We start from the raw sequence: 222,824 nt of genomic DNA on the forward strand, positions 1-222,824 counted from the left end.
CACGCCGACCATTTCGCCGCTGGCCTCGTCGAACGCGATGAAGGCCATCGCGCGCGCATAGTCGAGCTGGGTCAGGCGCGCGATGAATTCGTGGGTGAACTCCTTCATCGGGGCGAAGAAGCGCAGGCGAAGGTCGTGCGCCGTGACGTGACGCAGGAATTCGTGGATGGTCGGCTCGTCCTCGGGGCGCATGGGCCGCACGAAGATGCGCCAGTCCTCCTTGAGCTTGAGGCGGCGCTCCCATTGCGACGGATAGGCGCGAACGGCGAAATTGGCCGGGCCGGAGCCGGCGAACTTCCGCTGCGGCGGTGCGATTGCGACGCGGGCATCCACCGCGGTCACGCCGGTTTCGTCGGCCAGCAGCGGATTGATGTCGAATTCGCGGATCTCGGAAATGTCGGCCGCCATCTGCGCCAGCTTGACCAGCACCATGGCGACGGCGTCGTGCTTCACCGCCGGCACGTCCCGATAGGCCTTCAGCAGCCGCGACACGCGCGTGCGGTCGATCAGATCGCGGGCCAATTGCAGGTCGAGCGGCGGCAGCGCCAGCGCCTTGTCGTTGATGATCTCCACCGCCGTGCCGCCGCGGCCGAAAACCACCACCGTGCCGAAGGTCGGATCGTCGGCAAGGCCGAGGATCAGCTCGCGCGCCTTTGCCTTGACGACCATGGCCTGGACGATGACGCCGCCGATACGCGCCTCGGGCCGCAGCTTTCGCGCTCGCGCAAGTATGTCCGTCGCCGCTGCACGCACGGCCTCCGGCGTCGTCAGGTTGAGCACGACGCCGCCGACGTCGGATTTGTGGGTGATGTCCCGCGACATGATCTTCAGCACGACGGTGCCGCCTTGGGCGAAGATGTCCTTTGCATAGGTCACCGCCTGGTCGACATCGGCTGCCGCAAAGGTCGGCACCATCGCGATATTGTAGGCTTCGAGCAGGTGCTTGATCTCGACAGGTTCGAGCCACTGGCGGCCGTCCGCGATCGCGGCTGTGACGATCTCTCTCGCCCCCCTGACATCCGGAACGAACGTATCGGGCATCGCGGGAGGCACCTGGGTCAGCTCCTCCACGACTTCCCGGTGCCGGACCAGATGCATGAAGCCGCGCACGGCGTCGTCCTCGGTCGGATAGTTCGGCACGCCGGCGCTGGAGAGTGCCTGGATGATGTGCTGATCGGCGCCGACCCAGGCCGCCAGCACGGGCTTTGCCCATCGCCGGTGCTGCTCCCGATACTTGGCCACGAGCTCCGTCACGGTCTTGGCGATCTCGACGGCCGATGCGATCGCGGTCTGCACGTTGAGGACGAGGACTGCGTCGTTGTCGCGATCGGCCAGCAGCTCCTCCAGCGCCGCTGCGTAACGCGCAGCGTCGGCGTCGCCCACGATGTCGACGGGGTTTGCACCGGACCAGGTCGGCGGCAGCGCCGCATCGAGCTTCCTGCGCGCATCAGTCGAGATGGTTGCCGGAATACCACCGAGCTCGACCAATCGATCGACGGCGAGGACGCCGATGCCGCCACCGTTGGTGAGGATGGCGAGACGCTTTCCCGTCGGCGATTCCACGCGGCCGAGTGTCTCGGCACAGTCGAACAGCTCGCGCAGGTCGGACACCCGCAGCACGCCCGCGCGGCGGAACGCCGCGTCATAGACGGCGTCGGCACCGGCGAGCGCCCCGGTATGCGTGGCAGCGGCCTTCGCACCCTGCGCCATGCGGCCGGACTTCACCACGACGACGGGCTTCACGCGCGCGGCGGCCCGCGCCGCCGACATGAACTTGCGCGCGTCCTTGATCGCCTCGATGTAAAGCAGGATCGCGCGGGTCTTGTGATCCATCGCGAAATGGTCGAGCAGATCGGCAATGTCGACGTCGATCTGATCCCCGATCGAGACGATGCCGGAGAAGCCGACGCCGCGCTGCGCGGCCCAATCCACCATGCCGGCGGCAATGGCGCCCGATTGCGAGATCAGCGCGAGGTTGCCGGCCCCCGGCATGTGGGCGGCGAAACTGGCATTCAGGCTGACGCCGGGCATCATGATGCCGAGGCAGTTCGGCCCGATCAGCCGCATGCCGTGTTTGCGGGCGGCAGCGCTGGTCGCCTCGTGCAGCGATCCCGGTCCCTGGCCGAGCCCCGCCGAGACGATCAGCGCACCCGCAGATCCGCGACGGCCGGCCTGCTCGACGATGCCTGGAATCTCGCCCGCGGGCGCGGTGACGACGACGAGCTCGGGCACGAAGTCCAGCCTGTCCAGGCTCTTCACCGCCGCGATGCCGCCGATCTCGGCGTGGCGCGGATTGACGAGGCCAAACCGCCCCTTGAATCCGGCCTTGCGAATGTTCTCCAGGACCGCACGTCCAACAGACGCCGGACGCGCGCTCGCGCCGACGAGCGCGACCGAGCGCGGCGACAGCAGGTTGTTTAGGCGATAGATAGACATGAAAGCAAATGCGCTGGGTCAGCGGCGGTTCCGATGATTGAGGATGCGGCCGAAGCAAGGAGCCTGGTACGAGATCATAACCCAGCACGGTGGCTGGCCAATGACGGCCATTGTCACGTTGTCGATGCCATGGAAGTTCGAAAGACGTACCCGACGGGCATTGGAAGCTCCTCAGCCTTCAACATAGGCAAGCGCTTCATCGAAATACTTGATCCTCGTCAAGCCGGGGAACTCGGTACTGGTCACCCGGGACGGGCGTTGACTGAGTCAAGGACTGGCCACTCGGTCGTTCTATGAGATAGTTCAGTCGGAGCGGTTCGCCCGGAGACAGACATGCGTGCGATAGTGTTGCCGGCCCCACGTGCGCGGCTCCAGATGGAAGAGCGGCCCGACCCGATCCTCGGCGCGGCCGTGCTGACGCCCTGATGGTGCTTGCCATGTCCGTTTCGATGAAGGATGACACGGCGGCTCAGGAGCGCATCTTTCGGATGCTGACCGACCATCCCGGCGTGATGCGCATCGACACGCATGCCGCCTCGGTGTTCCTGGACGCAAAGCGCGCGCTGAAGATCAAGCGCGCCGTCCGGTTTCCCTTTCTCGACTATTCGACGCTCGAAAAGCGCAAGGCGGCCTGCGAGGAGGAGATCCGGATCAACCGGCCCTTGGCGCCGCAGATCTATCATGGCGTTGTGGCGATCACGGAAGAGCCGGATGGATCGGTGAAGGTCGAGGGCGCCGGCCGGCCGATCGAATATGCGGTCGACATGTCGCGCTTCGACGAAAGCAGGACGTTGGATCATCTGGCCGAGGCGGGCCCGCTCGACGCGAAGCTTGCCTCGGCCGCCGCCGACGCCATTGCGGCTTCGCACCTGGCGGCGACACGCGCCGACGGAGAAGCATGGGTCTCCTCCATCCCGGGCCTGATCGACGGCAACACGAATGGTCTGCAGCCCGGCGGCCATTTCAGCGCAGAGGCGATCGAGCAACTCGGCAAGGCTTCGCACGCGGCCTACTCGCGTATTCGTCCCCTGCTCGCAGAGCGCAATCAGCGGGGATTCGTGCGCCGCTGCCATGGCGATCTGCATCTGGCAAACATCGTCATGATCGATGATCGCCCCGTGCTGTTCGACGCGATCGAGTTCGACGTGCAGATGGCGACGGTCGACGTGCTCTACGATCTCGCATTCACGCTGATGGACCTGCTGCAGCATCATCAGCCGGGCGCGGCGAACATGGTCCTGAACCGCTATCTCGCCGCGACGCCGGCCGACAATCTCGACGGGCTCTCGACCCTGCCGCTATTCATGTCGATCCGGGCGGCGATCCGCGCCCAAGTGACCTTGGCGCGACTCAAGCGGCCGCATTCCGACGGTCCCGGCATTCTCAACCTGGCACGACGTTACTTCGACCTCGCCGGCACGCTGATCCGTCCTCCCGCTCCGCGCCTGATTGCGGTCGGCGGGCTGTCCGGCACCGGAAAGACCGCCCTGGCGCACGCGCTCGCGCCGGTCGTAGCACCGGAGCCGGGCGCCATCGTGCTGCGCAGCGATCTCGTCCGCAAGCAGATGTTCGCCGTCGAGGACACCCACCGTCTGCCGCCTTCGGCCTATGCGCCGGAGGTCACGACCCGCGTCTACGACGCGCTGGTGCGGCTGGCCCGGCGGGTGCTGGCGCAGGGCCATTCGGCGATCGTCGACGGCGTATTCGCGCGCGAGGACGAACGCGATGCGATCGCGGCGCTGGCGCGCGAGTGCAATGTGACGTTGAACGGGCTGTTCCTGGTCGCAGACCTTGCAACCCGGCAAGCGCGCATCGGCAGCCGCCGGGGAGACGCATCGGACGCCACGCCGGAGGTTGCCGCGCTGCAAGAGCACTATAATATCGGCCATGTCGGCTGGGCGATCATCGATGCCTCCGGGACACAAGAGCAGACGCTTCAGAACTGCCGGAACGTCATCGCTGAGGGGCAAACAAGGCAAACTGATTGATGCGAAGGAAGTCGCGACCCACCACGCGCTCGACGGCAAATACGCATGCCAAGCCGGCAACGCGGCGCAATGTCCTGCCCGCCCGCCTCAGCCCCGGCATGGCCTGCGACACGGCCTTCCGCATCATCGCCCGCCGACACCTCGGCGCGGTGATCGCTCAGCACGACGGCACCTGCCGCGGCGATCCGGATGCGCTGCACCAGATCCGGATCGCACTGACGCATCTGCGGACTGCCATCCGCTTCTTCTCGCCGATGGTCGACGATAACGTGCGACCGGAAGTCTGGGCCGAACTGAAATGGCTGAACAGTCAGCTCGGCATGGTGCGGGACCTCGACGTGGCCATCGAGCGGATCGTCGCAGAGAGTAGCGACGAGCTCGCCGTGGTCGCCGAGCTTCAGCGCTGGGACGAGAAACGCGCGGAGAGCCATCGGCTGCTGGCGCGTGCGCTGCAATCGGCGCGGTATCGCCGCCTGGTCGAGCAAACCTCAACGTGGATCGAAAGCGGCCCCTGGTCGACCCGCCGCAGCAAGGAAGCGATCCGGTTGCGTCGCTGCACCCTCGCCGACCATGCGACGGAGCGGCTGACCGAGTGGGAAACGACGCTGCTCAAGAAGGCCCGTAAGCTGAAGAAGCTCGATGTCGAGAAACGTCACAAGCTGCGGCTGCTCAACAAGCGGATGACCTACTCGGTCGAGTCGCTTGCGGATCTGTTCGCCGATGGCGTGGCGACGAAACAGAAGTCCATCCTCAAGCAATTGCGCAAGGCACAACGCTCGCTCGGTCAATTGAACGACGATGCACGCGGACAGGCGCTGGCGGCGTCATTGAATGGCGCCGGGATCGATGCCAGCAATCGCTTCCTCGATCGCAAGCGCGAGAAGAAGCTGTTGCGGAAGGCGTCGACGGCCTATCGCAAATTGGACAAGGCGAAGCCCTTCCGCTCCTCGGATCTCGCGCCGAGATCGGAGCCGGAGGCTTAGGTGTGGCGGAGCCGTCTCACAAATGCTCAATCGGACGAACATGTTCATCCGATTGACCTGAGTCAAACCGCACCTTGGTACCCTGTTTAGGTTCATGCATCGAAATTCCAAAAAGCCAGCGGAGTTTGTCCATGCGCGCCCACCAGATCATGGCCCGGTCGGTCATCTCGGTCACCCCCGACACCAGCATCGTCGAGGCGGCAAACATCATGCTGAAGCGACATGTGAGCGGCCTCACGGTGGTCGACGCTACCGGCAAGCTGGTGGGCGTGGTGTCGGAAGGAGATTTCATCCGCCGCAGCGAGATCGGCACCGGGCGCAAGCGCGGGCGCTGGCTGCGGTTCATCCTCGGTCCGGGCAAATCCGCCAGCGACTTCGTCCATGAGCACGGCCGCAAGATCTCGGAAGTGATGACCGACTCGCCCGTGACCATCACCGAGGATACGGCGCTTGCGGAGATCGTCGATCTCATGGAGCGAAACAACGTCAAGCGGCTGCCGGTGGTGCGCGACGACAAGGTTGTCGGGATCGTGTCCCGCGCCAACCTGTTACAGGCCTTGGCCGGGCTCGCCCGCGAAGTGCCGGATCCAACCGCCGATGACGACCACATTCGCAGCCGCATCATCGACACCATGGAGAAGAACGACTGGTGCCCGTTCGGGCTGAACGTCATCGTGCGCGACGGTATCGTTCATCTCAGCGGCGTCATCACCGAAGAGCGGGCACGGCAGGCCGCGATCGTCGCCGCGGAGAACGTCGAGGGCGTGAAGAAGGTGCACGATCATCTCTGCTGGGTCGACACCATATCCGGCGTCTATCTCAACTCGCCTGAAGACGACGAGCTCGCCAAAGCGAGCTGATCGCGGTGCAGTTCAGCTCGGAATGACGGCGGTGGCTTCGATCTCGACGCGCGCCGCCTTCTCGACGAGGCGGACGACCTGAACCAGGGCCATCGCTGGATAGTGCGTTCCGAAGACGTCGCGGTAGATCTTGCCGAGCTCCTTCAGATTGGCCAGGTACTCGTCCATGTCGACGACGTACCAGGTCAGGCGCACGAGGTGCTCGGGCCGGGCACCGGCCTCGGCCAGGATCGCTGCGATGTTGTCCAGGGTCTGGCGCACCTGCGCAACGAAGCCATCGGCGAGACGCTCCTCGGCGTCCCAGCCGATCACCCCGCCGGTGACGACGATACGTCCTTCGGCAGCCATGCCGTTGGCATAACCCTTCGGCAGCGGCCAGCCTGACGGCTGCAGGATCTGCGCCCTTGTGCGCGTTCCATCTTCGGCTGCGGTCGGCAGCACCGCGAGTTGCGGGCTTTTCGGCGTCGTCACAGACAATTCTCTATCCTTCTCTCATTCCGCGGCGACGCCTGAGGACGTCACTGCAGCCTGCGCCAACTGCCGCAGGGCAAAGCGCTTCAGCTTGCCGGTCTCGGTCTTCGGCAATTGCGCGACGAACTCGATGGCGCGCGGATATTTGTACGGCGCGATCTCGCGTTTGACGTGCTCCTGCAACTCGACCACCAGCTGAGCGTCAGGGGTCACGCCGGGCGCGGCAACAACATAAGCCTTGACGATCATGCCCCGCGCCTCGTCGGGCGCACCGACCACACCGCACTCGGCGACCGCCGGATGCGTGAGCAGCGCCGCTTCGACGTCAGTTCCTGCGATGTTGTAGCCGGCCGACACGATCATGTCGTCGGAGCGCGACTGGTACCAGAAATAGCCGTCGCCATCCATCAGATAGGTGTCGCCCGTGATGTTCCAGCCGTTCTGGACGTATTTCCGCTGCCGCTCGTCGGCCAGATAGCGGCAGCCGGTCGGCCCGCGCACGGCCAGACGGCCCATCGTTCCGGGCGGAACGTCGCGGCCCTCATCGTCGACGATCTTGGCTTCATAGCCCGGCACGGGCTTGCCGGTGGCGCCGGGGCGGATCTCGTCCTCGGTCGCGCTGATGAAGATGTGCAGCATCTCGGTCGAGCCGATGCCGTCCATCAGCTTGATCCCGGTCGCCTTGAGCCAGGCATCAAATGTCGGCTTGGGAAGGGTCTCGCCCGCGGAGACGCATTTGCGGAGCGAAGAAATGTCGCGGCCTGCGAGCTTGCCGAGCATGGCGCGGTATGCGGTCGGCGCCGTGAAACAGACCGTGGTCTTGTACTGCTCGATCGCATTCAGAATGTCGTCCGGCGTCGTCTTCTCCAGCACGACGAAGGAGGCGCCGATATGCATCGGAAACAGCACGCCGCCGAAGCCGAAGGTGAAGGCGAGCGGCGCCGAGCCGATGAAGCGATCGTTTTGCTCGGCGCGCAGAATGTTGCGCGCATAGCCGTCACAGACCGCGAGCATGTCGCGATGGAAATGCATGGTGCCCTTGGGATCGCCGGTCGTGCCCGAGGTGAACGCGATCAGGCAGATGTCGTCGGCGGCGGTATCGACCGCCTCGAACTCCGGACTGGCATCGGCGATCAGCGCTTCGAGCGAATCCGCCGCGCCATTGCCCCAATAGATGACCCGATCGAGGCCCGGTGCCGCAGCCTTCGCCTTCTCCATCTCCTCGGCGAGCTTTCCATCGCATAGCGCCAGCGTGATCTCCGCCTTCTGGATCGGATAGGACAGCTCCTTGGCGCGCAGCAGCGGCATCGTCGCCACGCAGATTCCGCCGGCCTTGATCACCGCGAGATAGGTCGCAACCATCATCGGATTGTTGGCCGAGCGCAGCAGCACACGCCCGCCGGTGACGAGGCCGAGCTTGCCAACCAGCACATTGGCGATGCGGTTCACCAGCGCCTGCAGCTCGCGATAGGTGTAGCTGACGCCTGGGCTGACGACGCAAGGAGCATCGCCGTGGCCCTGCTCGACCCAGCGATCGAGGAAATAGCTGACGCAATTCAGTCGCGGCGGATAGTTCAGCTCCGGCCGCGTGAAGATGAATTCGGGCCAGAGCTCGCGCGGCGGCAGATGTTGCCGCGCGAACGTATCGACATGGGCCGTCGCAGCATTGCCGTCACACGAGCCCGACACTTGAATCTTGGCGGCGTTGGCCATCGCACGCTCCTTTCAGCATGGATTGCACCCGGCAGCACGATCTGGAAAACATTTTAGGCTTAAAACAATTCGGCGCAATAGGGGATTTTGGGCATCCCGTGCTTTTTCATGCGGCAAAGGGTGTCGGGCTGTCGCGCCCGCAGGCTACGGCCGGCGGCGGGCGGCCGATTTCTGCGCGGACGCCTTGGTCTTGGCGAGGAGGCGCATCAATTCGCGCACGTCCTTCGGGGAGAGATCGGCGAACAGATCGGCGATCCAGGTCTCGTGCTCGGCGGCCATCCTGCGGAACTCGGCACGCCCAAGCTTTGTCAGCCGGATCACCTGGACGCGGCGATCGGTGTCCGAGGTCCGCCGGTCGAGATGGCCTGATTCCACCAGGCGCTCCACGAGCCCGGTCACATTGCCGTTCGAGACCATCATGCGCTTGGAGACATCTGACAGGGTCATGCCGTCAGGCGCCTTGTCGAGCTGTGCCATCAGGTCGAAACGCGGCAACGTGACGTCGAACCGCTGCCGCAGCCGGCCGCGCACCTCGCCCTCGATCAGCGTCGTGCAGGTCAAGAGCCGCAACCACAGCCGCAGCTCTTCGGCGTGGTCCTCCGGTGTTTCGACAACCTTGGTCTCGGAATCGAGCATGTCGATGCAGTCACTCACGGCCGGCATTGGCGCGGGCACGGATTCCCCAACGTTTTGAGCTTCAAATAAATCCGCGCCGGCCGCAAGTCCAAAGCTGCAACAATCGACCGCACGCCAGTTTCTTTAGGCTTCAAATAATTGGCGCGCAGCTTGCATGCACAACTGCCCGCAGGATGCGACGCATCGCGCTCGGCTTGCCGGGGCCGCCGTCATCGGCATAAGCTTTGGATTGAAGTACGTGGCTTGCAGCGCAAGCCAATCCTCACGAGGGACAGATCATGAAGACGCAAATGACCTTGGCTGCAGCTGCGATGCTACTCGGCACCGTGGTGACCCCTGCCCTCGCCCAGGAAAAGATCAAGCTGGGTGTGATCGTGACCCTGTCGGGGCCCGCCGCAGCGCTGGGCCAGCAGGTTCGCGACGGCTTCGCGCTCGCCGTGAAGGATCTCGGCAGCAAGATGGGTGGCCGCGATGTCGAGGTCGTCGTCGTCGACGACGAGCTGAAGCCGGATGCTGCGGTGACCAAGGTGAAGGGCCTTCTGGAGCGTGAGAAAGTCGACTTCGTGGTCGGGCCGATATTCTCCAACATCCTTCAGGCCATCCACCGGCCGATTACGGAGTCGAAAACCTTCCTGATCAGCCCCAATGCCGGTCCGTCGACTTTCGCCGGCAAGGATTGCAATCCGTTCTTCTATGTGACCTCGTATCAGAACGATCAGGTGCACGAGATCCTCGGCAAAGTCGCGCAGGATCGCGGCTACAAGCGGATGTACCTGATGGTGCCGAACTATCAGGCCGGCAAGGATTCGGTAGCGGGATTCAAGCTGGACTATAAAGGCGAGATCGTCGAAGAGTCCTACATGCCGCTGAACACGCTGGATTTCCAGCCGGAGCTGTCCAAGATCTCCTCGCAGAAGCCCGATGCAGTGTTCACGTTCATGCCGGGCGGCCTCGGCGTCAATCTCGTCAAGCAATACCGCCAGGCGGGGCTCGCCGACACCATTCCGGTGCTCTCGGCCTTCACGGTCGATGAGTCGACCCTGCCGGCGCAGCAGGATGCGGCGGTCGGCATGTTCGGCGGCGCGAACTGGGCGCCCAACCTCGACAATCCTCAGAACAAGAAGTTCGTTGCCGCCTACGAGGCCGCCTACAACAGCGTTCCCGGCACCTACGCCTTCCAGGCTTACGATGCCGCGATGCTGATCGACAGCGCCGTCAAGGCCGTGAAGGGCAATCTCTCCAACAAGGACGCCGTTGGCGCCGCCTTGAAGAAGGCCGAGTTCACCTCGTTGCGCGGGGCTTTCAAGTTCAACAACAACAATTATCCGATCCAGGATTTCTACCTGACCAAGGTCGCCAAGCGTCCGGACGGCAAGTTCCAGACCGAGATCGTGCAGAAGGTCTTCGAGAATTACGGCGACCGCTATGCCAAGGACTGCAAGGCGGCGAACTAAGGCCGTGTATTGCGTTACGGGAGGACTGCAATGAAGAGCGAAATCACCGGCATCACGCGGGCCAATGAGGGAATCCAGGGCATTTCCTGGAACATCCTCGGCCAGACCTACGTGCCGAAGAGCTACGCCGAGAACAGCTTCTCCTGGCACGCGACGCTGCCGCCGGGCACCTTCGTGCCGCCGCACATTCACCCCGACCAGGATGAGTATCTCTACATGCTGGAGGGCAAGCTCGATTTCATGCTGGGCAATTCGGAGGCGCAGGCAAGTGCAGGCGACCTGATCCGCCTCGGCATGGGCGTGCCGCACGGCATCTTCAACAAGTCGGAGCAGACCGCCAAGGTGCTGTTCTGGGTCTCGCCGAGCCGCAGGCTGTTCGACCTGTTCTGGGGGCTTCACAACATGAAGGAGCAGAAGCCCGAGGACGTCGTGGCGATGGCTGCCGAGTTCAACATCCACTTCCTGCCGCCGCCGCCCGGCGGCTAGCAGCCTGTCTTAAGCGCGGACCGCCGCGAGTCCCGGCACCGCGGCGAAGCCTGCCTTGGTGGCATAGCCGCGCACGATAGCCTCGCGCTGGGAATAGCTCAGGACGTTGTCGACATTGTCGAAGCCGTCGGGCGCGAGCTGCTCGACCGCGTCAATGACGCCCTCCGGCCCGCCGCGCCGGTTGGAGCGAACGATCTCGGCCGTCATCGGCAGACGCTTCTTCTCGTATTCGAGCAAGGCCTGACGCGGGTGCTCGGCGCGCACCAGCACATCCGCAAGACAGCGCGCGTCGAGAATGGCCTGCGAGGCGCCGTTCGACCCCACCGGATACATCGGATGCGCGGCATCGCCGAGCAGCGTGACCCTGCCCGATGACCAATAGGGCAAGGGATCGCGATCGCAGGTCGGATATTCGTAGAATTCGGGCGTTGCCGAGATCAGGCTCTTCACGTCGATATAGGGCACCGAGAAGCGCGCCACGTGCGGCATCAGCTCCTCGCGGCGGCCCGGCCGCGACCAGTCTTCCTTCCGCGGCGGCGGCGCGTTGCCCTCGCCCACCTTCACCAGCACCGCCCAATTGGTCAGGCGGCTCGCCGGGCTCGATCCTTCCGCGATCGGATAGATCACCACCTTGGCATTGAGACCGCCGGCCACGATCATCGATTTGCCGGTGAGAAACAGCGGCCAGTCACGCGCACCGCGCCACAGCATGAGGCCGTTCCAGCACGGCGGCCCTTCGTTCGGAAACAGCGTCTCGCGGACGCGCGAGTGAATGCCGTCGGCGCCGATCAGGATATCGCCGCGCGCGGTGTGGACATGGGCGCCGGCGCGATCGAAGAAGTAAGCGGTGACGCCGCCCTCGTCCTGCGAGAAGGCGCCGAGCCGGCAGCCGGTGTGAATCGCCTCACGGCCCAACCGCTCCTCTACGGCACGGTGGATGACGCCTTGAAGGCGGCCGCGATGGATCGAGAATTGCGGCACGTCGTGGCCGGCGTCGATGCCGCGAGCTTCGCGCCAGACCTCCTGGCCATGGCGGTTGAGATAGTAGAGCTGATCGGTGCGGATCGCGATCTCGTCGAGATTCTGCAACAGGCCGAGGCCGGCCAGCTCGCGCATGGCATGCGGCAGCGTGTTGATGCCGACGCCGAGCTCGCGAATGGTGTCGGCCTGCTCGAAGATCTCGCAATCCAAGCCGCGCGAGCGGAACATCAAAGCCGTCGTGAGACCACCGATACCGCCACCGACGATAATCGCCTTCATCGCCCTAACTCCACTCGAACCGCAGGCAATGGGTTAACGTCGCACGGGCGGTCACTCCGCCGCAAGCGGCTTTGTCGCCTCCGCCTTGAGCTCGGCCCGGGTCTTGGGCTTAGCCTTGATTCTCAGCTCCTCAAGATCCTGCCGGTCGCGCACGCTGTTGCGGAACCCGAATACATGCGCATCGGCGACATCACCGCGCGATTGGCGAGCTTCATCTCACGCAGGCGGCAATGAAATTAGTTTAAGCCTAAAATAATCTCCCGCAAGTCCCCTCACTGGATTGGCTGCAGATGATTGCGACCGGCTCAGTCGCCCCTGAAGACCGGTTTGACCTTGTTGGCGAAAGCGTCGAAGGCGCGCTCGAAATCCGCCGTTGTCATGCACAGGGCTTGAGCCACGGCCTCTGCCTCGATCGCCTCCTCCACCGACATCGCCCATTCCATCGCCAGCATCCGCTTGGTCATGGTGTTGGCGAAGGTCGGGCCTTCCGCGACCTGCTTGGCCAGAACCTGCGCCTGGGGCAGCACCTGCTCCGGGGTGACGATACGGCTGAAGAAGCCCCAGCGCTCGCCCTCTTCCGCCGTCATGAACCGGCCGGTGTAGAGCAGCTCGGAGGCGCGGGACTGCCCGATGATGCGCGGCAGGATGGCGCAAGCACCCATGTCGCAACCGGCCAACCCCACCTTGTTGAACAGGAACGCCACCTTGGCCCCGCTCGCCGCAAGGCGCATGTCGGATGCCATGGCGATGATCGCCCCGGCGCCGGCGCAGATACCTTCGACCGCGGCCACGATCGGCTGCGGGCAGGCCCGCATCGCCTTGACGAGGTCGCCGGTCATGCGCGTGAATGCGGTCAGACCCTTGGTGTCCATCTTCACCAGCGGGCCGATGATCTCGAACACGTCGCCGCCGGACGAGAAATTGCCGCCGGCACCCGTGACGGCGATGGACTTGACCGCGTCGTCGAAGGCGCAGGCGCGGAAGAAGTCGGTCAGTTCCCGATAGCTCTCGAACGTCAGCGGATTCTTTCGTTCGGGACGGTTGAGCGTGACCGTCGCAACGCCGTCGACCACGGCGAGCAGGAAGTGCTGCGGTGAGTAATCCGCAAGCGGCACGGTAACGGGATTGGCTGGTCTGCTCATGGGATCTCCTTGGCTTTCTTTTTCCGCACCTGCCAGGCAGGCTAGACTTCGCCACCGGCCACTGCGATCGCCTGTCCGGTGATCGCGCTCGCGCCCTCCCCGCACAGCCAGAGAACCGCGTCTGCGACCTCCTGAGGCGTGACCAGCCGTCCTTGCGGATTGTGCTTCGCGAGCTCGGCAATTGCCTGCTCGCGGGTCCGGCCCGTCTTCTTCATGATGTTGTCGATGCTCCCGGCGACGAGGTCGGTGTCGGTGAAGCCTGGGCACACCGCATTCACGGTGACGTTGCTTCCGGCCATCTCGAGAGCAAGCGAACGCACGAGGCCGATCACGGCGTGCTTGGCCGCTGCATACGCGCTGACATAGGCATAGCCCTTGAGCCCAGCGGTGGACGCCACCGCGACGATGCGGCCGTAGGGACGATCCTTCATGCCCGGCAGCACGGCCTGGACAGCATGTACGACGCCCATGAAATTGACATCCATCATCCGGCCGAAGAGCGCGCTGTCCGATTTCGCGAACGGCGCCGATTCAGCGCTACCCGCGTTGGCAATCAGGATGTCGATCGGCTTGCGCGCACTTGCCCCGGCGATGGCAGCTTTCAAAGACGCTTCGTTCGAGACGTCAGCGACAGCCGCAAAGTGCGCGGTGCCTGCATTAACCGCCTCGTCGAGAACCGCCGCGCTCCGGCCAAGCACGGTCACGGTCGCACCGGCGCCGACGAGAGCGGACCCGATCGCTCGGCCGATGCCGCGCCCACCACCGGTGACCAGCGCGTGCGGCGAATGCGGCAATCCGGACATACGCTGGCTCCCTCGGCTCTCGTGATCGCGCTTCCGATATATTTTAAACTTCAAGTTTTTGCAACGAAAGCGGCGCTCGATCGGCGAGCACCGCCGCGCGGGAGACGGCCCGAAAATTGCTTTAAGTATAAAATTATCGCTTTCCATCCCCCACAGGCCTGTTAGCATCGAAGGGCCCAGCAGAAGGATGTCGCGTGTCGCAGCCTGTGCCAATGATAACAAAGGACGAACGCTTCGCCTACGAAGCGGCGGGTGATCCGGACGCGATACCGCTGATCTTCCTGCACGGCATCGGCGGCGCGGCGCGGGCCTGGCGGCGGCAGCTTGCGACATTTGGCGACCGCTTCCGCGCGATCGCATGGGACATGCCCGGTTATGGAGGATCGGCGCCGCTTGCCAGCGTCAGTATCGCTGCCCTGGCGGAGGCGCTGCAGCAATTCATCGCGCAACTCGGCGTCAGCAGGCCTGTTCTGGTCGGCCATTCCATCGGCGGCATGATCGTTCAGAAGTGGCTGGTTCAGTCCCCCAAGCTGGCACGCGCAGTCGTGCTGGCGCAGACCAGCCCTGCCTTCGGAAAGGCGGACGGCGACTGGCAGAAAGCGTTCATCGCAGCGCGACTGGGACCGCTTGATCGCGGCGAGACGATGAAGTCGCTGGCCCCCTCCCTGGTGAAGGAGCTCGTCGGCGACGATCCCGATCCGAACGGGATGGAGATCGCCCGCGAATGCATGGGGAGCGTGCCCGAAGCGAGCTATCGCGCCATGATGCTGGCTCTCATCGGCTTCGATCAACGCAGCACGCTCGGAAGTATCTCCGTTCCCACGCTGTTGCTGTCCGGCTCAAAGGACAACAACGCGCCCGCGCCGATGATGGCAAAGACGGCGACCTATATCCCGGGGGCCGAATATGTCGAGCTGCCTGGCGTCGGCCATCTCGCCAATCTCGAACGCCCCGAGGCTTTCGACGAAGCTCTCGGCCGGTTCCTGAACTCTCTCGCGACCAAAGCCTAAGGTAACTGCGCGATGACCATGCAAGTCAGCAAGACGATTGGCGCGACCAACAGGGTCGCGCTGGATGCGCCGATCTTCGATCCCACTGCATTCCGCTTGAACGACGAGCAGGCCGGCATCATCACCCGCGCGAGAGAGATTGGCCAGACCGTGTTTGCCGGTCGCGCCGCCACTTACGATCGTGAGGCGACTTTCCCGACTGAAAATTACCGCGATTTGCATCGCATCGGTCTACTCGGTATCGCCGTGCCCAAGAAGCACGGCGGCCTCGGCGCGAATTACCAGACCTATGCCTTGGCGGCGGCCGAGATCGGCCGCTATTGCGGCGCCACAGCGCTGACCTGGAACATGCATGTCTGCTCGACGCTGTGGTCGGGTCCCCTCGTCGACGATCTGGACATGGATGCGGAGACGCGCGCCGAGCACGAGCGGCGGCGCGCGATCCATTACAAGCGCATCGTCGAGGATGGAGCGATCTACTCGCAGCCCTTCTCCGAAGGTGGAGCTGCCGCTGCCGGCGGGGTCGCATTCGGCACTGAAGCAAGGCCGGTCGCAGGCGGTTGGATCGTCAACGGCAAGAAGATCTTTGCATCGCTCTCGGGCCACGCCGACTATTACGGCGTGCTTTGCACCGAGATCGAGCAAGGCAAGAAGGCGTCGCGCCGCAACACGCTCTACCTGGCGATATCAGCCAAATCAGAAGGCGTCTCGGTCGTCGGCGACTGGGATCCGCTGGGCATGCGCGGCACGGTTTCCCGGACGCTGCTGTTCAAGGATGTGTTCGTTCCGGAAGATTCGGCGCTGATGCCGCGCGGCGTGTATTTCCAGGCAGCTCAGCGCTGGCCGCACATGTTCCTGACGCTGTCGCCAACCTATATGGGCCTGGCGCAAGCCGCCTACGACTTCACCGTGCGTTACTTGCGCGGCGAGGTCGCGGGCATGCCTTCGGTCAAGCGGCGGATGTACCCGACCAAGCAGATCGCGGTGGCGCAGATGCAGATCAAGCTGGAGCAGATCAAGGCAATCTGGTTCCAGGCCGTGACCGAGGCGCGCGCCAATCCGAACAAGGAGCAAGTGCTGCGCGCCTATGCCGCGCAATATTCCGTGATGGAGGGCGCCAATGAGCTCGCCGCGCTCGCGATCCGCACCTGCGGCGGCCAGGCCATGCTTCGCTCGCTGCCGCTGGAGCGGATCTATCGGGACAGCCGCTGCGGCTCGCTGATGCTCCCCTGGACCGCCGAGCTCTGCCTCGACCGGATCGGGCGCGAAGCACTGTACGAGGCCGGTGAAACGGACGACTGACCGTGGACCTCTGTAGCCTCATCGACCGCAACGCGGCGTTCGCCCCAGACAAGACGGCCATTGCCTTCGAAGGCAAGCGGCTGAGTTACGCGGCATTCGCCGCACGGATCGAACGGACCGCGACTGCCTTGAAGGGGGAGCTCGGCGTCGGCCGCGGCGATCGCGTCGCGATTCTAAGCCTGAACCGGCCGGATTATCTGGTTCTGCTCTACGCCTGTGCGCGGCTCGGCGCGATGCTGGTGCCGCTGAACTGGCGCCTGGCCGTCGCCGAGCAGCTGTTCATTCTCGGAGATGCCGGCACCAAGGTCCTGGTGCTCGAGCAGGCGTTTTCCGGCGTGCTTGCCGAGCTGGGGCAGACCGCGGTGGGGACATCGGTCGTCGGCCTCGACTTCGCGCCGCCTCGCGGCACGTCGTTCGAAGATTTGCTGGCTCGCGGTGACGGCACGAGCCGAAATCCACACACCGACCTCTCCTGCCCACTGCTCATCGTCTACACGTCGGGCACGACGGGGCGACCAAAGGGCGCGGTGCTGCGCCAGGAGGCGCTGTTCTGGAACGGCGTCATGAGCCAGCACATGCACAACATGACATCCGAAGACCATGTGCTGACCGTGCTGCCGTTCTTTCACGTCGGTGGCCTCAACATCCAGACTACGCCCGCGCTCCAATTGGGCGCGACGGTCACGGTGCATGCGCGCTTCACGCCGGACGCCGCGCTTGCGGCTATCGAACGGGAACGGCCGACACTCACGGTGATGGTTCCTGCGATCCTTCAGGCGGTGAGCGAGCACGCTGCCTGGGCGACCGCTGATCTTTCCTCACTCAAGGCCGTCGCCACCGGCTCGACCATCGTACCGCCGCACCTGATCGAGCGCTTCGTCGCGCGCGACGTCCCGGTGCTTCAGGTCTATGGTTCGACCGAAACCTGCCCGATCGCCGTCTACACGCGGCTTGGCGGCGATCTTTCGCGCGCGGGATCGACCGGCCTTGCCGGGCTGTGCTGCGAGGCAAAGGTGATCGACCAGGCCGGGGCTGAACTGCCCGCGGGCACGCCGGGCGAGATCGCGGTGCGCGGCCCAAACGTGTTCTTCGAATATTGGGGCAACGAGGCTGCAACGCGCGAGGCGTTGCGCGACGGCTGGTATCGCACCGGCGATATCGGCCTGTGCGACGCCGACGGCTATTTCTGGATCCGCGACCGCAAGAACAACCTGATCATTTCAGGCGGAGAAAACGTCTACCCGGCCGAGGTCGAGCGCGTCCTGCTCGAACATCCTGATGTCAGCGACTGCGCCGTGATCGGCCGGCCGGACCCGCGCTGGGACGAGGTGCCGATTGCCTATGTCATTGCGAGATCCGGCTGCCGGCTCGAGGCGGACGAATTGAAGGCGCATCTTCAAGCGCAACTCGCGCGCTACAAAATTCCGCGCGAGATCGTCTTCGTCACCGATCTGCCGCGGACGGCGCTGGGCAAGGTGCAGCATTTCCTGCTGAAGCAGCTTGATGCGCAGTCACGGGCGCAAGGAGAAGCATCTTGAAGATCGCAGTTCTGGGTGGGGGAAACGGCTCTTTCGCGGCCGCGGGCGATTTTGCGCTGTCGGGGCACGAGGTGCGGCTCTGGCGCCGCGATGCCGATAAGGTCGCAGCGCATCGCGCCGCCGGCTCGCGCATTCTGGTCAAGGATCACAACGGCCGTCATGACGTGAAGCTGGCGCTGGTCACGACCGAAATCGCGGACGCGGTCGACGGCACGGAGCTGATCCTGTGCCCCGCGCCCGCCTTCGCGCAAGCAGACATCGCCCGCCAGCTCGCGCCGCATCTGCGCGACGGTCAGGTCGTGTTTCTGCCGCCAGCGACGTTCGGCTCGATGATCTTCGCTCAGGCGGCCCGAGATGCCGGCAACAATGCCAAGGCCAGCTTTGCCGAAACCGGCACACTCCCGTGGCTGACCCGCAAGCACGGACCCTTCGAGGTCGCGATCACCATCCGCGCCAAGCGGCTCCCCGTCGGCGTGTTCCCGCTTGACCAGGCGCCCCACGCGCTCGCTGTGATCGGACGCGCTTTCCCAGACGCGATCGAGGCGTGCGGAGACGCGCTGTCGGGCGCCCTGATGAACGCAGGTCCGATCATTCACCCGCCGTTGATCGTGATGAACGCAGGGCCGATCGAACATTTCGAGCGCTGGGACATTCACAAGGAAGGTACGCAAGCCGCGATCCGCCGGGTCACTGACGCGCTCGACGCAGAACGCATCGCGGTGCGCGAGGCACTCGGCTACGGCGCGCCACATTTCCCGCTCGCTCACCATTACGCGAAGGAAGGCGAGATCTGGATGTATGGCCGCGGCTCGCACGACCGGCTGACCGATTCCGGCGATTGGCGCGAGCGGATCGTGCTGACAGAGCACCGTTACATGCGCGAAGATCTGCGGCTTGGGCTGTCGCTGCTGGTGTCCGTCGCGGGCCTCGCTGGCGTGGACACACCGCTGGCCAAAGCGCTTCTGTCAATCGGCGGCGCAATCTGCGGCGAAGATTTTGCCCGAGGTGGCCGAACGCTCCAGACGCTCGGGCTCGGCGATCTCAGCAAGGCTGAACTACAGACGCTGCTTCGCAATGGATTCTGATCGATGACCAATCGCATCAATATCGCCTGTCTCGGCGCTGGCCGCATGGGCCGGGGCATTGCCGTTGCCTTCGCGTATGCAGGGCACAGGGTCACGATGATCGATATCAAGGCGCGTTCCGCGGAGGACTTCACCAAGCTGGAAACGGACGCGCTTGGCGAAGTCAGGAAAACCTTCGCCAGCCTGTCGAAGCTGGGGCTCTTGGCCGAAGCGGATGTCGATCCACTTAGCGCGCGCGTCTCGGTGGTGGCGGCCGGCGGAAGCGCTGCAGCTCTGTCCGAGGCCGGCATCGTCTTCGAGGGCGTTCCTGAGGTGGTCGAGCTCAAGCGCGAAGTATTGGCGGCGGCGTCAAAGCGGGTCGGCCCTGAAACGATCATCGCGTCAACGACCTCGACCATCCTCGTCGACGATCTCTCGGGCGCAATCGTGAACCCGCGCCGCTTTCTAAACGTGCACTGGCTCAACCCGGCCTATCTCATCCCGCTGGTCGAGGTTTCGCCCGGCAAGGCGACAGACCCGGCCGTCATCGACGAGGTCAAGACGCTGCTCGAAGGCATCGGGAAGGTGCCGGTGGTCTGCGCCGCTACACCGGGTTTCATCGTCCCGCGCATCCAGGCGCTGGCAATGAACGAGGCCGCGCGCATGGTCGAGGAAGGCGTCGCCAGCGCCGAAGAGATCGACAAGGCGATCCGTTACGGCTTCGGCTTCCGCTATGCCGTACTCGGGCTGCTCGAATTCATCGATTGGGGCGGCGGCGATATCCTGTACTACGCCAGCCGTTACCTCGAAGGCGCGCTTGGTAGCGACCGCTATCGCGCGCCGGAGGTCATTTCCCGCAACATGCATGAAGGCCGCATCGGCCTGCGCACGGGCGCCGGCTTCCTGGATTACTCCGGGATGGACGTCGATGCTTATCGCGTGAAGCGGTTGCAGGCCATGGTCGACCTGCTCCGGCACTTCGACCTCGCCCGGCCGCCCGTGCTCGATCGCGGCTACCCGAAGACGTCCTGAAGCACGCCTTCGCGGACGACCGCAACGCCGTCGAGCTCGATCGTCGTTCCCATCATCGGCAGGTCGAAATGTCCGGCCGTGTAGCGCCCTGCAAATTCATTCGCGCCGGTCGAGAACAGGAAATTGCCGGAAACGGCCCGAATCTCGGTGCCGTTGGTGTCGCGCTGGTCATACATGGATAGCGCCTCATAGCGCGCACCGGGATTCATGCCGAAGCCGACATGCGACACGGCATAGGCTTCGCGATCGCTCCAGGCGGCCAGATAAGCGCGCATCATCGCGGCATCCGTGCCCTCGCCTTCGAGTTCCACGACATAGTCGTCCTTCAGAGTCATCTTCACCGGCGAGGTCAGGTAGCGCTTGAAGGTCAGGTTGATGTCGCCGGGCGCCATCACCAGAGTGCCGTTGATGGTCCCGCTCTTGGGAAAGCTGACGACGATGCCGCCGGGCCAATGCGCGAGCGTGCCGGGCTTGTCGGTCCAGCCCCACACACCGACCGTCGACGCGCCGACCATATCGACATCGAGCGCCGTGCCGGCCTTCGAGGAGACACGCATGCGCTTCGTTCCGCGCAGCATTTTGGCTGCCGCACGAACACGCTTTTCGAGCGCGGAATCCGGCACCATGCGCTCCAGCGCTTCGGGATGCTCGTTAGAGATCACCAGGATCCGCGCGCCGGCTTTGAGAATCTCCGGCGTCTCCACCGCATGCATCAGTCCTTCGATGGTGCAATCCACGACGAAGCCGGCCTGCTGAAGCGCCGTGATCACTGGACCAAGCTTTTGGATCGCCTCGCTCGCCCCGGTGGAGCGGACCGGAACGATATGCCGGTTACGCCGCGTCGGCATCACCACATGAAACGGCCGCGCGCCCATCCGCAGCAGGGCCAGCTCCGCGAGATGGACGTTCAACGCGCGTGACTGGGTCTCCGACAGGATCGCCGCGGTATCGCCGGCCTTGACGGCGCATCGCTCAAAGATCTCGCAAAACGCATCGATCCATTTTGCCTCGATACGATCAGCCAGCATGGTTCTCTCCCGGTCTTCAGGATTCTTGTTAGTTACGCTTCGGGGAAGCCCCGGAGCAAGTACGAGCGCACGGCTCCCAGCAGGCCGTTCAAGATCAAGCCCAGCAGCGAGATCGTGATCAGCGGCACGAACATGTCCACGGCCTGGAAGGTTCTGGCCGCAGTCACGAGGGCGTGCCCCAGTCCGTCCGTCGACGTGATCATTTCGGCCAGAAACACCACGATGCAGGAAATGACAAGGCCAATCCGGCACCCGGTCAGGATCGACGGCATCGCTGCCGGCAGCACTACCTTGAAGAGGATTTCGTAGCGTGACGATCCCGCAGCCATAGCCGACCAGATCAGCTTCTGCTCGACGGTCGAGGCACCGTAATAGGTCGACAGCAGGATCGGGAAAAGAGCGTCGGCAGCCACTAATGTGATCTTCGATCCGTGGCCAAATCCGAGCAGCAGCAGCAAGGCCGGATAGAGCGCGACCTTGGGCAAAGGCGCCAATACGCGCACGATGGGCCGAACCACGGCGTTAATCGTCGGATTGGCGGCGGCGGCAATGCCGATGCTGACACCGAGCACGACAGCAATCGCGAAGCCGGCAAACAGCCTGATCAGGGTCGCCGCGATCTCGTGCTGGAACGTCGAGGTTACGAGTTGCTGGAGCAGCCTGCCGAAGACGAAGCCCGGCGGCGGCAGCAGAACTGCCGGCGCGAAGCCGAAAGACACCAAGCCTTGCCACAGCGCGATCACCAGTGCGATCGGAGCAATCCCAAGAACGAAATTAGGGGAGAGAAGCCGCGACATCATGAGAAGCTCAGCGGCATGTCGAACTGTGGCTCGGACCAGCGCACGAGCCTGGCACGAACCCTTTCAAAAATCGCGTCGAGGCAGATTCCCATCGCTCCCACGATGATGATCATCGCAAAGACGGTTTCGTATTGGCCCATGTCGAGCGCGTTGAACAGGATGTTTCCGGCACCGGACTGACGGGCAATCATCTCGCTGGTGATCATCGTGATCAGCGCCAGCACCAACCCCGTACGACACCCCGTCAGAATTTCAGGCAGGGCCGCCGGTAGCACGATCCGCACCAGACGCTGCACCGGCGAGAGCCCCATCGCAGCACCCGACCACAGCATCTTCTCTTCGACCGCCTTGGCGCCTTCGAAGCTGTGATAAATCACGGGCAGGCTGACGCCGAGGAAGATCACGAGCGTTTTCGTGATGTCGCCGACGCCGAGCCACAGCATGATGATCGGCATCAAGGCCGCCTTCGGCACGGGATAGATCACCATCAGGAGCGGATTGAAGAAGGCCGCAACTGCGGCGCTACGTCCCATCAAGAGGCCAAGCGGAATCGACACGAGCACGGCCGCGCCAAATCCCATCGCCATGCGCCGGAGCGAGGCCAGAATATTGATCAGAGATTCCTTGTCGCCAAGGATGTCCGGAATCGCTTTCATCGCTCCGATCGCGGTCGGAAAGCTGTCATTCTTCAGCGCCAGTGACGCGACCTGCCACACCACCAGCAATCCGATGCAGGCGAGCACCGGGGCAGCGCGCTTGGTCATGCCGGCCGCCGACATCATGCGGGCGCTCCGGCTTCGTCGCTCTCGTCGAACATGCGCTCGATATCGACGACGTACTTCTGGTAACGCGGATCGAGCAACAGCTCGTTGCGGCGGCGCGGCCGCGGCAGGTCGATGTCGATGACCTGCCGGATTCGCCCGGGCGATTTCGACATCATGACGACCTTGTCCGAGAGGAAGACGGCTTCGTCGACCGAATGGGTGACGAAAAGCACCGTCTTGCGGTCACGCTCCCAGATATTCAGAAGATCGTTCTGCAGGCGCGTCCTCGTGTGCGCGTCAAGCGCCCCGAACGGCTCGTCCATCAGCAGCACTTCGGGATGGTAGGCAAGTGTCCGCGCCAGCGCCACGCGCTGCTTCATGCCGCCCGACAGCTCCTTGGGATAGAAATTCTCGTAGCCCTTGAGGCCGACCATCTCGATCAGCGCCCGGCTCTGCGCTTCGGCCTCGGCGATGCGAATTCCTTGCTGACGCGGCCCATACATCACGTTGCCGAGCACGGTCTTCCAGGGAAATAGCGCAAACTCCTGGAACACCGGTCCGCGATCCGGACCGGGCCCCGTGATCGCCTGCCCCTTCATCTTCGCCGCGCCGCTGGTTGGACTGACGAAGCCGCCGACAATGTAGAGCAGTGTCGACTTGCCGCAGCCGGACGGACCAAGGATGGAGACGAAAGCTCCCTCCTCGATCCTCAGCGAGATATCCGACAGCGCAACATGATCCTTGCGTGCCGAGGTCTGAAAAACCTGCGAGACGCGGTCGATCTCGATGATTGCGGAAGCCGGGTCTTGGTGCGTCACCGGTCTCACCCGTTCGCTCGATCTCGCAGACACTACCGTCATCCCGCCTTCCGTCCTACTCGCACGAAGCTTCAGCGGCACGAGCTTAGCAAGAAGCCTGCCAGACGGGCTGTCATTTTCGCACCCGTGCGGTGCGTCATTCGAACCACGGCCATTCTGCCGGGCCTTCATGCGTCACGGCTCCGCCTGGCGCCTGCCCAACCAGCCGCGCATATTTTGCCAGCGCACCTGCACGGTGGCGTGGCGGGCGCGGCTTCCAATCGCGTCGCCGCGCAGCGAGCTCCTGTTCTTCGAGCAGGACATCCATCCGCCGATTTGCCGCATCGATCCGGATCCTGTCACCATTCCGGACGAGCGCCAGCGGACCGCCAACGAATGCCTCGGGGGACACGTAGCCGATGCACATCCCGCGGGTCGCGCCGGAGAACCGGCCATCGGTGATCAGCGCCACTTTTTCACCCATGCCCTGCCCGTAGATCAGTGCGGTGACGCCAAGCATCTCACGCATGCCAGGTCCGCCGACTGGCCCTTCATTGCGGATCACGAGAACCTCGCCCGCCTTGTAACTGCGGTCACGAACGGCTGCGACGCAGGCTTCTTCATCCTCGAAAACACGCGCGACGCCTTCGAAGAATTGGCTCTTCAAGCCCGCCACCTTGATCACCGCCCCATCGGGACAGAGGTTACCCTTCAGCACCGCGACGCCACCGTCAGGCATGATCGGCGCACGAGCCGTGTGCACAACCTCTCCGTCGGGCGCGTTGGCCACACCGTACTCTTCGGCAAGTGTGCGGCCGGTGATCGACAAGCAGCCGCCATCGATATGACCGCTCTGGATCAGCTCGCGAATGATGACCGCAGCGCCGCCGATATCGTAGACATCCTTCGCCGTATACTTGCCTCCGGGGCGCAGATTGCCGATCAACGGCGTCCTGGCAAAGACCTCCCCCACGTCATCGATGCTGAATGCAATTCCGGCCTCATTCGCGATCGCCGGCAGGTGCAGCGCGGCGTTGGTCGAGCCGCCCGTCGCTGCCACGATCGCCGCTCCGTTCTCCAGGGATTTCCGCGTCACGATGTCGCGCGGCAGCGGCCCGCCGCGGTCCAGCATCTCCATGATCAGTCGGCCGGCGCGTCGCGAAATCTGCGCACGCTCGGAATAGACACCGGGCACCATCGAGACGTTGGGAATGGTCAGCCCCATCGCCTCCGATACCATGCCCATGGTGTTCGCGGTGAACTGGCCGGCGCACGCACCGATCGTCGGCAGGCAGGCGCGCTCGATCCGCTCGAGCGTGGCGCCGTCGATCTCGCCAGTCATGAAGCTGCCGACAGCCTCATAGGAATCGAGCACAGTCAGCGTACGTCCATCCACGCGCCCGGGCAGCGAGCTGCCGCCATAGATGAAGATGGATGGCACGTTGCAGCGGACCATTCCCATCATCACGCCAGGAAGGGTCTTGTCGCACCCGCCGTATCCGATCAGCGCATCGTAGGCCAACCCATGGACCACGGCTTCGATCGAGTCGGCGATCAGCTCACGCGAGAACAGGGAGAACTTCATCCCCTCATGATTCATGCTGATGCCGTCGGACACCGAAACAGTCGAGAACTCACGCGGTGTACCGCCGGCCTCCTCGATCCCGGTCTTGGCTGCAGCTACCTGGAAGTCGTGGGTCATGTTGCAGGGCGTCTGCTCACCCTTCATGCTGACGATGCCCACCATCGGCTTCGCAATCGCAGCGTCGTCGAGCCCCATGGCGCGCATGAATGCACGATGCGGCGCTCGGTCGAGGCCGTCTGTGGTGACTCGGGATCGCAACTTCTTCATATATGCATCTTCTTCGTGCAGCGTCCCGGATGATCCGGAACGCCACGATGTTGGTTCGGCAATTCGCCCGCTTCTATTGCAGCGGCGCGACGATCGACGGATGCTTGAACTGTGCGACATCCAGCTTCGGCAGCATTCCTGTCTCTGCATAGATATCCAGCATCTTCTGGATCGCCGGGAAGTTCGGCGCAGCACCCGGATCGCGGCCGAAATCATTGTCCTTGAGCAGGTAGGTCTCAAGCACCGGGATGGGGGCTTTCAGCACTTCATTGACGACCTTGAGAGTCTCCTCGCGGTTCGCGAGTGCCTTCTTCATGCCCGAGGTAATATCGCGGACATAGGCCTTGACCAACTCAGGGTTCTTGTCGACGAAATCGGCACGGCAGGCTTCCAGGATGTGCACGATGTTCGGCATGGCCTGGGAGAGCGAGAACAGCTTCCTTGTGCCGCCCTTTGCCTCCGCGCGCGCAGCAAACGGCTGGTTCATATTGACCGCGTCGACGCGGCCTTGGCGCAGCGCGTCCTCGGAGACGGCAAAGCCGACCTCGACCAGCTTGATGTCCTTGGCCGGATCGACGCCATTCTGCTTCAAGAGCAGATTGAACGGCCCTTGCGTACCGCCACCGATCACGGAAATGCCGACGGTCTTGCCCTTGAGATCCGCGATTGACTTGATGGGCGAGTCATCCTTGACGGCCCAGTAAACCGAGAAGCCGCCGGGCATCTCGAAAACATGCTGCGCGACGATATAGGCCTTGAGATTGCCGCCGACGACCCCATTGGAGAGGGAGAGCGGCGCCTGCGTCGCGCAGTCCAGCGCACCTGCCGCCAGGGCCTGCGTCATCGGCGCGGTGCCCTGGAATTGGGTCCATTCGATGTTGTAGGTCTTGCCGAGATTGGGAAACTCTGCCGGCCTGCGCATCATCCAGTACTTGGACTCCTCCGCAGGGATGGTCCAGCCGACGCGGATCGTCTGCTGCCCCCATGACGGGCTTGCGCCCGCGCTCACGGCGGCTGCCGCCCCCAAAGCCAGGATCCACTTCGAAACGGTTCGCATCGTGCCACTCCGCTGCTCCGGCGCCGACTGGCGCCGCCAACCCGACCGCCTCAAATGTTTCATGGTTCAAACAATCAGGCAAGCCATGCGAGGTGGGCGATCTTGCCGGCAGGTAGGCTATGTATGGTAAAGCGGCGTCTGCGACAGAAGGAGGCAACCTATGGCTGACGACAGCAAGAACCGCACCGAGAAGCTCGGCTATCTCGGCCTCGGACTCATGGGAACGCCGATGACCCGACGCCTGCTGAAGGCTGGCTATCAGGTCGCTGTCTGGAATCGCTCGGAGGGCAAGGTGGCGCCGCTCGTCGAGGCTGGTGCCAAGCACGTGGTTACGCCCCGAGATCTGCTGGCGAGCTCGGATATCGTCTTCATGTGCGTGACGGATGCGGCGGCGGTGGAGGAGGTGATCTTCGGGCCCGAAGGTCTGGCAGCAGCCCTTGGCGCGGGCAAGCTTGTGGTCGACTTCTCGTCTATCCATCCCGACGCGGCGCGCGATCTCGCAACGCGATTGAAAGACGCGAACGGGACGGGCTGGATCGATGCGCCGGTGTCCGGGGGCACGAAGGGCGCCGAGGAAGGCACGCTCGCCATCATGGCGGGGGGAGAAGCTGGCGACATCGAGAGGGTGCGGCCCTATGTGCTGGCCATGGCGCGCAGGTTCACGCACATGGGCCCGGTCGGCGCCGGCCAGACCACAAAGCTGTGCAACCAGGTGATCGTCGGATGCGCGATGGCCGTGCTCGCGGAAGCAACCCGCCTTGCCGTGAACGCCGGAATTGACGCCAACCGATTGCCCGAAGCGCTCGCCGGCGGATTTGCGGATTCAATCCCGCTCCAGCTGTTCGTGCCACGAATGGTCAACGGCATTCACAGCCCGCCGCTCGGCCACATCGCCACGATGCTCAAGGATCTCGATACGGTCGCCGATGTTGCACAGGCAACCTCGACGCCGGTGCCGATGGCCGCGCTTGCCGGACAGCTTTTCAGGCTGGCGAAGGCCGCGCGAGGTGCGGACGCGGACGCGCTGGAGATCTACAAGCTTTCGGCGGCAGAGCGCAAAGCAGTATAGGGGGCGCGTTACGGCACGTTCTTGCGCTCATCGTCGGCTATGAAACGACCGAACGCCCCTCGCGCAAAGAGCAGCGGCTCCTTCGCATTGTAGGTATATGCCTCGACCGCGCCGAGAAAGATCACGTGGTCACCGCCATAATAGCGATTCACGGAGCGGCATTGAAAGTTGGCGACGCTCTCGGCTAGCACTGGCGCGTTGCCGAGGCCAGGGGTCCAGTCGACGCCTGTGAACTTGTCGTCCGACGATCTTGCAAATTTGTTTGCGAGCGCCTGCTGCGAAGCGCCGAGAACGTTGACGCTGAAATGGCTGGCGTTCTGGAAGACGGTCAGGCTCGAGGAATAGACGACGAGGCTCCACAGAACCAGCGGGGGATTCAGCGAGACCGAGGCGAAGGAATTGCATGTCAGCCCGTACGGCGTGCCGTCGGGCGCTGCCGCCGCGATAATCGTCACGCCCGTTGCATACGTCCCGAGCGCGTTGCGAAAGTCGCGAGGATCAATCTGCGAGCTGTCGCTCGCGAGCTCGTTGGCAGGATCCGGAGCGCGAGGCTGCTTCGGCAAGTCATTCATCGGCCGACCTCACAGCGTGAGATTCTCGGAGGGCAGGCCGAGGGCCACCCGTCCGTAGTTGGTCCCGGCCGCATCGAAGTTGAATGCGAGATGTGAGTTGATCGCGTGCGCATCGCGGAACTGCCGCTGTAACACGCCGCTCGTGAACAGCCCGCGCGCGCCGCTGGCCGCAAACAGCATCGAGACTGCGTCCGTGCACAAGTTCACGGAAAAGGATCCGTCGCGGCGGTATCTGGTCTTGGTCGCCATATCGGGAATATGGCCGCGCCGCGCGTCCTCCATGGCATCGAGACAAGCCGATCGCATGATCAGGCGCGCAGCGTCGATCTTGGCCGAGGCCTCGGCGATCTTGATCTGCGTGCTTTGAAAATCGCTCAGCTTGGCGCGGTTGTAGGTCGAAATACGATGACGCGCGACCTCCGTGTAATCGTCGAGGCACGCCTGCGCATTCCCCAGCGCGACACCGGAAAGGACGTAAGGAAATAGTGAGAAGACAGGCAGCGCATACAGAGGATTCGGATTGACCGTGCTTCCCGGCGTCGGGCCACCCGAGAGGTCCCCTACGGCGACCGTCATATGGTCAGGAACGAAAGCGTCGCTGACCTCCACATCGCACGACCCCGTCCCGCGCAATCCCGCGACATTCCAGGTGTCCAGTACCTTGTAGTCGCCGCTCGGTAGCAGGAATATCCGATACTCGATACCGTCCGCCTCATCGTCGGAATAGACCACGCTTGCCAGCATGTTCCATTCGCAGGAGGCAACACCCGAGGAGAACGGCCAGCTGCCGCGCAACTGGTATCCGCCCTCGACTTTCGTCGCGCGCCCGGCCGGAAAAATGAACGAGGATGCAATCAGCGTATCCGGATCGCGGCCCCAGACCAGATCCTGCGCCCGTCGCTCGAACATGCCGAGCATCCAATGATGGCTCGCCAGGTTGGCGAGATTCCAGGCGACCGACGCATCCGCCTGCCCGAGCAGTTCAGCGCAATCGACGAGAGCGACATAGTCGAGCTCAGCGCCACCAATCCGGGCCGGCTGGAGCATCCGGAACAAGCCGGCCTCATGAAGATCCGTCTCTGTTTCCGAAGGCAGATGCCGCAGCTCCTCCGTCCGTGCCGCCCGCTCCCGTAGTCGCGGAAGGAGGCTCCGGGCCTTCGCGATCATGGCCGCATAGACCTCACCGCCGGCTTGCAGACCTGCGGGCTGGGTCATGCTCGGCTCCTGGCCAGGCGCCATTCGTGTCCCTCGCTTTCACACATTTATGCGGCGGGACCTTCGCCAAATCAAGCCGAGCCAGTGCCTCAAGTCGACCTCGGAGGCTTGACCAACCCAAAAGCGCCCTTCTCGCCAAAATCCGCGATCCGACGTTCGTCGTAGCCGAGCATATCTTGCAGGATCTGCTTGGTGTGCTCGCCCAAAAGAGGTGCCGCGACGGGGTCGACCGCGCCTGTCAGGCTCATCGTAATCGGCGGCTCGATGTTGGGCACCCACTCGGCTGTCGGATGCGGAATCCGGTTCAAGCGATGGCGCTCGCGAGCCTCGGGGGCATTGAAACCCTCCTCGACCGTCCGGAGATAGCCGACCGGGATATTGGCCAGCTTCATCTTCGCCATCCAGTTCTCGAGCGTATCGCTGGCGAAGACTTCGGCAATGGCTGCCCGCAGCAGCTCCTTGTTCTCCGAACGGGCTTTGCGCGTCGCAAACTGCGGATCGGTGATGAGATCGGGCCGATTCAGCACCTCGACCACAAGCCGGCGGTAGAGCCGGTCGTTGGCGCAGGCCATGTAGAGCGGCCCATCTGAGGCCTCGTAGACTCCGACGGTCGGAGACCCGCTCGGCGAATTGCCGAACCGGCCGGGATTTTCGCCGTTGATGAGATAGGCCATGCCGTAGAAACCGGTCATCCCCATCGCAACGTCGAACAGGGCGACTTCGACATGCTGCCCCCGGCCGAGCCGCTCCCGCGCCAGCAGCGCCAGCAGGATGGCATTGCAGGCGGACATCCCCGTCGCCATGTCGACGATGGGCGGGCCGGTGCGAACCGCCGGTCCATCGGCAAATCCGTTGAGCGACATGAAGCCGCTTTCCGCCTGGGTGATCGGATCGAAGCCTGGCCGGGAGGCAAACGGTCCGCTGCGTCCGTAGGCGGAGATCGAGCAATAGACCAGCCGCGGGTTCAGCGGCGCGACCGATTCATAGTCGAGCCCGAACTTCTTCATGACCCCGCTCGAAAAATTCTCCACGACCACATCTGCCTTGCGGATCAGGTCCAGCGCGATCTCGCGCGCCTCCGGCACGGCAAGATCGAGCGCGATGCCGCGCTTGTTGCGGTTCAGGCTGAGAAAGGCGGCGCTCTCACCTCCAATCTCCGCGTGCTCATAGGCGCGCGTGTCGTCGCCGCCATCGGGATTCTCGATCTTGATGACGTGCGCACCGTAGTCGGCGAGTGTCTGGGTGCAGGCCGGGCCAGCGACCACACGCGTGAAATCAACGACCAATAGACCATCGAGCGCGGTCGGCCCTCCCGTCCCTTGCGAGGAACGTAACGGCAATTGAGGCTTGGTGGGCATCGGTCGCGCTCTCCCTTACATCGGCTTATGGCCGCCGAATTTCCTGCAAGAGCAAGCTTAAAGCCCGGCGCTGCCGACTTCGCAAGTCCCACGCCGGCATCGCTTCAATACGCAAAAAGGACCCGGCAGCCCCCAGGCTGCCGGGTCCTCGGACGTTCCAGGCGCGTACTGGCCATTAGATAGACGGCGCGTTCCGTGCGGCGGCAAACCTGCTCAGTGCAGCCACTTCCGCCAATAGAGCGTATGCGCCCAGGCCCAAGGGGTCTCGGGCTCGAACAGCCGATAACCCGCCTGAATGAAGTTGTTCGCTGATACCGGGTTGTCCGTTGTATCGGAGACAATGCTGTCCCATCCGATACGCCGCGCCCTCGCTTCCACCGCACGCATCAATCTGCGCTGAAGGCCACGTCCCCAATGCCGCTGCAACACGCCAACTCTGGAGAAATAGCCGGCGCTTCGAACGTGGGTCGAGGGCACAATTCCGGCGAACGCGACTGCGTCCGCGTCGTGATAAGCCATCCACCACGCGCCGAGGTCGAACGTGGGCATCGCCGCGGCATCGAAAAACGTGAGTCGATGCAGATCGGCTAAGGTTTCAGCAACGTCATCATCGGACGCATCGACGATACGAATTCTGTACATGAGCCACTCATTGGGCAGCAGATCCTGATCGGGCACGGAGCGACGTCAACGGCGCCATGAAGGCTCATTTACCCAGTACCACCTTGACGCCAAGCCAGACGGCACCCATCAGGCCAGTGGCAATCACTGTGATCACTGCCTTGAAGGTGTAGCTCTGGGCCTGCTCCACGCTCTTTCGCCACCTCCGCAGGTGCTGAAGATCGGCTCGCATCTCGCTGCCGACCCACTGAACGACCCAGATCGTGAAGGCATCTGCGGCGGCGCCGGCGCCGCCGATGTCGATGAAGGCACGGAGCGGCAGCAGCGGATCTGCGGCAACTTTGCCGATCCGCCCCTGCGCGCGCGCTTCCGAGAGCAGCGAGGCGAAATAAGCACCCTCGAAGGCGCGTGCATAGTCTCCCTCCCAGATGTGATCGTAGCGCTCCGGATAGAGCTTCTGGTCGAGCACCCGCTCCTCCTCGAGCACATCCGGAAACCAGGGATTGTCGCGCCAGTTCGCCTTCACGACCACGGCGCCGTCCGGCTGCCGCCCACGCAGAAAATCGTCGATCGCATCGCTCTTGCGACGCGGATTCCAGCTCGACCAGAGCTCGGAGTCCTTGGCGCGGATCGTCGGCCGCAGCAGCGCGAGGCTGCGTGCGCTCAAGGATTGCGCCTCGTCGATCCAGGCGATGCGAAACCCCTCCAGGGATTTGATCGAGTCGGCGGTGTGATCCTGAAGCCCGCGGAAGATAATGAGTCCGTCGCCGGGCGTCTCGATCTTGTCGCTGAATAACTTGAAGCCGTGCCCGAGCCCGAGGCTTGCGATCTTGCCTTCGATCAAGCGCTTCGACGATTGCGCCAGCGTGCGCTGCGCCTCGCGGATGCAGACCGCGAGCGTGCCGCGCTCGGCCTGGCAGGTCTCGACCAGGAGCTCGCCGAAGAAATGCGACTTGCCCGAGCCGCGTCCCCCATAAACGCCCTTGTAGCGCGCAGGTTTGAGCAGCGGCTCGAAGATTTTCGCCGTCGGAATTTTCAGGATGGACACGAGATGCCCTCGTTCGCAAAGGCATCAAACGAAAAACCCGCGACGGATCGCATCCGCGCGGGCAACACCAACTTCTGTCGATGATGCCATTCTGCCAGTGTTTTGCCCGACGGGTCAACGGTCAATCGAGGCGCGATTGCAGATTGGAAGCTCCGCCATCTCGAGCGTCGTGACGGCGTCACCGCTGTTCGAGCTCGGCGGATGCACGATGATGCGTTCGATCCGGTGGATCAGTTCCAGCACGCCGTCCTCGCCGTTCTCGACTGGCTGTGCGGCCTTGCCCCAGCCGCGATCGAGGATGGCGTTGGCCGCCGAGACGCGCGCCGCGGGCGTTGCATCCTCGCTGCGCATGACGCCGACGAGCACCCTGATGGCCGTCCTGGTGTGGCTGCGCGCAAGCGAGCGGATTTCGGTCAGGTTACGCGCCCGCGAGGTCTTCGCTCGCGGGGGTAAGCGGACCGGTGCGCGCTCGGGTTCACCTTCGACGATGTCCTCGCTCACGCAAACGTCTCCCACAGCACGATGGCAACGAGGCCCGCGACGGCAAGCGATATCAGGTAGGCGGTCATCATCTCTCCTTGTCAAGAAAATGCGCGGCAGATCGCGCGAAGAGCGCGATCGTTTCGGGCGCGAACCCTATCTCCGGTCCCGGAGACCGCAGCGGCGCGGGCACGCGGCCCTGCGCCGCGGGCCGGCACGTTCGCGCGTGCACGGCCAGCAATGGTTCGGACGACGGCGCGCCGATCGGCGCTCTCTCAACGCGTTATCAAGCGAGTGCGTGGCCGCAATGCGCCGCCGCCGTCCGATTGCGACATCGAGAACGAAAAAACCCGCGGCGGATTGTTCCGCGCGGGTGAACCAAGCTCGTCTCGATGATGGCATTCTGCCGGTGTTTTGCCCGACGTGTCAAAACCTTCCGCTGAATTTAAAAAGCCCGCCGCGGATTGCGTCCCGCGCGGGCCAAGTCAAACTCGTTTCGATGATGCCATTCTGCCAGTGTTTTGCCCGACGTGTCAAACGAACGAATTCGCGCAAGCCGCGTTGGACAATCAGGAGCGACCGGCCATGACGATGAAGATGACCTCACCCGGCACATCGCAAGACGACACGTCGCGAGATCGTCCGCCCTCAAAGCCGCGCATCGACAAGGAACACTCCACGCAGATCGTCGAAGACGCCGGCGCGACGGCGGATGACGGCCGCGATCTCGCGCATGGCGAGGGCGGCAGCATCGATCTGCCCACAAAACCCGGCGATATGTCGAAGGACGATTGAGCTGCGCCACGAGCGGCGCGCATCTCGATGATGCCATTTTGAAGGTGTTTTGCCCGACGCGTCAATCGACAGCGCGCAAATCGCAAAGCCCCTCCTCCGAGCTCAATATGTGGTGCGCATGGGACTTGCTTCAAGCCCCCGGCGATCGCGTAAGACCTCTCGGCCTGAACAATCAGTCGAGGGGTCACGACATGCCTTTCCCGCTTCCGACGTCCCGGCCGCGAGCAGAACGCGCAACTGCCACCGGCCATGATGTCATCATCGCCGGCGCCGGCCCGACCGGCTTGATGCTGGCCGCCGAGCTCGCGCTGGCTCGAGTCGACGTCGCCTTAGTCGAGCGGCGCGCGAGCCAGGACATCGCCGAGACGCGCGCCGGCGGACTGCACGCGCGCAGCATCGAGATCCTCGATCAGCGCGGCGTCGCCGAGCGCTTCCTGCGCGAAGGGCAGATCACCCAGCTCGCTGGCTTCGCCTGGACCAGGCTCGACATCGGCGATCTCCCCACCCGCCATCCTTACGGGCTCGCGCTGCGGCAGAACCAGATCGAGCGCCTGCTGGCCGAATGGGTCTCCGAGCTCGCGGTGCCGATCTATCGCGCCCGCGAGGTGACGGGCTTTGCGGAAGACGACACCGGCCTCGACGTCACGCTGTCCAGCGGGATGCGCCTGCGCGCGCTTTATCTCGTCGGCTGCGACGGCGGCCGCAGCGCGGTGCGCAAGAGCGCCGGCATCGACTTCCCCGGCTCAGAACCTTCGCTCAGCAACCTCATGGCCGAGGTCGAGATGCGCGAGCCGCCGGAGTTCGGCCTGCGTCACGACGCGCTCGGCTTCCACGGCCTCAGCCAGACCGAGAGCGGGCGCGTGCTGGTCGTCGTGACGGAAGCCGAGCTTGCGCGCAGCGGCGAGCCGAGCTTGCGCGATCTCAGCGCGGCGCTCGAATCCGTCTACGGCACCGATTTCGGCGTGCACAACCCCGCCTGGATCTCCCGCTTCACCGACGCGGCGCGGCAGGCGGCGTCCTATCGCAGGGGCCGCGTGCTGCTCGCCGGCGATGCCGCCCACATTCATCATTCCGTCGGCGGCCAGGGCCTCAACCTCGGTGTGCAGGACGCGGTCAATCTCGGCTGGAAGCTGGCGCAGGTGGTGGGGCGCACCTCGCCCGAGAGCCTGCTCGACACCTATCACGGCGAGCGCCATCCCGTGGCCGCGCGCGTGCTAAAGAACACCATGGCGCAGATCGCCCTGCTCCGCCGCGGCGACGACGGCCGCAAGGCCGCGCGCGAGGTGATCGCCGAGCTGCTCGCCATGGACGAGCCGCGACAGCGCCTTGGCGCGATGATGAGCGGGCTCGACATCGCTTACGACCTCGGCGCAGGCCACGCGCTGCTCGGCCGCCGCATGCCCGATCTCGATCTCGTGGCGGGCGGGCGGAAGCTACGATTGTTCACGCTGCTGCACGGCGCGCGCGGCGTGCTGCTCAATTTCGGCAAGCGCGGCAGCATCGACATCACGCCCTGGGCGGATCGCCTGGAGTTCGTCGATGCCGATTACGACGGCGCCTGGCAGCTTCCGGCCATCGGACCGGTGGCTGCGCCGAGCGCGGTGCTGGTGCGGCCCGATGGCCATGTGGCCTGGGTAGGCGACGAGAGCCAACGCGGACTTGTGGAGGCGCTGACGCGGTGGTTCGGGCCGGGTGGCGCGTAACGCACGAACGTCTCTGCGCCGCCAAAACAAACAAGCCCGCGGCAGATCCGCGAGCTTGTTCCGAATTTTTCGATGATGCTATTCTGCCAGTGTTTTGCCCGACGTGTCAAATGACGGCTCTCGCTTCACCACAGATGTCATTCGGACCGAAGCAAAGATCGTATCCAGCGCGAGAACCATTCCTCACTGTCGGTCTGCGGATTGACGGGCCCATCCACTCCAAAGATGGGTGGAGGAATGAGGTAGCTCGGCTCGTCTGCAAACACGCCGATCGGCTTGCTCGGTTGCGGCTGCTGGCCGCCAGCGGTCGGGACGGTCCAACTGCCAAACCGCCCATCGAATTCGGTGAATGGTAGATACGGGACTGGCGCACTGCCCGTCGTGAACACGTTGCCCGCATTCGCCTCATTTACACGGGCGAGACGGCGAACGTCTTCAGGCGCGACTGATCCTGCGACAGATGTGGACGCTGCTGGGGGATTTTTCGCGGGCATGGTGCCAGCTGCGGTAGTGGTCCACTCCCCGAAGCGATCTGCAAAAGTGCCAGCGGGCACCTCTGGATCAAACGGGGAAGCGCCGCCCAGCTGCGGGTTAGGGGTCAATGGTGTCAAAACGCCCCTGATGCCAGTCGCGTTGCCAAGGTTGGTGTCCATTATTCACTGTGTTCTGCGCAGGCGCTCCCGTCGAGAACACTCCTCCGCCAGGAGCGGCAGCCCCCATCGTCGCGCCGGAACGACTTTCCTCCGCGTTGGCAGCGCGCGTAAACGCCAAAATGCCTCCAATGCCGAGCAGCCAGGGAAGGATAGAGGGAGCTAGGGCGGCGGTGGCAGTCCCTCCAGCCGTCAAAGCAAGTGCATTGATTGCATTACGCACCACAGGCGTGCCGCCTGCCAACGGATTGTCGTAATATTGATACGTCACTCCTGAGTGCGGATCGGATTGGAGCACCAGCGGATCTGCCGGAGCGGCCGTTGTCGGAGGCAACTGACCGAACCGTTTTTCATCGGGGCCCGGTGCCGGAAAGGGTGGAAGCGCGCCTGTGAAGCGTGGATCACTTCGCGTGAACCCTTCCGACTTGTTCAACCACTGGAGGGAAGGAGGAACGAGAGGTGGAGGCGAAGGAAGGTCAGCCGGGTTGGCTGAGGTCGTCGGTGGGATCTGAAAAACATCGTCGACAGGTGCAAATCGGGAGTACGGCGTTCCGCGCAGATGTTTATTCTCCGACGTGATATTGACGTTTGGATTCCGCTCAATTGCCTCGCTGAGCAACTTCTCTCTTTGAGCATCGCCTAATATTGCAGACCAAAGCTGTAGATGGTCTTGTCCGGCCTGCAAATTCCTCCGTTCACTCTCCCGAAGATCTTGATGCAGGTCGGCATAGCGCTCAACATACAACTCGTTTTTCTTGATGACTTTATTGATACCCTGCTCAACCTCTTCCAGAGTTTTGCCGGTGGGCAAGTTTGTGTAGAGATCACCGTTGGCGAAGCCAATGCGCATTGCATCCATGAGTGTTCTTATCTTCACCGCACGAATTTCCGTCTTGGGCTCATTGGCGATTCGATCGAGGACGCATTCGATGGCGTCGTAATAAAGCGGCGTATGCCCACCCGGATGGGGCGATATGTTCATACCGGCGGCGAGCTGATAATCCACCGGCAGATAGATCCCATTCGCGGGGGAGTAAACTCCCAGTGTTTTCTGATCGACTCCATCAAACGCAGGATGATCGTTGAACCTTTGCGAGATCATGTGGTGATAGGCTAAAATCGACATGCTGCCCCGATGCGGATTGCTTAGGTGATTTGCGCTTGATCGGATTGCTCGAAGCCTGATCAAGTCTCAGATGCGGTTCAGCCACCGCATGCGACGCACAGGCGCCGGCTGCGCTCGCAGCTTCGGCGCCGTTAGGAGGCTGAAGAAATGCTTGTGAGGGTCTCGGCGACCTTCGCCGCCGTTTGGCCGCGCTTGGACGGCATCGAGCGCGGATCGGCACAGGCCGACCAGCGTCTGGAGCAACGCAGCGCCATCGAGGACGAACGACGGCGGATTGCTAAATCTCAGTCGGAGGTTGCGTTTGACTTATACGTCGCGGGTGCTTTCTTCCTCGAAAGGCATCCTGGCTCGGTAAGCGACGATCTGCAGAGAGCGCTCCTAAGATCTTCGGCGCGGGATCAGCGGGAGATCGGAGGCGTCTTCGAACAACATGCCCCGGAGGCCCGCCGACCTCCAGACATCCTTCAGAGCTTGATCACATATGAAACATCGTAAGGTGTACGCCATTCGGAATACGTGCGCATTGCCAACCAGTTCGTCCTTGAAAACGAGTTCGACATCATCGCAAAAATCGTAGACTTTTTGACCAAAAAGTAGAGAGCCTGGATCGTCGCGAATGCCGATGCTCAACCGCGATCGCTCCTCATCCAATGCATCGAGAGAACGGCGGACGTCGCAGAACCAGTAGCGAGGTCCGTCCCAGACCCCGCCTGGAACCTGGACCTCGCAAGCAAGAAAGGAAAACGCCTCGGGATCTATGGCCTCGAACACGGTCTTGGCCCGATCAGAGATGAGCCAGAACCAATACCAGGGCTCACAATCCCAAGGCCGACGCCGTCGCGAATTGAATGTGGCTCGTGGCGTCGGCCCCACGAAATCGGACAAGTGCCCGGGCTTGAGCAGAGAGGGACCGTCCTCCTCAGTGATCTCGAGACCACTCGGGTTGCCTTTTCGATAGAGCCTCATTCTGTAGAATCTGCGTTTCCGCGCCGAGAAACGTTTGTCCTGGTTTGCCCGTTCGTGGCTCATCTGAATGGCCCTTTATTCGGGGTCTGGGCGGAGATAAAATCTCGGCTCTGTCTTCCAAACAATAGCGTGGCGTGTTGCGACAGGAGGTCCAAACCCTTTTCGCGTGGACCAGCAGCACGCCTCCGGAAGCGAGGGCATACAGAACCTAAAAACAAAAGCCCGCAGAACCGCCGCGGGCCTCATTTGAATCCATCTTCATGATGCCATTCTGTCAGTGTTTTGCCCGACGTGTCAAAGCGATTTCCAGCGCTCCAACTACTGTTCGACACGCGCAAGAAGCTTTGCAGACTAGTGCTCGGATTCATCCGTACAATAAAACACGGGAAGACCTCCAAAGACGTCGGAGTTCTTGTAGCGAACCGCAATCCGCTCACTCGCACTTGCTCCGATCGTATCGCCGTCCTTCACCACGTTTCCGTTTTCGATCAGATACACCGAAAGTCCTGCCACCTTGTCGAACAACGCCGGAAGCGCGAGCTTACCGGTCACGAATTCGATCTCGCGGCCGACAAACGCGGACAAGCCCATCGTAATCGCTCCGATCTTCGCACCTGACCGGAACGGAAGAATGTCGACCCATAGTCTGAAGGGATAGTCCGGATACGGTGCGAGCGACCAGCGAGACGCATCGAGCCATAGATCGGCCGGCTGTGCCACCCGGCCCGCCCACACCACGCCGCAACATTCCGGCACGGTGGCAATCAATGCACCGATGACTGCAGTCGTAAGGCGGGCGGCGACCAGCGGCTGCTCAGATTTTCCGAGCAGCGAGACGATGATGTGGCCTTGATGGTTCGTTGCCACAGCCTCGCTTTCCGGCCAAGTTCGCGCAGCGCGCGCCCAAAGCCCCGGATCCTGCGGGATGGGCGCCGGCATCGACATGACCGCAACAAGCTCGTTGCCACAGCGGATGAGCGGCGAATTCGCTTGAGCCGGTTGCAGCTCGTCATCGTCCGGCGCCTCTGCTGCCAATTCCGGATGGCGGGCGTGAAGAACTTTGGCGACTGCTGACATGTCAGGCGTCATCGGTCTGCTCAACAGGACAAAAGAGAGAAGGGAGCTACTCATCAACGACCCCGCAGAAATTCCAGTGTGAGTCAAACTTCGGCTGTTCGCCCAGAGGTTGAAACAGAAACCTCTTTAGAACAAATAGGGAACAATGTCAATCGGCGTTGTCCGCCCGGGTGAGCGCAAGATAGAGGGGTTCACGCAACAACAAGAAATACCGCGCGCTGTCGCCAGAGTCACACCCGGGGAGCACCACCAGGAACAACCGGCAACACACCGCGTTGCACCGCCCATGCACGGATCAACGGACGATCCTTTGTTGGCGCGCGCCGATGCCGCCCTCCTCGAAGCAGAACGGCTTTGCCTCGCCCTGATACGTCAGCGCGCGATCGCCCGGACCATCTGTGACGGCGCGGAGCAAACCCGCACCTTGCAGGCCGGCCTGTTGCCGGCGATCGCGATTGCGCTGACGGTCAGCGCTCCTCGTTCGGCGTAGCGTCGCCGTCGCCCTGGAAAGGCTCGTGCGTCTTGCGTCCCAGAAACGTATCGGGTGGCGATTGCTTCAACAGCTCGCGGCATTCGCGCACGAATTGGCGCATGTATTCGGCCAACTCACGGTCGGCTGGCAAGGGCCGATAGACGGTCATCGCGGTGCTCCCTTCGCTTTGCAGGCGGGAGCGCGCTCGGTCTCTCAGCCACCGACGCCTACGGACGAAGCCTTTGGCCGGTGATGCAACATCAACTAACACAGGTCGCCTTTGCTCAATATTGAACTTTAGGACTCGCCGGGCACAAGATGAGTAAGCCACTCAACACGCTCAAATTTCGCCCGAAAATAAATCGGCGCGTCATATCAAATGATGTGACTCGCCACTGCAGAAGGCATAAGGTTAATCCATCACCGCAAGGCACCTGGCAGAGATCGGTGACGAGAACGCCAGTTGCGCTCCCGCCTACTTCAACGAGGGAGAACGCCATGCAAAAGCGGCGTCGTTTCAAACAGACCACCACCTTGCGCGAGAGACTCGCGGACGAAGCGGAGCGCTGCCGCGAGGAAGCGCGCAAGTTGACCCCTGGCCCCCGCCGCGACATGCTGCTGCGCCAGGCGCGCCGGGACGAAACCGCCATGCAGATCGATTCCTGGCTGCGCTCGCCCGGCCTGAGGGCGCCGACATGATGCAATATCGCGCTTATCTCGTCGGCGAGAACGGCGTCTTCCGCTCCGCCGAAGCGTTCGAAGCCCCGTCCGATTCCAGCGCGGTGGTCATCGCCAAAAAGTTCACGCGGCTCGGCAAGGTCGAGGTCTGGCAGCTCGGCCGAAAGATCGCCGTGCTGGAGTCGGAGCAATTGCGCCCGCCCCTGCCCGAGCCGTCCCGCCCGACGCTGACGCGTCAATGACCGCGTGAGCGCGGCCGCGACTTCAAATCTTCGATCTGGAAGCAGAACTTCACCTGCATGACGGGACCGCTGGCATCGCGCACGTCGATCGCCAGCTCCTGCCGGTCGCCGGTGAGCGGCGCGGAGAGCAGCGCATCACGCGCGAGGTCAGCGACCGACTTGGCCGCCTCGGCCTGAACGGCACGCGGGCTCGACAATTCCAGCCCCTCCTCGTCCAGCGCAATTCCCTTGTCGTCGCGAAGGTCGAAGTAATATCGGGCCATGACCGCATTCCTTTGGCCTATAGGCCCAAGAGCGGGCAAAGGTTGCTAGCGCGTCGAAAAAAATCGCTTGGGATCAATGAGTTCCGGGAACACGGGGGATCCGCGACCGTGGGCCGGCCTCACTCCTCGGCAAGCTTGCGCTCGATATAGGCGTCCACCGTCTCGGCGAACGAGCGCTGCACCCCGACGGCGGCATCGTGCTGGTCCAGCGCATCGCGTTGGAGCACGCGCAGGCCCCGCCCGCGCATGCTTAACGGTGCGGTGTTCAGGTACTGGTCGATGGCGCCCTTGGCAAGCGGGATGGCCTTGGGATCGCCCCTGGCGATCAGGAGCCTGAGCAGGCTCTGGCATTCGGCCAAGCCGGGCATGGCGTCTGTCACCTCGCTTGCGATTTCGGCTTCGGCCGCTGCGCCGGCTGGGTATGCGTTCCAAACAGCGCCAGCAGCAGCGCGACTTCTTCCTTCGAACCGATCTGGATCATGATTGTCTCTCCGTTTCGCTTGGTTGGTCGGCCCCGGCGGGCGCCGAGTTCAGGACGATCTGGTTTCAGCACTGTTTCAGACGTGTTTCGTCCGTGGGCTACACCGCAGCCTTCGGCGTGCTTGTGTGCAGAATTGAACGCTGATCCCGCTTTCGCCGGCCGGGTTTGCGTCTTACCCGTCGACAGCGGCCATCACATTTGAGAGCTTCCGCCGTAATTATCCTTCGAGACGCCCGCCTTGAGCGGGCTCCTCAAGGTGAGGACGACGTGCGTGGCTGCATTTTCAGAGGGCACTGACACGGACCAGTTTCGAGGCGCGTCAGCGCCGTCTCGAAGGAGAGGCGTGCGCGCTGGCCGCCGCTACGTATAAGGGAATGTCGGCTGTCGATGGTCAGGCGGACAACATCTGCTGGAGAAAGCTTTGTCGGTTTTGACCCGGATCGTGAGTTGCCAAGAGGCGCTGCGATGGTTCATTGGCAGCTGCTACTCTATCGTTGCATTCACCGTCATGACCGACTTGCCCGAGCCGTACGGACCCTTCCTTCACCATAGATGGCGAACGTATCGGTGCCCTTGTAGTTGGATGCCGCGGTGTACCTGAACGTCGTTACGTTGACTTGGCTGAGCTTGCCGTGCGCGGGCTTCCGGGCCACGCCCGAGCGATGCATCGCTCCCGGAATTCGCATCGGGAAATTGCACGTTTCGCCCGACTTGACCGCGAAGTAGGCGGTCATGTCCACGCCGAACACAGATGGGCTGCCGGTGACTCTGCACTCGGAGATAGCGAAGGCCGTAGCCGGCGTCAGGCTCAGGACAGCAGCGAGAGCGAATATCCGCATGCTCATCTCCTGGTGAGATCAAGCAGCATCCGAAGCATTGATCTCGAAGCGTCGGGATAACCATTGATTTGAATCAACATTCGATCTGCGCCGACCAGGCGATTGTACGGGCGGAACGGCGACTTCCGCTGGTGGCCCTCCCGCCTTCGCCTGTTGCGGACCATTGGGAGGAGCAATTCACTCCTGCGATCTCGCCTCTGCTGCACCGCGAACAGAACAACATCTCCTTGGTCGATGGCCAGCGCCCTGCGGATTGCCTTCGAGGCTCGCGTCCATTTCGGGATGTTCTATAGTCCGCCGACTTTGCATGATGGAGAATAAAATGCGATTCGCTTTGCTTATTGGGGCCCTGCTGCTGGGGCTTTCTTCAGCAGCAAAGGCCGGCCGCGACTATCCCTGGTGCGTCTTCGGTGGCAATGTTGGCTACCCCGGCGAGTGCATGTATGAAACGAGAGAGCAGTGCCTGGCCTCGGCATCCGGACGGTGGACCAGCTATTGCGATATCAATCCGCGCGTGAGATTCCAGCAGCAGGCGCCGCGCCCGGCCCGTCCGGCGACGAGACCAAGGTCCGATCGGTGAAGTAAGTCCAACGGACCTTTGTACCTTGGCAGTCAACGCGATCGGAGTGCCAAAGCGCCTTTGCCAGGGAACGTATCGGATTTGCCTAAGTTGACGGGCAAGGAGTTCTTGCCCATGAGTTACACGGTCTTGCTTGTCGATGATGATCCCAACGTGCGCGACGTACTCGCAAGCATGTTGGAGGACCTCGGCTGCAAGGTGGTTTGCGCCCAGAGCGGCGGCGAAGCACTCGACGCCTTACGGGACAATGAAAGCATTTCCATCCTGATGACGGACATCAACATGCCGGGCATGGATGGTCATGAATTGGCCGAACGCGCTCGACGCCTGCGTCCGGCCGTGAAGGTGCTGCAGGTATCCGGCCGGGAGCCGCGACGAGGCGGCCTTCCATTGCTCCGCAAGCCCTTCACCGAAGATGACCTGGCGCGCGTGATGCAGCAAACAACCGGTCTTTGCTAGGGCGGCGCGTTGATGATTATACGCCCCAGCGCGCGCTAATTGCCGCGCTTGGTCGGGGCGGAACCCAGCGCGATGCCGTGCTGCCAGGCGCGCACCCGCACCGCCGCTTCGGTCCGATTCAGCTCTGCGGCAATCTCGTCGGGCCGGCCTCCGGCTTCAGCCAGCGCTTTCAGCCGCTCATGCTCTTCCGCCGTCCACCTCTTCAGCAAGGGATAGCGTGATTGCATGGTCGGAGCTGGCTCACCCGTCATTCAAGTGCGACTATAATCGGCCGGGAGAAACGAAGTTCCTATCCCAAGCCGCGTGTGGCGGACCGGCCATAGCACGGGCTATGCGACATGGAGTTAGCAAAAGATAAGCCCGCGACGGATCGCTCCGCGCGGGCTTTGTTTCGAGCGCAGGCTCGGGTGAGACCTTCGCTCAGTGCATCAGTTCGACGTGCAGACCTTGACGGTCTTCATGCCGGCCTCGGCTTCCGACCTCGTCTTGTACACGGTGTCGCCGCTGACGACCGTCGTTTCCGTGGTCGTCGGCTTCGACTCGGTGATGGTGCACTTCTTGGTCTTGACGTCCTGCACCACGTAGAACGATTGCGCAAACGCGGGAGCCGCAAACGACGTCAGCACGGCGGCGGCAATGATCGTTTTGATCTTCATCGTGTGTCCTCCTCCAGCAGCCCGGTGATCCAGGCGTGTAGTCTACAAACGTCACCAATTGCCGCTTGTTCCCGGTTCTCAAGGCTGAACCAACTCCGCCCGATCGCGTTGGTGCGGAAACAGGAGGCTTCCATGCTCGACTTGCGGCTGGTGGCGACTTCGCTGGCGATGCTGCTCGCCCTGGTCAGCGTGGCGCTGGCCGAGCCCCCGAAGGACAAGGCCCCAACCGTCGTTCAAACCACAACCGACGCGCGCCCCATCCGCGTGATCCTTCCGGCGCCGTGGGAGCCCACCAAGGGCCAGGCCGAGTCCGTGCAATCTTCAAAGTAGCAAGGCACGGACGAGCGACGGCCGCACCTGCTCGACATTGTCGCTGCCGGATTGTCCCGACCGAAGCGCCGCAGCAAACTTCTCCTTCAGAATAGCAACCAATCCGACTCTCACTTGTTGTCGCCCGCACAATCACTTGCAGGAGACAACAACATGAAACGTCTGACAGTTCTGGCCACAACCTTGTTGCTGCTCGGTTCGGCGCCCGCCGGCGCCCAGTCGCAACCGGCGCAAAGCGGGCCGGGCAACAACGCCGTGAACAGCTCCGACCAGAACAACTCCAACGCGCCGGTCGCGGGCCGCAACAGCTTCACCGAAGGACAGGCGAAATCGCGGATCGAGGGCGCGGGCTATTCCAACGTCTCCGGCCTGCAGAAGGACAACGAGGGCGTCTGGCGCGGCAAGGCCGACAAGGCCGGCACCAAGACCGACGTCAGCGTCGACTTCCAGGGCAACGTCAACCCCGCCAAGTAATTCGCGCAAGAAATTCGCGAAATCAGGAGATCCAGACATGACGACGACCATCTCTCGCCTGTACGACAATTACGCCGATGCCGAGCGCGCCGTGACCCGGCTCGAAAGCGCCGGCGTGCCGCATTCCGACATCAGCCTCGTCGCCAACAATTCGGACAATTGGTACGGCTCACGCTCCGGCAAGGTCGCCGGCAAGGTCGATCGTGACCGCGACGGCGCCGACGATCGCGCCGAAGGCGCCGGCACCGGTGCCGGCATCGGCGCGGGGCTCGGCGGCGCCGCCGGCCTGCTCGCAGGTCTCGGCCTCCTCGCCATCCCCGGTCTCGGCCCGGTCGTCGCGGCCGGATGGCTCGCCTCGACCGCGGCGGGCGCAGCTGCCGGCGCGGCCACCGGCGGAATCATCGGCGCCCTGACCGAAGCCGGCGTCTCCAAGGAAGACGCATCGCGTTATGCCGAGGGCGTCCGCCGCGGCGGCACGCTGGTGTCCGCGAGGGTGCCGGACCAGGACCGCGCGCGCCTCGATGCGCTTCTGCACGAACGATCGGTCAACCTTCAGGAGCGCAGCGCCGCCTGGCAGAAGTCCGGCTGGAGCGACTTCGACGCCGCAAGCCCGCCCTTGTCGCCGGAGGATATCGTCCGCGAGCGCGAGCTCTATGGAATGCGGCGATAGGCAACAGAGCTCCGACACGAGAAAGGCCCCGCGATGCGGGGCCTTTTGATGTCGACGACCAGCCATCACGCCGGCACGGTCGATGGTGCCATCTTGCCGGTGTTTTGCCCGACGGGTCAAACTTTATCTCAAATGCCGCAAAGCGAATTGGCCGAAGTGAAATCTCTTCGCCTCATGCTGGGACATGTCGAATGGACGGGGGCAAGTCGGAGAGACCTTCGATGTATTACGTCGCCGCTGCATTGCTGGTGCTGTCGGGACTGTTCTATTCCGCGAGCCGTCATGAGCTCGGCCAATTCGGCGCGGACGTGTGCAGCTACGGCGGCACGTTCTGCGACAACCCGGTGGTTCTCTTCACCGGCGCGGCGCTGGCCGCCGCGTGGGGCATGTTCGTCAGCATCAGGTAGGCCGATGATGGCAATATAGCCCTGTTTTGCCCGACGGAGCAAACTCGACTTAGCATTTTCGGAAATCAGCCGCCCGCTTCGGCAGCGGGAACTTATGGTATTCGATTCGCATTTGCTAAAGACGACGTCCGCACCCGTTCGAGCCCGTTCATGAGCGACAGCGCCCTCACCCCGACGAAATCCGCGCCGACGCTGTTGCAACGGCTGGGCCCCGGCCTCATCACCGGAGCTGCCGACGACGATCCGTCGGGTATCGCCACCTATTCGCAGGCCGGCGCGCAATTCGGTTTCGGTCTGTTGTGGACCGTGTTTCTGACCACGCCGTTCATGATCGCGATCCAGCTCGTCAGCGCGCAGATCGGCCGCGTCACCGGCAAGGGGCTCGCCGCCAACGTCATGCGCGTCGCGCCGCGCTGGGCAGTGCTGGCGCTAGTCTCCATGCTGGTCGCCGCGAACACGTTCAACATCGCCGCCGACATCGCCGCGATGGCCGAGGCGCTCTCGCTCGTCATCGGCGGCCTCAACCACGAGCACGCGCTGATTTTCGCGGCCGGCTCGACCCTGCTGCAGGTGTTCGTGCCCTATCGCCGCTATTCGCCGGTGCTGAAATTCCTCACGCTGGCGCTGTTCGCCTATGTCGCGACCGCCTTCACGGTGCAGATTCCCTGGAGCACGGCGCTGCTCGCCGCGGTCTGGCCGAAGCCGAATGTCAGCGCCGACTATCTCCTGATGGTCGTGGCCGTGCTCGGCACCACCATCAGCCCCTACCTGTTCTTCTGGCAGGCCTCGCAGGAGGTCGAGGAGATGAACCAGGGCGAGCGCGACGAGCCGCTTCGCCAGCTCAAGCGCGGCGGCGATCACGAGCTCGACCGCATCAAGACGGACACCATCTCCGGCATGCTGCTCTCGAACGGCATCGCCTTCTTCATCATCCTGACCACCGCATCGGTCCTGCACGCCAACGGCATCACCAATATCGGCTCGGCGACGGAAGCGGCCGAAGCGCTGCGGCCGCTGGCCGGCGATTTCACCTTCGCCCTGTTCGCGACCGGCATCATCGGCACGGGCCTGCTTGCCATTCCCGTGCTGGCGGGCTCGGCGGCCTATGGCGTTGCCGAGATCTTCGGCTGGCGCGCCACGCTGGAGGCCAAGCCGGACGAAGCGGCCGGCTTCTACACCATCATCGCCGCGGCGACCCTGATCGGCTTCGGCCTCGGCTTCACCGGCATCGACTCGATCAACATGCTGGTGTGGAGCGCGGTGCTCAACGGCATCGTCGCCGTCCCGATCATGGCGATGATGATGCTGATCGTCTCGAACCGCACCATCATGGGCCGCTTCAGGGCCCGCTCCTGGCTGATCGCGCTGGGCTGGCTCGGCACCGCAGTCATGGCGCTCGCCGTCCTCGCTTTGCTTGGCTCGTCCGTGATCGGCTGACGAGAAGCGCTGCTTCGGACGCGCTGCCGCGTTGCATCGCTGCGCCCTTCCCGCCGCCCCGCGCTTGGCTTAACAATGCGGTCCGGGCCCGGCTCAAGATCGGGCTTTAAGAAAAGCCCGGCCGGGCGACAGGGAGCGACATGACCAAATCTTCAAAAGCAACAAGCCTCGAGATCCTCGCCTGCGATGCCGGCTGGAGAAACTATCATTTCGTCAAGCTGACGACCGAGGACGGCATCGTCGGCTGGAGCGAATTCGACGAAGGCTTTGGCTCGCCCGGCGTCGGCGCCGCGATCCAGCGCCTCTCGGCGCGGGTCATCGGGCAGAACGTCTTCCAGCACGAGCGCATCTTCGCCGAATTGTTCGCGGCGACGCGTCCTGCGGCCGGCGGCGTGGTGGCGCAAGCGCTCGGGGCGATCGAGAATGCGCTGCTCGATGCCAAGGCGAAATCGCTCGGCGTCCCCTGCTATGAGCTGCTCGGCGGCAAGATCCGCGACCGCGTCAGGGTCTACTGGTCGCATTGCGCCACGTGGCGGATCAATCACCCGTCCTGGTACAAGCCGGCGATCGAAACGCTCGACGGCGTCAAGGCGATGGGGCGCGAGGTGCGCGAGAAGAAGTTCACCGCGCTCAAGACCAACATCTTTTCCTATGACGAGGGCAGCAAGCCGACCGGCTGGCGGCCCGGCTTCGGCTCGCCCTTCGCGCCCGAAATCAACGTCGACCGCAAGATCCTGCGCGACCTGCGCATGCATCTGGAAGCGATCCGCGACGGCGCGGGCCCCGACGTCGATATCCTGCTCGACTGCAACTTCAACGCCAAGACCGAAGGCTACTTGAAGATCCTGCGCACCATTGCCGACCTCGACATGTTCTGGGTCGAGATCGACAGCTTCAATCCGGAAGCGCTCGGCTATATCCGCAAGCAGAGCCCGCATCCGATCTCGTCCTGCGAGACGCTGCTCTCCTTGCGTGAATTCCTGCCCTACTTCCACGCGCAGGCCATGGATGTCGCGATCATCGACACGCCCTGGAACGGCGTCTGGCAGTCGATGAAGATCGCCGCGGCGGCCGAAGCCTTCGAGGTCAACGTCGCCCCGCACAATTTCTACGGCCATCTCTGCTCGATGATGAACGCGCATTTCTGCGCCGCGGTGCCGAACCTGCGCATCATGGAGATCGACATCGATCGCCTGTCCTGGGACCGCGAGCTGTTCACGCACGAGCCGGAGATCGAGAACGGCCATCTCATCATCCCGAACCGGCCCGGCTGGGGCACCGAGCCGAACGAGGAAGCCTTGCGGGCTCATCCGCCGAAGACGAGTGGCGGGCTCCTCAACTACGGCCGCAAGGGTTGAGAGGAATGGTCTAGGTCGAATCGATTGCCACAGCTCGGCGTAACCTCTCCCGCTTGCGGGAGAGGTCGCGCCGGAGGCGCGGGTGAGGGCTTTCTCCTCTTGGGGATTGTCCCATTGCGGAAACAGCCCTCTCCCCAACCCTCTCCCGCAAGCGGGAGAGGGAGCGCACCTCCGTCTTTGCGCGATCAAACCTCATTCGTCGCGCTTTACGGCGTCACGGGATTGACGGTTGGAGACGTCTTCGGCCGCTGCGGCTCGATCGGCGATTTCGGATCGGTCGGGAGCACCAGGGCGCCAGCGGCCCGTGCCGCTTCGCCTGTGGTCGCGTACATCGCGACGTGGGCCGGCTGTGTCTTGGCCCGGCTCCACGGGCCGTGGTCGACGATCAGCATGGCCGCAATCGTCACGCCCGCCACGATCAACGCCATCACGCCGGGGTGACGCAGGGCTCTGGACATGGAGTACGCGAAGCGACCGTTTGCCATCGAAGGGTCCGCAATTTTCCTATCGCAGGTTAATTCGGTTGAGCCCCCTCCGGTTCCCCTCCTGTTGCGGCTCGTAGCGCTGGTCGATGCCGCGCCGGTCGTGGTCTCGCGCGAGGCGACGGGTTGCTGGATGGAGTTCCCGGCTCGGGCACTCCGGGCGCAAGCTCTATTCCTCGCACACGACGCGCAAAACCGTCACGATGGTCGCCGAGATGAGACATGAAATCGCAAGCAGGGTCCAACTCGGCCTCGTGCTCGTGCGGGCGACGCGGACAATGAGCATCTTCATGCACGTCAACATTCATCCCTGGGAAGGCGGTGCAGGTAGGCTATCCCGAAAGAGGCGAGCTCCTCGGTATCGCTTGGGTGCTCTTCCCACCTCCTCTGCAGATGGCGTTCCAGCAGACAGCGCCTTGTGTCGTGGGCGGCGACCTCGGGGTGCCGCGCCCGGTACACCGTCCAGGCGGTGTCCGCGGCGTTCTTCAAGACCATGTCGTCGTCCATGCCTGCTCTCCGGAAATCCGAACCTCGTGGCGTCCCAACTTAGGGACACGCTCCAAAGTTTCCGGTTTTTCCCGGTATTCGACCATTTGATGATTCAAGGCGATTTGATCGGATTCTGTCTCGGCGCGCCGCGCGCCGCTTGGGGCAGTCCCGAACCTCTCGGAGGCATTTGGCCGAACTGATGGGAGCGGCGGGCGTCGCCGTCCAGGCCCGAATTCTCGGTGACGCCGTCCCGACGCCGAGCACCCATTGGCTCTCGTCACCGGACAGCAGCAACCATTGCTTATTCTTCCCGTTATTCCCTAGGGCAATGTGATGTGAGAGGTATGTTGATGAAGAAGATTGCAATGTCAGCCCTGATGGCCGGCGCTCTAGGCCTGAGCTCGATCGCAGCAACGTCTCCCGCCGAAGCCCATTGGCGAGGTTGGGGACCTGGCATCGCCGGCGGCCTGGTCGCAGGCGCCGTCATCGGTGGCCTTGCCTCCTCCGCCTACGGCTGGGGACCCGGCTATGGCTACTATGGCGGACCCCGCTATTACAGTGCCGGTTACTACGGCGGCCCCTACGCCTACGACTACGGATACGACGAGCCCTATCGATGGGGCGGTGGCTACACCACCACTTACTACACGGCGCCCGTTTCCTACGGCTATCGCTATCGCCGCGTCGTGCGCCCCGCCTACGCCTATTACGGTGGGTCCTATCCGGTCGTTCGGCACCACTGGCATCGGCACCACCGCCATTGGTGAGAGCAGCCGATCAGGCGCCCCGAGAGCCGCGCTCGGACATGGGCGCGGCCTTTCGCTTGCAGGCCGGGCTAACGCATCTGAGAGTCTTCCCCGCGGCCATCCTTCGAGACGCCCGCTTTAAGCGGGCTCCTCAGGATGAGGACGGAGTGCGCGGCGGCAGTTTCAACGAGCGCTAATGCCAAATAGCCTCATCCTGAGGAGGCGCGAAAGCGCCGTCTCGAAGGACGAGGCGTGCGCACAGGCCGCCGTCTCAGACGCGCGCTTCACTCGCCTGGTGCGATGGCATTGCTCGGCGTCGGACGGTCGGTGATCTGCTGGCCGAACAGGCTGCCGATCAATTCGACCGCCGTGCGCGCGGTCCGACCGCGTTCGTCCAGGAACGGATTGAGCTCGACGATGTCGACCGATCCGACGACGCCGGAATCGTGCAGCAGCTCCATGATCAGATGCGCCTCGCGATAAGTGGCGCCACCCGGCACGGTGGTGCCGACGCCCGGCGCCACGGAAGGGTCGAGGAAATCGACGTCGAAGCTGACATGCAGCACGCCATTGCTGGCCTTGACCCGTTCGATGACGCGGCGGATCAGGACAGCCACGCCGAACTCGTCGATCTGGCGCATGTCGACGATCCGGATCCGGCGCGTGCGCATCAGCTCTTTCTCGAGCTTGTCGATCGAACGCGCACCGAAGAGATCGAGCTTGTCCGGGCCGATCGAGGCGCGCGGATCGTCGCCGAGCAGGCCGTCGAGCCCGGGCTCGCCGCACAGGAATGCGGCCGACATGCCGTGCATGTTCGCGGTGATCGTCGTCTCCGGCGTGTTGTAGTCGGCATGGGCGTCAAGCCACAGCACGAACAGTTCGCGGCCGCGCGCCTGCCAATGCCGCGCCATTGCATTGACCGACCCCATCGACAACGTATGATCGCCGCCGAGAAAGATCGGCAGCGCACCTGATGTCGCGATCTCATAGCCTCTGCGGCTCAGGGCGCGCGTCCAGCGCTGGATTTCGCGGTAGTGATTGGCCTTTTCGGGGGGCCGGTCGGTGAGCTCCCGGACTTCGGCTACGGACAGATCGCCATAGTCGACGACCTCGAAATCGAGGCTTTCCAGCAATGTCGCAAGGCCGGCGGTGCGCAACGCCGCAGGCCCCATCAAGGTGCCGCGCTGCGAAGCGCCCATGTCGATGGGAGCACCGAGCAAGGCGATGCGCCGGGCGCGATCCGTCATGGTCCGGTCGGTCACGGCTGTCTCCTGACGTCAGCAAGGTTCACTTTAGCCTAACAGAGATTCGCACCCGTCGTTTCCCGGGGAGCCCGCAGGTGGCCGCATATCTTCCGGAACAATATCCCGCGCGCTGAATTGCTCATTCAAGGCCGGCACCCGCCGTCAATCACGGCACCTGTCGCGGATAGCCAAAGGTCACCAGACCCGCTGTTCAAAACGAGCGCTCGCGCGGATAGCCAAAGGTGCCGGCTTCGATCATCACGCCTGGAGGTCGCCCTTGAGCACGGAGATACCGCAGTCCACGTCCGAACCCGGCATGGCCGAGCGTGCCATCGATACGGCCGCGGACGTCTCGCGGACCATCGGTGAAGTCGCCGGAGGCCTGCACGCAACGGTCAACCGTCTGACCTCGGCAGTCGAGGAGTCGCGCAAGCCCGGCGGTGCACTCGCAACGGTCGCAGCGATCACGCGCGAAGCACCGCTTGCGAGCCTGTTCGTCGCCTTCCTTTTTGGCGTCGCGGTCGCGCGCCGAAGGTAGCTGTTCTGCGACCGCCCCTAGTGAGACCGTCCTCCGTTGACTCGCTCGGCGCTGCGGTTCGGTCCCGGAGCCGATCTGAAGGCACTCCCCCCCCCCGCGGTGGCACTTGCCAACGGAAATCTTCACCTTAAGGGTCAAGCGCTGAGCCCGGTCGCGCACGGCGGGCTTGTACAAGCGGTCGTAGCGATGCCGGCCGTGCTGCTGTTGACGAACCTCAGCCCTCCCGCGTTGGTCATGACAGCGTCGGCGGCCGTGCTGTTGTTTCAAGACGGCCGCATTCATATCGAGAAGATCAGTGCAACGTTTCCTTACCAGCTTAAGGCCGGCGCCACAGAGTTTGGCGCTGGCATCGTCTATGCGGTCGAGAAGGGCTGGCTGATGCTTCACGAAAGCGGAACTTGCGTGAAGCTGCTCGCCCCCGGCGAAGATCTCCTCGCTTCACAATAGGAACATCTCCGTTCCGGATGCTTTCTGGAAATCGACGAGCCGGAGCTGGCGAAGCCGGAGGCGCGACCATGAAGCGCCACGCCATGAGCAAGTATTTCGGAAATGGGACTGGCCACGTACTGCGCCAACACAACAGTGCCGTGCTGCTGTTCAGGTGGCAGGGCAAGCCCGACGGATCGGCCCGCTATGCCGAGCACGTCAACCGCTACGTCCGCAATGGCGTGGAGTATCCCAGCCTTGCCGCCCTGCTCCGCGCCGTCGAGGCCGAACACGTTTCCAAGGAGACGTGATATGTAGCTGGCCCTCAGAACGTCCCTACGCTCTTCTCATTGGCTCAGATCAGACCCACGATGATCAAGACTCCGATCTCAATCATGAGGAGCGTAGCCGTTGCTGCGGAGATGAGAAAGCAATCACCTAGTGACAGGTGCATGATCTAGCTCACAATTTGCCCTAGAAGCGGCCCCTTACATCCTTGGAACAGGGCGGCAGGGCGGGATGATGGGACCGCTTCTAGGAGGTCCTTGACGCGTTCATCCGGCGCCAAGCGGTCCTCATTCTAATCCAACTTTAAATCTCGTCCAGCATTTAATTCATTTAAAATGGCGAATTATATTAATATTTAATTGCGCCACGATTTGAACGATGCAGCCGCTGGGAAAAGGGTTGCTTTACGGTGAGCGATTTATCTGCCCGAGCATGCGAGGGACGCAAGCTGTGGCTGGCCAGCCGCAAGCAAGCCACCCGAGGGCCTGACTGGATCCAAGACGATGGAATGCTGGCATGCATGACAACGAGCGCGTGCGGCTGCTCTCTCGCAATGGCACCGAGGGACCAGGCGGTACCCCTGGATCGATGAGGCGGCTCTGAAGCATCGCCAGACAAGGAACCCCAGCCCGGCGCCAGCGCAGTGCTCTGCGGGCTCAAGCAGCTTTAATCTGCCCTGCGCATGAGATTGGCTTTGGCCGAAAAGCGGTGGCGAGCGGGAACGTCGGGACGGAGCTGAGGTTGACCGAAAAAGAAGAGATTGGCGGCGCCAGCTGAGCACACTGATGGACAAGACCTTCGTCTATGATGCGTTGAGGCAGATCGAGCGCGATGTAGTTGAAGGAGAACGACGCCTTGCAGAGCAAGAGAGAGCGATCCTTCAGTTGAAGCGGGAAGGAAAGGATACCGCTACTGCTGAAGCAGAGCTGGACACATTGCGCAGAGCCCAGCGTGTTCTTGATCAGGACCGACAACGCCTCCTCTCGCTGTTACAGCCTTGAACGGGTGACGGCATTCGGCGCCGCTGTGCGTTAGAGCATCATCCGGAAAAGTGCGTAGCGGTTTTCCGAGAAGATCATGCTCAAACAATAGCGTGAAGCGCGATGACGATTCATCCTAATGGCATCGCGCTTTGGTGCATCGTGAAAATCGCTCCAGAGCCAAAGCTGACGCGAACCAATGTCCCTCAACGCTGTTGTTTGCGGGAGACCATCGCCCGCCGTTCTGTTGCGGCGCCGATCGCGGATAGCCAAAGGTCAATGCCCGCTTCTCCGAAGCGCTTGCGATAGCTAGCCAAAGCGGCGGTCTCGGCATCTGAAATGAAGTTCTAAGAGGAGGCCACCATGGACTGGAACCGCGTCGAAGGAAATTGGAAGCAGATCAAAGGAAAAGTGAAAGAGCAGTGGGGCAAACTCACGGATGACGACCTAGACACCATTGATGGCAAGCAAGACCAACTTGAGGGTAAGCTCCAGCAGCGTTACGGTTACCAAAAGGATCAAGCCAAAAAAGAGCTCAACGACTGGTTTGGTCGCCAGAAGTGGTAGTAGCCTAAAGCCCGCGGATACCAGCGGGCTTTCTTTTGTGTAGCGATTTGCGCTTCAAAGCTCCTGCGGCTTCATCAAGTCGCGGGCGGCACCCCGGTCTTCCGACGCGAGACGCGCTTCCTTCCGGTAAGCTGCGATACGCTGCGGGATGCTCCCATCATTGGCAAATTTTTCAGTCATGTCGCGCTCGTAAACTAAAGCCATTTACCGAAATCGGTGACGCTAGGCTTAGGCTGCAGATCAATCCCTAGTCAATTGGCAACGGTGTTGGGTGGGTCGAGCTTCATTTCGGCTTGAGTCACAAGCAGCGGGTCGAAGTGAGCACGGCCCCTCGTCCGCTCTGCCGCCGATAGCCGACATACAACAGTCTTGCCTTGTTCGGCTAAGGGCCGATTTTGTTGAAAAACGCGGCAGTTGCGACTCAAGGATAGCAGTGATTCAGTCTGTCTAATTGGCAGGACTGAAGATCATGATGGGGCATCAGCAAGTCGAGCAGGCTGCGTTGTTCTATGAGTTCTCGCTCGAGAAGCATATTCCCTCCGACCATCTTTTGAGATCGGTCGACAGGTTCGTCGACCTGCAAGAGATCAGGCGGGAGCTGGCACCTTTCTACAGTAGCATCGGCCGACCTTCGATCGATCCCGAGCTGATGATCCGGATGCTCCTGATCGGCTACTGCTTCGGCATCCGGTCGGAGCGGCGCCTGTGCGATGAGGTTCACCTCAATTTGGCCTACCGGTGGTTCTGCCGGCTCGGTCTGGATGGGGCGGTGCCCTCATTCGACCTTCTCCAAGAACAGGCATGGCCGCTTCCGGCAGAGCGACCTCTTCCGTCGCGTGTTCGAGAGCGTGCTGCGCCGCTGCATCGAGGAACGACTGGTCGGCGGTGAGGGATTTGCGGTTGATGCGAGCCTAATCAAGGCCGATGCCAATCGGCAGAAGGGCATCGAAGGCGATAAGGGACTTCCGCCGGAGGCTGCCGGCCGAGCAATCGATGAGTATCTGGCTGTCCTCGATGATGCCGCGTTCGGAGCGGCGACCGAGGTTACCCCGAAGTTCGTATCGCCCTCCGACCCGGCGGCGCGCTGGACGGGGGCGCACGGTGGCCAAGCGTTTTTCGCTTATTCGACGAACTACCTGGTCGACGTCGAGAACGCGATCATCGTCGATGTTGAGGCAACGACGGCGATCCGGCAGGCGGAGGTATTGGCCGCCAAGCGCATGATTGAACGATCGCTGGAGCGGTTTGATCTCTATCCGAGCCGGCTACTCGGTGACAGCGGCTATGGCTCGGCCGAGATGCTCGCTTGGCTGGTCTATGAGCACGGCATCGAACCGCACGTTACAGTCTTCGATAAGTCCGCCCGCACAGACGGTATCTTCTCGCGCGACGACTTCACCTATGACCATGCTGGCGACATCTATCGTTGCCCTGGTGGCAAAGTTCTTACCACCACCGGAACGTTGGTGAATGATGGTGCCACCATGCTTTACCTCGCCAGCAAGCGCGATTGTGATCGATGCGCATTGAAGGCTCGGTGTTGCCCCAAGCAGGCATCACGGAGGGTGCCGCGCTCCATCTACGAAGGCGCTCGCGACATGGCGCGCCAGATCGCCAAATCGTGGGAGGGAGGCACCTCGCGCCGGCTTCGCAAGAAAATCGAGATGTTGTTCGCCCACCTCAAGCGCATCCTCAAGCTCGACCGTTTGCGTTTACGAGGCCCGAACGGCGCGCGCGATGAGTTCATCCTCGCGGCCACCGCCCAGAACCTTCGAAAGATGGCCAAGCTCATCCCGATGCCCATCGCGAGGCTCGCATAGGGTCGATGGAGCAGTTCGGTCACGTCGCGACGGAGCTATTACAACAAAATACTGCCGGCCTTTTTCAACGGAATCGGCCAATAGGCGACTTTGAGTGTTATGATGGCTCCCTCCGTTCATGGGAGGGTTACATGAGGATTCTGACCAAAGCTCTATGCGTGGCGCTCGTTTCGATGGCAACGCCAACTCTCGCTAGCCCTGCAGAGGAGGCAAGCGCCGTGGTCGATCAGTGGTCGGCAACATACAGCGCCAATGATCGTAATGCACTGGTAAGACTCTATGCGCCGGATGCCCTTCTTCTCGGAACGACCGACCCGGTCGCGACCCGAGGCACGGAGGCGATTCGGGAGTATTTCGTTGCGCTTGATAAGGGTGGCCGCAGGAACACGATACAAGAGAAGAATGTAATCGTGCTCGGTGAAAACGCTGTCGTTGTCGCAGGATTTTATGACTTTGCCCGACAGGAACAACACTACGAACCCCGACCATCGCGTTTTACGTTTGTGGTTGTGAAGCGCGACGGTAAATGGGTGATCGCGCATCATCATTCGTCGCCACGCGCTGCTCAGCGGCAATGAGCAATACTGCCCTGAAGCTGTTGCGCCATTGAGTTGCGATCATAAAAACGAGTGGACCCGCGCCTAGAGTTCATCAGTTCGTCGATTTTCGGCATCGGTTAGCGTTGGCCCAGAGGTCTGCTCAGGGTCAAAGGCTGCCTTGAGCGGTCATAACTTTGGCGGGTCAACGCCCGACAGCTGACCTCGCGGCGCTCCGAGCTGAGGTCTAACACGGGCCATAAAGCGGAGCTTACGAAACCGCGCGTAAAGCCACCGAACCTTCCCCACAAGCGACGAGATGAATTGCGAACTCGATAGCCTCGCGACTGCGCGCTGGTTCCGCAATCGCAAAATTCTCGGAATGCTCTTTTCGTCCCGTTAACCTACTTGCAGCCGGTTGAGGAACGGACCCACAAATCATCGCTTCCTCCTGGAAAAGAATCTTGTTGCAGGCGTCCCTTTGCGGGCGCCGGAATTCATGGAGGCGTGTATGCGAATGAAGCTTCTCTATGCGGCCACGGTCTGCGTTGCATTGTCCGCAGCAGCACCACTCGCGCAAGCCCAGGTGGGCGCGGGTGTTGGCGCCGGTGTTGGAGGTGTTGGTGCTGCCGGCGTTGGCGCCGGAGTTGGTGGTGTCGGCACGGGTGCTGGCGCCGGAGTGGGCAGTGCTGGCGTCGGTGCTGGAGTGGGCGCCGGAGTTGGCGGAACTGGCGCCACGGGGGGCGTGGGTGTCGGCGGAGGCGCGGCAGGAGCTGGCGCAGGTGCGAGTGTTGCAGGAGTTGGTGGGGCAGGCGCGGGAGTTGGTGTCGGTTCCGGCAGCGCAGGTACTGGGGGCCTCGGCACCGGCGGGCTTGGCACTGTCGGCATTGGTCCTGGTGCCGCGGGAGCCGCGGGCATTTCAAATAATGGCGTTGGCAATGCAAACAACAGCTCTGGATTGGCAGGCCTCAATCCTTCCAACGTCGGCACAGCCTTCGCGACATTGGAGGTCGCAGAGCAGCAGCGGGTGTTGCGGCGCTGTGCAGCTGTCCTGAAACAGCCGGGTCACTACGACGCGAGAAACACGGGCCGTTTGCCGTGTGATAGCCGCTAAATAAGTAAAGATCGTCTTTGTCTCTTTCGAGATCGGAATCGACGGATAGACAAATAGGAAGAAAGGCTCGGCAAGAGAACGCCGAGCCTTATCTTCAGGCCGAGCTATCGGTCTCACTGCAAGCTGACTTCGCTCCCAACTCCTTGGAGAACAAGACCCAGTCTCCGCGAGCACGCAAAAGCTTGGTTATAATAAGTCATGCGTCCGCCGGCTCTCGCGCGTCCCCACGCGCGGGGATTTACCAGCGATCCGAAATCGCGTTCGACGGCGAGGATCATATGTCTTACCTCAATCGAGGGCTGCAGACGGCGGAAGACAGGATCCTGGCCGAGAGTTTCTTTCCGCTCAAGGCCCGGATAGAAGATTCCAGGCCGGGACCTGATGGACAGTAAGGACGACAAGTTGGGGGAATGCCACGCCATTGGCGACCGCTCGCTACCTTCCGCTTCGGGCCGAACCACGAAGAACTCAAGTTCAGCAAATCTCGTCCGCTCTGCCGCAACGAGCGGACCTCCGTGGGCCGACGCGCATCTTCGCCGATGGGTCAACAGCGGAAGTCGCGCTCATTCATCAGCTCGTTGCGAGATAAGTTCTTGGCTCAGATTTCATTTCGCAGCCCGGGGCAATGTGCCAGCCCCCGTTGATGGAAACGCTGTTCGGGGATGAGAAAAAAGGAGCTTCCGATTTCGCGCAGCGGAGTTGATACTTCACGGGATCACCACGTGTGCCCTGACCTTCCGCCGCCACTGTGGAGCCAAGTCGCTCGGGCGGTGGTCGCATGGTGGTCGGCACGAGACGGAAAGTTCCACTCCGGCGGCCTGCCCCTTACTGCGCCCGTATAGGCAAATCGCCGAGCGACGCTCCGACGTCGGCTTTCGGGGAGCACAAGTGTCATGGATGAAATCCTGCGTTGGGTGGCGACAGTCGGCACGATCGGCGCCGGGCTGATCCTAGCTGCCCGGGCCCGGCCACTCATTACCGGCTGGGCCTTCGTCGTGCTGAGCGGTGCATCGGTGATCTGGATCGTCGTCGGCTATCTAACAGCGGAATATGCGCTGATGGTGCAAAACGTGGTGGTGACACTTATCAACGTGTTCGGCGTCTACCGATGGCTGATCTGGAAAGGAAATGTATGAAAGCGTTCTGGCGACCCCGTTGGGCCCCAGCTTCATCCCCATTGCCCCCGGGAGCTGGGGCCATTTTCACATTATGTTTCCGATAAAGAGGACCGCCGATTGCGTCGGGCTCAGTTCTTCGTCAACGGCTTCTTTGGGTCCGCCGCGGCAATCTCGATATCAACCGGGGGCAGCTCGCCCGTGCGGTCCTTCAGGTCGGCCGCTCGCTGGATCAATCCCGACGCAACCTGCGGGTCCTTTGTTGTTTTTGCCATTCGCAGCAGCGTTGCTGCCGCCTCGCGGGCGAAGGAGGTGTAACGCGGCACGTCTCTTTATCCCATGAAGGCCCCGTGGGATGAAGCCACAAACTCGTACTGCGTTCCGCCGCTTTGTACAAAAATGCACACAAGGGATAAAAAGGCCTCAGCTCCGGGGCTGGCCGAGCTGAGGCCTTGTGTCGGCATCACGTTGTCGAGGCGCGATCCGGCAGGATCAACTTAGCTCCGGCCATTTGGTTCCCGGTGCTTAGTTCCGTGATTTCAGTTTGGCAAAATACTCATGACCTCGGCCTTCGTCGGCTGTGGGGTCAAAAGCTGCCCTGCGCAACTTCAAGAGATCTCTCCGCTCAGCATTCGAAAGCAGACCATGCGAGGCCAATCCCCGTGGCGCATTTCCGCGCTCAGATCGCGATGCGAACTCGCGGGAAGCAGGAATGTAGGCCCCGTCACCGGATGCTGAATACCAGATGTTGACCCGCGCGACGGTGCTCGCCAAAACAACCAGCCTCCATTCGGAGTGCTGGTGTCAACGCGCAGGCCAAAGCCGCTCGCTCAGGCGGCGCTGACAGTCTGGAGTTCAGCCGCCAGGAACTTTCTCTCAAACGCCTCGGCAGGCATCGGACGGCCGAAGAAATAGCCCTGCCCTTCCCCGCATCCCATGGTGACCAGGAAGTCGGCCGTTGCGCGGTTCTCAATGCCTTCGGCGACGACGGTGAGACCGAGCTGCTTACTGAGGCCGATGGTCGACCCGACGATGGCAGCGTCGTCGGAGTTCGAGAGAAGACCGAAGACGAACGACCGGTCGATCTTGAGGCCGTCGAGCGGAAACTTCTTGAGATAGCTCAGGCTCGCATAACCGGTGCCGAAATCATCGAACAGGATCCGGACGCCGAGCTCCTGGATTCGCTTGAACATTTCAAGCACGCGGCGTTCGTCATGCAGCAGGATGTCTTCGGTGACTTCGATCTCGAGCAGCGACGGCGTCAGCCCCGTCGTCTCGAGCAGCGCTGCAACCGAATGCGCAAGGTCGCCGGACTGAAGCTGCGAGGGAGAGAGGTTGATCGCCACGCGCACATCGCTGCCGGACAATTCCCAAGCTCGCGCCTGGCGGCAGGCGGTCTCCATCACCCAATTCGCGATCCGCTCCGACAGCGCCGAGGTGTTGACAACAGGCATGAATTCGGCCGGCGAGACGTAGCCGCGCACCGGATGCCGCCAGCGGATCAGCGCTTCGGCTCCGACCAGGCTGCCGTCGATCAGACGAACTTGCGGCTGGTAGAACAGCTCGAATTCGCTGCGGTCGGCGGCAAGCGCCAGCTCGCCCTCCAGCCTCAAGCGGGTCTCGAGCTCCTGCCGGATCGCGGCTTCGAATACGACGTGGCCGCCGCGCCTGGTCGCCTTGGCTTTCGTCAGCGCGAGATGGCCGTTGCTCAGGAGGTCATCGGCGTTGCTCCCGCCTTCAGGATAGACGGCGACGCCAACGCTGATCTTGACCCGGTGCTGGCGCGTGCCGGTTGCGAGAGGGGCTTCGAACGCGCGCGCGATTCGCTCGGTCACCGCCGCGACCGGTTCGGTGATCTCTGCGCAATCGATCGCGATGGCAAATTCGTCGCCGCTGAGCCGGGCGACGATCGCCTTGCCACCGACTTCGCTCCGGAGCCGCTCGGCGACCGCGCGCAGCACGAGATCGCCGGCGGAGTGCCCTAGCATGTTGTTGATCTCTTGGAAGCCGTCGAGCCCGAGCACGAGCAACGCGACGCTCGAAGACCGTCGCTCCGCCGCGGCGATCAGATCGGTCAGGCCCATATGCAGCATGTTCCGGTTGGCCAGCCCCGTCAGCGCGTCATGTTCGGCGAGATATCGAATGCGTTCGGCTTCGCGTTTGCGCACCGAAATATCGCGCAGGATGGCACCATATTGAAAGCCGTCGGTTCCCTGCCAGCCCGAGAAGCTCGCCTCGACCGGGAAGGTTTCGCCGTTCTTGCGCCGGCCTTCGAACTCGACGACGACGGCGCCGCCTGGAACCAGGAGCGCCTGGCGCGCGGCGTCGTGCATGGACGGTCTTGCACCGGCGTGTGCCGGCAAAGCGCACAGCGTTTCGAACGGGCGGCCGATGATCTCGGCCGGCATGTAGCCGAAGATCGCGCTCGCGCCGGGATTCCAGACCGTGATGCGGTGATCCTCGTCGGTGCAGACCAGCCCGTCGCCGAGCGACATCGCGATGCGATGAAAGCGGCTCTCGGCGATGCGTCCGAGCAGGCTGCGGAAGTCGATTTCGTCGAGCGCAATCGCGGTCAGGTAAGCGACGATGGCGATGTGGAACAGCGACGTATCGATGACCAGGGGCCATCTTGCCTGCACAAGGATTGCGGCCAGCTCGACCACCGCCCCGGCTGCGATCAGGATTGCGACGCGAAGTCCTGGCGCGATACGGCGCCACGAATACAGCATCAGCAGGCAGATTGCGCCCAGTCCGACCACCATGCCGACATCGGAGGTCCAGCGCAGGGTCCGGTTCTGAAGGATCGATTCAGCGGCGAGCGCCTGGAGGACTGGCCCCGAGATGATACTGCCGTTGGGAACGCTGAAACGGTCGCCGAGCTCGAGCGCCGTGGCGCCAATGATGACCTTCTTGCCTTTCAGCTTGTCGAGCGTGGCGCTATCGCCGCGCAGCACGTCGACATAGGAGACGGCGGGAATGGAGGGTGCGCGAATGCTGAAATCGATCAGAAAGGGCGGTCGCCGATTGGCGTCCTGTCCCGCCAGCACGACGGCCATCGAAGGCATGAAAGCATCGCCGAGCTTCTCGCCGAACGGATAGCGGCGAACCAGCCCGTCGGATTCGATTGCGACATTGACGAGAGCCGGCCACGACTGGTTGCTGAACGACTTCAGCGGCCGGTTGACATGAGCCGGGCCGCCCCTCGGTGTCGGCTGCTTGAAGGATGGCAGGATCGTCGAACCGCCGGCGTCTCGCAATGCCTTGGCGAAGGCCGCGTCGGAGGCGGGATCCGACGGCGTGCTGAAATCGACATCGAAGGCAACGTCCTGCGCGCCTGCCGCTTCCAGCCTTTGCAGCATTTCGGCATGGAGACGCCGCGGCCAGGGCCACACCCCGATCTGGTCGATCGACGGCGCATCGATACCGACCACGACGATGTCGCCGGTGGCCGCACGCGTTTGCCACTTGAATCGAAGATCGGTGAGCGCATTGCGAAGCGCAGCGTGCCAGCCCGTGGACAACACCACCGCGAGCGCGATCACGACAAGAATATGCGGCCGATAGCGTTTCACCCGAGCCCCCCACACCCGCCCCGACGGAAGCGTCCACCTAGAGCTCAGCGTCTGCCGTGCCCATTGCTGCCATTTCCGTGGCCGTGGCCGTTGTTGCCTCTGCCATTGCCGGTGGCGCCGTTGTCGGCATGGCTGCTGTGACCGTGACCGTTGTTGCCGCCGTTACCGCTATTGTTTTGATTGCCGCTGTTGCCGCTGTTGCCACCGTTGCCGTTGTTGTTGTCCGAATTACCGTTGCCATCGGCCTTTCCGTTGTTTGCTCGCGGGGCATCGCTGGATGCGCCGGCTGTCGTTGCGGCAATCGTGGCGTTCGCGCTGACGGCACCGCTGCTTGCCGCGCTGCTGGATGCGGCCGGGCTTGCCTTGCCATCGTTCCAGACCGTCTGACTGTCGCCCCTGGCATTCGCGTTACGTGCCTGCCCTGGCGGAACGCCGCCGTGCGCAAGGCCGCGCGTCGCCTTGTGGACGTTCAACTTGACCTCCCCCAGCGCGGCCGAAATGCGCACGACTCCCGCCTTGGGGGCATGCCCGCCGGCCGCCTGCCCCGAGGCCTTGGGTGCGCCGCCTGCCTTGGTGCCTTTGTCGATCGGGCCGAGCGCATGGATGGCATGGCCGTTGGTCGCATGGCGCGGCGCCGACAGGCCCGATTTCGGCACTGGGACACGCTCGATCGTGGGCGCGCGGGGCTTGCCCTGCTCGATCGGATTGATCGTCCCCGCACCGCTGAGGCTGAGACCGGGCTTGCCGTGTTCGAAGACGGTGGCCGCTTGTCCCGGCATCACTTGCGCAATCTGTCCCGTCTTGAAATCGGAGACTTCGACCTGGCCGCGGAGCACGCCGACCTTGGTGCTACCGGCACCGACCGTGACGCTGAACTGCGTTCCCTTGACCACGGCGGCAAGATAGGGCGTCTCGACCTCGAAATGCTTGACGTTGCGCTTCTCGACCTCGAGCAGGATCGAACCCGCCTGCTGGATGATGGTGGTCGACAGGCCGTCCTTCTTCTCGGCCGGCAGGCCCACCACCGAATTGGGAGAGATCAGGATCGTTTCCTCGCCGCGGACGAGGAGTACGCGCCCGTTGCGACCGGTGCGAATGGTATCGCCGGGTTTCAGCGTTCCTTCTGACGTCAACGACACCTGCTGGGCGCCGCTCGTGGCAAGCCAGACCTCGCCCGAGGATTTGCTGACCGACCACACACCGTCGTCCGCCGCGAATGCGCTGGAGGCCGTCCCCAGGATCAGCGCCGCCGCCAGGGCGCGCCGCATTCCAACTCTGCCGAACATGATGATCCTCAGCCCGCGTTTACAGCCAAGCCTGAGGGGTATCCGAAATCACTCAAGATAGGATTATCGGAAAGCGGCCAGCGGAGCGGCCGGATTAACCAATCGTTGACCATAAAAACCTATGAAAAATCATGCGGCTAACGAACCCTTACCGTCCCGTGGCAGATCCTCCGTCGAACTACGGAGACAGCGTCGCTGCGCGCGGTGAGAAGCGGCATCTCCTTACCGCATTGGTATCGGCGGCGGTATTTTTCGCGGCAACTCCAGCGGCATTTGCTCAACAGGCGAACCAGCCGGGTTTCGATCCGCGCCAGCCCGAGAAATATTTTGATAACCAGACCGAGCAGGAATCGCTTGGCCGGCCGCCGGTCCGATTGCCGAGCGTCGGACAGCCCACGACGGGCGGCGATACCAAGCCGCAATTCGTGCTGCGCGGCGTCAGCGTCAGCGGCGCCCACGCGGTTTCCCCTGATCGCATCGCCGCTGTCTACCAGCCTTATCTCGGCCGGAAGGTCTCGCAGGCGGATCTGGCCGCGATTGCAGGCGCCATCAGCGACCTCTACCGCGAAGCCGGCTTTCATCTGAGCCGCGCCATCGTGCCACCACAAGACATCGCCGACGGCCGTGTCCGGATTCAGGTCCTGGAAGGTGCGATCGTGCAGGCCGAGCTGAAGGGCGACGGTGCCGAACAGTTCGGCATAAGGCCGATGCTGGCGCCGGTTCTGACCGAACAGCCTTCGCGACTGGCAACGCTCGAACGCCAGCTCTTCCTGATCAATGGCAGGCCGGGCGTCCGGATCACCGACACTGCGCTGGAGGAGATCGGCGGTACGACGGGCCGCTTCCGCCTGACCATCTACTTGAAGACCTGGCACGTCTTCTCCTCGTTCGGCCTCGACAATCTCGGATCCTCGTCGGTCGGTCCCTGGCAGACCTACGCCACCGGCGCGTTCAACTCCTACCTCACGCCTGGCGATACATTGGCGGTCAACCTGTCGACCATCGCCAACGACCCCCGTCAGCTCGGCTTCGCACGCCTGTCGTACGATGCGCCCGTCGGCGTCGACGGTGTCCGCCTCGGCGCTTCCGTGCTGTACAGCGCGGTAAGGCCCGGCGATATGCGCCGGCTCGACAGCGACATCACCACGACCGAGGCGTTCGAGCTGCGTGCCGGCGTCGTCCCGTTGCAGTCGCAATCCTCCACGCTCACGCTGACCGCGGCGACGACCTTCAGCAATGTGTCCGAGCATGACCTTTACGGGCCCTGGTACAACGACCACATCAGGACGGCGAGCCTAACCGCCGACTACCGGCTGTTGGATCCTTTTGGCGGTACCAATTTTGCGACTTTGACCTACCGTCAGGGCCTGGACATTTTTGGCGCCTCGCATTTCCAGGACGATTTGTTGTCACGCGACGGCGCCTCCTCGAACTTCTCGGTCCTGAACCTCTGGTTCACGCGCTACCAGACACTCAACGATGTCTGGTCGCTCAAGCTCGGTGCGGCGAGCCAGACGGCATCGCGCCCGCTGTTCACCTCGCAGCAATTCTATCTTGGCGGCGCGGCCTTTGGCCGTGGCTATGGCGCAGCTGAGATCAGCGGCGACAACGGCCTTGCCGGCTCGCTCGAGCTGCGCTTCGACCAGAAGCTCAATTTCCGCTACTGGACCGGCTACCAACTCTATGCCTTTGGCGACGCTGGCGCCGTCTGGAACCACGGTTATCGCCTGAGCGACGGGCTGTCGCTGACATCGGCGGGGGCCGGTGTGCGCTTCTTCCTGCCGGACGACCTCCAGGCCGATTTCGGCGTCGCCGTCCCCTTAAGCTACCGGGCGCCTGACAACGAGCGTCGCAGCCCACGCTTTCTTTTCACGCTGTCGAGCGCGTTCCGGCTCTGCCCCGAACGCGGCAAGGCCGCCTGTCTCTAGCCGCCCCTTGCGCTTGCAGAGCCCAATGATCATGAACCCGGACGACTATTGGCCGGGACGCTTTGCGGCAGATCAAGGCGGCTCCGACACGGCACGGTAAGAAACCACGTGCCGTCGGAGAGACACGTGTCGCACTATACCGGAAGTCTTGGTAGGAAAAGCCTTGTTCCGAAGGGCCTGCTCGCGGCGAGAGTGCCTGCATCCATGCGGCATCTCTATCGTTCGACCCGCAGGCTGCTGCGCTCGATCGTCGCTCGCATCGATCTCTCGCAGTTTCCAGGATCCTGCTGCGGATGAGCACAGCAGCCGCAAGCGAATGCAGAAAGATTGCCCTATGCTCCGGCATGTGAGACGGATTTTCCTGCTGCTTGGACTCGTCTCTGGCGTCGGCTCGTCGTCCGCTCTCGGCGCCGATGCCGGTCACGGCGCCGACCTCGCCAGGCGCTGGTGCGCGAGCTGCCATGTCGTGGCGAACGGACAGGCTCAGGCGAGCGCCGACGTCCCTTCCTTTGCGTCCGTCGCGCGCAGGCCGGATTTCAGTGCGGAAAGGCTCGCATTCTTCCTGCTCGATCCGCACCCGAAGATGCCGAATTTTCCCCTGAGCCGAACCGAAGCCGGCGATATCGCGGCCTACATCGCATCGCTGCGTTAGATGCCTGATCGGCCGCCGAAGGCCGCGCTCGAGCAAACCGTTCAGCGCTTTTCCGAAGTCATGCTTCAGCGATAGTCTGAGCTTCATCCCGGATGGTCACGCCGGGCTGCACGAAGGCTGCAAATGCAAATCCCTGCCGGTGGACCGGCAGGGATCAGCAGAAAGGATGACAGACGGCGAATGAGATCATTCGGTGGCCCATCATGGACCTGCACCGGTATCGAAGCGCGGATCTTCACGTCATACAAGATCAATTTGTGGGCACGCTGTACACAGACCGAAAATCAGGGCTTGCCCTTGCCGGGTTGCATGAGACTGCCGGTCATCTGACGCATGTGATCTCCGGCGCTGGTGAACTGACTACGGAGGAAATCGGATTGGATTCGCATTGCCTCCTGGAGGTCGGTGGCATGCACCAGCTTGCGCGCATGCTCGAAGGCCGACTTCATGTTCTGCTCCGTGAAAGCCAACGCCTGCTTCGACACCTCTGTCCCCGCCCCCGGAACGGACGACATCGATTTGGTCGCCGCTTCAAAGAACATGCCGAAGGCCTTTTCGGCCTGGTCGATGGTCTTCTCGGCCAAGTCACGCAGTTCGGCCGGAACTTCGATTTTCGGTTCGATCATGGTCTCGCTCCTCCCTTTTTCCGTCTGAATACCACATTTGCCTGACCGCCATCCAGCCGCCAGCGCTCCGGCGAACGATGCCGGGGAGCCTGCTCTGGCAGGAAAATGGGCAGGATGGGCGCGCGGCCGGGCTCTAGGATAAGGGGTGCTCGGGAAGAGCTTCGTCGGTGGCGAGATCTTCGACCAGCTTGATCACCTCGAAGCGCTGTCGCGGCGCGAGCTTCAGGAAGGCCCGCAGCAGGCGCAGACTTTCCACGGTGCTGCCTGCAGGCACACCGAGCTTGAGATGCAGCTCAGCCGCGAAATTGAGGTTTTTCATCTCGCACCTATGACAAGCATCGGTCGTGATCCGCTCGAGAACCGAACGCCGCAACAGAACTATGGCGACGAACGTTAGGCCGAAGGGACCCGCCGGGTTGCAGGCTGAACCGCGTCCAAACGACGGCCTCCATCTGGTTGCAACTATGCCAAGCAACAACCCATCCGGCAAGCCCAACCGTGGGTATAGCGATGCTTGGTCTGCATCGCGCCACGGCGTTTCCGGATAACAGGAATATCGATCGCCGTCACCCACCTGCGTCAAGAAGCGTCATCAATCACGCGCACAGCCCTCTTGCTGTCAATCGACACGGGGTTTCGTCGTGCTTCCGACGTGAAATCCACGTTAGCGCGCACGAATTGGCGATTCTTCAGCAAGATGCACGCATTTGTTGAATCGGTCCCGGCGGTTGCGTTAGGCGCGTGAAAGTCGATCTCGCGGCCGGTCCCCGTGAACCGCCGTCCACGCGCGAGCGACCAAGCCGTTGCGGCACGGCCACGCAGACACGGGCGCCATGGCTGAAAACTCTTCGATTGGGCGCACCTCAGCACCAAAAAGGACGACGGCATGCTTTCTCGCTGCGATCTCATCAAGGGCGCCGCAATCGCGCTTCTCACCCTTTCGACACAAGGCGCATGGGCGCAGGAGACCAAGATGAACCTGTTCAAGATCGTCACCGTCAAGGACGAAATCGTCGTCGGACTGTCGGCGGCAGAGCTTCAGGCGCTCGGCGGCAATGATGCGAGCGCCGTTGCACACGCGCTGGCACAGAAGGGCGATCTCACCGTCTGGCAATACAACGTGCATCGTGGCCCCAACGGCGAATTACAGCAGGCACCGACAGCCAAGATCGGGCTGCTGGCCCATGCCTCGCTGCGCGTCGAGCCCTACACCACGCCCTACCAGATCGTCCCTCACCCGTAAGCAATGGGCGGGACGCCGGCGGCCGAGACCGCCGGCGCTCCGCAATCATCCACGTCGGCCCCCGCGCGCCGTTCCCGTGTCCGTCGCGAAGCCGTAGATCAGCGCCAGCCGGTCCAGGCATTCGCGAAAACGCCGCGCGAAGTAATCGTTCCAGCGTTGCGTGCGGACGGCACGACGCTGCCCAACCTGATCCATGGTCAGACCCAGCACCAGCACGTCGTGCACCAGCGCGGCGCCGTCGGTGCCGAGCTCTCGTTCGATCCGGTTGAGCCGCAGCACCGCCTGGCGCTGGCTTTCGGTGACGGGCTCACGCGTGCCCGTCCCATCGACATATTCGCGCGTCGTATCCACCGCCTGCGGGCCGCGTTCCGCCCGCTCCCAATCGTTCTGGAAGGCGCGCCCGCCGCGGTATTGCGCCTCGTCGATCTGATGGTGCGCGTGCAGCCGGCCAAGCGGATCGCCGCGGACCGACCGGATCGCCAGGATCTTCTCGTCGGAATCGAGCGCGTGCGGATTGTCGACCTCCACCTCCGCGATCTCGGCGTTGAACGGCACCTCCCGCGACCGCCGGTCGTAGATCTGCGCCAATTTGTAGGACTTGTTGCGTCGGGCACGAGCCACTCGGATCTCCTTGCAAGACTGAGAGTTGAACGGAGGGCGGCACCGTCAGAGCGCCGAGACCAGCTTCAGCACGACCGGGCCCGCGGCACGGGCCGCCGACGCAGCCTCGGAACGGCGCGTCAGACGGCCATGCGGCGCGCAATAGCTCGAGCCCGGCTGGCGCGGGTGGCCGCAGAAGGTGATCTCCTCACCGTCCTTGTCGCCGCCATAGGGATAGCGGCAGTCGGCCGGCTCGAGCTCGACCAATTGGATCAGGCGCGGCTGGATGCCGACACAGCGCAACTTCACCCGCGCCGCAGGCTTCATGGCGGACTTCGGCGGCAGATTGAGGCTCGGCCACGCCACCCGGCGCGGCGAAAGCAGGGTGGGTTCACCCGGCAAGGGCGGCGCGAGCGCCGGGCTCGTCATCCATTGCGGCACGATGAGCCCGAGCCGCTTGGCGCGGCCGACCACCGCGCTGCGCGTATAAGCCGTTCCAAACCTTGCGTTTATCTGTCTTCCGATCTCCGCATAAGACATGCCTTTGTGAAAATAGTCGCGAAGCGCGTCGGAGTGCTCCGACGGCCAATGGCCCGGTTCCATGCTGCTGTCCTGTGATGCGCCTCCACCCGGGAGGCGAGACGCACATTCCGTTATTCCGAATACAGAGTCAAGCCATATTTCTGATATTCATAATTGCATCAATTCCGAATTTCGGATTACAAGAGGCGAGACGGTGCGCAATCGAGGGAATCACCATGCTGGACGTAGCAATGATTGAGCGGGGCCTGGAGAAGACGGGCAAGAGCAAGGGCGGCCTGGCTGCGGCCATGGGCGTGCGGCCCGGCGCGGTCTCGGAGATTCTCGGCGGCGAGCGCCTGGTGAAGGCCTCGGAGATAATTCCGATCATGGAATATCTCGAGCTCAATCTCGCGCCGATCATGGGCCGCGTCGGAGCCGGCGCGGTGATCGAGCCGGACTACGAACAGGTTCCGCCGGAAGGTCTCGGCGACGTCGCGTTGCCCTTCCCGATCATGGAAGAGACGATCGCATTCGAGATCGTGGGCGATTCGATGCTGCCCAAATACGAAAGCGGCGACGTGATCGTCGTCTACAAGGACCAGCGCCACCCGCTGTCGAGCTTCTACGGCGAAGAGGCCGTGGTCCGCCTCAAGACGGGCGAGCGCTATCTGAAGACCATCGAGCGGGGCAAATCTCCCTCAGTGGTCAACCTCACGAGCTTCAATGCCAAGCCGATCGTCGGCGTCAAGCTTGACTGGGTCGGGGAGATCTGCCTGTCCATGCCCAAGGGACAGCTTGAGCGGCTGCGCGCGAAGTCGGCGCGGCCGCGCAAGAAGGGCAAATGAGGGCTGCCGCTTCTGATTAACAGAAATCACACTTGACATAATTCCGATTTTCGGAAATAATCTGCCGCGTCCCGTCCACGGGGCGCGGCAGGATCGTTTCATGCAATACTTCGTCGTGATGATCGATTATGGACGGCGGGGCCGCGAGGCGATCGTCGATCCCGAAATCACCCGGCGCGAGGTCATTTCCCGCATCGCCTCGGGTGAGTATCGGAACGTCTCGTTCATCCACGAGATCGTGGAGAACTCGGTCGAGGATGTCACCGAGGCCATCCTGGCCGAGGCGGCCCTCCCACAGATCGAGCCCGAGGACGTCGATCTCCAGGCAATTCGCCTCGATCACGTCCGCGACCTGCGCAAGCACGAGAGGACGTGACGCAGGCCCACAGCATGATCCGGACCTGAAGGGCCGCGTTAGCGCAAAGTGTGCAGCGGAGCTCGCGCCACCGCCCCGTCGGCACTACACCAGGAGAACAGTCGATCCCGTGGTCTTGCGTGCCGCAAGATCGGCATGCGCCTTGGCGGCGTCCTTCAGCGGGTAGGTCTGGTGCACCTCGATCTTGACCGCTCCGGACTTGACGACGTCGAACAGCTCGCCCGCCATCGCCACCAGATTTTCGCGCTTGGCGGCGTAGGTAAACAGCGTCGGACGCGTGACGTAGAGTGAGCCCTTCTGGGCGAGCAGGCCAAGATTAAGCGGCTCAACCGCGCCGGAGGACTGGCCGAACAGCGCGGCGACGCCGAGCGGAGCGAGGCAATCCAGCGATTTCAGGAACGTGTCCTTGCCGACGGAATCATACACCACCGGCACCTTCTTGCCGCCGGTGATCTCGTCGACCCGCTTCACGAAATCTTCCCTTGTATAGATGATGACATGGTCGCAGCCATGCGCGTTTGCCAGCTTCGCCTTCTCGTCGTTGCTGACGGTGCCGATCACGGTCGCGCCGAGATGCTTCGCCCACTGGCTCAAGATCAGGCCGACACCGCCGGCGGCCGCATGCAGCAGGATGGTATCGCCGGCCTTCACCCGATAGGTCTGGCGGATCAGATATTGCGTGGTGAGCCCCTTGAGCATCATCGCCGCCGCTGTCTTGTCGTCGACGCCGTCGGGCAATTTCAACAGCCGGTCGGCGGGGATCAGCCGCGCCTCCGCATAGGCCCCGAGCGGCGAGGCGCCGTAAGCGACGCGATCGCCCGGCTTCAGATCGGTGACGCCAGGCCCAACCTCCTCGACGACGCCAGCCGCCTCGCTGCCGAGCCCGCTCGGCAGTTGCGCCGGATAGAGGCCGGAACGGTTATAGATGTCGACGAAATTGAGGCCGACCGCGGTGTGGCGGATGCGCGCCTCGCCGGGCCCAGGTTTGCCGACGCTGACCTCCTCCCAGACCAGGACTTCCGGACCGCCGGTTTTGTGAAAGCGAATGGCATGCGTCATGGGCGTGCTCCTTTATCGTTGAAATGAAAGTCCGAACACCGGATCGGCCTGTGAAATAGGCATTTGGTCCGCCCGTTACAGTATAGAAGCCGTAACAAGAATGTCACAGCGAACGACAAACAGCCGCCGTTCCACTTCCATTCGAAAGAGTTGATGAGGGCCCCGCGGCGACCGGGAGTAGCCTTTGCGCGGGGTTTGATGGGTCGCCTGCGAAGGAGAGCCGAGATGCCAGCTTACGTTCAGCATCATCAGGACGTCGAAATCGCGCCAGTGAATTGCCCCACCTGTATGGGGTTCCTGCCGATGTATGTGCGCGAGGTCGAGCCGCATTGGAGCCTTGCCAAGATCGACTTCGTCTATGAATGCGCCGATTGCGGCGCCGAGCTGAGGCAAACGATCCGCAAGCCGGAGTTGCTGCGGCACTGATCGCGCCAACAGCGAAGCGCCCAACTATTTGCGCTTAGCGGAAAAAACGCCGTTCACGCGGGTCGGATGTCTCCCAAACGTGGCTTGTTCTTTGCCTGGAACGCAGGCAGAACAAGCCTCAAGCAAGACCTTTGGGAGCGCCCTTTCGTGGCTGATCAGAAGGCCTCGACCTCGATCGAGGCAGTGGAGAGCGGCCTCGCCGCGCAGGGCTACATCGCGAGCCGGCAGATCGCGACTGCCGTCTATTTGTCGCAGCAGATCGAGAAGCCGATCCTGGTCGAGGGCCCCGCGGGCGTCGGCAAGACCGAGCTCGCCAAGGCGATCGCGGCATGGCGCGGCATGAAGATGATCCGCCTGCAATGCTATGAGGGCCTCGACGAGGCCAAGGCGCTCTACGAGTGGAAATACGCCAAGCAGCTTCTCTACACGCAGATCCTCAAGGACAAGCTCGGCGAGGTTCTCGGCGGCGCGCAGACGCTGCATGCCGCGCTCGACCAGCTCCACGATTTCGGCGACGTGTTCTTCTCCAAGGAATTCGTCGAGCCGCGGCCGCTGCTCCAGGCGCTTGAGCAGCCGGGCGGCTGCGTGCTCCTGATCGACGAGATCGACAAGTCGGACGCCGAATTCGAATCGCTGCTGCTGGAAATCCTGTCCGACTTCCAGGTCACCATCCCCGAGCTCGGAACCGTCTCGGCGATCACGCCGCCGACGGTGATCCTCACCTCCAACAGCGAGCGCGACCTCGGCGATGCCCTGAAGCGACGCTGCCTGCATCTGCATATCGGCTTTCCCGAGCAGCGGCTCGAGGAGCGCATCGTCGAAAGCCGCGTGCCCGGCATCTCGCAGACGCTGCGCCGGCAGATGGTCGGCTTCATCCACGAGATCCGCTCGCTGGATCTGAAGAAGCTGCCCTCGGTCAGCGAGACCATCGACTGGGCGCGTGTGCTGGTGCTGCTCCAGGCTTCCGAACTCGATACTGATATCGTCAAGGATACGCTCAACGTGCTCCTGAAATACGAAGCCGACATCGAGGCCGCGACGCCGCAGGTGACGACCTTCATTGCCAAGGCGGCCCGGTCCAACGTCTTCGGTTGACGCCGATGCGCGAAAATCTCCATCGCTTCTTTCGGGCGGCACGCGGCGCTGGCGTTCACGTCTCGCCGGCCGAAAGCATCGATGCGATGCGCGCCGTCGCGCAGGTCGGCATCTCCGATCGTGCCGTGCTGCGCGATGCGCTGCTGCTGACGCTCGCCAAGTCGCAGGACGAGAAGCTCGCGCTCGGCGACTGCTTTGATCTGTTCTTCAGCCAGCCGGAGCCGCGGCAGGATCAGCCTGAGGCTGCCGGCGAAGATCATGCTGCGCAAGGCGAGGATCAGCCGCCCTCCGCCGGCTCGGCGAGCGAGGCGGGCGAAGGTCAGCCTTCCCAGGGCCTGGGTCCCTTGGCGCAGATGCTATTGTCGCAGGATCGCAACGCGATCGCTGCCGCGATTGCCAGTGCCTCCGGCGCGACCTCCCTGTCCGATATCCGCTACTCCACCCAGCGCGGCATATTCTCCAGCCGCATCCTCGACGCCATGGGCCTCCAGCGCCTGCGCGACGATCTCGACCAGCTGACCGCGACCAACCCGTCGCTGGCCGAACGCCTGCGCGCCGCGCTCGATGCCTTGCGCGAAGCCGTGCGCGACACGGTCTCGCAAGGGCTTGCACTTTATGCCCGCGAGGAGGCCGAGAACCTCCGCAACGAGATCCTGCGCAACGCGCCGCTTGCCCGCATCGAGCGTCGCCAGGTCGCCGAGATGCGTGCCCTCATCCGCCAGATCGCACGCCGGCTGCGCGAGCGCTATTCCAAGCCGCGCAAGCGCCAGCGCCGCGGCCATCTCGACGTTCGCCGAACGCTCCGCCGCAACGCGGCCTGGGGCGGCGTGCCCTTCCTCACGGCATGGAAGCGCAAGCATCGCGACCGGCCGAAGATCGTCGCGCTGTGCGACGTCTCGGGCTCCGTTGCGCAAGTCTCGGACTTCTTCCTGCTGCTGATCCACTCGCTGCACGAGGTGGTCGACGACGTCCGCTCCTTCGCCTTCTCCTCACACCTGATCGAAGTCAGCGAGATCCTGGAGACGAAGTCGCCGGAGGAAGCGATGTCCGAGATCATGTCCAAGGTCGGTTTCGGCTCGTCGGATTACGGCTCCTCGCTGGTCGATTTCGAGAAGGAGTTCATGAGCGCGCTGACGCCGCAGACCACGGTGATCGTGCTCGGCGATGCCCGCAGCAACAATCTCGACCCACGCGCCGACATTTTGCGCCGGATCTCCGAGCGTTCGAAGCGGTTGGTCTGGCTCAATCCCGAGGGGCGGCTCGCCTGGGGCTTTGGCGATTCCGAGATGCCGCGCTACGCAACTTTTTGCAGCGTCGTGCGCCAATGCGCCACCGCGCAACAGCTCGAACGCGCTGTTTCCGATATTGTGGCGACTTATCAATAAGCAATAATAGCCACCTCCGTCAGGCGGCGTTCAGCTCGGCCTGATTGCACTCCCGAAAGTGACGCGCGATTTCGTCGAGAGCGCGCTGCTCCCATTCTTGTGCCTGCGCCAGCCAGAACGGCCGGCGCTTCGAATCGAGCGCCGCGCGCTCTCGGCAAAGGAATTCCTGACTGCGAATTTCCACCAGCCTGTTCATGCACTCCACTCCTGCCGTGTGAAGCCATTCCCCGCGGGCCAAGGTAACAGAGTCCTCAACCTCCCGCCTCATCATTTCTGTGCATATCGCGACGCCAAATAGGACAGTGATGCTTGCCGTGCACTGCGGCAGCTCGCATCGCAACATCAATTGCGGATCATCAATTAGTGATCGGAGATCGTGACGGTATTCTGCACGAACGACGTTAACTCTTGTGGCGCAACGAAGTGCCGCAATTTGTGAAGAGATGTTCTAAACAGCTGACCGAATTCCCGACTCATTGTCGTCGCATGGTCTTCATGCGGCGCCGCTAACAGGGGCACGCGAACCGGACGATCGGCTGAGGCAACATGAGCAACGATTTCGACTTTGATCTATCGACGGACCAGTGGGAAGCGCTAAAGGCGCTTCGCAACCCCGTGTCGAACGGTCGCCTCGCGAAGGCCTATCTCGTCGAAAGCCTCGCCAAGCTCGGCCTCGTTGTCATGAATGACGGCGTGCCTGCGATAACATCCGCAGGACGCAAGGTGCTGGTGCGCGGCTCATGCCGGCTGCTCGATCTCGTGGCGTGACGAGATCGCCTGCTGCCGCGTAACTGCGCCATCGCCTGAAAAATAACCTTTAGCTCTTCATCGAAATCGGATTTGCTTCTTGCGGCAAAAGATCCGGCGCGCAACGACGCTGCGCTAGACAGGCAACGGAGCTGATCATGAACGGGCTTGGCGGGCTGAACAAATCCCCCAACGGTGTGGTTATCGGACTTGTGCAGCTGCAGCTGCCTAGCGTGGTGAGCGCGGCCGATCTCGCCAGGCAGACCGAGCGCATCGTCTGGATGGTCGGCAAGGCCCGCCGCAATCTCTCCACTATGGATCTGGTGGTCTTCCCCGAATACTCGCTGCACGGCCTGTCGATGGACACCAAACCGGAGATCATGTGTCGGCTGGACGGACCGGAGGTTGCGGCCTTCAAGCAGGCCTGTGTCGACAACAAGATCTGGGGCTGCTTCTCCATCATGGAGTTCAACCCGCATGGCAATCCCTACAACTCGGGCCTGATCATCGACGATCATGGCGAGATCAAGCTCTACTATCGCAAACTTCATCCCTGGATTCCGGTCGAGCCGTGGGAGCCCGGCGACATCGGCATTCCCGTGATCGAGGGACCGAAGGGCGCGAAGATCGCGCTGATCATCTGTCATGACGGCATGTTCCCGGAGATGGCACGGGAATGCGCCTACAAAGGAGCGGAGATCATGATCCGCACCGCCGGCTACACCGCGCCGATCCGCGAAGCCTGGCGCTTCACCAACCAGGCCAATTCGTTTCAGAATCTGATGATCACCGCAAATGTCTGCATGTGCGGCTCGGACGGCTCGTTCGATTCCATGGGCGAAGGCATGATCGTCAATTTCGACGGCACCGTCCTGGCACATGGTACGACCGGCCGTGCCGACGAGATCATCACCGCAGAGGTCCTGCCGGATCTCGTGCGCGAAGCCCGCATCAACTGGGGCGTCGAAAACAACATCTACCAGCTCTGGCACCGCGGTTACGTCGCGGTGAAGGGCGGCGCGATGGACTGCCCCTACACCTTCATGCAGGACATGGTCGCCGGCACCTTCCGACTGCCGTGGGAAAATCAGGTCAAGGTCACCGACGGCACCTCTTGCGGCTTCCCGGCCCCGACGCGGATGTTCGGCAAGACGGCGAAGGCGGCGGAATAACCCGGTTTCTCATCGGCATAACCCGCGCGCTCGGCAACCTCGTCGGCTATTGCGTCGCACCGTCGTGGTCGCGGCCTGGGAAGGCAATCTCGACCGCGCCAAGGCGGCGAAGGTGCTGGAGGGCGGCGGGTAGTGGACGTGACCGCTGGATAGCGGTCGCGGATCAATCGTTCCACTGGAGGAGTGGCGTGCCGTACGCCCTCCTCCAGACCGACAGGAAGCGCGGAAACCACGAGTGGGCGACGGCGCCCTTGTAAGCCCAGGTGCGATACTTCAGACCTTGCTCCGAGATCAGCTCCTGATAGCCGCCGTGGAGTTCGGTCGCGGTGCGAATGTCCTTCAGGATTCCTTGCGCGCAGGCCCGATAGGTATCGCTCCCTGAGAACTCATCGTAATCCAGCATGCGGTCGGCAAATTCGACGTTGAACGTCGGCCAGGAGGAACGCCCCTGATAGGCGGGAGCTGCAATCTTGTGGATCATCTTGGTCCGCGGGTTGTCCGCCGAGACCAGGAAGTGGAACGTGCTCGGAATGCGAAACCGTGGCTCGGCGATGATCAGATCCGTCGTGGCCGCAAACAGCGCGCGCTCGCTCGCCTCGCTCATATCCCAGAAGCCGCGATGCACGCTGACGAAATCCAATGCGACCGACGATGCCGGTGAGCTCGCCGGGCCGTCCAGGGAATGCCTGATGTAGCCGTTCTTGCCGAAGAGGCGGAGCAGATCCCTCTTGTACTGCGCGAGGTCGCGCCCGAGCAGCCGCTTCAGCTCGTTCTCGCCGACGATCCCGAGCTGCACGCCCCACACGAAGGTCGTGTAGACGCAGGCATTGGTGACGAAACGCCGGCGCTCGGCGCGGGTATCCGTCGCCGCGGAGCGCGGGCCGCTGGCGTCGCACAGCAAATATCTGGTGCCGTCAGCGTCGAAGGACTCCAGCTCGCTCGCAAGCTTCAGGATCGCGCGCTTCAGGTCTCCGCCATATTCGGCCAGCAACAAGCGGCCGGCGTGCGCGCATTGCGACATCGCAAGGTAGGACGACGCCCTCTCCTCGGCAGAGATCATCTGCTGCAGACCGGCGAGAATGCCGAGCAGCGTATCCGAGGGTCGCGAAAAATAGTTCACGCCGAGATACCGGCCGCGCCCGGCCGGTACGATGGTCGTGGTGACCACGTCGGCGCGAACGGCCTCCAGCAGCAGGCGCACGCTCTTCTCGAGCAGACGGACCCGTCGCACCGCGTCCTGCGCATCCATGATGGTCTCAGGATCGAGAACGTCGGGATAGAACCAGGCGAAGTCGCGGGGGTAATAGGCGGAGGCGTGCGGTGCGCCGGTGACGAGGAAGGCCTCGGTCACCGAAAAGGCGCTGTCCATAGAGTGCCGATAGAGGTCCTCGATCGCCGACAACGAATGATGCGATTGTCTCAGGAATCGATCACCGAGGAAATTGACCGCCTGAAGGGCGTTGGCGACGAAGGTCGTAGCCATCCCCTGATAGAACCGGTTTTCACGATGTGATGGAAAAGAGATGTCGCTGTTCATGTCCGTCAATCGGCTGATTGTCTCGTGACCCTCGTGATGATGGCCACCATCTTAAACATGACTGATTCGTATCTCTACCCGGTGACTTGCGGGTCCGTGACGCTCGCCTCGGCCTTACGCGGCCCGAAATTCTCGATCACCCGCAGCAGCACACGCGCGCCGGCATCGGCATCGGCGAGCGCGACATGCTCGTCCGGGTGATGGCTGATGCCGCCGCGGCAGCGGACGAAGATCATACCGACATCGGCAATGTCGATCATCGCCATGCCGTCGTGCCCTGCCCCGCTCGGCAGCTCGAACACGGAGAAGCCTTCGGCTTCGATCGCCTGCGCGATCTGCTGCTTGAGCCAGGGCGCGCAGGGCGCGGTGCGGTTCTCGTGGGTAACGTCGAGCTGAAGCGCCAGCTGTCGCCGCTTGGCGATCGCCTCGATCTGGCCGACGACATCGGCCGCCGCGCGCTTGCGATGCATGTCGGTCGGCGCGCGCATGTCGATGGTGAAGGATACCTCACCCGGAATGACGTTGGTCGCGCCGGGCCTCGCCTGGATGTAGCCAACGGTGCCGAGGAGGCCGCCCTCGTCGGTGCGGCAAAATTGCTCGATCACATTGATGCATTCGGCCGCACCGGCGAGCGCGTCACGGCGCAGCGCCATCGGCACGGTGCCGGCGTGACCGGCCATACCCGAGAGCCGGGCTGCAAGGCGCGTGGCCCCGGCAATGGCGGTGACGACGCCCACGGGCAGGTTCTGCGCTTCCAGCACCGGCCCCTGCTCGATGTGCAATTCGAGATAGCCAAGCAGCTCGCACCGCGCGCGCGCGGCCGCACCGATATGGTCGGGATCGAGGCCGAACTGCACGAGCGCCTCGCGCATCGACACGCCGTCGCGGTCGCGCGTATTCAGCACGCTCTCATCGAAGGTGCCGGCCACCGCACGGCTGCCGAGCAAGGTCGAAGCGAACCGCACCCCCTCCTCGTCGGCAAAGCCGATCACCTCGATCGCAAATGGCAGGCGCTTGCCGCGGCGGTTGAGATCGGCGACGCAAGAGATCGCCGTGATCACACCCAGCGGTCCATCCCATTTGCCGGCATCGCGCACGGTGTCGTAATGCGAGCCGAGCATCAGGCAGGGCATGCCCGGCCGGTCGCCTTCGTACCGTCCGCAGACATTGCCGATGGCATCGAGATGGGCGCTCATGCCGGCCTCGCGCATCCACCCCATGATGAGGTCCGCGGCCTTGCGCAGCTCCTTGCTGAGGAAGATGCGGGTGAGCTTCTCGGGGTCTTCCGAGATCGCGCCGAGCTCGTTGATCCGGCGAACGATCTCATTGCCGAGCGATGCATCGTGAACGGTACCAGCGCCCATCTCGGCGAGCTTTCCATCTTCTGAGGACACGGCGGTCCTGACGACAATCGATACAGGTTCGGTGCCAGCGGACATCCTCCGGCGCCGTCCAAGTCAGCGCGTGGTTAGCATGAATGCGCCTTGCCGGCCGACCGTCCGACGCGGATCATGCACATGCACGAGCAGGTTCTGGCTGCTCAACTCCGCTGCATACAATGCTTTGATATTGCCTAGAAATTAGCCTGCCATTTTCCTCGCCAAGTTCAGAGCACACATTATCCCATACTTATTTCAAGTACTTATAACGAATTGCACGCTTCATAGTCTCTGGCACGAAGCTTGCGACATCTGATCCCGGCTCCGCCAAGCCGGCGCAGCCGTGAGATCAAGGCGGGGCATCCGCCAAGGGGAGCGAGCAATGGATTCTGGCAGGATTTCACGACGTCATGTGTTGCAGGGCGGCGCGGCCCTCACCCTCGGCGCGGCAGCGGGCCTCCGCCCGGCCTTCGCAGCCGAGACCACCATCGGCTTCATCTATGTCGGCTCGCGCGACGACTACGGCTACAACCAGGCGCACGCGCAGGGCGCGGCAGCGCTGAAGAAGATTCCCGGCCTCAAGGTGGTCGAGGAGGAGAAGGTGCCGGAGACCGATGCGGTCGAGAAGACGATCGAGTCCATGATCAATCTCGATGGCGCCACCCTGCTCTTCCCGACCTCGTTCGGGTACTACAATCCGCACATGATCAAGATGGCCAACAAGTACCCGAAGCTACGCTTCGAGCATTGCGGCGGCCTCTGGAGCGAGAAGGACCCCAAGAACGCCGGCAGCTATTTCGGCTATATCGACGAGGCTCAGTACATCTCCGGCATCGTCGCCGCCCTGACATCGAAGAGCAGCAAGCTCGGCTTTGTCGCGGCCAAGCCGATCCCTCAAGTGCTGCGCAACATCAACGCCTTCACGCTTGGCGCCAAGTCCGTCAATCCAAAGGCCACCACGCAGGTGATCTTCACCGGCGACTGGTCGATGCCGGTCAAGGAGGCCGAAGCCACCAACAGCCTGATCGATCAGGGCGTGGACGTGCTCACCTGCCACGTCGATGGGCCCAAGACCATGGTCGAGAACGCGGCGCGGCGCGGCGCCTTCGTCTGCGGCTATCACACCAACCAGTCGGCGCTGGCACCCAAGGCCTATCTCACCGGCGCGGAGTGGAACTGGGAAGCGCTCTATCCGAAGTTCGTCAAGATGATCGCCTCCGGCGAAGGCATCCCGAATTTCTACCGCGGCGGCCTGAAGGAAGAAATCGTCAAGACCTCGCCCTATGGCGAAGCGGTCTCGGCCGAAGCGCGCAAAGCGGCCGACGAGGCCAAGGCAAAATTCCTGTCGGCAGAAGGCTTCGCCATCTTCAAGGGTGGGCTGGTCGACAACAAGGGCAAGACCGTGATCCCCGCCGGCACCAACCGCGGCCAGAAGGATCCTGAACTGGAGAAAATGGACTACCTCGTCGAGGGCGTGCTCGGAGCCACTTCGTGACGACGGAAGCGGCGGATTCCACAGACGCGGTCGGGACAGTCGCCCCGGCCGCCGATCCCGGTTTCCTCCAGCGTCACGGCGGCACGATCGAATATGTCCTGATCCCGGGCGCGGCGCTGGTCGGCGCGCTCGCGGTGTTTGGCATCTTCGTCGCGATGTTCGGCAAGAATCCGCTCGATCTCTATTTCTACATGTATTACGGCGCGTTCGGCACCTGGTTCTCCTGGCAGAACACGCTGACGCGCGCAGCGCCCCTGATCCTCACCGCACTCTGTACTGCGCTGCCGGCGCAGCTCGGCATGGTCATCATCGGCGGCGAAGGCGCGCTGCTGATCGGCGCATTGTCGGCAACCAGCGCCGCACTCGCGCTTCAGGGCATGCCGCCGCTCATCGTCCAGGTTGCCATGGTCTGCGCCGGCGTGATCGGCGGCGGGCTGTGGATCATGCTCGCGGGCGGCTTGCGGCAATATCGCGGCGTCAACGAGACCATCTCGAGCCTGCTGCTCGTCTACATCGCGCTCGCGATCCTCAACCATCTCGTCGAGGGGCTGATGCGCGATCCCGCCAGCCTCAACAAGCCGTCCACCCGCGAGATCGGCGCCGCCAACATGATCGGCTCTATTCCCGGCACCGACGTGCATTGGGGTCTCGTGTTCGGCCTGATCGCTGCGATCGCCTCCTACATCCTGGTCTATCACACTGTGTTCGGCTTCGCCGCGCGCGTGGCGGGCGGCAACATCCGTGCTGCGAAGATCGTCGGTCTCGGCGTCGACAAGCTGATCCTGACCGTCTGCTTCCTTGCCGGCGGCGCGGCTGGCCTCGCCGGCATGGTTGAGGTCGCCGCCGTGCAGGGACGCACCAACGCCAACCTCGCTGCCGGCTACGGCTTCACCGGCATTCTCGTCGCCTTTCTGGCGCGGCAAAATCCGCTCGCCATCATCCCCGTCGCCATCCTGCTCGGCGGCATCAGCGCCAGCGGCGGCCTGCTGCAACGCCGCTTGGGGCTGCCCGATGCGTCCGTGCTGGTGCTGCAGGGCATCATCTTCGTCTTCGTGCTCGCCAGCGATGCGCTCTACGGCCGCATCGGATTCCTGAAGGGAAAATCCTGAGATGGCAGACGGATCGATCGGCCTCTGGACCGTCCCGCTCGCCGTCCTCGGCGGCGCCATTCGCGTCTCCACCCCATTCCTGTTCGTGAGCCTGGGCGAATGCATCACCGAGCGTGCGGGCCGCATCAATCTCGGCCTCGAAGGCACGCTGGTGATGGGCGCGATGAGCGCCTATGGCATCTCCTATCTCACCGGCTCTCCGTGGCTCGGCGTGCTTGCCGCCGGCATCACCGGCGCGCTGCTGGGTGCGCTGCATGCCGGCATCTGCTCGCTGCCGCGCGTCAATGACGTTGCCGTCGGCATTGCCTTGATGCTGTTCGGCACTGGCCTTGCGTTCTATCTCGGCAAGCCGCTGATCGAGCCGACAGCGCCGCGGCTGCCCGCCATCGACTTCGGCTGGTGGAGCGACATCCCGCAAGTCCAGGCAGCGCTGCGCATCAACGTGCTGTTCCTGATCGGCGTGGCGCTGGCGCCAATCCTCTATTGGGCCTTCCGCACCACCCGCTGGGGCTTGCTCATCCGCACCGCCGGCGAGAGCGCGGATGCCGCACGCGCGATGGGCCATTCCGTGCTGCTGATCCGCCTGCGCGCCACCATGGCCGGTGGTTTCCTCGCGGGCATCGGCGGCTCGTTTCTGTCCCTGTTCTACCCCGGAAGCTGGAACGAGGGCCTTTCCTCGGGCCAGGGCATCACCGCCGTGGCCCTCGTGATCTTCGCGCGCTGGGATCCCCTGCTCTGCCTATGGGCCTCGCTCGCCTTCGGCGGCGCAGCGGCGCTGGGTCCGGCGCTGCAATCGGTCGGCGTCACCTCCGGCTATCACCTCTTCAACGCCGCGCCCTACATCCTGACGCTGGCGATCATGATCATCACCTGCTCGCCGAAGCGGACGCTGACCGGCGCGCCCGCCGAACTCTCGATCACACGGTAACACGCACGAGGTCGTCCATGCCCGAGCGCTACATCAAGTCCGAGCCCTATGCCTGGCCCTACAATGGTGATCTCCGCCCCGAGAACACCGCGCTGATTATCATCGACATGCAGACCGATTTCTGCGGGGTCGGCGGCTATGTCGACAAGATGGGCTACGACCTCTCGCTGACACGGGCACCGATCGAGCCGATCAAGCGGCTGCTCGCAGCGATGCGAAGCCAAGGCTTCCATATCATCCATACCCGCGAAGGCCACCGCCCGGATCTCTCCGACCTGCCCGCCAACAAGCGCTGGCGCTCCCGCCAGATCGGCGCCGGCATCGGCGATCCCGGCCCGTGCGGACGCATCCTGGTGCGCGGCGAGCCCGGCTGGGACATCATCGAGGAGCTGGCGCCGCTGCCGGGCGAGCCGATCATCGACAAGCCCGGCAAGGGCTCGTTCTGCGCCACCGATCTGGAGCTGATCCTGCGCGTGCGCGGCATCGAGAACATCGTGCTGACCGGGATCACGACCGACGTCTGCGTCCACACCACGATGCGCGAGGCCAACGACCGCGGCTTCGAATGCGTCCTGCTGCACGATTGCTGCGGCGCGACCGACAAGAGCAACCACGACCATGCGCTGAAGATGATCAAGATGCAGGGCGGCGTATTCGGCGCGGTCTCGACCTCGGATGCCTTCATCGGAGCGATTTCGTGATCATCGGCGAAACGCCACCGCCCTCGGGCGCCTTCGGCGTCGACGCCGTCGCCATGACCATGCGCTTCGGAGACTTCCTGGCGCTGGACAATGTCGAGTTAAAGGTGCGGCCGGGCTCGTTCCACGCCCTGCTCGGCGAGAATGGCGCCGGCAAATCCACCCTCGTCAAATGCATCATGGGCTACTACCACGCGACCGAAGGCGACATCATCGTCGGCGGCCGCGAGCAGGCGATCGCCAACCCGAAGGATGCCCACGCGCTCGGCCTCGGCATGGTCTACCAGCATTTTACGCTGGTGCCGGCGATGACGGTTGCCGAAAACCTCGTGCTGGCGCGCGATGACGTGCCGGCCGTGGTGAACTGGCCGAACGAGATGAAGGAGCTGGAGGCGTTCTTGGGCAGCATGCCCTTCAAGGTACCGCTCTCCGCAAAGGTCTCCGACATCTCTGCCGGCGAACGGCAGAAGTGCGAGATCCTCAAGCAGCTCTATCTTAAGCGGCGCTTCCTGATCCTGGACGAGCCGACCTCGGTGCTGACCCCGGCGGAAGCCGACGAGGTGCTCGGCATGCTCCGCGACATGGTTGTGAAGGGCGAGCTGACCATCCTGATGATCACGCACAAGTTCCGCGAGGTCATGGCGTTTGCCGATGACGTCACCATCCTGCGCCGCGGCAAGCTCGCCGGTGCCGGCAAGGTTTCCGAGCTGACGCCGGACGCGATGGCCCGCACCATGATCGGTGCCGAGGAGTTGACGGTGCAGCCGCCGCGCACCGGCGAAGCCGGTCAGGCCAGGCTGGAGCTGCAAAAGCTCCGCGCCCTGGACGATGCGGGCGCCGTTGCCGTGCACGATGTCTCGCTCACCGTTCGCGCCGGCGAGATCGTCGGCATCGCCGGCGTTTCCGGGAATGGCCAGCGCCAGCTCGTCGAGGTGCTGGCCGGCCAGCGCGAGGCCGAGAGCGGGGAGGTGCGCGTCGCCGGCGATCTCTATCACGCAAGCCGCGAGGAGATGCGGCGGCACAGGATGTCGCTGCTGCCCGAGGAGCCGCTGAAGAACGCCTGCGTCGGCGGCATGAGCGTCGCCGACAACATCGCCTTTCGAGAATTCGACCGCGCACCCTTTGCAAGTGGCGGCTGGTGGCTCAATCGTAGCGCCTTCCGGAGCGACGCCAGGAAGAAGATCGGCCAGTACAAGATCAAGACCCGCACGCCCGATACGCCGATCTCGGCGCTGTCGGGCGGCAACGTGCAGCGGGCTGTACTGGCCCGCGAGCTCGGCGGCGACGTCGAAGTGCTGATCGCAGCCAATCCCTGCTTCGGCCTCGATTTCGCGGCGGTGGCGCAGATCCACGCCGAGATCATGGCCGCGCGCAACCGCGGCGCCGCCGTCCTGCTCGTCAGCGAGGACCTCGACGAGCTGCTCGAACTATCGGATAGGCTCGTGGTGATGTTCCACGGCGAATTCGTGTATGAAGCGCGGACCAGCGAAGCCGATCTCACGGTGGTCGGCCGCCACATGGCGGGGCACTGAACGGAGGATCGATGGGCGATGCATCCGGGCGGGACGAGCACTTTCTGCGCCTGTCTTTCGCGGTCGCCGGCCGTTCCCTCACCCATGGCAACCACCCCTTCGGCTGCATTGTCGTCGATGCGGACGGCAAGGTGCTGATCGAGGCTGAGAACGGCTACATGCCGGATCACGACGGCACCGCGCATGCCGAGCGTCTCGCAGCCACCCAGGCCAGCCGTACACTCGACCGCGAGGTGCTGGCGAAGGCCACGCTCTATTCCTCAGCCGAACCCTGCGCGATGTGTGCCGGCGCGATCTACTGGGCCGGTATCGGCCGTGTCGTCTATGGCCTCAGCGAGCATCGCCTGCGCGGCATCACCGGCAACCATCCGGAAAATCCGACGCTCAACCTGCCATGCCGCGACGTCTTTGCCAGCGGCCAGCGGCCGACGGAGGTCGTCGGGCCGCTGCTCGAAGACGAAGCCGAAGCGCTGCATGTCGGCGTTTGGACGAAGTAGCAGCACATCCCAAGGGGGACGACACCGTGGAGTGCCGCATTGAGGCAACCATTGCGGCCGCTGCACTCCGCGCGATGGACGACCGACGCGTCCATTGCTCAACATGGCGTCAGGTCTGCACAGCGGGTTCCGATTTGCCTTGGACCGTCACAAATTTGCAACAGCCTTCGGCCGGCAGACGCAATCGCCCCGCCCACGAGGTGCTGTTTGCGGGGTTTGATCGCTCGAAAATCGACGACGAGCGCTGGGCCGAGAGCCTGCCGACGCGTTGAGCAAGGGATGATGCTTTTTCACATCTTACGCCGGGGTTCAAACTGGCCCAGTATTGAGGCACTTCACCCATGCAAGCGCATCAGCGAATGTTAGATCCGACGCCCGACGGCCAGCATTGCGGCGAGCCCCCGCTCCTGAGGACCATCGGCCTCACCAAACGTTATGGCGATTTCCTCGCCAACGATTGCATCGATATCGAGATCCGGCCGAGGGAAATCCACGCGCTGCTGGGCGAGAACGGCGCCGGCAAGTCGACGCTGGTCAAGGCGATCTACGGACTGATCCAGCCCAGCGCCGGCGAGATTCACTGGCAGGGCGAGCGGATCGTGCTGTCCGGTCCGTCCGAAGCGCGCAGCCGCGGCATCGGCATGGTGTTCCAGCACTTCTCGCTGTTCGACAATCTCACGGTTGCCGAGAACGTCGCGCTTGGCCTCGACGGCAAGGAATCCTTCAAGGACATGTCGGCCCGGCTGGAACAGGTGTCGAAGACTTACGGTCTGCCGCTCGATCCCAGGCGTGAGGTGTGGCAACTCTCCGTCGGCGAGCGTCAGCGCATCGAGATCGTCCGCGCCCTGATGCAGGATCCGAAATTCCTGATCCTGGACGAGCCCACTGCGGTGCTGACGCCGCAGGAGGCTGACCAGCTCTTCATCGTGCTGGATCGCCTCAAGGCCGAGGGCCGCGCCATCCTCTATATCAGCCACAAGCTGGAGGAGGTGAAGCGGCTCTGCGACACCGCGACGATCCTGCGCGGCGGCAGGAAGGTCGAGACCTGCAACCCGCGGCTCGAAACCGCCGCCTCACTTGCGCGGATGATGGTCGGCGGCGAGGTCAAGGAGGTGAAGGGCGCATCCGGCCGCAAGACCACCGTGCCGCGGCTCGTCGTCAACGATCTCTCGCTGGCTCCCGTCGAAGCGCACGGCGTGCGGCTCGAGCACATCTCATTCGAGCTGAAGGGCGGCGAGATTCTCGGCATCGCCGGCGTCGCCGGTAACGGCCAGGACGAATTGTTCGCAGCGCTCTCCGGCGAGCGTCTCGCGAAGAACCCCGGAACGGTGGTGATCGAGGGCATCGCCGCCGGTCACCTTTCGATCACCCAGCGGCGCAAGCTGGGGGCGGCTTTCGTTCCCGAGGAGCGGCTCGGCCACGGCACCGCGCCGCGGATGAGACTGTCGGAGAACGCGCTGCTCACCGGCCATGCCGCCAGCGGCATGGTCCATCGCGGCTTCATCGATACGGCGGCCACGCTGAGAACGGTCGACCGCGCCACAGAAACCTTCGACGTCCGCAAGGCCAAGCGCGATCCCGAGGCCGCCAGCCTGTCCGGCGGCAATCTGCAGAAGTTCATCGTGGGACGCGAGATCCTGCGCAATCCCGCGGTACTGGTGGTTAGCCAGCCGACCTGGGGTGTCGACGCGGGCGCTGCCGCCGTCATCCGTCAGGCGCTGCTTGATCTCGCCACCGCAGGCGCGGCGGTACTCGTGACCAGCCAGGATCTCGACGAGCTCGCCGAGATTGCCGACCGCATCGCCGTGATGTTCCACGGCAAGCTGTCGGCTCCGCTCCCGTCACGCGAAGCAAGCCGCGAGAAGCTGGGCCTTCTGATGGGCGGCAGCAGCCTGCAGCCAAAGGAGATCGCGCATGCAGCTGGTGCTTGAGAAGCGTGCCGAGCGCTCCGGCACGATCGCGCTGGTGTCCCCCCTGATCGCGATTGGCCTCACGATCGTGACCATGGTCATCCTGTTCGCGATCCTCGGCAAGAATCCACTGCTTGCCCTGCACGCCTATTTCATTGCGCCCCTCACCGACGGCTATTCGCTGCAGGAGATCGCGGTGAAGGCGACGCCGCTGGTGATGATCGCGATCGGCCTGTCGCTGTGCTATCTCGCCAACGCCTGGAACATCGGCGCCGAAGGGCAATTCCTGATCGGCGCAGTCGCGGGAAGCTGGATCGCGGTGAAGACGCAAGGTACTGGTGCCGGCGTCTGGGTGCTGCCGGCTATGCTAGTCCTCGCCGCCGCTGCGGGCGCGCTCTATGCGCTGATCCCGGCGATCTGCAAGGTGAAATTCGGCGCCAGCGAGATCCTGACCAGCCTGATGCTGGTCTATGTCGCCGACCTCTTCCTCGACTATCTCGTGCGCGGCCCCTGGCGCGATCCGCACGGCTTCAATTTCCCGACCACGGCCGAGTTCGATCCGGTCGCGACCGTGCCGTTGCTGATCGAAGGCGGCCGGCTGCATCTCGGCTCGATCATCGCCCTGCTCGTCGTCGCAGCAGCCGCGATCCTGCTCGGGCGCACCATCAAGGGTTTCGAGATCCGCGTGGTCGGCGCTGCGCCGCGCGCCGCGCGGTTCGGCGGCTTCAACGCCAACCAGCTCATCATCCTGACCTTCGCCGTCTCCGGGGCGCTGGCCGGGCTTGCTGGCATCATCGAGGTGGCGGGTCCAGTCGGGCATCTCCAGCCCGGCATCTCGCCAGGCTACGGCTTTACCGCGATCATCGTCGCTTTCCTCGGCCGGCTGAACCCGCTTGGAATATTAATTGCAGGCCTCTTCCTCGCGTTGACCTTTATCGGCGGCGAGCAGGCGCAGATCGCGATGAAGATTCCGCTGGACGTCACCAAGGTCTTTCAGGGCATTCTGCTGTTTTACGTGCTCGCCTGCGACTCCCTCATTCTCTACCGCTTCAAGCTGGTGTTCCCGAACCGAAAGGCGGTGGCCCGTGGAGCTGGTTGAGGCCATCATCCTGGCGGTGCTTGCCGCATCGACGCCGCTGTTGATTGCGGCGACCGGCGAGCTCGTGGCCGAGCGTTCCGGCGTGCTCAATCTCGGCGTCGAGGGCATGATGATCGTCGGCGCGGCCTGTGGCTTTGCCGGCGCGTGGCTGACCGGATCGATCTTGATCGGCGCGCTGTTCGGCATCGTTGCAGGCACGCTGATGTCGCTCGTGTTCGCGCTGATGGCGCTCGGGCTCGCCGTCAACCAGGTCGCAACCGGCCTCGCGCTGACCATCCTCGGCGTCGGGCTCTCCGGCCTGATCGGCGCCGGCTTCGTCGGCGAGCGCATCACGCCGGCCGTGCCCCTCGCCATTCCAGGTCTCACTAATGTCCCCCTGATCGGCCGCGTGCTGTTCGGCGAGAATGGCTTCGTCTATTTCTCGATCGCACTGATCGTCGCGGTGTGGTGGTTCCTGTACCGCACCCGGGCAGGCTTGATCCTCCGCGCCTGCGGCGACAATCACGTTTCCGCGCATGCGCTCGGCTATCCCGTCCTGCGCATCCGCACCCTCGCCGTGATGTTCGGCGGCGCCTGCGCGGGTCTTGCGGGCGCCTATCTGCCGCTCGCTTATACGCCGTTCTTCATTCCGGGCATGACCGCAGGCCGCGGTTGGATCGCACTGGCGCTGGTGGTGTTCTCGTCCTGGCGGCCGGGCCGGCTCGTCATCGGCGCCTATCTGTTCGGCGCGGTGACGATCCTGCAACTGCATGCGCAAGGATGGGGCGTCGGCATTCCCTCGCAATTCATGTCGGCACTGCCTTATCTCGCGACGGTCATCGTGCTGGTCCTGCTCTCCCGCGCGCGCACGGGCGGCTCAACCGCACCGGCCGCGCTCGGCACGGTGTTCGTGCCCGACCGTTAGCTTTCGTTTCGGCAGTGTGCACGATGGGGCGCGCATGCTGCGGATCGTGGCTTCCCCCGAAGTTTGGAGATCGATGATGAGGAAATCACTTCTTGCACTGGCTGCCGGGCTCTTGCTCGCTGCGAGCGTCAGTGCGGCCTCCGCCGCCGACAAGCTGAAAGTCGGTTTCGTTTATCTCGGTCCGATCGGAGACCTCGGCTGGACCTATCAGCACGACCTTGGTCGCCAGGCGCTGGTGAAAGAATTGGGCGACAAGATCGAGACCACTTATCTCGAGAACGTGCCCGAAGGCCCGGACTCCGAGCGAGCGATCGAGCAGCTCGTCCGCGCCGGCAACAAACTGATCTTCACCACATCGTTCGGCTACATGGATCCGACGCTGAAGGTCGCCAAGAAATATCCGAACGTGCATTTCGAGCACGCCACCGGCTACAAGCGCAACCCGAACATGTCGACCTATTCGGCGAAATGGTATCAGGGCCGCTACATTCAAGGCCTGATTGCGGCGAAGATGTCGAAGTCGGGCGTGCTCGGCTATATCGGCTCGTTCCCGATTCCGGAGGTCGTCTCCGGCATCAACGCGACGATACTGGCGGCGCAGACCATCAACCCGAACATCAAGGTCAAGATCATCTGGGCCAACACCTGGTTCGACCCAGGCAAGGAGGCCGACGCCGCCAAGGCGCTGATCGACCAGGGTGCCGACGTCATCATGCAGCACACGGATTCGCCGGCCGCCATGCAAATCGCCAGCGAACGCGGCAAACTGGCCTTCGGCCAGGATTCCGAAATGATCCAGTTCGGGCCAAAGGCCCAGCTGACCTCGATCATCAACAACTGGGGCCCCTACTACATTCAGCGCGTCAAGGCCGAGCTCGCCGGCACCTGGAAGTCCGAGGACACCTGGGGTGGCCTCGACAGCCAAATGTTCACCATGGCGCCCTACACCAACATGCCCGACGATGTGAAAAAAATGGCTGAGGATGCCCAGGCCGCGATCACCGCGGGCAAGCTGCATCCGTTCAAATGCCCGATCGTTGGGCAGGACGGCAAGCCGGTCGAATGCAAGGGCGGCGGTCACCTGGATGACGGCCAGATCCTCGGCATGAATTTCTACGTGAAAGGCATCGACGACAAGCTGCCGGGCAAGTAGCACGCTTCTTGCATTGACTAAATCACCTGCTCCTCCCGGAGGAGGTTCGGAGGGGGTGGCCAGAAGCACCCGGCACTTGTGGCTGCCCCCTCTTTCTCTATTTCGCCCGCTATCCAGCCCGCATGGCCCGCGCCGCGGAACTGTGGCGGCAGATGAGGTCTGCCACATCGAGACCCGGGATCGCACCGTCGATCACCGCCCATTTTCCAGCCACCATCACCCGGTCGGCGCGATGCGCCCCGCACAGCACGAGCGCGGCGAGCGGATCGCCGTGGCCCGAGAAGCGCAGCTCGTCGAGCCGGAACAGCGCAAGATCGGCGGCCTTGCCAACGGCGATGTCGCCGAGTTCCGGCCGGCCCACACATGCCGCCGAGCCCTTGGTGGCCCAGCGCAGCGCATCCTTGTGGCTGACCTTCGTGACGCCATAACGCGCGCGTTGCAGCAGGAACGCGGCCCGCACCTCCTGCATCAGGTTGGATCCGTCGTTGGAGGCCGAGCCGTCGACACCAATGCCGATCCCGACGCCGGCCTCTTCCATGTCGCACACCGGGCAACAGCCCGACGCGAGCAGCTGGTTGCTGCACGCACAATGGCTGACGGTCGTGCCGGCCTTGCCAAGCCGTCTCATCTCGTCCGGATTGAAGAAGATTCCGTGGGCGAGCCAGGTGCGCGCATTGAGCCAACCGCATTGCTCGAGATAGTCGAGCGGACGGCAGCCATACATCCGCTGGCAGAAGCTGTTCTCGTCCTCGGTTTCGGCGAGATGGGTGTGCAGGCGCAAATCGAGCTTGTCGGCGAGGTCGGCCGTGGCGCGCATCAGCGACGTCGTCACCGAGAACGGCGAGCATGGCGCGAGCGCAATCTGCACCATCGCATCCGCGCCGCGCTGATGATGCTTGGCGACCACGCGGGCGCTGTCGGCGAGAATGGTGTCCTCGTCCTGCACGACGCTGTCTGGCGGCAAGCCGCCGTCGCGCTGCGACAGGTTCATCGAGCCGCGCGTGAGCAGCACGCGCACGCCGAGGCGCTTCGCCACCGCCACCTCGATATCGACGGCGTCTTCGAGTCCGGGCGGGAAGACGTAGTGGTGATCCGTCGTGGTGGTGCAGCCGGAGAGCAGGAGCTCGGACATCGCCACGGTGACGCCGAGCTCGAGCGCTTCCGGCGTCAGCCTTGCCCACAACGGATAGAGCGCCTGGAGCCAGGGGAACAGCTCGCGGTCCATCGCCGCCGGCAGCGCCCGCGTCAGCGTCTGGTAGAAGTGATGATGGGTATTGATCAGGCCCGGCAGCACGACGTGTTCGCCCGCATCGAACACTGCGACATCGGCGGTTGCGGGCACGCCGCCCGCCGGCACGAGCTCGACGATTCGGCCGCCCTTCACGACAATGCCGCGCTCGGCCCCGTCGGCGAGGATGGCCAGGGGATCCCTGATCCAGGTCGAACTTGCCTCAGTCATGATCCTGCTTCTCCTCACCCACGCTGACGGCGGACCTGCAAGGCCGAGGACGATTGCGTCCTTGCTTCGACTTGTTGTTGCCACTTGGCTCCCGTCTTGCAACACTTCGCTCGGACCATCCAACCGTCGGAAGCGTTGGCGCAGCCATGGACTTGAATACCATCACAGCCGTCGCCCATCCGCAAACGCGCGCGCAGCTGCCCGTTTGGACGGCAGGTGATGCTTGGCTCGCGGGCGGCACCTGGTTGTTCTCGGAGGCGCAAACGCATCTGACGCGACTGATCGATCTCACCGATCTGAAATGGCCGGCACTTGCGATCACAGAGAGCCACCTCTCGATCGCCGCCACTTGCACCATCGCAGAGCTCGATGGACTCGCCTGCCCGTCCGATTGGCTCGCAGCGCCGCTGATCGACCAGTGCTGCCGGGCCTTCCTTGCCTCGTTCAAGATCTGGAAGACCGCGACCGTCGGCGGCAATCTCTGCATGTCACTGCCGGCGGGACCGATGATCTCGCTGACGTCGGCACTCGACGGCGTCTGCACCATCTGGAAGGCCGGCGGCGGTGAACAGAGGCTTCCGGTCACCGAATTCGTCACCGGCAACCAGCGCAATCGCCTGACGCCAGGCGACCTGCTCCGGCAGATCGACATCCCGCTTCCCGCGCTGAAGCGCCGTACGGCCTTCCGCCAGATCTCGCTGGCGCCGGTCGGCCGCTCGGCGGCGCTGCTGATCGGCAGTCTCGAAGCCGACGATACGCTGACACTCACGGTCACCGCGTCGACGGTGCGGCCAATCCAGTTGCGCTTCCCCAAAGCCCCGGACGCAAGCGCGTTGCGCGCCGCGCTCATGCAGGAGATTACCGATGATCTGTACCACACGGACATCCATGGCGCGCCACTCTGGCGCAAGCACATGACGCTGCGCCTGGCCGAGGACATTCGCGGCGAGCTGCTGGGAGCGATAACCGCATGAGTCTGGAGGTCAATGGCGAGGCATTTTCCCAGGAGCCGCGCGCCGGCCAGTGCCTGCGCACGTTCCTGCGCGAGCTCGGCCATTTCGGCGTGAAGAAAGGCTGCGATGCCGGCGACTGCGGCGCCTGCACCGTGCTGCTGGACGGCGAGCCGGTGCACAGCTGCCTGATCCCGGCGTTCCGGGCCGAGGGCCGCAACGTGACCACGATCGAAGGCCTTGGCGGCGATCACGGCACGCATCCGATGCAGCAGGCCTTCCTCGATGCGCAGGGCTTTCAATGCGGATTCTGCACCGCCGGCATGATCCTGACCTGCGCCTCGCTGAACCAGGCGCAGCGCACCGATCTCGGCACGGCGCTGAAAGGCAATATCTGCCGCTGCACCGGTTATCGGTCGATCGAGGACGCGATCCTCGGCAAGACCAATGTCGAGACGAGCGTCGAGGCCGGCGCTGCCTTCGGACGCAGTCTGCCGGCCCCCGCAGGGCCCGACGTGGTCCGCGGCACGGCACGCTACACCTTCGACACCGCAATCGATGGTCTGCTGCACATCAAGCTGCTGCGCTCGCCGTATGCGCACGCCAGGATCGTCGCGATCGACAAGTCTGACGCGCTGAGCATTCCCGGCGTGCACGCTGTGCTGACGCATGAGGATGCGCCGTCCGTCCTGATCTCGACGGCGCGGCATGAGAAAGACTGGATGGACCCCGAGGATACCCGCGTCCTCGACGATGTCGTCCGGTTCATCGGCCAGAAGGTCGCCGCCGTCGTCGCCGAGACCGAAGCCGCCGCCGAGGCGGCGTGCCGCAAGCTGAAAGTCAGTTACGAGGTCCTGCCGGCGTTGATTGATCCCGAGCTGGCGATGGCCCCGGGTGCGCCGGTCGTTCATCCCGACCGCACCACTGCGAACCGCGTTGCCGATGCCCAGCGCAACCTGGTCGCGGAGACGCATGGCGAGCTCGGCGATGTCGCATCGGCCCTCGCCACATCTGCCGCCACCTATGAGGCGACCTTTCACAGTCACCGTGTGCAGCACGCTGCGCTCGAGACCCATGGTGGCCTTGCCTGGCTCGATGATTCCGGCGTGCTCAACGTCCGCACCTCGACGCAAGTGCCGTTCCTGACCCGGCGTGCGCTGTCGGACATCTTCCAGCTCCCCATGGACAAGGTCCGCGTGTTCTGCGAACGCGTCGGCGGCGGGTTCGGCGGCAAGCAGGAGATGTTCGTCGAGGACATCCTGGCGCTTGCCGCGCTGAAGACTGGGCGGCCGGTCAAGCTGGAGCTGACACGCGAGGAGCAGTTCATCGCGACCTCGACGCGGCATCCGATGCGGATCCAAGTCAAAGCCGGCGCTGATGCGGGCGGCAAGCTCACTGCGCTCCAGCTCGACGTGCTCTCCAACACCGGTGCCTACGGCAATCATGCCGGCCCCGTGATGTTCCACGCGCTGGCCGAGTCCATCGCCGTCTACAATTGCCCGAACAAGCGGGTCGACGGCGTCGCCGTCTACACCAACACCGTGCCGGCAGGCGCGTTTCGCGGCTACGGCCTGCCGCAGGCGCTGATCGCGGTGGAAGCGGCGATCGACGAATTGGCGAGGCAGCTCGGAATCAGTCCCTACGAGATGCGCCGACGCAATATCGTGAGGCCCGGCGATCCCATGCTGTCTCCGCCGCCCTCCGAATATCACGACGTGCTCTACGGCTCCTACGGGCTCGACCAGTGCCTCGATCTCGTCGAGCGCGCGATGCAGGCCGATACCCCGCAGCCGGAGCTGTCGCCGGATTGGCTGATCGGCGACGGCATCGCGCTGACCATGATCGACACGGTGCCGCCGGCCGGCCACTTCGCCGATGCGACGATCGCGCTCAACGACGACGGAGGCTTCGACCTCACCGTCGGCACGGCCGAGTTCGGCAACGGCACCAGCACCGTGCATCGCCAGATCGCGGCGACCACGCTGGCGACCACCGTCGACAAGATTCGTCTGCGCCAGTCCGACACCGCCCATGGCGGCCACGACACCGGCGCGTATGGCAGCGCCGGCACCTTCGTTGCGGGCAAGGCGACGCATGCGGCAGCCGTGCAGCTTGCGAGCGAGCTGAAGGCGGCAGCCGCCGGGGCCTGGCTGTGCGATGTGGAGACTTGCGCGCTCGATGCGGACTCCGTCGTCAGCGGCGTCCGCCGCATGCCTTTTGCGGAGCTGGCGAAGCTCGCCCGCGAGCGCGGCCGGCCGTTCGCAGGCAGCGGCACGTCCGGCGGCACGCCGCGATCGGTCGGGTTTAACGTGCAGGGCTTTCGCGTCGCGGTGAACAAGGCGACCGGCGAGCTCCGGATTCTCAGGAGCGTGCACGCCGCGGACGCCGGCATCGTCGCCAATCCCATGCAGTGCCGCGGTCAGGTCGAAGGCGGCGTGGCGCAGGCGCTCGGCGCTGCGCTCTACGAGGAGATGGTGATCGATGCGAGTGGGCGTGTCACCAATCCGAAATTCCGCGACTACCACCTGCCCTCTTTCGCCGACGTCCCGCGCACGGAGGTCTTCTTCGCCGAGACATCCGACACGATCGGCCCGCTCGGCGCGAAGTCGATGAGCGAGAGCCCCTACAATCCGGTCGCCGCCGCGCTCGGCAACGCGATCGCGGATGCCACCGGCATTCGCTTCACCGCGCCGCCCTTCAAGCCGGACCGGCTGTTTCCGGCGCTCCATGACAAATTTGGCTAGATGCATGTTTTGGGGGATACATCCATGAGCAACGACGTCCATCCCGTCGACGAGGTCCTGCCGGTCCCGCGCCTGCTCGCGCTCGGGCTCCAGCACGTCCTGGTGATGTATGCCGGCGCGGTCGCGGTCCCCCTCATCATCGGCCGCGCGCTGAAGCTGCCGCCGGAGGACGTCGCCTTCCTGATCAGCGCCGACCTGTTCGCCTGCGGACTTGTGACGCTGGTCCAGTGCCTCGGCTTCCCCGGCGTCGGCATCCGCCTGCCCGTGATGATGGGCGTGACCTTTGCGTCGGTCGGCCCGATGCTGTCGATGGCGGCTTCACCGGACATCGGCCTGCTCGGCATCTACGGCTCCGTGATCGCCGCCGGTCTGTTCGGCATCGTCGTTGCGCCGTTCGTCAGCCGGCTGCTGCCGCTGTTTCCTCCCGTCGTCACCGGCACCATCATTCTCATCATCGGCATCTCCCTGATGCGCGTCGGCATCAACTGGGCCGGCGGCGGCCTGCCGACGTTGACGAAGGTAGTCGACGGCGTTTCCGGCAGCTTTCCCAATCCAGCCTATGGACAATTGCAGGGGCTCGGCATCTCGCTGTTCGTGCTGCTCTTCATCCTCGGCCTGATCAAATGGGGCAGCGGGTTTCTTGCCAACGTCGCCGTGCTGCTCGGCATCATCGCCGGCGCGGTGCTCGCGAGCATTCTGGGCGTGATGCATTTCGACAAGGTCGCCGCCGCCCCCTGGGGCGCACTCGTGATTCCCTTTCGCTTCGGCATGCCGCAATTCCACCTGGTGCCTGTCATCACCATGTGCATCGTCATGATCGTGGTGATGATCGAATCGCTCGGCATGTTCCTGGCGCTCGGCGAGATCACCGGCAAGGCCGTCGACCGCGAAGCCTTGAGCCGCGGCTTGCGCGCTGACGGGCTCGGCACGCTGCTCGGCGGCATCTTCAACACGTTTCCCTATACCTCGTTTTCGCAGAACGTCGGCCTCGTCTCAGTCACGGCCGTGCGATCGCGCTGGGTGACGGTCACGGGCGGCTGCATCCTGCTCGTGCTCGGGCTGCTACCGAAGCTCGCTGCGCTGGTGGAGGCGGTGCCGCTGGTCGTGCTCGGCGGCGCCGGCCTCGTGATGTTCGGCATGGTGGCGGCCACCGGCGCACGCATCCTGGCCTCGGTCGATTTCCGCAACAACCGCTACAATCTCTTCATTGTCGCGATCTCGATCGGCTTTGGATTGATCCCGCTCGTTGCTCCCGGTTTTTTCCGCAATCTGCCGCACAATCTGCACCCGCTGCTGGAGTCCGGCATTCTGTTCTGCGCGGTCGTGTCGGTGCTGCTCAATGCCTTCTTCAACGGATTGAGCGGTGGCGCTGCCGCCGAGGCCGACGCGGCGTCAGCCGCCGCATCGGCACAGCATGTCTAAAGCGCGATGCGACTAGGATGAATCGTCATCGTGCTTTAGGTGATTGTTTGAGCATGATCTTGTCGGAAAACCGCTACGCACTTTTCCGGATCATGCTCTAGCTGCCGCGATAGGTCGAGTAGCTCCAGGGCGTGACCAGCAGCGGCACGTGGTAATGGCTTTCCGGCTCGCTGATCGCAAAGCGCAGCGGGATCTCGTCGAGGAAGGGCGGGTCGGACAGCGGCACGTTGCGCGCGGCGTAATATTTGGCGACGCTGAAGCGCAGCTCGTAGCGGCCGATCGGCAGCGGACGGCCGCCGATCAGCGGCTGGTCGGTGCGGCCATCGGCATTGGTCACCGTGCGCGCGATGACGCGGTTCTCGCCAAGGCTCGCTAGCTCCACGAGCTCGATCGGGATGCTAGGTGCGGGCTTGCCAATCTGGTTGTCCAGCACATGGGTCGAAAGCCGGCCGTACACCTTCAGCCTGTCGTCGGCGGCGACCAGCTGGTCGAGCCGCAGCGCCGAGATGCGGCCGATCTCCTCGATCGCACGCCTTATCTCGGTCTTGGCGATGTTGAGCAGCCGCGCCTCGAAGTCGCGCAGCACGGAATCCTTGGTGTGACGGCGCACGCAGACGATGTAGGGGAAGCCGAACTTGTCGCGGTAGGCGTTGTTGGCCCGCTCGAACGCGGAATATTCGGCATCCGACAGCCGGTCGAGCCCCGCGCTGTTCTGCTCGTCGGTCGATTCCGCAGTGAGGCCCGCGGCGCGCTGCGTCTTGTTGGCGAGATCGGGATGCGCCCGGATCAGCGCCAGCTGCACGTCAGGCTCGGCACTCTGGATCGCGGCCATCAGCGCGGCGTGCAGCTCGTTGATGCCGGCGAACGGCCGCTTTGCCGCGAGCTGCTCGGCGATCCACGGCGAATATTCGACGACGTTGGCGAGCGCCGCGACGAAGTCGGCCGTGCTTGCAGCGTTGAGATCGGTCAGCGAAATCTGCAACATCATCTCACCCGATCTCGAATGCGTCGGCGGCAAGATGGGCGTGCTTCTCGTGCCAGTGCTGCGCGATCTGCAACCGGGTCGGCACCCAGACGCGCTCGTGCTTGCCGATATAGTCGAGGAAGCGGATCAGGCCCGCTGCGCGGCCCGGCCGGCCGGCGAGGCGGCAATGCAGGCCGACTGACATCATCTTAGGCGCGGTTTCGCCCTCCGCGTAGAGCACGTCGAAGGCGTCCTTCAGATAAGTATAGAACTGCTCGCCCTCGGCAAATCCTTGCGGGTTGATGAACCGCATGTCGTTGGCATCGAGCGTATAGGGAATGATGAGCTGCTTGCCGTTTGCGCCCTTAACCCAATAGGGCAGATCGTCGGCATAGGAGTCGCAGAGATAGAGGAAGCCGCCCTCCTCCATCAAGAGACGATTGGTGTTGATCGAGGAGCGCCCGGTGTACCAGCCGAGCGGACGTGCGCCGGTCGCCTCGGTATGCACGCGGATCGACTCGGCGATCTCGGCGCGCTCCTGCGCCTCGGTCATGTCCTTGTGCTCGATCCATTTCAGACTGTGGCTGGCGATGTCCCAGCCCGCCTCCTTCATCGCAGCGACAATCTCGGGATTGCGCTTGAGCGCGGTGGCGACGCCGAACACCGTGGTCGGCCAGTTCCGCTCGTTGAACATCCGCCACAACCGCCAGAAGCCGGCGCGCGAGCCATATTCGAACATGGATTCGATGTTGGCGTGGCGCTGGCCGGGCCAGGGCTGCGCGCCAAGCACGTCGGACAGGAAGGCCTCCGAGGCGCGATCGCCGTGCAGGATGTTGTTCTCGCCACCTTCCTCGAAATTGACGACGAACTGCACCGCGACCCGCGCGTCACCAGGCCATTGCGGATGCGGCGGATTGCGGCCGTAGCCGCGGAGATCGCGCGGGTAGCGGGGCTCGGTCACTCAGACTTCCTCGAAGCGGATCGGCAGCGCGCCCTTCCACAGCACGCTCTTGCCCAGCGTTGCGAGGTTCTCCAGGCCCGAGGTCAGCGTGATGAAATGGTTGCCGGCGAGCTGGCCCATCTTGCTCGCGAAGTGCACGCCGCCATAGGCCAGCAGGATCTCGGTTTCGCTGATGCCGCCGGGATAGAGGATGATCTGGCCGGGGGCGGGATAGCTGGTGTGGTTCTCGTAGCCGACGCCGAAGTCGAGGTCGCCGAGCGGCATCCACACGCCCTCGCCGCTCCAGCGCACATGGATGATGTGGCTTTCGAACGGCAGCGCCTTGCGGAAGGCGGCGACGGTCTTGGGCGCCGCCTGCTCCTCGAAACGGGCATCGAAGGTGAAATCGCCGGCGCGGATAACGAGTTTGCTCATCTCATCTCTCTGGATCGGGGGCGATGCGCCCCGCGGGGAACTTTCAGCAAAAAGCACTCCCGACCGTTTCGCGCAAGTGGCGCGGGAGGCTCTCGTATGAGTTGGGCACGCCACCCGGCCTGCCCGATCGCCTGAAAGCTCGTTGCCATTGAACCGGATTGCAGGAGGTGAGTCCACCGGCAGAATTGCCGGGTAAAGGGGCGCCGACGCCAACGACGTCTGGCGCGCTCCAGCGCGACAATGCAGCTCTCCCGTGTCCCGGACAAGCTGCAGCGCGCAAGCGTTGCGGCGCAGAGCCGGGACCTAGGTAACGCGGCAATTGCGGATGGATGGGCCCCGGCTCGGCAGCGCATCGTCGAACCGGACGATGCTTCGCATCGCCGGGGGGACGCTGCGCTGCGTCCGGGGCACGAGAGAGTGTAGCGCTCGCACTCTCCTTCTCGTCGTTGCGAGGAGCCCTTGCGACGAAGCAATCCAGAATCCCGCCGCGGAAAGATTCTGGATTGCTTCCGCCTTCGCCAAAGGCTTCGGCGGACAAGTCGCTGCGCTCGCAATGACGGAGTGTGAGGCGACGCTGCGTTCTCCAAGTAACACCTGTCGTTCCCTACGAAGGCAAGGAATCCAGCACGCCGCGCCCCCTCGTTTCAATCACTGGCGTCTCGGCGTACTGGATCGCCCGCCTTCGCGGGCGATGACAGCGAGTGTGGAGGTGCAGACATGCCTTCGCATTCTCGCGGCTGATTTCGCCCGAGCTTTGCTTGGTCACTTCACCCTCTTTTCCAAGAGGGCGCAGGGAAGGCCGGGTGCCGGCGGCACCCGCGGTCCGCTGCGCGAAAAGCACACGCAGGAAGAACCGCACAGCAGCATACAGGTGAAGCCCAACACACGGCCTTCCCTGCGCGATGGTCGGACGGCTTATGCCGCGCTCTCCTGGGAGCCGAGTTCCCTCTGGCCTCCCTCGCTCTCGCAAAAGTCGCCGGCACCGCGCCGGTTGACGCGAGGGCCGCATTCGCCAGAGCTTGACCGTAGCAACGACGGCCAGGACCACACGGTTTTACCGTACGCGCGGTTCGTTGGCGCCGCAGGGTTCGAAGGCGTTGTGCACGTTGCCATCGAAAAGCCGGCGCGACGAACCTGACAGCGCCGCTCGTCCGTACGAAGCCTCGGGCTCACGGAGAGCAATCCGCCCTGCCCTCAGCTCTCGTACACGACGCTGCCGCGTCCACCGCAAGCCCGGCTCGCGACAATGACGACCTCATGATCGCCCCTCGAGATTGAGCCGGGATGGGCGACACATACGTCATTTCCGAATTTCGGTAAAGCGGAATATTTTTATGCGGGCAGGTTGACAGAGAGCGAAACACCCTGCTCTCGTAGCCCGGATGGAGCGCGAGCGTAATCCGGGACAATTCGAGATGCCGCGCGAGCGGACCCGGATTTCGCTTCGCTCCATCCGGGCTACGGGAGATGGGATTCAAACGCTCCCCGGCTCGTACAATCCGGGGCTTCCGGGCTCCGGCCGCTCAGTATGGTGCGTAACGATAGCCCGGATCGTAGTAGTAGCCGGAACCGCCGTAGTAACCAGGGCCGCCGTAGTAACGCGGGCCATAGCCATAATAATAGCGGTTTTCATAATATTCGCGGCGGCGGCTCTCGGCGATCGCGCCTCCGATCAGACCTGCGGCCATGCCCATGAAGGCGAGACCCGCGGCATTCGGCCCGCGTCGATGATAATGGCGACGCCGGTGTGCGCTGAAATCGGTGACGTCGGAGGCAGCCTGGCCGGCAACGGCCGCATTGACAGCCGACTTGGCGGCCGGGCTTCCGGCCGAAGCCGCTGCAGACGGGGATGCGGAAGCCGCAATCAGGGCGAGGCCTGCGAGCGCGACCACGATCGTGTTGCGGCCGGCTGCGGAAATCACGGGTCCAATACTCATGTTCGAATTTCCTCTGTTCTCGCCCAAAGAAACATAAGCAAACGATCTATAATCCGCAAACCACTGAAATGGTTTCATGATCGCGGCGATCTGCCACGCTTTGAACGATTGTAAATCCCGAACGATCAGACCCAGCTTGAACCAGGCAACCTGAGCGGTTAATGAACAGCCGCGCCGTTTTCGGCCGCCGTAAGCGTTTACGTGAACCAACGCATCAACCGACGCCGTCGGGATCGATGCCATTTTCCAGGTTCAACGAGATCGACGCGTCCTTTTCCTAGAGAAACCAGATGATTGTGGTTCGCAAACTGCCGGCGCGCTATGCGCCGATCGTGACGCCATTCGTGCTGTCCATCCTCATGACGGCGGTGGTATCGGTCATTTCGACGCTGCGGAGCCTGGGGGCAACGCCGGCGTTCCTGGCGACCTGGCCGGGCGCCTGGGGACTGTCCTGGCTCGTCGCCTTCCCGACCCTGCTCGTGGTCTTGCCGCTGGTCCGCCGGGTCGTGGCCTGGCTCGTCGAGGCGCCACCCGGCCGGTAACCTCGCCTACGACAGCGCCCCCAGCACGCCTCTCGTCGCCTTGTCGATTTCCTCGACATAGCGGCGGCGGGCGAAGCTCTCGGTGAGAAAGCCAACCACCTTGCGGCTGTCGGTGGAATCGACCACCGCCAGCATCTCCGCCTCGGCTTCGTCGAACACCGCCATCGCCGACTTCACGTTCATTTCCGGGATCAGCACGATGTCGATCAGGCGGGCGAGCTCGATCACCTGGATGTCGTCGGCGATGGTGTCGAGGTCGCTGGAGAACAAATCGGGCAGCAGGACGAGGCCGATATATTCGTCAGCATTGTTGACGATGACGATTCCCGGCCGCGAGCCGAGCGCGAACTCGCGGCGCGCGGCGGCGATCGTCGTGGTCGAGGGCACCTTGCCGACGTCCGAGCGCATCAGGCGCTCGACCGTGAGATTGCGCAGCCAGCCGACGTCGTTGGCGCTGCGGATGGTCTCGCCGCGCAGATGCAGGCGCCATGTCGAGAACGAATGGCCGAACATGAAGCGCACGCAGATCGAGGTCACGATGCAGCCGGCCAGCACCACGGCGGTGACGTCGACGTTACGTGTCATCTCGAGCACGAGGAACGACATCGTGAGGGGGCCGCCGACGATGGCGACGCCGAGCGTCGCCATGCCCGTCAACATCGCCACCAGCGGATCGATCGCGAAGTTCGGGCTGATGAGCAGCAGCACCGCGGCAAAGAACTTTCCGATCAGGCTGCCGACGAACAGCGAGGCGAAGAACAGGCCGCCGCGAAAGCCGGAGGCGAGCGAGATCAGGCAGGCCGTCACCTTCAAGGCGATGATCAGCGCGATCAGGCCGATCGTCATGTCGTGGAAGAGATCGAGCACCATGGCGCCATGGCCGGCCGCGAGAACCTGCGGCGTGATGATGGCGAACCCGCCGACGATGAGCCCGCCGATCACAGGACGCAGCCAGATCGGCATCCAGGCGAACAGCCGCTCGAACATCGGCGAGGAGCGCATCACGGCGATGCCGACGCCGCTGGTGATGAGGGCGAGCCCGATCAGTGCCAGATATTGCTCGACGCCGACGGCGCTGACCTTCGGTATCTCCAGCGAGTATGGCGCGCCGCCCAGCCATTGCGCGGTCAAGGCGCCCGCGAGGGAGGCGGCGAGGATCGGCGCGGCACTGCCTACGGCATAGACGCCGACGATCAGCTCGCAGGCATAGAAGGCGCCGGTGATTGGCGCGCCGAACGCCGCCGCGATCGCCGCCGCGGCCCCGCAGCCGACCATCAGGCGCAGATCGTTGCGGCGGAGATTGAAGAATTTACCGATCAGCGAGGCGATGCCCGAACCGATCTGGGTGTAGCCCGCCTCCAGGCCGACGGAGGCGCCGCAGCCGTTCGAGATCAGGGTCTGGCCTGCGACCACCCCGCTGTCGCGCATCGACAGATTGCCGCCCCGCAGCGCGTTCGCCTCGATCGGATCGACCGCGTTCGATATCTTCATGCGCCGCCGCGACCATTCCATGATTCCGAGCGCCAGCCCGCCGAGCGCAGGCGCGATCAGTGCCGCCCATGGGCTGACGCTCGCGTGGGCCGACAGGTGGACGTCAATGGGAATGCCGTAGATCACGACATGCGCGATCTGCGCGATGTGGGCCATCAGCGTCACGACCGCGCCCGCGAGCGTGCCGATCACGAGCGCCAGCGGGATCAGGTAGAACTCGTTGCTGCGCAGCAGGGCGCGCAGCCGAACCATGGTGCGGTTCGTCTTCTTGCGATCGACGAGATGTTTGATCCGCACTAACACCGTTTGGCCGCCCTACCCTTCCGACAGGCCGTAGCCGGCCATGCGCTGACGGACCCGCTCGATTTCCTCGCTCGGGAGCAGCGGCGGTTGTCCGATCTGCAGACAGCCGTGATATTGCCGCGCCAGCGTCTCGACCTCGACTGCCAGCCACATCGCCTTGTCCAGGGTCTTGCCGATCGCGATCATGCCGTGATGATCGAGCAGGCAGGCGAGCCGGCCCTCCAGCGCCCGCACCGCATGCTCGGACAGCTCCGCCGTTCCGAACGTCGCGTAGGGCGCGCAGCGGATGCTGTCGCCGCCCGCCGCCGCGATCATGTAATGCACGGGCGGGATTTCCATGCCCATGATCCCCAGGATGGTGCAATAGGTCGGATGGGCATGCACGACGGCGTTGACGTCGGGCCGCGACTTCAGGATATCGCGATGAAAGCGCCATTCGCTCGACGGCTTCTGGTCGGGCGCGTGCGAGCCGTCCATGGCCATGAAGACGATCTGGTCCGGACGCATGGTCTCATAGGGCACGCTGGTCGGCGTGACCAGGAGGCCGTCCACATGCCGGACGCTGATATTGCCCGATGTGCCCTGGTTGATGCCGAGCGCGTTCATACGCCGGCAGGCGTCGATAATGGCCTGTCTCTTGCCGAGCTCGTCCGCTGTCATCGACATGTCGATTTCCTGTCGAGGGCTTATTGGACCGAGTTACGTCAAAGCAACATGACAGTGCAAGCGAAAGCGTCCCGGATCCCGTGACACTCCGGCCGAACGGGATAGCGACAGGTTAACAGATTGTCGCAGCTACCAGGGCAGGCGGTCCGGACCGCCGCGACCCCGTTGATGACGAACTGCACGGAATAGGCGGCGAGCAGCATGCCGAGGACGCGCGAGAGCAATAACAAAAGTTAAGGCTGGTGCGGAGGCAATGAGATCGAGCGGTGCAATCGCGAAGCAACCATTCCCGACGATTGCCGTTTCACTGTGCATCGATACACGAACAGAAGCAGCCGAAGCAATTGCACGAGCCCCGTTCCAGAATTGATCCGCACGATCCCGTTGCCTGCAGCCGTTGGGCGCTTCGATTGGGGACAAACGTCAGAGAGCTCAAGGCGGCGATTCATCAATTCGGCAGCGCAGCGGATGCCGTGGCGTACGGCCTTCAGCAGTGGCGGCGTAGCGCCTCGCGCGGGCAGTGGCAGGGGCGCAGCGGCGCACCGCAGATCGGCATTCTCTCCGATTCCCTGGTCGCGCGCGGCGAACAACTCGCCGCGGTTTCGATGGTCTGCGTCAATGCGATCGGCCTTGTCGCCGGCGCCGTGCCGCGGATTCTGCCCGCGGCGCCGGAAGCCGACATCGATGCCTATCTGGACGGGCTCGACGGCCTCTTCGTCGGCGGCGGACAGACCAACGTCCATCCGTCCCGCTATGGACAAACAGTCGACGAGAAGCGTGACGGCCCGTTCGACGAATTCCGCGACGAGGTCGCGCTGCGCCTGATCCCGCGGGCGCTGGCGCGGGGCATCCCCGCTCTGTTCATCTGCCGCGGCTTCCAGGAGCTGAACGTCGCTTTGGGCGGCACGCTTTCGAAGGAGCCCGACGATTTGCCTGAGGAACAGCGCCATGGCACGCCCGACGCGGACAACGAGGATGCCCGCTATCGGCTGCGGCAGAAGGTGGGCTTGCGCAAGGGTGGCGTCCTGCAGCAGATCTGCGGCGCGGATTCGATTCTCGTGAATTCGCTGCACAGCTTCCTGATCGCCGATCTCGCACCGGGCCTCGTCGCGGAGGCCGTCGCCGACGACGGCTCGATCGAGGCCGTCAGCGTCGAGAGCGCCAGCGATTTTGCGCTCGGCACGCTTTTTCATCCCGATTATTGGGCGAGCTCCGACCACGCCTCGGCGCGCATTCTGTCAGCCTTCGGGGACGCGGTTCGCCGCCACGCCAGGGCGCAGGGGGCGGCATAGGCCGTGCACCGCTACCGCTTTGGCATCGAGGAGGAATACTTCTTGGTCAACCGCCAGTCCGCGGCGCCGCGATCCGAGCTGCCCAAGGCCTACATGGCCGCGGCGCAGAAGCGCCTTGGCGAGCGGCTGACCACCGAGATCCTGCAATCCCAGATCGAGGTGGCGACCCCGCCGCTGACGTCTTCGGTCGATGCGCTGGCCGAGCTCGCGCGTTATCGCGCGGTGCTCACCGAGGTCGGCAAGGACCACGGCGTCGGCATCATCGCGGCCGGCACACACCCGCTGGCGCAGCCGCAGCAGCAGCGCATGACGCGCAAGCGCCGCTACAGCAAGGTCATCAGCGAGCTCGGAATGGTCGGCCTCGGCAACCCGATCAGCGGACTGCACGTCCATGTCGAGGTGCCCGAGCCCGATTTGCGCGTCGAGATCATGCACCGCCTGGTGCCGTTCCTGCCGCTGCTGCTGGCGCTCTCGACCTCCTCGCCGTTCTGGTGCGGCTACCCGACGGGATTGCTGGGCTACCGCAATGCCGCCAACGATGCCCTGCCCCGGACCGGCTTTCCCGAGATGTTTCGGAACCTGTCCGAATACGAGACCTACGTGAAGACCTTGGTCGATGCCGGCATCATCCCCAACGCCACCTATGTCTGGTGGGCGTTGCGGCCCTCGTTGCAGCATCCGACGCTCGAGCTGCGCATCACCGATTGCTGCACGGCGATTGCGGATTCGGTGGCGATCGCGGCGCTGTTCCGCGCGCTGGTCCGCCACGCCGTCCACCATCCCGAGCTGAACGCCACCTATTCGGCCGTGCACCGCGCGCTGGTCGAGGAGAATCGCTGGCGCGCCCAGCGCTACGGAACCGACGGCACCTATATCGACCTGGTCTCGTTCGAGCCGGTCTCATTCAGAAGCTGGCTCGATGCAGTGATCGCCATGGTGGCACCCCACGTCGATCATCTCGGCATCGAAGACGACATCCAGCATCTGAAGTCGATCCCCAAGCGCGGCACATCGGCCCACCTTCAGCTCGAATATTTTCGCGGCTTGCGCAAGTTCGGCCACTCGCCGCGGGAAGCAATCAGCGACGTGACGAAATGGCTGCGGACTTCCACCGAAGCCGGAGACTTCACCGCCCGGGGCGGCGAGCCGAAAGCGCAAGCGGTGCGGCAACCGCTGACCGACCTGGTCTGACGCCGCGGCCGCATGGAACGAGGTTTCGACCGCCGACTTAGCTCAGCGTGATAGCAATGGACAATCGTGGAGACCAATCATGAGCGACAGCGGCATTAGCATGCTCCTGGGCCACGCCTCGGCCCAGATGCTTTGGCTCTGGTTCATCGGCGCGTTCGTGCTCGGCGGGGCGCTCGTTTACGGCGTGATGAAGGCGGGCAACTTGCGCCGCAGCGAGCGGGCGCAGCTCGATCGCAACACCGAGGCACGGCAGCGCCAGGAAGATCCCTACAAGCGCCCGACCTGAGCCTTCGCCGGTTGCAGTTTGGAACTTTCGTTCATGGAGCGGCTTTGATCGCCTGAGGATTGAGGAGGGCGAGGCCTTCCCGTGTTACCTCATGAGGAGGACGTATGGCTAAACGAGCGAAGAAACGCACGACAAAGAAGACCGCGGCGCGCCGGCCGCGTCAGGCGCCGAAGATGCTCAGCGACCTGTTTCTGGAGACGCTGAAGGACATCTATTTCGCCGAGAACAAGATCATCAAGACCCTGCCCAAGATGGCCAAGGCCGCGAATTCCAAGGAGCTTACGGCCGCCTTCAACAAGCATTTGCGTGAGACCCAGGGCCAGGTCAAACGGCTCGACCAGATCTTCAAGATGCTGGGCAAGCCGGCACGCGGCAAGCCGTGCGAGGCCATCAACGGCATTGCCGATGAAGGCGCCGAGATCATGAAGGAGTTCAAGGGCGCGCCGGCGCTCGATGCCGGACTGCTCGCGGCGGCGCAGTCGGTCGAGCATTACGAGATCTCCCGCTACGGCACGCTGCGCACCTGGGCCGAGGAGCTCGGCATGCAGGACGCCGCAAGGCTGCTCCAGGAGACGCTGGACGAGGAAGAGGCGACCGATCGCACGCTGACCGAGCTCGCCACCTCCGTGATCAACCTCGAAGCGGAACAAGAGTACCGCGCCGCAGCCTGACCCGCCCTGCCAATGAACGGAACGTCGCGGCCATGCCGCGGCGTTCGCTTGCCTTGATCGCACGGCGGCGCATAACACGTCAGCGCCACTGCACTGGATTTCCGTACTGGATTTCCTTGGAACCGGCCCCATATGCAGGCTTTCCCATCCCAGAGCCCGCATCATGCAACCCAAAAATCCCCTCGACTGGATGCTGTCCGAAGCCCTGGACTCGCTGACCCGCGCCGATCGGCTGCGCCAGCAGTTCGGCCGCCAGGAAGCCTGCTGGGAGCCGCCGATCGACGTGCTCGAGACCGAGCGTGAACTCCTGATCCTGGTCGCGCTTCCCGGCGTCAATCCGGACAATGTCGAGACCGTCATCCATGACGGCGTGCTCGTCATCTCGGGTCAGCGCACCCTCCCGCCGGAGCTTCGCAACGCCCGCATCCATCGGCTCGAGCTGCCGCAAGGGCGTTTTGAGCGCCGCATTGCGCTTCCCCTCGGCCGTTACGCCATCAGCCGCTTCGTGATGGACGGCTGCGTCGCACTGCGCCTCGCGAAATCCTGAGGTCGATCATGGCCACCGAACAGATGAACAACGAACAAGCCAATAACGACGTGAAGATCCCCGACGATGCACTGATCATCGTCCCCGTGCGTGAGATGGTGCTGTTTCCTGGCGCGATCGCGCCGATCACGATCGGCCGGGCGAAGTCCATTGCCGCCGCGCAGCAGGCGCTGCGCGAGCAGCGGCCGATCGGCATCGTCCTGCAGCGCAGTCCCGAGACCAATGACCCCGGGCCGGACGACCTCTATAGGGTCGCGACCATCGCCAACATCGTGCGCTACATCACCGCGCCCGACGGCACCCATCACATCGTCTGCCAGGGCGTGCAGCGCGCGCGCATCCTCGACTTCCTGCCGGGGACGCCGTTCCCGGCCGCGCGTTTCCAGCAGATCCCCGAGCCGGCCACGACCTCGCCCGAGATCGAGGCCCGCGCGCTGAATCTGCAGCGCCAGGCCATCGAGGCGATCGAGCTGCTGCCGCAGGCGCCGCCCGAGCTCGCCGCGATGTTCCAGGGCACCAGCGCGCCCGGCGCGCTGGCGGATCTGGCAACCTCGTTCATGGATATCAAGCCGCAGGACAAGCAGGAGGTGCTGGAGACCATCGACCTCGCTCTTCGCGTGGAGAAAGTGTCGAAGCACCTGGCCGAGCGGCTGGAGGTGCTGCGCATCTCCAACGAAATCGGCCAGAAGACCAAGGCCTCCTTCGACGAGCGGCAGCGCGAGGCGATCCTGCGCGAGCAGATGGCGACGATCCAGCGCCAGCTCGGCGAAGGCGACGGCAAGCAGGCCGAGGTCACCGAGCTGACGGCTGCGATCGCCAAGGCCAACATGCCGCCGGAGGCGGAGGCGCATGCCAAGAAGGAGCTGCGCCGCTACGAGCGCATGCCGGAGGCTGCCGGCGAGGCCGGCATGGTCCGCACCTATCTGGACTGGCTGATCGAGCTGCCCTGGGCGCTGCCCGCGGAGAAGCCGATCGACATCAAGGAGGCGCGAGCCATCCTGGATGCCGACCATTTCGGCCTGGAGAAGATCAAGAGCCGGATCATCGAATATCTGGCGGTGCGCAAGCTCGCCCCGCAGGGCAAGGCGCCGATCCTGTGCTTCGTCGGCCCGCCCGGCGTCGGCAAGACCTCGCTCGGCCAATCCATCGCGCGCGCGATGGATCGCCCCTTCGTGCGCGTCAGCTTGGGCGGCGTGCACGACGAGGCCGAGATCCGCGGTCACCGCCGCACCTATATCGGCGCGTTGCCCGGCAACATCATCCAGGGCATCAAGAAGGCGGGCGCGAGGAACTGCGTCATGATGCTGGACGAGATCGACAAGATGGGCCGTGGCGTGCAGGGCGATCCTTCCGCCGCGATGCTGGAGGTGCTCGACCCCGAGCAAAACGGAACGTTCCGGGACAATTACCTCGGCGTGCCCTTCGATCTGTCGCGCGTCGTGTTCATCGCGACCGCCAACATGCTCGACCAGATCCCGGGTCCGCTGCTGGACCGCATGGAGCTGATCAGCCTCGCCGGCTACACCGAGGACGAGAAGCTCGAGATCGCGCGGCGCTATTTGGTGCAGCGGCAGCTGGAGGCCAACGGCCTCTCGGCTGAGCAGGCCGAGATCGAGCCGGAAGCCTTGAAGCTGATCGTCAAGGGCTACACCCGCGAGGCCGGCGTGCGTAACCTCGAGCGCGAGATCGGCAAGGTGTTCCGGCATGCCGCGGTGCAGGTCGCCGACGGCACGGCCGCGAAGGTCACGGTGACGGCAAAGGACATCGCCACCGTGCTCGGCCAGCCGCGCTTCGAGGGCGAGATCGCACTGCGCACCAGCGTTCCGGGCGTTGCCACCGGCCTCGCCTGGACGCCGGTCGGCGGTGACATCCTGTTCATCGAAGCCACGCGCGTGCCCGGCAAGGGCGGGCTGATCCTGACCGGCCAGCTCGGCGACGTCATGCGCGAGAGCGTGCAGGCTGCGCTGACGCTGGTGAAGAGCCGGGCCTCTCAGCTCGGCATCGATCCGCAAGCGTTCGAGAAGAGCGACATCCACGTTCACGTCCCCGCGGGCGCAACCCCGAAGGACGGGCCGAGCGCGGGCGTTGCGATGTTCACGGCGCTGACCTCCCTGCTCACCAACCGCACGGTGAGGAGTGACACCGCGATGACCGGCGAGATCTCGCTGCGCGGCCTGGTGCTGCCAGTCGGCGGCATCAAGGAGAAGGTGGTGGCTGCGGCTGCTGCCGGCCTGAAGCGGGTGATGCTGCCGGCGCGCAACAAGCGGGACTATGACGACATCCCGAAGAGCGCGCGGGACACCCTCGAGTTCATCTGGCTGGAGCGCGTCGACGAAGCCATCGCCGCGGCGCTCGAGCCGGCTGAAGCCAAGGAAGCGGCGGAGTGAAGGCGATGAAGAAACTGCTGGAAAGAGCGAAGCGGTCGCGGAAGACGCAGCGGCTGCGCCAATTGCTCGATCGCGCGATCGACCGGATTCGCGATGGGCTCGCAGGACGCGAGCCGCGGCTTCAGCCTGTTACGGTCCGAGTGAAGCGCCGCAAGGGTTGAGCCCTCCGTCTCGAACCCTCGCGGCAGCCCCAGACAAAAGGCCCCCTCGTTCGAGGGGGCCTTTGCGTTGTTAGCCCACGGCGTCCTTGGCGGCCTTGACCGGGCGGGCGCGGACGATCTTCCGGGCCGGCTTGGCCTTGAACATCATCTCTTCACCCGTGAACGGGTTGGTGCCCTTGCGCGCCCTTGGTCGCGGGCTTCTTGATGACCACGAACTTGGCGAAGCCCGGCACCAGGAACAGGCCGTTCTTCTTGAGCTCCTTGTGGCCGACGTCGGTCAGCGTCTCCATGACGTTCTTGACGTCACGCTTGGAAAGCTCGGTGGCGGTCGCAATCTTTTCGATCAATTGCGATTTGGACATCTGGGTCGGCATCGTGTCTCCTCTGATTCGTTGCCGGTTGCATATTAGACCAACCGTTGAAGGCCTATAGCCTTCTGCACAGTTTTGTCGCGAAATTACGGGCTTTTCTGGCCTGCTGTGACAAAAAACCCTGCTTTTTAGCTACTTCCGGAGCGGAGGAAGCCTCGGGCAGCGGCTTTTGCCTTGTTTCAAAGGCCCGCACGACATCTTGCTAGAACTGATTCGCCGCCTTCGACAAGCGACGACCGGCCCCTTTGTGAAAGGAGGCGCGTGTTTCACCCTGAAAAATAAGGATTGGATCGCGCAGCAGCCGCATTTGCAGATCCTCTCCCTCTCCCCGTTCTTACGGGGGCGCGACGAGCTTTGCTCGCGCTGGGAGGGTCGGGGTGAGGGGCCGCTTCAGCAAAGACGGTGAGAGTTCAGTGCTCGGAGAGTCCCCCTCACCCGGATTGCATCTTCGATGCAATCCGACCTCTCCCCGCAAGCGGGGCGAGGTAAACAAGCTAAACGCGCTCGATGATGATGGCCGGCGCCATGCCGCCGGCGGCGCACATGGTGACGAGACCGCGCTTGAGATCGCGCCGTTCGAGCTCGTCGAGCACGGTGCCGATCAGGATCGAGCCGGTGGCGCCGATGGGATGGCCGAGCGCGATCGAACCGCCGTTGACGTTGACCTTGGCCCGGTCGAGCTTGAGGTCGCGGATATATTTTTCCGCCACCACGGCGAAGGCCTCGTTGATCTCGAACAGGTCGATGTCGTCGATTGTGAGGCCCGCCTTGGCCAGCACCTTGCGCGTTGCCGGCACCGGTGCGTTCAGCATGAGGGTCGGCGAGTCCCCCATGTTGGCCATCGCGACCACGCGGGCCCGGGCTTTAAGGCCATGCGCCTTGGCGTAAGCGGGCGAGGCCAGCAGGATCGCGGCAGCGCCGTCGACGACGCCGGAGGAGTTGCCGGCGTGATGCACGAAGTCGATCTTCAGATCAGGGTACTTTTGCAGGATCAGGCCGCGATAGGTCGTGCCCTTGTCGTCGAGCGCGTAGTCCGCGACGGCGGGAAATGCCGGCTTCAGGCTGCTGAGGCCTTCCATCGTGGTCTGCGGCCGCGGGTATTCTTCATGATCCAGCGCCAGACTGCCGTCCTCGCGGTGAACAGGCACGAGGCTCTTCTTGAAGTGGCCGTTCGCGATCGCATGCGCGGCGCGCTTCTGGCTCTCCAGCCCGAGCGCGTCGACGTCCGTTCGGGTGATGCCTTCCAGCGTCGCGATCGCATCGGCGCAGACGCCCTGATGCGATTGCGGATGCCGTGCCCGCAAGCGCAGATTGCCGCTATCCATCATCATCGGACCGCCGCCGCGGCGTCCCTCCATCGACATCATCTCGCAGCCGCCGGCGATGACGAGATCCTCGGCACCGGCCATGATCGAGCTTGCCGCCATGTTGACGCTGGTGATGCCGCTTCCGCAAAAACGATCCAGCGTCACCGCGCTGGCACGCACGTCGTAGCCGGCATCGAGCGCCGACATGCGGCCGAGATCGCCGCCTTGCGTTGCCACCTGCGCGCTGCAGCCCCAGACGATGTCGTCGACATCGGAGGTATCGATGCCGGTGCGGTCGGCGAGTGCGCGCAGCACGGTCGCCCCGAGCTGCTGCGGATGAATGCCCGACAGGGCTCCCTTGCCGGCCTTGCCGATGCCCCGCGGCGTGCGGCAGGCATCAATGATCAGCGCGTCAGGCATTGGCGTCGTCCTCTTGTTTATGCGTGTGTGAGCGTTGTGAATCAGAGGGACTGGCGAGTCAATGCGCGCTGCCTTCTTCGCCTCTCCCCGCGTGCGGGGAGAGGCCGGATTTTACGCGCAGCGGAAAATCCGGGTGAGGGGGAGCTTCCGCAAACTCAGTAGCAGATGGACTCGCGGAGAGCCCCCTCACCCGGAATTTGCTGGCGCAAATTCTGGCCTCTCCCCGCAGGCGGCGAGAGGCGAAAACACCGAGCCAGCCGCTACGCCCCCGCCGCGTTCTTGGCGATCACGTTGCGGTAGAAGCTGGCGCTGAGCTTTGCCGTGCGGACCTGGGTGTCGAAATTGACGTGGTACAGCCCGAAACGCTTGTTGAGGCCATACACCCACTCGAAATTGTCCATCAGACTCCAGAGGAAATAGCCGCGCACCGGCACGCCTTCGTCGGTGGCGCGCTGGAGCTGGGCGAGATAGTTGCGCAGATACATGATGCGATCGGTGTCGTAGATCTTGCCGTCGGGCGACACCACATCGTCGCCGGAGGTGCCGTTCTCGCTGATATAGATCGCGTCCGTCTTCCAGATCTTCGCCGCCAGCTTCGGCACCCAGTAGATCGTCTCGGGCCCGACGCGCAGCCAGTCCGAATTCATGTGCGGGAACGATTTCGGGATCGGCAGCGGCTTGAAGCCCGCGCCCTGGTCGGAGGCCACGATGTAGTTCTGCGGCGCGTAGATGTTGAGACCGAGAAAATCGACCGGCGAAGAGATGATCTTGAGCTCCGCATCGGTGTATTTCGGCGCGTTGGATCCGGCGTATTTGAGGAAGGCGTCGGTATAGCGGCCCGTCATGATGACGTTGAGATAGCCGGCATTCATCTCGCGCAGCGCGATCTCCGCGGCGCGCACGTTTTCCGGCGTGTCGAACGCAGGCGCGCAGGCATCGATGTTCTCCGCCGGCCCCACCCTGGTGCCGCGGCGGCCATGGGCGCGCACCGCCTGCACTGCGAGCCCGTGCGCCAGCGCGCTGTTGTGCCTGATCTGGTTGACATCGGCTTGCGGCAGCTTCAAGCCCGGCGCGTCGATGCCGACGCCGTAACCGAAATAGACGAAGCGCCCGCTCTCGTTCAACGTGAACACGTTCCTGACGCGGTCGGTGAGGTGCTTTGCGACATAGGCCGCGTAGTCGCCGAAGATCTTGCAGGTCTCGGTCGAACGCCAGCCGCCGAACCGGTCCTCGAGCGATTGGGGCAGATCCCAATGATAAAGGGTCAGCCACGGCTCGATGCCGTTCTTCAGGAGCTCGTCGACGAGACGATTGTAGAAGTCGAGCCCCTTCGGATTGGGCTTGCCGTCGCCCTCCGGAAACAGCCGTGGCCAGGCCACCGAGAAGCGATAGGCCTTGCAGCCGAGTTCCTTGATTAAGGCGATGTCCTCCTTGTAGCGGTGATAGTGCTCGTTGGCGCGGTCGCCGGTGGTGCCGTCCTCGATCTTGCCGGGGATGCGGACGAACTTGTCCCAGATCGAGGCCCCTCGCCCGTCCTCCTCGACCGCGCCCTCGACCTGATAGGACGAGGTCGCCGTGCCCCAGAGAAAGCCCGCCGGAAAACCGCCTGCATTGCGCGGCGGCCGAGCCGGCTTGGCTTCGACGACAAGGGGACTCGCAATCCCGGCTGCGGACAATCCCGCCAGCTTGGCAAACCGGCGGCGCGAGACCCCCTCCGTCATTGATGCTGCTCCACTTCTTTTCGTTTCGGGCCGGCACAATGAACAGTTCCGGGCGATTTGAGAAGCGGGTGGATTCTAGCGTTGACTTGCTCCGATTGAACCGACCAAGACCTGCATCAGCCACTCAATGCCGGCGTCTCTCATCGCCGCCTTGGTTGCGATGGCCCGGATCGTGTCCGGTTTGCGCGCAAAAGGCAGCTCGACGAACACCAAGCCGAAACGGCGCGCGTGGTGCTCCACCAATCGGCGCGGCAAGGCTGCGATCAGGTCAGACCCGGAAAGCTGGGCAAGCGCCATCATGAAATTCGGGACCGTTAACGCGATGCGGCGTTGGAGGCCGCGCTTAGCCAACATGTCGTCGACGAAACCGCGCGGTTCACCACTGAGAGAGACCAGCAGATGTTGCGATTGCGCGAAGGCCGCATGGGTTGGCGCTTTTGACAAGCGATGTCCCTTGCGCATGGCCAGCACAAACTCCTCCTCATAGAGGCTGCGCGCTTCGAACCGCGGTGATACCGAAGGCAGCGGCAACATTGCGACGTCCAGCTCGCGTCTTTCCAGCATGTCGAGGCATTGCTGCCAAGGCTCTCCGGTCGCGCCGTCGCGCGGCGCGGGCATCAGGTGGATCAACCCGATGTCAATGTGCGGCGCGGCAGCTGCGATCGACCGCAACAGCGGACCGGTAGCCGAGACCAGCACCGCATCGGGTGCGCCAATGGTGAACCTGCGGCTGCTCTTTTCGGGGTCGAACGGCGTAGCCGAGCCGAACAGCTGTTCGACGCGCGCGATGATCTCAGCCACCGGCTCCCCTAGCTCCAAGGCCCGTGCCGTTGGAACGACGCCCTTCGGGGTCCGCAGAAACAGCGGATCGTTCAGCAGAAGCCGGAGCCGGCCGAGCGCATGGCTGACCGCCGACGGTGTCAGGCTCAACCGAGCGGCTGCGCGCGCCACATGGCGCTCCTCCAAAACCACACGGAAGAGCACGAGGAGATTGAGGTCGATCCTGGATAAATCAATTTGGTTCAGCATGTTGCTGAAATCATATCGCTGGATTCATTGGGATCAAGGCTTCATGCATGGGGCTCGTCGTTCGATCAGGAGCTGAGAAATGACCAACAAACCGTCCGGGCTGAACAGGTGGCCATGCGAGCAGGAAAAGATATCGCGGCGCTCGATGATGGCCGCTACCGCAGCAATTCCCCTATCCGGTCAGCTTTCGGCCGATGCGGCCGCGGGAAGCGACGCGATAGCGGGCCTCGTCGAACGCGCCCGCGAGAAGAATGCCGCCTTCATGCGTGGCGATGTGGACCGCTGGTCCCAGCTTGTCCGCATCGCGCCCGATTTCACGCTGATGCAGCCCTTTGGCGGGCCTACAAGTCGGGGATTCGACGCTAGTCCCCAGCGTCTGGCTGCCCTCTCCCGATACTTCAGGGAAGGCGAAACCGAACTTGAGGTTTTGCAAACCTATGCATCCGACGCGCTCGTCGCTCTCGTCATGGTCGAGCGCCAGCGCGCCGAGGTGGGCGGGTTGCCGGCTCAAGACTGGTCGCTGCGCGTGACCGAAGTCTACCGCAAGGACGGCACGGATTGGCAACTCGTGCACCGCCATGCGGATCCGCTGGTCCGAAGCATCACCTTGCAACAGGCGGCGATACTCGCCCGGGGATGGCCGGAGGAAAAATGACGAAGCGCCGCAGATGAGCTGGATTCGGAGCCGGCCGGCGGCCAGTCGAGACGACGTGCGATTTCGTCGCGATGATCAGCGCGAGCGCTTCAATTTCGGCAGCTTGTCGGGGTTGAATGCCGGCATCTGCCCTGGTGGTTCAGGTGCGGGCGGCTGTTGTTCCGTGAGGATGAGCGTTCCGTGGAGGATCATGCCCGGCGCCTGAGGTGCCGTCGCGGTGTAGGTCGCGATCTTGCCAGGGCAGCTTCCCTCGATCGTCAACGTCAACTCATCATCGTTGCCGAACACGGTGGCGCGTCCGTCGGTGTGACGCTTCGTCAATACGGTTGCGGTGAAGTGATCTCCATCGATCTGGCAGGTGCCGTGATAGGTCATCAGGCTGTCACGGCCCCAGATCTGGCCGTCTGCGACATGGACGATCCCGGTACCCTGGTCGATCGGCGTCTTGTACCACGCCGCGTAGGTGCCGTCCTTCAGCATGGGAGCAGCCTCCCCTAGTATTCCCACGGCGACAATTGCCATCATTAGCGCCAACAAACGGTTAATGACCGGGCCCGTGCCAATCCGGTCTTTGCTTGCGCAGCTCGGCCTCGAGCTCCTCGATGATGCTGTGAAGCAGACACGCTGCTAGCGGATCGGTCACCTCGCGCTCCAGATGCCGGTACCGCGCAATCTGGAATTCCTGCTCTCTCAACTGGCGCTCTGTCATCAGACTTGCCCTCCGGCGAACCGACGCGGACACGGCCGGAGAGTTTCGTTACAATTTTCAGATCATTTGCGATGGTTTCCAGTTGGTTAAAGCCGCGGCCGGGTTGCGGATTGCCCGAAAAGGTTGCCGCAGCACCGGCTGCACCAGCCTGAGCGCGGCGGTTGACGTCCAGACCGTTGCTTCCAATTGCGTGCGCGGCGGGCTTCTGCTAGCTTGAGGTACGTGCCTCATTTCACCTCGCCGGCCGGGTCGGTGACCCGCCTCTGCCGCAACGATGCGGGTAGCGGCTGATTGCCGTGCCGCTGGGGGTGAGGCATGCGCCCAATCCGGGCTCAAGCAGAGTTGGCCATCAAAAAGGGCCGACCGCCTTAGGGGAGGAATGATATGCAGCGTCTCTTGCTTGCAGGTGTGTCTGTTGCCTTCGCGGTTGCAGCGGGTGTCGGCCCGGCCGATGCGGCGGACAAGAAGGTTCTGGCCTTCGTCGTCAATGGCGCGTCCGACTTCTGGAAGATCGCCGAGGCCGGGATGAAGAAGGCGCAGGGCGAGCTGCCCAACTACGAGCTCCAGTTCAAATATCCGGAACAGGCTGCGGCCGCCGTGCAGCAGCGCGTGATGGACGACCTCGTCGCCGCCGGTGCCGCCGGCATCATGGTCAGCGCGGTCGATCCGAAGAACCAGACCGAGCATCTCAACAAGGTTGCGTCCCAGACCGTCCTGTTCACCACCGACAGCGACGCGCCGAAATCCAAGCGCGTGGCCTATATCGGCTCCTCCAACACCGACCTCGGCAAGGAGGCAGGAAAGCTGATGGTCAAGGCGCTGCCGAACGGCGGCAAATGCGTCGGCTTCGTCGGCCTGCCCGGCGCCGACAACGCACGCGAGCGCATCGAAGGCGTCAAGGAGACGCTCAAAGGCTCGAAGGTCGAGCTCGTCGACGTTCGCGGCGACGAGATCGACCAGACCCGCGCCAAGCGCAACGTCGAGGACATCCTCGCCGCCATGCCCGATGTGAGCTGTCTCGTCGGCTTCTACTCCTACAACACGCCGCGGATCTACGAGGTGCTCAAGGAGGCCGGCAAGCTCGGCAAGATCAAGATCATCGGCTTCGACGAGGATCCGATCACGCTCGGCGGCGTCAAGGAAGGCAGCATCGTCGGCACGGTGGTGCAGCAGCCGTTCGAATGGGGCTATCAGGGCATGAAGCTGATGGCGAACTACATCGGCGGCAACAAGGCCGGCATTCCGGCCAACGGCATCATCATCGTGCCCGGCAAGGTCATCGAAAAGGCCAATGTCGACGAGTTCATGGCCTCGATGAAGCAGATGCTGAAGAAATAGGAGAGATCCGCGCTGCCCCCCGCGCAGCCTGCCATGCCAGAACCATTCCTCGAACTGGTCGACATCAGCAAGAGCTATCCAGGCGTGGTCGCCCTCGACCACGTCGGTCTCCAGGTGTCGCCCGGCGAGGTCGTTGCGCTGATCGGCGAGAACGGCGCCGGCAAGTCGACGCTGATGCGCGTGCTCGGCGGGGTCGTGGAGCCCAGCGGCGGCTTCATTCGTGTCGACGGCGCCGCGCGATCTTCGCTCACCGTGGCAGATGCGATCAAGGCGGGCATCGCCTTCGTCCATCAGGAACTGAACCTGTTCGACAATCTCGATGTGGCCGGCAACGTCTTCATCGGCCGCGAGCCCGTGCACGGCGGACCCTTGCGGCTGATCGACCGCAAACGGATGTATGCCGATGTCGCGCCGCTGCTGGAGCGGCTGGGCTGCGATTTCGCGGCCGATGCGCCGCTCGCCGAACTGTCGCTGGCGCAGCGCCAGCTGGTCGAGATCATGAAGGCGCTTTCGCTCGACGCTCGTCTCGTCATCATGGACGAGCCGACCTCGAGCCTGACGCTCGCCGAGACGGACCGCCTGATGCGCACCGTGGCCGGCCTGAAAGCCCACGGCGTCAGCATCATCTTCATCACGCATCGGCTCAACGAGGTGATGCAGTGCGCCGACCGCGCGGTCGTGCTGCGCGACGGTCGCGTTGTCGGCGCGCTGACGCGTGCGGAGCTCTCTCCGGCGGCGATGATCCGCTTGATGATCGGCCGCGACCTGAAATCGCTCTACGTTCCGCCGGCCGCGCCGCCCGGCGACAGCGTGCTGGAGATCGTCGATGCCGTCACCGACACCTATCCCGGCCGCGCCGTGAGCCTGTCGGTCCGCCGCGGCGAGATCCTCGGACTTGCCGGTCTCGTCGGGTCCGGCCGCACCGAGCTCGCCCGCGCCGTCTTCGGCATCGACCCACTGCGTGGCGGCACGATACGGCTCGACGGCGAGCCGATCCGCATCGCAAGCCCGCGTGCCGCCATCGAGCAAGGCATCTATCTCGTTCCGGAGGACCGCAAGGGCGCCGGCCTGTTGCTCGACGTCTCGATCACCGAAAACATCTCGCTGCCGGATCTGGCGTCCTATATGCGCTTCTGGCTGGTGGATACCGAGCGCGAGAACGAGAACGCGGTGCGTCAGCGGGAGCGCCTCAAGATCCGCGCGCCGGACGTCAAGACCGCCGTCGGCTCGCTGTCGGGAGGCAATCAGCAGAAGGTCGTGCTCGCCAAATGGCTGTCGATGCGGCCGAAGGTCCTGATCGTCGACGAGCCGACGCGCGGAGTCGACGTCGGAGCCAAGCAGGAAATCTACGGCATGCTGCGCCGCCTGACCGATGCCGGGGTGGCGATCCTGATGATCTCCAGCGACATGGAGGAGGTGATCGGGGTCAGCGACCGGCTCGCGGTGATGCATGAAGGCGCGATCTCGGGCTTCCTTGATCGCAGCCAGTTCAGTGAGCACAATGTGCTGCAGCTTGCCGTTGGCCACACAATCACGGCGGAGGGACCTTGAGCAAGAAAGACCTGAGCCTTCTCGTTCTGATTCTGGTGGTCGGGACCGTTGTCGCCCTGATCAATCCGAGATTCCTGTACGTCGGCAATCTCTCGAACACCGCCAACCAGATCGGGTTGTTCGGCATCTTCTCCATCGCCGAAGCCTTCATCATCATCATCGGCGGGATCGAGCTGTCGGTGGGTTCGGTGATCGCACTGCTCGGCGTCCTGTTCATCGACCTGATCGTCAATCACGACGTCAACTGGGTCGTAGCCCTCGCGATGATCGTCGCGGCCGGGCTCGTGATCGGCCTCATTCATGGCACGCTGGTGACCAGGATGCGGATCCAGGCTTTCGTGGTCACGCTGTGCGGCCTCCTGATCTACCGCGGCGCGGCGCGCTATTACACCGAGGACGCGACGGCGGGCTTCGGCTTCGGCGCGAGCTTTCCGATGCTGGAATGGCTGGCCGCCGGCCGCACCAACGTGCTCGGGTTCCCGCTGCCGCACAGCGTGGTTGCGCTCGCCGTGGTGGCGGTGATCGCCTGGGTGGTGCTTCACCGCTCGGTGTTCGGCCGTTATCTCTTTGCCGTCGGCAAGAACGAGGAAGCGGCACGCTATTCCGGCATTCGCACCAACCGCGTGATCATCTCGGCCTATGTCATCTGTGGCGGGCTGACTGCGTTTTCGGCGATCCTGATCGCGATGTACACCCGTTCGATTTCGCCGGCGGTGCACGGCTCGTTCTACGAGCTCTACGCCATTGCCGCCGCCGTGCTCGGCGGCTGCTCCTTGCGCGGCGGCGAAGGCTCGATCATCGGCGTCGTGCTCGGCACCGTGCTGCTCCAGGTGCTGCAGAATCTCGTCAACCTGCTGGGCATTCCGAGCTCGCTCAATTTTGCGGTGATGGGAACGGTGATCCTGGTTGGCGTGCTCGGCGATCAATATCTGGTGCAGCGACGCCACCGCGCGAGTGCGGCCAAAGGCCGGGAGCAGGCGAGCGTCGCTGCGGCACCGCTCGAGCGGGTGAAGGTGGAGTGAAAATCTAGAACGTCACCCTCAACCCCGCATAGAACGCGCGCGGCCGTGCCGGGCTCAGCGAGCGCGGGTCGGTGAAATCCGCGCCGCCATTGGTGAAGTTGGGCAAGGCGTCGCGGTCGAAGAACTGGCCGTAGGTCACGTAACGCTTGTCGAAGATGTTGTCGACGCGGCCGTAGAGCTGGACGTTCTTCGCGACCTGATAGGAGGTGTGGAGATTGAACACCGTGTAGGACGGCAGCTTCGCGAACTGGTTCGACTCGTCGCCGACCAGATACTGGCTGGAGACGAACAGCGCGTTGCCGCCGACCTTCCAGACGTCGGTCACGGCATAGTCGACGCCGACCTTGACGCGGTGGCGCGGGACTGCCGGGATCTGGTTTCCGGGCCTGACCTGGATGGTCTCGGAGATGTCATCGGCAAACGGGCTTTCCGAGCCGAGCTCGAGCGGATCCAGGAAGCGCGCATCGACGAAGGCGTAGCTCGCCTGGAACTGCAGCGTGGGCGACTTGATGTTGACTTCGGCTTCGAGCCCTTGCCGCCGCGTGCGGCCTACGTTCGAAAAATAGCCGAAACCAGTCCGCCCAACGACCGGCACCGCCATGATGTCGTCGTGGTTGGTGGCGCGAAAGCCGCCGATCTTCCATCCCAGCGTGCCGATGTTCAATTCCTTGGTGCCACGAAAACCGGCCTCCAAGGTCTTGGAGACGACCTGCTTCAACGGTGGATCCGAAACCAGGAAGGCTGCGATGAGACAAGGCCTGGCGGGATCGGAGCAGCCGAGTTCGAGCGGCGTCGGCACGCGGTTGGCCTCCGAATAACCAGCATAAGCGGTCAATTCCGGCGTGACCCTGTAGGTGCCGCCGATGATTGGATTGAAACGCGCGAATGTGTGATCGCCGTTGAGCGCGGTCCCGAGCTGATCTTCCAACGTGATCCGCGCCAGGTTGAAGCGGCCGCCGCCCGTGATCGCGAAGGCATCCGTGACGTTGAAAGTATCCATCGCGTAGAGGCCGTTATACTGATTGACGGTCCGCAGCGAGACCGGGCCGGCGACGGGGTCCGCCACAGGAGTCGGTCCCAGGAAAACGCCGCTGCCGCTGACGACGTAGTTCTCTCCCATCGAGCCGATTTCGGAGGAGGCGTTGTAGCGCGTGACGCTGGCGTCATAGGTCGCGCCCACCACGAAGCGGTTGTCATGGCCGAACAACTGGTCGGTGTTGGTGGCCTGCCCCGACACGCCAAAGGTGGTCGAACGGATCGAGCCGCGGTCGATCGCGCCTAGGATCGTTCCCGGCGCAAACGGGTTGGCAAGCTGCACGCCGCCCCCACCGTAGGCGGGTGAGGTGTCGTCGCCAAAGCAGAGCAGCGCCGGATCTGCAGCGCACTCCTCCACGTCGGTCGGGTTGCCGTCGACCACCTTCTGCTCGTACCTGCGCACACGCGCGGTGCCTTCGAGCGTCCAGGTCGGCGTCGCGTCGACCTTGCCGGTCAGGTTGAGATAGCCGACGCGATTGGAGGTGGTTTGCGGCGTGGTGTATGTTGCGCCCCAATATCTGTCGAGCAGCTCGGCCGGGACGGTGGCGCTGGCGCCGAAATCGTTCTTGGCCACGCCCATATTGACGTGGAATTCGCTGTCGCCGGCCCTGTAGCCGACATCGCCGTAGAAGCGCCGCACCGTCGATTGGGAAAAATTACGGAAGCCGTTGTCGCGCAGTCCTTCGAGCGCACCGTAGACGGCATAGTTCTGGTCGACCTGCTTGCCCCATTGCGCCGAGCCCTGAATGCGGCCGAACGATCCACCCATGAGGTCGAGCTCGGCGCCCTGATAGGTGAAGCCGTCCTTCATCTGCAGGTTGATCGCGCCGCCGAGCGCATTGAGGCCGAAGGCCGGGTTGTTGGTCACCAGCGTCACCGACCTGATCGCGGCGGTGGGGATCAGGTCCCAATTGACGGCGTCCGAGAATGCCTCGTTGATGCGGACACCGTTCTGGTACACGGCAAGCCCCTGCGGCGTGCCCGTCACGGGCGAAGCGACGAAGCCGCGGAATTCGACATCCGGCTGGAACGGATTGCCGGTGACTTCGCTGATGTTGACGCCGGCGATGTTGTCGCGCAGCGCGTCCGTGACGTTCAGCGAACCGGTGCGCCTGATCTGGTTGGCATCGACGGCATTGATCGCCGACGGGACCTTGTCGACATCGAGACCTCGGCCGATGCCCGGCGAGGTCGGAAAGACGTAGAGCCGTGTCCTCGGCGCGGCCGATCCCGGCGCCCCCACGCGCGCAACAGGTCGCGACGGCGCCGCGCGCCGCGCTGCCGAAGGTGGTGCGGTCACTTCGACCGGGGGCAGGTTCTGGACGTTGGTCTCCTCGTCCGGCGCGGCCCCGGCAGGGGTCGCATAGACCAAGCCCGATACCAGCCCGGTCGACACCGAAGCCATCAGCAAAGCACGCCTGAACGAAACAACCCTGCCCATCCCCGCCTTCCCATCCGTGACCACCGGCTGTTTTGATGTTCCGCCGATTGGTCGAGGCGAGTTTATTCGGCCGCAATGGGGACGCCAGCCACAAAAGGTCGGACCCTATCCGCACCCATTTTCCCGACAAAATCGGGAATTTTTCCCGATCGCTTCCGGTACGATCAGGTTGCCGCTGTGGGCACCAGCGCTTCAACCGTCACACCGCCCTCACCGGAGACCACATTGAGCGTGCCGCCGAGCGCCAGGATCCGCTCGCGCATGCCGACGAGGCCGAAGCCGAGCTTCTGCCCCGGCTCCATGCCGCGGCCGTTGTCGCTGACCCGCACCCGGGCGCAGCAGCGGCCGCCGGCCTGCTCGACCGGCTCGATGACGACACTGACCGAGGTCGCGCCGGCGTGGCGGAACACGTTGGTGAGCGCCTCCTGCACGATGCGGTAGATGGTGAGATCGGCGGTCTCGCCGGTTGGGCCCAGCGCCGGCGAGATGGAAGTCTCGATCGCAACGTCGGGACGCGACTCCCGCCACAGCCGCGACAGCGATTCGAGCGCCTGACGCAGGCCGAGCTCGGCAAGGCCCACGGGCCGAAGACGCTCCAGCACGCGGCGATTGAACTGCTGGAGTGCATTGATCTGCTCCAGCATGGCGCTGCCATGTTTTCGCACGGCATCGGCACTCGGCTCGCGCCCGTCCGCCTGCTTCGCCAGCGCGCTCGCATGTGCGCGCAGCGAGAACAGATAGGGCCCGAACTCGTCATGCAATTCGCGCGCGATCTCCTTGCGCTCGATGTCCTGCAGCGACACCGCGCGCTCGGCAAGGCGCCGCTTGTCCTCGACCGCTTCACCAAGCGTCGCGGCAAGATGGTTGAGCCTGGTGCAGATCGCCGCGAGCTCCGGCGCGCCGCCCGGCGCGACACGGGCCTCGTAATGTCCGCTTTCGAGCTTCCCCATGGCGTCCGCCAGCGACTGCAGCGGTGCCAGAGCACGGCCGACCACCTTCATCATCAGGAAGAACAGCGCGAGCGCGATCACCGAGCCGACCTCGAGCTGGGTCACGATACCGTCCCAGATCTCGGCGATCTCGTCGTCGGGATGCGAGGTGATCACGAGCGAGCCGGGTTTGCCGCGGATCGAGACCGGCACGCTGACCGCGGTCTGCTCGGGATGAACCAGGCTGACGAACCAGGCCGGCGGGGCACGCGTGTCGACGTCGGAGCCAAGCCGGCGGGGCGTCAGCGGGTTCCCACCGGAATCGTGCAGCGCGATGCTGACATGCCGCAGGCGGCTGAGATCGCGGGCGATCTGGTTCAGCCTGGCATCAGGATCGGGTGCCTCGTTGAGATCGGCAACGATCATCTCGATGAATTCGCGCGCGAGGCGGATCACGCTCTGGTCCTCGGCCTGGACGCGCGGGCCGGCCTCGGCGATCTGCCGGCCGATATTGACCGCGAGCCCCAGCGCCAGCAGCAGCGCCAGCAAGAGATTGATGCGCCCGCGCAAGGAAAGATTCTGCCACATTGGTCTCGCTCGTGCCTCGCGAAGGGTTTGCCACGCCTGTCCGACGACGTTGACAGAGGCGAACCGCCCGATATCTAATCGGAAGCGTACAGCAATCCCGGCCGGGTTGCATGAGGCGACACGAGACGCGCGTCTTGTCTGGTCAGCCTCGTGCGGCGCAGAACAGGCAAGCTCCAAGGGAACGGGCTGTCGCGGGGAACGCCTATGCGCATTCTGATCGTCGACGATCATCCCATCGTCGCCTCCGGCTGCCGTGCCGTGCTGGCCGACGAAGGCGAGATCGAAATCCTGGAAGCCGCCGACGCCGAGGACGGCGAGTGCGTCTTCATCGTCGAACGTCCCGACCTCTGCATCATCGACATCAATCTGCCGACCGTCTCCGGCTTCGAGCTCGCGCGCCGCATCCTCGAGCGCGCGCCCGAGGCCCGCATCATCATGTTCAGCATGAATGACGACCCCGCCTTCGCCGCGCGTGCGATCGAGTGCGGCGCCAAGGGCTACGTCTCCAAGACCGGCGACCCCGACGACCTCGTCGAGGCGATCCGCGCCGTCGGAAGCGGCGGCACCTATCTTCCGACCGCGATCGCGCGCAGCATCGCCTTCGCCGGACCGACGCTGGCGCAAAACCCGCTCTCGAAGCTGAGCGCGCGCGAGATGGAGATTCTGCGGCTGCTCAGCGCCGGCAAGAGCCTGTCCGAGATCGCGTGGCTGGTGCAATCGTCCTACAAGACGGTGGCCAATACCTCGTCCATCATGCGTCAGAAGCTCGGGGTGAAGACCTCGGTGGAGCTGGTGCGGCTGGCGATCGACAGCGGTGTCGCCTGACCTCGCCACCAATTCGGTCACACAAGCGTTGCAATCTTGATGTGGTGAGATGCCACGGAGCTCTTAGGCATGACGATTCAGACTGTCTCGACCAACAAATCCTACGGCGGTGTGCAGGGCGTCTATCGCCATGCCAGCCAGGCGACCGGAACCGACATGGTGTTCTCGGTCTATATCCCACCGCATGTGGACGGTGCCAAGCTGCCCGTGGTCTGGTACCTCTCGGGCCTCACGTGCACGCATGCCAACGTCACCGAGAAAGGCGAATTCCGCAAGGCCTGCGCCGAGCTTGGCCTGATCTTCGTCGCGCCCGACACCTCCCCGCGCGGGCCCGACGTGCCGGGCGACGCCAACAATGCCTACGATTTCGGCCTCGGCGCCGGCTTCTATGTGGACGCCACGCAAGAACCGTTCGCGCGCAATTATCGCATGTGGAGCTACGTCACGGACGAGCTGCCGAAGCTGGTTGCGGAGAGCTTTCCGGTCGATGCCAGGCGGCAATCGGTGATGGGACATTCGATGGGCGGCCACGGCGCGCTGACGGTGGCGCTGCGCAACCCGCACCGCTTTCGCGCAGCCAGCGCCTTTGCCCCGATCGTGGCGCCCTCGCTCGTGCCCTGGGGCATCAAGGCGCTGACCGGCTATCTCGGACCGAACAAGGAGGCCTGGCGCAACCACGACACGGTGGCGCTGATCGAGGACGGTGCCAAGTTCTCCGGCTTCCTCGTCGACGTCGCCGAGGCCGATAATTTCCTGAAGGAGCAGCTGAGGCCCGAGCTGCTCGAAGCCGCCTGCACCAAAGCGGGCATCCCCCTGACGCTGCGTCGCCAGGCGGGCTACGACCACAGCTATTACTTCATCTCGACCTTCATGAGCGATCACCTGCACTGGCATGCGGAGAAGCTGAAGGGGTGATCTTCCTTCCTTGTCTCGTTTTGATGAGGGGTGTCTCTCCGCGACCGCAGTATCGTAGGATGGGCAAAGCGAAGCGTGCCCACGATTTCTCTCGAAGCATTGATTGATCGTGGGCACGGCGCAAGTGCGCCTTTGCCCACCCTACAATTCCCGAATCGCGGAGAGAAAGATCTACTCCCGCTTGCCGTAATTCGACGCCAGCAGGCGGTTGCGGATGAGATAGCTCATCGTGCGCGACCAGGATTCATCCGTGTTGCCGCGCATGTCGGCGCTGGCGACCGTGATCATGTTGCCGGTCTTCACGTCACGCAGATAGATGTTGAGATTGATGATCAGGTTCGAGACCTTTTGCACGAGGCCGGTGATCTCCAGATCGGCGCCGAGCTGGCCGGCGAGCTTGAGGTCGCAGCCGCCGCAGGCCTGCAGGTTCGCGCGACGGGCGGCCTCCCGTACCGGCGCGATGTCGAGCACCTGGAACTTGCCCGACTCTGCCAGCTCCTTGCGCAGCTGCTCGCTGATGCGCACGAGCCGCGCCTCTTCCGGCTTGGAGCCGTAGAACTCGCCGGGCAGGCTGGTGTCGACCAGCTCGAAATCGAACACCGCGAGCTTCGGCGGGTCGGCGAGCGCGGCCGAGCCCGTCAACAGCAAAGCTGGAATCGCCAACAATGCTCGCATGATCGTGATGCCCGGCTTCGCGCGCGCGGGGACGAAATGCGGGGTTGCATGGCCTGACAAATTGGTCATGCTTGAAGCAGAGACAATTCTTCACCGGCGGTCAAGCCGGGGAGATCGTCTGGAGGAAACATGATCCGATGGTTGGCCGGCCTGATCGGCTTTGGTCTTGCCGCGACGAGCGCGCTTGCGGCCGATCCCATCACGATCGGCGTCGGCTATCTCGGACTCGCCGGCATTCGATCAACGCTGTCGCTGGCCGAGCAACCCGCCGAGAACGACGGCCTCGCCGGCGCGCGCCTTGCCATCGAGGACAACAACACCACCGGGAAATTCACCGGCCAGCGCTTCACGCTGGAGGAGCGCCGCATCAGGGAAGGCGAGGACGTGGCGCAGGCTGCGACCGCCCTCGCCGAGAAGAACGGCTTCATCATCGCCGACCTGCCCGCCGATGCGCTCTTGAAGGTCGCGGACGCCTTGCGCGACCGCGGCACGCTGCTGTTCAACGCCGGCGCGGTCGACGAGCGGCTGCGCGAAGCCGATTGCCGTGCCAACGTCATCCACACCGCGCCGACGCGCGCGATGCTGGCGGATGCGCTCGGCCAATATCTGGTGTGGAAGAAATGGTCGCGCTGGCTGCTGGTGGTCGGCTCGCACGACGAGGACAAGCTGTTCGCGGATGCTATCAGGCGCACCGCGGCGCGGTTCGGCGCCAAGATCGTGCAGGAGCGGACCTTCGAGGACAAGGGCGGTGCGCGGCGCACCGATAGCGGCGTGGCGCAGATCCAGCGTCAGATCCCCGTCTTCACGCAGCAGGCGCCGGCCTATGACGTGCTGGTCGCCGCCGACGAGAGCGAGGTGTTCGGCGCCTATCTGCCCTATCGCACCTGGGATCCGCGCCCAGTCGCCGGCTCGGCCGGCCTCGTGCCGCGCAGCTGGGACGCATCGCAGGATCAGTGGGGCGCGATCCAGATGCAAAACCGCTTCATCAAGCTGAATTCGCGGCGGATGACCGCACGCGACATGCAGGCCTGGACGGCCGTGCGCATGATCGGCGAAGCCACCTCGCGCACCAACTCCGGCGAGGTCAGGAAGGTCACCGATTTCATCAAGGGCCCGGATTTCTCGGTCGCCGCCTTCAAGGGCACGCGGCTGACCTTGCGCGACTGGAACCTGCAGCTGCGTCAGCCGATCCTCCTGGTCGACGGCCGCATGGTGGTGTCGGTGTCGCCGCAGGAGGGCTTCCTGCACCAAGTCTCCGAGCTCGACACGCTCGGCTACGATCGCCCGGAGAGCAAATGCAAGCTGAAGTGAGCAATGGTGAGATGAGATCGAGCCGCCGCGACAATGATGACGGTTCGCCCCCTCCCCCGCGCGCGGGGGAGGGTTGGGGAGAGGGTGTCTCCACGCGCGAGAACCCCCAAGAGGAGAGAGCCCTCTCCCGTATCGCATCTGACGATGCGATACGACCTCCCCCGCAAGCGGGGGAGGTGAAGACCGCCCGCGGACAGACCTTGCGCATGCTGGCGACGGCCGTACCCGTGGCGATCACGCTCGCTGCACCGCCCGCGCATGCGTTCATCGCCTACGTCTCGAACGAGAAGAGCAACACGGTCTCGGTGATCGATACCGACAGCTGGACCGTGACCAAGACCATCAAGGTCGGCCAGCGTCCGCGCGGCATCGACCTTACCCGCGACGGCAAGTTCGTGATGGTCGCGGTCGGCGACGACGACACCATCCAGGTGATCGACGCCAAGACGCAAACCGTGGTGGACAGCCTGCCCTCCGGACCCGACCCCGAGCTGTTCGCGCAGGATGCCGCCGGCAAGATGCTCTATGTCGCCAACGAGAACGACAACACGGTGACGGTGATCGATCTCGAGAAGCGCGCCCGGCTCGGCGACATCCAGGTCGGTGTCGAGCCGGAGGGCATGACCATCAGTCCGGACGGCAAGACGCTGATCAACACCTCAGAAACCACCAACATGGCGCATTTCATCGACACCGCCTCGCGACAGATCGTCGCCAACGTGCTGGTGGACGCGCGGCCGCGCTTTGCCGAGTACAAGCACGATTCGTCGGAAGTCTGGGTGTCCTCGGAGATCGGCGGCACCGTCTCGATCATCGACCCCAAGAAGCACGAGGTGATCGGCAAAATCACGTTCGAGATCCCGGGCCTGCGGAAGGAGGCGATCCAGCCGGTCGGCATCGGCATGACCAGGGACGACAAAACTGCCTTCGTCGCGCTCGGCCCCGCCAACCGCATCGCGGTGGTCGACGTCGCCTCGCGCAAGGTGACGAAATATCTCCTGGTCGGGCAGCGGGTCTGGCACATGGCGTTCACGCCGGACGAGAAATATTTGCTCACCACCAACGGTGTGTCGAACGACGTCTCCGTCATCGACGTCGCCGCGCAGAAGGTGATCAAGACCATTCAGGTCGGCGAGCTGCCCTGGGGCGTCACGATCGCGCCATGACCAGCCCCGCCCCGATCGCCGAAGTGCAGGAGACGCCGAGAGCCGAAGCGGCCACGGTGCCGGCGTTGTCGATCGACGGCGTCAGCCATGCCTATGGTCCGCGGCGCGCATTGACGGACGTGTCCTTCAATGTCCAGCCCGCGAGCTTCACGGCGCTGCTGGGACTCAACGGCGCCGGCAAGAGCACGCTGTTCTCGTTGATCACGCGCCTGTTCGGCATCCAGTCCGGCCGCGTCTCGATCTTCGGCCATGACGTCAGCAAGAGCCCCGGCGAGGCGCTGCGGCTGCTCGGGGTCGTGTTCCAGCCCCGCACGCTCGATCTCGACCTGTCGCTGACGCAGAACCTGCTCTACCACGCGGCGCTGCACGGCATCGGCCGCCGCGAGGCATCGGTGCGCAGCGCCGAGCTGCTCGGCCGCATCGGCCTTGCCGATCGCGCCGCAAGCAAGGTGCGCGATCTCTCCGGCGGACAGATGCGGCGGCTGGAGATCGCCCGCGCGCTGCTGCATCGGCCGCGCCTCTTGCTGCTCGACGAGCCGACCGTCGGTCTCGACGTCAAGGCGCGCGCCGACATCATCAGCCACGTGCGCCAGCTCGTGACCGAGCAGGGCATCGGCGTGCTCTGGGCCACACACCTGTTCGACGAGATCATGCCCGGCGACGATCTCGTGGTGCTGCACCAGGGCAAGGTGCTGGCGCAGGGGCCGATGAGCCGCGTCATCGCCGCAACAGGCGCGCAGGACGTCAACACCGCCTTCATGCGCCTGACCGGCGCGCAAACCATGCCGGGAGGCGGCGCATGAGCAGCATTGCAACGCGCGAGGCGCCGCGCGGCTTCTCGTTCGCCGAGTACATGACCTGCCTCAGCGGCATCGTCTGGCGCGAGGGCCTGCGCTTCCTGCATCAGCGCGAGCGCTTCGTCTCGGCGCTGGTGCGGCCTCTGGTGTGGCTGTTCATCTTTGCCGCCGGCTTCCGCCAGGTGCTCGGCATCTCCATCATCCCGCCCTACGAGACCTACATCCTCTACGAGGTCTATATCGCGCCGGGACTGATGGCGATGATCCAGCTCTTCAACGGCATGCAGTCCTCGCTCTCGATGGTCTATGACCGTGAGATGGGCAACATGCGTACGCTCCTGGTAAGCCCGCTGCCGCGGGGGTTCCTGTTGTTCTGCAAGCTGCTCGCGGGCACCGCGGTATCGCTGCTCCAGGTCTATGCGTTCCTGCTGATCGCCTGGCTCTGGGACATCACCCCGCCGCCCCAGGGCTATCTCACCGTGCTGCCGGCGCTGATCCTGTCGGGGCTGATGCTGGGCTCGCTCGGCATGCTGATCTCGTCGGGCATCAAGCAGCTGGAGAACTTCGCCGGTGTCATGAACTTCGTGATCTTCCCGATGTTCTTTGCCTCCTCTGCGCTCTACCCGCTCTGGCGCGTGCAGGAGGGCAGCCCCTATCTCTATTATCTGTGCGAGGCCAATCCGTTCACCCATGCGGTCGAGCTGATCCGCTTCGCGCTGTATGGCCAGATCAACTGGATCTCCCTGGCGGTGGTCGCTGCTTGCACAATCGTCTTCATGATCGGCGCGATCCTGGCCTATGATCCCTCGCGCGGGCTGGCGCGACGCGGGCCTGCGGGAGGCGAAGGATGATTGTTCGGGTTCTGGTCACCTCTGTACTCGTGCTCGCTGTCGCGAGCACGACGGCGCTCGCCGCCGATCCGCGCTATCCGGACTGGCCGTGCACCCAGGCGAAGGTGCCCGAGATCTCGCTGGCGGCCGTGTGGGGTGGTCCGCCGCTCGATGACGTCCAGAACAAATGGAAGGACGACGCCAGGATCAGCGCGCTCGTTGCGAAACTGGCGGCGCGCAAGACGCCGCTGGATGAGGCGGAAAAGCTGGTGAAGGAGTTTCTCGCGGGTTCCGCTGCCGACAAGACCGCGAACGCAAAGCTGCTGTTCGCCGGCCTGTTCGACACGCTCAACGCCCAGCGCTCCCAGGTCATGAACGGACTCGAGCGCGTCAGCCGCAAGCAGCGCGATGCCGCCGACAAGATCCGCGAGGAGGCAATTCAGCTCCAGGCCCTGCAAGGGGCCACACCGCGCGACGAGGCCAAGGTCCAGGCGCTCAGCAACGAGCTGATCTGGAAGACCCGGATCTTCGAGGACCGCCACAAGGTGGTGCGCTTCGTCTGCGAGGTTCCAACCTCGATCGACCAGCGCCTGTTCGCGCTCGGGCGTGTGATCCAGCAGGAAATGGAATAGCGTCAGTTACGCTGACCGCTCACGAAAAGTTCCCGCAATCGCCCCGGCAACGTTAACCTTTCGCCGCGCTATGTGCCGGAACCAAATCGATTTATGATTGCTTGTCGACGTGAACTCAAGACGTCGGGAGGCCTCGATGGGAACCACAAGAATCATGTTTGCGGGCGCTGCGGTCCTCAGCATGCTCGCAACCAGCGCCTTTGCTGACGACATGACCGGGATGATCACGCGGATCGATCGGCTCAACGGCACGATCTCGATCCAGCAGACCCAGAAGGGCACAGTCGGCGCCAGCACAGGCAGCGCCGGCGCGCTCCAGGAGTACAAGGCGAAAGATGCCGCGATGCTGGATGCCGTCCATGCCGGCGACAGGGTGAGCTATTCTGCGACCGAGACCAACGGTACGGGCACGTTGACGAAGTTGCAGAAGCAGAGGCCGTAGGTTGGATCTTCACCTCACCCCGTAAGAACGGGGCGAGGGAGCGCACCTGCGCTTGATCACTATTGCTCCGGCCGCGGCTCCGGCTGCGCCTCTTCCGTCGGCAGCTTCGCGCGCTCCCAGCCGTCGGTGCCGTCGGGATACCAGGCGACGTTGGCATAGCCGTAAGCCAATGCGCGCCTGGCGGCGTTCCAGGACATCCAGCAATCCGCGAGGCAATAGATCACCAGCAGCGCGGCCTTGTCGCCGCCTGAGGCGCGCGCGAGGCCGCGCTGGAGATAATCGTCCATGGCGGGCGGCAAGTTGCCGTAGCCGGTGTCCGGCAGCCAGAAGCTGCCCGGAATGTTCTGGCGCGGCGCGTCACGCCATACCGTGCTCACAGGAAGGTTCTTTGGTTTCGGCGCGCGCGGCATGACGTCAACGAAGGTGCCGCTGTTCGCACGCCAGATCGCCTCCGCCTCGCCGGTCGTGAGCACGCGCGCGCCAGCGAGCGTCGCCGGCACCGGCGCGCGATAATTGTCGGTACGATATCCCTCGGGCTCGAACGGCTCCTGCTGCTGCGCCGACGCCGGGGCCATGAGCAAGGCAACGACGAACGCAGCGGCAAGCGGCCGGCTCATGGCGCCTTCTTGGCCGTCTCCGCGCCGAGCGGCCGGTTGTTCTCGTCCAGCAGCGGCACGCCGAAATCGAGCAGGATCTTGTTGATCTCGCCCTGGTTCTCCTGGATCACCCGGTTGAGCTGCCGCTTCCAGTTCTGGTCGGCGGGTCGCACGCCCATGCCGATGCGATAGACCAGCTTGGACCCGGTGGTCTCCTTGACCAGCGGCGTGACGTGCAGCGAGGGGCCGGCTTTCTTCGCATAATAGCCGGCCATCGGTCCCCAGAGCACGCCGGCGTCGATCTTGCCAGCAGTGAGGTCCTCGATCATCGCCTGCGCCGAATTGTCGAAGCGCGTGTCGATCATCAGCTGATAGGGCTTTGCGTCGCCCATCAGGCCTGCCAACGCCATATTGGTCGCCGGCGGCGTGCCGGCGACGATGCCGATATGCTTACCTTTCAGGCGTGCGTCCTCCAGCGTGTCGACGTCCTCGAGCCCGCTGCCAGTTTTGGCAACCAGTGCATAGGTCGTGCGGTAGTAGGGATTGGTGCCCTGCACGAGGTCGTCCCCCTGCGGGTAGCCCATGATGACGTCGCAGCGATGCGCACCCAACGTCATGCGCACGAAGCCGGCGGCCTGCGGGAAGAACACGTAGTCCAGCTTCTTCTGCAGCTTGTCCGCCAGAAACTCGGCGAGCTTGTTCTCGAAGCCCTCGCCCTTCTCATTCGAGAACGGCAGGTTGCGCGGGTCGGCGCAGACGCGCAGCACCTTCGGGTCGACCAGCTCGAATGAGAGATCTCCGGTCTCGTTGGTCTGCCCGATGGCGAGATCGCCATGCGCACATGATGCGATTACGATCCAGAGTGAAAACCACCAGCGACGATGTCGTCCGGCCTGCGTCATCGCGCTTCCTCCTCGTTTTGTTTGAATGTTATCCATGCAACGCATGACGCGCCACGTGTGCCAACTTTTGCCGGCTTTTCTTTGTTGCAGTGCAATGAGACCAGTCCTTTGAACTGAGGCGGAAAAAGTGTCTCGCATCGCTCTCGTGATCGCAGCCTTGTCCCTGGTAACAGCCACGCTAGCACGCGCCGGGGCGGCCGAATTGCCTGTGAGCGAAGTCGCGCCGGGAATCTTCGTACACTCCGGGGCCATCGCGCTGATGAGCCGCGAGAATGAAGGCGGCATCGCCAACCTCAGCTTCATCGTGGGAGACGACGCGGTGGCCGTGATCGACACTGGCGGCAGCCAGCGCGAGGGCGAGGCGCTGCTGGCGACGGTACGAGCGCGCACGCAAAAGCCGATCCGCTATGTCATCAACACCCATGGCCATCCCGACCATGTCTTCGGCAATGCTGCTTTCGCGGCGGAGGGAGCCAGCTTCGTCGGCCACAGCAAGCTGCCGCAGGCGTTGGCCGCCCGCGGGCCGTTCTATCTCGATAATTTCAGACGCCTCATGGGCCCCGAGCTGATTGATCCCGTGAAGATCGTACCGCCTACCCTGCTCGTGATGGACACGCTCACGCTCGATCTGGGCTCGCGCCGCTTGACCCTGCGCGCATGGCCGGCCGGCCACAGCGACAACGATCTGACCGTGTTCGACGAGAGCACCAAAACCCTGCTTGCCGGCGATCTCGTCTTTCTGCACCACATTCCGGTGATGGACGGCAGCATTCGCGGCTGGCTCGCCACGCTCAAGGAGTTGGAGACGATTCCAGCGCTGCGCGTTGTTCCCGGCCACGGCCCTGTGAGCGACTGGCCGGCGGCGCTGAACGAAGAACGGCGTTACCTGTCAACGCTGCTGTCCGACGTCCGTACCTTGAACAAGAAGGGCGCGCCGATCCGCGCCGCTGCGGACAAGGCGGCGGCGGAGGAGCGGCCGCACTGGCAGCTGTTCGAGGACTACAACGCCCGCAACGCAACTGCAGCATTTTCGGAAATTGAATGGGAATAGCGGGCACGCTACGCTGGCAGGAGATCAGCTTCACCTAAATTGAGGAGCATGACCATGACGGCATGCACACGCCGCCTGCCCCTGATCGCCCTGCTCCTCGGCATCGCCTTCGCCGTGCCGGCGCAGGCGGAACAGGCCTACGATCCCTGGCCGGGCCTGGTGCAGGACATCTTCGGCAACAGGCCGATGAACGACGGCGCCGAGGTCATCGGCATCGAGATGCCCTATCGCGCCGAGGATGCCGCCATCGTGCCGGTGACGCTGCGCAGCAAGCTGTCGCCCGGCGACAGCAGACGCATCCGTTCAATCACGCTGGTGATCGACCGCAATCCCGCGCCGATGGCCGCGAAGTTCGAGCTCGGCCCGGACGCCAATGTCACGGAAATCTCGACCCGCGTGCGCGTCAACAATTACACCGAAGTGCACGCGGTCGCCGAGCTCAGCGACGGCCAGCTCTACGTCTCGAAAGTCTATGTGAAGGCCTCCGGCGGCTGCTCGGCGCCGGCTGCAAAGAACGTGGAGGAAGCCAAGAACCGGCTCGGCCAGATGCGCTACCGGCAATTCGCCCGTGAGGACGGTCCGGCCAGCCGGTTGCGCGAAGCGCAGATCATGATCGGCCATCCCAACAATTCCGGCCTGCAGATGGACCAGGTCACGCAGCTCTATATCCCCGCCTTCTTCATCAACCAGCTCAGATTGACGCAGGACGACAGCCCGGTGCTGTCGATGGAAGGCGGCATCTCGATCTCGGAAGATCCCAACCTGCGCTTCACCTATGTCTCCAACGGCGCCAAGCGCTTTCGTGCGGAGGCCAGGGATACGGAAGGGCATGTGTTCCGCAATGAATGGGATGTCGAGAAGCCGGGGACGTGAGGCGAGGAGCACCCTTCCCTGGAGGGGGAGGGTCGGCTCACATTGAGCGTAGCGAAACGTGGGACGGGGTGGGGTGACGGTCTCTCCTCGCGCTTCGCGCGATCGACCACGGGCGAGCTACGCTCGTCCCGGACCCCTCCAGGGGAGGGTGAGAGACACCGCGGCACAATTCAGAAGCACCTCACCTCGGCTTCCGCCTGGGCGCGCCTCAAGTCATTCACCGCCGAGTTGGCCTGCTCCGAAGTGCGAAACTGCACACCGAGATCGCCGCGCACCTGCGACATGCTGAGCGCGGTCTCGGCGGTCACATAGCGCTCGTAGGGTATGATCGAGGCGACCACGTCGATGGAGCAGGAACATTGCTCGATCGCGGAGCGCGTCTCGCCATTGGCCTTCATGCAGCCATAGACGTATTCCGCGCGCGCGGCGGTGGGATAATCATTGGCCTCTTCGGCCCGTGCCACGCATACGCTCGCAGCGAGCGCCGTCAATGCGGCGACAATCGGTCGTAGCCGTCCGGCCGGATTCATGCGCGTCCTCCCGCTGGTTGCGACCAAGGCTATGCTATGCGTATTGTGCTGAAAAGCACTCTGTCAGAGGAAACGGCTCACAAGGTGATGAGAGTTTTGGCGCGAATTTGGGTGCTCGCAACGGTGCTGGCGCTAGCCGCACCTGCTGGCGCTGCGGACACGATCCGCCTTGCGGTGCAGAAGACCGGAACATTCTCGTGGGAGCTGGCCGCGATCCGCAGCGCCGGCCTCGACAAGGAGGCCAGCCTGTCGCTGGAGGTCACCGAGCTGGCGAGCACCGAAGCCGGCAAGATCGCGATGCGCGCCGGCAGCGCCGACATCATCCTGTCGGACTGGCTTTGGGTGTCACGCGAGCGCACGCTCGGTGCCAAGCTCACCTTCTATCCCTATTCCAGCGCGCTCGGCGCCGTGATGGTGCCGGCCTCATCGCCGATCAAGACGCTCGCCGACCTCAAGGGCCGCAAGCTCGCGGTCGCCGGCGGGGCGATCGACAAGAGCTGGCTGCTGCTGCAGGCGCGGATGAAGCAGGACGGCATCGACCTCAAGTCGGAAGCAACCATCGTCTACGGCGCCCCGCCGCTGATCGCCGCCAAGGCGCTGGACGGGGAGATGGATGCGAGCCTCAACTTCTGGAATTTCTGCGCCCAGCTCGAAGCGAAGGGCTTCAGGCGCCTCGCCGGCATCGAGGACATCTTGCCGAAGCTGGGTGCCAAAGGCGCGGTCGCCGCGGTCGGCTATGTCTTCGATGAGAGCTGGGCCGCGAGCCATAAGGAGGCCGTCGCGCGCTTCATCGCGATGACCCGCAAGGCCAAGGAGTTGCTGGCGACCTCGGATGCGGCCTGGGACAAGGTCGCGCCGCTTACCGGCACGACCGATCCTGCCCTGCTCAAGGCTTACCGCGACCGCTACCGCGACGGCATTCCGCGCCGGAGCATCGATGACGAGGAAAAGGACGCGCGCGTGCTCTACCGCGTGCTGGCCGAGATCGGCGGCCGCGACCTCGTCGGCCCTGCAGCCGAGCTCGATCCCGGCACCTTCTATCACGCAGTCCCCGGAGACTGAGGTGCTGCGCCTGCTGTCGTTCGCCCTGTTCCTCGCGATCTGGTGGATTGCCGCGCTCGTGGTCGGCGGCGCAAAGCTGCCTTCCCCGCCGGCGGTGCTTCAGGTGATGATCGCGGAAGCATCAAGCGGCGCGCTGTTCCTGCATCTCGGCGCCACGCTGGCGCGCGTCGCGCTCGCCTTCACCCTCGCGATGTCGCTCGGCAGTGCCATCGGCTATTTGATGGGCCGGGTGAAGCTCGCCGACCGGCTCGGCGATCCCTGGCTGATCCTGTTGCTCAACCTGCCCGCCTTGGTCGTGATCGTGCTGGCCTATATCTGGGCTGGCCTCACCGAGGCCGCCGCGATCGCGGCGATTGCCATCAACAAGCTGCCGACCGCCATCGTCACATTGCGCGAGGGCACGCGCGCGCTCGACCGTTCGCTCGACGAGATGGCGAGCGTGTTCGCAATGCCGCGCTGGCGCGCCTTCCGCCACGTCGTGCTGCCGCAACTGGCGCCCTATATCGCGGCCTCGGCCCGCTCCGGCCTGTCGCTGGTGTGGAAGATCGTGCTCGTCGCCGAGCTGCTGGGGCGGCCGAACGGCGTCGGCTTCGAGATCGGCGTCGCCTTCCAGCTGTTCGACACGCCGCGGCTGCTGGCCTATTCCCTCACCTTCGCCGCCGTCGTGCTCGTCATCGAAACCTTGCTGGTGCAGCCGTTCGAAGCCCGCGCAAACAGGTGGCGGCCCCGTGCGGCTTGAGGTCGATATCACGGGCAAGACTTTCAGGAGTGCCGCGGGCGGAACGCACGAGGTGCTGGCGCCCGTCAAATTCGCGCTGCAATCCGGCGAGGTCGGCGTGCTGATCGGCCCCTCCGGCTGCGGCAAGAGCACGATGCTGCGCATCATCCTGGGACTGGACCACGACTTTGCAGGCCGCGTCGCGCGACCGCCGGAGGCGCGGATCGGCATGGTGTTCCAGGAGCCGCGTCTGCTGCCGTGGCGCTCGGTCGAGCAGAATGTACGGCTGGCTGCGCCCGATGTCGCTGATGCCAAGCTCGCCGAGCTCTTCAGGATTTTGGAGCTGGAAGCGCATCGCGACCACTATCCCGGTGAGCTCTCGCTGGGTTTGGCCCGGCGCGTGGCGCTCGCCCGCGCCTTTGCCGTCGAGCCGGATATTCTGGTGCTCGACGAACCGCTGGCATCGCTCGATGACGCTCTCGCCGGACGCCTGCGCGATGAAATTGCAACGCTCGTCGCGAGCCGGCCGGTGATGACGCTTTTGGTGACACACAGCCTGGACGATGCAGTGCGCCTGGGCGACCGGCTGTTCTTCCTGTCGCCGCGACCAGCGCGGATCGTCGCCGAGGTGCCTATCGGCATCCCCCGCGACACACGCGGCGAAGCCGAAATTGCGGCGATCAAGGCCGGCCTCGCGCAACGAACTCAAGGCGACCGCACTGAGCGAGATGCCTCATAGCCGGTCGCCTGGTGGACGTGCTAGATTAGCGGGCGGCGGAGCTGATGATGACACGGACAGTCGCCTTCGCAACGCTTGGTCTTGCAGCGCTTAGCCTCGCACTCGTTGCGATGACGGCGGGCGCGCAGGACATGATGCGTGGCATCGACCTCACCTCCCCCGCGATGGTCTCGGCTGAAATGACGAGGCCGGAGGTCGAGGCCATGTTGGCCAAAGCGAGCCCAAAGCAGCCTGCCGATTTCACCGGCAAACGCCTGTCGGGTCTCGATCTCTCGGGGCTGGACCTGTCCAACACGGTTCTCCGCGCCGCGCGGCTCAACAAGACAATACTTCGAGACGCCAGGCTGGACGGTGCGATCCTCGATCAGGCGTGGCTGCTGGATGCGGATCTTACCGGCGCAAGCCTTAAGGGCGCCAATCTGTTCGCCTCGCAAATGGCCCGCGCGCGTCTCGACGGTGCGAACCTGTCAGGAGCGCGGATCGCTGCCGACCTCACCGGCGCAAGCCTGGTCGGCGCCTCGATCGCGGACGCGAATCTCGGCGCCGATATGCGAAACCAGTCGATGGGACTGATGCGCGCGGTGCTGAGATCCGCCAAGCTGGAACGGCTGAACGCGCGCAACGCCGATTTGTCGCGCGTTGACCTCGAATTCGCAGTCCTCAGGGGCGCCGATCTGAGCGGCGCATCACTGAAAAACGCCCAACTCGGCGGAGCCGATCTGACCGGCGCCATCGTCATCGACGCCGATTTCGACGGCGCCGATCTCGTCTCGGCGAAGCTGATCGCACCAAATGGCCTTGACCGCGCCAAGAATTTCGACAAGGCAAAGAACCGCGAGCGGCTGATCAGGGAATGACGGCGCCCTTTGGGAGGACTGGCTGATGCGTGGGGTTCTTGCTTTGACCGCGTTGTTGACGCTTGCCGGGGAAGCCGGTGCGCAGACCAAGGGCAAGGGCATAAGGCTCTGGAATCTCACGACGGAGACCATCTCCGGCTTCCAGCTTGCACCCGCGGGCAAGACCGACTGGGGTCCGAACCAGTGCTTGAATGACAAGGACAAGGAGGTCGACCACGACGAGCGGTTGCGCATCACCGGCATCGAGCCCGGCCGCTACGACGCCAGGGTCAGCTACCCCAATGCACGGCAGTGCGTCGTCCGCGATATCGAGATCAAGGCCGACGCGGTGTTCTCGATCGCCGACAAGGATCTGAAGGACTGCACCAAGTAGCGTTCGAACGGATTCTGGCAGCTCACGCCTTGTCGTTCGGGTGCGGATATTCGCAGCGCCACTTCACCGCGTGCCACTTCGGATGCTCACCGACCCATTGCGCGATATAGGGCGGCGCGGCCATCGCGCATTGCCGCGGCGACCCGGAATAGTGGAACACCAGATGCCGCTCCTCGCAGGTCGCAGGCGAGAGCACCGCGCACACAGTCACCACCAGGTCAATCGGGTTCATGCCGGGATCCTCTCGCAAGGGGGCGATGGAGAGATTAGCACATGAAGCTACGCGCGAAGGAGGGGGAAGTTTCATAGCGCCGGAGCCTCGTCATGGCCGGGCTCGGCCTCCTTGCCTCGTGGAACAAAGAACGTGGATGCCCTGGCCGTCGCCTCGCCGAAGTGGCTTCGGCCGCGCACGCGGGAGAAGCCCGGGCATGACGACTTTCCGCGCTAAAAATTCACGCCGAACACCAATCGTGCCTGATGCCGCTCGAAATTGACGAGGTCGAGATTGCCGCCTGAGCTGGCCGGGCGCCCCCAGGCCTGCATGCTCCAGCTCGCCGTGAGCCGGGAACGCTCGGAGAGCTGGAAATAGGCGGTGGGGCCGACAAACAGGGCCTGGCCTGAGAACTCGCTAAGGCCGATGCCCTCATATTGCCGGAAGTAGCGCATCTCGCCGCCGAGCAGCACATTGGGCCGCACGCGCACCAGGCCGGCAAACGCGGCCCCGATCGTCGAGCTCTTCTCGGAAGCCCCTCCAATCTCGAAGCGCGCCCATTCCGGCTGGTAGATCAGGTTGAGGGCGCCGATGGCGAAGTTCGGAATGAGTTCGCCGTCGAAGGCGAACGTGAATTCCGTGCCGTACATCCGCCCTTTCGCGCCGCTGGTCTCGTCGATGCGGTCGCCGTGGAGCTCGGCCGCAATCGTGAGGCCGAATGGTGCGCGCTCACGGTCGAGCAGGCGATAGCGCAGGTCAAGCGAGATGCCCTGGAAGTTGAACTGGCGGCGGTCGTCGATGTCAGGGACGCCGGTGATGTGGTGCAAGCTGGCGGTGCCGCCGACCTCGACACGAAAATTCGGCAGCGGCACCACCTCGATCTCGACCTCGTGTTCAAGGGCGCGATAAGCGCCCCCGCCTTTGCCGAAGCGCCCCGTCGTCTGGGTCTGGAATTCGCGCTCGCCGACATTGCCGATATCGGTGCCGATCATGAAGCCGAAGATGTGCTCGGTATCAAAACCTGCCTCGGCGCTGCTGCGCGCCGGCGCCAGCACGATCGCGCACACGATCACCGTCCAGAACTTGCAGGCTCTGCCGCCCATCCCGTGCCCCAAAGGCGCGCGCCGCTATGATGCGGCAGCAGCGCTGACCGGGCGCCAGCGTAACACACTGCCGCAGAGCACGGTCGAGATTTTGCGGCCAGAGAATTGAAGCCCGTCCACGTGCGGCATTCACGTCAATCCGCAAAGCATGGAGCACGGCGAGGCGCAGATCCGACACTGCCACGGCTCCGACGGCGTTTGCCATCGAAGCCGCGGCAGGTCGTCGGTCTTACTTGCGCGAGGCGCAGGCGTACATGTTGATTTCCATGCCGACCGGCACTTCCACGATCTTCGGAGCTTTCCAAGCCATTCGGGTCTCCCAAGGTATTGAGCGCGACATCGCGCGGCGAAAACCTAGGGCTGCGTCAATTGCAGTTCAAGCCTCGATTCGACTGCCGCCGCGTCTGTGCCAATTCTTCGCGGCCGCAATTTCTCTCTCGGACAAGGCAAGTTCCCTCCTGGTCAAACCTGACCAGCGAGACACTGCCTTGTGCAATGCACCGCGCGTCCAATCGACAACGGTGCCGTCAGCAATCCTTGTCGGCCATTTCGGCATTCGGCTTGGCGCCTGCAGCGCGCTGAGCCGCCGTCGGCTCGCTCTGCATTTGGCGCTGCGCATCCTCGGACGACGCCGGCGATTCACCGCTGGCACGGTTCATGGTGCTGGTCGGCGGATGCTGGCTGGTACCGCTCGCCGAACCGGACGTGTGCGATTGCGCGGAGCCCACGGTGACCGGACCAGAACCAGCATCCTTGTCGGTGCTGGCGCTGCCGGTGTTGCAGGGACCGGCGACCGCAACCCCGGCGCTCAGCGCCAGGATTGCACAGGCAGCAAGAAGGGAACGATTCGTATTCATCTGCATCTCCTTTTCTCCCGCAGCGCAGCCCCGGCGCCGGCAGGACATGCGGAGAAACAGGCCGAGCAGCCCGATGTTCCCGAGCGCGAGACGAGAATGATCGCAAACGTTACGCCCGTCACGCCCGTTCCGGCCGCGGCGCTCACCGGAGCAATCGCACGAGCGCGCGACCGGCGCGCGCGTTCAGCTCCTTCGCATCCAGCGTTCCGTCCTTGTCGGGATTGGCTGCGCTGAAACGCTGCTCGACCACCGACAAATATTCGTCGAGGGTGAGGGTCCCGTCGCGGTCGGGGTCGGCCGCGGCGAGTGCTTTCGCGCTCAACCGTCCACGCAGTTCGCGCGCATCGAGCGTGCCGTCGCGATCGGGATCGAGCTTTGCGAAGGTGGTGGCAGCGGCCTTCTTCACCTCGGCAAGATCGAGCGTGCCGTCGTTGTCGGTGTCGAACAACTTGACCGCATTGCCGGAAGCCGACCACGCCGGACCGGCCGAGAGTGCAATCATAAGTGCAAGGGCAATCGAGCGAGCCGAAATCATCGAGACCTCCCTGACATAGAGCCCCTGATTAATGGGGCAGAGCCGAGATAAACCCGCAAGCGGACCTCGGTTCAAGTCCGGACTTGCAACTTACGCGCGCCACAACCGGTGGAGATGCATCGACCTGCTCCCGATCGCGCTTCGCGCCACGGAATTCTCAGCGTCTCCGCACAAGTTGGAGTTGCCTTTGTCAGGTTTCCGTCAGGTGACCGCCGACGATATCGGCACGTTGCTTACGACTTTCGTATTGACGCGTTTTGGTTTCCGACGGAGTGTTGCAGCCGCAGCGTCAAAAGGCGCGCATTTTGGGAGGAACGGATGAAACGCTTTGCGATGGCCGCGAGCCTCGTCATGCTTGCGTCAACCTGTGCAAATGCACAGACCACCGAGCAGCTGGTCAAGGGTGCGACCGACACATCGAACGTTCTCAATTACGGAATGGGCTACAATCTTCAGCGCTTCTCGACGCTGAAGCAGATCAACAAGGATACGGTCAAGAATCTCGTCCCGATCTGGAATTACAGCTTCAATGACGATCGGAGCGAGGAATCGCAGCCCATCGTCTATCAGGGCGTCATCTACGTCACCTCGCACAATGCCACGATGGCGGTCGATGCCAAGACCGGCAAGCAGATCTGGAAGAGCAAGATCGAATATCCGGCGGAGACGCCGCGAATCGTCTGCTGCGGCATCATCAACCGCGGCGTCGCGATTCACGAGGGCAAGCTGTTCCGTACGACCCTCGATGCCCACGTGATTGCCATCGACGCCAAGAACGGCAAGGAGCTGTGGCGGCAAAAAGCAGCCGACATCAAGGAAGGCTATTCGATGACGGTAGCCCCGCTCGTTGCCGACGGCGTCGTCATCACCGGCATCTCCGGCGCCGAATTCGGCACAAGAGGCTTCATCGACGGCTGGGATCCGGCAACGGGCAAGCATCTCTGGCGGACCCACTCGATCCCCTCGCCGGACGAGCCCGGCGGCGACACCTGGAAGGGCGACACCTGGAAGCTCGGCGGTGGCTCGACCTGGATCACCGGCTCTTATGACCCCGAGCTGAACACGGTGTATTGGGGCACCGGCAATCCCGGCCCGTTCAACTCGGCGGTGCGCCCCGGCGACAATCTCTACACCTGCTCCGTCCTGGCGCTGGATCCCAAGACCGGCAAGATCAAGTGGCATTACCAGTTCTCGCCGAACAATCCGTTCGACTACGACGCCGTGGCCGAGATGGTGCTCGCCGACATGACGATCGAGGGCAAGCCGACCAAGGCGCTGCTGAATGCCAACCGCAACGGCTTCTTCTACGTGCTCGACCGCACCAACGGCAAGCTGCTCGCGGCCAATCCTTACGTGAAGGTCAACTGGGCAACCGGCATCGACATGAAGACGGGACGTCCGATCGAGACCGACGTGTCGAAGGACGCACGCGAGGGCAAGAAAGTCACCGTCTATCCCTCGATCCTTGGCGGCAAGAACTGGGAGCCGATGTCGTTCAATCCGCAGACCGGCCTCGCCTATGCCAACACGCTCGCTTTCGGCGGCAGGTACAAGACCGAGCCCGTCACCTACAAGCAGGGCGAATGGTATCTCGGCATGGATCTGACCGACCTCTGGGAATACGGCGACGGGCCGCGCGGTCATCTCAAGGCCATCGACCCCATGACCGGCAAATCGAAATGGGAGGCGCCGAGCGACATTCCGCGCTTCTCGGGCGTGCTCTCGACGGCCGGAGGCGTCGTATTCTCAGGCGCGCTGACCGGCGAGTTCGAGGCCTTCGACGCCGACACCGGCAAGAAGCTCTGGCAGTTCCAGACCGGCTCCGGCATCGAGGGACAGCCGGTGACCTGGCAGCAGGACGGCGTGCAGTATGTCGCCGTGACGAGCGGCTATGGCGGCGTCTACTCGCTGTTCTCCGGCGACGAGCGGCTTGCCAACGTGCCGCCCGGCGGCTCGCTGTGGGTCTTTGCGGTCAAACAGTAAGACACGGGTACGATGCTGAAAGTGATCCCTCACAAGACGGCGGCGATGATCGCCGCCGTCGCGGTGCTGTCGGTCGCGCATGCGGCGACCGTCCGCGCCGATGACACCACCGGCAATTCCATGCAGGCGCAGATCGACCATGGCAAGTCGACCTACGCCTCGAAATGCTCGCACTGCCACGGCCCCAATCTGATGAATTCCGGCACCGTCACGCCGGATCTGCGTGCCATTCCCGACGACAAGACGCGCTTCGTCACCACGGTGAAGAACGGCAAGAACAACAAGATGCCACCCTGGGCCGACATTCTCAGCGACGACGAGATCGGAAACCTCTGGGCCTTCGTCTCCAGCCGGAGGAAGCCATGAGGGGCCGGCGCGTTGCCTGGAGCGCTGCGGCCGTTCTGTCCGCGATGGCGTCGGTCGCTCTCGCAGCCGACGATCCTCTGAAGGTCTGTCTCGACGAGGACCGGCCGCCGCTCTCGGTGCATCGCCGCGACAAGCCGGATGCCGGCTTCGACGTGCTGCTGGCGCAGGCGATCGCCGAGCGGATGGGACGCCCGCTGAAGATCCAGTGGTTCGAGAGCAGGCTGGATGAGGATTCGAGCCCGCAACTCGAGGCCAACGCGTTGCTCTCGGACGGGCGCTGCTCGCTGGTCGGCGGCTACGCGCTGACGCAGGATTCGCTTGTCGCACCCGGGATGAAGACGGCGCGCTTGCCGGGTTTCGCCGGCGCCACGCGCGACGATCGGCGGCGCCGCGTCCCGCTCGGCGTGCTCGCGCCGAGCCAGCCCTACATCTATTCGCCGATGACGGTGGTGCTGGGGCCAAAGGCCCGCGGGCGCAAGGTCGGCGACATCGGCGATCTCGCCGGCCTTCGTCTCGCCATCGAAAGCGGATCGCTCGGCGACGCCATCCTGATGACCTTCGACAAGGGGCGCCTGATCGACAACATCACCCACCTCGTCCCCGGCCGCGACGATCTTCTCGGCGCGCTCGAGCGCGGCGACCATGACGCGACGCTGATCGATCTTGCCCGCTTCGACGCCCATCGCGCCGCGCGCCCGGACACGGCGATCACGGCGTCCGGCTACTATTATCCGATCGGAGCCAATCGCGGCTATGTCGGGCTCGCCAGCGATGGCGCGCTGATCGCGGCCGTCAACAAGGCGCTGACGGAGCTCACGGCTTCGGGCAAGATCGCCGAATTCGGCAAGCAGGCCGGCCTCACCTATCTGCCGCCGCGCGAGCCCGCGATCCTCGGCGATGTCTGGACCAAGATCATCCAGCGGTGAGGCACCGTCATTCCGGGGCGCCCGCAGGGCGAGCCCGGAATCCATTTATCAGCAGCGCATGCGGGGCGATGGATTCCGGGCCTGCGTGCTGCGCACGCATCCCGGAATGACGGAGGATGTGGCTAGCGGCGTCTCCCTTCGTATACTGGAGGCATTTCATTCGCCCATCGGTGCCCCGTGAATTCCCCGGCCATCGCCAGCAATCTGCGCGTCCGGGTGATCACCGAATAGGCACCGCGCAGACCAATCGAATGCGCCAATCTGTCTCGCCTGCGACCGATGGCAGCGACAGCCGGATGCAGTAGGTTCGGCAAAAATCAGGGAGAGAATCATGTCCGCCAAGCTCGATCGCCGCCACTTCATCGCCGCCGGGACCAGTGCACTGGCGATGCCGCTCGTCGCGCGCGGCGCATCGGCACAGGGTAGCTGGCCGGCGCGGCAGATTCGCATGATCTGCAGCTATCCCGCCGGCGGCCAGACCGACCTGCTCGCGCGCGCCTATGGCGAGTTCATCTCCAAGCAGGTCGGCAAGACCGTCGTCATCGAGAACAAGCCCGGCGCCTCCGGCGCGATCGGGACGGCGGAAGTCGCCCGCGCCGAGCCCGACGGCCACACCATCCTGTGCTCGATCTCGACCACCTACATCATGAACCGTGTGGTGATGAAAAATCCCGGCTACGACATGGACAAGGATTTGACGCTCGTCAGCGTCATTCCCGGCGCGGGTCTGTTGCTGGTCGCGAACCCGAAAACAGGGGTTAAGACGCTGGAGGATTTCGTCGCCTTCGCGCGCAAGAGCGGCAAGGTGAACTTCGGCACCTACAGCGCGGGCTCGGCCCCGCACATGACTGTCAACGAGCTCAACAAGCAGTACGGCCTCAACATCGAGCCGGTGCACTATCGCGGCGAGGCGCCGATGTGGACGGGAATGCTGGAAGGCACCCTCGATGCCGCGATGGGCAGCTACACGGCCGCGCAGTCGGTCCTGCAAAGCGACCGCGGCACGGTGTTCGCCGTGCATTCGAAGAAGGTCGATGCGATCCCCGCGATCAAGACCCTTCCCGAGCAGGGCGCGACGTCGAAATTCTTCACCGTGAGCGGGTTCACCGGCTGGGCCGTGCCCAAGGCGACGCCGCAAGCCGTCGTCGACCGCCTCGCCGAGCTCTGCGTCGCCGCCAACACCGATCCGAAAGTGAAGGAGGTTCTCTCGACCTTCGTGCTCGAGCCCGCGATCGGCTTCAAGGAAACCAATGCGCTGTACCAGCGCGAGCTGCCGATCTGGATCGAGAGCGCGAAGTCGTTGGGCCTCGAGCCGGCCTGATCAGAAAGTTGGGCACATCACGAGGACGGCCTCGCCGGCCGCTTTTGGAAAAACCGCGTCTAATGCTCGCCCGAGCTCGCCGCGCCCTGCTGTGCCTTGTGGATCGAGGACGGCACCACGCCGAAATATTTCCGGAACACCCGGCTGAAATGCGATGAGCTGGAGAACCCCCAGGAGAAGGCAACGTCGGTGATAGTCTTGCCGGCGTGGGCCTCGAGCTCCTGGCGGCAGTTCTGCAGCCGCGCCTGCCAGATGTAGTCGCTCACCGTGGTGCCGCGCTCCGAGAACAGCATGTGCAGATAGCGCTTGGAGCAGCCAAGCTCGGCCGAGATCTGATCGATGCACAGATCGGGGTCGCGCAAGTGCTCGCGGATGAAGAACTGCGCGCGCACATACATCGCTTCGGGCCCGACACGATCGAACATCGTGTCGGCTTCGCGCAGCGGCAGCAGCAACAGGTCGATCAGTGAATCCGCGACGCCGACCGCGCTGTTGGCGGACAGCTTTGCCGCCTCGTCGAAGGTGGCGTGGACGAAATCGTGGGCGATCCGCCCGGTCCCCGTCTTCGCCGTCAATTTGCACGCCGGCATCCGCTGCGACGGGAATCCGCGGTCGCGCAGCAGCGCCTTCGGCACGATCACCACGTCATGTCGGGTAAAGGCGGGGCTGATGATCGAATGCGGACAGGAGACGTCATAGGCGATGATGTCGCCCGGGTTGATCTCGATGTGGCGGCCTTCTTGTTCGAAATAAGACACGCCGTAAGTCTGGAAATGGATTTTTATGTACGGGTGTTCATTGGCCTTGGCGCGCGCCAGCGTGTGCGCGATGCGATGCTGGCTGACCTCGATCTGGCAGAGCTTCAGGCGCGAGACCGTGGTGTAATCGATGCGACCTTCGAGCGAGGACGCCTCCAGCGGATCAACGTCGAAATGCCCGCACAGGCTCGTGAGCCCGTCGATCCAGCTCTGGATCTGCCGCTTCGGCGTCATTCCGGTCGTCGAGAGCGTGTGAATGGTGTCGGACATTAATCCAGCCACTGATTTGATCCGGAGATTCGGCGCGAATCGCAACCAGCGCTGCCGGAGCCCTCAGCCGTGATTGCGTGACGTTTACCTCGCATTTGAGCGGTCTCTTGCAACGAGCGCCATCGTTCCATTGCCACTCTTGAAACTTAATCCTCCGCCTTAGTTGCAGCGCCGTCAAGGGGAACCTGAGCGCCGAGGCGGCCTCGAGGGCGCACCGAAGCCGCTGAATTCGCTACTGCAAAATCAAAATCTTCACCTCCGTGCGCTGTCGAGCAAACCGCCTTCGCTCTTGGGCAAGTTTCCCGATGGCGAAGCCGTTAGGGATTGCGGCAGGAACAACAAGAACGGGCCGCTCCTGCACGTGGACCCGTGGCTCTCATCAGGAGGAGGAAACAGCACAGCATCGTTTCTGGTCCCCATCGTGACCGCCCTGCACGAGCAGACGCCGGACGAGAAGCCCGGCGATTGAGCAACGCTTCGGAAATAATAAACGAGACCAACGGAGGAATAACTATGCGCAAGGTGCTTCTGGCGACCTGTCTTGGTTCGGCGGCGGCTCTCGCCGTCGGCAGCGCTTCAGCAAATGACGAGCTGATCAAGATGTCGCAAAACCCGAAAGACTGGGTGATGCCGGCGGGCGACTACGCCAATACCCGCTATTCGAAGCTAAACCAGATCAACGCACAGAATGTCGGGAAACTCCAAGTTGCCTGGACCTTCTCGACCGGCGTGCTGCGTGGCCACGAGGGCGGCCCGCTGATCATCGGCAACATGATGTACGTCCACACGCCGTTCCCTAACAAGGTCTACGCCATTGACCTTTCGCAAGAGAACAAGATCGTTTGGAAATACGAGCCGAAGCAGGATCCCAACGTCATCCCCGTGATGTGCTGCGACACCGTCAACCGCGGCCTGTCCTATGGCGACGGTAAGATCATTCTGCATCAGGCCGACACCAACCTCGTGGCGCTCGATGCAAAGACCGGTCAGGTGGCCTGGTCGGCCACCAATGGCAACCCGGCAAAGGGCGAGACCGGTACCTCGGCGGCCCTGGTCGTCAAGGACAAGGTCCTCGTCGGCATATCCGGCGGGGAGTTCGGCGTGCAGTGCCATGTCACCGCATACGACCTCAAATCCGGCAAGCAGGTCTGGCGCGCCTATTCCACGGGTCCGGACGATCAGATTAAGGTCGATCCGGTGAAGACGACGTCGCTCGGCAAGCCGGTCGGCCCGGACTCTTCGCTGAAGTCCTGGCAGGGCGATCAGTGGAAAATCGGCGGCGGCTGCACCTGGGGCTGGCTCTCGTACGATCCCGCTCTGAACCTTGTCTATTACGGGTCGGGCAATCCCTCGACCTGGAACCCGAAGCAGCGTCCCGGCGACAACAAATGGTCGATGGCGATCTTCGCCCGCGATGCCGACACGGGCATGGCGAAGTGGGTCTACCAGATGACGCCCCATGACGAATGGGATTATGACGGCGTCAACGAAATGATCCTCAGCGACCAGCAGATCAACGGTCAGAACCGCAAGCTGCTGACGCACTTCGACCGCAACGGCCTCGCCTACACCATGGATCGCGACACCGGCGAACTGCTGGTTGCCGAGAAGTACGATCCCAAAGTGAACTGGACCAGCGGCGTCGACATGGACAAGAACTCGCCAACCTATGGCCGTCCGAAGGTCGTCGCCCAATATTCCACCGAGCACGGCGGAGAGGACAAGAACACCAAGGGCATCTGCCCGGCCGCGCTCGGCACGAAGGACCAGCAGCCGGCGGCCTACTCGCCGGACACGCAGCTGTTCTACGTTCCGACCAACCACGTCTGCATGGACTACGAACCGTTCAAGGTGAGCTACACCGCAGGCCAGCCCTATGTGGGGGCGACGCTTTCGATGTACCCGCCCCAGGGTGAAAGCCACATGGGCAACTTCATCGCCTGGGACAACAAGACCGGCAAGATCGTCTGGTCGAACAAGGAGCAGTTCTCGGTCTGGTCGGGTGCGCTCGCAACGGCAGGCGGCGTGGTGTTCTACGGCACGCTCGAAGGCTACCTGAAGGCGGTCGATGCCAAGTCCGGCAAGGAGCTCTACAAGTTCAAGACTCCGTCCGGCATCATCGGCAACGTCACCACCTATGAGAACAACGGCAAACAGTACATTGCCGTGCTCTCCGGCGTGGGCGGCTGGGCCGGCATTGGTCTCGCGGCAGGCCTGACTGATCCGACCGCAGGCCTCGGCGCCGTCGGCGGCTACGCGGCCCTCAGCAACTACACGGCACTCGGCGGTACGCTGACCGTGTTCTCGCTGCCGAACTAGGCCTCGCTTAGCATCGCTCCGGCGCGTGGATCGTTCCACGCGCCGGCTCGTCTCCACCGAATGCCGGCCGAGGAACAAATCTCTTGCGTAAAATCTGCTCTGTCATTGTTGTGATGATGATCTTCGTTGTGTCCGGAGGAATCGCGGTCGCAGAGGGTCCGGGCGACCCGACCGCTGTGAAGAAGGAAGACGACGGAAAGTGGCTCGATAAGGACGGAAACCCGACCTACAAGATTTCGGCCGACGGTACCGTGGACTGGTTCACCTATTCCGGATATCGCCGCTATCACTCGGATTGTCACGTGTGTCACGGCCCCGACGGCATGGGATCGACCTACGCACCGGCGCTGAGGGACTCTGTCAAGTCGATGAGTTACGGCGACTTCCTCGGCGTGGTCGCCTCCGGCCGCAAGAGCATCTCGACCGCGCAGGAGAACGTCATGCCGGCCTTCGGTGATAACCCGAACGTCGCCTGCTACATGGACGATCTCTACGTCTATCTCCGCGCGCGCTCCACCGACGCCTTGGGCCGGCAGCGTCCTGCGAAAAAGGAGGAGAAGACGGAGGCCTATACCCAGGCTGAAGACGCCTGCATGGGCAAGAAATGAACGTTACGAGGGCTGCCAGGACTACTTCTTGGCGTCTGATGAGAATTTGAGGAGCTACCGATGAAGACACGTGCCGCCGTTGCTTTCGAAGCCAAGAAGCCGCTCGAGATCGTCGAGGTCGATCTGGAAGGCCCGAAGGCCGGCGAAGTCCTGGTCGAGATCAAGGCGACGGGTATCTGCCATACCGACGCCTACACGCTCGACGGCTTCGACAGCGAGGGAATCTTCCCGTCGATCCTGGGACATGAGGGAGCCGGCATCATCCGCGAGATCGGCCCGGGCGTGACCTCGGTGAAGCCGGGCGATCACGTCATCCCACTCTACACGCCGGAATGCCGGCAGTGCAAAAGCTGCCTCAGCCAGAAGACCAATCTCTGCACCGCGATCCGCGCGACGCAAGGCAAGGGCGTGATGCCCGACGGCACCAGCCGTTTCTCCTACAAGGGCAAGCCGATCTACCACTACATGGGCTGCTCGACCTTCTCGAACTTCACCGTGCTGCCCGAGATCGCGGTCGCCAAGATCCGCGAGGACGCGCCGTTCGACAAGAGCTGCTACATCGGCTGCGGCGTCACCACCGGCGTCGGCGCCGTCGTCAACACCGCCAAGGTGACGCCGGGCTCCAACGTGGTCGTGTTCGGCCTCGGCGGCATCGGCCTCAACGTCATCCAGGGCGCCAAGATGGCCGGCGCCGACAAGATCATCGGCGTCGACATCAACGATTCCAAGGAGGAATGGGGTCGCAGGTTCGGCATGACCGACTTCGTCAACCCGAAGAAGATCACCGGCGACATCGTTCAGCACCTCGTCGGCCTCACCGACGGCGGCGCCGACTACACCTTCGACTGCACCGGCAACACCACCGTGATGCGCCAGGCACTGGAGGCCTGCCATCGCGGCTGGGGCACCTCAATCATCATCGGCGTCGCCGAGGCCGGCAAGGAGATCGCCACCCGCCCGTTCCAGCTCGTCACCGGCCGCAACTGGCGCGGCACGGCCTTCGGCGGCGCGCGCGGGCGCACCGACGTGCCGAAGATCGTCGACTGGTACATGAACGGAAAGATCCAGATCGATCCGATGATCACCCACGTGCTCAAGCTCGAGGAGATCAACAAGGGCTTTGACCTCATGCACGAGGGCAAATCCATCCGTTCAGTCGTCGTGTTCTAGCTCGAAAACGTCACACCAAGGAGGATCGACCATGACTGTTGCACTCCATCCCTCGATCGACAACGGCATCAAGCAAGGCAGCGGCAGCTTCGCCGGTGGCACGCTGGCCTGCAAATGCAGCGACCATCCGGTGAAGGTCGGCATCAAGGGCGACGTCGCCCACAATCACGCCTGCGGCTGCACCAAGTGCTGGAAGCCGCAGGGCGCGACCTTCTCCGTCGTCGCCGTCGTGCCGCGCCAGAACGTCACCGTGCTCGAGAACGGCGACAAGCTCCAGATCGTCGACCCCTCCGCGGTGATCCAGCGTTACGCCTGCAAGGCCTGCGGCACGCACATGTACGGCCGGATCGAGAACAAGAACCATCCGTTCTACGGCCTCGACTTCATCCATCCCGAACTGTTCCAGGAGCAGGGCTCGCAGGCGCCGCAATTCGCCGCCTTCGTTTCCTCCGTGATCGAATCGGGTGTGAAGCCCGAGCAGATGGCCGGCATCCGTTCGCGGCTGAAGGAGATCGGCCTCGAGCCCTATGACTGCCTGTCCCCGGCCCTGATGGACGCGATCGCGACCCATGTCGCGAAGGCCAAAGCCGCTTAGGAAGACTGCCTGGGACGCCCGCCTGAACTGGCCGGCCGCCGGATCTTGGCTACACCATCTGCAGCTCGCTGGCGTTCGTTGCCGCCAGCGAGCCTCACGGTCCCCGCTGCCGGGACCACCGCGGCGCGATGCCGCCGCTTCTGCACCACGCGTGGGTGAGGACCATCGGCTCCTCAGTCCTGGTATCTGAATGACTGCGCAGGACCGTCCGCTTCCTGCTTGAAGTTCGCGGTGCTCTGCGTTCTCCCTCCCTCGACTGAGGCCTACTGCTTCGTCCGTTCGGTGCAGCCGGCGGACGAAGCTTTTTTCGTTGCGCCCATTTGATGCGCAACGTGGCGGATGACGCGCCCTGCTTTTGACAAACCGTCGATGCAATCTTTTCCCGGTGAGAACACTCGGCTGTGAACGCCAGGTCGGCGCGATCTCTGCTAGGGTCGCGCCGTCACGATGCCGCACGACGTACAATCAATTAAGAAGAAAACGGGAGGTATCGAGCACATCCAGACTTCGCTACCTGCGTTCCTGCCTCCCTCCGGGATTTGCCCGCGCGGGACTACGGCGGGATGTGGCGAGACGACGCACGAGGTCGCCGACCGGCGTCGGCGGACTTTGAATTTGGCATGCTTATGAAGAGCGAGGCACGATCATGATCAAGGTGAAGATCAACGGCCAGGAACAGAGCTGGGACGGTGACCCGGATCTCCCGCTACTCTGGTTCCTGCGTGACGAGGCCGGTCTCACCGGCACCAAATACGGCTGCGGCCAGGCCCTGTGCGGCTCCTGCACGGTCATCGTCGACAAGCAAGCGGTGCGCGCCTGCATCACGTCCGTCAACGACGTCGCCGGACGCGAGGTCACCACGATCGAAGGGCTGCATCCGAACGGCGATCACCCGGTGCAGAAGGCGTGGCGTCAGGTCAATGTGCCCCAATGCGGCTTCTGCCAGGCCGGCCAGATCATGCAGGCCGCGGCGCTTCTGATGGAGAATCCCAAACCCTCGCACGACCAGATCCGCGAGGCGATGTCTGGCAACATCTGCCGTTGCGGCTGCTATCAGCGCATCGAGAACGCCGTCCATCTCGCATCGACGGGAGTGTGACATGAACTTCATCGACAATCCCCGCAAGCTTCGCGGCTTCGAAAAGCACATCAAGGTCGAGAAGGTGTCGCGCCGCAGCATCCTGAAGGGGCTCGGCGTCACCGGCGGCTTCGTGCTCGCCGCCCCCGTGATGTCGCGCCAGGCGCTCGCCTATGAGACCGGCGCCGGCAAGATGCCGCATGGCGTCGTGGTCGATCCGCGCGTGTTCGTTTCGGTAGGCGCGGATGGCATCGTCACCATCGTCGGGCACCGTTCGGAAATGGGCACCGGCGTGCGCACCAGCCTGCCGCTGATCGTGGCCGAGGAGATGGAGGCCGACTGGTCCAGGGTCAAGGTGCAGCAAGCCCATGGCGACGAGGTCAAGTTCGGCAACCAGGACACCGACGGCTCGCGCAGCACGCGGCATTATCTGATCCCGATGCGCCAGATCGGCGCTTCGGCCCGCACAATGCTGGAGCAGGCCGCGGCCAAGCGCTGGGGCGTGCCGGCGACCGAGGTCAAGGCGGTCAACCACGAGGTCGTGCACAGCGCCAGCGGGCGCAAGCTCGGCTTCGGCGAGCTCGCCGCCGACGCCGCCAAGGAATCGGTGCCCAGCATCGAGGGCCTCAAGCTGAAGGACCCCAAGAACTTCCGCTATCTCGGCAAGGGCCAGATCGGCATCGTCGATCTCCACGACATCACCACCGGCAAGGCGAACTACGGCGCCGACGTGCGGCTGCCCGGCATGAAATATGCCGTGATCGCCCGTCCGCCGGTGACCGGCGGCAAACTGGTCAAGTTCGAGCCGGCGGAGGCGCTGAAGGTCCCCGGTGTCGAGAAGGTGATGCAGGTGCGCGGCTGGCCGTGGCCCTCGAAATTCCAGCCGCTCGGCGGCGTCGCGGTGATCGCGCGCAACACAGGCGCGGCGATCAAGGGCCGCGACGCGCTGAAGCTGACCTGGGACGACGGTCCCAACGGCAAATACGACTCCGTCGCCTACCGCAAGGAGCTCGAGGAGGCCTCGCGCAAGCCGGGGCTCGTGCTGCGCAAGGAGGGCGATGCGGACGCTGCCCTGAAGAGCGCCGACAAGGTGATCGTCGGCGAATATTACCTTCCGCATCTCGCCCATGTCGCCATGGAGACGCCGGTGGCGGTCGCGGACGTCAAGGGCGACAGGGCCGAGATCTGGGCGCCGGTGCAGAGCCCCGGCGGCACCCGCGAGGACGTCGCCAAGACGCTCGGCATTCCCGAGGCCAACGTCACGGTCAACGTGACGCTGCTCGGCGGCGGGTTCGGACGCAAGTCGAAATGCGACTTTGCGCTCGAAGCCGCGCTGCTCTCGAAGGAGCTCGGCGCGCCGGTGAAGGTGCAGTGGACGCGGGAGGACGACATCCACAACGGCTTCCTGCACACCGTCTCGGTCGAGCGGATCGAGGCCGGCCTCGACAAGAGCGGCAAGGTGATCGCCTGGCGCCACCGCAGCGTGGCTCCCAGCATCGCCTCGACCTTTGCCGCCGGCACGGTGCATCAGGCGCCGTTCGAAATCGGCATGGGCCTGGTCGATATGCCGTTCGAGATCGCGAACATCTCGTGTGAGAACCCGGAAGCCGCGGCGTTCACCCGCATCGGCTGGTTCCGCGCGGTCTCGAACATCCCGCGCGCCTTCGCCGTTCAGTCGATGGTCGGCGAGATCGCGCAGGCAACGGACCGCGACCAGAAAGACATGCTGCTCGAGCTGATCGGCTCGCCTCGCATCGTCAAGCCCAACGTGAAGGACCTCTGGAACTACGGCGAGCCCCAGGACAGCTACCCGATCGACACCGCGCGCCTGCGCAAGGTGGTCGAGCTGGTCGCCGAGAAGGGGGAATGGGGACGAAAGGTGCCGAAGGGCCACGGTCTCGGCATCGCCGTGCACCGCAGCTTCGTCAGCTACATCGCGACCGTCGTCGAGGTCGCCGTCGACGACAAGGGCAAGCTGACGGTGCCGCGGGTCGACACCGCGATCGATTGCGGCACCTATGTCAACCCCGAGCGCATCGCTTCGCAGATTGAGGGCGCGGCAATCATGGGGCTCAGTCTCGCCAAATACGGCGAGATCACCTTCAAGGACGGCAAGGTGCAGCAGAAGAATTTTGACGACTTCCAGGTCGTCAGGATGGACGACTCGCCTGTGGTGACCAACGTCTACATCGTACCGCCCGGACCCGACACGCCGCCGAGCGGCGTCGGCGAGCCCGGCGTTCCTCCGTTCGCGCCAGCCCTGATCAACGCGATCTTCGCAGCGACGGGAAAACGCATCCGCGCACTTCCGATCGGCAAGCAATTGGAGGCGTGAGACGGAACCGAAGTGCGAGGCGGAACACAAGCCGCCTCGCGCCGTTTCCATCGATCTGACAGGAGCAGATCGATGACCAACATCTCAAGGGCGCTCACAGTCTCGCTGTCGGGCGCCTTTCTTTTGACCGCCGCGGGCGCATTCGCCCAGAGCAACACGGCGCCGCCGACCACTGCGACGCGCCCCACCGGCCCCGACCAGACTTCGCTGCCCAACGCCAACGCCCCACCCGCCTCCACCACCCAGACCACCGGGCAGCACAATCCGGATCCCAAGATTCGCGAGATGAACCAGAAGGAGAAGGACAAGGTCGAGCGCGAGGGGAAGTAGCTATCTGGCGCTGCGCAAACAAATGCGGCGGATGTTGCCATCCGCCGCATTCGCCACCCCCCGCTGCTCCGCTTCTTTCGATCCGCCCGCGGAGCTATTTCTTCAGCGCGAAGACCCAGACGACGCCGCCCTGCGGCACGTTGGCTTCAATGCCGATATTATTGGTCACGAGTGCATCCTGGATGCGCTGCGCGTCGACGCCCCAGCCCGACTGGATCGCGATGTACTGCGTGCCGTCGATCTCATATGACACCGGCATGCCGACGATGCCGGAGTTGGTCTTCTGCTCCCACAGCAGTTCGCCCGTCTTGGCGTGGAAGGCGCGGAAATAGCGGTCGTTGGTCCCGCCGACGAAGACGAGATCGCCCGCGGTCGCGGTGACCGATCCGAACAGATGCGACTTGGGGAAGTTGTGCTGCCAGACCTTCTTTCCGGTTGCGGGATCCCAGGCCTGGAGCTCGCCAAAATGATCTGCACCCGGCTTTGTCTTCAGGCCGATGTCTTCCGGCTTGGTGCCGAGCCAGAGCTCGCCCGGCTTGAGCGGCACTTTCTCGCCGGTAAAGCCGCCGCAGAAATTCTCGTTGGCAGGCACGTAGACGAGGCCGGTCCTCTGGCTGTAGGCCGCCGACGGCCAATCCTTGCCGCCCCAGAGCGAGGGACAGAACTCGACGCGCTTGCCGATCACCGGCTTGTGCGCAGGATCCACGATCGGCTTGCCGGTCTCGTCGATGCCCTTCCAGACGTCAGTGAAGACGAACGGCCATCCGGCGACGTAATTGATCTTGGTCGGAGTCCGCTCCAGCACCCAGAAGATCGCATTGCGTCCGGGATGGACCAGGCTCTTGATGGTGCGGCCGTTGCGCTGCAAATCGATCAGCATCGGCGCATCGACCTCGTCCCAATCCCAGGAATCGTTCTGGTGGTACTGGAAATAGGTCTTGATCTTGCCGGTGCCGGGATCGAGCGCGAGCACCGATGCAGTATAGAGATTGTCGCCGGGATGCGAGTCGCCGGGCCATGGCGCGGCATTGCCGACACCCCAATAGATCGTCTTGGTCTCCTTGTCGTAATTGCCGGTCATCCAGGCCGATCCACCGCCGTTCTTCCAGTCGTCGCCTTGCCAGGTTTCGTGGCCGGGCTCGCCTTCACCGGGGATGGTGTAGGTCCGCCACAGCTCCTTACCGTCCTTGGCATCATAAGCCACGATATAGCCACGTACGCCGAACTCGCCGCCGGAGCCGCCGACAATGACCTTACCGTCGACGATCAAGGGCATCAGGGTGAGGTACTGGCCCTTCCTGTAGTCCTGCACCTTGGTGTCCCACAGCACCTTGCCGGTCTTGGCATCGAGCGCGACCACGTGGTCGTCCGTGGTGGCGAGGTAGAGCTTGTCCTCCCACAGACCGACGCCGCGGTTGGTCGGATGCAGCTGGAACAGATCGTCAGGAAGCTGCCGCTTGTAGCGCCAGTATTCGTCGCCGGTCTTCGCATTCAGCGCGATCACCTGGCCCATTGGGGTCGTCACGAACATCACGCCATTGTTGACGATCGGCGGGGCCTGATGGCCTTCGACCACGCCAGTGGAAAAGGTCCAGACCGGTGTGAGGTTCTTCACGTTGGAGGTGTTGATCTGGTCGAGCGGGCTATAGCCGTGCCCGTCATAGGTGCGCCGGTAGAGCATCCAGTTGTGGGGCTCGGGGTTTTCCAGCCGCTGCGCGGTGACCGGAGAATAACTCTCGATCGGACCCGATAGGGCGGCGGTTGAGGCAAGACACGTGAAGGCGACCAAGCCGGACAGTAACCATTGCTTCCTGGTCATGGAAGTTCTCATGGACGTTCCCCTTTTCATCCGCTTGAATTCTTGTTGTGAATTCTTGTCGTTCGTCCCGTCGCCCGCCCTTCGGCGGAAGCGGCTAGTCCTGACGCGGGCCCAGCCCGCAACCGTCCATCATCCTGGCTGTGTGCCACCTACCTTTCCCATGAAATTGCCGGCGACGCTGAGCGAACCGTCAGCGAGCTCCAGCGGCAGCGCTGCAAGCCGCCGCGGCGCCGGCCCGAACACGACCTGCGCGCCCGCGCGGGGATCGAATTCGGAGTTGTGGCACATGCACTTGAACACCTCCTTGTCGCCGACATCGCTCTTCACCCAGGCGGTGACGGGACAGCCGGCATGCGAGCAGATCGCCGAATAGGCGATGATGCCGTCGACGGCGCGCGCGCGGGTCTTCTCGTCGAGGTCGGCGGGATCGAGCTTGATGATCAGGATTTCGTTGAGCCGCGAGGCGCTGCGCACCACCGATGTGGTGGGGTCCTTCGGCCAGGCATGGATCGGCGGTCCACCGACCTTGAGATCAGCCGCAGTGACGAGCTTTCCCTCCTGGTCACCTTCGGAGAAGACAAGCAGATCGCCTTTCTGCGGCCGCTCATCCGAGCCGGGCGGATCCTCACCTGCGCGGGTCCTGGTTGAACAGCCGAGACACGCCGTCGTCGCCATCGCACCGAGCAGCAGGGATCGCCGTGTCTGTTCGGTGCCCGCTTCGACGTCGGGTTCCGTAGCGTGTTCGGAAGATGATGAATGGGTATCGAACGATGCGCGAGCCATGCCCGCTAGCAGGCGCTGGAACTCTGCCGAAAACAAGGCGAAGACTTGGCGCCGCAGTGCATCAATATGGCTTTGCTCGCGTTGATTGAACGAGAATGAAAGCGAGCAAGCGCGTTTTCGCAAGTTCTACATCGCATTGCGCGAACGGCATGATGATTTTGCAGATCAGACCGATGATGTAGGAATTGGTGCGACGCCACGATGCGATGCGGAATCCCACGCAGGCATCGTGTCCTTCACGACCTGAGCACGTGACGCGGCGAAGCGATGCGGCCCGCAAATGTTGCCGACGCCATCTCAAAGCTGTCGGCGATACGACGCGCCTTGTCGATGAACAGCGCAGCCGCCGCCGGCGGGCAGACCTCGCGCGCGGTCTGCTCGAACAGGTCGAGCCAGCGATCGAAATGGCCACCGGCCAGGCTGAGCGGCAGGTGTGCCCGCATCGGCGATCCATGATAGCGGCCGCTCATCAGCACGACCGACGACCAGAAATCCCTGAGCTTGGCGAGATGCTCGTCCCAATTCTGCACGACGCCGAAGACGGGTCCCAACAGCGCGTCCTCGCGCACGCGTCCGTAGAAGCGGGTGACGAGTTCTCCAATCATCTCCTCGGTGATCCCGGTTCGCTCGATCGCATCCTGGGTCAACAGGCTCCGGCGCGCGGCCGCAGCTTCCCGCTCGGCCTTCAGTCGATCCGACATGTCCTTTGCTATCCGTTCCGTTATCCCCGCAGGCCGCCCGTTCGACATTGTCGGGCCTATCGCACGCGGCGTCTTTGTCGCAGCGCAAATTGCGGGATCTGGCGGCGGACGCTAAGGCGCCCGCCGCCAATGCCTTCATCAGGCGGTATAAGTGTAGAAGCCCTGCCCGGTCTTGCGGCCGAGATGGCCGGCATCGACCATCTCTTTCAGCAGCGGCGCTGGCCGATATTTAGGATCGTTGAAACCCTTGTAAAAGACCTCCATCACCGAAAGCATGGTGTCGAGCCCGACGAGATCGGCAAGTGCGAGCGGCCCGATCGGATGGTTGCAGCCGAGCTTCATGCCGGCGTCGATCTCTTCCGCCGTCGCGATGCCCTCCTGGAGCGCGAAGATCGCCTCGTTGATCATCGGACAGAGGATGCGGTTGACGGCGAAGCCCGGGCTGTTCTTGGCGGTGATCGCCACTTTGCCGACGCGCTTGGCGAAATCCAGCGCCTTGGCATGGGTGTCGTCCGAGGTCTGCAGGCCGCGGATGAGTTCGAGCAGCGCCATCACCGGCACCGGGTTGAAGAAGTGCATGCCGATGAAGCGGTCGGGACGGTCGGTCGCGGCGGCGAGCTTGGTGATCGAGATCGAGGAGGTGTTGGTCGCGACCAGCGTGCGCGGCGACAGGGTGGCGCAGAGATCCTTCAGGATCTTGACCTTGAGCTCCTCGTTCTCGGTCGCGGCCTCGATGACGAGGTCGCAATCCGACAGCTTCGCCCGGTCCGTGGTGCCGGTGATGCGCTTGAGCGTCGCCTCGCGGTCGGCCGCCGACATCTTCTCTTTTTTGACCAGCCGCTCGAGGCTTCCGCCGACGGTCGAAAGGCCGCGGTTCACCGCCGCATCGGAAATATCGACCATTACGACCGAGAGGCCGGCGGCCGCGCAGACCTGCGCGATGCCGTTCCCCATGGTCCCTGCCCCGATGATGCCAACGGTCTGGATCATTGCGTCACATCCTTCATCCTTGCGGGCGCGCCAGTCGCAGCCCGGCTTCATTGTTCCTGCATTAGGGTCTAGCACCGCCATTGGGCCGGCGCGACCCGATCCTGTTCCTTAGCGCATCCGAGGCCGGAAGAAAGCCGCCCGCGGGGCCGCCAGGTGCCTCGATTGTGGGTCCCTGGCCGCGTTTACCGATCATCCTGAGCCCTTCTCCAACGGCTCCGGCGGGGCTGCCCACCCCTGGCCCCTTGATTATGGCAGCGGCAGCAGCGAGAAGGGCGGCGCGGGGCTACCGCGGAACAGGGGCTTGCCCGAGACCGGATGAACGATTTCGCACGATCCATCGGTGCCGCCTTTGCGCTGATCGGCGATGCCGACACCGAGCTATTGGGCATCGTCGCCCTGTCGTTGCGGGTCAGCATGACCGCCAGCATCCTGGCGCTCCTCATCGGCGCCCCCTTTGGAGCCCTGCTTGCGATCACCCGCTTCCGGGGACGCCAAATCATCATCATTCTGACCAATGCCCTGCTCGGGCTTCCGCCGGTCGTGGTCGGGCTCGCGCTCTATCTCTTGCTGTCGCGGTCCGGCCCGTTCGGGGCGGCGGGCTTGTTGTTCACGCCGGCCGCCATGGTGATCGCGCAGACGCTGCTGGCGACGCCGATCGTGGTGGCGCTGGTGCACCGGCCGGCAAGCCTGTTGTGGGCGGAGTATGGCGACCTGGCGCGGATCGACGGGCTGTCGGCCCTGCGCAGCATGGCCCTGCTATTCGCGCTCGGCCGGACCTCGTTGCTGACGGCCTTTCTCGCCGCGTTCGGGCGCGCCATTGCGGAAGTCGGTGCCATCATCATCGTCGGTGGCAACATCCGCGGCTTCACCCGCACGATGACGACGGCGATCGCGCTGGAAACCAGCAAAGGCGAGCTGCCGCTGGCGCTCGGGCTCGGGCTGATCCTGCTCGCTCTCAGCGTCGCGGTGTCGACCGTCGCCTTCGTCCTAGTTGGGCGCGTTGGGGAAAAATAGCTGCTCGCCGCCGACCTTGTACCCGGCGATCGCTTGCTGCCCTTGCGGCGAAACCAGCCAGTCGACGAAGGCCTGTCCCTCCTTCGCCTTCACGTTCGGATGCTTTGCGGGATTGACCAGCATGACGCCGTACTGGTTGAAGAGCCGCTTGTCACCCTCGGTCAGGATGGCGAGTTCGCCACGGTTCTTGAACGACAGCCAGGTGCCGCGGTCCGACAGGAGGTAGGCATTCGACGACGAGGCCATGTTCAGCGCCGGACCCATGCCCTGGCCGATCTCCCGGTACCAAATGTCCTTGCCGGCACTGAGGTCGACGCCAGCCTCCTTCCATAGTCTCAGCTCGGCCGCATGCGTGCCGGACTTGTCGCCGCGCGAGATGAACGGCGCCTTCGCCGTCGCGATCTTGCGCAGCGCCTCGGCCGCGTCCTTGCTGCCTGAGATCTGCGCCGGATCGCTCTTGGGGCCGATGATGACGAAGTCGTTGTACATGACGTCGAAGCGCTTCACGCCCTGCCCTTCGGACATGAACCTGTCCTCGGCGGGCCTGTCGTGGACGAACACCACGTCGGCATCGCCGCGCCGCCCGATGTCCAGCGCCTGGCCGGTGCCGACGGCGACGACCTTCACGCTGATGCCTTCGGCCTTCGCGAACAGCGGCAGCAGATGACCGAACAGCCCCGACTGTTCCGTCGAGGTGGTTGAAGCTACGGTGATGGTGCGATCCTGTGCGGATGCGATTGTGGACCAGAGCAGGACCGCTCCGATGGCAACAAGCTTCCTCATGCGACGTCCTCGGCCAGACAATGACGGTTCTGAATAGCGACTCGCGGCGACGACGGGAACCCCAAGCTTGGATTGCAACGAGAGTTGATGCGCGCGGTGCACCTCGTCTGGCAAAAAAAGCGCGCCGGCGCGCGCTAGGCACGCCTGCAAAACAAGAAGTGAAAAACAACCCCATGCACAGTAGCGATGGGGTTGAAAGGCTTGAGTATTTTCGGTGTTACCGAAGACGCGCTTGCGGCGTCGGGCAAAACAGGGGTATTATTGCATCATCGGCTGCTGTGCGGGTTGCGTAACTCGGGCGGATGCGCGCTGGATGCGCGGATGTTCTGCAATTGGTCCACCTTACATTGACACGGATGTGACGGCCGGGGCAGGTTTTCACATTGCTGACGAATCAGCGATTGCCTCACGCCGAGCACCTCTTGGACAACTCCCAGTGCTTTCGAGACTGATATCGTTGCTGCGCCGCATCCCTGCGGTGAACTGGGCGTTTTCCCGACTCCGGCCTGTGCCGCACAGCGGCAACATTGAGGTCGCGCCGACCGCCACGGACGCTTCGCCCGCCATCATCGAAGACGTCGAGGTCCCGGCTCAAGCTCCAAGCGCCGAGATCAGCACCGCCCCGGTGCGCGACGACGCTGCCCCCGCCACCAAGGCTCTGGTCGCGGAGAACGATGCGGCTGTGTCTGTCGTCGCTGAGAATCCGTCCGACGAAATCCGTATCAGCGGGGACTCCTCTCCGGCGACGGTGCCGGAAATCGAGGCGCCCGCGACGCCGCCAACCTCCGAGGAGGTGCTGGCTGCATCGGCCGGTGCGGAGAGCGAGCCAGTTGCAGCCTCTGATCTCGCCATCGTTGACGATGATGCATCGCCTGCTGAGATTCCTGCAGAGGTCGACTCCGCCGTCGTAGAAGAGGTTGTGATTTCGTCGGCGGAGGTCGCGACCGCCTTGACTGATGTCCCTGATGTCATCATCGAGGCAGCCTCCTCGCCCGACGTTTCCGCCGCCGTCGATCCGGTCGCCGTCGAAGAAGTCGAGCTTCTCCGCGCCGAGGCCGATAGCGTCACGACTGATGCCTCCGAAGCCAGCGCCGACAGCGAACCGGCGCTCGTTGTCGAAAGCCCGCAAGTCCCTACAAACGATGTTCCGCTCGCTGCGGCGACTAACGACTCCTTGAGCGGTGTCACCGACATCGAGCCGGCTCCGGCTCTCGCGTCTCCTTCGCCAGAGATCCGCAACGTCCCGAAAGTTCGCGCGAGAGCCGCAGAGCCCGCCGACCGCGCGGCGCTGATCCGGCAGCGCTGGGCGGAGAGCGGAATCAGGATGTGGAATCCGCGGCTGCACGGCACCGGCGAAGCCGCGCTGAACATCCAGGGAAGCATCGGGCTGCTGCCCCCGGCACCCGGCGAGACAATGCCGCGCTACGACAAGCTGGAATTCAGGATGCTCGGCGGACAGATCGTCTGTGAGGGCGTGATCGTCGAGGCACCGGTTCAGGCGAGCCATCGGAGCTTCACGCAGCTTGCCGAGCCTCGGACCGGCGAGCGCGTCCGCGAACCGGCGCGCGAGCGCCAGGCCGTCCTCGCCTGATCCGACCGTGGCCATGTGCTAGGCTGATGTCGCGCATGGGCGATAGCAGGCGGTAGCTGCAGCGATTTCGGGCGATCTGTGCCTGAGACGTGCGCACGCTGCGGCCGGATATCCTTAACGGGACCTCACCAATGCACGCGATCGGAAAATCGTAAGGCAGCGCGCAACCAGTGCTGGCCTGCCCGGGCCAGGATTGATCTAACGGGCCCTTTACCCCTGCCGTGCAAGATTGCCCACGTTTTTCAGGGGGTCTGGGGCTCGTATTGCAATGCCTATTGCCGATTTGAAATCTCATCTTGCCGCCGCGATGCGATTGTTTCGCGTTCCTGCCGACAATCCGGACTTGACGCGGGCGCAATTCGACGCCTTCTCCAAGCAGATCCCGCTGCTCTACTTCATCCTCATCAGCAACACGATTGCGGTCGCCTACACCTATGTGAACGTGGCGCCGGACTGGCTGACGATGATCGTGCCGGCCGTGTTGACGGTGCTCGCGGCCTTACGGACTTTCTGGTGGCTACGCCAGCGCCGGCTGGTGCGCAGCGATGCGGACATCCTGCGCAATCTGCGCGCCACCAACTGGCTGACCCTGCCGATCGGTGCCGGCTTCACCGCCTGGTCCTTCGCGCTCTACCCCTACGGCGATCCCTTCGCCAAGAGCCAGGTCGCGTTCTACATGGCGGTCACCGTGATCGGCTGCATCTTCTCGCTGATGCATCTGCGCTCGGCGGCGCTGATCGTGACGCTGATCGTCGACGTGCCCTATGTGCTGTTCTTCTTCGCCACGGGCGAGCCGACGCTGAAGGCGATCGCGGTCAACAACCTGCTGGTTTCCGCCGCGATGGTGACGGTGCTGTTCATCTACTACCGCGACTTCGCCGATCTCGTCGCCAGCCGCAAGTCGCTGCTCGCGCAACAGGCGGCGACGCAGGCGCTCTCTGACGAGAACTTCCGCCTTGCCAATCTCGATTCACTCACCGAGCTGCCGAACCGCCGCCGCTTCTTCGCCGAGCTGTCGAGCGCCTTCACCGATGCCGAACGCAGGAACGTTCGGATCGCGGTCGGCATCATCGATCTCGACGGTTTCAAGCCGATCAACGACAATTACGGCCATTCGGTCGGAGACCGCGTCCTGATCGAGGCCGGCCGCCGCATCCGCGAGGTGTGCGAGGGCTTTGGTCCGCAGCGGGTCGAATTCGCCCGATTAGGCGGCGACGAGTTCGGCCTTGTCGTTTGCGGCGACCCCGACGATGCAGACCTGCTGCGGCTGGGCCAGCGCATTGGCGACCAGGTCAGGCTTCCCTACCAGCTCGACACTGCCCATACCGGGCTGTCCTGCTCGATCGGCTCTGCCTCGTTTCCCCAATCGGCAACGACCGCGGAAGCACTCTATGAATGCGCCGACTATTCACTTTATCACGCCAAGCGCCATCTGCGCGGCCGCACCGTGATCTTCTCGAGCGAACTCGAGGCCGAGATCCGCAGTCGCGGAGTCATCGAGAACCTGCTGCGCACCGCCGATTTCAGCACCGAGATGGACCTGGTGTTCCAGCCGATCGTCGATGCCATGAGCGAGCACACCGCCGGCTTCGAGGTCCTGGCGCGCTGGCGCAGCACCCGCCTCGGCCTGGTCTCTCCGGCCGATTTCATTCCGGCCGCCGAACGCATCGGGCTGATCCGGCCGCTGACGCAGGCGCTGCTGGTGCGCGCGCTCGCCATCGCCAGGACATGGCCCGATCACATCCGCCTGTCGTTCAATCTCTCAGCCCACGATGTCTGTGCGGCGGAGGGCATCCTGCCGCTGATTTCGATCATCGAGAAGAGCGGGTTGACGCCGCGCCGGATCGATTTCGAGATCACCGAGACCGCCGTCACCTTCGACTTCGTCCGCGCACAGCAATCGATCGCAACGCTGAAGGCAATGGGCTGCGGCATTTCGCTGGACGATTTCGGCACCGGCTATTCGTCGTTGAGCCACGTGCACCGGTTGCCGCTCGACAAGATCAAGGTCGACCGCAGCTTCGTTTCCGACATCAACGAGAATCCCGTCAGCCACAAGATCATCAAATCGCTCACCGGTCTCTGCGACGACATGGAGATCGCCTGCGTCGTCGAGGGCGTCGAGACGCGTGCTCAGCTCGACACCTTGCGCCGCCTGGGATGCGACTTCATCCAGGGCTACTATTTCGCCAAGCCCATGCCGGCCGATGCGATCGGCGACCATCTTGCGAAGGAGAGCCGGCGCCTCGATGGCACCGGGACCAAGGTCGTGGCCTGAGCCTCGTCTACTCCGCCAGGCTCGGCAGATCGAGCCCCTTGTCGCGCGCGCACTCGATCGCGATGTCGTAGCCTGCATCGGCGTGGCGCATGACGCCAGTGGCGGGATCGTTCCACAGCACGCGCTCGATCCGCTTCGCAGCCTCGGGCGTGCCGTCGGCGACGATCACCATGCCCGCGTGCTGCGAATAGCCGATGCCGACGCCGCCGCCATGATGCAGCGACACCCAGGTCGCTCCGCTGGCGCAATTGAGCAGCGCATTGAGCAGCGGCCAGTCGGAGACGGCATCCGATCCGTCCTTCATCGCCTCGGTCTCGCGGTTGGGGCTCGCCACCGAGCCGCTGTCGAGATGATCGCGGCCGATCACGATCGGCGCTTTCAGTTCGCCACGCGCCACCATCTCGTTGAAGGCAAGGCCGAGGCGATGGCGGTCGCCGAGACCGACCCAGCAGATCCGTGCCGGCAGGCCCTGGAACTTGATGCGCGCCTTTGCCATGTCGAGCCAATTGTGCAGATGCTTGTCGTCAGGCATCAGCTCCTTGACCTTGGCATCGGTCTTGAAGATGTCCTCGGGATCGCCCGACAGCGCGGCCCAGCGGAACGGCCCGACGCCGCGGCAAAACAGCGGGCGGATATAGGCGGGCACGAAGCCGGGGAAATCGAACGCGTTCTTCAGGCCCATATCCTGCGCCATCTGGCGAATGTTGTTGCCGTAATCGAGCGTCGGAATGCCCTGCGCATGGAAATCCAGCATGGCCTGGACATGCGCGACCATCGACGTCTTCGAGGCGCGCTCCACTGCCTTCGGATCGGACGCGCGCTTGGCTTCCCATTCGGCAAGCGTCCAGCCCTTCGGCAAGTAGCCGTTGATCGGATCGTGCGCGCTGGTCTGGTCGGTGACGATGTCGGGCTTGACGCCGCGGCGCACCAGCTCAGGGAATATCACCGCGGCGTTGCCGAGCAGGCCGACCGAGACCGCCTTGTTCGTCTTCGCGGCGTCCGCCATGATCGCGAGCGCTTCATCAAGCGTTGCGGCTTGCCGGTCGAGATAGCCGGTCCGCAGGCGCATCTCGATGCGGCTCGGCTGGCATTCGACCGCAAGCATCGAAGCGCCGGCCATGGTCGCCGCCAGCGGCTGCGCCCCGCCCATGCCTCCCAAGCCGGCCGTGAGAATCCATTTGCCGGCGAGGCTGCCGCCGTAATGACGCCGACCGACCTCGACGAAGGTTTCATAGGTGCCCTGCACGATGCCCTGGCTGCCGATATAGATCCAGGAGCCCGCCGTCATCTGTCCGTACATCATCAGGCCCTGGCGATCGAGCTCGTTGAAATGATCGAGCGTCGCCCAATGCGGTACGATGTTGGAATTCGCGATCAGCACGCGCGGTGCATCGGCATGGGTGCGGAACACGCCGACCGGCTTGCCGGACTGCACCAGCAGCGTCTGGTCGGCTTCGAGCTTGCGCAAGGCCGCAACGATCCGGTCAAAACTCTCCCAGTCGCGCGCGGCGCGGCCGATGCCGCCATAGACGACGAGCTCGCTCGGGCGCTCGGCGACGTCAGGATCGAGATTGTTCATCAGCATGCGTAAGGGCGCTTCGGTCAACCAGCTCTTCGCGCTGATGTCGCTGCCGCGGGGAGCGCGGATGGTGCGGTCATTGTCCAGTCGGCGGTTCATGTGGGCCTCTTCAGAGGAGTCGCGGAAACGGATCGGTGGGAAGCTGGGCGAGCGCGGCAGCCGGAAGCGCATCGGCCTCGATCAATGCAGCGGCCTTGGCGAGATCGCCGGCCATATAGCGATCGGCACCGAGTGCAGGCACCTGCTCACGCAACGCGGCGATGACGGCGACCAGCGGCGCACTGGTTGCATGCGGCGCGCGCAGCGTGATGCCTTGGGCTGCGACCAGAAGCTCGATGCCGAGAATGGCGGCGAGATTGTCGGCCATGTCGGACAGGCGCCGCGCAGCATGCGCGGCCATCGAGACATGGTCTTCCTGATTGGCGCTGGTCGGTGTCGAGTCGATCGAGCAGGCGAGCGCACGCTGCTTGTTCTCGGCATAGAGCGCGGCCGCCGTCACCTCGGCGATCATGAAGCCGGAATTGATGCCGGGATCGAGGGTGAGGAACGGCGGCAGTCCGAAATTGAGCGCGGGATCGACCAGCGTCGCGATGCGCCGCTCGCTGATCGCGCCGATCTCCGATAGCGCCAGCGCGATGGCATCTGCGGCAAAAGCGACCGGCTCGGCGTGGAAATTGCCGCCGGAGACGATCTCCCCGGTCTCGACCAGCACCAGCGGGTTGTCGGTGACGGCATTGGCCTCCACGATCAGCGTGCGCGCCGCCTGCGTGACCAGATCGAGCGCGGCCCCGGCAACCTGTGGCTGGCAGCGCAGGCAGTAGGGATCCTGCACACGCTCGTCGCCTTCCAGGTGAGAGAGGCGGATGTCGCTGCCGTCGAGCAGCGCGGTCAGCGTCGCGGCCGCCGCGATCTGGCCAGCATGGCCGCGCAGCGCCTGAATTTCGGGCCGGAACGGTGCCGTTGACGCCATCGCCGCATCCACCGACAGCGCGCCGGTCACGAGTGCGGCGCGGGCGAGGCGATATGCACGCAGCACGCCTGAGAGGGCGTATGCGGTCGAGAATTGCGTGCCGTTGATCAGCGCGAGGCCTTCCTTGGGCCCAAGGGTCAGCGGCGTGAGGCCGGCGGCGGCGAGTGCCTCGCTGCCGGACAAGATCTTGCCATCGATGATCGCCTGCCCTTGGCCGATCATCACGGCCGTCATATGCGCAAGCGGTGCCAGATCGCCGGAGGCGCCGACCGAGCCCTGCTGCGGCACCAGCGGATAGACGCCACGGGCCAGCATGTCCTGCAACTGCTCGATCACCGCGCGGCGCACGCCGGAAGCGCCGCGGCCGAGCGAGACGATCTTAAGCGCCATCATCAGGCGGACGATGGGCTCCGGCGTCGGCTGGCCGACCCCGCAGCAATGCGAGACGATGAGGTTGCGCTGGAGCAGCGCGGTCTGGTCCGGCGGAATGCGCTTGGACGCCAGTTTCCCGAAGCCGGTGTTGATGCCGTAGACGGGGACGTCGGCCTGCGCGGCCTGCGCAACGATCAGCGCAGCCGCATCGATACGCGGCCAGAACGAAGGATCGAGCACGACGGGGGCGCCTTCGAGCACGCGTGAGAGATCGTCGAGGCTCACTGTTCCCGGCTTGACGACGATCGCTGTCTCCCGCTCCGTCATTGCCCCCTCCATACCCGCTTGTGCAACGGATTGAAGCCGATGCGGTAGACCAGCTCGGCCGGTCGCTCGATGTCCCAGACCGCGAGATCGCACCATTTGCCGGCATCCAGTGTGCCGGTCTCATGCAGCAGGCCGAGCGCCCGCGCGCCTTCACGGGTGACGCCGGCGAGGCACTCGGCCACATTCATCCGGAACAATGTCGCGCCCATGTTCATCGCGAGCAGCAGCGAGGTCAGCGGCGAGCTGCCGGGATTGCAGTCGGTCGCCAGTGCCATGGCAACGTTATGCTGGCGGAACGTCTCGACCGGCGGCTTCTGCGTCTCGCGAATGAAGTAGAACGCGCCGGGCAACAGCACCGCCACCGTGCCGGCCCTCGCCATTGCGGCAGCACCGGCCTCGTCGGTGTGCTCGAGATGATCGGCCGAGAGCGCCGAGAATTTCGCCGCAAGCGCAGCGCCGCCGAGATTCGAGAGCTGGTCAGCATGGAGCTTGACCGGCAGTCCAAGTCCCCTCGCCGTTTCGAACACAAGCGCGGTCTGCTTGGCGGAGAATGCGATGCCCTCCATGAAGGCATCGACGGCATCGGCGAGGCCCGCTTTTGCGACCGCCGGCAGCATCTCGTTGCAGACGAGATCGATGTAACCATCCTTGTCGCCACCGGCCTCGACCGGCAGCGCATGCGCTCCCAAGAACGATGTGCGGATCGTAACCGGCCGCTCACGGCCGAGGCTGCGCGCAGCCGCGAGCTGTCGCATCTCGGTTTCGGTGTCGAGGCCGTAGCCGGACTTGATCTCGACCGTGGTGGCGCCCTCGCCGATCAGCGCGTCGAGCCGCGGCAGCGCGCCTGCGACGAGCTCGGCTTCGCTGGCCTTGCGCGTTGCCGCCACAGTCGAGACGATGCCGCCGCCGGCGCGCGCGATCTCCTCGTAGCTCGCCCCCTTCAGGCGCAGCTCGAACTCATGTGCACGGTTGCCGCCATAGACGAGATGGGTATGGCAATCGATGAGGCCCGGCGTGATCCAGCGCCCCTCGCAATCGATCCGATCGACCGCGTCTGCGTCGAGCGGAAAATCCGCTTTCGCACCGGCATAAGCGATGTGGCCGCCGCGTGCGGCGACGACACCATGCTCGATCTCGCCAAGATCGGGACGATCGACCCGCATCGTCGCGAGGCGGGCATTGTGCCAGATCCGGTCGAAGCGCTCTGCCATGCGGGTATCCGTTCGCCCTGGGGATGCTTGACTTATATGTCTAGACATATAATCGTAAGGCGGTTCTGTCCAGCCGGCGTGTAAATCATGACCCGACTGCATTTCGCTTCCGCGCTCCTGCCTTCGGGCTGGGCCAATGACGTGCAGGTGGTCGTCACCGGCGGCGCGATCGCGGCGGTGACGCCGGGCGTGGCGCCGGCCGCCGGCGACGAACGCCACGCCATTGCCCTTCCGGGACTTGCGAGCCTGCACAGCCACGCGTTCCAGCGCGGCATGGCGGGGCTTGCCGAACTGCGCGGCGATTCCACCGACACGTTCTGGACCTGGCGCGAAACGATGTATCGCTTTGCGCTGGCGATGACGCCCGACGACGTCGCGGCCGTGGCGACCCTGCTCTATGTCGAGATGCTCGAGCAGGGTTTTACCCGCGTCGGCGAATTCCACTATCTGCACCACGACCGCGACGGATCGCCCTACGCCGACCCCGCCGAGATGGCCGCGCGGATTGCACAGGCGGCCGAAGCCTCGGGCATTGCGCTGACGTTGTTGCCGACTTTCTATGCGCATGGCTCGTTTGGAGGCGCAGCGCCGCATGCCGGGCAGCGCCGCTTCATCTGCTCGGTCGATCAGTTCGCCGCATTGATGACGGCCTCGCGCCAGGCGATCAGCGCCTTGCCCGGCGCCAATCTCGGCATCGCGCCGCACAGTTTGCGCGCGGTCACGCCGGACGAGCTCGCCGCGATCCTTCCGCTCGCCGAGGGCGGGCCGGTGCACATCCATGCCGCCGAGCAGGTGAAGGAGGTCGAGGATTGCCTCGCCTGGTCGGGCCGGCGTCCGGTGCAGTGGCTGCTGGAGCATGCGCCCGTCGATCAACGCTGGTGCCTCATTCACGCGACCCACATGACGAGCGAGGAAGTGACGGCGTTCGCCAAGACCGGTGCGGTGGCGGGCCTCTGTCCCATTACGGAAGCGAGCCTTGGCGACGGCACTTTTTCAGCGCGGGAGTTTGTCGACGCCAGCGGCGTTTTCGGCGTCGGTAGCGATTCCAACGTGCTGATCGGCGCCGCTGACGAATTGCGCCAGCTCGAATACGGCCAGCGACTCAAGCACCGCCAGCGCAACGTTCTCTCCGGCGGCGCCGGCCGCTCCACGGGACGCTCGCTGTTCGACGGGGCGCTCGCCGGCGGCGCGCGGGCGCTGGCACAACCGGCCATCGGCCTTGCGCCCGGCGCACGTGCCGACATCCTCACGCTCGACACGTCGCATCCTTCGCTCGCAGGGCGCGCGCACGATGCCGTCATCGACGGCTGGATCTTCGCCGCCGGCGGCGCCGCCGTGGATTGCGTCTGGGCCAGCGGCCGCAAGGTGGTCGAGGGCGGTCAGCATGGATTGCGCCAAGCCGCACGCGAACGCTTCAACGCATCGATGCGGAGGCTTGTCGCATGAGCCTCGTCACCGATGCCGACAAGCCGACGCTCTATAAGCGCATCCGCGCCGACATCGAGCAGCGGATCCTGACCGGCGAGTGGCCGCCCGGCCATCGCATTCCCTTCGAGCACGAACTGGTCGCGCGCTACGGCTGCTCGCGCATGACCGTGAACAAGGCGCTGTCTGAGCTGGCGCAGGCCGATCTGATCGAGCGGCGGCGGCGCGCCGGCTCGTTCGTGCGCCGGCCGCAGCATCAGTCGGCGGTGCTCAAGATCGCCGACATTCGCGCCGAGATCACCGCGCTCGGGCGCAGTTACGGCTACGAGCTGATCGGCCGCAAGCTGCGCGCGGCGACGGCCGCCGATCGCGACCGGCTCGGCGTGAAGAAGGCCAACAAGGTGATCGCGATCACCTGCCGGCATAGCGCCGACAAGGTCCCGTTCGCGGTCGAGGACAGGCTGATCGATCTCTCGTCCGTTCCTGACGCCGCAACCGCGGATTTCTCGCGCGAGCCGCCCGGCTCCTGGCTGCTTCACCATGTCCCATGGACCGAGGCCGAGCACACGATCAGCGCCATCGTTGCGGACGACCGCGCGGCGGAAGCGCTCGCGATCGCCGTCGGCGCCCCCTGTCTCGTGATCGACCGCTATACCTGGCGCAGCGCACGCACGATCACCGCCGTGCGCCTGCTCTATCCCGGTGACTCTCACCGCCTTGTCGCGCGATTCAAGGGAGGCTGAGAGGATATGTCGGCACAAATCGTGCAACGCTTCGCGGAACCGCCCATATGGGCCGGCAGAGATCAACAGGACGTCAAACCATCGATCGGCAAGAGGACGATAATCATGCGTAATTCGACAGTATTTGCGACAATCATTGCTCTCGCGGCCTCCACTCCGGCGCTCGCCCAGGACGTCAAGGTCGGCATCGGCATTTCCGGATGGACCGGCTTCGCGCCCCTGACGCTGGCGAAGGAGGCCGGCATCTTCAAGAAGAACGGCCTCGACGTCACCATCAAGAAGATCCCGCAGAAGGACCGCCATCTCGCCATCGCCTCCGGCGACATCCAGTGTGCGGCGACAACGGTCGAGACCTGGATCTCCTGGAACGCCAACGGTGTTGCGACCAAGCAGATCTTCCAGCTCGACAAGAGCTACGGCGCCGACGGCATGGCCGTGCGCAACGACATCGCCGCGATCAAGGACCTGAAGGGCAAGACCGTCGCCGCCTCCGCGCCGGGCACCTCGCCTTATTTCGCGCTGGCCTGGATGCTGAAGAAGAACGGCCTCACCACGAAGGACGTCACCGTCGTGAACCTCGAGCCGGCGGCGGCCGCGCAGGCCTTCGTCTCCGGCCAGAACGATGCAGCGATGACCTATGAGCCATATCTGTCGACCGTGCGTGCCGCGCCGGACAAGGGCAAGATCATCGCCACCACGCTGGATTATCCGATGGTCATGGACACGTTCGGCTGCACGCCGAAGTTCCTGACGGAGAATGCCAAGGCGGCCAAGGCGCTCGCCGACAGCTACTTCGAGGCGCTCGAGATGATCGCCAAGGACCAGGCCAAGTCCTACGAGATCATGGGCGCCGACGTGAAGCAGACCGCCGAGCAGTTCGGCAACTCGGCGAAATACCTGCGCTGGCAGGACAAGGCGGCGAACCAGAAGTTCTTCGCCGGCGACTTCCTGACCTTCAACAAGGAGGCCGCCGAGCTCCTGCTCGAGATCGGCATCATCAAGGCCGTGCCGAAGGTCGAGGACCTCTACGACGCGAGCTTCATCAAGTAACTTTCGCCAAGCTGCCGGTTCCGCCTCAGGCGGAGCCGGCGCACCATTCGGATACAGTTTGATGCGTCCCCTGGATCCCGTGACATCGAAGCAACGTGCGGCATATGGCCTGGCGTTCTTCGTGCTGTTCGTCGCCCTCTGGTCGTGGGCGACGTTCGGCGGCCATGTGTCGAAGACTTTCCTCGCCAATCCGCTCACCATGGTGCAGGAAGGCCTCGAGCTGCTCACCAAGCACGGCTTCCTGTTCGACATCGGCATGACGATCTGGCGCGTCGTCGGCGGCTTTGCGCTCGCGGCGATCATTGCGGTGCCGCTCGGCGTGCTGATGGGCGCCTACAAGCCGGTCGAAGCCTTCCTCGAACCCTTCGTCTCATTTGCACGCTATTTGCCCGCCTCGGCCTTCATCCCGCTGCTGATCCTGTGGGCCGGCATCGGCGAATTGCAAAAGCTGCTCGTCATCTTCATCGGCTCGGTGTTCCAGGTCATCCTGATGGTCGCGGTGACGGTCGGTGCCACGCGGCGCGATCTGGTCGAGGCCGCCTATACGCTTGGCGCCAGCGACCGCGGCATCATCCGCCGCGTGCTGCTGCCTTCCTCCGCGCCGGAGATCGCAGAGATCCTGCGGCTGGTGCTGGGCTGGGCCTGGACCTACGTCATCGTCGCCGAGCTGATCGGCTCGTCCTCGGGCATCGGTCATATGATCACCGACAGCCAGGCGCTGCTCAACACCGGCCAGATCATCTTCGGCATCATCGTGATCGGATTGATCGGCCTGATCTCGGACTTCCTGTTCAAGGCGTTCAACGCCTGGCTGTTTCCCTGGAAGCTCGCATGACCATTCTTAGGATCGAGCAGGTCTCGCGCACCTTCCCCGCGCGCCACGGTAACGCGCCGACCAGGGCGCTGGAGCCGACCGACCTCACTATCGGCAACAACGACTTCGTTACCATCCTCGGCCCGTCCGGCTGCGGCAAGTCCACGCTGCTGCGCATCGTGGCCGGCCTCGACCGTCCGACCGGTGGCCGCGTCACGCTCGACGGACGCGAGGTGACCGGCCCGGGCGCCGATCGCGGCATGGTGTTCCAGTCCTACACGCTGTTCCCCTGGCTGACGGTGCGCGAGAACATCGCCTTCGGCCTGCGCGAGCGCGGCGTGTCCGAGGCGGAGCGACACAAGATCGCCGATGCCTTCATCCGCCAGGTCGGGCTGTCCGGCTTCGAAAACCATTGGCCCAAGCAGCTCTCCGGCGGCATGCAGCAGCGCACCGCGATCGCACGCGCGCTCGCCAACGATCCGAAGATCCTGCTGCTCGACGAGCCGTTCGGCGCGCTCGACAACCAGACCCGCGCTTTGATGCAGGAAATGCTGCTCGGGATCTGGGAGCGCGACCAGAAGACCGTGCTGTTCGTGACTCACGACATCGAGGAAGCCATCTTCCTCGGCAGCCGCGTCATCGTCATGAGCGCGCGCCCCGGCCGCATCAAGGCGGACATTCATGTAGACCTGCCGCATCCCCGCTCCTACAAGATCAAGACCACGCCGGAATTCGTCCAGTTGAAGGAACGGCTGGTCGAGGAGATCCGCACCGAGGCGCTCAAGGTTGCCGAACATGCTTGACACCCAGCCCCGCGCCGACGGCCATCGCGTTCTCGCCGACCTCCATGCACTGCGCGCCTTCGGCGCCTACAAGACCGGCGTGCACAAGCCGACCTTCTCCGAGCCGCACAAGCTGTCGCTGGAATGGCTCGTCCAGAAGCTGCCCGAGGCCGAGCTCTCCGCGACGATCGACGGCATCGGCAATGTGTTCGGGACGAGCTCGAAGCCCGGGCCGAAGCTGCTGGCGGGCTCGCACCTGGAAAGCCAGAACTATGCCGGCTGGCTCGACGGCCCGCTCGGCGTCGTCTATGCGCTCGAGGCGGCGCGCGTGCTGAATGCCGACGCTTCCGTGAACGGCGCGGTGGAAGTTGCCGCCTGGTGCGACGAGGAGGGACATTTCGGTCATTTCCTCGGCTCGCGCTCCTATGTCGGACAGGTGAGCGAGGCCGACATCGACGCGGCCCGCGACCGCACCAGCGGCCGCACCATGCGCGATGCCCTTGCCGACATGGGGCTGGCGGAGCGTCCACGCATCACTGCCGAGCCGGGACGGCACGTCGGCTATCTCGAGGCGCATATCGAGCAGGGCGACACGCTCGAAAGCGGTCGCCTGGCGATCGGCGTCGTGACGTCCATCGTCGGCATCTGGCAGTACCAGATCAGCTTTGCCGGCGAGCAGAACCATGCCGGCACCACGCGCATGGCGGTGCGCAAGGATGCGGGCCTGGCGCTGGCCAAGTTCTGCGTCGCGATCGACGAACGTTTCCCGACGGCCTGCGGCCCGCGCACGGTCTGGACCACCGGCCGCATCACGCTCGATCCGGGCGCACCGAGCATCATCCCCGGGGGCGCGGAGATGTTGTTCCAGATCCGCGACGACGACCCGACCGTCATCGCCCGGCTGGAGCAATTGCTCCGGACCATGGCGGACGAGGCCAGTGCTAACGGGCCCTGCACCGTCACGGTGACGAAGCTGCGCACCGGCGCACCCGCGATGATGAATGCGGGCTTTCAGGACGCGATCGAGGCCGCAAGCAAGTCCGTCGCCGGTGGTCGTTCCATCCGCATGCCGAGCGGCGCCGGCCACGATGCGCAGATGCTGGCAACCGTCATGCCCGCCGGCATGCTGTTCGTGCCGTCGATCGGCGGCATCAGCCATCATTGGACCGAGAACACGGCGGATGCCGACATCGTGACGGGCGCAGAGGTGTTCGTCGAGGCGTGCCGGCGGATCCTCGGGGGCTAGGTCGAGGCATGCAGCCGTTGAGCGCCTGCCACGACCATTCGAGCAGGGCTCTGCCATAAAGCCGCGGCAATCCTCGGGCCTGTCGACCGTCTCCTCCCCTGCTTCCCGGAGTTCCCATGTCTTCTGCCGACCGGCCGGCAACCCGCCTTGCGACGCGGCTTGCCTTCCTCGTTGCGGGCTTCGGCATCGCGTGCTGGGCACCCCTGGTGCCGTTCGCGAAGGCGCGGCTCGCCGTCGACGACGGAGTTCTCGGCCTGCTCCTGCTCAGCCTCGGCATCGGCTCGGTCGTGGCGATGCTGCTGACCGGCGTGCTCAGCGCGCGCTATGGCAGCCGGCCGATCATCGTCGCCGGCGGACTCGGTCTGACGCTGGTGCTGCCGCTGCTCGCGATCGCAAGCTCGCCGCTGGCGCTGGCGCTGGCGCTGCTTGCGTTCGGCGCCGCGCTCGGCTCGATCGACGTCGCCATGAACATTCACGCCGTGGAGGTGGAGCGCGCCGCGCGACGCCCGCTGATGTCCGGCTTCCACGCCCTGTTCAGCATCGGCGGCTTCGCCGGTTCCGCGCTGATGACGGCGCTGCTCTCTCTGCAGCTCGGCGCGCTCGCCTCGACGTTGATCTGCTCCGTGCTGATGCTGATCGCGATGCTCGTGACCTGGCCGCGCCTGCTTCGCTCGGTGCAGGTGCAGGAAGGCCCATTGTTCGTGCTGCCGCATGGATCGGTGCTGCTGCTGGCGCTGCTCGGCGCCATCACCTTCCTGGTCGAAGGCGCGATGCTCGATTGGGGCGCGCTGCTCGTGATCGGCGCCGGGCTCGTCAGCGAGGCACAAGGCGGCATCGGCTATATCGTGTTCTCGATCGCGATGACGATCGGCCGGCTCGCCGGCGATGCGGTCGTTGCGCGCATCGGAGACCGCACGACATTGCTGTGGGGCAGCCTCATTGCCATTGCCGGCTTCGTGGTGCTGCTCACCGCGCCCGTCGCAGCGGTCGCGATCGGCGGATTCCTGCTGATCGGGCTCGGCGCCTCGAACCTCGTGCCCGTGCTATTCCGCCGGGCGGCGCAACAAACGGTGATGCCCACGGGACTTGCGGTCGCGGCGATCACGACGGCAGGTTATGCAGGCATCCTACTCGGCCCTGCCGGCGTCGGCTTCGTCGCACAGCTCGGCGGACTGCCGCTGGCATTCTGGCTGCTGGCCGCCTTGATGGGTCTCGTCACGTTGACGGCGGGGATCGTCACCGCGGAGCAGCGCCGGGCCTCGCATGCCGATGCGTGAGCGGACTCGCGTCGACTTTGACCGATGAGGAGGTGGACCGCCACAGGCGGCGAGCCACCTTCTTCAGGCTCTAGCCTCCGACTGCGGCAGCGCGCCGCGGCAGCTTCCAGCCCGGCCGGATGAAGTGGCAGGTGTAGCCATCGGGATAGCGTTCGAGATAATCCTGATGCTCGGGCTCGGCTTCCCAGAACTCGCGCGCGGGCGCGACCTCAGTCACCACCTTGCCGGGCCACAGGCCGGACGCCTCGACGTCGGCGATGGTGTCTTCGGCAATCCGCTTCTGCTCCTCGCTGGTGTAGAAGATCGCCGACCGATAGCTCGTGCCGATATCGTTGCCCTGACGGTTGAGCGTGGTCGGATCATGGATCTGGAAGAAGAACTCCAGCATGGTCCGGAAGCTGGTCCTGGCCGGATCGAACACGATCTCGATCGCTTCGGCATGGCCCTCGTGATTGCGGTAGGTGGCGTTCTTGACGTGCCCACCGGTGTAACCGACGCGGGTGGAGATCACGCCAGGCTGCTTGCGGATCAGATCCTGCATGCCCCAGAAGCAGCCACCGGCCAAAACTGCGCGTTCCGTCGTCATGTGATGTGCTCCCAATGATCGCTCAAAAGCTTGTCCATCATATAGGCTTTCGGCCGCCCGGCCGAAAGCCGCGCGTTGACGCCCACCCGGTCGCCTGGACCCGATGGACCGGAAGCAGGCGCTCGCCCTAGACCAGCTTGGCGTCGAGCGTGATGGCGGCGTTGAGCACCTTGGACACCGGGCAGTTCTTCTCGGCCTCGCCGGCGAGCCGGGCGAAGCCGGCATCGTCGAGACCAGGCACCTTCGCCCGCAGGGTCAGGGCGGATTTGCTGATCTTGAAACCCTTGCCTTCGGGCTCGAGCGTAACGGCGGCTTCGGTCGACAGCTCGTCCGGCGTGAAACCCGCCATCTGCATGCCGAAGGCCAGCGCCATGGTGAAGCAGCCGGCATGGGCTGCCGCGATCAACTCTTCGGGATTGGTGCCCTTCTCGTTCTCGAAGCGGGTCTTGAACGAATAGGGCGTCCCGGCAAGCACGCCGGATTCGCTCGACAGATGGCCCGTGCCATCGCGACCAGTGCCCTTCCAGACTGCTGTTGCCTTGCGGATCATCTAAAGGTCTCCTTGTTTGCCCAAACCGGATCGAACGCGCGGATCGGCGGTAGATTGCCGGTGAACTTCTCCACCTCGACGGTCGTCAACTGGCCGGTGCAGCCCTGCGCCAGGGACGAGGTGCCGACGTCGCGGGTCAGCACGTTCGGATTGCCGTGAACGCAGAGCGGCGCCTCGTCTTCCGGATCCATCGGATCGTACCACGCGCCGGTCGGCAGCTGAACCACGCCGGGCGCGATGCCGTCGGTAACGCGGACCGCGGCGAGGCAGGCACCGCGCTCGTTGAACAGGCGGATGATGTCACCGTCCTTGATGCCGCGCGCCTGTGCATCGACCGGGTTCATGCGCGCGACCTCACGGCCGCGATGCTTCGAGCCCAGCGAATGTCCGCCGAAATCGAGCTGGCTGTGCAGGCGCGTCACGGGCTGGTTGGCGATGAGGAAGCACGGTGCCCCCGGCTTGGGAACATCGGTCTTGTCGAGCCAGACCGGATGTCCGGGACAATCCGCATCACCGTGCCCCGCGATCTTGGCCGAGTAGATCTCGATGCGTCCGCTCGGCGTCGGCAAAGCGTGATTGATGGGATCCTCGCGAAAGCGGCGTAGCCGGCCGCCGTCATCGGGCTGCTGCGGCACGACCAGGCTGCCGCGCGCCCAGAATTCTTCGAAGCTCGGCGCTTCGAGGCCGCGTTTGGCAAGCGATGCGCGGGTCGGCTCGTAGAGATGCTCCAGCCATTGCCGCGACGTGCGCCCTTCGGTGAACGGCTCGCGCGCCCCAAGACGCTCGGCGAGATCGGCGAAGATGTCGTAGTCGTCGCGGGCGAGCCCGAACGGCTCGGCGATCCGGTGCATCGCGACCATCAGGGGATCGTTGGTGGAATAGCCGATGTCCTCGCGCTCCAGCGTCATCGTCGCGGGCAGCACGATATCGGCGTGGCGGGCGGTGGCGGTCCAGGCGAGCTCGTGCACGACCAGCGTGTCCACCTTCGCGAAGGCCTTGCGCAGGCGGTTGATGTCCTGATGGTGATGGAAGGGATTGCCGCCCGCCCAGTAGACCAGACGAATATCCGGATAGGTGCGCGTCTCGCCGTTGTAGCGATACGTGGTGCCGGGATTGAGCAGCATATCGGCGATGCGCGCCACCGGAATGAAATCGGCAACGCCGTTGCGGCCCTGCCCCAGCGTCGGTCCCGGCACGTCGTTGACGCGGCGGCCGTAATAGCCGATCGCACCCAGCGAATAGGCATAGCCGCCGCCGGGAAGGCCGATCTGGCCGAGGGCCGCCGCCAGCACCATGCCCATCCACACCGGCTGCTCGCCATGCTCGGCGCGCTGCAGCGAATGGGAGACGGTGATGAGCGCGCGCTTTCCGGCAAGGCGCCGCGCCAGCTTGCGGATCGCATCCGCACTGACGCCTGAGATCGCGGCGGCCCATTCGGCGTGCTTGGCTTGCCCGTCGCTTTCGCCGTTGAGATAGCGCAGGAAGATTGCCCAGCCCTCAGTGTAGCGGTCGAGGAAGGCCTGGTCGTGCAGGTTCTCACTGACCAGCGTATGGACGATGCCGAGCATCAAGGCAGTGTCGGTGCCGGGCACGCAACTCATCCATTCGGCGCCGGCCTCGACCGGCAGATCGTCGCGCAGCGGACTGACCAGGATGAACTCGCAGCCGCGCGCCCGCGCCGCCGCCATGGCGCCGCGCTCGACATGCTTGCTGATCGAGCCGCCGGCCACCATGGAGTTCTTCAGCGCCATGCCGCCGAACGCCAGCACGATGTCCGTCTCGGCCGCGATCTGCTCCCAGGTGACGTTGCGCTTGGTGATGTCCTCGTAGCCGGCCAGGATCTGCGGCAGCAGCATCGAGGACGCACCGGACGAATAGGTGTTGACCGAGCGCACATAGCCGCCCAACGCGATATTGAGGAAGCGATGCACCTGGCTCTGGGCGTGATGGAAGCGCCCGGCGCTCGACCAGCCATAGGAGCCGCCGAACACGGTGCCGGGTCCGCGGGTGTCGCGAATGCGGCCAAGCTCGTCGCCAAGGAGATCCAGTGCCTTCTCCCAGCTGACGGAGACGAACTCGTCGCGGCCGCGGCGATCGTCGGGGCCCGGCCCGCGCTCGAGCCAGCCGCGGCGGATTGCCGGCTGGGCGATGCGCGCCTGGTGGCGGAGCGCGCCGGGAAAATTGTCGATGATGCCGTTCGGATCGGGATCGCCCGCATAGGCCCTGACCTCCAACCCGGCCGCGCCCTGGCGCGCGGAGAACACGCCCCAATGCGAGGTGTGCGGCTTGAAGCCGTCCGACAGGTCAAGACCGGGGTCGGGGAAACCAATCGTATCGTCCATCTCTGATCCTTATTCCGGCGGCGTCGGCATGGGTGGTAGTATACCGATCCGCTCCGGACGTCGTCGAGATCAGGGTTGACGGGAACGCTGGCCTGCCCCGCGCAAAGCCAGCCTCAAGGCCGTTGACACTCCCGAGCGTCGTCGAGCGCGTCATGTCGCTCGTTTTGGCGCCGACGCTGCATCATCCACGTGCGCAGCAATCGACCAGCAGATTCCAGATCCGCTGCGTCTCTTCTCTCTTGTTCGCCTCCGGCACGTTCTCCGCGCTCGACCGATCGAACGCGGCGATGGTGTGGGGTTGGCGAGGCACGATCCACCGCTCCGAAATCGGGTCGTACCATTTGCCGATATTCTCAGTCACGTCGGTCGACTCACAGGTTGACAGGCTCGGGCGATGCGCCCCGCGCGGTCCTCGTTGGAGCCCGTGTGGCGCCACCCGATTCACCAATCAGGAGATCGCATGTTCGTTCCCAGCCCGCCGGCGTCAGCCCGGCCGGGCCGGATGCAGCGTGCGCGGATGCCGCTCGTGCAGCAATCGCGCCAGCTCCTCACGCTCGGTGTCGCGGCCCTTCATCGCGGTCTCGAACAGTGCCTCCTGGATGTCGCGAGGCATGTCGCCCCATACGTCCATCGCCGCACGTCCGAGCAGGCCTACAAAATGATCCACTCCATCGCTCATTCGGCTCTCCCGATCTGCACACGGGAATGGAACAGCGGCGGCCGCTCCGCGTTCCACTGCCATCATTGTGAAAAGGAGACGTCTTTTATGGGATTCTTCACCAAGGACATCCAGTCGATGGAAGACCTGCTGCTGCACGGGCTCCAAGACATCCACTACGCGGAACAGCAGATCCTGAAGGCGCTGCCGAAGATGATCGACAAGGCCACCAACAGGGATCTCGTCGCCGGGCTGAAGGCGCATCTGGAAGAGACCAACAAGCAGGTCGAGCGCCTCGACAAGGTCTTCGCCAAGCTCGGCAAGGAGCCGAGCGGCACGCATTGCCCGGCCATCGACGGCCTGATCAAGGAAGCCGACGAGACCGCCGGCGAGATCGAGGACAAGGCCGTGCTGGACGCCGCGATCGTCGCCAACGCACAGGCGGTGGAGCATTATGAAATGTGCCGGTACGGCACGCTGATCGCCTGGGCGGAAGAGCTCGGCCACGACGACATCGTGCGCTTCCTCACCACCAATTTGAACGAAGAGAAGGCCGCCAACACCAAGCTGAACACGGTGGCCCTGCGCAAGGGCGTCAACGCCAAGGCGTCCAGCGCTGCGTGATTGAAAGCTACTGATTGAGAGTGGCGGCGCCGGTAGTGCGGTGCCGCCACGGTGCTCGCCCGGATCAGATGAACGGCTTGCCGCCGGTGACGGGCAACGTCGCGCCCGACGTGTAGCTCGAAAGCGGATCGGCCAGCATGACATAGGCCGTCGCGAGCTCGGCCGGCTGGCCGGCGCGCTGCATCGGCACCTGCTTGCCGAAGTTCTTGACCCTTTCCTCCGACATGGTCGAGGGAATCAGCGGCGTCCAGATCGGCCCCGGGGCCACCGCATTGACCCGAATGCCCTTCTCGGCCAGCATCTGCGCAAGCCCGCCGGTGAAATTCTGGATCGCACCCTTGGTCGTGGCGTAGGCCAGCAGGCTCGGGTTCGGCATGTCGGAGTTCACCGAGGCCGTGTTGATGATCGCAGAGCCCGGCCGCATGTGGGGGACGGCGGCCTTGGCCAGATAGAACATGGCGTGGATGTTGATCTCGAACGTCCGCCGCCATTCGTCGTCGCTGATATCCGCGATGTCCTTGAACGTCGCCTGATGAGCGGCGTTGTTGACGAGGATGTCGATTCCGCCGAGCTCCTCGACGGTGCGACGCACGATGGCGCGGCAATGTTCGGGATTGCTGATATCGCCCGGGATCAGGATGGCCTTGCGACCCTCCCGCTCCACGAGCGCCTTCACCTCGGCCGCATCCTCGTCCTCGTTCAAATAGGAGATGACGATATCCGCGCCTTCCCGCGCATAGGCGATCGCCACCGCGCGGCCGATGCCGCTGTCGCCGCCCGTGATGACGGCCTTCTTTCCGGCAAGACGGCCGGAGCCCTTGTAACTCTCCTCGCCATGATCCGGGCGCGGCTGCATGGCCCGCGTCGAGCCCGGCATCGGCTGCTGCTGCGCAGGATAAGGCGGCTTTGGATAATTGGTCATGGACAACTCCCGGCGTTTGCTGCGCTAACGGAGCGCCGACGGAAGTGTTCCAGGCGTTGATTCCGTCATCGCACAGCGTGGCCGCACCCCAGAGTATCCGAATACGACGTCATCTCTCGCACAATGCGTCGCGATCGTTCAACGTATCCTCCTGTTTCTCGCGAATGCCGGGCTGCCCCAGCGGCTTGCGGAACTCTCGGCTAGAAAAACTCCCGAGGATCGCTCACCATGGCGTCACCCTTGAGGACCATGTTGCGGAGAGCATCTTGAAAGTCGCAGGTGTTTTAAGTGCGCTAAGATATCTCAAGCAATCGGACACGGACTTGACACCTGTAGCCAAATCGAACGAGCGGATTGTCGGACTCCTGAGCGCAGCTGGCGTGTTCTGCATCTGGTCCGGCTTTCTCGTCTTCTCGAGGGCCGGCATGCAATCCGGCCTGACACCCTTCGATTTGACCGCACTTCGGTTCCTGGTCACCGGCGCCCTGGTTCTTCCGTTCGCCAAGGCTTGGTGGCCGCGCCACCTGCCGCTGCACGCAATCCTGTCGATGTCAATCTGTGGTCCCGGCGCGCTATACAGCATTTTGATGTACTTCGGGTTGAAGGGGGCGTCGGCGGCATACGGGGGAGCGTTCGCCAACGGCTCGCTGCCGATCTTCACCATTCTGCTGGGATTGCTTGTCGCACGGCGCGTGCCGTCCCGGCGGCAACTCATTGCAGTTCTCATTCTGCTCGTCGGCGCAGTGCTCGTTGCCCTTCCGGGCATGCGCGCCGGCGGCAACAGCGTGGCATCGGCCATCGGATTCTTCCTCGCAGCCTCAGCCGTGCTCTCGATCTACTTTGTGGGCGTGAAGCACTGGCAGATCGAAGCGCGCCAGGCGCTGGTGCTGGTCAGCGTGCCGAACGCGCTACTTTTCGTACCGGTCTGGTTCTTCCTTCTTCCTTCCACCATGCAGGATGCGCCGTGGTCGACGATACTGCTTCAGGCCGCCTTCCAGGGCTTGGGCCCAGGTTTCCTGGCGGTCATCCTGTTCTCCATTTCCGTGAGGATTCTCGGGCCTACGCCCTCGGCCGGTCTGGCTGCGGCGGTACCGGCCAGTGCAACGCTGTTGGCGATACCGATACTTGGCGAGGTTCCTACAATCATCGAGTGGATCGGCATCGCGATCGTCACCGCCGGGCTCATTCTGCTCCTCGGAGGTCACCTCGAAACCAAGAGCCCATCCAAATAGCGAGGCGATCTGCTCCAGCTACGTCAATGCCGGAGCGATTGCGTCCGTCCTCGGACCAAGCCGCGCACTACGTCTGTCGGCTTCGGCTGCCGCAATCTGCACCTGCACATCCCTGGGCTTTGCCAGATAGGGCGCGGACGTGACCAGGACTTCGGCGCCGGCTGCCGCATAGGCCGCTGCATTTGCCGCGTTGACGCCGCCGGCCGCGGCGATGATCGGGCGAGCGCTTGTATAGGCCATCGATGCCATGCGCTTGACCAGTGCGGCTATTTCCGCCGGTGAGAGCTTCTCCGCCTGGATCACGTCGCAGCCGGCGACGGCCGCGGCAAGTGCGGCATCGGCGGTCTTCACCTCGATCACGAGCTTCTTCTCCGGCGCAGCCCGACGCAATCGCTCGACCGCCTGCAACCGCCCGAACCCCGCGTGCGTCACGGCGCGCGTCGAACGATCACACCGGTTCGCGCGACGTCTCTCCGAAAGACCTTTCCTGCCCAGCGCTGCAGATCGTCCATCACCGTGTAGAAGGCAGGTACGTACATCAGACTGAGAAGGGTCGAGCTGAACAGTCCCCCGATCACGGCGATCGCCATCGGCGCCCTCCTCTCGGCATCCGCTCCCATGCCCAAGGCTATGGGCAGCATGCCGGCGCTCATCGCTATCGTGGTCATGACGATCGGCCGAGCTCGTTTCCGGGCCGCGTCCAACAAAGCCTGCGTGCGGTCAAGGCCGCCATCGCGCCTGGCGACGATCGCGTACTCGACGAGAAGAATCGAGTTCTTCGCCGCAATTCCCATGAGCATCAGCAGCCCGATCATGACCGGCAGGGAGATCGACATCTGCGTCATCAGCAACGAGCCGAGAGCCCCTCCGATCGACAGCGGCAGCGCGGTGAGAATGGTTACCGGCTGAACGAACCCGTTGAAGAGCAGCGCGAGGACGACGAAGAGCAGAACGATCGCCGATCCGACCGCCAGCTTGAACCCGTCGAACAGCTCCTGCATGCGTTCGGAATCGCCCGCGAGCTTGTAGGATACCCCTGCCGGCAGCTGCTTGATCGAAGGCATCTGGGCGACCAGATCTTCCGCCTCGCCTACCGTCAAGCCACTTAATTCTGCTTCGACCGTCTCGCTTCTGGTGCGATCGGTCCGGTCGATCTGGAGCGGACCTGAGCCGAAGCTGATATCGGCGACAGACGACAAGGGCACCGGCGTCTCGAAAGTCGGCACCTGCAGCATCGACAGGCCGGCCATGTCGGAGCGAGCAGTGTCGTTCAGCAGAATGCGAACGGGAATTTGCCGCGAGCCCAGGCTGAACTTCGACAGGTTCTGGTCGATATCGCCTACGGTGGCGATATTGACAGTCTTGGCGATCGCGGTCGTAGAAACTCCGAGGAGAGCGGCCTTGTCCGCCTTGGGGGTTATCTGCAGCTCAGGCTTGGCGAAACTGCTCATGACTCTCGCGCGTTGGAATCCCGGAGTTGCGCGCATATCCTGGGCCAATCGGCCTGCCGCATGGGCAAGTGCTGCGGCATCATCGCTCAACAACGACACCTGGATTTTCGCACCGGAGGAGCCGTCCTCGCCAAGGCGGATCCGGACGCCCGGAATGATCGAAAGTTGACGGCCGATCGAAGCTTCGAACGCCTGTTGGGAGAGGGTTCGCTCGGCTCTCGGAACGAGATTGATCGTAACGGTCGATCTTCTGACCTCTCCCACCGAGGTGGACAGGTCTCCCGGGCCGGAAAGTGTCGAAGTCTCGGTTCCGACGGCGGCATAGACGGAAGCGACTTCAGGTCTCGCTCTAAGCAGGAACGTGACCTTTTGCGTGGCAGCGTCCGTTTCCTGCAACGTCGCACCCGGCGCCAACTCTACGCTGAGGATCGTGCGGCCTCGATCGGCCGCTGGCATGAAGTCGGTCGGAAGGGACGGAATGATCGATAAGGACGCGACGAAGAATATGACACCGGCGACGGTGGTGATCCATCGATAGTGCAGCGTCCAGGTCAGCATCAAGGCATAGTACCGCACCCACGCCGGCTCGGGATGCTCTCTTCCGGTCGTCTTCAGGAGAAAGGCCGCCATCAATGGCGTAAGCAGGCGAGCGACCACGAGAGAGAAGAAGACAGAACTGCAAACGGCGATCGAGAAAGCCTTGAAGAACTGCCCCGGAATGCCCGGCATCAGGCCGACTGGCGCGAAAACCACGATGATAGCGAAGGTCGTCGCAACCACGGCGAGGCCAATCTCGTCGGCCGCACCGATGGCGGCTTCGTATACGGTCTTTCCGGACTGCCTGATGTGCCGGACGATGTTCTCGATTTCCACGATGGCGTCGTCGACAAGAATGCCGACAACCAGAGCAATCGCCAGAAGAGTGATGTTGTTCAGCGATTGGTCCAGCGCATGCATCACCGCGAAGGTTGGCATCAACGAAAGCGGTAGCGCAGCGCTCGAGATCAAGGTCGCCCGAATATCCCGCAGGAAGATCCATACGACCAGAACTGCGAGCAACGCTCCCAACAGGAGCGCCTCGATGGCGGCGTCGTATCCCTCGATGACCGCATCGGTCGAGGACGTCACTTCCAGGATCCGTACGCCACCTTGCGCAGCGGCGAATTCGGCCATCCGCTTCCTGACGGCTCGGGTCACTGCAAACTCTCCGGTCCCGACGGCGCGGTAGACGCTGAACCCCACGACTTCCCGATCATTGAACCGGGACCTCTGTCGCGGTTCGGCCCATGAGCGCTCGACGGTTGCGATTTCGGACAGCTTGACGCTGCGGCCGTCGCTGAAGGCCAGGCGCATCTCCTTCAGGGCCGCGACGTCAGGAACGCTTCCCACGGTACGAATGACTTGCTCCGATCCCCCCAGCGTCGCACGACCGCCGGGCTGAGTGATGTTGCGGTTTCTCACAAGGTCTGAAACTTCCGCGGCGGTCAGTCCCAGAGCCAGCAATCGGTCTGGATCGAGCTTGATGATGATTTCCGCATCGACGCCGCCGGATCTGAGAATCTTGGAGACGCCGGGGACCGCAAGCGCGGCTTTGGCGATGTCGTTGTCTATGAACCAGCTCAACGCGTCCGGAGCCATCATCGGAGCGTCGACGATGAACGTCAGGATCGCCTGTCCCGTCGCATCGACACGCCGGACCATGGGATCGAGCGTTCCTTGCGGGAGCTTCGAACGGACCGATACGACGGCATCCCGGACGTCGTTCGTCGCCCGATCGATATCGGTGCCGATCGCGAACTCGACCATGGTCATGGACAGTCCCTCGTTCACGATCGAACGAGTGCGATTGACGGTACCAAGCCCTGCGACGCCGTCCTCGACGAATCGGGTGATTTGCGCCTCGATTTCAGTCGGCGCTGCTCCAGGCCAGGCAACGCTGACCGTCACCGTCGGAATGTCCATGTCGGGCATATTGTTGAGCCGGAGCTTCGAGAAGCCGACGGCCCCTGCAAGGGTGAGCAGCACGAACAGAATGATGGTCGCGACGGGGTTGCGGATCGCCCAACCGGAGATGCCGTTCATCGCAGCGCGCCGCCTTTGACCGAGGCAGTCTTCACGTTCACGAAATCACCGTCGCTGAGGAGACCAGAACCTTGGGTCACGATGCGATCTCCAACCTCCAGTCCACGCAGGACTTCCACGTCATCCGATTCCTTGGCGCCGATTCCGATCTCGACCAACGACACCAGACTGTCGCGTCCGATCTTGAAGACGTGAGCCTTCGCTTCGCGCCAGACCAGCGCCTTCAACGGAACAGTCAACGCAAGCTTTCTTGCGGCCGAAATCTCGACCCGAACGAACATCCCTGGCTTGAGATTCGTTCCGTTTGGCAGGGCGACATGAACCGTACCTAAGCGCGTCTTCGGATCCACCACCGGCGAAACGAGGCGGACCGATCCATGCTCGGATCGCCCACCGGGGCCGAGCACCATCACATGCTGCCCTGCCGCAGCAGCGAGCAGGTCGGTTTCGACCACGCGGGCATCGACCTCGATGCGATCGTCCTGGATCAATCGGAACATCTCGACTCCGGCTTGAACCACCTGGCCGATCGCCACCGATCTCGAGGCGATCGTTCCCGCAGCGGGAGCGATGATGACCGTCTGACGTTGCCGTGCCTCTGCTTCGTCGAGTTGGGCACGAGCCGCTTCCAGCTTGGCCTCGGTCGTCTTGACGAGCGTCTCGCGCTGCTCGATGGCTTGCGCGCTCATCACCCCCAAGGACACCGAATGCGCGCGCGCAGCATCCGATCGGGCAATGGCAAGGCTCGCTTCCAGTTCGCCGATCGCGGCCTTCTGCTTGGATATCGCCGCAGCTGTCAGATCATGGCTGAGGCGCGCCAGTACCTGCCCCTTCACAACGACGTCGCCTTCGTCCACGGCGACCTCGATCACCGCCAGCCCACCCGCTTCAGAGCTGATCGGGATTTCACGCCACGCCACGACGTTGCCTGTCGCGGTGATCGTCCTGGTGACCTCCGATCTCTCGACCGATGCGGCCACGACGGTCATCGCGAATGAGAGACTTTCGGCATGGACGATGGAATGGCAGACCAGAGACGTCATGATCGCCATTGACCTCAGGCCCCGATGGATTCTCTTCATATCAGCACCTTCCTCCCGCGCCCCCGTCGACTCCCGAACGCCTCGCCGGCCACACTTCCGCGAAGGGCCGACGACCACTCGGGTAGGACGTGGCGTTTGCTCGCTTAGTACAATTTGTGTCGGATCGTCTCTGGAGGGTGCCAGTTTGTGTCGAAATGTTGCTAGGTTGGTGCCTCGGCGCCTTTCGTTACGAGTTCCGGCTTTTTTCGCCCCTGTTTACCGGTAAAACCGCGCTTCCGAGCCACTGTGAACGGCATCCATGAACGAACACACTCCTCAGATCCTAGTCGTCGACGACGATCCCGAGATTCGTAAGCTTCTTGCCCGCTACATCGAAAGCCAGTCGCTTCGCGTCGTCCTGGCATCGAGCTGCAGCGAGATGCGCGAGCGCCTTGCCGCCGGACCGGCGGATCTCGTGGTCCTGGATGTGATGCTTCCGGACGGCTCCGGGCTCGACGCCTGCCGCGATTTGCGAGCGAAACGGAACATGATCCCCGTCATCCTTCTGACGGCGCTCAAGGAGGATGTCGATCGCATCGTAGGTCTGGAAATGGGAGCCGACGATTATCTCGGCAAGCCGTTCAATCCGAGAGAACTGGTCGCCAGAATTCGCGCCGTCTTACGACGCCGCTCAGAAAGAAGTCTTCGATCTCAAGAAGCAAGGAAGTACCGATTCGACGGCCTTACGGCCGATCCGCAGTTGCGCAACGTGACCGATGCGCAGGGCAATGCTCTCGAACTGACCGGCGCGGAATTCGACCTGTTGCAGGTCTTTCTCGACAGACCGGGACGTGTGCTTTCGCGCGATCAACTCCTGGACCTTACGCGCGGCCGAGAGGGAGAGGTCTTCGATCGCTCCATCGATGTCCTCGTCAGCCGGTTGAGGCGTAAACTGGACACTTCCGGAATGCCGCCCCTTTTCAAGACAGTTCGCAATGGCGGTTATCAGCTCGTCGCGAAGGTCGGGGTGCAGGACTTTCCGGCGTGAACACCCTGCGCGCCAAACTCGCCGTCCTTCTCACCGTCGTGATCATCTCGGTGGTCTGCATTCTGACCGGGATTCTCGTCTACCTGTTTGATCCGCCCAACGAACGGGAGGCAATCACTCCACTCGTCGACCAGGTAGAGTTATTGACCCGAGTTGGGCAGGTCGCTCCCAAATTGGTCATCGTTCAACAGGCCGCAGCGGGCGGTGAAGTCGAAACCAATCTCACCACTTGGCTGCGCGACGCGCTGATGGCCCGCGGGATCCCCCGCGACGTCATCGTGTCCCGCAGGGACGATCTTGCTCTCCTGTCCATTCCGGTTGATCAAGGATGGATCGTCACGCAAATCCCTGACTTGCCTCCCGCGGGCGGCGTCTTCCATCTGCTTTTGATTTGGCTCGCGCTGACCACGCTGGGCACAATGGCGGTCGCTCTCTTTTTCGCGAACCGGATGGTCAAACCTCTCGTACTTCTCGAACGCGCGATCGAAACCGTAGGCCCGGACGGTGTCCTTCCCGAACTGGCCATGACAGGACCGGCGGAGGTGCGGGTCGCAGCCAGAGCGCTGAATTCTCTGTCTTCCCGGCTGAAGGCGGCAATGGAAAGCCGAATGCGGCTGGTCGCGGCAGCCGGCCACGACTTACGGACACCGATCACCCGTATGCGCCTGCGTGCCGAGTTCGTCACGGATGAAGAGGACCGCCAGATGTGGCTAAAGGATATCGACGAGCTGGAAAAGATCGCGGACAGCGCAATTCTTCTCGTGAGAGAGGACTCCGGCAAGTCGGCACCTGAGCCGATCCGGCTGGACATTCTCGTTTCCGACCTCGTGGACGAGCTTCGAACGCTATCTTACGACGTCACTCTGACCAGCTCTGCGGCGGCGACCGCCCTCGCGAATCGAACAGGCCTGAGCCGCGCCTTCAGGAATTTGCTCATAAATGCATCCACGCATGGTAAGCGGGCCCGGGTCGCTGTCCAAAGCAGCGCGAAGGACATCGTCGTTGTGATCGACGACGACGGTCCGGGGATTCCGCCCGATCTTATCGGGCAGGTTTTCGAGCCGTTCTTCCGCGTCGATCGGGCGCGCACAAAGCAGTTCGATGGTGCCGGGCTCGGTTTGACGATCGCGAAAGAGATCGTTCAGCGCGCAGGAGGCAGCATCAAGATCCAGAACGGATCACCACGGGGGCTGATCCAGACCGTGACGCTGCCGGTTACGCACTCGCTTCCGGCGGAGCCACACTGACGGGTGCCCCTTTAACCCCGGCGGGACACATTTACCGGAGCTCCGCACTCTGGCTGGCGGGGGGCGAGGCCGAACTGGAGAAGTGACCCAGCGGCTTCGGATTCTTCGCGATTCCCGGGGGTGCCTTTATCCACCGGTAGCCTTCGAAACCGGAACGATAGCCTTCGGTGTACAACGCCTGCATATATCCCTGCTCAAACGAAGCCTCCCTCGTCGCTCGAAAGGTCGACGGAATTGCCGCAAGGTTGAAGTCGGTACCGTCGATCTCGGCCTTCGCATAGATGCGATAGAGGTCGCCGATGCTTTGATTCTTGATCAGGGTGGAGATCGACCTCAGAGAAATAGAGAGAATGCCCGGTTCTACGGCTTCCCATTCCGGGCTGATCTTTCCGTTTCGGATGATGAAAAGGCGTGCAGCAGCTTTCTTGGTTGGGACGTCGGTGCGAATGATGGTCGAAGGTCGCGGCACGAAAACCTGCTGAGTCACGCCTCCATCGACATGAAGTTCCTCGTAGGTGCGGTCTGCAACACTGACCTTGATGCGGACGGGAGGAAAGGCACCCGGCACAGAAGCGGAAGCCAGCAGGATCTTTCGGAAGAGGGGCAGGGCTTGCGGATGATTGCTCATGGCTATGCGTCCCACATCCCATAGAACGGGACGCTGCGCGTCCAGATTCGTCGTTCCGATGAGCAACACTCGACCCTTTCGCCGCTCCATCGCGATATCGCGGAGGAATTGATCATCGACATACTTTGCTATCAGACTCTCGAGCGGGGAGCTGTCGACCAAGCCCGATCCGAGCAATGGCGCCACGACGCCGGGATCGTAGATATCGCTGCGCTCGTACCTCGTGAACACCTCTTTCAATGCTGCATCTCTGCTCCGCCCCAGGTAGACGAACGGCGCAGTCAACGCGCCGGCGCTCACCCCGGTGACCAGATCGAACTCAGGTCTCGTGCCGGCATCACCCCACCCGACCAAGAGACCGGCACCGAAGGCACCGTTGTCGCCTCCGCCAGATATTGCGAGAATGTTGAGCTCATCCGATTGTTGGCCGAGACGACCATGAGCGGCATTCGGCTTGCTCCGGATTTGTTTGATTGTAGACAGGGCGGCAAGCGCCTCGGGCGGAGCGTCCCCCCATACCCGAATGTTCGGCATCCCGGTGAGTTCGGCCTCGTCAATGAGCCGTTTCGGAACCACATCGCGCGGGAACAGGAGGGCACATCCGCAAAGAAGGCCGGTCATCAGAAACAGCGCGGCCACACGCATCACTGATCTCGATGTACACATGGTCTTCGGTATCTGAGGACGCCTAATAAGACCTCCGAGCGAACGGGTCGTCCACCTGAAGGGCTCGACGATAGATGCTCGATCGGCCGACACGGGGCACGGGGGCCGTACACGACGACGTGGATGACCATCATCGTAGGCGACCTTCGCGATCGAGCCGCAAAGGCCGCGTCTGCCGATCCGGCCGTCCTCGACCACCACTACTTTCGTGTTTCCGCTGGACCGTCATCGGTCCATTCGGGAGGAAGGCCCAATTTGCCGCCGACCAGACCGGCGATCCCAGGAGCCCGGCCATAGGTTTCGCACGCCGCATACTTGGGAGCGAGACCAATATTCGAGCCGACCTTTTCCAAGGACGGGATATCGATACTAAAGCCCTCGAAGGGACTTTCACCCTTGTTGAGCATCTTAGCGAAGTCGTCGCCGAAGTCCCGAGCGAGATCGTAAGCGTCACTGGCTTTCGATGCTCTCGGCGTGCTGAAAAAGGCGTTCGCCCCTCTTCCCCAGATCATGGCGGCTTGCTGCCGCCCCGTGACGTCGACGGCTTCGGCCTCGATGGACAAGTCTCCGAGTCCAACCGGAATGCGGGGCACTGGAATCGGAACGGCCGTGTCCACGAAGCTTGTACCGAGCTTCGCCGCGGCCGAGACGCCCGCGGCGACTTCATCAGTCGGCGTCGCACGCGTAATGGCCGCACGCACGGTCAAATCCGCCCGTTGATCGGGCGACACCACTCTGAATCTGTCGCTCAAATTGATGCACAAGGCGCGGCTTACCGTATTGGCAACAAGGATACGTTGCTCATGGGTTAGCGCAGGCGCAACGTGGGCAGGGAATGCCGTCGATGCGACATTGATCGTCTTCGCCGCCGCTACCTGCTCTTTCTTCACCTGAAGACGGGACTTGGTGATCTTTCCATCCGACTGCTTCAATCCTTCGTAGGAGGACAGCCCGTTGCCCTGGACCAGCGCGGGAGTCGCGCAACCGGGCAACAGTGCAAGGATGGGCAGGAGTGCCAAGCGCATCGACTTGTTTCGGCCCGTCGCCGCCAACTGCCTCCAACCCGCCGCGATCGCGGGGCATACTCGGTTGTCCGAGGCCAAGCCGCCCTCGAATTTCGCACCCGTCCGGCCGTACGACAGCGCGAAGCGAAGCAGGCGCGATGCGCAATATCCGAGCGGCCACCGGCGTTGGTACGGAAACGACGGATATGAACCAGGATGGTTAAGACCGGCGGCGGAGCGCATTCAGACCCCCTTATTGTGAACCCTGCGCTCGTGATAAACGGGCTACATGGCTCGGAATCTGGCCGCTGATGACCTAATGTTGCTGACCGACCGCGATTTGTGTCGAAAGATGTCCAGTCCGAATTGAGGACAGCCTTCGTTACAAATAATACCCTTCAGCCTGTTCCAACCGGACTAAACCGGCGCTCATGCACATTCCCCAAATCCTTGTCGTCGATGATGACTTAGAGATCCGCAAGCTCCTTGCTCGCTACATCAAGGAGCAGGGCTTCCGGGTTCAACTCGCGTCCCGCTGCGCGGAGGTACGTGAACGGATCGCCACGAATCAGATCGATCTGGTCGTACTGGACGTGATGCTCCCGGACGGGTCCGGACTCGATCTTTGTCGCGATCTCCGGTCCTCACGATCGCGGATTCCGATCATCCTGCTCACTGCTCTGAAAGAAGAGGTAGATCGGATCATCGGCCTGGAGATCGGCGCCGACGACTATCTCGGCAAACCGTTCAACCCGCGTGAACTGATCGCCCGTATCCGCGCTGTGCTCCGACGGGGCGACGATGGCCGCCCCTCTCACGGCGGGAAAGGTCGCTACCTCTTCGAAGGGTTCGTCGCCGATCCTTCCGCCCGGTCGGTGGTCGCTCCGCAAGGCACCTCGATCGATTTGACCGGGGCGGAGTTTGATCTCCTCTTGACGTTTCTCGACCGTCCCGGCCGCGTTCTGTCTCGCGACCAACTGCTCGATCTGACCCGCGGGCGCGATGGAGACGTCCTGGACCGCTCCATTGATGTACTGATCAGTCGACTTCGGCGCAAACTTGCAGAGAGCGGCGCAAACCACATCTTTAAGACGGTGCGCAACGGCGGCTATCAGCTCGCCGCCAAGGTTAGCTACCTGGACGAGCACTCCTGAGCCTGCGGTCGCTCAGTCGACCTCCGTCTGCGAGCGAAGCCTGCCTCTGCATCATTTCGGCAGAGCTGCGAACGACTGCCCTTCGCAGCGGTCGACGATCACCGACAGTCGCGCCTCAACGTAGCGGTTGCCTTCGAATAGCACCGCATAAGGACGCCGCTTTGACAACTCCGTGGCGCCGCTTCGCAAACATATGATCCAAGGAACGGAGGAGATCGGATGGGCTCGGATAGGCTCTGAGAACTCGACAGGCTCCTTCAATTGGGCTTCGGCGGCGACTTTCTTCAGCGAGCCCATGACTTTCGACGGCTCCGGAGCCATCGGCGAGCCTTTGGGCTGCACAGCGCACGACGTCAACAGCACACATGCGAGCCATGAGAGAGATCGCGTCGGTACTTTGTTCGCGTCATCGCGCATCGCGCGTAAGATCGATGGCGACCTCGGATACCCAGGCTCCCGGCGACTCCATGACGAAGGATTGGCGGCTTCCTTTCGTACGAACGACGAGCAACGCCGTGATCTTGTCGCCCTCGATGCGGGCATCGATCACGCCATTCTGATTTTTCCCATAGACCTTGCCCCCGACGCGGTACTGGCTTTCAAACCAGTTTCCTGAAAGCTCCGAGCCGCTTTGTTCGATCGTGGCGCCCAGATCCATCTTGTACGCCTCGCTCGCGCAGCGCACATTCATCCTGACGGATTGGCCTTCGTTCTTGGGCACGTAGTCGACCTTACAGCGAACCCGCTCCCGGGGGCCGTCCTTGGGCTTCATCCAACCACTGCCCGACCATGAACCGGCGACGCTATTGAAGCTCTCCTGCCCTGATGCAGGGGATGCGGCGGCGACGGCCATCAGCATCCAAAAACCGAGCCGTGGCATATTCAACCGGCGCGTTGTCAGGATTCTCATTGCGCCGACTATTGCGACAGTCATCTGCCCTCCTTCTAGAACCTTGATCGTCGCTGCAGGCTTCGATCCATTGGTCAGCTGCACACCGCGCACCGCCCCGCGAACATCAAGCTCTTCGACGCTGCAGACCTCGCTTTCCCGCTCTCGCAAAGCTGAACTACCCGACGAACGTCCGATCTTGATGGAATCGAGCGTCGCCCTTCTCCCGACCCGCGCTCGTTATCCAGACACCTGGATCCAAATTGGGCCGCGTGTGACTGAACGTTTCTGCGCGTCGGCATGTTGAGTCAAAAGATGTCAGAGCGGCCGAGTCCCTGATTGGACCGGGTGCATCAGATAGGCGCGGCGACCGAGACGAACGGCCTGAGGTGATGGATACGGGCCGGCGGCGGCGCTGGTTCGGGGACGAGAAGCTCAAGATCGTCTTGGAGAGCTTACAGGCGTCGCCGCAACAGCGCGGCGATATGGAGTTTCGCGTTCATCGCTGCTGCAATGGCGACGCTCGTTTCGGCCGGAGCCGAGGGGGCCCGCCGATCATTTCCAGCGCAAAGCACTCATTGGACCCCGCGCCTGGGACGGACAGGGAAATAGCTGCCTACCGCCCCAAAAAAGAAGCCGTGTCCAAGGGACACGGCAAGTTTCAGGGAGGGTGAACCGGGAGAATTCCCGATACATGCGTGAGGCGTGGCCCCGGCCGATCGTCCGCCGGAGCACGATCGAAATCATCAGCAGCCATTCGCAGCCGCCATCACCATTTCAACGCGGCCGTGCGCACGGGATGGTCCCACAGCGCCCGGGTCTCGGTATCGAGCAGGCTCACGGTGAGCGAGCACCCCGCCATGTCCAGCGAGGTGACATAGCTGCCGACCAGCGAACGGGCGATGCGCAAGCCGCGCTTTTCGAGCATCCGCCGCGCCGCGTTGTACATCAGATAAAGCTCGATCGCGGGCGTTCCGCCAAATCCATTGACGAGCAGCAGGGCTTCGTCGCCATCGCGGGCGTCGAGATCCCCGGCAATGGCAGTTGTCATCTCAAAAGCGATCGCGTCAGCGCGCTCCAGCTTGACGCGGCGGCGTCCCGGTTCGCCATGGATGCCGACACCCACTTCCATCTCGTCCTCGGCGAGCACAAAGGTCGGCGTGCCTGCAGCCGGAACCGTGCAACTCGTCAGTGCCACCCCCATCGAGCGCGTCCGGGCGTTGACGCGCTCGCCGAGTGCAACGCAAGCCTGGAGGTCAGCCCCCTTCTCGGCCGCCGCGCCGACGATCTTCTCGACGATCAGAGTGCCGGCCACACCCCGGCGGCCGATGCTGTGGGTGGAATTCTCGACCCCGACGTCATCGTCGGTGACGATGGTGGCCGTGCGACCCTCGGAAATCTCGGCCGCCATCTCGAAGTTCATGCGATCGCCCGCATAGTTCTTCACGATGAAGAGCACGCCGGCGTCGCCCGAAACGGCCTGCGCCGCCTCGACGATCTGGTCCGGTGTCGGCGAGGTGAAGACCTGTCCCGGACAAGCCGCATCGAGCATGCCATAGCCGACGAAGCCCGCATGCAGCGGCTCGTGCCCGCTACCGCCGCCGGATACGAGCGCGACCTTCCGCGAATTGAGCTCGCGGCGCCGCACGAATTTTCGCTCGGGCCCGAGCGTCACGAGATCGGCATGCGCCGCAGCCAACCCGTCGAGGCTCTCCGCGAGCACGCCATCAACCGAATTGATGAACTTTTTCATGTTCTCCTCCCCTCTTCGTCCCTCTGAGCTTGGCGCTCATTTTTCCCGCATGATTGCTCCCAAGCGCCGCGCGAATTCCTGCAGCAGCGCATCGAGCTCCGCATTGCGCTTCGAGCTGCCGAGATCCGGCAGGTGCAGCGTCAGCGTCCGTTCATGCGCCCCCTCCGTCAGGCGGCCGATCCGGCGCGGGTGCGCACGGGTATAGGCACGAAGGAACGCCGCCTTCGCCTGCGGCGGGAAATGGCAGACGTCGAAGATCGTGTTCAGGTGCTGCACGGGAATCGGCACCGGATAGGCCGGGTTGCTGATCTGGCTGACGAAGCTGCGGTTCTTGCCCATGGCATGGGCCAGACGCAGCCGCATGCCTGATGGGCGGCTCTCAAGCACCTCCTTGAAGATGCGCTTGTAAACCGCAACGGCGCCCGCCTCGGCCGGTTCATCGATCGCCATATCAGCCAAGCCCGCCTCCGCTGCTCAAGCGGTCGATTGTCTGTTTGATCTGCGCCAGCGCCGACGCATTCACCGACAACTCGCGCAGGCCGCAATTCAGAAGCGCGGGCAGACAGCGCGGGTCGCTCGCCATGTCGCCGCACAGGCTGACGCTCGTTCCGGCGCGACGTCCGTGCTCCGCGGTTCGCGCTATCAGTTCGAGGAGGGCCGGATGCAAGGGATCCATCAAGGGGGCGAGAGCTCCATTGGAACGGTCGCATGCAAGGACATATTGCGCGAGATCGTTCGATCCGATCGAGAAGAAGGAGGCCTTGAAGGTCGCGATCGCCAGGGCCGCCGCCGGGACCTCGACCATGATTCCCAGCTCCGGGAGCATCGCGGCAATGCCCTCGGCCTGCAAGCGCTGCACGATTTCGGCGAACAGCTTCCGTCCGCACTCGAACTCGTCCGGCGCCGTGACCATCGGAAACATGACCCTGAGATTTCCATGCACGGCCGCACGGGCCAGCGCGCGGAGCTGCACGCTGAATATCTCGGGGCGGGCGAGGCAAAGCCGCAGGCCACGCACGCCCAGAAAGGGATTGGCCTCACCGTCGATGGTGAATCCAGGTACCGGCTTATCGCCGCCGGCATCAAACGTGCGAATGGTAACCGGGCGTCGATCGGCCCAGCGCAGAACGGCAGCATAGGCGCGATACTGCGTCTCCTCGTCGGGCAGGCCGCCGCGCTCTGGGAGCAGAAACTCGGTGCGCATCAACCCAATGCCGTCAGCATATTGTGCGTCGGCATGATCGAGATCCTCGACGCGCTGGATGTTGATGAGCAGCTTGATCCGCTCCCCGCGCCATGATGCGGTCGGCCGTCGCAGGATCGCCCGCGCGGACGCCCGGCTCTTGCGATGAATTTCGCGCCGCTTCTCGAACAGCCGCAGCTGCTCGGCACTGGGATCGAGCTCGAGCGTAGCGCCCTCGCCATCGAGCAGCGCCGTTCCGCCGATCTCCGGAATGGCGCCGAGCTGCACGACCATGGGGATGCCCCGCGCGCGCGCCAGCATCGCGACATGGCTCGTGGGGCTACCGCGCAGGAGCGCAAGACCACCGCCGGCCGACCAGTCGATCTCCAGGAAACGCGAGGGCGGCAGATCGTCGGCGCAAACGACGGCACCGCTCGGTAGCTTGGGGGCCTCGCCCCCGCCTCCGCGCAAGATGCTGATGATGCGGTCGCGTAGATCCGCAAGATCGGAGCAGCGCGCCTTCAGATACTCGTCCTCGGCCGCATTATAGTCTGCAATCTGCTCGTCGAGCGCGGAACGCCATGCGACGTCGGCGGCATCCCCCTCGCTTATCGCCGTGAATATCGCTTCGATGAAATCCTCATCCTCCAGCAGCGCGACCTGGAACTCGAGAATCTGCGCGGCCTCACCTCCCGCGATCGCGGCGAGCTCGGCGATCTGCCCGCTCGCCGCGTCGATCGCCTTGCGAAGATCGAGCGCCTCCTCGACCAGCGAGCCTGCGATCCGCTCGCCATTCGTGCCCGCATCGACACGGATGAGCGGGCCGTGGGCAAAGCCGATCGAGGCGGTCCTGCCGCGAAAAGCCAGTCCGGCGGCGCCTCCCTGCATGCTATGACGCCTCGTCCGGAAAGTCGGTTGCGATCAGGTTGACCAAGGCGGCGACGGCAGCCTGTGCGTCGCTGCCCGACGCCTTGATCTCGATCGTGCTGCCGTGAGCCGCGCGCATGGCCATGATCTTGGCCACGCTCTTGGCATTGATCCACTCGGTCGCGCCCGCGACCCGGACGGAAATCTGGGCCTGAAACTTCTTGGCCAGCTTGGTCAGCTTGACCGCCGGGCGTGCATGCATGCCCACCGCGTGCACCAGCCGCACATTCTCGGTGAAGATCTGGCCGTCCGCTTTATCCAACATGGTCTTATTCCATCATCGTTCGGCCGACGCATCAGTCGGCAGAGAGTTCCTCGGCCACGGCCTTGACCTGGGCCAGCGAGCTGCCGCCCGCCGCCTCGGTCGCCGCCATCACGGCGCCCTCGACGATCGGCGCGTTGCATACGACAACGAGATCGCGGCGTGCCGGCTCCAGCATTTCGACCGCCATCTCGCTGTTTGTTTCGGCGCCGCCGAGATCGACGAGGATCGCGACGCCTTTGGCCGACCAGGCATCGTTGATGGCGTCGACAATCAGTGACACACTGGTGCCGAGCCCGCCATCGGGATTGCCGCCGCAGAAGGCCACCTTGACCTCGCTGCCGACCATCTGCCGCACCATGTCGGCGGTGCCTTTGGCGATGTCCTTCGAATGCGAGACGATCACGATCCCCACGGCATCAGTCATTGCTTTCCCTCCAGGCTCGCGCATACCGCCTGCACGAGAATACAGCTCGAGCGCGCGCCGGGGTCGATATGACCGACGCTGCGCGGCCCGAGAAACGACGCCCGCCCCTTGGTGGCCCGCATCGGCGCAGTCCGCTCGACCGCCTCTGCGGCCGTTGTGCTGACTCGCGCGATCAGGTCCGGTTGGCCGGCTGCATTCTTCAGCGTCTCCAGCACGGGAACGAGCACGTCGAGCATGGTCTTTTCACCGGCGTGCGAACGGCCGCGGGCACTGACGGCGTTCACACCGCTGCCGAAGACATCAGCGATGTCCTCAGGCAGATGCTTGTCGTGCGAGAGGGCCTCGCCTGCGGCCAGGAAGAAGCTGCCGTAAAGCGGGCCGGAAGCACCGCCGACCGTCATCACGAGCGTCTTTCCGATCGTCTTCAAAGCCTCGTCGAACGGCTGTTCGGAGATCGCATCGAGCTTGCCGAGCACGGCTTCGAACCCGCGCTTCATGTTGAATCCGTGGTCGCCGTCGCCGATGGCCTGGTCCAGGCTCGTGAGCTCCGGCGCGCTGGCAATGACCCGCTCTGCGGCCAGCTTGACCAGCGATTTGAACGTCCCGGGTTGCAGCGACATCGCGTTTGATCCTCTAATGAACCGCCGGGAGGCGCTGCCCGGCGCCGTCGAAGCAGAGCGGTTGCATCAGATCCAGCTCAACCTCCTGACCGGCATGCAGCGGTTGATGCGGATCCGCAAGTGTGACCAGCATCTCTCCCTTATAGTCCAAGTGAACGTGATTCTGCTCGCCGAGGTGCTCGACCCGGTGCACGCGGCCGACCATCGGCCCGCCATTGCGCGCCGCGAGGCGAAGGTGCTCGGTGCGAATACCGACTGTCTCCGTTCCCGGCGGCAGCGGCACGTCCGACAACAGCCGGGCGGGGAGGAAATTGATCTGGGGCGTGCCGAGGCGCGAGGCGACATAGCTCGACGACGGTCTCTCGTAGATTTCCCGGGGCGTGCCGAGCTGGAGCAGCTCGCCGTCCTTGATCACGCCGATCCGGGACGCCATCGTCATGGCCTCGACCTGATCGTGGGTCACGTAGAGGATGGTCGCACCAAGCTCGAGCTGGATCCGCTTGAGCTCCAGCCGCAGCTCGGCACGGAGCTTGGCGTCCAGCGACGACAGCGGCTCGTCCATCAGATAGATCGAGGGATCGCGGACCAGCGCACGACCGATTGCCACCCGCTGCATCTCGCCGCCCGAAAGTCGGGTTGCGCGATTGTTCAGCTTGCTTGCGATGTGCAGCAACTCCGCCGTCTGCTCGACCCGCTTCTTGATGATGGGCTCCGATACCCGTCGCGCGGGCGAGCGCAACGGAAACGCAAGGTTGTCATAGACGGTGAGATGCGGATAGAGCGAATATTGCTGGAAGACGAAGGCAATATCGCGCGCTCCCGGAGGAGCCAGCGTCACGTCGCGTCCGTCGATCATGACCGAGCCGGAATCGGGAGTCTCGAGCCCAGTGATCAGCCGCAAGGTCGTGGTCTTGCCGGCACCGCTCGGTCCGAGCAGCACCATGAATTCTCCGTCGTTCACCGAGAGCGAGAGCTCGCGCACGGCCGCCACCGCGCCGAAGCGCTTGCTGATGTTGCGTAGGGCGACGTCAGCCATGGTCTGCGCTCCCCGCGGTGGCAGTTCGTATCGCAAGGCCGCTGGCGACGTCGAATAACGCGAGTCGTTCCGAACGGAATTCAAGGCCGACCCGCTCGCCGATCCGCACGGGCGTGCTGGAAGGCAACCGCGCCGCAATGCGTCCATGCGCGGTGTCGACGGTGACAATCTGGGTGGTCCCAAGATACTCCGCGCCAAACACCTCGCCGCGGACGGGTGCCGCGTCGGCGAAGCGGATATGCTCCGGACGAACGCCGAGTGCCATACCGGCGCTGGCGCGATCCTCTCGGATCTCCGGCACCGCGATGCTCGTGTCATGGAAGCTGATCGTCCGATCGCCGGAGCGCAGACCAGCCTCGAAGCGCAGAAAATTCATGGGCGGCGAGCCGATGAAATCGGCCACGAACATGCTCGCGGGCCGATCATAGATCTCCTGCGGCAGGCCGATCTGCTCAACGCGTCCCTGGTTCATGACGGCGATCCGATCCGCCATCGACATCGCCTCGAGCTGGTCATGCGTCACGTAGACGGTGGTCGCCCCGATGCGATCGTGCAGGTCGCGGAGTTCGCTGCACATCAGATGACGAAACTCGGAATCGAGCGCGCCCAGCGGCTCGTCCATCAGAAAGGCCTTTGGCCGCCGCACCATCGCGCGCCCCAGCGCAACGCGCTGCCGATCGCCGCCAGACAGCTTCGACGTCTTGCTCGACAGCAGATGCTCGATTCGCAGCAGTTTGGCTGTCTCCTGCACCCGCTGGTGAATATCGCGCCGGGCCATGCCCTGGCACTTGAGCGGAAAGCCGATATTCTCGGCGACGTTCATGTGCGGATACAGCGCGAAAAGCTGAAACACGAAGGCGATATCGCGCGCGGATGCCCGCTGGAAGGTCACGTCCTCATTGTCGAGCAGGATCCTGCCCTCGGTCGGCAGCTCCAGACCCGCGATCATGCGCAAGGTGGTGGTCTTGCCGCAGCCGGAGGGGCCGAGCATCGCAAAGAAAGCGCCATCGTCGATCGTGAAGTTGGAGCCTTGTACGGCGGCAAACTGATCGAACGACTTGCGCAGGTTTTCGACGCGGATCTGTGCCATGTCTGCCGCCCTATTCCGGAAAATGGCTCACGACGACGTAGCCGAGCGTACCGGCGAGGATCGTCACGAAGGAATAGCTGTAGAGATCGATCGACCAGGGTTGCACCAGCATGACGATGCCTCCCCCGATCAGGGTCATGGCAGCCGTCTCCCAGGGTCCGCGTCGGAACCAGCGAGAGACCACGCCTTTGGCGATTGCAGCAGAACCGCTCATTTGCGCACAGCTCCGAAGGTGATGCCGCGCAGCAGGTGCTTGCGCAACAACACGGTGAACAGGACGATCGGCACGACGAACAGGGTGGTGGCCGCGGCAACGGCCGGCCAATCCTGCCCGCCCTCCCCGATGATGAAGGGGATGAAGGGCGGCATGGTCTGCGCCTCGCCGCTGGTCAGGAGAACCGCGAAGGCATATTCGTTCCAGGAGAAGATCAGGCAGAAGATCGCGGTGGCTGCGATACCCGTGACGGCTTGCGGCAACACAACCTTGCGCAGCGCCTGCAGCCGCGTGTAGCCGTCAACAAGAGCGGCCTCCTCGTATTCGCGCGGGATCTCGTCGATGAATCCCTTGAGCAGCCAGACCGCGAGCGAGACGTTCACGGCAGTGTAGAGCAGGATCATTCCGAGCCTGGTGTCGGTCAGATTGAGCTGCCGGTACATCAGATAGATGGGGATTGCGACCGCAACGGGCGGCATCATGCGCGTCGAGAGAATGAAGAACAGAAGGTCGTTAGCCAGGGGAATGCGGAAGCGCGAGAAAGCGTAGGCCGCGAGCGTGCCGAGAAAGACGGCCAGGAAGGTCGAGCCGAACCCGATGATCAGCGAGTTGACGAAACGCGGCACGACCTTCGACGGTCCGGCAATGACCATGTCGCGCTGGCGCACGAGCTTGTCGTACCACGTCTCCGGCGGCGGCAGCTTGGCGATGAAGTCAGGCGTCTGCCGGGTGCGCACAGTGAACAGGTTCACAAAGCCTTCGAGAGTCGGCTCGAAGATCACCTTGGGCGGATATGCGATCGCGTCGCTCTGCGATTTGAAGGCGGTGGCGACGATCCAGACCAGCGGCAGGATCGTGATCACGGCGTAGAGGATGACGAGGCCACCCGCCACCATCTTTGCGCGCGGCGACGCTTCGACAATGGAGTGCGCGGTGGACTTGGTGAGGGCGGCGGTCATCGTTGCTTCACCTTGTTGAGGGCTTTGACGTAGATGTTGGCCGCACCGAACACGGTCACGAACAGGATGATGGCGAGTGCACTGGAATAGCCGGTGCGCCATTTCTCGAACGCGGCGCGCTTCAGCGTGATCGACACCAGCTCGGTGGTCGAGCCCGGGCCTCCGGACGTCAACAGATTGACCATGTCGAACATCTTGAAGTTCTCGATCGCGCGGAACAGCACGGCGAGCATCAGGAATGGAAAGGTCATCGGCAGCGTGATCGACCAGAATTGCCGCCAGGCCGAGGCGCGGTCGACTTCGGCCGCCTCGTAGATGTAGTCGGGTATGGAGCGAAGCCCGGCGAGGCAGATCAGCATGACGTAGGGCGCCCACATCCAGGTGTCGACCAGCACGATGGTCCAGGGCGCGAGCGAGACCTGCCCGGTCATGCTGAACGAGCTCGGCGGCACGCCGGTGAACAGGCTGATCACGTAGTTGAATGGCCCGATCTGCGGCTGCAACAGCAGCGTCCAGAAGTTGCCGACCACCGCCGGCGACAGCATCATCGGCAGCAGGATGATCGTGGTCCAGAAGCTGTGACCGCGAAACTGGCGGTTGATCAACAGCGCCAGGCCATAGCCGATGATCACCTGCAGTGCCACCGACCAGATCACGAATTGCGCCGTGGTCTGGAGCCGGAACCAGACGTCCTCGTCGGTCAAGATGTCAGTGAAATTGTCGAGGCCGACGAAGCGCAGCGGCAGATAGGACATGCTGAGATTGAGGCTGGTGAAGGACAGCCGGATCATCCACAGCAGCGGAAAGATGTTGATCGCCAGCAACAGCGCGATCGTCGGCGCCACGAACAGCCATGCGATTGTTCGGTCCGACAGTCCGCGGACAGGTCGCCCGGTGCGGGATTTGGCGGGCTCGCTCATGCCGGGAAACGTAGCATCGTCAGGTTGAAGGATCGTGGTCATCTTGTCCATCGGCTGGCTGGCTCGGGTTCCCCGAGGCGCACACGCCCCGGGGTACCGTTTCGTCGACGCGAGGCCTACGGCCTATTGCGAGGCGACCTGCTTGCCCTGCTCCTTGAAGACCTTGGTCCAGTCCTTGACGAGGAGATCGAGCGCCTGCTGCGCCGTGCCCTTGTCGGCGACGACGTAGTCATGCACACGCTTCTGCATGTCGAGCAGCAACTGGGCGTAGGATGGCTCGGCCCAGAAGTCCTTGACGATGCCCATCGACTCCAGGAACTGAGGCGCGAACGCCGCGCTTTTCGGGAAGTTTGGTGCGTCGACCACGGCCTTCAGCGCCGAGTAGCCACCCAGCTGCCACCACTTCTGCTGCACGGCGGGCTGCGCGAACCATTTGATGTAGGCGAGCGCGTCGTCCTTGCGGTCGGAGGTCGCGACCACCGAGATCCCCTGCCCGCCAAGCTGAGTGAAGTGTCCGTTCGGCCCGGACGGGTTGACGAAGAAGCCTATTCTGTCGCCGCCGACATTCGGATCCTTGTAGAGGCCGGGAAAGAAGGCGAACCAGTTCATCTGCATCGCCACCTGACCGGACTTGAAGGCGTCGAGCCCCTCCTGCATGTAGGCGTTGGTCATGCCCGGCGCCGTGCAGCACTTATAGAGCTCCTTGTAGAACTCGAGCCCCTTGGCGGCGTCGGCCGAATTGACGACGCCCTGCATCTGGTACGGCTTCTTGGGATTGTCGTAGCTGAAGCCGTAATTGTAGAGCACGTTGGTCACGCCCATGGTGATGCCTTCGGAGCCGCGCTCGGTGAAGATGTAGGCGCCATAGACCTTCTTGCCGTCGATCTCGCGGCCCTGGAAGAACTGCGCGATCTGCTTCAACTCGTCATAGGTCCTCGGCGGCGCCAGATCGCGGCCGTACTTCGCCTTGAACGCCGATTGGATATCCGGGCGCGAGAACCAGTCCTTGCGATAGGTCCAGCCGACCGCATCCGCCATGGCCGGCAGCGCCCAATAGTTCGGCGAGTTCTTCGGCCACTGCGAATAGCCGACGACCGTCGCCGGGACGAAGTCGTCCATCGATATCTTCTCCTTGTCGAAGAAATCGTTGAGCTTCACGTACCACTTGTTCTCGGCCGCGCCGCCGATCCACTGACTGTCGCCGATAATCAGGTCGCAGAGCTTGCCGTGGGAGTTGAGCTCATTGAGGAAGCGATCGGCATAGCTCGTCCACGGGACGAACTCGTATTTCATCTCGATGCCGGATTGCTTGGTGAAGTCCTTGCCGAGCTCGACCAGCGCGTTGGCTGGATCCCATGCCGCCCAGCACAGCGTGAGCTGCTTACCTTGGGCCGCAGCTTCGCCTCCGCCAAATCCCCCCAGCAGGGCCACCCCAAGAACCGTGGTGGCCGCCGAGCCTCTCAACCAATTGAATGTCCGCATATCCGTTTCCTCTCTCGTTGAAGCATCTGACCCGCTTGGCGCGTCCTGCCGGAACGACGCCAAGACCCTGAAACCGAGTTTGAGGAACGATGAGTGAAGGACGAGACGGGCCGCTTCCGGAGATGGCTCCGGAATGGCTTGGGCTCCTCCCACACATCGGCCCGATGCGTGATGTTTAGTTTTTTGTAACACTAAACGTATTACTAAATTTCGGAGATCGTCAAGCCTCGTTTGTCGCGAGTCCGGCGAAAGACCCGCGGCGCTGGCGCGCAAGCGGGATGTTCGCAGTCGCAGCGAAAATGCCGGAAGATCTTGCCGAATGCGATCGCCGATGTCGCCCGGCAGGAGAATCCAGCCCACCCGAACAACAGGAGAGCAGGAAGGTCGGCCATAGCCGCGTGTTTAGCAAACTACTTTACTGAATGTTCAATGAAGCGGGCGCGAGGAGCCGCCTAATCGTCCGAAAGCTGACGATGCCGCTCCGTTCGGACTAGTAGAGCCTCGTACGGTATCCTTCTTCCATCGTCTTCTCGGCCTCTTCGACCGCGATGGCGACAGTCTGCTCGGCGATGATCCGGCCGAGCGTCGGGAAACTGTTGCGCTCGACCTGAGCAGCCGGATTCCAGAGCTTCGAGCGCATCAGCGCCTTGCCACAATGAAAATAGGTTTCCTCGACATGGATCTTCAGCCCGATGATTGGGACCACGTTCTGCACCGCGAGCGGCGTCAACAGCTCGGCATCCTGCGAGATCTCGGCGCGGCCATTGACGCGCAGGGTCTCGTTGATCCCCGGCACCAGGAAGATCAGGCCGATGCCGGGGGAAGCGATGATATTGCCGAAGGTGTCGACGCGGTTGTTGCCGCGCCGGTCCGGGATCAGCAGCGTCTTGTCGTCGAGCACGGCGACGAAGCCCGGCGCATCGCCGCGCGGGCTTGCGTCGGCATGACCGTTGCCGTCGCTGGTGGCAAGGACGAGGAACGGGGAGAGCGCGATGAAGTCGCGACAGAACCTGTCGAGATGGCTGAGGACCTTCTTCTCGGCGAGCGGGCTGAGCTGCCCGAAATGCGCGCGCAGATCCTCTAGCGTCTTGACCGGCGGCTTGCCGCCTGCACCCTGGCTGTCCATTCGCGAACCTCCCTCTTTGCGGTGAGTTTCTTCTTTCGGCTAATTGGCCTCGATGCCGCACCAGCTCGCGGTGAACAGCGCAAGCGCCTTGGTGACGCGCTTGACCGAGGCGAGATCGACGCGCTCGTTGAAGCCGTGCGCGCCTTCCATTGTGGCGCCGAAGCAAAACGCAGGCACGCCGAAATCGAGACCATAGAAGCGCGCATCGGTCAGTGCGGTTGATGAGAAGCTGGTCAGCTTGCGGCCGAACACATGCTCGTAGACCGGAGCGAGAACCGCCTCGCTTTCCTGAATCTCCGTCGCCTCGTAGCCCGGCGACAGGAAGCCGGACCAGACGATCTCCGGCGGATTGTTGGCGAGGAATGGATGCGAGCGCGCCGCCTTGGCGACGAAATCCACGATCTCGGCCTGGGCGTCGGCGATCTTCCAGCCGGGCAGCACACCAATGCGGCAATCGACATCGCACCAGGCGGGCACGCTGGAGGCCCAGTCACCGCCCTTGATGATTCCAGGATTGAAGTTGAGCGGATGCTCGACCGATTTGAACGAGGGGTGCGTCTTGGCGCGCTCGTTCCATTCGGCCTCGAGACCTTCGAGCTTCTGGATCAGGTGGATTGCAGCCTTGATCGCATTTGAGCCGGTGCCGGCTCGTGCGACATGGACTGGTATCCCGCGCACTTTCAGGCGGAACCAGATCACGCCGACCTGGGCACGCATCAGCTTCTCGTCGGTCGGTTCGGGCAGGATGCAGACATCTGCACGATAGCCGCGCTGAAGCGTGGAGAGCGCGCCGAGACCGGTGCTCTCCTCCTCGATCACCGATTGCAGGTGGATGCGGCCCTTGGGCCTGTAGCCCGCGGCCTTGATCGCATCGAGCGCGTAGAGCGCCGAGATGGTACCGGACTTCATGTCGCCGGCGCCGCGACCATAGAGCCAACCGTTCTCGACCACCGGCTGAAACGGTGGCCGCTCCCACATGTCGAGCGGACCTGCCGGCACGACGTCGCAATGGCCCTGAAGGATCAGTGAGCGGCCCTCTTCCCTGGCCGGCCGGAAGGTGCCGACGACGGAGCGGGCACGCGAGAAATCGGTCTCGACCGGACCGTAGCCCGGCAGCGCCTTCAGATCGTCCTGGTTGATGACCCAGTCATCGACCTCGTAGCCGCGATCGCGCAACAGCTTTGCGAACATGTCCTGACAGGGCGCCTCCGCCGCGCGCGTGCTCGGGATCGCCGTGAACGCGATCGTGGTGTCGATCTGCTCGTCGAAGGCGGCATCCACAGCGGCCTCGATGCGCTCGCGCGCGCCGGCTGGAAGGGGACGGCTGTCGGTCATGAATTCATCCTTGCTGTCGCTAGTGTGCCGGTCACGCTGGCAAAGCCCGGCTGGTCAAAGAAATCGCGGCCCGGGATCGCATCGAGCAGGTCGCGTGTGTAGGCGGCTTGAGGGGCCGTGAAAACGTCCGCGGTCGCGCCCTCTTCAACGATGCGCCCCTTCTGGAGCACGATGACGCGGTCGGCGATCTCGGCGGCGATCCGCAGGTCGTGGGTGATGAAGATCATGGCGAGCTTCATCTCCTGACGGAGCTCGGCAAGCAGCGCCAGCACCTGAGCCTGGACGGAAACGTCAAGCGCCGACACGGCTTCGTCGGCGATGAGCACGCGCGGCTTGAGTGCCAGTGCGCGCGCAATACAGATGCGCTGGCGCTGGCCCCCAGAGAATTCGTGGGGGTAACGATCGGCGGCGACGGCGTTGAGGCCAACTCGCACCAGCAGCTTCCTCGCCTGCTCCATCGCTTCCGTGCGCGACGTGCCAAAGGCCATCGGTCCGCGCGCAATGGCATCGCCGACCTTCTGGCGCGGATCGAGGCTCGCAAACGGATCCTGGAACACGATCTGGAGCTGTTTTCGCGCCTGGCGGAGCGCCTCGCCGCGGAGCTGGCGCAGATCCTGGCCGTTGAAGCGGATGACACCGCCATCCGGCTCGGTCAGACGCATGATCATGCGCCCGAGCGTCGACTTGCCGGACCCGGATTCGCCGACGACGGCGAGCGTCTCGCCCTCGTACAAGGTCAGCGAGATGCCGTCGGCCGCGACGACCTCGCGCGGCGGCTGCAACAGGCCGCGCTTGACCCGGAATGTCTTCTCAAGACCGATGACTTCGAGCAGCGGTGTAGGATGGACCGCGGTGCGGCGGATCTCGTCGAGCCGCGCCTTCGGCACGGCATCGATCAACTCGCGGGTGTAGTCAGCCTTAGGACTGCGCAGGACTTCCTCGACCGTCCCCTGCTCCACCACCTTGCCGTGACGAAGCACCACGACGCGGTCGGCGACATCGGCAACGACGCCAAAATCATGGGTGATCAACAGCACGCCCATGCCGCGGTCGCGTCGGAGATCGTCGATCAGGCGCAGGATCTGACGCTGGGTGGTGACGTCGAGCGCTGTGGTCGGCTCGTCAGCGACCAGGAGCGCCGGACGGTTGGCCATCGCCATCGCGATCATGACGCGCTGGCGCTGGCCGCCGGACAGTTCGAACGGATAGCTCTTCTCAAGCAGCTTTGGATTTGGCAGGCCGACCTGCGTCAGGAGCTGCTGCACGCGTTCGTGCACCTCGATTGTCGACGGCATCGGCTTCTGATGGGTGAGGATCATCTCCTCGATCTGCCTGCCAACCCGCTTGAGCGGGTTCAGCGAGGACAACGGCTCCTGAAAGATCATCGCGGCTTCGCCCCCGCGCAGGCGGCGCAGCGCCTGCCGGTCGAGCTTTGCCGGATCTTGTCCTGCGACAGTCACGGCGCCCGCGGCAATATTGACGCTCTTCGGCAGCAGCGACAGCACCGCATGGGCGATCATCGACTTGCCCGAGCCGGACTCGCCGACGAGACAGACGACCTCGTTGGGCTTGACCTCGAAGGAGACGTTCTCGACCGCGAACGGGCGATCGCCGCCTTCGGGCAGCGCGATCGAGAGCCCCTCGACCGACAGAACGGGTGCCTTGGCTTGCACGGCCTCGCTCATGACCGGCGCCTCGATACACGCGGATTGAGCACATCGGAGAGACCTTCGCCGAACAGGTTGATGGCAAGCACCGTGATGAGGATCGCGAGCCCCGGAAACACGCTCATCCACCAGGCATTACGGATGACGGTGCGGCCGGCTCCGATCATGAAACCCCAGGACATCAGATTGGGATCGCCAAGGCCCATGAAGGACAACGCGCTTTCGAGTAGGATGGCGGTGGCGACCGTCAGGGAGGTCACGACCAGGATCGGCGAGATCGCATTGGGCAGGATATGGCCGAGCACGATCTGCAAGGTGCTCTCGCCCTGGCACAGCGCGGCTTCGACGAACTCACGATTGCGCAGGCGCAGGAACTCGGCGCGGGTGAGCCGCGCCAGCGGCGGCCAGCTCACGGCGCCGATGGTCAGGATGATCGTCAGCAGCGACGGGTTGAAGGTCGCGACCAAGAGGATCGCGAGCACGAAAGCGGGGATGGTCTGAAACAGCTCGGTCACCCGCATCAGCACGAGATCGACCTTGCCGCCGAAATAGCCGGAGATTGCGCCGATCGTGACGCCGATCACCATAGCCGCCATGGCCGAGGCGATGCCGATGACGAGCGACACGCGGGCACCATAGGCAACACCGGCCGCAACGTCGCGGCCGAGCGTGTCGCCGCCGAGCAGCAGGCCGTCCTCGCCGGGCGGCGTGAACGGCGCGCTGACCATTTCCCAGGGCGAGACCGGAAAGACGATGGGCGCGATGAGCGCGATGACGACCACGACAAGCAGCACGACGAGGCCGACCATGCCGCTAGGATGACGCAGGAAGGCGCGAGCCGCATCCATCACGCAGCTCCTGTCGTCATGCGGGGATCGATCAGCCTGTAGATCAGATCGGTCAGCAGATTGAGCACGATGACCACGATTGACAGAATGAGAAAAATGCCGAGCAGCACGGGATAATCACGCTGGAGCAGCGCATCGAAGGTCAGCCGGCCGAGGCCCGGCCAGGCGAACACCGTCTCGATGACCACGGCGCCGCCGACCAGCGCGCCGGCCTGCATGCCGGCCACGGTGACGACGGGCACCAGCGCGTTGCGCAGCATGTGGCCGACCACAATGCTGGGCCCGGACAGGCCCTTGGCGCGCGCGGTCTTGATGAAGTCCTGCTGGGCGACCTCGATGATCGAGGACCGCATCAGCCGGGCATAGATCGCGAGATAGATAGCCGCCAGCGAGGTCACCGGCATGATCATGTGCTTGGCGATGTCGAGCACATGCTCCAGCGGCGAGAGCTTCACGTTGATGGTCTCGTAACCGAACGGCGGCAGCCAGCCGAGTGTCACGGAGAAGACCAGCACCAGCATCAGCCCCAGCCAGAACACCGGCGTCGCATAAAGCACCAGCGACAGCACGGTGAAAACCGTATCGAGCACGCTGCCCGCCGCCAGCCCCGCGAGCGCGCCGAGGGTCGTGCCGATCAGCAGCGCGAGGCAGAAGGCCGTCACCGTCAACAGCAGCGTCGCCGGCAGCCGTTCCAGGATGAGATCGACCACCGCGCGGCGCTGGCGGTAGGAATAGCCGAGGTCGAGCCTGACGACGCGGCCGAGATAGCTTGCCAGCTGCACCGCGTAGGGCTTGTCGAGCCCATATTCCTTGCGCAGATCTTCCAGCAGCTTCGGATCGGACGCGCCGGATTGGCCGGCCATGACCTGGGCGGGATCGCCAGGGGCGGCCCGCACCAGCACGAAGTTGAAAGTGGCGATGACGAGGATGACGGCGAGGAGCTGGGCAATCCGGCTCAGTGCCATCAGCCCGATCGTCGCCGCGCTGCCGAGACGGATCACGATTTGTAGACCGACCCGAAAGTTTCGTGCGAGCCGATGCCGGTCGACACGATGTTCTTGAACGCCTTGTCGTAGATGATGGGATATTCGAGCTCCAGCGTCCAGGCGACCGGCACGTCCTCGACCAGGATCTGCTGCACCTTGGAATATAGCTCCAGTCGCTTGGCCTCGTCGAGCGTGACGGCGGCCTCGTCGAACAGCCTGTCGACCTCAGGGTTGGAATAACCTTCGGTGTTCGAGAACAGGATGCCTTTCTTGATGTTCGACGACACGTAAGTGCGGGAGACGCCGAGCGCGGGATCGCCGAGCTGGTAGAGCAGGTTTTGGGTCATCTCATAGTCCCAGTTGCCGACCTTCTCGGCCCAGCCGGCCATGTCGGTGCCGACGAGAACGAGATCGATGCCGACGCGGGCAAAGCTCTGGCGGAAGAACTCGCCGGCGCGCTGATAGGATTCGCCGTAAGGCGGCACGATGTATTTGATCTCAGCGCGCTTGCCGTTGGTGTCGGGCTTGAGCCCCATCTCATCGAGCAGCGCCTTGGCCTTGTCGATCGAATAGTCGTAGCGCTTGACCTTGCCGTCGTAGAATTTCGTCTTGGACGAGATCGGGCCGGTCGCGACCTTGGCGCTGCCGAAATAGACCCGCTTGGCGAGCGCGTCGCGGTCGATCAGGTGCATCACCGCCTGCCGGAAGCGCTTGTCGTTCATCGGCGCGATACGGTTGTTCATCTCGAGCCACTGGTGCGGCGCGAAATACTCATAGCCCTTGGTGGTGACTTCGAGGTTCTTCTGCGCCTTGAATCGCTGCACGTCGAAGAACTCGACGTCGGTCCATTGCGCGAGTTGCACCGTGCCGTTCTCCAGCGCCAGCGCGCGTGATGCCGAATCCGGGATGATGCGGTAGATGATCTCATCCAGGTACGGCTGGTCCTTCAGATAGTATCCTTCATGGCGCACCAGATGGACATGCGAGCCGCGCACCCATTCCTTCAGCTTGAATGGGCCGGTGCCGATCGCCTTGTCGTTCAGCGGGTTCTTGCGGTAGTCGGTGCCTTCATAGATGTGCTTTGGCACGATCGGCGCCGAGGTGCAGTCAAAGCAGCCGAGGAACGGCGCAAAGGGCTGCTTCAGCTTGAACACGACGGTGAGCGGATCGGGCGCCTCGGCCGAAGCGACGCGCGCAAAATTCTGCCGCGCGCGCGGATGCGTCTCCGTCAACACCTTCATGCAGCTGAACACGACGTCCTCGGACGTCATCGGCTTGCCGTCGTGGAAGGTGATGTTGGGAAACAGCTTGAACGTATAGGTCAGCCCGTCCGGCGAAATCTCCCAGGACTGCGCCATGCCCGGCATCGGCTTGAGGTCAGCGCTATATTTGAGAAGACTCTCGTAGATCTTGCCGCCGAGCGTCAGCGTCGGCTGTTGCTGGTTGAAGGCGGTGACCAGCAGCGGCGGCTCGGGCTGGATGATGGTGTTGAGTGTTCCACCGCGGGTCTGGCCGGCCGATCGCGTGATGCCGAAGGGGATAGCGGCGCCGGCGGCCAGCATGGCCTGGGTGAATTCGCGTCTGTTCATCGAGCTCTCCGTGTCGCATATCGGCGTGAGAAGGACCTTGCCAGACGCCGTATTCGGCTTTGACGAATCTGACCGGCGCGAGCATTGTTGCCAAACGCCCTGTCCCGCGCTACCTGATCGGGGACAAGAACCATCGCGATCGGGCCATATCTGGCCCGGAAGATGCATAAGAGCCTTGCAGAAAAGGACTTGGATCGGGAGTTCACGACACGTGAAAGTCGTAGCGCGGCGAGATGTGACTGGCGAATTGCGAACCTGCAGCAAACAGGAGGGCCCCGCAGCGGCCGCCAACTATGCCGGACAACTTCAGACGATCGCGCGGCCGGTCGCCGCGATGACCGCAACTTATCCGAACGAGAGCACCAGCACGCGGCACGCGCATCGGCGCGACCAGTTCATCCTGCAGATCACCGGCGTCACGGCGATGATGACCGAGCGCGGTCATTTCGTGGTTCCACCCGGGCATGGTTTATGGATTCCGGCCGGCGTTGTACATCAGTCGCGCGCCTGGGGTGAAGTCGAGGCCCAGACGATCTATGTCACGCCTGATCGCCGACGAGGAACGTCGGAGACGTGCCGCCTGATTCGCGCATCCTCGCTCGTCGAAGCCCTGATGGACGAGGCGGTGCGGATGCCGCAGACCTACGACCAGGACGGACGCGACGGCAAGCTTCTCGAACTCCTGCTCGCCGAGATCTCACACATGCCGGAGGTGACGCTTCACGTGCAGGTGCCACCGGACCCCCGCCTTGCGGCGATCTGTAAGGCAGTGCTTGGCGACCCCTCCTCGGACCTCACGCTCGACGACTGGGCAGACAAATGCAGCCTCAGCCGGCGAACGCTGACGAGGCTGTTCCGCCGCGAGACCGGTCAGAGCTTTTCAGTGTGGCGACAACGCGTGCGGCTCCTGGAAGCTTTGGCACGCCTGGGCGCAGGCGAACCCGTCACATGCGTAGCGCTGGACGTGGGCTATGACAGCCCGAGCGCATTCGCCGCCATGTTCAAGCGCGAGCTGGGCGCTGCACCGCGGCATTATCTTCGCTGGACAGATCAAGAAGTCGTGCTGCGCTAGTCGCTAGCGACGACGTCGGTTCGTCAAGATGAAAGCCGCGCTGAGACAGCCATCTTGTAGTAATGGTGGTCGCGCCAGCGTGTGCGTTCGCCGGTAGCGGGGACCATCTTGCAGCAGAACCATGATGTGTCATCGCGTGCTGAAGCGTACAGGCGCCGTGATGGATCGCCTGGCGCCCTGCCGGAGTTGCCGGCGAGGTACGGAGCACCAGCGCGATCACCTCTCGGTCGAGTTCAGCTGAGCCTGCCGAACGGGCGAGGCTTGCGGAGAGCACATTGCCTCGAGGTCGTGCACTCCGTAGACGATGTCGTCCGATTGATCCATAGTATTGCAATCGAACGACTTGTGTTGCGCCTTCGCGTGCTCGCCGGACGCGGCGTCGAACCGCTGAAACAGCGTCCGGTGGTTCGGCGACATCGGGGGCAGAATGATGAGGCTTTTCCGGCGAATGCGATGGTGTCGGAGCGGAAGTCGGTCGAGGAGGCTACGATGTTCGTCGGACTTGAGAAATAGCGGCGCGCGGCGGGCTGGAGGTACAGCAGTGATATGCGCCATGGTCCGACACGCAATTGTGCTGGCGGCGGCTTTTGCCGCTGCCTTGACACCTGCCACATGCTTCGGCGAAAGCAGCAAGCCGCTGCCCGCCAAGGCGACGCAGGAATTGCCGGCCGAGCTGCTCGCGCTGCTCGAACAGAAGAAGATGCCGAAATATTCCCCTATCCTTGTGCGTCTCTTCAAGGACGAGGCAGAGCTCGAAGTCTGGAAGCAGGACACGGCCGGCCGTTTCCAATTGCTGAAGACCTATCCGATCTGCCGGTGGTCGGGCGATCTCGGGCCGAAATTGTACGAGGGCGACCGACAGGCTCCGGAAGGGTTTTATACAGTTACGCCTGAGTTGATGAACCCCAACTCCAATTTCTATCTCTCGATCAACCTCGGCTATCCGAACAGCTTCGACAGGGCAAACAAGCGAAACGGCAGCTTCCTCATGATCCACGGCGACTGCTGGTCGAGCGGTTGCTATGCCATGACGGACGAACAGATCAGCGAGATCTATTCGCTGGCGCGTGACTCATTCCGCGGCGGCCGAACATCGTTCCAGGTCCAAGCCTACCCGTTCCGCCTGACACCGGTGAATCTGGCGCGCCATCGAAACAATCCCAACCTGCCCTTCTGGGAAATGCTCAAGGTCGGCAACGATCATTTCGAGACGACACAACTCGAACCCAAAGTGGATGTGTGTAACCGCCGCTATGTGTTCGATGCGCAACCTTCCCCGAATTCGCCGCACCCTCTCGTGTTCAATCCGATCGAGAAATGCCCTCCCTTTGTCGTCAATCCGGAAATCGCGCGAAGGGCGCTGGAAAAACGGCGCGCCGACGAGCGCGCGTACGCGCAATTGCTTGAAGACAACGTGCCAGTTGCCCCGATCTACAGCGGATTGGACGGCGGAATGAACAAGGCTTTTCTCGCACGGTATCCGGGCAGGGTGACGCTTGCGAAAGTGATGCCATATGCATCCTACCTGCCGCAATTGCCACCGATCCCCTGGACCGACAATGATGGTTCGTTGACGAGCAAATGGTTTGGTACCTGGTCCTCCAGATCGTCTGTGTGTGATACGGCGCGTGCCGGCTTCCCATCGCGCCAGTGCTGAACACCTGTTGCGACTCAACAGTCCAGAGTGCTGTCGCGCTCCCATTGGGTCAGATCGCGTGCGTAGTCGTTCCACTCCTCATACTTCAGCTTGAGATAGGCGGGTACGAACTCCCCGAGATGATCCCGCAGCACGCTTGAGTGTTCGAGCGCTCGCAAGGCATCGAGCAGATTCATCGGGAGCCGCTTGGCCGAGGTCACGGTGTGCCCCTCGGTATACATGTTGATGTCGAGTCGCTTTCCGGGATCTCGCTTGTTGCCGAGGTCGTCGAGCCCGGCGGATAGAACCGCGGCCTGCAGCAGGTAGGGATTGGCAGCACCGTCGGCGAGCCGCAGCTCGAAACGGCCGGCCTCGGGACTTCGCATCAAGTGGGTTCGGTTGTTTCCAGTGTAGGTGACCGAGTTCGGCGCCCAGGTCGCGCCCGAGACCGTTCGCGGCGCGTTGATCTTCGCAATCTTGCGCGTCGAGCGACCCGCTGATTAAGAGACAGCGACGGGTAATGAACAATCAATCATTTACTGGTCGCACCACGGGCTTATCCGACCGAACATGGGCATTCGTCGCACCATCATTCTCTTCAAAGTGCCGCCACAGTTGCAAAGCCGTGCTCCGCGGCCTCGAGTGCAACGGCGATGTCGGCCTCGGTATGGGCGGCGCAGAGGAACATGTTGTGCTTGGGATGGAAGTAGACACCTCTTGCAAGCATCGCGCTGCAAAACGCCGAACCTTTCCGATAGTCCGGGTCCCCTTCAAACAAAAGCGTCGGCATTTGCACTGGCCCCGATTGACGGATTGAAAGTCCGAACTGATGGGAGCGCGTCTCGAGGCCATCACGCAGCGTTTGTCCGAGCTGCCCGAGGCGGGTCGGAACATCGTCCCTGCGTACTATCTTCAATGTCGCGACGGCAGCAGCCATGGCGACGGCGCCGGCCCAGAATGACCCCGTGACAAAGACCTGGGATGCAGCACGACGCAGCCAATCGGCTCCGGTCACAGCCGCCAGGGCATAACCATTGGCGATCGCCTTGCTCCAGGCGGACAAGTCGGGCCGGACACCAAGGCCTTCCCAGCTACCCGCGGCATTCAGGCGGAAGCCGGCGCGAACTTCGTCGATGAGCAGCGCGGCGCCCTTGCTGTCACAGATGCGACGCGCCGCACGGGCGAACTCTACGGTGGGAAGTTCCTGGTCGACCCCGAGATCGTGGCGGAAAGCCGAAATCAGAATTCCGGCAAGATCATCACCCGCCGCGTTGGCCGCCGCCTCAAGGCTCTCGACGTCGTTGAATGTGAAGTATGCGAGATGGGCGCGATCCTCCGCGGTCACACCGAGAAGCGACGGTGAGCACCACGGCACGGCACCATGATAGGCGCCCTTAGCGGCGAGGATCTTTCGCCGACCCGTTGCAGCCCTTGCGATCGTGACGCACGTCGTCGTCGCATCGGTGCCGTTCTTCTGAAACTGCGTCCAATCGGCATGTGCCACCATATCGACGACAAGCTCGGCCAACTCGACCATGACTTCCGCCGGACCATTGAGGCAGTCGCCGTCACGCCGCTGACGCTCGGCGGCCTCCTCCACCTCGGGATGGTGATGACCGAGCAGGTTGGGACCCCAGCTGCACATGAAGTCCACGTAGCGGTGACCATCAACATCCCAGAGCACGCCGCCCTCGCCGCGGCTGAAGAACTGCGGATACGTCTCGGGCAACTTGGCCGCGTGGAGATGTCCCCACATCCCGCCTGGCACGACCTTCTTGGCGCGCGCCCGCAGGGCAGCATCCCTTGTCCTGATCAATTCCGGCATGCCTTCTTCTCCTTTAGTTTTGATATATCATATATTATGTTCTCGGTTACAAGGGGATTGTTGCTTTGCCTGACCCGGGCCGTCGAACCTCGGCTGGCGGAGCCCGACTTCGAGCTGACGAATTTGGGTCTCGGGAGGACCTTGAAGTTTCTGTCGTAGAAGAAGCGCAGACGGTCGGCGCGCAAGAACGATCTCCTATATTATATATGAAATGGATTCGAACCCGTGTCGGCGCGGATAGCCGAAACGGCCCAGACCTTTCGGGGACCGAGAATGGTTGACGTTGAACAGAGACCTGGCGAGGGCGGCGTGGGCCCGGTGGCTCGCGACAGCCTGACAAGCCTGGTTTACAACAATCTGCGCCAGGCGCTGATGGAAGGCCGGTTCTGGCCGGGCCATCGCTTCAAGATCCGTGACCTTGCTGCGACCATGAACGTGTCGGAGACGCCCATTCGCGAAGCCCTGATGCAGCTCGTGCGCGGCCGCGCGCTCGAGATGCAGGCGGGACGCTCGATTATGGTCGCCCACATGACGGCCAAGCAGTATATCGAGCTCAGGACCGTCAGGCTGTTTCTCGAGGGACTTGCCGCCGAGCACGCAACCACGCGCATCTCGGAAGCCGATATCGACAGGATGGAGGCCACTCACCGCGAGCTGATCAGCGCGGAGAAGGAGCATAGATGGTCCGACGCCGTTCGCGCCAACTGGCAATTCCACCGCGGTCTCTATGATGGATCGGGGCTTCCCGAAGTGCTCGCCATCCTCGACGATATCTGGATGCGGAACGGACCCCTGTTGAATTTCCATTACCCGCACGCCCCCCCGACCTATCCCAACGAACACCAACATCTGTCGGTTCTCAAGAATCTGCGGCAGCGCCGGCCGGACAAGGTTCGCGAGTCGATCCAGGCCGACATGATGGAGGGTGGCCAGAATCTCGTCCGGTTACTGGAAAAGCATGGCGGTACGCGCTTCATGACTCCCGAGACGGCCGTCGACGACGACGTCGAGATTGAAGCGACGAAGACGCGCGCCGCGCCAGCTGCCAAGGCAGCAGGCGCGAAATCCAGGCGTCGTTGAAAGCTGCTCACGCGGAACGGGGCGCAGTGAAGCGATCCAGGATGTTGCGGGTGATCCGCTGCGTGAACGGATCGCCGCGCTTCAGCCCCATCACCCATTCGCAGGTCGCGGCTGTCAGCACCTCGCCCTTGCCGCGGGTCATGTGCACCATCATGCCGGAGCCGTATTTGTAGCGGGCCAGACCCTCGGGCGTGACCTCGCCGGTGATGCACTCCACCAGGCCTTCGTGGTCGCTGCTGCGTACGTAGTAGCGGAAGCCCTCACCCTGCGGCTCGTCTTCCGCCAGGACGGCCGGCGCCATCGCCAGGATCTGGATGGTCTCGGGCTGCCCTTCGACCGGAACCGGAAAAGGAAGACCGTTGCGGAACGTGTAGTCCAACCCGTCGACCTCGTAGGCGAAGATGTGCTGCTTGTCGCCGAAGACGTCGGCATAGTGCAGTCCCGTGCCGGCAAACGCCCAATGCTCCGGGCGATAGATCGTAAAGCCTCTTTGGCCGTTCGGCGCAAATCCGCCCCAGGATGCGTAGAGGCCGTGCGCGCCGTTCACGCCGACCGTCGAGGCGCCCGGCCAACGGACGTTGCGATCTTCCCAGGCAGACGTCATCAGGCGCGCGCGGTCCGTACCGACGATCGGATCCTTGTGGATGGCTTTGAACTTGTAGCAAACTTGGCGCTTGCCGTCGTCCTCGAGCCGGATCTGCCACAGGAAATTCGCGCCGAAGCGCGCGAGGCGCCCGCCGCCCTCCACATAGCGCTCGATCGCCTCGCGCATCTCCCATGTCCAGTACTCGTCATGGCCGATGATGGTGACGCAGGGGTAGGCGTCGAGCAACTCGGGCCGGTAGTGAAGATCGGTCTGGGTGATCATGTCGAGCGCGTAGCCTTCCTTCTGCGCCCAGAGCACGAAATGCCGGTCGTACTGGGCCCAGCCCGCCGCCGCGTAATACTGGCCAAAGCCGTTGGAGAAGGCCCACTCCTTCATCGGGTAGCGGGGCGCGTCGCCCATCTCGGGCGCGGGATCAGCGCAGATGCGCGGTGCGCCGGACGGCAGCCAGACCATGCCGCGCGTCCATGGCCGCTGCAGCGACAGCACCGGCGACGGCTCGTCGCTGTCAGGACCTTCGACGCCGAAATAATGATTGGCACCGCCAAAATCATTGTAGGCGGTCCAGGTGCCCGTCGGCAGGATCATCAGTATTTTCGCGCGCCGCGTCTTCTCCGTCGGCCGCACGACGAAGAAATGGTGCTGGATGAAGCGGGCCCCATTCGCTCGCTCGCACGACGAGACCACACGATAAAAGCCCGAGCGCAGATCCGGCGGCAGCGTCCATCGGTGAGCGACCGGCCAGTTGCAGCCATTGCGATAGGCATCGGACGGCGTAGCCGCGAACACGCCGTCAAGCACATCGATCTCATGCACCATCTCGGGCTCGAGACCGTCGCGATAGATCTGCAACCGCCAGACCTTTGCTGTTGCCGAGGAGCGAAAGACAACTTCGTCTCCCGGGTCGTAAGACATCGCATCGGTATAGGTGTAGACTTCCGCAACAGAGGGATCGCCGCGCGGAACCTCATACCAGGGCTGGCTGGCCCAGTGCTCGTCCGCATGCATCGGGCGCGCCTTGCGGGGAGCGACATTGACGGATCCCAATTCAGGCGGATGAAACTCAGGCTTGTCCGACATGACAGCCTCCCTGGTTCGAAAAGCCATCTCTGGCGGCGAGATGGCGGCTTTGCATGTT

At 63.8% G+C, this 222,824-nt stretch carries 216 protein-coding genes and 7 pseudogenes (1 of these 223 cut by a window edge); 112 read left to right on the forward strand and 111 right to left on the reverse strand.

From position 1 onward, the window contains the following. A protein-coding gene (locus ACVWYQ_RS11435; RefSeq protein WP_404539463.1) for a bifunctional acetate--CoA ligase family protein/GNAT family N-acetyltransferase crosses the window boundary here: on the reverse strand, positions 1-2,436 show its 5' portion. It extends 258 nt beyond the left edge of the window; 2,436 of the gene's 2,694 nt are visible here — the first part of the coding sequence; the start codon lies at positions 2,434-2,436; its stop codon lies off the left edge, out of view. A gap of 449 nt (positions 2,437-2,885) precedes the next feature. Here ACVWYQ_RS11435 and ACVWYQ_RS11440 point away from each other — a divergent pair, with 449 nt between their 5' ends. The 3 genes from ACVWYQ_RS11440 to ACVWYQ_RS11450 all read left to right on the forward strand — a co-directional run bounded on the left by ACVWYQ_RS11440 (position 2,886) and on the right by ACVWYQ_RS11450 (position 6,267). Beyond that, complete coding sequence (locus ACVWYQ_RS11440; RefSeq protein WP_404546168.1) at positions 2,886-4,424, forward strand: bifunctional aminoglycoside phosphotransferase/ATP-binding protein; 1,539 nt, start codon at positions 2,886-2,888, stop codon at positions 4,422-4,424. Beyond that, positions 4,424-5,407, forward strand: a complete 984-nt coding sequence (locus ACVWYQ_RS11445; RefSeq protein ID WP_404539461.1) for a CHAD domain-containing protein — start codon at positions 4,424-4,426, stop codon at positions 5,405-5,407. Before ACVWYQ_RS11440 ends, ACVWYQ_RS11445 begins: the two co-directional genes overlap by 1 nt. A 131-nt stretch (positions 5,408-5,538) precedes the next feature. Beyond that, positions 5,539-6,267 (forward strand): CBS domain-containing protein, encoded by a 729-nt coding sequence (locus ACVWYQ_RS11450; RefSeq protein ID WP_404539458.1) that lies wholly within the window; start codon positions 5,539-5,541, stop codon positions 6,265-6,267. A gap of 12 nt (positions 6,268-6,279) precedes the next feature. On the opposite strand, the gene ACVWYQ_RS11455 is transcribed toward ACVWYQ_RS11450, so the two are convergent. The 3 genes from ACVWYQ_RS11455 to ACVWYQ_RS11465 form a co-directional block, all read right to left on the reverse strand. Beyond that, complete coding sequence (locus tag ACVWYQ_RS11455; protein ID WP_404546166.1) at positions 6,280-6,738, reverse strand: RidA family protein; 459 nt, start codon at positions 6,736-6,738, stop codon at positions 6,280-6,282. Between the two features lie 21 nt (positions 6,739-6,759). Next, a complete protein-coding gene (locus ACVWYQ_RS11460; protein ID WP_404539455.1) occupies positions 6,760-8,451 on the reverse strand; it encodes a benzoate-CoA ligase family protein in 1,692 nt (563 codons plus the stop codon). A gap of 144 nt (positions 8,452-8,595) precedes the next feature. Next, a complete protein-coding gene (locus ACVWYQ_RS11465; RefSeq protein WP_271537214.1) occupies positions 8,596-9,114 on the reverse strand; it encodes a MarR family winged helix-turn-helix transcriptional regulator in 519 nt (172 codons plus the stop codon). 251 nt (positions 9,115-9,365) lie between these two features. Here ACVWYQ_RS11465 and ACVWYQ_RS11470 point away from each other — a divergent pair, with 251 nt between their 5' ends. Both ACVWYQ_RS11470 and ACVWYQ_RS11475 read left to right on the forward strand, forming a co-directional pair. Further along, positions 9,366-10,541 carry an ABC transporter substrate-binding protein gene (locus ACVWYQ_RS11470; RefSeq protein WP_275500610.1) on the forward strand — a complete coding sequence of 392 codons (1,176 nt, stop codon included), beginning with the start codon at positions 9,366-9,368 and terminating at the stop codon, positions 10,539-10,541. A gap of 30 nt (positions 10,542-10,571) precedes the next feature. Continuing rightward, positions 10,572-11,027 (forward strand): cupin domain-containing protein, encoded by a 456-nt coding sequence (locus tag ACVWYQ_RS11475; RefSeq protein ID WP_157285597.1) that lies wholly within the window; start codon positions 10,572-10,574, stop codon positions 11,025-11,027. A 9-nt stretch (positions 11,028-11,036) separates the two neighbouring features. Here ACVWYQ_RS11475 and ACVWYQ_RS11480 read toward each other — a convergent pair whose 3' ends face one another. The 3 genes from ACVWYQ_RS11480 to ACVWYQ_RS11490 form a co-directional block, all read right to left on the reverse strand. Then, positions 11,037-12,287, reverse strand: coding sequence for a flavin-dependent oxidoreductase (locus ACVWYQ_RS11480; protein ID WP_404539451.1), 1,251 nt, complete (start codon positions 12,285-12,287; stop codon positions 11,037-11,039). Between the two features lie 305 nt (positions 12,288-12,592). Continuing rightward, positions 12,593-13,429, reverse strand: coding sequence for an enoyl-CoA hydratase family protein (locus ACVWYQ_RS11485; RefSeq protein ID WP_404539448.1), 837 nt, complete (start codon positions 13,427-13,429; stop codon positions 12,593-12,595). Between the two features lie 41 nt (positions 13,430-13,470). Beyond that, a complete protein-coding gene (locus ACVWYQ_RS11490; RefSeq protein WP_404546164.1) occupies positions 13,471-14,232 on the reverse strand; it encodes an SDR family NAD(P)-dependent oxidoreductase in 762 nt (253 codons plus the stop codon). 212 nt (positions 14,233-14,444) lie between these two features. On the opposite strand from ACVWYQ_RS11490, the gene ACVWYQ_RS11495 reads away from it, so the two are divergent. From ACVWYQ_RS11495 to ACVWYQ_RS11515, 5 genes are read left to right on the forward strand one after another with little or no spacing between them, the layout of a single operon-like run. Further along, positions 14,445-15,242: an alpha/beta fold hydrolase gene (locus tag ACVWYQ_RS11495; protein WP_404539445.1), complete on the forward strand. Its 798-nt coding sequence runs from the start codon at positions 14,445-14,447 to the stop codon at positions 15,240-15,242. 12 nt (positions 15,243-15,254) lie between these two features. Beyond that, the gene (locus ACVWYQ_RS11500; RefSeq protein ID WP_404539442.1) at positions 15,255-16,544 is read left to right on the forward strand and encodes an acyl-CoA dehydrogenase family protein; all 1,290 of its coding nucleotides are present in this window, start codon (positions 15,255-15,257) and stop codon (positions 16,542-16,544) included. A gap of 2 nt (positions 16,545-16,546) precedes the next feature. Continuing rightward, positions 16,547-18,082: a class I adenylate-forming enzyme family protein gene (locus tag ACVWYQ_RS11505; RefSeq protein WP_456725617.1), complete on the forward strand. Its 1,536-nt coding sequence runs from the start codon at positions 16,547-16,549 to the stop codon at positions 18,080-18,082. Next, the gene (locus ACVWYQ_RS11510) at positions 18,079-19,167 is read left to right on the forward strand and encodes an NAD/NADP-dependent octopine/nopaline dehydrogenase family protein (RefSeq protein ID WP_271537198.1); all 1,089 of its coding nucleotides are present in this window, start codon (positions 18,079-18,081) and stop codon (positions 19,165-19,167) included. Before ACVWYQ_RS11505 ends, ACVWYQ_RS11510 begins: the two co-directional genes overlap by 4 nt. A 3-nt stretch (positions 19,168-19,170) precedes the next feature. Beyond that, positions 19,171-20,178, forward strand: coding sequence for a 3-hydroxybutyryl-CoA dehydrogenase (locus ACVWYQ_RS11515; RefSeq protein ID WP_404539436.1), 1,008 nt, complete (start codon positions 19,171-19,173; stop codon positions 20,176-20,178). Here ACVWYQ_RS11515 and ACVWYQ_RS11520 read toward each other — a convergent pair. The 6 genes from ACVWYQ_RS11520 to ACVWYQ_RS11545 all read right to left on the reverse strand — a co-directional run bounded on the left by ACVWYQ_RS11520 (position 20,160) and on the right by ACVWYQ_RS11545 (position 26,476). Beyond that, a complete protein-coding gene (locus ACVWYQ_RS11520) occupies positions 20,160-21,206 on the reverse strand; it encodes a M29 family metallopeptidase (protein WP_404539433.1) in 1,047 nt (348 codons plus the stop codon). The two genes, ACVWYQ_RS11515 and ACVWYQ_RS11520, sit on opposite strands and share 19 nt — an antisense overlap. A gap of 32 nt (positions 21,207-21,238) precedes the next feature. After that, positions 21,239-22,006: an ABC transporter permease gene (locus ACVWYQ_RS11525; protein ID WP_404539430.1), complete on the reverse strand. Its 768-nt coding sequence runs from the start codon at positions 22,004-22,006 to the stop codon at positions 21,239-21,241. Continuing rightward, positions 22,003-22,788 (reverse strand): ABC transporter permease, encoded by a 786-nt coding sequence (locus ACVWYQ_RS11530; protein WP_404539427.1) that lies wholly within the window; start codon positions 22,786-22,788, stop codon positions 22,003-22,005. Before ACVWYQ_RS11530 ends, ACVWYQ_RS11525 begins: the two co-directional genes overlap by 4 nt. Next, positions 22,785-23,630: an ABC transporter ATP-binding protein gene (locus ACVWYQ_RS11535; protein WP_404539424.1), complete on the reverse strand. Its 846-nt coding sequence runs from the start codon at positions 23,628-23,630 to the stop codon at positions 22,785-22,787. Before ACVWYQ_RS11535 ends, ACVWYQ_RS11530 begins: the two co-directional genes overlap by 4 nt. Before the next feature lie 94 nt (positions 23,631-23,724). Next, positions 23,725-25,419, reverse strand: coding sequence for a dihydroxy-acid dehydratase (gene ilvD / locus ACVWYQ_RS11540; RefSeq protein WP_157285609.1), 1,695 nt, complete (start codon positions 25,417-25,419; stop codon positions 23,725-23,727). 73 nt (positions 25,420-25,492) lie between these two features. After that, a complete protein-coding gene (locus tag ACVWYQ_RS11545; protein WP_057028661.1) occupies positions 25,493-26,476 on the reverse strand; it encodes an ABC transporter substrate-binding protein in 984 nt (327 codons plus the stop codon). 160 nt (positions 26,477-26,636) lie between these two features. Here ACVWYQ_RS11545 and ACVWYQ_RS11550 point away from each other — a divergent pair, with 160 nt between their 5' ends. Next, on the forward strand, positions 26,637-27,545 hold the full coding sequence (locus ACVWYQ_RS11550; RefSeq protein WP_157285611.1) for an NAD(P)-dependent oxidoreductase: 909 nt from the start codon (positions 26,637-26,639) through the stop codon (positions 27,543-27,545). Positions 27,546-27,553: 8 nt separating this feature from the next. On the opposite strand, the gene ACVWYQ_RS11555 is transcribed toward ACVWYQ_RS11550, so the two are convergent. The 6 genes and pseudogenes from ACVWYQ_RS11555 to ACVWYQ_RS11580 all read right to left on the reverse strand — a co-directional run bounded on the left by ACVWYQ_RS11555 (position 27,554) and on the right by ACVWYQ_RS11580 (position 32,860). Beyond that, entirely contained in the window at positions 27,554-28,117 is a 564-nt protein-coding gene (locus ACVWYQ_RS11555) for a flavin reductase family protein (RefSeq protein ID WP_275500628.1), read from the reverse strand. Positions 28,118-28,126: 9 nt separating this feature from the next. Then, the gene (locus ACVWYQ_RS11560) at positions 28,127-29,332 is read right to left on the reverse strand and encodes an acyl-CoA dehydrogenase family protein (RefSeq protein WP_271537181.1); all 1,206 of its coding nucleotides are present in this window, start codon (positions 29,330-29,332) and stop codon (positions 28,127-28,129) included. A gap of 89 nt (positions 29,333-29,421) precedes the next feature. Then, a complete protein-coding gene (locus ACVWYQ_RS11565; protein ID WP_271537179.1) occupies positions 29,422-30,690 on the reverse strand; it encodes a CaiB/BaiF CoA transferase family protein in 1,269 nt (422 codons plus the stop codon). Positions 30,691-30,903: 213 nt separating this feature from the next. Next, complete coding sequence (locus ACVWYQ_RS11570; protein WP_404546162.1) at positions 30,904-31,332, reverse strand: GNAT family N-acetyltransferase; 429 nt, start codon at positions 31,330-31,332, stop codon at positions 30,904-30,906. A 427-nt stretch (positions 31,333-31,759) separates the two neighbouring features. Next, a pseudogene (locus ACVWYQ_RS11575) lies at positions 31,760-32,359 on the reverse strand (PBSX family phage terminase large subunit); the annotation flags it as partial. Between the two features lie 114 nt (positions 32,360-32,473). Further along, on the reverse strand, positions 32,474-32,860 hold the full coding sequence (locus ACVWYQ_RS11580; protein WP_404539417.1) for a hypothetical protein: 387 nt from the start codon (positions 32,858-32,860) through the stop codon (positions 32,474-32,476). 564 nt (positions 32,861-33,424) lie between these two features. Between ACVWYQ_RS11580 and ACVWYQ_RS11585 the strand changes: the two genes are divergently transcribed. Continuing rightward, entirely contained in the window at positions 33,425-33,634 is a 210-nt protein-coding gene (locus ACVWYQ_RS11585; protein ID WP_404539414.1) for a hypothetical protein, read from the forward strand. 191 nt (positions 33,635-33,825) lie between these two features. Further along, complete coding sequence (locus tag ACVWYQ_RS11590) at positions 33,826-35,337, forward strand: FAD-dependent monooxygenase (protein WP_456725618.1); 1,512 nt, start codon at positions 33,826-33,828, stop codon at positions 35,335-35,337. A 591-nt stretch (positions 35,338-35,928) separates the two neighbouring features. Here the strand turns inward: ACVWYQ_RS11590 and ACVWYQ_RS11595 are convergent. The 3 genes from ACVWYQ_RS11595 to ACVWYQ_RS11605 all read right to left on the reverse strand — a co-directional run bounded on the left by ACVWYQ_RS11595 (position 35,929) and on the right by ACVWYQ_RS11605 (position 39,168). Further along, entirely contained in the window at positions 35,929-37,113 is a 1,185-nt protein-coding gene (locus ACVWYQ_RS11595; protein ID WP_456725619.1) for an AHH domain-containing protein, read from the reverse strand. Between the two features lie 378 nt (positions 37,114-37,491). Continuing rightward, on the reverse strand, positions 37,492-38,142 hold the full coding sequence (locus ACVWYQ_RS11600; protein ID WP_456725620.1) for an imm11 family protein: 651 nt from the start codon (positions 38,140-38,142) through the stop codon (positions 37,492-37,494). A gap of 288 nt (positions 38,143-38,430) precedes the next feature. Continuing rightward, positions 38,431-39,168, reverse strand: coding sequence for a DUF4261 domain-containing protein (locus ACVWYQ_RS11605; RefSeq protein WP_456725621.1), 738 nt, complete (start codon positions 39,166-39,168; stop codon positions 38,431-38,433). Positions 39,169-39,469: 301 nt separating this feature from the next. On the opposite strand from ACVWYQ_RS11605, the gene ACVWYQ_RS11610 reads away from it, so the two are divergent. Continuing rightward, on the forward strand, positions 39,470-39,646 hold the full coding sequence (locus tag ACVWYQ_RS11610) for a hypothetical protein (protein ID WP_404539403.1): 177 nt from the start codon (positions 39,470-39,472) through the stop codon (positions 39,644-39,646). Here the strand turns inward: ACVWYQ_RS11610 and ACVWYQ_RS11615 are convergent. Continuing rightward, positions 39,624-39,797, reverse strand: a complete 174-nt coding sequence (locus ACVWYQ_RS11615; protein WP_275511453.1) for a hypothetical protein — start codon at positions 39,795-39,797, stop codon at positions 39,624-39,626. The two genes, ACVWYQ_RS11610 and ACVWYQ_RS11615, sit on opposite strands and share 23 nt — an antisense overlap. A gap of 329 nt (positions 39,798-40,126) precedes the next feature. On the opposite strand from ACVWYQ_RS11615, the gene ACVWYQ_RS11620 reads away from it, so the two are divergent. Both ACVWYQ_RS11620 and ACVWYQ_RS11625 read left to right on the forward strand, forming a co-directional pair. Beyond that, positions 40,127-40,327, forward strand: a complete 201-nt coding sequence (locus ACVWYQ_RS11620) for a hypothetical protein (RefSeq protein WP_109142994.1) — start codon at positions 40,127-40,129, stop codon at positions 40,325-40,327. Beyond that, complete coding sequence (locus ACVWYQ_RS11625) at positions 40,324-40,548, forward strand: hypothetical protein (protein ID WP_157283845.1); 225 nt, start codon at positions 40,324-40,326, stop codon at positions 40,546-40,548. Before ACVWYQ_RS11620 ends, ACVWYQ_RS11625 begins: the two co-directional genes overlap by 4 nt. On the opposite strand, the gene ACVWYQ_RS11630 is transcribed toward ACVWYQ_RS11625, so the two are convergent. From ACVWYQ_RS11630 to ACVWYQ_RS11640, 3 genes are all read right to left on the reverse strand, one after another. Beyond that, complete coding sequence (locus ACVWYQ_RS11630) at positions 40,542-40,811, reverse strand: DUF6894 family protein (protein ID WP_271544271.1); 270 nt, start codon at positions 40,809-40,811, stop codon at positions 40,542-40,544. The two genes, ACVWYQ_RS11625 and ACVWYQ_RS11630, sit on opposite strands and share 7 nt — an antisense overlap. A 119-nt stretch (positions 40,812-40,930) precedes the next feature. Continuing rightward, positions 40,931-41,179, reverse strand: coding sequence for a hypothetical protein (locus ACVWYQ_RS11635; RefSeq protein ID WP_109142991.1), 249 nt, complete (start codon positions 41,177-41,179; stop codon positions 40,931-40,933). 619 nt (positions 41,180-41,798) lie between these two features. Then, a complete protein-coding gene (locus ACVWYQ_RS11640) occupies positions 41,799-42,131 on the reverse strand; it encodes an Ig-like domain-containing protein (RefSeq protein ID WP_456725622.1) in 333 nt (110 codons plus the stop codon). Between the two features lie 322 nt (positions 42,132-42,453). Here ACVWYQ_RS11640 and ACVWYQ_RS11645 point away from each other — a divergent pair, with 322 nt between their 5' ends. After that, positions 42,454-42,711 carry a DUF3551 domain-containing protein gene (locus tag ACVWYQ_RS11645; RefSeq protein ID WP_456725623.1) on the forward strand — a complete coding sequence of 86 codons (258 nt, stop codon included), beginning with the start codon at positions 42,454-42,456 and terminating at the stop codon, positions 42,709-42,711. Between the two features lie 114 nt (positions 42,712-42,825). Continuing rightward, on the forward strand, positions 42,826-43,170 hold the full coding sequence (locus ACVWYQ_RS11650) for a response regulator (RefSeq protein WP_404539395.1): 345 nt from the start codon (positions 42,826-42,828) through the stop codon (positions 43,168-43,170). Positions 43,171-43,205: 35 nt separating this feature from the next. On the opposite strand, the gene ACVWYQ_RS11655 is transcribed toward ACVWYQ_RS11650, so the two are convergent. Beyond that, positions 43,206-43,397, reverse strand: coding sequence for an SANT/Myb-like DNA-binding domain-containing protein (locus ACVWYQ_RS11655; RefSeq protein WP_456725624.1), 192 nt, complete (start codon positions 43,395-43,397; stop codon positions 43,206-43,208). 201 nt (positions 43,398-43,598) lie between these two features. Next, positions 43,599-43,826, reverse strand: coding sequence for a hypothetical protein (locus tag ACVWYQ_RS11660; protein ID WP_135161900.1), 228 nt, complete (start codon positions 43,824-43,826; stop codon positions 43,599-43,601). A 132-nt stretch (positions 43,827-43,958) separates the two neighbouring features. On the opposite strand from ACVWYQ_RS11660, the gene ACVWYQ_RS11665 reads away from it, so the two are divergent. The 6 genes from ACVWYQ_RS11665 (at position 43,959) to ACVWYQ_RS11690 (ending at position 48,502) form a co-directional block, all read left to right on the forward strand. After that, the gene (locus ACVWYQ_RS11665; RefSeq protein WP_456725625.1) at positions 43,959-44,156 is read left to right on the forward strand and encodes a hypothetical protein; all 198 of its coding nucleotides are present in this window, start codon (positions 43,959-43,961) and stop codon (positions 44,154-44,156) included. 153 nt (positions 44,157-44,309) lie between these two features. Next, entirely contained in the window at positions 44,310-44,630 is a 321-nt protein-coding gene (locus ACVWYQ_RS11670) for a hypothetical protein (protein ID WP_275511456.1), read from the forward strand. A 37-nt stretch (positions 44,631-44,667) separates the two neighbouring features. Beyond that, on the forward strand, positions 44,668-45,300 hold the full coding sequence (locus ACVWYQ_RS11675) for a hypothetical protein (protein ID WP_456725626.1): 633 nt from the start codon (positions 44,668-44,670) through the stop codon (positions 45,298-45,300). 221 nt (positions 45,301-45,521) lie between these two features. Further along, complete coding sequence (locus ACVWYQ_RS11680; protein ID WP_057028642.1) at positions 45,522-45,707, forward strand: hypothetical protein; 186 nt, start codon at positions 45,522-45,524, stop codon at positions 45,705-45,707. Between the two features lie 150 nt (positions 45,708-45,857). Further along, a complete protein-coding gene (locus ACVWYQ_RS11685) occupies positions 45,858-47,144 on the forward strand; it encodes an NRAMP family divalent metal transporter (RefSeq protein WP_456725627.1) in 1,287 nt (428 codons plus the stop codon). Positions 47,145-47,284: 140 nt separating this feature from the next. Further along, a complete protein-coding gene (locus tag ACVWYQ_RS11690) occupies positions 47,285-48,502 on the forward strand; it encodes a mandelate racemase/muconate lactonizing enzyme family protein (protein WP_456725628.1) in 1,218 nt (405 codons plus the stop codon). Between the two features lie 206 nt (positions 48,503-48,708). On the opposite strand, the gene ACVWYQ_RS11695 is transcribed toward ACVWYQ_RS11690, so the two are convergent. Together ACVWYQ_RS11695 and ACVWYQ_RS11700 are read right to left on the reverse strand one after the other, a co-directional pair. Beyond that, positions 48,709-48,987 carry a hypothetical protein gene (locus ACVWYQ_RS11695; protein ID WP_036007648.1) on the reverse strand — a complete coding sequence of 93 codons (279 nt, stop codon included), beginning with the start codon at positions 48,985-48,987 and terminating at the stop codon, positions 48,709-48,711. A gap of 294 nt (positions 48,988-49,281) precedes the next feature. Further along, positions 49,282-49,491 carry a hypothetical protein gene (locus ACVWYQ_RS11700; protein WP_036007651.1) on the reverse strand — a complete coding sequence of 70 codons (210 nt, stop codon included), beginning with the start codon at positions 49,489-49,491 and terminating at the stop codon, positions 49,282-49,284. 332 nt (positions 49,492-49,823) lie between these two features. Between ACVWYQ_RS11700 and ACVWYQ_RS11705 the strand changes: the two genes are divergently transcribed. Next, positions 49,824-50,240: a hypothetical protein gene (locus ACVWYQ_RS11705; protein WP_036007763.1), complete on the forward strand. Its 417-nt coding sequence runs from the start codon at positions 49,824-49,826 to the stop codon at positions 50,238-50,240. A 263-nt stretch (positions 50,241-50,503) separates the two neighbouring features. On the opposite strand, the gene rocF is transcribed toward ACVWYQ_RS11705, so the two are convergent. Beyond that, the gene (rocF, locus tag ACVWYQ_RS11710) at positions 50,504-51,481 is read right to left on the reverse strand and encodes an arginase (RefSeq protein WP_456725629.1); all 978 of its coding nucleotides are present in this window, start codon (positions 51,479-51,481) and stop codon (positions 50,504-50,506) included. Positions 51,482-51,740: 259 nt separating this feature from the next. Between rocF and ACVWYQ_RS11715 the strand changes: the two genes are divergently transcribed. The 5 genes from ACVWYQ_RS11715 to ACVWYQ_RS11735 all read left to right on the forward strand — a co-directional run bounded on the left by ACVWYQ_RS11715 (position 51,741) and on the right by ACVWYQ_RS11735 (position 54,262). Then, a complete protein-coding gene (locus ACVWYQ_RS11715) occupies positions 51,741-52,001 on the forward strand; it encodes a hypothetical protein (RefSeq protein ID WP_271544249.1) in 261 nt (86 codons plus the stop codon). Between the two features lie 186 nt (positions 52,002-52,187). Beyond that, positions 52,188-52,448: a hypothetical protein gene (locus ACVWYQ_RS11720; protein ID WP_271544247.1), complete on the forward strand. Its 261-nt coding sequence runs from the start codon at positions 52,188-52,190 to the stop codon at positions 52,446-52,448. Between the two features lie 68 nt (positions 52,449-52,516). Next, positions 52,517-52,738 (forward strand): hypothetical protein, encoded by a 222-nt coding sequence (locus ACVWYQ_RS11725; RefSeq protein ID WP_271544246.1) that lies wholly within the window; start codon positions 52,517-52,519, stop codon positions 52,736-52,738. A 762-nt stretch (positions 52,739-53,500) separates the two neighbouring features. After that, complete coding sequence (locus tag ACVWYQ_RS11730; protein ID WP_036046393.1) at positions 53,501-53,716, forward strand: hypothetical protein; 216 nt, start codon at positions 53,501-53,503, stop codon at positions 53,714-53,716. A gap of 342 nt (positions 53,717-54,058) precedes the next feature. Then, a complete protein-coding gene (locus ACVWYQ_RS11735) occupies positions 54,059-54,262 on the forward strand; it encodes a CsbD family protein (RefSeq protein ID WP_271544240.1) in 204 nt (67 codons plus the stop codon). Between the two features lie 54 nt (positions 54,263-54,316). On the opposite strand, the gene ACVWYQ_RS11740 is transcribed toward ACVWYQ_RS11735, so the two are convergent. Continuing rightward, positions 54,317-54,466 carry a hypothetical protein gene (locus ACVWYQ_RS11740; RefSeq protein ID WP_456725630.1) on the reverse strand — a complete coding sequence of 50 codons (150 nt, stop codon included), beginning with the start codon at positions 54,464-54,466 and terminating at the stop codon, positions 54,317-54,319. Positions 54,467-54,731: 265 nt separating this feature from the next. On the opposite strand from ACVWYQ_RS11740, the pseudogene ACVWYQ_RS11745 reads away from it, so the two are divergent. The 3 genes and pseudogenes from ACVWYQ_RS11745 to ACVWYQ_RS11755 all read left to right on the forward strand — a co-directional run bounded on the left by ACVWYQ_RS11745 (position 54,732) and on the right by ACVWYQ_RS11755 (position 58,868). Continuing rightward, a pseudogene (locus ACVWYQ_RS11745) lies at positions 54,732-56,082 on the forward strand (transposase). Positions 56,083-56,213: 131 nt separating this feature from the next. Continuing rightward, a complete protein-coding gene (locus tag ACVWYQ_RS11750; RefSeq protein WP_271544236.1) occupies positions 56,214-56,660 on the forward strand; it encodes an SgcJ/EcaC family oxidoreductase in 447 nt (148 codons plus the stop codon). Between the two features lie 1,965 nt (positions 56,661-58,625). Continuing rightward, complete coding sequence (locus ACVWYQ_RS11755) at positions 58,626-58,868, forward strand: hypothetical protein (RefSeq protein ID WP_051056887.1); 243 nt, start codon at positions 58,626-58,628, stop codon at positions 58,866-58,868. 110 nt (positions 58,869-58,978) lie between these two features. On the opposite strand, the gene ACVWYQ_RS11760 is transcribed toward ACVWYQ_RS11755, so the two are convergent. The 3 genes from ACVWYQ_RS11760 to ACVWYQ_RS11770 form a co-directional block, all read right to left on the reverse strand. Then, the gene (locus ACVWYQ_RS11760) at positions 58,979-59,173 is read right to left on the reverse strand and encodes a hypothetical protein (RefSeq protein WP_057028635.1); all 195 of its coding nucleotides are present in this window, start codon (positions 59,171-59,173) and stop codon (positions 58,979-58,981) included. A 504-nt stretch (positions 59,174-59,677) separates the two neighbouring features. Continuing rightward, complete coding sequence (locus ACVWYQ_RS11765; protein ID WP_456725631.1) at positions 59,678-62,419, reverse strand: EAL domain-containing protein; 2,742 nt, start codon at positions 62,417-62,419, stop codon at positions 59,678-59,680. Positions 62,420-62,463: 44 nt separating this feature from the next. Beyond that, a complete protein-coding gene (locus tag ACVWYQ_RS11770) occupies positions 62,464-63,705 on the reverse strand; it encodes a FecR family protein (RefSeq protein ID WP_456725632.1) in 1,242 nt (413 codons plus the stop codon). Between the two features lie 131 nt (positions 63,706-63,836). Between ACVWYQ_RS11770 and ACVWYQ_RS11775 the strand changes: the two genes are divergently transcribed. Beyond that, entirely contained in the window at positions 63,837-65,633 is a 1,797-nt protein-coding gene (locus tag ACVWYQ_RS11775) for a ShlB/FhaC/HecB family hemolysin secretion/activation protein (RefSeq protein WP_271544227.1), read from the forward strand. Positions 65,634-65,967: 334 nt separating this feature from the next. Next, positions 65,968-66,285: a c-type cytochrome gene (locus ACVWYQ_RS11780; RefSeq protein ID WP_157283860.1), complete on the forward strand. Its 318-nt coding sequence runs from the start codon at positions 65,968-65,970 to the stop codon at positions 66,283-66,285. A gap of 284 nt (positions 66,286-66,569) precedes the next feature. Here the strand turns inward: ACVWYQ_RS11780 and ACVWYQ_RS11785 are convergent, their stop codons facing one another. Together ACVWYQ_RS11785 and ACVWYQ_RS11790 are read right to left on the reverse strand one after the other, a co-directional pair. Beyond that, positions 66,570-66,911, reverse strand: a complete 342-nt coding sequence (locus tag ACVWYQ_RS11785; protein WP_157283861.1) for a phasin — start codon at positions 66,909-66,911, stop codon at positions 66,570-66,572. A gap of 133 nt (positions 66,912-67,044) precedes the next feature. Continuing rightward, complete coding sequence (locus ACVWYQ_RS11790) at positions 67,045-67,230, reverse strand: hypothetical protein (protein WP_036007684.1); 186 nt, start codon at positions 67,228-67,230, stop codon at positions 67,045-67,047. A 567-nt stretch (positions 67,231-67,797) separates the two neighbouring features. Between ACVWYQ_RS11790 and ACVWYQ_RS11795 the strand changes: the two genes are divergently transcribed. Continuing rightward, the gene (locus tag ACVWYQ_RS11795; RefSeq protein ID WP_157284176.1) at positions 67,798-68,154 is read left to right on the forward strand and encodes a hypothetical protein; all 357 of its coding nucleotides are present in this window, start codon (positions 67,798-67,800) and stop codon (positions 68,152-68,154) included. Between the two features lie 45 nt (positions 68,155-68,199). On the opposite strand, the gene ACVWYQ_RS11800 is transcribed toward ACVWYQ_RS11795, so the two are convergent. Next, on the reverse strand, positions 68,200-68,775 hold the full coding sequence (locus ACVWYQ_RS11800) for a hypothetical protein (RefSeq protein ID WP_271544220.1): 576 nt from the start codon (positions 68,773-68,775) through the stop codon (positions 68,200-68,202). Positions 68,776-68,820: 45 nt separating this feature from the next. Then, on the reverse strand, positions 68,821-69,357 hold the full coding sequence (locus ACVWYQ_RS11805) for a GcrA family cell cycle regulator (protein WP_271544218.1): 537 nt from the start codon (positions 69,355-69,357) through the stop codon (positions 68,821-68,823). A 155-nt stretch (positions 69,358-69,512) separates the two neighbouring features. On the opposite strand from ACVWYQ_RS11805, the gene ACVWYQ_RS11810 reads away from it, so the two are divergent. Together ACVWYQ_RS11810 and ACVWYQ_RS11815 are read left to right on the forward strand one after the other, a co-directional pair. Further along, positions 69,513-70,121 (forward strand): S24 family peptidase, encoded by a 609-nt coding sequence (locus ACVWYQ_RS11810; RefSeq protein WP_036045323.1) that lies wholly within the window; start codon positions 69,513-69,515, stop codon positions 70,119-70,121. 100 nt (positions 70,122-70,221) lie between these two features. Continuing rightward, positions 70,222-70,497, forward strand: a complete 276-nt coding sequence (locus ACVWYQ_RS11815; RefSeq protein ID WP_456725633.1) for a hypothetical protein — start codon at positions 70,222-70,224, stop codon at positions 70,495-70,497. Between the two features lie 84 nt (positions 70,498-70,581). Here ACVWYQ_RS11815 and ACVWYQ_RS11820 read toward each other — a convergent pair whose 3' ends face one another. Continuing rightward, positions 70,582-71,556 carry a quinone oxidoreductase family protein gene (locus ACVWYQ_RS11820; RefSeq protein WP_275500678.1) on the reverse strand — a complete coding sequence of 325 codons (975 nt, stop codon included), beginning with the start codon at positions 71,554-71,556 and terminating at the stop codon, positions 70,582-70,584. Positions 71,557-71,781: 225 nt separating this feature from the next. On the opposite strand from ACVWYQ_RS11820, the gene ACVWYQ_RS11825 reads away from it, so the two are divergent. The 3 genes from ACVWYQ_RS11825 (at position 71,782) to ACVWYQ_RS11835 (ending at position 74,462) form a co-directional block, all read left to right on the forward strand. Then, positions 71,782-71,982, forward strand: a complete 201-nt coding sequence (locus tag ACVWYQ_RS11825) for a hypothetical protein (protein WP_036007702.1) — start codon at positions 71,782-71,784, stop codon at positions 71,980-71,982. 147 nt (positions 71,983-72,129) lie between these two features. Further along, entirely contained in the window at positions 72,130-73,077 is a 948-nt protein-coding gene (locus ACVWYQ_RS11830; RefSeq protein ID WP_456725634.1) for an AAA family ATPase, read from the forward strand. A 5-nt stretch (positions 73,078-73,082) separates the two neighbouring features. Then, positions 73,083-74,462 carry a vWA domain-containing protein gene (locus tag ACVWYQ_RS11835; RefSeq protein ID WP_456725635.1) on the forward strand — a complete coding sequence of 460 codons (1,380 nt, stop codon included), beginning with the start codon at positions 73,083-73,085 and terminating at the stop codon, positions 74,460-74,462. 19 nt (positions 74,463-74,481) lie between these two features. On the opposite strand, the gene ACVWYQ_RS11840 is transcribed toward ACVWYQ_RS11835, so the two are convergent. Then, a complete protein-coding gene (locus ACVWYQ_RS11840) occupies positions 74,482-74,658 on the reverse strand; it encodes a hypothetical protein (RefSeq protein ID WP_456725636.1) in 177 nt (58 codons plus the stop codon). Positions 74,659-75,008: 350 nt separating this feature from the next. Between ACVWYQ_RS11840 and ACVWYQ_RS11845 the strand changes: the two genes are divergently transcribed. Both ACVWYQ_RS11845 and ACVWYQ_RS11850 read left to right on the forward strand, forming a co-directional pair. Beyond that, complete coding sequence (locus ACVWYQ_RS11845; RefSeq protein WP_271544208.1) at positions 75,009-75,230, forward strand: hypothetical protein; 222 nt, start codon at positions 75,009-75,011, stop codon at positions 75,228-75,230. A 137-nt stretch (positions 75,231-75,367) separates the two neighbouring features. Continuing rightward, a complete protein-coding gene (locus tag ACVWYQ_RS11850; protein ID WP_456725637.1) occupies positions 75,368-76,381 on the forward strand; it encodes a formamidase in 1,014 nt (337 codons plus the stop codon). 163 nt (positions 76,382-76,544) lie between these two features. Here ACVWYQ_RS11850 and ACVWYQ_RS11855 read toward each other — a convergent pair whose 3' ends face one another. Both ACVWYQ_RS11855 and ACVWYQ_RS11860 read right to left on the reverse strand, forming a co-directional pair. After that, entirely contained in the window at positions 76,545-77,918 is a 1,374-nt protein-coding gene (locus tag ACVWYQ_RS11855) for a hypothetical protein (protein WP_456725638.1), read from the reverse strand. Positions 77,919-77,992: 74 nt separating this feature from the next. Further along, positions 77,993-79,282: an allantoate amidohydrolase gene (locus ACVWYQ_RS11860; RefSeq protein ID WP_456727137.1), complete on the reverse strand. Its 1,290-nt coding sequence runs from the start codon at positions 79,280-79,282 to the stop codon at positions 77,993-77,995. 397 nt (positions 79,283-79,679) lie between these two features. Between ACVWYQ_RS11860 and ACVWYQ_RS11865 the strand changes: the two genes are divergently transcribed. The 10 genes from ACVWYQ_RS11865 to ACVWYQ_RS11910 all read left to right on the forward strand — a co-directional run bounded on the left by ACVWYQ_RS11865 (position 79,680) and on the right by ACVWYQ_RS11910 (position 90,622). After that, on the forward strand, positions 79,680-80,792 hold the full coding sequence (locus ACVWYQ_RS11865; RefSeq protein ID WP_456725639.1) for a BMP family ABC transporter substrate-binding protein: 1,113 nt from the start codon (positions 79,680-79,682) through the stop codon (positions 80,790-80,792). Next, positions 80,789-81,901: an ABC transporter permease gene (locus ACVWYQ_RS11870; RefSeq protein ID WP_456725640.1), complete on the forward strand. Its 1,113-nt coding sequence runs from the start codon at positions 80,789-80,791 to the stop codon at positions 81,899-81,901. The genes ACVWYQ_RS11865 and ACVWYQ_RS11870 overlap by 4 nt, the downstream gene beginning before the upstream one ends. Before the next feature lies 1 nt (position 81,902). Further along, positions 81,903-82,829 carry an ABC transporter permease gene (locus ACVWYQ_RS11875; protein ID WP_036045297.1) on the forward strand — a complete coding sequence of 309 codons (927 nt, stop codon included), beginning with the start codon at positions 81,903-81,905 and terminating at the stop codon, positions 82,827-82,829. Positions 82,830-82,846: 17 nt separating this feature from the next. Beyond that, complete coding sequence (gene biuH / locus ACVWYQ_RS11880; protein WP_063688390.1) at positions 82,847-83,530, forward strand: biuret amidohydrolase; 684 nt, start codon at positions 82,847-82,849, stop codon at positions 83,528-83,530. Continuing rightward, positions 83,527-85,059: an ABC transporter ATP-binding protein gene (locus ACVWYQ_RS11885; protein ID WP_225182870.1), complete on the forward strand. Its 1,533-nt coding sequence runs from the start codon at positions 83,527-83,529 to the stop codon at positions 85,057-85,059. Before biuH ends, ACVWYQ_RS11885 begins: the two co-directional genes overlap by 4 nt. An 11-nt stretch (positions 85,060-85,070) precedes the next feature. Continuing rightward, positions 85,071-85,556, forward strand: coding sequence for a nucleoside deaminase (locus ACVWYQ_RS11890; RefSeq protein ID WP_404539337.1), 486 nt, complete (start codon positions 85,071-85,073; stop codon positions 85,554-85,556). A 359-nt stretch (positions 85,557-85,915) separates the two neighbouring features. Next, positions 85,916-87,487 (forward strand): ABC transporter ATP-binding protein, encoded by a 1,572-nt coding sequence (locus ACVWYQ_RS11895; protein ID WP_404539334.1) that lies wholly within the window; start codon positions 85,916-85,918, stop codon positions 87,485-87,487. Then, positions 87,471-88,565 carry an ABC transporter permease gene (locus ACVWYQ_RS11900; RefSeq protein ID WP_456725641.1) on the forward strand — a complete coding sequence of 365 codons (1,095 nt, stop codon included), beginning with the start codon at positions 87,471-87,473 and terminating at the stop codon, positions 88,563-88,565. The genes ACVWYQ_RS11895 and ACVWYQ_RS11900 overlap by 17 nt, the downstream gene beginning before the upstream one ends. Continuing rightward, on the forward strand, positions 88,552-89,469 hold the full coding sequence (locus ACVWYQ_RS11905; RefSeq protein ID WP_271544190.1) for an ABC transporter permease: 918 nt from the start codon (positions 88,552-88,554) through the stop codon (positions 89,467-89,469). Before ACVWYQ_RS11900 ends, ACVWYQ_RS11905 begins: the two co-directional genes overlap by 14 nt. A gap of 76 nt (positions 89,470-89,545) precedes the next feature. Further along, positions 89,546-90,622, forward strand: coding sequence for a BMP family ABC transporter substrate-binding protein (locus tag ACVWYQ_RS11910; protein ID WP_404539327.1), 1,077 nt, complete (start codon positions 89,546-89,548; stop codon positions 90,620-90,622). A 109-nt stretch (positions 90,623-90,731) separates the two neighbouring features. On the opposite strand, the gene ACVWYQ_RS11915 is transcribed toward ACVWYQ_RS11910, so the two are convergent. After that, a complete protein-coding gene (locus ACVWYQ_RS11915; protein WP_456725642.1) occupies positions 90,732-92,081 on the reverse strand; it encodes an 8-oxoguanine deaminase in 1,350 nt (449 codons plus the stop codon). 146 nt (positions 92,082-92,227) lie between these two features. On the opposite strand from ACVWYQ_RS11915, the gene ACVWYQ_RS11920 reads away from it, so the two are divergent. The 3 genes from ACVWYQ_RS11920 to ACVWYQ_RS11930 are packed head-to-tail and all read left to right on the forward strand — an operon-like array spanning position 92,228 to position 97,197. Beyond that, positions 92,228-93,055 (forward strand): FAD binding domain-containing protein, encoded by an 828-nt coding sequence (locus tag ACVWYQ_RS11920; protein WP_456725643.1) that lies wholly within the window; start codon positions 92,228-92,230, stop codon positions 93,053-93,055. Continuing rightward, positions 93,052-95,775: a molybdopterin-dependent oxidoreductase gene (locus ACVWYQ_RS11925; protein WP_456725644.1), complete on the forward strand. Its 2,724-nt coding sequence runs from the start codon at positions 93,052-93,054 to the stop codon at positions 95,773-95,775. The genes ACVWYQ_RS11920 and ACVWYQ_RS11925 overlap by 4 nt, the downstream gene beginning before the upstream one ends. A 24-nt stretch (positions 95,776-95,799) precedes the next feature. Continuing rightward, positions 95,800-97,197, forward strand: coding sequence for a nucleobase:cation symporter-2 family protein (locus ACVWYQ_RS11930; protein WP_456725645.1), 1,398 nt, complete (start codon positions 95,800-95,802; stop codon positions 97,195-97,197). Between the two features lie 97 nt (positions 97,198-97,294). Here ACVWYQ_RS11930 and uraD read toward each other — a convergent pair whose 3' ends face one another. The 4 genes from uraD to ACVWYQ_RS11950 all read right to left on the reverse strand — a co-directional run bounded on the left by uraD (position 97,295) and on the right by ACVWYQ_RS11950 (position 101,716). Next, positions 97,295-98,182, reverse strand: a complete 888-nt coding sequence (gene uraD / locus ACVWYQ_RS11935) for a 2-oxo-4-hydroxy-4-carboxy-5-ureidoimidazoline decarboxylase (RefSeq protein WP_456727138.1) — start codon at positions 98,180-98,182, stop codon at positions 97,295-97,297. 4 nt (positions 98,183-98,186) lie between these two features. Continuing rightward, a complete protein-coding gene (gene puuE, locus ACVWYQ_RS11940) occupies positions 98,187-99,122 on the reverse strand; it encodes an allantoinase PuuE (RefSeq protein WP_456725646.1) in 936 nt (311 codons plus the stop codon). Further along, complete coding sequence (locus tag ACVWYQ_RS11945; RefSeq protein ID WP_036045261.1) at positions 99,123-99,536, reverse strand: DUF3830 family protein; 414 nt, start codon at positions 99,534-99,536, stop codon at positions 99,123-99,125. 1,523 nt (positions 99,537-101,059) lie between these two features. Further along, on the reverse strand, positions 101,060-101,716 hold the full coding sequence (locus ACVWYQ_RS11950) for a hypothetical protein (protein WP_404539319.1): 657 nt from the start codon (positions 101,714-101,716) through the stop codon (positions 101,060-101,062). 47 nt (positions 101,717-101,763) lie between these two features. On the opposite strand from ACVWYQ_RS11950, the gene ACVWYQ_RS11955 reads away from it, so the two are divergent. After that, complete coding sequence (locus ACVWYQ_RS11955) at positions 101,764-102,015, forward strand: DUF2798 domain-containing protein (RefSeq protein ID WP_157283880.1); 252 nt, start codon at positions 101,764-101,766, stop codon at positions 102,013-102,015. A gap of 6 nt (positions 102,016-102,021) precedes the next feature. Here the strand turns inward: ACVWYQ_RS11955 and ACVWYQ_RS11960 are convergent, their stop codons facing one another. The 3 genes and pseudogenes from ACVWYQ_RS11960 to ACVWYQ_RS11970 all read right to left on the reverse strand — a co-directional run. After that, on the reverse strand, positions 102,022-103,809 hold the full coding sequence (locus ACVWYQ_RS11960; RefSeq protein WP_456725647.1) for a chloride channel protein: 1,788 nt from the start codon (positions 103,807-103,809) through the stop codon (positions 102,022-102,024). Positions 103,810-103,821: 12 nt separating this feature from the next. Then, positions 103,822-104,475, reverse strand: coding sequence for an L-fuculose-phosphate aldolase (locus ACVWYQ_RS11965; protein WP_456725648.1), 654 nt, complete (start codon positions 104,473-104,475; stop codon positions 103,822-103,824). Between the two features lie 140 nt (positions 104,476-104,615). Continuing rightward, positions 104,616-104,699: pseudogene (locus ACVWYQ_RS11970) on the reverse strand (MarC family protein); the annotation flags it as partial. A gap of 42 nt (positions 104,700-104,741) precedes the next feature. Here ACVWYQ_RS11970 and ACVWYQ_RS11975 point away from each other — a divergent pair. The 7 genes from ACVWYQ_RS11975 (at position 104,742) to ACVWYQ_RS12005 (ending at position 111,010) form a co-directional block, all read left to right on the forward strand. Continuing rightward, positions 104,742-105,767 carry a gamma-glutamyl-gamma-aminobutyrate hydrolase family protein gene (locus ACVWYQ_RS11975; RefSeq protein WP_456725649.1) on the forward strand — a complete coding sequence of 342 codons (1,026 nt, stop codon included), beginning with the start codon at positions 104,742-104,744 and terminating at the stop codon, positions 105,765-105,767. Between the two features lie 3 nt (positions 105,768-105,770). Beyond that, entirely contained in the window at positions 105,771-106,958 is a 1,188-nt protein-coding gene (locus ACVWYQ_RS11980) for a carboxylate-amine ligase (protein ID WP_157283884.1), read from the forward strand. Between the two features lie 79 nt (positions 106,959-107,037). Then, a complete protein-coding gene (locus ACVWYQ_RS11985) occupies positions 107,038-107,244 on the forward strand; it encodes a hypothetical protein (RefSeq protein ID WP_036007833.1) in 207 nt (68 codons plus the stop codon). 104 nt (positions 107,245-107,348) lie between these two features. Beyond that, positions 107,349-107,915, forward strand: a complete 567-nt coding sequence (locus ACVWYQ_RS11990; RefSeq protein WP_271544171.1) for a YciE/YciF ferroxidase family protein — start codon at positions 107,349-107,351, stop codon at positions 107,913-107,915. A gap of 163 nt (positions 107,916-108,078) precedes the next feature. Further along, positions 108,079-108,462, forward strand: coding sequence for an Hsp20/alpha crystallin family protein (locus ACVWYQ_RS11995; RefSeq protein ID WP_024342525.1), 384 nt, complete (start codon positions 108,079-108,081; stop codon positions 108,460-108,462). An 8-nt stretch (positions 108,463-108,470) separates the two neighbouring features. Beyond that, positions 108,471-110,849, forward strand: a complete 2,379-nt coding sequence (lon, locus tag ACVWYQ_RS12000; RefSeq protein WP_404539313.1) for an endopeptidase La — start codon at positions 108,471-108,473, stop codon at positions 110,847-110,849. A gap of 5 nt (positions 110,850-110,854) precedes the next feature. Further along, a complete protein-coding gene (locus tag ACVWYQ_RS12005; RefSeq protein ID WP_404539310.1) occupies positions 110,855-111,010 on the forward strand; it encodes a hypothetical protein in 156 nt (51 codons plus the stop codon). A 70-nt stretch (positions 111,011-111,080) separates the two neighbouring features. Here ACVWYQ_RS12005 and ACVWYQ_RS12010 read toward each other — a convergent pair. From ACVWYQ_RS12010 to ACVWYQ_RS12025, 4 genes and pseudogenes are all read right to left on the reverse strand, one after another. Next, positions 111,081-111,384, reverse strand: a pseudogene (locus tag ACVWYQ_RS12010) (HU family DNA-binding protein). Between the two features lie 491 nt (positions 111,385-111,875). Continuing rightward, positions 111,876-113,108 (reverse strand): acetyl-CoA C-acetyltransferase, encoded by a 1,233-nt coding sequence (locus ACVWYQ_RS12015; protein WP_404539307.1) that lies wholly within the window; start codon positions 113,106-113,108, stop codon positions 111,876-111,878. Between the two features lie 260 nt (positions 113,109-113,368). Further along, positions 113,369-114,829, reverse strand: a complete 1,461-nt coding sequence (locus ACVWYQ_RS12020) for a GH1 family beta-glucosidase (protein ID WP_404539305.1) — start codon at positions 114,827-114,829, stop codon at positions 113,369-113,371. Between the two features lie 75 nt (positions 114,830-114,904). Beyond that, on the reverse strand, positions 114,905-115,858 hold the full coding sequence (locus ACVWYQ_RS12025) for a LysR family transcriptional regulator (protein WP_404539302.1): 954 nt from the start codon (positions 115,856-115,858) through the stop codon (positions 114,905-114,907). 79 nt (positions 115,859-115,937) lie between these two features. On the opposite strand from ACVWYQ_RS12025, the gene ACVWYQ_RS12030 reads away from it, so the two are divergent. Then, a complete protein-coding gene (locus tag ACVWYQ_RS12030; RefSeq protein WP_271544160.1) occupies positions 115,938-116,513 on the forward strand; it encodes a YybH family protein in 576 nt (191 codons plus the stop codon). Between the two features lie 75 nt (positions 116,514-116,588). Here ACVWYQ_RS12030 and ACVWYQ_RS12035 read toward each other — a convergent pair whose 3' ends face one another. Both ACVWYQ_RS12035 and ACVWYQ_RS12040 read right to left on the reverse strand, forming a co-directional pair. Continuing rightward, positions 116,589-116,993, reverse strand: a complete 405-nt coding sequence (locus ACVWYQ_RS12035) for a hypothetical protein (RefSeq protein WP_271544158.1) — start codon at positions 116,991-116,993, stop codon at positions 116,589-116,591. A gap of 61 nt (positions 116,994-117,054) precedes the next feature. Further along, positions 117,055-117,222 carry a hypothetical protein gene (locus ACVWYQ_RS12040; RefSeq protein ID WP_271544156.1) on the reverse strand — a complete coding sequence of 56 codons (168 nt, stop codon included), beginning with the start codon at positions 117,220-117,222 and terminating at the stop codon, positions 117,055-117,057. 384 nt (positions 117,223-117,606) lie between these two features. Here ACVWYQ_RS12040 and ACVWYQ_RS12045 point away from each other — a divergent pair, with 384 nt between their 5' ends. The 3 genes from ACVWYQ_RS12045 to ACVWYQ_RS12055 are packed head-to-tail and all read left to right on the forward strand — an operon-like array spanning position 117,607 to position 121,133. After that, positions 117,607-118,560 carry a sugar-binding protein gene (locus ACVWYQ_RS12045; protein ID WP_404539298.1) on the forward strand — a complete coding sequence of 318 codons (954 nt, stop codon included), beginning with the start codon at positions 117,607-117,609 and terminating at the stop codon, positions 118,558-118,560. A 33-nt stretch (positions 118,561-118,593) separates the two neighbouring features. After that, complete coding sequence (locus tag ACVWYQ_RS12050; RefSeq protein WP_271544152.1) at positions 118,594-120,111, forward strand: sugar ABC transporter ATP-binding protein; 1,518 nt, start codon at positions 118,594-118,596, stop codon at positions 120,109-120,111. Further along, complete coding sequence (locus tag ACVWYQ_RS12055; protein WP_271544150.1) at positions 120,108-121,133, forward strand: ABC transporter permease; 1,026 nt, start codon at positions 120,108-120,110, stop codon at positions 121,131-121,133. Before ACVWYQ_RS12050 ends, ACVWYQ_RS12055 begins: the two co-directional genes overlap by 4 nt. A 4-nt stretch (positions 121,134-121,137) precedes the next feature. Here ACVWYQ_RS12055 and ACVWYQ_RS12060 read toward each other — a convergent pair whose 3' ends face one another. Together ACVWYQ_RS12060 and ACVWYQ_RS12065 are read right to left on the reverse strand one after the other, a co-directional pair. Continuing rightward, positions 121,138-123,609: a TonB-dependent receptor gene (locus ACVWYQ_RS12060; protein WP_404539293.1), complete on the reverse strand. Its 2,472-nt coding sequence runs from the start codon at positions 123,607-123,609 to the stop codon at positions 121,138-121,140. Between the two features lie 164 nt (positions 123,610-123,773). Next, positions 123,774-125,126, reverse strand: coding sequence for a histidine kinase (locus ACVWYQ_RS12065; protein ID WP_271544146.1), 1,353 nt, complete (start codon positions 125,124-125,126; stop codon positions 123,774-123,776). Between the two features lie 204 nt (positions 125,127-125,330). Between ACVWYQ_RS12065 and ACVWYQ_RS12070 the strand changes: the two genes are divergently transcribed. Next, entirely contained in the window at positions 125,331-125,951 is a 621-nt protein-coding gene (locus ACVWYQ_RS12070) for a response regulator (protein WP_456725650.1), read from the forward strand. A gap of 69 nt (positions 125,952-126,020) precedes the next feature. Continuing rightward, positions 126,021-126,866, forward strand: coding sequence for an S-formylglutathione hydrolase (gene fghA, locus ACVWYQ_RS12075; protein ID WP_456725651.1), 846 nt, complete (start codon positions 126,021-126,023; stop codon positions 126,864-126,866). 171 nt (positions 126,867-127,037) lie between these two features. On the opposite strand, the gene ACVWYQ_RS12080 is transcribed toward fghA, so the two are convergent. Further along, positions 127,038-127,610, reverse strand: coding sequence for a DUF3280 domain-containing protein (locus ACVWYQ_RS12080; protein WP_157283914.1), 573 nt, complete (start codon positions 127,608-127,610; stop codon positions 127,038-127,040). A gap of 60 nt (positions 127,611-127,670) precedes the next feature. On the opposite strand from ACVWYQ_RS12080, the gene ACVWYQ_RS12085 reads away from it, so the two are divergent. The 6 genes from ACVWYQ_RS12085 to ACVWYQ_RS12110 all read left to right on the forward strand — a co-directional run bounded on the left by ACVWYQ_RS12085 (position 127,671) and on the right by ACVWYQ_RS12110 (position 132,719). Continuing rightward, the gene (locus ACVWYQ_RS12085; protein ID WP_157283916.1) at positions 127,671-128,852 is read left to right on the forward strand and encodes an ABC transporter substrate-binding protein; all 1,182 of its coding nucleotides are present in this window, start codon (positions 127,671-127,673) and stop codon (positions 128,850-128,852) included. A 206-nt stretch (positions 128,853-129,058) separates the two neighbouring features. Further along, positions 129,059-130,018, forward strand: coding sequence for a YVTN family beta-propeller repeat protein (locus ACVWYQ_RS12090; protein ID WP_271544309.1), 960 nt, complete (start codon positions 129,059-129,061; stop codon positions 130,016-130,018). Beyond that, on the forward strand, positions 130,015-130,821 hold the full coding sequence (locus ACVWYQ_RS12095) for an ABC transporter ATP-binding protein (protein WP_271544140.1): 807 nt from the start codon (positions 130,015-130,017) through the stop codon (positions 130,819-130,821). The genes ACVWYQ_RS12090 and ACVWYQ_RS12095 overlap by 4 nt, the downstream gene beginning before the upstream one ends. Continuing rightward, positions 130,818-131,666, forward strand: a complete 849-nt coding sequence (locus ACVWYQ_RS12100; RefSeq protein ID WP_157283922.1) for an ABC transporter permease — start codon at positions 130,818-130,820, stop codon at positions 131,664-131,666. Before ACVWYQ_RS12095 ends, ACVWYQ_RS12100 begins: the two co-directional genes overlap by 4 nt. Then, positions 131,663-132,277, forward strand: a complete 615-nt coding sequence (locus tag ACVWYQ_RS12105) for a hypothetical protein (RefSeq protein WP_157283924.1) — start codon at positions 131,663-131,665, stop codon at positions 132,275-132,277. The genes ACVWYQ_RS12100 and ACVWYQ_RS12105 overlap by 4 nt, the downstream gene beginning before the upstream one ends. A 136-nt stretch (positions 132,278-132,413) precedes the next feature. Beyond that, positions 132,414-132,719: a copper-binding protein gene (locus ACVWYQ_RS12110; protein ID WP_157283926.1), complete on the forward strand. Its 306-nt coding sequence runs from the start codon at positions 132,414-132,416 to the stop codon at positions 132,717-132,719. A gap of 59 nt (positions 132,720-132,778) precedes the next feature. Here the strand turns inward: ACVWYQ_RS12110 and ACVWYQ_RS12115 are convergent, their stop codons facing one another. Further along, positions 132,779-133,336: a PQQ-dependent catabolism-associated CXXCW motif protein gene (locus tag ACVWYQ_RS12115; protein WP_456725652.1), complete on the reverse strand. Its 558-nt coding sequence runs from the start codon at positions 133,334-133,336 to the stop codon at positions 132,779-132,781. Beyond that, positions 133,333-134,217 (reverse strand): substrate-binding domain-containing protein, encoded by an 885-nt coding sequence (locus ACVWYQ_RS12120; RefSeq protein ID WP_198399754.1) that lies wholly within the window; start codon positions 134,215-134,217, stop codon positions 133,333-133,335. Before ACVWYQ_RS12120 ends, ACVWYQ_RS12115 begins: the two co-directional genes overlap by 4 nt. A 127-nt stretch (positions 134,218-134,344) precedes the next feature. On the opposite strand from ACVWYQ_RS12120, the gene ACVWYQ_RS12125 reads away from it, so the two are divergent. Beyond that, positions 134,345-135,268 carry a quinoprotein relay system zinc metallohydrolase 2 gene (locus ACVWYQ_RS12125; protein ID WP_456725653.1) on the forward strand — a complete coding sequence of 308 codons (924 nt, stop codon included), beginning with the start codon at positions 134,345-134,347 and terminating at the stop codon, positions 135,266-135,268. Between the two features lie 54 nt (positions 135,269-135,322). Further along, complete coding sequence (locus ACVWYQ_RS12130) at positions 135,323-136,141, forward strand: quinoprotein dehydrogenase-associated SoxYZ-like carrier (protein WP_456725654.1); 819 nt, start codon at positions 135,323-135,325, stop codon at positions 136,139-136,141. 170 nt (positions 136,142-136,311) lie between these two features. Here the strand turns inward: ACVWYQ_RS12130 and ACVWYQ_RS12135 are convergent, their stop codons facing one another. After that, positions 136,312-136,671, reverse strand: a complete 360-nt coding sequence (locus ACVWYQ_RS12135) for a hypothetical protein (RefSeq protein WP_456725655.1) — start codon at positions 136,669-136,671, stop codon at positions 136,312-136,314. Positions 136,672-136,758: 87 nt separating this feature from the next. Here ACVWYQ_RS12135 and ACVWYQ_RS12140 point away from each other — a divergent pair, with 87 nt between their 5' ends. Genes ACVWYQ_RS12140 through ACVWYQ_RS12160 form a run of 5 tightly spaced genes read left to right on the forward strand, consistent with a single transcriptional unit; the run spans position 136,759 to position 140,420 of the window. Continuing rightward, the gene (locus ACVWYQ_RS12140) at positions 136,759-137,733 is read left to right on the forward strand and encodes an ABC transporter substrate-binding protein (RefSeq protein WP_456727139.1); all 975 of its coding nucleotides are present in this window, start codon (positions 136,759-136,761) and stop codon (positions 137,731-137,733) included. 1 nt (position 137,734) lies between these two features. Then, a complete protein-coding gene (locus ACVWYQ_RS12145) occupies positions 137,735-138,472 on the forward strand; it encodes an ABC transporter permease (RefSeq protein ID WP_036042015.1) in 738 nt (245 codons plus the stop codon). Further along, complete coding sequence (locus ACVWYQ_RS12150) at positions 138,462-139,190, forward strand: ATP-binding cassette domain-containing protein (RefSeq protein ID WP_225148098.1); 729 nt, start codon at positions 138,462-138,464, stop codon at positions 139,188-139,190. Before ACVWYQ_RS12145 ends, ACVWYQ_RS12150 begins: the two co-directional genes overlap by 11 nt. A 47-nt stretch (positions 139,191-139,237) precedes the next feature. Next, entirely contained in the window at positions 139,238-140,047 is an 810-nt protein-coding gene (locus ACVWYQ_RS12155) for a pentapeptide repeat-containing protein (RefSeq protein ID WP_456725656.1), read from the forward strand. Positions 140,048-140,072: 25 nt separating this feature from the next. Continuing rightward, on the forward strand, positions 140,073-140,420 hold the full coding sequence (locus ACVWYQ_RS12160) for a hypothetical protein (RefSeq protein WP_456725657.1): 348 nt from the start codon (positions 140,073-140,075) through the stop codon (positions 140,418-140,420). Positions 140,421-140,442: 22 nt separating this feature from the next. Here ACVWYQ_RS12160 and ACVWYQ_RS12165 read toward each other — a convergent pair whose 3' ends face one another. The 5 genes from ACVWYQ_RS12165 to ACVWYQ_RS12185 all read right to left on the reverse strand — a co-directional run bounded on the left by ACVWYQ_RS12165 (position 140,443) and on the right by ACVWYQ_RS12185 (position 143,126). Further along, complete coding sequence (locus ACVWYQ_RS12165; protein ID WP_036007926.1) at positions 140,443-140,652, reverse strand: hypothetical protein; 210 nt, start codon at positions 140,650-140,652, stop codon at positions 140,443-140,445. A gap of 212 nt (positions 140,653-140,864) precedes the next feature. Further along, positions 140,865-141,734, reverse strand: coding sequence for a hypothetical protein (locus tag ACVWYQ_RS12170; protein WP_404539264.1), 870 nt, complete (start codon positions 141,732-141,734; stop codon positions 140,865-140,867). 229 nt (positions 141,735-141,963) lie between these two features. Continuing rightward, positions 141,964-142,044, reverse strand: a complete 81-nt coding sequence (pqqA, locus tag ACVWYQ_RS12175; RefSeq protein ID WP_008562446.1) for a pyrroloquinoline quinone precursor peptide PqqA — start codon at positions 142,042-142,044, stop codon at positions 141,964-141,966. 217 nt (positions 142,045-142,261) lie between these two features. Beyond that, positions 142,262-142,591 carry a hypothetical protein gene (locus ACVWYQ_RS12180; RefSeq protein ID WP_271544118.1) on the reverse strand — a complete coding sequence of 110 codons (330 nt, stop codon included), beginning with the start codon at positions 142,589-142,591 and terminating at the stop codon, positions 142,262-142,264. A 142-nt stretch (positions 142,592-142,733) separates the two neighbouring features. Then, complete coding sequence (locus tag ACVWYQ_RS12185) at positions 142,734-143,126, reverse strand: EF-hand domain-containing protein (protein WP_404539261.1); 393 nt, start codon at positions 143,124-143,126, stop codon at positions 142,734-142,736. A gap of 318 nt (positions 143,127-143,444) precedes the next feature. Between ACVWYQ_RS12185 and ACVWYQ_RS12190 the strand changes: the two genes are divergently transcribed. The 4 genes from ACVWYQ_RS12190 to ACVWYQ_RS12205 all read left to right on the forward strand — a co-directional run bounded on the left by ACVWYQ_RS12190 (position 143,445) and on the right by ACVWYQ_RS12205 (position 147,722). Then, on the forward strand, positions 143,445-145,109 hold the full coding sequence (locus ACVWYQ_RS12190; protein ID WP_157283948.1) for a methanol/ethanol family PQQ-dependent dehydrogenase: 1,665 nt from the start codon (positions 143,445-143,447) through the stop codon (positions 145,107-145,109). 12 nt (positions 145,110-145,121) lie between these two features. Then, entirely contained in the window at positions 145,122-145,475 is a 354-nt protein-coding gene (locus ACVWYQ_RS12195; protein ID WP_157283950.1) for a c-type cytochrome, read from the forward strand. Further along, positions 145,472-146,401, forward strand: coding sequence for a substrate-binding periplasmic protein (locus ACVWYQ_RS12200; RefSeq protein WP_456725658.1), 930 nt, complete (start codon positions 145,472-145,474; stop codon positions 146,399-146,401). Before ACVWYQ_RS12195 ends, ACVWYQ_RS12200 begins: the two co-directional genes overlap by 4 nt. Before the next feature lie 331 nt (positions 146,402-146,732). Then, entirely contained in the window at positions 146,733-147,722 is a 990-nt protein-coding gene (locus ACVWYQ_RS12205; protein ID WP_271544111.1) for a Bug family tripartite tricarboxylate transporter substrate binding protein, read from the forward strand. A gap of 59 nt (positions 147,723-147,781) precedes the next feature. Here the strand turns inward: ACVWYQ_RS12205 and ACVWYQ_RS12210 are convergent, their stop codons facing one another. Further along, positions 147,782-148,750 carry a helix-turn-helix domain-containing protein gene (locus ACVWYQ_RS12210; RefSeq protein WP_025037738.1) on the reverse strand — a complete coding sequence of 323 codons (969 nt, stop codon included), beginning with the start codon at positions 148,748-148,750 and terminating at the stop codon, positions 147,782-147,784. 513 nt (positions 148,751-149,263) lie between these two features. Here ACVWYQ_RS12210 and xoxF5 point away from each other — a divergent pair. The 7 genes from xoxF5 to ACVWYQ_RS12245 all read left to right on the forward strand — a co-directional run bounded on the left by xoxF5 (position 149,264) and on the right by ACVWYQ_RS12245 (position 157,185). Beyond that, the gene (gene xoxF5 / locus ACVWYQ_RS12215; RefSeq protein WP_404539253.1) at positions 149,264-151,069 is read left to right on the forward strand and encodes a lanthanide-dependent methanol dehydrogenase XoxF5; all 1,806 of its coding nucleotides are present in this window, start codon (positions 149,264-149,266) and stop codon (positions 151,067-151,069) included. A 116-nt stretch (positions 151,070-151,185) separates the two neighbouring features. Next, positions 151,186-151,677 carry a c-type cytochrome, methanol metabolism-related gene (locus ACVWYQ_RS12220; protein WP_157284197.1) on the forward strand — a complete coding sequence of 164 codons (492 nt, stop codon included), beginning with the start codon at positions 151,186-151,188 and terminating at the stop codon, positions 151,675-151,677. A 60-nt stretch (positions 151,678-151,737) separates the two neighbouring features. Then, a complete protein-coding gene (locus ACVWYQ_RS12225; protein WP_027574628.1) occupies positions 151,738-152,847 on the forward strand; it encodes an S-(hydroxymethyl)glutathione dehydrogenase/class III alcohol dehydrogenase in 1,110 nt (369 codons plus the stop codon). Positions 152,848-152,878: 31 nt separating this feature from the next. After that, a complete protein-coding gene (gfa, locus tag ACVWYQ_RS12230) occupies positions 152,879-153,442 on the forward strand; it encodes an S-(hydroxymethyl)glutathione synthase (protein ID WP_036042003.1) in 564 nt (187 codons plus the stop codon). 646 nt (positions 153,443-154,088) lie between these two features. Next, positions 154,089-154,541, forward strand: coding sequence for a (2Fe-2S)-binding protein (locus tag ACVWYQ_RS12235; protein WP_024342565.1), 453 nt, complete (start codon positions 154,089-154,091; stop codon positions 154,539-154,541). A gap of 1 nt (position 154,542) precedes the next feature. Continuing rightward, positions 154,543-156,855, forward strand: a complete 2,313-nt coding sequence (locus ACVWYQ_RS12240) for a molybdopterin cofactor-binding domain-containing protein (protein WP_456725659.1) — start codon at positions 154,543-154,545, stop codon at positions 156,853-156,855. Between the two features lie 72 nt (positions 156,856-156,927). Beyond that, positions 156,928-157,185 carry a hypothetical protein gene (locus ACVWYQ_RS12245; protein ID WP_157283956.1) on the forward strand — a complete coding sequence of 86 codons (258 nt, stop codon included), beginning with the start codon at positions 156,928-156,930 and terminating at the stop codon, positions 157,183-157,185. Between the two features lie 94 nt (positions 157,186-157,279). On the opposite strand, the gene ACVWYQ_RS12250 is transcribed toward ACVWYQ_RS12245, so the two are convergent. The 4 genes from ACVWYQ_RS12250 to ACVWYQ_RS12265 all read right to left on the reverse strand — a co-directional run bounded on the left by ACVWYQ_RS12250 (position 157,280) and on the right by ACVWYQ_RS12265 (position 161,478). Beyond that, the gene (locus ACVWYQ_RS12250) at positions 157,280-159,004 is read right to left on the reverse strand and encodes a methanol/ethanol family PQQ-dependent dehydrogenase (RefSeq protein ID WP_404539245.1); all 1,725 of its coding nucleotides are present in this window, start codon (positions 159,002-159,004) and stop codon (positions 157,280-157,282) included. Positions 159,005-159,133: 129 nt separating this feature from the next. Beyond that, complete coding sequence (locus tag ACVWYQ_RS12255; RefSeq protein WP_404539242.1) at positions 159,134-159,787, reverse strand: QcrA and Rieske domain-containing protein; 654 nt, start codon at positions 159,785-159,787, stop codon at positions 159,134-159,136. Between the two features lie 236 nt (positions 159,788-160,023). After that, entirely contained in the window at positions 160,024-160,488 is a 465-nt protein-coding gene (locus tag ACVWYQ_RS12260) for a group III truncated hemoglobin (protein ID WP_404539239.1), read from the reverse strand. 138 nt (positions 160,489-160,626) lie between these two features. Further along, entirely contained in the window at positions 160,627-161,478 is an 852-nt protein-coding gene (locus ACVWYQ_RS12265; RefSeq protein ID WP_157283960.1) for a 3-hydroxybutyryl-CoA dehydrogenase, read from the reverse strand. Positions 161,479-161,793: 315 nt separating this feature from the next. Between ACVWYQ_RS12265 and ACVWYQ_RS12270 the strand changes: the two genes are divergently transcribed. After that, on the forward strand, positions 161,794-162,492 hold the full coding sequence (locus ACVWYQ_RS12270; RefSeq protein WP_404539237.1) for an ABC transporter permease: 699 nt from the start codon (positions 161,794-161,796) through the stop codon (positions 162,490-162,492). On the opposite strand, the gene ACVWYQ_RS12275 is transcribed toward ACVWYQ_RS12270, so the two are convergent. Further along, on the reverse strand, positions 162,466-163,275 hold the full coding sequence (locus tag ACVWYQ_RS12275) for a substrate-binding domain-containing protein (protein ID WP_157283964.1): 810 nt from the start codon (positions 163,273-163,275) through the stop codon (positions 162,466-162,468). The genes ACVWYQ_RS12270 and ACVWYQ_RS12275 overlap by 27 nt on opposite strands. Positions 163,276-163,732: 457 nt before the next feature. Between ACVWYQ_RS12275 and ACVWYQ_RS12280 the strand changes: the two genes are divergently transcribed. Together ACVWYQ_RS12280 and ACVWYQ_RS12285 are read left to right on the forward strand one after the other, a co-directional pair. Next, positions 163,733-164,866 carry a hypothetical protein gene (locus ACVWYQ_RS12280; RefSeq protein ID WP_404539235.1) on the forward strand — a complete coding sequence of 378 codons (1,134 nt, stop codon included), beginning with the start codon at positions 163,733-163,735 and terminating at the stop codon, positions 164,864-164,866. 268 nt (positions 164,867-165,134) lie between these two features. Further along, complete coding sequence (locus ACVWYQ_RS12285) at positions 165,135-167,144, forward strand: putative bifunctional diguanylate cyclase/phosphodiesterase (RefSeq protein WP_404539233.1); 2,010 nt, start codon at positions 165,135-165,137, stop codon at positions 167,142-167,144. A 7-nt stretch (positions 167,145-167,151) separates the two neighbouring features. On the opposite strand, the gene hutU is transcribed toward ACVWYQ_RS12285, so the two are convergent. Genes hutU through hutI form a run of 3 tightly spaced genes read right to left on the reverse strand, consistent with a single transcriptional unit; the run spans position 167,152 to position 171,603 of the window. Then, the gene (gene hutU, locus ACVWYQ_RS12290) at positions 167,152-168,822 is read right to left on the reverse strand and encodes a urocanate hydratase (RefSeq protein ID WP_404539230.1); all 1,671 of its coding nucleotides are present in this window, start codon (positions 168,820-168,822) and stop codon (positions 167,152-167,154) included. Positions 168,823-168,832: 10 nt separating this feature from the next. Beyond that, a complete protein-coding gene (gene hutH, locus ACVWYQ_RS12295; protein WP_404539228.1) occupies positions 168,833-170,392 on the reverse strand; it encodes a histidine ammonia-lyase in 1,560 nt (519 codons plus the stop codon). Next, the gene (gene hutI / locus ACVWYQ_RS12300) at positions 170,389-171,603 is read right to left on the reverse strand and encodes an imidazolonepropionase (protein ID WP_404539225.1); all 1,215 of its coding nucleotides are present in this window, start codon (positions 171,601-171,603) and stop codon (positions 170,389-170,391) included. Before hutI ends, hutH begins: the two co-directional genes overlap by 4 nt. 87 nt (positions 171,604-171,690) lie before the next feature. Here hutI and ACVWYQ_RS12305 point away from each other — a divergent pair, with 87 nt between their 5' ends. From ACVWYQ_RS12305 to ACVWYQ_RS12335, 7 genes are all read left to right on the forward strand, one after another. Further along, positions 171,691-173,049, forward strand: coding sequence for a formimidoylglutamate deiminase (locus ACVWYQ_RS12305; protein WP_404539222.1), 1,359 nt, complete (start codon positions 171,691-171,693; stop codon positions 173,047-173,049). Then, positions 173,046-173,771, forward strand: a complete 726-nt coding sequence (hutC, locus tag ACVWYQ_RS12310) for a histidine utilization repressor (RefSeq protein WP_370108249.1) — start codon at positions 173,046-173,048, stop codon at positions 173,769-173,771. The genes ACVWYQ_RS12305 and hutC overlap by 4 nt, the downstream gene beginning before the upstream one ends. A 105-nt stretch (positions 173,772-173,876) precedes the next feature. Then, complete coding sequence (locus tag ACVWYQ_RS12315; protein WP_271544085.1) at positions 173,877-174,821, forward strand: ABC transporter substrate-binding protein; 945 nt, start codon at positions 173,877-173,879, stop codon at positions 174,819-174,821. A 61-nt stretch (positions 174,822-174,882) separates the two neighbouring features. Beyond that, positions 174,883-175,656 (forward strand): ABC transporter permease, encoded by a 774-nt coding sequence (locus ACVWYQ_RS12320; protein WP_404539217.1) that lies wholly within the window; start codon positions 174,883-174,885, stop codon positions 175,654-175,656. Next, positions 175,653-176,438, forward strand: coding sequence for an ABC transporter ATP-binding protein (locus ACVWYQ_RS12325; protein ID WP_036041970.1), 786 nt, complete (start codon positions 175,653-175,655; stop codon positions 176,436-176,438). Before ACVWYQ_RS12320 ends, ACVWYQ_RS12325 begins: the two co-directional genes overlap by 4 nt. Next, on the forward strand, positions 176,431-177,663 hold the full coding sequence (locus tag ACVWYQ_RS12330; RefSeq protein WP_404539214.1) for a Zn-dependent hydrolase: 1,233 nt from the start codon (positions 176,431-176,433) through the stop codon (positions 177,661-177,663). Before ACVWYQ_RS12325 ends, ACVWYQ_RS12330 begins: the two co-directional genes overlap by 8 nt. 116 nt (positions 177,664-177,779) lie before the next feature. After that, positions 177,780-178,940: an MFS transporter gene (locus ACVWYQ_RS12335; protein ID WP_271544077.1), complete on the forward strand. Its 1,161-nt coding sequence runs from the start codon at positions 177,780-177,782 to the stop codon at positions 178,938-178,940. 70 nt (positions 178,941-179,010) lie between these two features. On the opposite strand, the gene msrA is transcribed toward ACVWYQ_RS12335, so the two are convergent. From msrA to ACVWYQ_RS12360, 5 genes are all read right to left on the reverse strand, one after another. Then, a complete protein-coding gene (msrA, locus tag ACVWYQ_RS12340) occupies positions 179,011-179,526 on the reverse strand; it encodes a peptide-methionine (S)-S-oxide reductase MsrA (RefSeq protein ID WP_036008049.1) in 516 nt (171 codons plus the stop codon). Positions 179,527-179,653: 127 nt separating this feature from the next. Beyond that, positions 179,654-180,076, reverse strand: coding sequence for an OsmC family protein (locus ACVWYQ_RS12345; RefSeq protein WP_157283988.1), 423 nt, complete (start codon positions 180,074-180,076; stop codon positions 179,654-179,656). Then, a complete protein-coding gene (locus ACVWYQ_RS12350; RefSeq protein WP_404539209.1) occupies positions 180,073-182,418 on the reverse strand; it encodes a molybdopterin guanine dinucleotide-containing S/N-oxide reductase in 2,346 nt (781 codons plus the stop codon). Before ACVWYQ_RS12350 ends, ACVWYQ_RS12345 begins: the two co-directional genes overlap by 4 nt. Positions 182,419-182,599: 181 nt before the next feature. Further along, complete coding sequence (locus ACVWYQ_RS12355; RefSeq protein WP_036008060.1) at positions 182,600-182,779, reverse strand: hypothetical protein; 180 nt, start codon at positions 182,777-182,779, stop codon at positions 182,600-182,602. A 123-nt stretch (positions 182,780-182,902) separates the two neighbouring features. Further along, positions 182,903-183,097 carry a hypothetical protein gene (locus ACVWYQ_RS12360; RefSeq protein WP_036029310.1) on the reverse strand — a complete coding sequence of 65 codons (195 nt, stop codon included), beginning with the start codon at positions 183,095-183,097 and terminating at the stop codon, positions 182,903-182,905. An 87-nt stretch (positions 183,098-183,184) separates the two neighbouring features. On the opposite strand from ACVWYQ_RS12360, the gene ACVWYQ_RS12365 reads away from it, so the two are divergent. Beyond that, a complete protein-coding gene (locus tag ACVWYQ_RS12365; RefSeq protein WP_036008066.1) occupies positions 183,185-183,700 on the forward strand; it encodes a YciE/YciF ferroxidase family protein in 516 nt (171 codons plus the stop codon). A gap of 64 nt (positions 183,701-183,764) precedes the next feature. Here ACVWYQ_RS12365 and ACVWYQ_RS12370 read toward each other — a convergent pair whose 3' ends face one another. Continuing rightward, entirely contained in the window at positions 183,765-184,622 is an 858-nt protein-coding gene (locus ACVWYQ_RS12370) for an SDR family oxidoreductase (protein WP_404539205.1), read from the reverse strand. A gap of 266 nt (positions 184,623-184,888) precedes the next feature. Between ACVWYQ_RS12370 and ACVWYQ_RS12375 the strand changes: the two genes are divergently transcribed. Beyond that, a complete protein-coding gene (locus ACVWYQ_RS12375) occupies positions 184,889-185,854 on the forward strand; it encodes a DMT family transporter (protein WP_404539203.1) in 966 nt (321 codons plus the stop codon). Between the two features lie 18 nt (positions 185,855-185,872). Here ACVWYQ_RS12375 and ACVWYQ_RS12380 read toward each other — a convergent pair. The 3 genes and pseudogenes from ACVWYQ_RS12380 to ACVWYQ_RS12390 all read right to left on the reverse strand — a co-directional run. Further along, positions 185,873-186,253: pseudogene (locus tag ACVWYQ_RS12380) on the reverse strand (hypothetical protein); the annotation flags it as partial. 29 nt (positions 186,254-186,282) lie between these two features. Continuing rightward, positions 186,283-189,387, reverse strand: coding sequence for an efflux RND transporter permease subunit (locus ACVWYQ_RS12385; protein WP_404539201.1), 3,105 nt, complete (start codon positions 189,385-189,387; stop codon positions 186,283-186,285). Beyond that, complete coding sequence (locus ACVWYQ_RS12390) at positions 189,384-190,367, reverse strand: efflux RND transporter periplasmic adaptor subunit (protein ID WP_456725660.1); 984 nt, start codon at positions 190,365-190,367, stop codon at positions 189,384-189,386. Before ACVWYQ_RS12390 ends, ACVWYQ_RS12385 begins: the two co-directional genes overlap by 4 nt. A 361-nt stretch (positions 190,368-190,728) precedes the next feature. On the opposite strand from ACVWYQ_RS12390, the gene ACVWYQ_RS12395 reads away from it, so the two are divergent. Together ACVWYQ_RS12395 and ACVWYQ_RS12400 are read left to right on the forward strand one after the other, a co-directional pair. After that, positions 190,729-191,457, forward strand: coding sequence for a response regulator (locus ACVWYQ_RS12395; RefSeq protein ID WP_456725661.1), 729 nt, complete (start codon positions 190,729-190,731; stop codon positions 191,455-191,457). Then, entirely contained in the window at positions 191,454-192,704 is a 1,251-nt protein-coding gene (locus tag ACVWYQ_RS12400; RefSeq protein ID WP_271544061.1) for a sensor histidine kinase, read from the forward strand. Before ACVWYQ_RS12395 ends, ACVWYQ_RS12400 begins: the two co-directional genes overlap by 4 nt. Positions 192,705-192,735: 31 nt before the next feature. Here ACVWYQ_RS12400 and ACVWYQ_RS12405 read toward each other — a convergent pair whose 3' ends face one another. Continuing rightward, on the reverse strand, positions 192,736-193,977 hold the full coding sequence (locus tag ACVWYQ_RS12405; RefSeq protein WP_404539197.1) for a patatin-like phospholipase family protein: 1,242 nt from the start codon (positions 193,975-193,977) through the stop codon (positions 192,736-192,738). Positions 193,978-194,198: 221 nt separating this feature from the next. Beyond that, positions 194,199-195,050, reverse strand: coding sequence for a DUF3313 domain-containing protein (locus tag ACVWYQ_RS12410; RefSeq protein WP_456725662.1), 852 nt, complete (start codon positions 195,048-195,050; stop codon positions 194,199-194,201). Between the two features lie 383 nt (positions 195,051-195,433). On the opposite strand from ACVWYQ_RS12410, the gene ACVWYQ_RS12415 reads away from it, so the two are divergent. After that, a complete protein-coding gene (locus ACVWYQ_RS12415) occupies positions 195,434-196,156 on the forward strand; it encodes a response regulator transcription factor (RefSeq protein ID WP_271544055.1) in 723 nt (240 codons plus the stop codon). Positions 196,157-196,207: 51 nt separating this feature from the next. Here ACVWYQ_RS12415 and ACVWYQ_RS12420 read toward each other — a convergent pair whose 3' ends face one another. The 20 genes from ACVWYQ_RS12420 to ACVWYQ_RS12515 form a co-directional block, all read right to left on the reverse strand. Continuing rightward, the gene (locus tag ACVWYQ_RS12420; protein WP_271544053.1) at positions 196,208-196,453 is read right to left on the reverse strand and encodes a hypothetical protein; all 246 of its coding nucleotides are present in this window, start codon (positions 196,451-196,453) and stop codon (positions 196,208-196,210) included. A gap of 109 nt (positions 196,454-196,562) precedes the next feature. Further along, the gene (locus tag ACVWYQ_RS12425) at positions 196,563-197,090 is read right to left on the reverse strand and encodes a hypothetical protein (protein ID WP_271544050.1); all 528 of its coding nucleotides are present in this window, start codon (positions 197,088-197,090) and stop codon (positions 196,563-196,565) included. 724 nt (positions 197,091-197,814) lie between these two features. Next, entirely contained in the window at positions 197,815-198,798 is a 984-nt protein-coding gene (dhaK, locus tag ACVWYQ_RS12430; RefSeq protein ID WP_404539194.1) for a dihydroxyacetone kinase subunit DhaK, read from the reverse strand. Positions 198,799-198,834: 36 nt separating this feature from the next. Beyond that, positions 198,835-199,248, reverse strand: a complete 414-nt coding sequence (locus ACVWYQ_RS12435; RefSeq protein WP_198399756.1) for a hypothetical protein — start codon at positions 199,246-199,248, stop codon at positions 198,835-198,837. A gap of 1 nt (position 199,249) precedes the next feature. Further along, positions 199,250-200,869: a phosphoenolpyruvate--protein phosphotransferase gene (ptsP, locus tag ACVWYQ_RS12440; protein ID WP_404539191.1), complete on the reverse strand. Its 1,620-nt coding sequence runs from the start codon at positions 200,867-200,869 to the stop codon at positions 199,250-199,252. A gap of 1 nt (position 200,870) precedes the next feature. Continuing rightward, entirely contained in the window at positions 200,871-201,173 is a 303-nt protein-coding gene (locus tag ACVWYQ_RS12445; protein WP_063710681.1) for an HPr family phosphocarrier protein, read from the reverse strand. Positions 201,174-201,204: 31 nt separating this feature from the next. Then, entirely contained in the window at positions 201,205-201,597 is a 393-nt protein-coding gene (gene dhaM, locus ACVWYQ_RS12450; protein ID WP_036041954.1) for a dihydroxyacetone kinase phosphoryl donor subunit DhaM, read from the reverse strand. Beyond that, complete coding sequence (gene dhaL, locus ACVWYQ_RS12455; protein WP_404539186.1) at positions 201,594-202,217, reverse strand: dihydroxyacetone kinase subunit DhaL; 624 nt, start codon at positions 202,215-202,217, stop codon at positions 201,594-201,596. The genes dhaM and dhaL overlap by 4 nt, the downstream gene beginning before the upstream one ends. 13 nt (positions 202,218-202,230) lie before the next feature. Next, positions 202,231-203,253 (reverse strand): ABC transporter ATP-binding protein, encoded by a 1,023-nt coding sequence (locus tag ACVWYQ_RS12460; protein ID WP_404539183.1) that lies wholly within the window; start codon positions 203,251-203,253, stop codon positions 202,231-202,233. Then, entirely contained in the window at positions 203,246-204,343 is a 1,098-nt protein-coding gene (locus tag ACVWYQ_RS12465; RefSeq protein WP_404539180.1) for an ABC transporter ATP-binding protein, read from the reverse strand. The genes ACVWYQ_RS12460 and ACVWYQ_RS12465 overlap by 8 nt, the downstream gene beginning before the upstream one ends. A 10-nt stretch (positions 204,344-204,353) precedes the next feature. Then, positions 204,354-204,557 carry a hypothetical protein gene (locus ACVWYQ_RS12470; protein WP_157284013.1) on the reverse strand — a complete coding sequence of 68 codons (204 nt, stop codon included), beginning with the start codon at positions 204,555-204,557 and terminating at the stop codon, positions 204,354-204,356. Continuing rightward, entirely contained in the window at positions 204,554-205,516 is a 963-nt protein-coding gene (locus ACVWYQ_RS12475; protein ID WP_036041947.1) for a carbohydrate ABC transporter permease, read from the reverse strand. The genes ACVWYQ_RS12470 and ACVWYQ_RS12475 overlap by 4 nt, the downstream gene beginning before the upstream one ends. Beyond that, positions 205,513-206,436, reverse strand: a complete 924-nt coding sequence (locus ACVWYQ_RS12480) for a carbohydrate ABC transporter permease (protein WP_404546151.1) — start codon at positions 206,434-206,436, stop codon at positions 205,513-205,515. Before ACVWYQ_RS12480 ends, ACVWYQ_RS12475 begins: the two co-directional genes overlap by 4 nt. Positions 206,437-206,559: 123 nt before the next feature. Continuing rightward, positions 206,560-207,918: an ABC transporter substrate-binding protein gene (locus tag ACVWYQ_RS12485; RefSeq protein WP_456725663.1), complete on the reverse strand. Its 1,359-nt coding sequence runs from the start codon at positions 207,916-207,918 to the stop codon at positions 206,560-206,562. A 490-nt stretch (positions 207,919-208,408) separates the two neighbouring features. Continuing rightward, positions 208,409-209,044, reverse strand: coding sequence for a pyridoxamine 5'-phosphate oxidase family protein (locus ACVWYQ_RS12490; protein ID WP_271544035.1), 636 nt, complete (start codon positions 209,042-209,044; stop codon positions 208,409-208,411). A 39-nt stretch (positions 209,045-209,083) separates the two neighbouring features. Further along, positions 209,084-210,379: an ArgE/DapE family deacylase gene (locus ACVWYQ_RS12495; RefSeq protein ID WP_109142916.1), complete on the reverse strand. Its 1,296-nt coding sequence runs from the start codon at positions 210,377-210,379 to the stop codon at positions 209,084-209,086. Further along, complete coding sequence (locus tag ACVWYQ_RS12500) at positions 210,376-212,064, reverse strand: dipeptide ABC transporter ATP-binding protein (RefSeq protein WP_456725664.1); 1,689 nt, start codon at positions 212,062-212,064, stop codon at positions 210,376-210,378. Before ACVWYQ_RS12500 ends, ACVWYQ_RS12495 begins: the two co-directional genes overlap by 4 nt. Further along, on the reverse strand, positions 212,061-212,894 hold the full coding sequence (locus ACVWYQ_RS12505) for an ABC transporter permease (RefSeq protein WP_456725665.1): 834 nt from the start codon (positions 212,892-212,894) through the stop codon (positions 212,061-212,063). Before ACVWYQ_RS12505 ends, ACVWYQ_RS12500 begins: the two co-directional genes overlap by 4 nt. Continuing rightward, positions 212,894-213,895: an ABC transporter permease gene (locus tag ACVWYQ_RS12510; RefSeq protein ID WP_271544029.1), complete on the reverse strand. Its 1,002-nt coding sequence runs from the start codon at positions 213,893-213,895 to the stop codon at positions 212,894-212,896. Before ACVWYQ_RS12510 ends, ACVWYQ_RS12505 begins: the two co-directional genes overlap by 1 nt. Then, on the reverse strand, positions 213,892-215,469 hold the full coding sequence (locus ACVWYQ_RS12515; protein ID WP_271544027.1) for an ABC transporter substrate-binding protein: 1,578 nt from the start codon (positions 215,467-215,469) through the stop codon (positions 213,892-213,894). The genes ACVWYQ_RS12510 and ACVWYQ_RS12515 overlap by 4 nt, the downstream gene beginning before the upstream one ends. A 211-nt stretch (positions 215,470-215,680) precedes the next feature. On the opposite strand from ACVWYQ_RS12515, the gene ACVWYQ_RS12520 reads away from it, so the two are divergent. Then, positions 215,681-216,541: an AraC family transcriptional regulator gene (locus ACVWYQ_RS12520; protein WP_057026658.1), complete on the forward strand. Its 861-nt coding sequence runs from the start codon at positions 215,681-215,683 to the stop codon at positions 216,539-216,541. A gap of 553 nt (positions 216,542-217,094) precedes the next feature. Then, entirely contained in the window at positions 217,095-218,198 is a 1,104-nt protein-coding gene (locus tag ACVWYQ_RS12525) for a L,D-transpeptidase family protein (RefSeq protein ID WP_404539168.1), read from the forward strand. A gap of 14 nt (positions 218,199-218,212) precedes the next feature. Here ACVWYQ_RS12525 and ACVWYQ_RS12530 read toward each other — a convergent pair. Next, a pseudogene (locus tag ACVWYQ_RS12530) lies at positions 218,213-218,647 on the reverse strand (type III glutamate--ammonia ligase); the annotation flags it as partial. Positions 218,648-218,775: 128 nt separating this feature from the next. Beyond that, entirely contained in the window at positions 218,776-220,002 is a 1,227-nt protein-coding gene (locus ACVWYQ_RS12535; RefSeq protein ID WP_404539165.1) for an aminotransferase class III-fold pyridoxal phosphate-dependent enzyme, read from the reverse strand. A gap of 273 nt (positions 220,003-220,275) precedes the next feature. Here ACVWYQ_RS12535 and ACVWYQ_RS12540 point away from each other — a divergent pair. Then, positions 220,276-220,980: pseudogene (locus ACVWYQ_RS12540) on the forward strand (GntR family transcriptional regulator); the annotation flags it as partial. Between the two features lie 109 nt (positions 220,981-221,089). On the opposite strand, the gene ACVWYQ_RS12545 reads toward ACVWYQ_RS12540, so the two are convergent. After that, complete coding sequence (locus ACVWYQ_RS12545) at positions 221,090-222,766, reverse strand: N,N-dimethylformamidase beta subunit family domain-containing protein (RefSeq protein WP_404539162.1); 1,677 nt, start codon at positions 222,764-222,766, stop codon at positions 221,090-221,092. Positions 222,767-222,824: the final 58 nt, after the last annotated feature.

This window comes from Bradyrhizobium sp. USDA 3397 (genome assembly GCF_054060965.1).

Excerpts from the sequence above, each read along its gene's own strand:
- ACVWYQ_RS11440 (WP_404546168.1), top strand. The coding sequence starts at position 2,886 with ATGAAGGATGACACGGCGGCTCAGGAGCGCATCTTTCGGATGCTGACC.
- ACVWYQ_RS11445 (WP_404539461.1), top strand. The coding sequence starts at position 4,424 with ATGCGAAGGAAGTCGCGACCCACCACGCGCTCGACGGCAAATACGCAT.
- ACVWYQ_RS11450 (WP_404539458.1), top strand. The coding sequence starts at position 5,539 with ATGCGCGCCCACCAGATCATGGCCCGGTCGGTCATCTCGGTCACCCCC.
- ACVWYQ_RS11460 (WP_404539455.1), bottom strand. The coding sequence starts at position 8,451 with ATGGCCAACGCCGCCAAGATTCAAGTGTCGGGCTCGTGTGACGGCAAT.
- ACVWYQ_RS11465 (WP_271537214.1), bottom strand. The coding sequence starts at position 9,114 with ATGCCGGCCGTGAGTGACTGCATCGACATGCTCGATTCCGAGACCAAG.
- ACVWYQ_RS11470 (WP_275500610.1), top strand. The coding sequence starts at position 9,366 with ATGAAGACGCAAATGACCTTGGCTGCAGCTGCGATGCTACTCGGCACC.
- ACVWYQ_RS11475 (WP_157285597.1), top strand. The coding sequence starts at position 10,572 with ATGAAGAGCGAAATCACCGGCATCACGCGGGCCAATGAGGGAATCCAG.
- ACVWYQ_RS11480 (WP_404539451.1), bottom strand. The coding sequence starts at position 12,287 with ATGAAGGCGATTATCGTCGGTGGCGGTATCGGTGGTCTCACGACGGCT.
- ACVWYQ_RS11485 (WP_404539448.1), bottom strand. The coding sequence starts at position 13,429 with ATGAGCAGACCAGCCAATCCCGTTACCGTGCCGCTTGCGGATTACTCA.
- ACVWYQ_RS11490 (WP_404546164.1), bottom strand. The coding sequence starts at position 14,232 with ATGTCCGGATTGCCGCATTCGCCGCACGCGCTGGTCACCGGTGGTGGG.
- ACVWYQ_RS11495 (WP_404539445.1), top strand. The coding sequence starts at position 14,445 with ATGATAACAAAGGACGAACGCTTCGCCTACGAAGCGGCGGGTGATCCG.
- ACVWYQ_RS11500 (WP_404539442.1), top strand. The coding sequence starts at position 15,255 with ATGACCATGCAAGTCAGCAAGACGATTGGCGCGACCAACAGGGTCGCG.
- ACVWYQ_RS11515 (WP_404539436.1), top strand. The coding sequence starts at position 19,171 with ATGACCAATCGCATCAATATCGCCTGTCTCGGCGCTGGCCGCATGGGC.
- ACVWYQ_RS11520 (WP_404539433.1), bottom strand. The coding sequence starts at position 21,206 with ATGCTGGCTGATCGTATCGAGGCAAAATGGATCGATGCGTTTTGCGAG.
- ACVWYQ_RS11525 (WP_404539430.1), bottom strand. The coding sequence starts at position 22,006 with ATGATGTCGCGGCTTCTCTCCCCTAATTTCGTTCTTGGGATTGCTCCG.
- ACVWYQ_RS11530 (WP_404539427.1), bottom strand. The coding sequence starts at position 22,788 with ATGATGTCGGCGGCCGGCATGACCAAGCGCGCTGCCCCGGTGCTCGCC.
- ACVWYQ_RS11535 (WP_404539424.1), bottom strand. The coding sequence starts at position 23,630 with ATGACGGTAGTGTCTGCGAGATCGAGCGAACGGGTGAGACCGGTGACG.
- ilvD (WP_157285609.1), bottom strand. The coding sequence starts at position 25,419 with ATGAAGAAGTTGCGATCCCGAGTCACCACAGACGGCCTCGACCGAGCG.
- ACVWYQ_RS11545 (WP_057028661.1), bottom strand. The coding sequence starts at position 26,476 with ATGCGAACCGTTTCGAAGTGGATCCTGGCTTTGGGGGCGGCAGCCGCC.
- ACVWYQ_RS11550 (WP_157285611.1), top strand. The coding sequence starts at position 26,637 with ATGGCTGACGACAGCAAGAACCGCACCGAGAAGCTCGGCTATCTCGGC.
- ACVWYQ_RS11555 (WP_275500628.1), bottom strand. The coding sequence starts at position 28,117 with ATGAATGACTTGCCGAAGCAGCCTCGCGCTCCGGATCCTGCCAACGAG.
- ACVWYQ_RS11560 (WP_271537181.1), bottom strand. The coding sequence starts at position 29,332 with ATGACCCAGCCCGCAGGTCTGCAAGCCGGCGGTGAGGTCTATGCGGCC.
- ACVWYQ_RS11565 (WP_271537179.1), bottom strand. The coding sequence starts at position 30,690 with ATGCCCACCAAGCCTCAATTGCCGTTACGTTCCTCGCAAGGGACGGGA.
- ACVWYQ_RS11570 (WP_404546162.1), bottom strand. The coding sequence starts at position 31,332 with ATGTACAGAATTCGTATCGTCGATGCGTCCGATGATGACGTTGCTGAA.
- ACVWYQ_RS11585 (WP_404539414.1), top strand. The coding sequence starts at position 33,425 with ATGACGATGAAGATGACCTCACCCGGCACATCGCAAGACGACACGTCG.
- ACVWYQ_RS11590 (WP_456725618.1), top strand. The coding sequence starts at position 33,826 with ATGCCTTTCCCGCTTCCGACGTCCCGGCCGCGAGCAGAACGCGCAACT.
- ACVWYQ_RS11595 (WP_456725619.1), bottom strand. The coding sequence starts at position 37,113 with ATGTCGATTTTAGCCTATCACCACATGATCTCGCAAAGGTTCAACGAT.
- ACVWYQ_RS11600 (WP_456725620.1), bottom strand. The coding sequence starts at position 38,142 with ATGAGCCACGAACGGGCAAACCAGGACAAACGTTTCTCGGCGCGGAAA.
- ACVWYQ_RS11605 (WP_456725621.1), bottom strand. The coding sequence starts at position 39,168 with ATGACGCCTGACATGTCAGCAGTCGCCAAAGTTCTTCACGCCCGCCAT.
- ACVWYQ_RS11615 (WP_275511453.1), bottom strand. The coding sequence starts at position 39,797 with ATGACCGTCTATCGGCCCTTGCCAGCCGACCGTGAGTTGGCCGAATAC.
- ACVWYQ_RS11620 (WP_109142994.1), top strand. The coding sequence starts at position 40,127 with ATGCAAAAGCGGCGTCGTTTCAAACAGACCACCACCTTGCGCGAGAGA.
- ACVWYQ_RS11625 (WP_157283845.1), top strand. The coding sequence starts at position 40,324 with ATGATGCAATATCGCGCTTATCTCGTCGGCGAGAACGGCGTCTTCCGC.
- ACVWYQ_RS11630 (WP_271544271.1), bottom strand. The coding sequence starts at position 40,811 with ATGGCCCGATATTACTTCGACCTTCGCGACGACAAGGGAATTGCGCTG.
- ACVWYQ_RS11635 (WP_109142991.1), bottom strand. The coding sequence starts at position 41,179 with ATGCCCGGCTTGGCCGAATGCCAGAGCCTGCTCAGGCTCCTGATCGCC.
- ACVWYQ_RS11640 (WP_456725622.1), bottom strand. The coding sequence starts at position 42,131 with ATGCGGATATTCGCTCTCGCTGCTGTCCTGAGCCTGACGCCGGCTACG.
- ACVWYQ_RS11645 (WP_456725623.1), top strand. The coding sequence starts at position 42,454 with ATGCGATTCGCTTTGCTTATTGGGGCCCTGCTGCTGGGGCTTTCTTCA.
- ACVWYQ_RS11650 (WP_404539395.1), top strand. The coding sequence starts at position 42,826 with ATGAGTTACACGGTCTTGCTTGTCGATGATGATCCCAACGTGCGCGAC.
- ACVWYQ_RS11655 (WP_456725624.1), bottom strand. The coding sequence starts at position 43,397 with ATGCAATCACGCTATCCCTTGCTGAAGAGGTGGACGGCGGAAGAGCAT.
- ACVWYQ_RS11660 (WP_135161900.1), bottom strand. The coding sequence starts at position 43,826 with ATGAAGATCAAAACGATCATTGCCGCCGCCGTGCTGACGTCGTTTGCG.
- ACVWYQ_RS11665 (WP_456725625.1), top strand. The coding sequence starts at position 43,959 with ATGCTCGACTTGCGGCTGGTGGCGACTTCGCTGGCGATGCTGCTCGCC.
- ACVWYQ_RS11670 (WP_275511456.1), top strand. The coding sequence starts at position 44,310 with ATGAAACGTCTGACAGTTCTGGCCACAACCTTGTTGCTGCTCGGTTCG.
- ACVWYQ_RS11675 (WP_456725626.1), top strand. The coding sequence starts at position 44,668 with ATGACGACGACCATCTCTCGCCTGTACGACAATTACGCCGATGCCGAG.
- ACVWYQ_RS11680 (WP_057028642.1), top strand. The coding sequence starts at position 45,522 with ATGTATTACGTCGCCGCTGCATTGCTGGTGCTGTCGGGACTGTTCTAT.
- ACVWYQ_RS11685 (WP_456725627.1), top strand. The coding sequence starts at position 45,858 with ATGAGCGACAGCGCCCTCACCCCGACGAAATCCGCGCCGACGCTGTTG.
- ACVWYQ_RS11690 (WP_456725628.1), top strand. The coding sequence starts at position 47,285 with ATGACCAAATCTTCAAAAGCAACAAGCCTCGAGATCCTCGCCTGCGAT.
- ACVWYQ_RS11695 (WP_036007648.1), bottom strand. The coding sequence starts at position 48,987 with ATGGCAAACGGTCGCTTCGCGTACTCCATGTCCAGAGCCCTGCGTCAC.
- ACVWYQ_RS11700 (WP_036007651.1), bottom strand. The coding sequence starts at position 49,491 with ATGGACGACGACATGGTCTTGAAGAACGCCGCGGACACCGCCTGGACG.
- ACVWYQ_RS11705 (WP_036007763.1), top strand. The coding sequence starts at position 49,824 with ATGAAGAAGATTGCAATGTCAGCCCTGATGGCCGGCGCTCTAGGCCTG.
- ACVWYQ_RS11720 (WP_271544247.1), top strand. The coding sequence starts at position 52,188 with ATGCCGGCCGTGCTGCTGTTGACGAACCTCAGCCCTCCCGCGTTGGTC.
- ACVWYQ_RS11725 (WP_271544246.1), top strand. The coding sequence starts at position 52,517 with ATGAAGCGCCACGCCATGAGCAAGTATTTCGGAAATGGGACTGGCCAC.
- ACVWYQ_RS11730 (WP_036046393.1), top strand. The coding sequence starts at position 53,501 with ATGGACAAGACCTTCGTCTATGATGCGTTGAGGCAGATCGAGCGCGAT.
- ACVWYQ_RS11735 (WP_271544240.1), top strand. The coding sequence starts at position 54,059 with ATGGACTGGAACCGCGTCGAAGGAAATTGGAAGCAGATCAAAGGAAAA.
- ACVWYQ_RS11740 (WP_456725630.1), bottom strand. The coding sequence starts at position 54,466 with ATGGCTTTAGTTTACGAGCGCGACATGACTGAAAAATTTGCCAATGAT.
- ACVWYQ_RS11750 (WP_271544236.1), top strand. The coding sequence starts at position 56,214 with ATGAGGATTCTGACCAAAGCTCTATGCGTGGCGCTCGTTTCGATGGCA.
- ACVWYQ_RS11755 (WP_051056887.1), top strand. The coding sequence starts at position 58,626 with ATGGATGAAATCCTGCGTTGGGTGGCGACAGTCGGCACGATCGGCGCC.
- ACVWYQ_RS11770 (WP_456725632.1), bottom strand. The coding sequence starts at position 63,705 with ATGTTCGGCAGAGTTGGAATGCGGCGCGCCCTGGCGGCGGCGCTGATC.
- ACVWYQ_RS11775 (WP_271544227.1), top strand. The coding sequence starts at position 63,837 with ATGCGGCTAACGAACCCTTACCGTCCCGTGGCAGATCCTCCGTCGAAC.
- ACVWYQ_RS11780 (WP_157283860.1), top strand. The coding sequence starts at position 65,968 with ATGCTCCGGCATGTGAGACGGATTTTCCTGCTGCTTGGACTCGTCTCT.
- ACVWYQ_RS11785 (WP_157283861.1), bottom strand. The coding sequence starts at position 66,911 with ATGATCGAACCGAAAATCGAAGTTCCGGCCGAACTGCGTGACTTGGCC.
- ACVWYQ_RS11790 (WP_036007684.1), bottom strand. The coding sequence starts at position 67,230 with ATGAAAAACCTCAATTTCGCGGCTGAGCTGCATCTCAAGCTCGGTGTG.
- ACVWYQ_RS11795 (WP_157284176.1), top strand. The coding sequence starts at position 67,798 with ATGCTTTCTCGCTGCGATCTCATCAAGGGCGCCGCAATCGCGCTTCTC.
- ACVWYQ_RS11805 (WP_271544218.1), bottom strand. The coding sequence starts at position 69,357 with ATGGAACCGGGCCATTGGCCGTCGGAGCACTCCGACGCGCTTCGCGAC.
- ACVWYQ_RS11810 (WP_036045323.1), top strand. The coding sequence starts at position 69,513 with ATGCTGGACGTAGCAATGATTGAGCGGGGCCTGGAGAAGACGGGCAAG.
- ACVWYQ_RS11815 (WP_456725633.1), top strand. The coding sequence starts at position 70,222 with ATGCAATACTTCGTCGTGATGATCGATTATGGACGGCGGGGCCGCGAG.
- ACVWYQ_RS11820 (WP_275500678.1), bottom strand. The coding sequence starts at position 71,556 with ATGACGCATGCCATTCGCTTTCACAAAACCGGCGGTCCGGAAGTCCTG.
- ACVWYQ_RS11825 (WP_036007702.1), top strand. The coding sequence starts at position 71,782 with ATGCCAGCTTACGTTCAGCATCATCAGGACGTCGAAATCGCGCCAGTG.
- ACVWYQ_RS11835 (WP_456725635.1), top strand. The coding sequence starts at position 73,083 with ATGCGCGAAAATCTCCATCGCTTCTTTCGGGCGGCACGCGGCGCTGGC.
- ACVWYQ_RS11840 (WP_456725636.1), bottom strand. The coding sequence starts at position 74,658 with ATGAACAGGCTGGTGGAAATTCGCAGTCAGGAATTCCTTTGCCGAGAG.
- ACVWYQ_RS11845 (WP_271544208.1), top strand. The coding sequence starts at position 75,009 with ATGAGCAACGATTTCGACTTTGATCTATCGACGGACCAGTGGGAAGCG.
- ACVWYQ_RS11850 (WP_456725637.1), top strand. The coding sequence starts at position 75,368 with ATGAACGGGCTTGGCGGGCTGAACAAATCCCCCAACGGTGTGGTTATC.
- ACVWYQ_RS11855 (WP_456725638.1), bottom strand. The coding sequence starts at position 77,918 with ATGAACAGCGACATCTCTTTTCCATCACATCGTGAAAACCGGTTCTAT.
- ACVWYQ_RS11860 (WP_456727137.1), bottom strand. The coding sequence starts at position 79,282 with ATGGGCGCTGGTACCGTTCACGATGCATCGCTCGGCAATGAGATCGTT.
- ACVWYQ_RS11865 (WP_456725639.1), top strand. The coding sequence starts at position 79,680 with ATGGATTCTGGCAGGATTTCACGACGTCATGTGTTGCAGGGCGGCGCG.
- ACVWYQ_RS11875 (WP_036045297.1), top strand. The coding sequence starts at position 81,903 with ATGGCAGACGGATCGATCGGCCTCTGGACCGTCCCGCTCGCCGTCCTC.
- biuH (WP_063688390.1), top strand. The coding sequence starts at position 82,847 with ATGCCCGAGCGCTACATCAAGTCCGAGCCCTATGCCTGGCCCTACAAT.
- ACVWYQ_RS11890 (WP_404539337.1), top strand. The coding sequence starts at position 85,071 with ATGGGCGATGCATCCGGGCGGGACGAGCACTTTCTGCGCCTGTCTTTC.
- ACVWYQ_RS11895 (WP_404539334.1), top strand. The coding sequence starts at position 85,916 with ATGTTAGATCCGACGCCCGACGGCCAGCATTGCGGCGAGCCCCCGCTC.
- ACVWYQ_RS11900 (WP_456725641.1), top strand. The coding sequence starts at position 87,471 with ATGCAGCTGGTGCTTGAGAAGCGTGCCGAGCGCTCCGGCACGATCGCG.
- ACVWYQ_RS11910 (WP_404539327.1), top strand. The coding sequence starts at position 89,546 with ATGAGGAAATCACTTCTTGCACTGGCTGCCGGGCTCTTGCTCGCTGCG.
- ACVWYQ_RS11915 (WP_456725642.1), bottom strand. The coding sequence starts at position 92,081 with ATGACTGAGGCAAGTTCGACCTGGATCAGGGATCCCCTGGCCATCCTC.
- ACVWYQ_RS11920 (WP_456725643.1), top strand. The coding sequence starts at position 92,228 with ATGGACTTGAATACCATCACAGCCGTCGCCCATCCGCAAACGCGCGCG.
- ACVWYQ_RS11925 (WP_456725644.1), top strand. The coding sequence starts at position 93,052 with ATGAGTCTGGAGGTCAATGGCGAGGCATTTTCCCAGGAGCCGCGCGCC.
- ACVWYQ_RS11930 (WP_456725645.1), top strand. The coding sequence starts at position 95,800 with ATGAGCAACGACGTCCATCCCGTCGACGAGGTCCTGCCGGTCCCGCGC.
- uraD (WP_456727138.1), bottom strand. The coding sequence starts at position 98,182 with ATGTTGCAGATTTCGCTGACCGATCTCAACGCTGCAAGCACGGCCGAC.
- ACVWYQ_RS11945 (WP_036045261.1), bottom strand. The coding sequence starts at position 99,536 with ATGAGCAAACTCGTTATCCGCGCCGGCGATTTCACCTTCGATGCCCGT.
- ACVWYQ_RS11950 (WP_404539319.1), bottom strand. The coding sequence starts at position 101,716 with ATGGCATCGATCCCGACGGCGTCGGTTGATGCGTTGGTTCACGTAAAC.
- ACVWYQ_RS11955 (WP_157283880.1), top strand. The coding sequence starts at position 101,764 with ATGATTGTGGTTCGCAAACTGCCGGCGCGCTATGCGCCGATCGTGACG.
- ACVWYQ_RS11965 (WP_456725648.1), bottom strand. The coding sequence starts at position 104,475 with ATGTCGATGACAGCGGACGAGCTCGGCAAGAGACAGGCCATTATCGAC.
- ACVWYQ_RS11985 (WP_036007833.1), top strand. The coding sequence starts at position 107,038 with ATGAGCGACAGCGGCATTAGCATGCTCCTGGGCCACGCCTCGGCCCAG.
- ACVWYQ_RS11990 (WP_271544171.1), top strand. The coding sequence starts at position 107,349 with ATGGCTAAACGAGCGAAGAAACGCACGACAAAGAAGACCGCGGCGCGC.
- ACVWYQ_RS11995 (WP_024342525.1), top strand. The coding sequence starts at position 108,079 with ATGCAACCCAAAAATCCCCTCGACTGGATGCTGTCCGAAGCCCTGGAC.
- lon (WP_404539313.1), top strand. The coding sequence starts at position 108,471 with ATGGCCACCGAACAGATGAACAACGAACAAGCCAATAACGACGTGAAG.
- ACVWYQ_RS12005 (WP_404539310.1), top strand. The coding sequence starts at position 110,855 with ATGAAGAAACTGCTGGAAAGAGCGAAGCGGTCGCGGAAGACGCAGCGG.
- ACVWYQ_RS12015 (WP_404539307.1), bottom strand. The coding sequence starts at position 113,108 with ATGCCTGACGCGCTGATCATTGATGCCTGCCGCACGCCGCGGGGCATC.
- ACVWYQ_RS12020 (WP_404539305.1), bottom strand. The coding sequence starts at position 114,829 with ATGACGGAGGGGGTCTCGCGCCGCCGGTTTGCCAAGCTGGCGGGATTG.
- ACVWYQ_RS12025 (WP_404539302.1), bottom strand. The coding sequence starts at position 115,858 with ATGCTGAACCAAATTGATTTATCCAGGATCGACCTCAATCTCCTCGTG.
- ACVWYQ_RS12030 (WP_271544160.1), top strand. The coding sequence starts at position 115,938 with ATGACCAACAAACCGTCCGGGCTGAACAGGTGGCCATGCGAGCAGGAA.
- ACVWYQ_RS12035 (WP_271544158.1), bottom strand. The coding sequence starts at position 116,993 with ATGCTGAAGGACGGCACCTACGCGGCGTGGTACAAGACGCCGATCGAC.
- ACVWYQ_RS12040 (WP_271544156.1), bottom strand. The coding sequence starts at position 117,222 with ATGACAGAGCGCCAGTTGAGAGAGCAGGAATTCCAGATTGCGCGGTAC.
- ACVWYQ_RS12045 (WP_404539298.1), top strand. The coding sequence starts at position 117,607 with ATGCAGCGTCTCTTGCTTGCAGGTGTGTCTGTTGCCTTCGCGGTTGCA.
- ACVWYQ_RS12050 (WP_271544152.1), top strand. The coding sequence starts at position 118,594 with ATGCCAGAACCATTCCTCGAACTGGTCGACATCAGCAAGAGCTATCCA.
- ACVWYQ_RS12060 (WP_404539293.1), bottom strand. The coding sequence starts at position 123,609 with ATGGGCAGGGTTGTTTCGTTCAGGCGTGCTTTGCTGATGGCTTCGGTG.
- ACVWYQ_RS12065 (WP_271544146.1), bottom strand. The coding sequence starts at position 125,126 with ATGTGGCAGAATCTTTCCTTGCGCGGGCGCATCAATCTCTTGCTGGCG.
- ACVWYQ_RS12070 (WP_456725650.1), top strand. The coding sequence starts at position 125,331 with ATGCGCATTCTGATCGTCGACGATCATCCCATCGTCGCCTCCGGCTGC.
- fghA (WP_456725651.1), top strand. The coding sequence starts at position 126,021 with ATGACGATTCAGACTGTCTCGACCAACAAATCCTACGGCGGTGTGCAG.
- ACVWYQ_RS12080 (WP_157283914.1), bottom strand. The coding sequence starts at position 127,610 with ATGACCAATTTGTCAGGCCATGCAACCCCGCATTTCGTCCCCGCGCGC.
- ACVWYQ_RS12085 (WP_157283916.1), top strand. The coding sequence starts at position 127,671 with ATGATCCGATGGTTGGCCGGCCTGATCGGCTTTGGTCTTGCCGCGACG.
- ACVWYQ_RS12090 (WP_271544309.1), top strand. The coding sequence starts at position 129,059 with ATGCTGGCGACGGCCGTACCCGTGGCGATCACGCTCGCTGCACCGCCC.
- ACVWYQ_RS12095 (WP_271544140.1), top strand. The coding sequence starts at position 130,015 with ATGACCAGCCCCGCCCCGATCGCCGAAGTGCAGGAGACGCCGAGAGCC.
- ACVWYQ_RS12100 (WP_157283922.1), top strand. The coding sequence starts at position 130,818 with ATGAGCAGCATTGCAACGCGCGAGGCGCCGCGCGGCTTCTCGTTCGCC.
- ACVWYQ_RS12105 (WP_157283924.1), top strand. The coding sequence starts at position 131,663 with ATGATTGTTCGGGTTCTGGTCACCTCTGTACTCGTGCTCGCTGTCGCG.
- ACVWYQ_RS12110 (WP_157283926.1), top strand. The coding sequence starts at position 132,414 with ATGGGAACCACAAGAATCATGTTTGCGGGCGCTGCGGTCCTCAGCATG.
- ACVWYQ_RS12115 (WP_456725652.1), bottom strand. The coding sequence starts at position 133,336 with ATGAGCCGGCCGCTTGCCGCTGCGTTCGTCGTTGCCTTGCTCATGGCC.
- ACVWYQ_RS12120 (WP_198399754.1), bottom strand. The coding sequence starts at position 134,217 with ATGACGCAGGCCGGACGACATCGTCGCTGGTGGTTTTCACTCTGGATC.
- ACVWYQ_RS12130 (WP_456725654.1), top strand. The coding sequence starts at position 135,323 with ATGACGGCATGCACACGCCGCCTGCCCCTGATCGCCCTGCTCCTCGGC.
- ACVWYQ_RS12135 (WP_456725655.1), bottom strand. The coding sequence starts at position 136,671 with ATGAATCCGGCCGGACGGCTACGACCGATTGTCGCCGCATTGACGGCG.
- ACVWYQ_RS12140 (WP_456727139.1), top strand. The coding sequence starts at position 136,759 with ATGAGAGTTTTGGCGCGAATTTGGGTGCTCGCAACGGTGCTGGCGCTA.
- ACVWYQ_RS12155 (WP_456725656.1), top strand. The coding sequence starts at position 139,238 with ATGACACGGACAGTCGCCTTCGCAACGCTTGGTCTTGCAGCGCTTAGC.
- ACVWYQ_RS12160 (WP_456725657.1), top strand. The coding sequence starts at position 140,073 with ATGCGTGGGGTTCTTGCTTTGACCGCGTTGTTGACGCTTGCCGGGGAA.
- ACVWYQ_RS12165 (WP_036007926.1), bottom strand. The coding sequence starts at position 140,652 with ATGAACCCGATTGACCTGGTGGTGACTGTGTGCGCGGTGCTCTCGCCT.
- ACVWYQ_RS12170 (WP_404539264.1), bottom strand. The coding sequence starts at position 141,734 with ATGGGCGGCAGAGCCTGCAAGTTCTGGACGGTGATCGTGTGCGCGATC.
- pqqA (WP_008562446.1), bottom strand. The coding sequence starts at position 142,044 with ATGGCTTGGAAAGCTCCGAAGATCGTGGAAGTGCCGGTCGGCATGGAA.
- ACVWYQ_RS12180 (WP_271544118.1), bottom strand. The coding sequence starts at position 142,591 with ATGAATACGAATCGTTCCCTTCTTGCTGCCTGTGCAATCCTGGCGCTG.
- ACVWYQ_RS12185 (WP_404539261.1), bottom strand. The coding sequence starts at position 143,126 with ATGATTTCGGCTCGCTCGATTGCCCTTGCACTTATGATTGCACTCTCG.
- ACVWYQ_RS12190 (WP_157283948.1), top strand. The coding sequence starts at position 143,445 with ATGAAACGCTTTGCGATGGCCGCGAGCCTCGTCATGCTTGCGTCAACC.
- ACVWYQ_RS12195 (WP_157283950.1), top strand. The coding sequence starts at position 145,122 with ATGCTGAAAGTGATCCCTCACAAGACGGCGGCGATGATCGCCGCCGTC.
- ACVWYQ_RS12200 (WP_456725658.1), top strand. The coding sequence starts at position 145,472 with ATGAGGGGCCGGCGCGTTGCCTGGAGCGCTGCGGCCGTTCTGTCCGCG.
- ACVWYQ_RS12205 (WP_271544111.1), top strand. The coding sequence starts at position 146,733 with ATGTCCGCCAAGCTCGATCGCCGCCACTTCATCGCCGCCGGGACCAGT.
- ACVWYQ_RS12210 (WP_025037738.1), bottom strand. The coding sequence starts at position 148,750 with ATGTCCGACACCATTCACACGCTCTCGACGACCGGAATGACGCCGAAG.
- xoxF5 (WP_404539253.1), top strand. The coding sequence starts at position 149,264 with ATGCGCAAGGTGCTTCTGGCGACCTGTCTTGGTTCGGCGGCGGCTCTC.
- ACVWYQ_RS12220 (WP_157284197.1), top strand. The coding sequence starts at position 151,186 with ATGATCTTCGTTGTGTCCGGAGGAATCGCGGTCGCAGAGGGTCCGGGC.
- ACVWYQ_RS12225 (WP_027574628.1), top strand. The coding sequence starts at position 151,738 with ATGAAGACACGTGCCGCCGTTGCTTTCGAAGCCAAGAAGCCGCTCGAG.
- gfa (WP_036042003.1), top strand. The coding sequence starts at position 152,879 with ATGACTGTTGCACTCCATCCCTCGATCGACAACGGCATCAAGCAAGGC.
- ACVWYQ_RS12235 (WP_024342565.1), top strand. The coding sequence starts at position 154,089 with ATGATCAAGGTGAAGATCAACGGCCAGGAACAGAGCTGGGACGGTGAC.
- ACVWYQ_RS12240 (WP_456725659.1), top strand. The coding sequence starts at position 154,543 with ATGAACTTCATCGACAATCCCCGCAAGCTTCGCGGCTTCGAAAAGCAC.
- ACVWYQ_RS12245 (WP_157283956.1), top strand. The coding sequence starts at position 156,928 with ATGACCAACATCTCAAGGGCGCTCACAGTCTCGCTGTCGGGCGCCTTT.
- ACVWYQ_RS12250 (WP_404539245.1), bottom strand. The coding sequence starts at position 159,004 with ATGACCAGGAAGCAATGGTTACTGTCCGGCTTGGTCGCCTTCACGTGT.
- ACVWYQ_RS12255 (WP_404539242.1), bottom strand. The coding sequence starts at position 159,787 with ATGGCTCGCGCATCGTTCGATACCCATTCATCATCTTCCGAACACGCT.
- ACVWYQ_RS12260 (WP_404539239.1), bottom strand. The coding sequence starts at position 160,488 with ATGTCGGATCGACTGAAGGCCGAGCGGGAAGCTGCGGCCGCGCGCCGG.
- ACVWYQ_RS12265 (WP_157283960.1), bottom strand. The coding sequence starts at position 161,478 with ATGATCCAGACCGTTGGCATCATCGGGGCAGGGACCATGGGGAACGGC.
- ACVWYQ_RS12270 (WP_404539237.1), top strand. The coding sequence starts at position 161,794 with ATGAACGATTTCGCACGATCCATCGGTGCCGCCTTTGCGCTGATCGGC.
- ACVWYQ_RS12275 (WP_157283964.1), bottom strand. The coding sequence starts at position 163,275 with ATGAGGAAGCTTGTTGCCATCGGAGCGGTCCTGCTCTGGTCCACAATC.
- ACVWYQ_RS12285 (WP_404539233.1), top strand. The coding sequence starts at position 165,135 with ATGCCTATTGCCGATTTGAAATCTCATCTTGCCGCCGCGATGCGATTG.
- hutU (WP_404539230.1), bottom strand. The coding sequence starts at position 168,822 with ATGAACCGCCGACTGGACAATGACCGCACCATCCGCGCTCCCCGCGGC.
- hutH (WP_404539228.1), bottom strand. The coding sequence starts at position 170,392 with ATGACGGAGCGGGAGACAGCGATCGTCGTCAAGCCGGGAACAGTGAGC.
- hutI (WP_404539225.1), bottom strand. The coding sequence starts at position 171,603 with ATGGCAGAGCGCTTCGACCGGATCTGGCACAATGCCCGCCTCGCGACG.
- ACVWYQ_RS12305 (WP_404539222.1), top strand. The coding sequence starts at position 171,691 with ATGACCCGACTGCATTTCGCTTCCGCGCTCCTGCCTTCGGGCTGGGCC.
- hutC (WP_370108249.1), top strand. The coding sequence starts at position 173,046 with ATGAGCCTCGTCACCGATGCCGACAAGCCGACGCTCTATAAGCGCATC.
- ACVWYQ_RS12315 (WP_271544085.1), top strand. The coding sequence starts at position 173,877 with ATGCGTAATTCGACAGTATTTGCGACAATCATTGCTCTCGCGGCCTCC.
- ACVWYQ_RS12320 (WP_404539217.1), top strand. The coding sequence starts at position 174,883 with ATGCGTCCCCTGGATCCCGTGACATCGAAGCAACGTGCGGCATATGGC.
- ACVWYQ_RS12325 (WP_036041970.1), top strand. The coding sequence starts at position 175,653 with ATGACCATTCTTAGGATCGAGCAGGTCTCGCGCACCTTCCCCGCGCGC.
- ACVWYQ_RS12330 (WP_404539214.1), top strand. The coding sequence starts at position 176,431 with ATGCTTGACACCCAGCCCCGCGCCGACGGCCATCGCGTTCTCGCCGAC.
- ACVWYQ_RS12335 (WP_271544077.1), top strand. The coding sequence starts at position 177,780 with ATGTCTTCTGCCGACCGGCCGGCAACCCGCCTTGCGACGCGGCTTGCC.
- msrA (WP_036008049.1), bottom strand. The coding sequence starts at position 179,526 with ATGACGACGGAACGCGCAGTTTTGGCCGGTGGCTGCTTCTGGGGCATG.
- ACVWYQ_RS12345 (WP_157283988.1), bottom strand. The coding sequence starts at position 180,076 with ATGATCCGCAAGGCAACAGCAGTCTGGAAGGGCACTGGTCGCGATGGC.
- ACVWYQ_RS12350 (WP_404539209.1), bottom strand. The coding sequence starts at position 182,418 with ATGGACGATACGATTGGTTTCCCCGACCCCGGTCTTGACCTGTCGGAC.
- ACVWYQ_RS12360 (WP_036029310.1), bottom strand. The coding sequence starts at position 183,097 with ATGAGCGATGGAGTGGATCATTTTGTAGGCCTGCTCGGACGTGCGGCG.
- ACVWYQ_RS12365 (WP_036008066.1), top strand. The coding sequence starts at position 183,185 with ATGGGATTCTTCACCAAGGACATCCAGTCGATGGAAGACCTGCTGCTG.
- ACVWYQ_RS12370 (WP_404539205.1), bottom strand. The coding sequence starts at position 184,622 with ATGACCAATTATCCAAAGCCGCCTTATCCTGCGCAGCAGCAGCCGATG.
- ACVWYQ_RS12385 (WP_404539201.1), bottom strand. The coding sequence starts at position 189,387 with ATGAACGGCATCTCCGGTTGGGCGATCCGCAACCCCGTCGCGACCATC.
- ACVWYQ_RS12395 (WP_456725661.1), top strand. The coding sequence starts at position 190,729 with ATGAACGAACACACTCCTCAGATCCTAGTCGTCGACGACGATCCCGAG.
- ACVWYQ_RS12405 (WP_404539197.1), bottom strand. The coding sequence starts at position 193,977 with ATGCGTGTGGCCGCGCTGTTTCTGATGACCGGCCTTCTTTGCGGATGT.
- ACVWYQ_RS12415 (WP_271544055.1), top strand. The coding sequence starts at position 195,434 with ATGCACATTCCCCAAATCCTTGTCGTCGATGATGACTTAGAGATCCGC.
- ACVWYQ_RS12420 (WP_271544053.1), bottom strand. The coding sequence starts at position 196,453 with ATGGGCTCGCTGAAGAAAGTCGCCGCCGAAGCCCAATTGAAGGAGCCT.
- ACVWYQ_RS12425 (WP_271544050.1), bottom strand. The coding sequence starts at position 197,090 with ATGACTGTCGCAATAGTCGGCGCAATGAGAATCCTGACAACGCGCCGG.
- dhaK (WP_404539194.1), bottom strand. The coding sequence starts at position 198,798 with ATGAAAAAGTTCATCAATTCGGTTGATGGCGTGCTCGCGGAGAGCCTC.
- ACVWYQ_RS12435 (WP_198399756.1), bottom strand. The coding sequence starts at position 199,248 with ATGGCGATCGATGAACCGGCCGAGGCGGGCGCCGTTGCGGTTTACAAG.
- ptsP (WP_404539191.1), bottom strand. The coding sequence starts at position 200,869 with ATGCAGGGAGGCGCCGCCGGACTGGCTTTTCGCGGCAGGACCGCCTCG.
- ACVWYQ_RS12445 (WP_063710681.1), bottom strand. The coding sequence starts at position 201,173 with ATGTTGGATAAAGCGGACGGCCAGATCTTCACCGAGAATGTGCGGCTG.
- dhaM (WP_036041954.1), bottom strand. The coding sequence starts at position 201,597 with ATGACTGATGCCGTGGGGATCGTGATCGTCTCGCATTCGAAGGACATC.
- dhaL (WP_404539186.1), bottom strand. The coding sequence starts at position 202,217 with ATGTCGCTGCAACCCGGGACGTTCAAATCGCTGGTCAAGCTGGCCGCA.
- ACVWYQ_RS12460 (WP_404539183.1), bottom strand. The coding sequence starts at position 203,253 with ATGGCTGACGTCGCCCTACGCAACATCAGCAAGCGCTTCGGCGCGGTG.
- ACVWYQ_RS12465 (WP_404539180.1), bottom strand. The coding sequence starts at position 204,343 with ATGGCACAGATCCGCGTCGAAAACCTGCGCAAGTCGTTCGATCAGTTT.
- ACVWYQ_RS12470 (WP_157284013.1), bottom strand. The coding sequence starts at position 204,557 with ATGAGCGGTTCTGCTGCAATCGCCAAAGGCGTGGTCTCTCGCTGGTTC.
- ACVWYQ_RS12475 (WP_036041947.1), bottom strand. The coding sequence starts at position 205,516 with ATGACCGCCGCCCTCACCAAGTCCACCGCGCACTCCATTGTCGAAGCG.
- ACVWYQ_RS12480 (WP_404546151.1), bottom strand. The coding sequence starts at position 206,436 with ATGAGCGAGCCCGCCAAATCCCGCACCGGGCGACCTGTCCGCGGACTG.
- ACVWYQ_RS12485 (WP_456725663.1), bottom strand. The coding sequence starts at position 207,918 with ATGCGGACATTCAATTGGTTGAGAGGCTCGGCGGCCACCACGGTTCTT.
- ACVWYQ_RS12490 (WP_271544035.1), bottom strand. The coding sequence starts at position 209,044 with ATGGACAGCCAGGGTGCAGGCGGCAAGCCGCCGGTCAAGACGCTAGAG.
- ACVWYQ_RS12495 (WP_109142916.1), bottom strand. The coding sequence starts at position 210,379 with ATGACCGACAGCCGTCCCCTTCCAGCCGGCGCGCGCGAGCGCATCGAG.
- ACVWYQ_RS12500 (WP_456725664.1), bottom strand. The coding sequence starts at position 212,064 with ATGAGCGAGGCCGTGCAAGCCAAGGCACCCGTTCTGTCGGTCGAGGGG.
- ACVWYQ_RS12505 (WP_456725665.1), bottom strand. The coding sequence starts at position 212,894 with ATGGATGCGGCTCGCGCCTTCCTGCGTCATCCTAGCGGCATGGTCGGC.
- ACVWYQ_RS12515 (WP_271544027.1), bottom strand. The coding sequence starts at position 215,469 with ATGAACAGACGCGAATTCACCCAGGCCATGCTGGCCGCCGGCGCCGCT.
- ACVWYQ_RS12525 (WP_404539168.1), top strand. The coding sequence starts at position 217,095 with ATGGTCCGACACGCAATTGTGCTGGCGGCGGCTTTTGCCGCTGCCTTG.
- ACVWYQ_RS12535 (WP_404539165.1), bottom strand. The coding sequence starts at position 220,002 with ATGCCGGAATTGATCAGGACAAGGGATGCTGCCCTGCGGGCGCGCGCC.
- ACVWYQ_RS12545 (WP_404539162.1), bottom strand. The coding sequence starts at position 222,766 with ATGTCGGACAAGCCTGAGTTTCATCCGCCTGAATTGGGATCCGTCAAT.